195 protein-coding genes and 1 other RNA gene (2 of these 196 cut by a window edge) are annotated in these 229,553 nt (G+C 70.9%); 126 read left to right on the plus strand and 70 right to left on the minus strand.

The window, feature by feature from the left end; all coding sequences use genetic code 11:
• The 3 genes from OV207_RS29440 to OV207_RS29450 all read right to left on the minus strand — a co-directional run.
• Window positions 1-250, minus strand: partial view of a poly-gamma-glutamate biosynthesis protein PgsC/CapC gene (locus OV207_RS29440; RefSeq protein ID WP_267558399.1) — the 5' end (the start) only. It extends 2,936 nt beyond the left edge of the window; the window shows 250 of its 3,186 coding nt (coding positions 1-250); its start codon is at window positions 248-250; its stop codon lies beyond the left edge, outside the window.
• Between the two features lie 241 nt (window positions 251-491).
• Window positions 492-1,784 carry a hypothetical protein gene (locus tag OV207_RS29445; protein ID WP_267558400.1) on the minus strand — a complete coding sequence of 431 codons (1,293 nt, stop codon included), beginning with the start codon at window positions 1,782-1,784 and terminating at the stop codon, window positions 492-494.
• A 105-nt stretch (window positions 1,785-1,889) separates the two neighbouring features.
• The gene (locus OV207_RS29450; protein ID WP_267558401.1) at window positions 1,890-3,647 is read right to left on the minus strand and encodes a S53 family peptidase; all 1,758 of its coding nucleotides are present in this window, start codon (window positions 3,645-3,647) and stop codon (window positions 1,890-1,892) included.
• A 168-nt stretch (window positions 3,648-3,815) separates the two neighbouring features.
• On the opposite strand from OV207_RS29450, the gene OV207_RS29455 reads away from it, so the two are divergent.
• The 3 genes from OV207_RS29455 (at window position 3,816) to OV207_RS29465 (ending at window position 6,542) form a co-directional block, all read left to right on the plus strand.
• Window positions 3,816-4,565, plus strand: coding sequence for a HEAT repeat domain-containing protein (locus tag OV207_RS29455; RefSeq protein ID WP_193349290.1), 750 nt, complete (start codon window positions 3,816-3,818; stop codon window positions 4,563-4,565).
• Entirely contained in the window at window positions 4,562-5,314 is a 753-nt protein-coding gene (locus OV207_RS29460) for a signal protein (protein ID WP_193349291.1), read from the plus strand. The genes OV207_RS29455 and OV207_RS29460 overlap by 4 nt, the downstream gene beginning before the upstream one ends.
• Window positions 5,315-5,390: 76 nt before the next feature.
• Window positions 5,391-6,542 (plus strand): cysteine desulfurase family protein, encoded by a 1,152-nt coding sequence (locus OV207_RS29465; protein WP_267558402.1) that lies wholly within the window; start codon window positions 5,391-5,393, stop codon window positions 6,540-6,542.
• Window positions 6,543-6,567: 25 nt separating this feature from the next.
• Here OV207_RS29465 and OV207_RS29470 read toward each other — a convergent pair whose 3' ends face one another.
• The 6 genes from OV207_RS29470 to trmB all read right to left on the minus strand — a co-directional run bounded on the left by OV207_RS29470 (window position 6,568) and on the right by trmB (window position 13,719).
• Window positions 6,568-9,507: a helicase C-terminal domain-containing protein gene (locus tag OV207_RS29470; protein ID WP_267558403.1), complete on the minus strand. Its 2,940-nt coding sequence runs from the start codon at window positions 9,505-9,507 to the stop codon at window positions 6,568-6,570.
• Between the two features lie 66 nt (window positions 9,508-9,573).
• Window positions 9,574-9,996, minus strand: a complete 423-nt coding sequence (locus OV207_RS29475; protein ID WP_267558404.1) for a cupredoxin domain-containing protein — start codon at window positions 9,994-9,996, stop codon at window positions 9,574-9,576.
• Window positions 9,997-10,068: 72 nt separating this feature from the next.
• Window positions 10,069-11,379: a hypothetical protein gene (locus OV207_RS29480; protein ID WP_267558406.1), complete on the minus strand. Its 1,311-nt coding sequence runs from the start codon at window positions 11,377-11,379 to the stop codon at window positions 10,069-10,071.
• Window positions 11,380-11,446: 67 nt separating this feature from the next.
• A complete protein-coding gene (locus OV207_RS29485) occupies window positions 11,447-11,860 on the minus strand; it encodes a hypothetical protein (RefSeq protein WP_193349297.1) in 414 nt (137 codons plus the stop codon).
• A gap of 50 nt (window positions 11,861-11,910) precedes the next feature.
• Complete coding sequence (locus OV207_RS29490) at window positions 11,911-12,954, minus strand: diguanylate cyclase (protein WP_324291579.1); 1,044 nt, start codon at window positions 12,952-12,954, stop codon at window positions 11,911-11,913.
• Between the two features lie 144 nt (window positions 12,955-13,098).
• Window positions 13,099-13,719: a tRNA (guanine(46)-N(7))-methyltransferase TrmB gene (gene trmB / locus OV207_RS29495; RefSeq protein ID WP_193349299.1), complete on the minus strand. Its 621-nt coding sequence runs from the start codon at window positions 13,717-13,719 to the stop codon at window positions 13,099-13,101.
• Window positions 13,720-13,799: 80 nt separating this feature from the next.
• Between trmB and OV207_RS29500 the strand changes: the two genes are divergently transcribed.
• The 6 genes from OV207_RS29500 (at window position 13,800) to OV207_RS29525 (ending at window position 22,200) form a co-directional block, all read left to right on the plus strand.
• Window positions 13,800-14,726 carry a bifunctional riboflavin kinase/FAD synthetase gene (locus OV207_RS29500; RefSeq protein WP_267558409.1) on the plus strand — a complete coding sequence of 309 codons (927 nt, stop codon included), beginning with the start codon at window positions 13,800-13,802 and terminating at the stop codon, window positions 14,724-14,726.
• Between the two features lie 282 nt (window positions 14,727-15,008).
• Window positions 15,009-16,709 carry a type IV-A pilus assembly ATPase PilB gene (pilB, locus tag OV207_RS29505; protein ID WP_120610751.1) on the plus strand — a complete coding sequence of 567 codons (1,701 nt, stop codon included), beginning with the start codon at window positions 15,009-15,011 and terminating at the stop codon, window positions 16,707-16,709.
• Window positions 16,710-16,749: 40 nt separating this feature from the next.
• Window positions 16,750-17,862 carry a type IV pilus twitching motility protein PilT gene (locus OV207_RS29510; RefSeq protein WP_120539785.1) on the plus strand — a complete coding sequence of 371 codons (1,113 nt, stop codon included), beginning with the start codon at window positions 16,750-16,752 and terminating at the stop codon, window positions 17,860-17,862.
• Between the two features lie 54 nt (window positions 17,863-17,916).
• Window positions 17,917-19,173: a type II secretion system F family protein gene (locus OV207_RS29515; protein ID WP_267558410.1), complete on the plus strand. Its 1,257-nt coding sequence runs from the start codon at window positions 17,917-17,919 to the stop codon at window positions 19,171-19,173.
• Between the two features lie 28 nt (window positions 19,174-19,201).
• Window positions 19,202-20,770 carry a two-component system sensor histidine kinase NtrB gene (locus OV207_RS29520; RefSeq protein ID WP_267558411.1) on the plus strand — a complete coding sequence of 523 codons (1,569 nt, stop codon included), beginning with the start codon at window positions 19,202-19,204 and terminating at the stop codon, window positions 20,768-20,770.
• The gene (locus OV207_RS29525; RefSeq protein WP_193349302.1) at window positions 20,767-22,200 is read left to right on the plus strand and encodes a sigma-54-dependent transcriptional regulator; all 1,434 of its coding nucleotides are present in this window, start codon (window positions 20,767-20,769) and stop codon (window positions 22,198-22,200) included. Before OV207_RS29520 ends, OV207_RS29525 begins: the two co-directional genes overlap by 4 nt.
• Before the next feature lie 24 nt (window positions 22,201-22,224).
• On the opposite strand, the gene OV207_RS29530 is transcribed toward OV207_RS29525, so the two are convergent.
• The 4 genes from OV207_RS29530 to OV207_RS29545 all read right to left on the minus strand — a co-directional run bounded on the left by OV207_RS29530 (window position 22,225) and on the right by OV207_RS29545 (window position 25,620).
• Complete coding sequence (locus tag OV207_RS29530; RefSeq protein WP_267558412.1) at window positions 22,225-22,992, minus strand: ABC transporter permease; 768 nt, start codon at window positions 22,990-22,992, stop codon at window positions 22,225-22,227.
• Window positions 22,989-23,969, minus strand: coding sequence for an ABC transporter ATP-binding protein (locus OV207_RS29535; RefSeq protein ID WP_267558413.1), 981 nt, complete (start codon window positions 23,967-23,969; stop codon window positions 22,989-22,991). Before OV207_RS29535 ends, OV207_RS29530 begins: the two co-directional genes overlap by 4 nt.
• Window positions 23,950-24,870, minus strand: a complete 921-nt coding sequence (locus tag OV207_RS29540) for a pilus assembly protein PilG (RefSeq protein WP_267558414.1) — start codon at window positions 24,868-24,870, stop codon at window positions 23,950-23,952. The genes OV207_RS29535 and OV207_RS29540 overlap by 20 nt, the downstream gene beginning before the upstream one ends.
• A gap of 123 nt (window positions 24,871-24,993) precedes the next feature.
• On the minus strand, window positions 24,994-25,620 hold the full coding sequence (locus OV207_RS29545) for a prepilin-type N-terminal cleavage/methylation domain-containing protein (RefSeq protein ID WP_267558730.1): 627 nt from the start codon (window positions 25,618-25,620) through the stop codon (window positions 24,994-24,996).
• A gap of 221 nt (window positions 25,621-25,841) precedes the next feature.
• On the opposite strand from OV207_RS29545, the gene OV207_RS29550 reads away from it, so the two are divergent.
• The 18 genes from OV207_RS29550 (at window position 25,842) to OV207_RS29635 (ending at window position 51,336) form a co-directional block, all read left to right on the plus strand.
• On the plus strand, window positions 25,842-26,882 hold the full coding sequence (locus OV207_RS29550; protein ID WP_267558415.1) for a prepilin peptidase: 1,041 nt from the start codon (window positions 25,842-25,844) through the stop codon (window positions 26,880-26,882).
• A gap of 22 nt (window positions 26,883-26,904) precedes the next feature.
• Window positions 26,905-28,023: a sensor histidine kinase gene (locus OV207_RS29555; RefSeq protein WP_193349308.1), complete on the plus strand. Its 1,119-nt coding sequence runs from the start codon at window positions 26,905-26,907 to the stop codon at window positions 28,021-28,023.
• 18 nt (window positions 28,024-28,041) lie between these two features.
• On the plus strand, window positions 28,042-29,454 hold the full coding sequence (locus OV207_RS29560) for a sigma-54-dependent transcriptional regulator (RefSeq protein WP_267558416.1): 1,413 nt from the start codon (window positions 28,042-28,044) through the stop codon (window positions 29,452-29,454).
• A gap of 246 nt (window positions 29,455-29,700) precedes the next feature.
• A complete protein-coding gene (gene pilM, locus OV207_RS29565; RefSeq protein WP_120533496.1) occupies window positions 29,701-30,783 on the plus strand; it encodes a type IV pilus assembly protein PilM in 1,083 nt (360 codons plus the stop codon).
• 29 nt (window positions 30,784-30,812) lie between these two features.
• On the plus strand, window positions 30,813-31,496 hold the full coding sequence (locus tag OV207_RS29570; protein ID WP_193349310.1) for a PilN domain-containing protein: 684 nt from the start codon (window positions 30,813-30,815) through the stop codon (window positions 31,494-31,496).
• 24 nt (window positions 31,497-31,520) lie between these two features.
• Window positions 31,521-32,141 (plus strand): type 4a pilus biogenesis protein PilO, encoded by a 621-nt coding sequence (locus OV207_RS29575; protein WP_193349311.1) that lies wholly within the window; start codon window positions 31,521-31,523, stop codon window positions 32,139-32,141.
• Between the two features lie 44 nt (window positions 32,142-32,185).
• The gene (locus OV207_RS29580) at window positions 32,186-32,749 is read left to right on the plus strand and encodes a pilus assembly protein PilP (RefSeq protein WP_267558418.1); all 564 of its coding nucleotides are present in this window, start codon (window positions 32,186-32,188) and stop codon (window positions 32,747-32,749) included.
• 58 nt (window positions 32,750-32,807) lie between these two features.
• On the plus strand, window positions 32,808-35,597 hold the full coding sequence (pilQ, locus tag OV207_RS29585) for a type IV pilus secretin PilQ (protein WP_267558419.1): 2,790 nt from the start codon (window positions 32,808-32,810) through the stop codon (window positions 35,595-35,597).
• A 32-nt stretch (window positions 35,598-35,629) separates the two neighbouring features.
• Window positions 35,630-36,289: a hypothetical protein gene (locus OV207_RS29590; RefSeq protein WP_267558420.1), complete on the plus strand. Its 660-nt coding sequence runs from the start codon at window positions 35,630-35,632 to the stop codon at window positions 36,287-36,289.
• Between the two features lie 33 nt (window positions 36,290-36,322).
• Entirely contained in the window at window positions 36,323-36,685 is a 363-nt protein-coding gene (locus OV207_RS29595; RefSeq protein WP_193349315.1) for a roadblock/LC7 domain-containing protein, read from the plus strand.
• Between the two features lie 141 nt (window positions 36,686-36,826).
• Window positions 36,827-37,408 (plus strand): elongation factor P, encoded by a 582-nt coding sequence (efp, locus tag OV207_RS29600; RefSeq protein WP_193349316.1) that lies wholly within the window; start codon window positions 36,827-36,829, stop codon window positions 37,406-37,408.
• A gap of 42 nt (window positions 37,409-37,450) precedes the next feature.
• Entirely contained in the window at window positions 37,451-38,035 is a 585-nt protein-coding gene (accB, locus tag OV207_RS29605) for an acetyl-CoA carboxylase biotin carboxyl carrier protein (RefSeq protein ID WP_267558421.1), read from the plus strand.
• Window positions 38,036-38,107: 72 nt separating this feature from the next.
• Window positions 38,108-39,493 carry an acetyl-CoA carboxylase biotin carboxylase subunit gene (gene accC, locus OV207_RS29610; protein WP_120533504.1) on the plus strand — a complete coding sequence of 462 codons (1,386 nt, stop codon included), beginning with the start codon at window positions 38,108-38,110 and terminating at the stop codon, window positions 39,491-39,493.
• Window positions 39,494-39,685: 192 nt separating this feature from the next.
• Window positions 39,686-42,814, plus strand: coding sequence for a tetratricopeptide repeat protein (locus OV207_RS29615; RefSeq protein ID WP_267558422.1), 3,129 nt, complete (start codon window positions 39,686-39,688; stop codon window positions 42,812-42,814).
• A 27-nt stretch (window positions 42,815-42,841) separates the two neighbouring features.
• Entirely contained in the window at window positions 42,842-43,783 is a 942-nt protein-coding gene (locus tag OV207_RS29620) for an ExeA family protein (protein WP_193349320.1), read from the plus strand.
• Window positions 43,784-43,832: 49 nt separating this feature from the next.
• Complete coding sequence (locus OV207_RS29625) at window positions 43,833-47,708, plus strand: translocation/assembly module TamB domain-containing protein (protein WP_267558731.1); 3,876 nt, start codon at window positions 43,833-43,835, stop codon at window positions 47,706-47,708.
• 14 nt (window positions 47,709-47,722) lie between these two features.
• Window positions 47,723-50,785 (plus strand): POTRA domain-containing protein, encoded by a 3,063-nt coding sequence (locus OV207_RS29630; protein ID WP_267558423.1) that lies wholly within the window; start codon window positions 47,723-47,725, stop codon window positions 50,783-50,785.
• 41 nt (window positions 50,786-50,826) lie between these two features.
• A complete protein-coding gene (locus OV207_RS29635; RefSeq protein WP_267558424.1) occupies window positions 50,827-51,336 on the plus strand; it encodes a hypothetical protein in 510 nt (169 codons plus the stop codon).
• A gap of 12 nt (window positions 51,337-51,348) precedes the next feature.
• Here the strand turns inward: OV207_RS29635 and OV207_RS29640 are convergent, their stop codons facing one another.
• The 3 genes from OV207_RS29640 to OV207_RS29650 all read right to left on the minus strand — a co-directional run bounded on the left by OV207_RS29640 (window position 51,349) and on the right by OV207_RS29650 (window position 54,696).
• A complete protein-coding gene (locus tag OV207_RS29640; RefSeq protein WP_267558425.1) occupies window positions 51,349-52,488 on the minus strand; it encodes a putative Ig domain-containing protein in 1,140 nt (379 codons plus the stop codon).
• 163 nt (window positions 52,489-52,651) lie between these two features.
• Window positions 52,652-53,401: a hypothetical protein gene (locus tag OV207_RS29645; protein WP_267558426.1), complete on the minus strand. Its 750-nt coding sequence runs from the start codon at window positions 53,399-53,401 to the stop codon at window positions 52,652-52,654.
• On the minus strand, window positions 53,398-54,696 hold the full coding sequence (locus OV207_RS29650; protein WP_267558427.1) for a hypothetical protein: 1,299 nt from the start codon (window positions 54,694-54,696) through the stop codon (window positions 53,398-53,400). The genes OV207_RS29645 and OV207_RS29650 overlap by 4 nt, the downstream gene beginning before the upstream one ends.
• A gap of 85 nt (window positions 54,697-54,781) precedes the next feature.
• On the opposite strand from OV207_RS29650, the gene OV207_RS29655 reads away from it, so the two are divergent.
• The 4 genes from OV207_RS29655 (at window position 54,782) to OV207_RS29670 (ending at window position 59,091) form a co-directional block, all read left to right on the plus strand.
• Window positions 54,782-55,411, plus strand: coding sequence for an RNA polymerase sigma factor (locus OV207_RS29655; RefSeq protein WP_193349325.1), 630 nt, complete (start codon window positions 54,782-54,784; stop codon window positions 55,409-55,411).
• Window positions 55,408-56,193 carry a hypothetical protein gene (locus OV207_RS29660; protein WP_193349326.1) on the plus strand — a complete coding sequence of 262 codons (786 nt, stop codon included), beginning with the start codon at window positions 55,408-55,410 and terminating at the stop codon, window positions 56,191-56,193. Before OV207_RS29655 ends, OV207_RS29660 begins: the two co-directional genes overlap by 4 nt.
• A gap of 359 nt (window positions 56,194-56,552) precedes the next feature.
• The gene (locus OV207_RS29665; RefSeq protein WP_193349327.1) at window positions 56,553-57,890 is read left to right on the plus strand and encodes a lysophospholipid acyltransferase family protein; all 1,338 of its coding nucleotides are present in this window, start codon (window positions 56,553-56,555) and stop codon (window positions 57,888-57,890) included.
• A 250-nt stretch (window positions 57,891-58,140) separates the two neighbouring features.
• Entirely contained in the window at window positions 58,141-59,091 is a 951-nt protein-coding gene (locus OV207_RS29670; RefSeq protein WP_267558428.1) for an NAD(P)/FAD-dependent oxidoreductase, read from the plus strand.
• A gap of 15 nt (window positions 59,092-59,106) precedes the next feature.
• On the opposite strand, the gene OV207_RS29675 is transcribed toward OV207_RS29670, so the two are convergent.
• From OV207_RS29675 to OV207_RS29710, 8 genes are all read right to left on the minus strand, one after another.
• Entirely contained in the window at window positions 59,107-60,027 is a 921-nt protein-coding gene (locus OV207_RS29675) for an AraC family transcriptional regulator (protein WP_267558429.1), read from the minus strand.
• Between the two features lie 94 nt (window positions 60,028-60,121).
• The gene (locus OV207_RS29680) at window positions 60,122-61,399 is read right to left on the minus strand and encodes a spinster family MFS transporter (RefSeq protein WP_267558430.1); all 1,278 of its coding nucleotides are present in this window, start codon (window positions 61,397-61,399) and stop codon (window positions 60,122-60,124) included.
• Complete coding sequence (locus OV207_RS29685) at window positions 61,396-62,331, minus strand: Ppx/GppA phosphatase family protein (protein WP_193349331.1); 936 nt, start codon at window positions 62,329-62,331, stop codon at window positions 61,396-61,398. Before OV207_RS29685 ends, OV207_RS29680 begins: the two co-directional genes overlap by 4 nt.
• A gap of 14 nt (window positions 62,332-62,345) precedes the next feature.
• Entirely contained in the window at window positions 62,346-63,533 is a 1,188-nt protein-coding gene (locus tag OV207_RS29690; protein ID WP_267558432.1) for an aminotransferase class V-fold PLP-dependent enzyme, read from the minus strand.
• Window positions 63,534-63,582: 49 nt separating this feature from the next.
• Entirely contained in the window at window positions 63,583-64,872 is a 1,290-nt protein-coding gene (locus OV207_RS29695) for a DPP IV N-terminal domain-containing protein (RefSeq protein ID WP_267558433.1), read from the minus strand.
• The gene (locus OV207_RS29700) at window positions 64,869-65,645 is read right to left on the minus strand and encodes a TonB family protein (protein ID WP_267558434.1); all 777 of its coding nucleotides are present in this window, start codon (window positions 65,643-65,645) and stop codon (window positions 64,869-64,871) included. The genes OV207_RS29695 and OV207_RS29700 overlap by 4 nt, the downstream gene beginning before the upstream one ends.
• A gap of 3 nt (window positions 65,646-65,648) precedes the next feature.
• Window positions 65,649-66,143 carry a protein TolR gene (gene tolR / locus OV207_RS29705; RefSeq protein WP_193349335.1) on the minus strand — a complete coding sequence of 165 codons (495 nt, stop codon included), beginning with the start codon at window positions 66,141-66,143 and terminating at the stop codon, window positions 65,649-65,651.
• Window positions 66,144-66,161: 18 nt separating this feature from the next.
• Window positions 66,162-66,875 carry a MotA/TolQ/ExbB proton channel family protein gene (locus OV207_RS29710; RefSeq protein WP_193349336.1) on the minus strand — a complete coding sequence of 238 codons (714 nt, stop codon included), beginning with the start codon at window positions 66,873-66,875 and terminating at the stop codon, window positions 66,162-66,164.
• A gap of 153 nt (window positions 66,876-67,028) precedes the next feature.
• Between OV207_RS29710 and OV207_RS29715 the strand changes: the two genes are divergently transcribed.
• Both OV207_RS29715 and murI read left to right on the plus strand, forming a co-directional pair.
• Window positions 67,029-68,045 carry a hypothetical protein gene (locus OV207_RS29715; protein WP_267558435.1) on the plus strand — a complete coding sequence of 339 codons (1,017 nt, stop codon included), beginning with the start codon at window positions 67,029-67,031 and terminating at the stop codon, window positions 68,043-68,045.
• A 126-nt stretch (window positions 68,046-68,171) separates the two neighbouring features.
• Complete coding sequence (gene murI, locus OV207_RS29720) at window positions 68,172-68,987, plus strand: glutamate racemase (protein WP_193349338.1); 816 nt, start codon at window positions 68,172-68,174, stop codon at window positions 68,985-68,987.
• A gap of 43 nt (window positions 68,988-69,030) precedes the next feature.
• Here murI and carF read toward each other — a convergent pair whose 3' ends face one another.
• Complete coding sequence (gene carF, locus OV207_RS29725) at window positions 69,031-69,888, minus strand: plasmanylethanolamine desaturase (protein ID WP_193349339.1); 858 nt, start codon at window positions 69,886-69,888, stop codon at window positions 69,031-69,033.
• 274 nt (window positions 69,889-70,162) lie between these two features.
• Here carF and OV207_RS29730 point away from each other — a divergent pair, with 274 nt between their 5' ends.
• The 10 genes from OV207_RS29730 to OV207_RS29775 all read left to right on the plus strand — a co-directional run bounded on the left by OV207_RS29730 (window position 70,163) and on the right by OV207_RS29775 (window position 81,253).
• The gene (locus OV207_RS29730; protein ID WP_193349340.1) at window positions 70,163-70,729 is read left to right on the plus strand and encodes a hypothetical protein; all 567 of its coding nucleotides are present in this window, start codon (window positions 70,163-70,165) and stop codon (window positions 70,727-70,729) included.
• Window positions 70,730-70,808: 79 nt separating this feature from the next.
• Window positions 70,809-71,501: a cell division ATP-binding protein FtsE gene (gene ftsE, locus OV207_RS29735; protein WP_193349341.1), complete on the plus strand. Its 693-nt coding sequence runs from the start codon at window positions 70,809-70,811 to the stop codon at window positions 71,499-71,501.
• Window positions 71,498-72,400: a cell division protein FtsX gene (locus OV207_RS29740; RefSeq protein WP_193349342.1), complete on the plus strand. Its 903-nt coding sequence runs from the start codon at window positions 71,498-71,500 to the stop codon at window positions 72,398-72,400. The genes ftsE and OV207_RS29740 overlap by 4 nt, the downstream gene beginning before the upstream one ends.
• Window positions 72,397-73,536, plus strand: a complete 1,140-nt coding sequence (locus tag OV207_RS29745) for a murein hydrolase activator EnvC family protein (protein ID WP_267558436.1) — start codon at window positions 72,397-72,399, stop codon at window positions 73,534-73,536. Before OV207_RS29740 ends, OV207_RS29745 begins: the two co-directional genes overlap by 4 nt.
• A gap of 86 nt (window positions 73,537-73,622) precedes the next feature.
• A complete protein-coding gene (locus OV207_RS29750; protein ID WP_267558437.1) occupies window positions 73,623-74,513 on the plus strand; it encodes an alpha/beta fold hydrolase in 891 nt (296 codons plus the stop codon).
• A 53-nt stretch (window positions 74,514-74,566) separates the two neighbouring features.
• Entirely contained in the window at window positions 74,567-75,913 is a 1,347-nt protein-coding gene (locus tag OV207_RS29755; protein WP_193349345.1) for a S41 family peptidase, read from the plus strand.
• Window positions 75,914-75,980: 67 nt separating this feature from the next.
• On the plus strand, window positions 75,981-77,873 hold the full coding sequence (locus OV207_RS29760) for a PEGA domain-containing protein (protein ID WP_267558438.1): 1,893 nt from the start codon (window positions 75,981-75,983) through the stop codon (window positions 77,871-77,873).
• A gap of 2 nt (window positions 77,874-77,875) precedes the next feature.
• Window positions 77,876-78,184: a hypothetical protein gene (locus OV207_RS29765; RefSeq protein ID WP_267558439.1), complete on the plus strand. Its 309-nt coding sequence runs from the start codon at window positions 77,876-77,878 to the stop codon at window positions 78,182-78,184.
• Window positions 78,185-78,404: 220 nt separating this feature from the next.
• Window positions 78,405-79,382, plus strand: coding sequence for a D-alanine--D-alanine ligase family protein (locus OV207_RS29770; protein ID WP_267558732.1), 978 nt, complete (start codon window positions 78,405-78,407; stop codon window positions 79,380-79,382).
• Window positions 79,383-79,726: 344 nt separating this feature from the next.
• Entirely contained in the window at window positions 79,727-81,253 is a 1,527-nt protein-coding gene (locus OV207_RS29775) for a cellulose synthase family protein (protein WP_193349348.1), read from the plus strand.
• A gap of 134 nt (window positions 81,254-81,387) precedes the next feature.
• Here the strand turns inward: OV207_RS29775 and OV207_RS29780 are convergent, their stop codons facing one another.
• Complete coding sequence (locus OV207_RS29780) at window positions 81,388-81,912, minus strand: hypothetical protein (protein WP_267558440.1); 525 nt, start codon at window positions 81,910-81,912, stop codon at window positions 81,388-81,390.
• An 83-nt stretch (window positions 81,913-81,995) separates the two neighbouring features.
• Between OV207_RS29780 and OV207_RS29785 the strand changes: the two genes are divergently transcribed.
• Entirely contained in the window at window positions 81,996-82,979 is a 984-nt protein-coding gene (locus OV207_RS29785; protein ID WP_267558441.1) for a PEGA domain-containing protein, read from the plus strand.
• Window positions 82,980-83,025: 46 nt separating this feature from the next.
• Here the strand turns inward: OV207_RS29785 and OV207_RS29790 are convergent, their stop codons facing one another.
• Window positions 83,026-83,553: a hypothetical protein gene (locus tag OV207_RS29790; protein ID WP_324291576.1), complete on the minus strand. Its 528-nt coding sequence runs from the start codon at window positions 83,551-83,553 to the stop codon at window positions 83,026-83,028.
• Between the two features lie 122 nt (window positions 83,554-83,675).
• On the opposite strand from OV207_RS29790, the gene OV207_RS29795 reads away from it, so the two are divergent.
• A complete protein-coding gene (locus OV207_RS29795; protein ID WP_420715275.1) occupies window positions 83,676-85,526 on the plus strand; it encodes a M1 family aminopeptidase in 1,851 nt (616 codons plus the stop codon).
• A gap of 22 nt (window positions 85,527-85,548) precedes the next feature.
• Here OV207_RS29795 and ftsY read toward each other — a convergent pair whose 3' ends face one another.
• Window positions 85,549-87,111 carry a signal recognition particle-docking protein FtsY gene (ftsY, locus tag OV207_RS29800; protein ID WP_267558443.1) on the minus strand — a complete coding sequence of 521 codons (1,563 nt, stop codon included), beginning with the start codon at window positions 87,109-87,111 and terminating at the stop codon, window positions 85,549-85,551.
• Between the two features lie 68 nt (window positions 87,112-87,179).
• On the opposite strand from ftsY, the gene OV207_RS29805 reads away from it, so the two are divergent.
• The gene (locus OV207_RS29805; RefSeq protein ID WP_193349353.1) at window positions 87,180-87,743 is read left to right on the plus strand and encodes a hypothetical protein; all 564 of its coding nucleotides are present in this window, start codon (window positions 87,180-87,182) and stop codon (window positions 87,741-87,743) included.
• Window positions 87,744-87,753: 10 nt separating this feature from the next.
• On the opposite strand, the gene rnpB is transcribed toward OV207_RS29805, so the two are convergent.
• Window positions 87,754-88,146, minus strand: an RNA gene (rnpB, locus tag OV207_RS29810) — RNase P RNA component class A.
• Between the two features lie 710 nt (window positions 88,147-88,856).
• Here rnpB and OV207_RS29815 point away from each other — a divergent pair.
• Genes OV207_RS29815 through OV207_RS29825 form a run of 3 tightly spaced genes read left to right on the plus strand, consistent with a single transcriptional unit; the run spans window position 88,857 to window position 95,273 of the window.
• Entirely contained in the window at window positions 88,857-90,743 is a 1,887-nt protein-coding gene (locus OV207_RS29815) for a type I restriction-modification system subunit M (protein ID WP_267558444.1), read from the plus strand.
• A complete protein-coding gene (locus tag OV207_RS29820; RefSeq protein WP_267558445.1) occupies window positions 90,736-92,040 on the plus strand; it encodes a restriction endonuclease subunit S in 1,305 nt (434 codons plus the stop codon). Before OV207_RS29815 ends, OV207_RS29820 begins: the two co-directional genes overlap by 8 nt.
• A gap of 2 nt (window positions 92,041-92,042) precedes the next feature.
• The gene (locus tag OV207_RS29825; protein ID WP_267558446.1) at window positions 92,043-95,273 is read left to right on the plus strand and encodes a type I restriction endonuclease subunit R; all 3,231 of its coding nucleotides are present in this window, start codon (window positions 92,043-92,045) and stop codon (window positions 95,271-95,273) included.
• A 78-nt stretch (window positions 95,274-95,351) separates the two neighbouring features.
• On the opposite strand, the gene OV207_RS29830 is transcribed toward OV207_RS29825, so the two are convergent.
• Complete coding sequence (locus OV207_RS29830) at window positions 95,352-95,990, minus strand: ribonuclease HI family protein (RefSeq protein WP_267558447.1); 639 nt, start codon at window positions 95,988-95,990, stop codon at window positions 95,352-95,354.
• A 30-nt stretch (window positions 95,991-96,020) separates the two neighbouring features.
• Window positions 96,021-96,758: a zinc ribbon domain-containing protein gene (locus OV207_RS29835; protein WP_193349357.1), complete on the minus strand. Its 738-nt coding sequence runs from the start codon at window positions 96,756-96,758 to the stop codon at window positions 96,021-96,023.
• 171 nt (window positions 96,759-96,929) lie between these two features.
• Between OV207_RS29835 and OV207_RS29840 the strand changes: the two genes are divergently transcribed.
• The gene (locus OV207_RS29840) at window positions 96,930-97,736 is read left to right on the plus strand and encodes a carboxypeptidase regulatory-like domain-containing protein (RefSeq protein ID WP_267558448.1); all 807 of its coding nucleotides are present in this window, start codon (window positions 96,930-96,932) and stop codon (window positions 97,734-97,736) included.
• A gap of 175 nt (window positions 97,737-97,911) precedes the next feature.
• Entirely contained in the window at window positions 97,912-98,061 is a 150-nt protein-coding gene (locus OV207_RS29845; RefSeq protein ID WP_267558449.1) for a hypothetical protein, read from the plus strand.
• Window positions 98,062-98,203: 142 nt separating this feature from the next.
• Here the strand turns inward: OV207_RS29845 and OV207_RS29850 are convergent, their stop codons facing one another.
• Entirely contained in the window at window positions 98,204-98,491 is a 288-nt protein-coding gene (locus tag OV207_RS29850) for a TIGR02300 family protein (RefSeq protein ID WP_193349360.1), read from the minus strand.
• Window positions 98,492-98,632: 141 nt separating this feature from the next.
• Here OV207_RS29850 and OV207_RS29855 point away from each other — a divergent pair, with 141 nt between their 5' ends.
• The gene (locus tag OV207_RS29855) at window positions 98,633-99,925 is read left to right on the plus strand and encodes a GYF domain-containing protein (RefSeq protein WP_267558450.1); all 1,293 of its coding nucleotides are present in this window, start codon (window positions 98,633-98,635) and stop codon (window positions 99,923-99,925) included.
• Window positions 99,926-100,047: 122 nt separating this feature from the next.
• Here OV207_RS29855 and OV207_RS29860 read toward each other — a convergent pair whose 3' ends face one another.
• From OV207_RS29860 to OV207_RS29870, 3 genes are read right to left on the minus strand one after another with little or no spacing between them, the layout of a single operon-like run.
• Window positions 100,048-100,290, minus strand: a complete 243-nt coding sequence (locus OV207_RS29860; RefSeq protein ID WP_267558451.1) for a DUF3006 domain-containing protein — start codon at window positions 100,288-100,290, stop codon at window positions 100,048-100,050.
• 17 nt (window positions 100,291-100,307) lie between these two features.
• Window positions 100,308-101,693 (minus strand): ComEC/Rec2 family competence protein, encoded by a 1,386-nt coding sequence (locus OV207_RS29865; protein WP_267558452.1) that lies wholly within the window; start codon window positions 101,691-101,693, stop codon window positions 100,308-100,310.
• Window positions 101,690-102,931, minus strand: coding sequence for a ComEC/Rec2 family competence protein (locus tag OV207_RS29870; protein WP_267558453.1), 1,242 nt, complete (start codon window positions 102,929-102,931; stop codon window positions 101,690-101,692). Before OV207_RS29870 ends, OV207_RS29865 begins: the two co-directional genes overlap by 4 nt.
• 113 nt (window positions 102,932-103,044) lie before the next feature.
• Here OV207_RS29870 and deoC point away from each other — a divergent pair, with 113 nt between their 5' ends.
• The 4 genes from deoC (at window position 103,045) to OV207_RS29890 (ending at window position 106,833) form a co-directional block, all read left to right on the plus strand.
• Window positions 103,045-103,884: a deoxyribose-phosphate aldolase gene (gene deoC / locus OV207_RS29875; protein ID WP_267558454.1), complete on the plus strand. Its 840-nt coding sequence runs from the start codon at window positions 103,045-103,047 to the stop codon at window positions 103,882-103,884.
• Between the two features lie 26 nt (window positions 103,885-103,910).
• Window positions 103,911-104,306, plus strand: coding sequence for a TraR/DksA family transcriptional regulator (locus OV207_RS29880; protein WP_193349367.1), 396 nt, complete (start codon window positions 103,911-103,913; stop codon window positions 104,304-104,306).
• Window positions 104,307-104,378: 72 nt separating this feature from the next.
• Entirely contained in the window at window positions 104,379-106,106 is a 1,728-nt protein-coding gene (locus tag OV207_RS29885) for a phospho-sugar mutase (protein WP_267558455.1), read from the plus strand.
• Between the two features lie 85 nt (window positions 106,107-106,191).
• Entirely contained in the window at window positions 106,192-106,833 is a 642-nt protein-coding gene (locus OV207_RS29890) for a hypothetical protein (protein ID WP_193349371.1), read from the plus strand.
• Window positions 106,834-106,887: 54 nt separating this feature from the next.
• Here the strand turns inward: OV207_RS29890 and OV207_RS29895 are convergent, their stop codons facing one another.
• The 5 genes from OV207_RS29895 to OV207_RS29915 all read right to left on the minus strand — a co-directional run bounded on the left by OV207_RS29895 (window position 106,888) and on the right by OV207_RS29915 (window position 113,247).
• Window positions 106,888-108,063, minus strand: a complete 1,176-nt coding sequence (locus OV207_RS29895) for a sensor histidine kinase (protein ID WP_193349372.1) — start codon at window positions 108,061-108,063, stop codon at window positions 106,888-106,890.
• Between the two features lie 347 nt (window positions 108,064-108,410).
• Complete coding sequence (locus OV207_RS29900) at window positions 108,411-109,340, minus strand: ABC transporter permease (RefSeq protein WP_267558456.1); 930 nt, start codon at window positions 109,338-109,340, stop codon at window positions 108,411-108,413.
• The gene (locus OV207_RS29905; protein WP_193349374.1) at window positions 109,333-110,448 is read right to left on the minus strand and encodes an ABC transporter permease; all 1,116 of its coding nucleotides are present in this window, start codon (window positions 110,446-110,448) and stop codon (window positions 109,333-109,335) included. Before OV207_RS29905 ends, OV207_RS29900 begins: the two co-directional genes overlap by 8 nt.
• Complete coding sequence (locus OV207_RS29910; RefSeq protein WP_267558457.1) at window positions 110,441-112,012, minus strand: ABC transporter ATP-binding protein; 1,572 nt, start codon at window positions 112,010-112,012, stop codon at window positions 110,441-110,443. The genes OV207_RS29905 and OV207_RS29910 overlap by 8 nt, the downstream gene beginning before the upstream one ends.
• A 38-nt stretch (window positions 112,013-112,050) precedes the next feature.
• Entirely contained in the window at window positions 112,051-113,247 is a 1,197-nt protein-coding gene (locus tag OV207_RS29915; RefSeq protein ID WP_267558458.1) for a BMP family lipoprotein, read from the minus strand.
• A gap of 86 nt (window positions 113,248-113,333) precedes the next feature.
• On the opposite strand from OV207_RS29915, the gene OV207_RS29920 reads away from it, so the two are divergent.
• The 5 genes from OV207_RS29920 to OV207_RS29940 all read left to right on the plus strand — a co-directional run bounded on the left by OV207_RS29920 (window position 113,334) and on the right by OV207_RS29940 (window position 118,163).
• Window positions 113,334-114,638 carry a thymidine phosphorylase gene (locus OV207_RS29920; RefSeq protein ID WP_267558459.1) on the plus strand — a complete coding sequence of 435 codons (1,305 nt, stop codon included), beginning with the start codon at window positions 113,334-113,336 and terminating at the stop codon, window positions 114,636-114,638.
• A gap of 29 nt (window positions 114,639-114,667) precedes the next feature.
• Window positions 114,668-115,828 (plus strand): molybdopterin-synthase adenylyltransferase MoeB, encoded by a 1,161-nt coding sequence (gene moeB, locus OV207_RS29925; RefSeq protein ID WP_267558460.1) that lies wholly within the window; start codon window positions 114,668-114,670, stop codon window positions 115,826-115,828.
• Between the two features lie 171 nt (window positions 115,829-115,999).
• Complete coding sequence (locus OV207_RS29930) at window positions 116,000-116,362, plus strand: PilZ domain-containing protein (RefSeq protein ID WP_267558461.1); 363 nt, start codon at window positions 116,000-116,002, stop codon at window positions 116,360-116,362.
• A 52-nt stretch (window positions 116,363-116,414) separates the two neighbouring features.
• Window positions 116,415-116,819, plus strand: coding sequence for a cytidine deaminase (locus OV207_RS29935; protein WP_193349380.1), 405 nt, complete (start codon window positions 116,415-116,417; stop codon window positions 116,817-116,819).
• A 12-nt stretch (window positions 116,820-116,831) separates the two neighbouring features.
• Window positions 116,832-118,163, plus strand: a complete 1,332-nt coding sequence (locus OV207_RS29940; protein ID WP_193349381.1) for a 5'-deoxyadenosine deaminase — start codon at window positions 116,832-116,834, stop codon at window positions 118,161-118,163.
• A 1-nt stretch (window position 118,164) separates the two neighbouring features.
• On the opposite strand, the gene OV207_RS29945 is transcribed toward OV207_RS29940, so the two are convergent.
• Window positions 118,165-119,526 carry a sensor histidine kinase gene (locus OV207_RS29945; protein ID WP_267558462.1) on the minus strand — a complete coding sequence of 454 codons (1,362 nt, stop codon included), beginning with the start codon at window positions 119,524-119,526 and terminating at the stop codon, window positions 118,165-118,167.
• Between the two features lie 279 nt (window positions 119,527-119,805).
• Between OV207_RS29945 and OV207_RS29950 the strand changes: the two genes are divergently transcribed.
• The 9 genes from OV207_RS29950 (at window position 119,806) to OV207_RS29990 (ending at window position 131,623) form a co-directional block, all read left to right on the plus strand.
• Window positions 119,806-120,543 carry a PspA/IM30 family protein gene (locus tag OV207_RS29950; RefSeq protein ID WP_120545316.1) on the plus strand — a complete coding sequence of 246 codons (738 nt, stop codon included), beginning with the start codon at window positions 119,806-119,808 and terminating at the stop codon, window positions 120,541-120,543.
• A 33-nt stretch (window positions 120,544-120,576) separates the two neighbouring features.
• Window positions 120,577-121,764: an ABC transporter substrate-binding protein gene (locus OV207_RS29955; protein WP_267558463.1), complete on the plus strand. Its 1,188-nt coding sequence runs from the start codon at window positions 120,577-120,579 to the stop codon at window positions 121,762-121,764.
• A gap of 19 nt (window positions 121,765-121,783) precedes the next feature.
• The gene (locus tag OV207_RS29960) at window positions 121,784-122,590 is read left to right on the plus strand and encodes a hypothetical protein (RefSeq protein ID WP_193349384.1); all 807 of its coding nucleotides are present in this window, start codon (window positions 121,784-121,786) and stop codon (window positions 122,588-122,590) included.
• Window positions 122,591-122,770: 180 nt separating this feature from the next.
• Entirely contained in the window at window positions 122,771-124,420 is a 1,650-nt protein-coding gene (locus OV207_RS29965; protein WP_267558465.1) for a hypothetical protein, read from the plus strand.
• The gene (locus tag OV207_RS29970; protein WP_267558466.1) at window positions 124,417-125,121 is read left to right on the plus strand and encodes an ABC transporter ATP-binding protein; all 705 of its coding nucleotides are present in this window, start codon (window positions 124,417-124,419) and stop codon (window positions 125,119-125,121) included. The genes OV207_RS29965 and OV207_RS29970 overlap by 4 nt, the downstream gene beginning before the upstream one ends.
• Entirely contained in the window at window positions 125,118-126,404 is a 1,287-nt protein-coding gene (locus OV207_RS29975) for an ABC transporter permease (protein ID WP_193349387.1), read from the plus strand. The genes OV207_RS29970 and OV207_RS29975 overlap by 4 nt, the downstream gene beginning before the upstream one ends.
• Window positions 126,401-127,165 (plus strand): hypothetical protein, encoded by a 765-nt coding sequence (locus OV207_RS29980; RefSeq protein ID WP_267558467.1) that lies wholly within the window; start codon window positions 126,401-126,403, stop codon window positions 127,163-127,165. The genes OV207_RS29975 and OV207_RS29980 overlap by 4 nt, the downstream gene beginning before the upstream one ends.
• Window positions 127,166-127,273: 108 nt before the next feature.
• Window positions 127,274-129,787 carry a serine/threonine-protein kinase gene (locus OV207_RS29985; protein WP_267558468.1) on the plus strand — a complete coding sequence of 838 codons (2,514 nt, stop codon included), beginning with the start codon at window positions 127,274-127,276 and terminating at the stop codon, window positions 129,785-129,787.
• 78 nt (window positions 129,788-129,865) lie between these two features.
• Window positions 129,866-131,623: an ATP-binding protein gene (locus OV207_RS29990; RefSeq protein ID WP_193349390.1), complete on the plus strand. Its 1,758-nt coding sequence runs from the start codon at window positions 129,866-129,868 to the stop codon at window positions 131,621-131,623.
• A gap of 24 nt (window positions 131,624-131,647) precedes the next feature.
• On the opposite strand, the gene OV207_RS29995 is transcribed toward OV207_RS29990, so the two are convergent.
• From OV207_RS29995 to OV207_RS30010, 4 genes are all read right to left on the minus strand, one after another.
• Entirely contained in the window at window positions 131,648-132,823 is a 1,176-nt protein-coding gene (locus OV207_RS29995; RefSeq protein ID WP_267558470.1) for a L,D-transpeptidase family protein, read from the minus strand.
• 83 nt (window positions 132,824-132,906) lie between these two features.
• A complete protein-coding gene (locus OV207_RS30000) occupies window positions 132,907-134,853 on the minus strand; it encodes a LysM peptidoglycan-binding domain-containing protein (RefSeq protein ID WP_267558471.1) in 1,947 nt (648 codons plus the stop codon).
• A gap of 125 nt (window positions 134,854-134,978) precedes the next feature.
• Window positions 134,979-136,532: a cytochrome c family protein gene (locus tag OV207_RS30005; RefSeq protein ID WP_267558472.1), complete on the minus strand. Its 1,554-nt coding sequence runs from the start codon at window positions 136,530-136,532 to the stop codon at window positions 134,979-134,981.
• Window positions 136,533-136,542: 10 nt separating this feature from the next.
• Complete coding sequence (locus tag OV207_RS30010) at window positions 136,543-136,929, minus strand: response regulator (protein WP_120533289.1); 387 nt, start codon at window positions 136,927-136,929, stop codon at window positions 136,543-136,545.
• Window positions 136,930-137,110: 181 nt separating this feature from the next.
• Here OV207_RS30010 and OV207_RS30015 point away from each other — a divergent pair, with 181 nt between their 5' ends.
• The 9 genes from OV207_RS30015 (at window position 137,111) to OV207_RS30055 (ending at window position 146,605) form a co-directional block, all read left to right on the plus strand.
• Complete coding sequence (locus OV207_RS30015) at window positions 137,111-138,745, plus strand: mechanosensitive ion channel family protein (RefSeq protein ID WP_267558473.1); 1,635 nt, start codon at window positions 137,111-137,113, stop codon at window positions 138,743-138,745.
• 125 nt (window positions 138,746-138,870) lie between these two features.
• A complete protein-coding gene (locus OV207_RS30020; RefSeq protein WP_193349394.1) occupies window positions 138,871-139,437 on the plus strand; it encodes a hypothetical protein in 567 nt (188 codons plus the stop codon).
• A 5-nt stretch (window positions 139,438-139,442) separates the two neighbouring features.
• The gene (locus OV207_RS30025; protein ID WP_267558474.1) at window positions 139,443-140,258 is read left to right on the plus strand and encodes a hypothetical protein; all 816 of its coding nucleotides are present in this window, start codon (window positions 139,443-139,445) and stop codon (window positions 140,256-140,258) included.
• Window positions 140,259-140,272: 14 nt separating this feature from the next.
• The gene (gene lpoB, locus OV207_RS30030; RefSeq protein WP_193349396.1) at window positions 140,273-140,884 is read left to right on the plus strand and encodes a penicillin-binding protein activator LpoB; all 612 of its coding nucleotides are present in this window, start codon (window positions 140,273-140,275) and stop codon (window positions 140,882-140,884) included.
• An 8-nt stretch (window positions 140,885-140,892) separates the two neighbouring features.
• Entirely contained in the window at window positions 140,893-142,173 is a 1,281-nt protein-coding gene (locus OV207_RS30035; protein WP_267558475.1) for a COG3014 family protein, read from the plus strand.
• A 32-nt stretch (window positions 142,174-142,205) separates the two neighbouring features.
• Window positions 142,206-142,964, plus strand: a complete 759-nt coding sequence (locus OV207_RS30040) for a ZIP family metal transporter (protein ID WP_193349397.1) — start codon at window positions 142,206-142,208, stop codon at window positions 142,962-142,964.
• A 6-nt stretch (window positions 142,965-142,970) separates the two neighbouring features.
• Window positions 142,971-143,765 carry a class I SAM-dependent methyltransferase gene (locus OV207_RS30045; RefSeq protein WP_267558476.1) on the plus strand — a complete coding sequence of 265 codons (795 nt, stop codon included), beginning with the start codon at window positions 142,971-142,973 and terminating at the stop codon, window positions 143,763-143,765.
• 101 nt (window positions 143,766-143,866) lie between these two features.
• Entirely contained in the window at window positions 143,867-144,538 is a 672-nt protein-coding gene (locus OV207_RS30050; protein ID WP_267558477.1) for a trimeric intracellular cation channel family protein, read from the plus strand.
• A 345-nt stretch (window positions 144,539-144,883) separates the two neighbouring features.
• Window positions 144,884-146,605: a sigma-54-dependent transcriptional regulator gene (locus OV207_RS30055; protein WP_193349400.1), complete on the plus strand. Its 1,722-nt coding sequence runs from the start codon at window positions 144,884-144,886 to the stop codon at window positions 146,603-146,605.
• Between the two features lie 46 nt (window positions 146,606-146,651).
• Here OV207_RS30055 and OV207_RS30060 read toward each other — a convergent pair whose 3' ends face one another.
• From OV207_RS30060 to OV207_RS30080, 5 genes are all read right to left on the minus strand, one after another.
• Window positions 146,652-147,149, minus strand: a complete 498-nt coding sequence (locus tag OV207_RS30060; protein ID WP_267558478.1) for a GDYXXLXY domain-containing protein — start codon at window positions 147,147-147,149, stop codon at window positions 146,652-146,654.
• A complete protein-coding gene (locus tag OV207_RS30065; RefSeq protein ID WP_267558479.1) occupies window positions 147,146-148,249 on the minus strand; it encodes a DUF4401 domain-containing protein in 1,104 nt (367 codons plus the stop codon). The genes OV207_RS30060 and OV207_RS30065 overlap by 4 nt, the downstream gene beginning before the upstream one ends.
• A gap of 1 nt (window position 148,250) precedes the next feature.
• Entirely contained in the window at window positions 148,251-149,261 is a 1,011-nt protein-coding gene (locus OV207_RS30070; RefSeq protein WP_267558480.1) for a DUF2157 domain-containing protein, read from the minus strand.
• Window positions 149,262-149,333: 72 nt separating this feature from the next.
• Window positions 149,334-150,473, minus strand: coding sequence for a hypothetical protein (locus OV207_RS30075; protein WP_267558482.1), 1,140 nt, complete (start codon window positions 150,471-150,473; stop codon window positions 149,334-149,336).
• Between the two features lie 109 nt (window positions 150,474-150,582).
• Complete coding sequence (locus OV207_RS30080; protein ID WP_267558483.1) at window positions 150,583-151,563, minus strand: alpha/beta fold hydrolase; 981 nt, start codon at window positions 151,561-151,563, stop codon at window positions 150,583-150,585.
• 116 nt (window positions 151,564-151,679) lie between these two features.
• Between OV207_RS30080 and OV207_RS30085 the strand changes: the two genes are divergently transcribed.
• The 9 genes from OV207_RS30085 to OV207_RS30125 all read left to right on the plus strand — a co-directional run bounded on the left by OV207_RS30085 (window position 151,680) and on the right by OV207_RS30125 (window position 160,726).
• A complete protein-coding gene (locus OV207_RS30085; RefSeq protein ID WP_193349406.1) occupies window positions 151,680-152,669 on the plus strand; it encodes an AAA family ATPase in 990 nt (329 codons plus the stop codon).
• 28 nt (window positions 152,670-152,697) lie between these two features.
• Window positions 152,698-153,579 (plus strand): DUF58 domain-containing protein, encoded by an 882-nt coding sequence (locus tag OV207_RS30090; RefSeq protein WP_193349408.1) that lies wholly within the window; start codon window positions 152,698-152,700, stop codon window positions 153,577-153,579.
• On the plus strand, window positions 153,576-154,577 hold the full coding sequence (locus OV207_RS30095; RefSeq protein WP_267558484.1) for a hypothetical protein: 1,002 nt from the start codon (window positions 153,576-153,578) through the stop codon (window positions 154,575-154,577). Before OV207_RS30090 ends, OV207_RS30095 begins: the two co-directional genes overlap by 4 nt.
• Window positions 154,552-155,562: a vWA domain-containing protein gene (locus OV207_RS30100; RefSeq protein WP_193349412.1), complete on the plus strand. Its 1,011-nt coding sequence runs from the start codon at window positions 154,552-154,554 to the stop codon at window positions 155,560-155,562. Before OV207_RS30095 ends, OV207_RS30100 begins: the two co-directional genes overlap by 26 nt.
• Window positions 155,559-156,617: a VWA domain-containing protein gene (locus tag OV207_RS30105; RefSeq protein ID WP_267558486.1), complete on the plus strand. Its 1,059-nt coding sequence runs from the start codon at window positions 155,559-155,561 to the stop codon at window positions 156,615-156,617. The genes OV207_RS30100 and OV207_RS30105 overlap by 4 nt, the downstream gene beginning before the upstream one ends.
• A complete protein-coding gene (locus OV207_RS30110; protein ID WP_227027340.1) occupies window positions 156,614-157,606 on the plus strand; it encodes a tetratricopeptide repeat protein in 993 nt (330 codons plus the stop codon). Before OV207_RS30105 ends, OV207_RS30110 begins: the two co-directional genes overlap by 4 nt.
• Window positions 157,590-159,467, plus strand: coding sequence for a BatD family protein (locus OV207_RS30115; RefSeq protein WP_267558487.1), 1,878 nt, complete (start codon window positions 157,590-157,592; stop codon window positions 159,465-159,467). Before OV207_RS30110 ends, OV207_RS30115 begins: the two co-directional genes overlap by 17 nt.
• Window positions 159,464-160,189: a tetratricopeptide repeat protein gene (locus OV207_RS30120; protein ID WP_267558488.1), complete on the plus strand. Its 726-nt coding sequence runs from the start codon at window positions 159,464-159,466 to the stop codon at window positions 160,187-160,189. The genes OV207_RS30115 and OV207_RS30120 overlap by 4 nt, the downstream gene beginning before the upstream one ends.
• Before the next feature lie 138 nt (window positions 160,190-160,327).
• On the plus strand, window positions 160,328-160,726 hold the full coding sequence (locus tag OV207_RS30125) for a response regulator (protein WP_193349419.1): 399 nt from the start codon (window positions 160,328-160,330) through the stop codon (window positions 160,724-160,726).
• Here the strand turns inward: OV207_RS30125 and OV207_RS30130 are convergent.
• The gene (locus OV207_RS30130) at window positions 160,723-161,049 is read right to left on the minus strand and encodes a PilZ domain-containing protein (protein WP_193349420.1); all 327 of its coding nucleotides are present in this window, start codon (window positions 161,047-161,049) and stop codon (window positions 160,723-160,725) included. The genes OV207_RS30125 and OV207_RS30130 overlap by 4 nt on opposite strands.
• Window positions 161,050-161,276: 227 nt before the next feature.
• Here OV207_RS30130 and OV207_RS30135 point away from each other — a divergent pair, with 227 nt between their 5' ends.
• From OV207_RS30135 to OV207_RS30195, 13 genes are all read left to right on the plus strand, one after another.
• On the plus strand, window positions 161,277-161,780 hold the full coding sequence (locus OV207_RS30135; RefSeq protein ID WP_267558489.1) for a hypothetical protein: 504 nt from the start codon (window positions 161,277-161,279) through the stop codon (window positions 161,778-161,780).
• A 12-nt stretch (window positions 161,781-161,792) separates the two neighbouring features.
• A complete protein-coding gene (locus tag OV207_RS30140; protein ID WP_267558490.1) occupies window positions 161,793-162,281 on the plus strand; it encodes an ATP-dependent helicase HrpB in 489 nt (162 codons plus the stop codon).
• Window positions 162,282-162,296: 15 nt separating this feature from the next.
• Window positions 162,297-163,112, plus strand: coding sequence for a flagellar M-ring protein FliF (locus OV207_RS30145; RefSeq protein WP_267558491.1), 816 nt, complete (start codon window positions 162,297-162,299; stop codon window positions 163,110-163,112).
• A gap of 16 nt (window positions 163,113-163,128) precedes the next feature.
• A complete protein-coding gene (locus tag OV207_RS30150; protein WP_267558492.1) occupies window positions 163,129-163,608 on the plus strand; it encodes a hypothetical protein in 480 nt (159 codons plus the stop codon).
• A 157-nt stretch (window positions 163,609-163,765) separates the two neighbouring features.
• Window positions 163,766-164,917 carry a FliM/FliN family flagellar motor switch protein gene (locus tag OV207_RS30155; RefSeq protein ID WP_267558493.1) on the plus strand — a complete coding sequence of 384 codons (1,152 nt, stop codon included), beginning with the start codon at window positions 163,766-163,768 and terminating at the stop codon, window positions 164,915-164,917.
• Window positions 164,918-164,937: 20 nt separating this feature from the next.
• Window positions 164,938-165,405: a hypothetical protein gene (locus OV207_RS30160; RefSeq protein ID WP_267558494.1), complete on the plus strand. Its 468-nt coding sequence runs from the start codon at window positions 164,938-164,940 to the stop codon at window positions 165,403-165,405.
• The gene (gene sctR / locus OV207_RS30165; protein WP_267558495.1) at window positions 165,402-166,127 is read left to right on the plus strand and encodes a type III secretion system export apparatus subunit SctR; all 726 of its coding nucleotides are present in this window, start codon (window positions 165,402-165,404) and stop codon (window positions 166,125-166,127) included. Before OV207_RS30160 ends, sctR begins: the two co-directional genes overlap by 4 nt.
• 4 nt (window positions 166,128-166,131) lie before the next feature.
• The gene (locus OV207_RS30170; protein ID WP_193349428.1) at window positions 166,132-166,401 is read left to right on the plus strand and encodes a flagellar biosynthetic protein FliQ; all 270 of its coding nucleotides are present in this window, start codon (window positions 166,132-166,134) and stop codon (window positions 166,399-166,401) included.
• Window positions 166,398-167,192 carry an EscT/YscT/HrcT family type III secretion system export apparatus protein gene (locus OV207_RS30175; protein WP_193349429.1) on the plus strand — a complete coding sequence of 265 codons (795 nt, stop codon included), beginning with the start codon at window positions 166,398-166,400 and terminating at the stop codon, window positions 167,190-167,192. Before OV207_RS30170 ends, OV207_RS30175 begins: the two co-directional genes overlap by 4 nt.
• Window positions 167,189-168,235 (plus strand): EscU/YscU/HrcU family type III secretion system export apparatus switch protein, encoded by a 1,047-nt coding sequence (locus OV207_RS30180; protein ID WP_267558496.1) that lies wholly within the window; start codon window positions 167,189-167,191, stop codon window positions 168,233-168,235. Before OV207_RS30175 ends, OV207_RS30180 begins: the two co-directional genes overlap by 4 nt.
• Window positions 168,235-170,313, plus strand: coding sequence for a flagellar biosynthesis protein FlhA (locus OV207_RS30185; protein ID WP_267558734.1), 2,079 nt, complete (start codon window positions 168,235-168,237; stop codon window positions 170,311-170,313). The genes OV207_RS30180 and OV207_RS30185 overlap by 1 nt, the downstream gene beginning before the upstream one ends.
• Before the next feature lie 71 nt (window positions 170,314-170,384).
• Window positions 170,385-170,936: a winged helix-turn-helix domain-containing protein gene (locus tag OV207_RS30190; RefSeq protein WP_267553615.1), complete on the plus strand. Its 552-nt coding sequence runs from the start codon at window positions 170,385-170,387 to the stop codon at window positions 170,934-170,936.
• Window positions 170,834-171,430 carry a transposase gene (locus OV207_RS30195; RefSeq protein ID WP_267553613.1) on the plus strand — a complete coding sequence of 199 codons (597 nt, stop codon included), beginning with the start codon at window positions 170,834-170,836 and terminating at the stop codon, window positions 171,428-171,430. Before OV207_RS30190 ends, OV207_RS30195 begins: the two co-directional genes overlap by 103 nt.
• A 6-nt stretch (window positions 171,431-171,436) precedes the next feature.
• On the opposite strand, the gene OV207_RS30200 is transcribed toward OV207_RS30195, so the two are convergent.
• From OV207_RS30200 to ligA, 6 genes are all read right to left on the minus strand, one after another.
• The gene (locus tag OV207_RS30200; protein WP_120542838.1) at window positions 171,437-171,784 is read right to left on the minus strand and encodes an HU family DNA-binding protein; all 348 of its coding nucleotides are present in this window, start codon (window positions 171,782-171,784) and stop codon (window positions 171,437-171,439) included.
• Window positions 171,785-171,909: 125 nt separating this feature from the next.
• On the minus strand, window positions 171,910-173,274 hold the full coding sequence (locus tag OV207_RS30205) for a YhjD/YihY/BrkB family envelope integrity protein (protein WP_193349533.1): 1,365 nt from the start codon (window positions 173,272-173,274) through the stop codon (window positions 171,910-171,912).
• Window positions 173,275-173,715: 441 nt separating this feature from the next.
• Window positions 173,716-176,439 carry an Rne/Rng family ribonuclease gene (locus OV207_RS30210; protein ID WP_267558497.1) on the minus strand — a complete coding sequence of 908 codons (2,724 nt, stop codon included), beginning with the start codon at window positions 176,437-176,439 and terminating at the stop codon, window positions 173,716-173,718.
• Between the two features lie 594 nt (window positions 176,440-177,033).
• Window positions 177,034-177,477, minus strand: coding sequence for a DUF3052 family protein (locus OV207_RS30215; RefSeq protein ID WP_193349432.1), 444 nt, complete (start codon window positions 177,475-177,477; stop codon window positions 177,034-177,036).
• On the minus strand, window positions 177,474-177,761 hold the full coding sequence (locus OV207_RS30220; RefSeq protein ID WP_267558498.1) for an acylphosphatase: 288 nt from the start codon (window positions 177,759-177,761) through the stop codon (window positions 177,474-177,476). The genes OV207_RS30215 and OV207_RS30220 overlap by 4 nt, the downstream gene beginning before the upstream one ends.
• A 10-nt stretch (window positions 177,762-177,771) precedes the next feature.
• A complete protein-coding gene (gene ligA, locus OV207_RS30225) occupies window positions 177,772-179,796 on the minus strand; it encodes an NAD-dependent DNA ligase LigA (RefSeq protein WP_267558500.1) in 2,025 nt (674 codons plus the stop codon).
• A gap of 588 nt (window positions 179,797-180,384) precedes the next feature.
• On the opposite strand from ligA, the gene rho reads away from it, so the two are divergent.
• Window positions 180,385-181,992: a transcription termination factor Rho gene (gene rho, locus OV207_RS30230; protein ID WP_193349435.1), complete on the plus strand. Its 1,608-nt coding sequence runs from the start codon at window positions 180,385-180,387 to the stop codon at window positions 181,990-181,992.
• Between the two features lie 20 nt (window positions 181,993-182,012).
• Window positions 182,013-182,333, plus strand: coding sequence for a hypothetical protein (locus OV207_RS30235; protein WP_267558501.1), 321 nt, complete (start codon window positions 182,013-182,015; stop codon window positions 182,331-182,333).
• Window positions 182,334-182,363: 30 nt separating this feature from the next.
• On the opposite strand, the gene OV207_RS30240 is transcribed toward OV207_RS30235, so the two are convergent.
• The 5 genes from OV207_RS30240 to OV207_RS30260 form a co-directional block, all read right to left on the minus strand.
• Window positions 182,364-184,931 carry an ATP-binding protein gene (locus OV207_RS30240; RefSeq protein ID WP_267558502.1) on the minus strand — a complete coding sequence of 856 codons (2,568 nt, stop codon included), beginning with the start codon at window positions 184,929-184,931 and terminating at the stop codon, window positions 182,364-182,366.
• A 135-nt stretch (window positions 184,932-185,066) separates the two neighbouring features.
• Window positions 185,067-186,284, minus strand: coding sequence for an AI-2E family transporter (locus OV207_RS30245; protein ID WP_193349534.1), 1,218 nt, complete (start codon window positions 186,282-186,284; stop codon window positions 185,067-185,069).
• 116 nt (window positions 186,285-186,400) lie between these two features.
• Complete coding sequence (locus OV207_RS30250; protein WP_267558503.1) at window positions 186,401-186,862, minus strand: hypothetical protein; 462 nt, start codon at window positions 186,860-186,862, stop codon at window positions 186,401-186,403.
• Window positions 186,863-186,865: 3 nt separating this feature from the next.
• Window positions 186,866-187,693 carry an esterase/lipase family protein gene (locus OV207_RS30255; protein ID WP_193349439.1) on the minus strand — a complete coding sequence of 276 codons (828 nt, stop codon included), beginning with the start codon at window positions 187,691-187,693 and terminating at the stop codon, window positions 186,866-186,868.
• Between the two features lie 110 nt (window positions 187,694-187,803).
• Window positions 187,804-188,565 carry a glutamine amidotransferase gene (locus OV207_RS30260; RefSeq protein WP_267558504.1) on the minus strand — a complete coding sequence of 254 codons (762 nt, stop codon included), beginning with the start codon at window positions 188,563-188,565 and terminating at the stop codon, window positions 187,804-187,806.
• Between the two features lie 88 nt (window positions 188,566-188,653).
• Here OV207_RS30260 and OV207_RS30265 point away from each other — a divergent pair, with 88 nt between their 5' ends.
• The 4 genes from OV207_RS30265 (at window position 188,654) to OV207_RS30280 (ending at window position 193,459) form a co-directional block, all read left to right on the plus strand.
• The gene (locus tag OV207_RS30265) at window positions 188,654-190,141 is read left to right on the plus strand and encodes an aldehyde dehydrogenase family protein (protein WP_267558505.1); all 1,488 of its coding nucleotides are present in this window, start codon (window positions 188,654-188,656) and stop codon (window positions 190,139-190,141) included.
• Between the two features lie 59 nt (window positions 190,142-190,200).
• Entirely contained in the window at window positions 190,201-191,664 is a 1,464-nt protein-coding gene (locus OV207_RS30270) for a glutamine synthetase family protein (RefSeq protein ID WP_267558506.1), read from the plus strand.
• Between the two features lie 14 nt (window positions 191,665-191,678).
• Complete coding sequence (locus OV207_RS30275; RefSeq protein ID WP_193349442.1) at window positions 191,679-192,863, plus strand: iron-containing alcohol dehydrogenase; 1,185 nt, start codon at window positions 191,679-191,681, stop codon at window positions 192,861-192,863.
• A 155-nt stretch (window positions 192,864-193,018) separates the two neighbouring features.
• Window positions 193,019-193,459, plus strand: a complete 441-nt coding sequence (locus tag OV207_RS30280) for an ATP-dependent DNA helicase (protein ID WP_267558507.1) — start codon at window positions 193,019-193,021, stop codon at window positions 193,457-193,459.
• A gap of 87 nt (window positions 193,460-193,546) precedes the next feature.
• Here OV207_RS30280 and OV207_RS30285 read toward each other — a convergent pair whose 3' ends face one another.
• The 7 genes from OV207_RS30285 to OV207_RS30315 all read right to left on the minus strand — a co-directional run bounded on the left by OV207_RS30285 (window position 193,547) and on the right by OV207_RS30315 (window position 201,226).
• Window positions 193,547-194,119 carry a hypothetical protein gene (locus OV207_RS30285; RefSeq protein ID WP_267558509.1) on the minus strand — a complete coding sequence of 191 codons (573 nt, stop codon included), beginning with the start codon at window positions 194,117-194,119 and terminating at the stop codon, window positions 193,547-193,549.
• 152 nt (window positions 194,120-194,271) lie between these two features.
• A complete protein-coding gene (locus tag OV207_RS30290; RefSeq protein ID WP_267558510.1) occupies window positions 194,272-196,107 on the minus strand; it encodes an ArnT family glycosyltransferase in 1,836 nt (611 codons plus the stop codon).
• Window positions 196,104-197,054, minus strand: coding sequence for a hypothetical protein (locus OV207_RS30295; RefSeq protein WP_267558512.1), 951 nt, complete (start codon window positions 197,052-197,054; stop codon window positions 196,104-196,106). Before OV207_RS30295 ends, OV207_RS30290 begins: the two co-directional genes overlap by 4 nt.
• A complete protein-coding gene (locus OV207_RS30300; RefSeq protein ID WP_193349447.1) occupies window positions 197,041-197,553 on the minus strand; it encodes a hypothetical protein in 513 nt (170 codons plus the stop codon). Before OV207_RS30300 ends, OV207_RS30295 begins: the two co-directional genes overlap by 14 nt.
• Before the next feature lie 90 nt (window positions 197,554-197,643).
• Window positions 197,644-198,612 (minus strand): CarD family transcriptional regulator, encoded by a 969-nt coding sequence (locus tag OV207_RS30305; RefSeq protein WP_193349448.1) that lies wholly within the window; start codon window positions 198,610-198,612, stop codon window positions 197,644-197,646.
• A gap of 78 nt (window positions 198,613-198,690) precedes the next feature.
• Complete coding sequence (locus OV207_RS30310) at window positions 198,691-198,906, minus strand: hypothetical protein (protein WP_193349449.1); 216 nt, start codon at window positions 198,904-198,906, stop codon at window positions 198,691-198,693.
• Window positions 198,907-199,012: 106 nt separating this feature from the next.
• Entirely contained in the window at window positions 199,013-201,226 is a 2,214-nt protein-coding gene (locus tag OV207_RS30315) for a serine/threonine-protein kinase (protein WP_193349450.1), read from the minus strand.
• A gap of 249 nt (window positions 201,227-201,475) precedes the next feature.
• Between OV207_RS30315 and OV207_RS30320 the strand changes: the two genes are divergently transcribed.
• Both OV207_RS30320 and OV207_RS30325 read left to right on the plus strand, forming a co-directional pair.
• Entirely contained in the window at window positions 201,476-202,189 is a 714-nt protein-coding gene (locus OV207_RS30320) for a hypothetical protein (RefSeq protein ID WP_267558514.1), read from the plus strand.
• 190 nt (window positions 202,190-202,379) lie between these two features.
• Entirely contained in the window at window positions 202,380-204,188 is a 1,809-nt protein-coding gene (locus OV207_RS30325; RefSeq protein ID WP_193349451.1) for an acyl-CoA dehydrogenase family protein, read from the plus strand.
• A gap of 46 nt (window positions 204,189-204,234) precedes the next feature.
• On the opposite strand, the gene OV207_RS30330 is transcribed toward OV207_RS30325, so the two are convergent.
• A complete protein-coding gene (locus OV207_RS30330) occupies window positions 204,235-204,945 on the minus strand; it encodes a PilZ domain-containing protein (RefSeq protein WP_267558516.1) in 711 nt (236 codons plus the stop codon).
• 236 nt (window positions 204,946-205,181) lie between these two features.
• Here OV207_RS30330 and mraZ point away from each other — a divergent pair, with 236 nt between their 5' ends.
• From mraZ to agmC, 17 genes are all read left to right on the plus strand, one after another.
• A complete protein-coding gene (mraZ, locus tag OV207_RS30335) occupies window positions 205,182-205,634 on the plus strand; it encodes a division/cell wall cluster transcriptional repressor MraZ (protein WP_120532026.1) in 453 nt (150 codons plus the stop codon).
• Between the two features lie 63 nt (window positions 205,635-205,697).
• Window positions 205,698-206,081, plus strand: coding sequence for an STAS domain-containing protein (locus OV207_RS30340; RefSeq protein WP_193349453.1), 384 nt, complete (start codon window positions 205,698-205,700; stop codon window positions 206,079-206,081).
• Between the two features lie 16 nt (window positions 206,082-206,097).
• Window positions 206,098-207,003 carry a 16S rRNA (cytosine(1402)-N(4))-methyltransferase RsmH gene (gene rsmH, locus OV207_RS30345; protein WP_420715276.1) on the plus strand — a complete coding sequence of 302 codons (906 nt, stop codon included), beginning with the start codon at window positions 206,098-206,100 and terminating at the stop codon, window positions 207,001-207,003.
• Window positions 207,000-207,392: a cell division protein FtsL gene (locus OV207_RS30350; protein WP_267558518.1), complete on the plus strand. Its 393-nt coding sequence runs from the start codon at window positions 207,000-207,002 to the stop codon at window positions 207,390-207,392. Before rsmH ends, OV207_RS30350 begins: the two co-directional genes overlap by 4 nt.
• A complete protein-coding gene (locus OV207_RS30355) occupies window positions 207,389-209,410 on the plus strand; it encodes a penicillin-binding protein (protein WP_193349455.1) in 2,022 nt (673 codons plus the stop codon). The genes OV207_RS30350 and OV207_RS30355 overlap by 4 nt, the downstream gene beginning before the upstream one ends.
• A 51-nt stretch (window positions 209,411-209,461) precedes the next feature.
• Complete coding sequence (locus OV207_RS30360; protein WP_267558522.1) at window positions 209,462-211,000, plus strand: UDP-N-acetylmuramoyl-L-alanyl-D-glutamate--2,6-diaminopimelate ligase; 1,539 nt, start codon at window positions 209,462-209,464, stop codon at window positions 210,998-211,000.
• 27 nt (window positions 211,001-211,027) lie between these two features.
• On the plus strand, window positions 211,028-212,428 hold the full coding sequence (locus OV207_RS30365; RefSeq protein WP_267558523.1) for a UDP-N-acetylmuramoyl-tripeptide--D-alanyl-D-alanine ligase: 1,401 nt from the start codon (window positions 211,028-211,030) through the stop codon (window positions 212,426-212,428).
• Window positions 212,429-213,607, plus strand: coding sequence for a phospho-N-acetylmuramoyl-pentapeptide-transferase (mraY, locus tag OV207_RS30370; protein WP_267558524.1), 1,179 nt, complete (start codon window positions 212,429-212,431; stop codon window positions 213,605-213,607).
• 24 nt (window positions 213,608-213,631) lie between these two features.
• Window positions 213,632-215,017, plus strand: a complete 1,386-nt coding sequence (murD, locus tag OV207_RS30375; RefSeq protein ID WP_267558526.1) for a UDP-N-acetylmuramoyl-L-alanine--D-glutamate ligase — start codon at window positions 213,632-213,634, stop codon at window positions 215,015-215,017.
• Between the two features lie 5 nt (window positions 215,018-215,022).
• Complete coding sequence (gene ftsW / locus OV207_RS30380) at window positions 215,023-216,186, plus strand: putative lipid II flippase FtsW (RefSeq protein ID WP_193349460.1); 1,164 nt, start codon at window positions 215,023-215,025, stop codon at window positions 216,184-216,186.
• Window positions 216,183-217,364, plus strand: a complete 1,182-nt coding sequence (gene murG / locus OV207_RS30385) for an undecaprenyldiphospho-muramoylpentapeptide beta-N-acetylglucosaminyltransferase (RefSeq protein WP_267558527.1) — start codon at window positions 216,183-216,185, stop codon at window positions 217,362-217,364. Before ftsW ends, murG begins: the two co-directional genes overlap by 4 nt.
• A complete protein-coding gene (gene murC, locus OV207_RS30390) occupies window positions 217,361-218,782 on the plus strand; it encodes a UDP-N-acetylmuramate--L-alanine ligase (protein ID WP_193349462.1) in 1,422 nt (473 codons plus the stop codon). The genes murG and murC overlap by 4 nt, the downstream gene beginning before the upstream one ends.
• 3 nt (window positions 218,783-218,785) lie before the next feature.
• Window positions 218,786-219,718, plus strand: coding sequence for a UDP-N-acetylmuramate dehydrogenase (murB, locus tag OV207_RS30395; RefSeq protein WP_193349463.1), 933 nt, complete (start codon window positions 218,786-218,788; stop codon window positions 219,716-219,718).
• On the plus strand, window positions 219,715-220,671 hold the full coding sequence (locus OV207_RS30400) for a D-alanine--D-alanine ligase (protein WP_193349464.1): 957 nt from the start codon (window positions 219,715-219,717) through the stop codon (window positions 220,669-220,671). The genes murB and OV207_RS30400 overlap by 4 nt, the downstream gene beginning before the upstream one ends.
• 134 nt (window positions 220,672-220,805) lie before the next feature.
• Window positions 220,806-221,663, plus strand: a complete 858-nt coding sequence (locus OV207_RS30405; protein WP_193349465.1) for a cell division protein FtsQ/DivIB — start codon at window positions 220,806-220,808, stop codon at window positions 221,661-221,663.
• 41 nt (window positions 221,664-221,704) lie between these two features.
• Entirely contained in the window at window positions 221,705-222,940 is a 1,236-nt protein-coding gene (ftsA, locus tag OV207_RS30410) for a cell division protein FtsA (protein WP_120610305.1), read from the plus strand.
• A 335-nt stretch (window positions 222,941-223,275) separates the two neighbouring features.
• A protein-coding gene (agmC, locus tag OV207_RS30415) for an adventurous gliding motility protein AgmC (protein ID WP_324291577.1) crosses the window boundary here: on the plus strand, window positions 223,276-229,553 show its 5' portion. Its footprint extends 568 nt past the window's final position; the window shows 6,278 of its 6,846 coding nt (coding positions 1-6,278); the start codon lies at window positions 223,276-223,278; the stop codon falls past the right edge of the window.

The following is a 229,553-nucleotide window of genomic DNA, read 5'->3' on the forward strand; positions in this document are numbered from 1 at the left end:
GGCTCAGGCCGCTGGAGAGCGCCAGCGCCAGCCCGTACGTGAGCAGCGACTCGGCGACCACCGTCGCCCCCGCCTCCGGGTGGATGACGAACACCGAGGCCAGGTAGCCAGGAACCACGAGGCCCACGAAGACCCACCCCAGCGTCTCCGTGAGGAGCGCCAGGATGAGCACGCCGACGAGCACCGCCACGAGGATGGAGGTGTCGAGCGAGTAGGCCGGAAACAATGTCAGGGTCGAAAAGAGCGCCATGGTGGCTGCGCTCGAATCTAGGGAGGCTCATCGCCTCGACCAGGGTTGCCCTTCTCAGGGTCTGAGAAGCGTCCGCTGCTCAACCCCGGAGCCAACCCCGGAGTCCCGCCGACTGCCCACGGACGGACACTGCGGCGGGTGCATTGTCCCCGGGTTCAGGGAAGCGTCCCCCGAAGTCCCCCTGCTCTTCACGCGGAGCCCCACCACTGGCACGCGGGGTGCGTGCACGGCGGGAGTCCACTCAAGGACAGGGGGCGGCGGCGGCCACGGCCTGGCAGCCCAGGCCGGAGCCGGTGAGGCTGCACGGCACCGTGTCCGCCAGCGCCTGGATCACCGCCCGGGACGACGCGCCGGTGCCGCGCAGGGTGACGGACTGCTCCAGGTGGAGGAAGCGGTCCGTGGGGGCGGTGGCTTCGGCGAAGCACGCGTCGGCGGCGCCGTTGTCGATGCGGCCCTGCACGTTGCTGGTGCCGCACAGCGTGCGGTGCTTGCCGGCGTCGTCGGGCGCGTTGCAGGAGAAGGCGCGCTTGGTGCCCACCAGGTGCGTGTTGAGCGCGTCGCGCAGGCGCACGGAGAGCGACTCGGGGCGCTGCACGCGGGTGCCGTCGCTCACCACGGCGGCCTCGGGGCCGTTGCTGGAATCCATGCCGTGCACGCTGACCGCGATGGCGTCCGGGTAGGTGTCGCGCAGCGCGCGGTGGGCGGCGGTGAAGAAGTTGTTGCCGTAGTGGGCGACGTCGGAGGTGCGCAGGCCCTGGGTGCCGCACACGCTGGTGGTGCCGCTGCACGGGCTGGCGGTGTCGACGGCGCAGCGGTTGCTGCCGGTGAGCAGCAGCGCGCGCGCGCCCAGCGTCACCAGCTGCGTGGCCGTCTGGCGCAGGGTGCCCTCATCGGAGTCCGCGTGCGGCGCCTCCAGCCACAGGTTGCGCGCGGGCGACAGGTTGACGATGAAGGTGCCGGCGCCCCGGGTCAGCAGCCCCTGCTCGCGCACCACCAACCACGCGGCGCCATCCTCGTTGCGGAAGGAGGACACGCCGAAGCCCAGCGTCCCCAGGTCCTGCACCACCTGCGGCGTGGGGCCGTCGGTGAGCAGCGCGCGGAAGGTGCCCTCGAACGCGGTGAACTCCGTGCCGCCCGGCTCCTTGAACCCGCCGCTGTTGGCCGGGGCGATGGATGCACCCTGGAGCCACGTCGTCAGGTTCCCCTGCAGGGCCTCCAGCCCGCCGAGCGGCGCGCACACGCTCGCGGAGGGAGCAGGCGCGAGGGGCTCCGGCGCCACCGTTGCCTCCGTGGGCACCTGCGCGACAGGGCCTGTCACGCCGGTCGGAAGCTCCACCGGCGCCTGGCTCACGTCCTCGACCGGGGCCGGGGCCTCGGGGGCGGGAGCGGCGGGCGTCTGCGTGACGCTGCCGGGGGACTGGGAGGAAGGGGCCTCGGACACGGCGCCGGTTGTCGGACCGGCGACGGCGCTGCTACAGGCGGCCGCGAACAGCAGGAGGCAGGGAAGGGACGTGCGCAGGAGGGAACGGGACATGACCCGTCCCGAACAGCTCCGCCTGCGCACGCATTCGCGTGCCGTCAATCCCGGATGACAGCCGGGGAAGGCCCTGCATGCCTGTCCGCCCGCGACGCCTGCCTGCTAGGGCAGGGTGCGCAGCAGCCCGTCCGCGTCGGGGGCGCCCCAGCCGGTGGGGATGTCCCAGCCCGGCCCGGCTTCGTACTGCCGGTCGGTGACGCCCACGGTGATGTCGCGGAAGGTGCCCTGCACCTCGGGCAGCGTGTAGAGCTGCGAGTTGAGCCAGCCCACCTGGGGCCTGGCTGTCTCCGCGCGCGCGCCGTTCACCACCGCGATGATGCCCGCGAAGATGGGCGACGAGAACGACGTGCCGGTGTTGGGCACGGTGGCTCCCAGCCACGTGTACCAGAAGCCCGTCTCCGCGTTGAGCGCGACGTCCACCACCGCGCGCTTCGCGGGCAGGGGCACGATGCCCTTCTGCCATTCGGGCGTGGTGAAGGTGCGGCTGATGCCGGAGCCGGAGTAGTACCAGGCCGTCTCGCCCATCAGCGTCATGCCGTTCATCCGCAGCTGCGTGCCGCCCACCGCCGTGACGTAGGGGCTGGAGCCCGGCGTGTCCACGCCCGCGGAGTCGCCGCTCGCCGCCGCGACGGTGATGCCCAGCGCGGCGGCCATCATCCCGGAGGCGCCGTACTGCTCGTGCACGGCGCGGGGTTCGGCGTCCTCGCGGTGCGCGAAGGACGTGGTGATGACGGACACCTCGCCCCGCGCGATGGCTTCATTGAAGGTGAAGAGCATGGACGTGTTGCGGGCGTCCGGGCCCATGTAGACGATGACCTCCGACTTGGGCGCCATCGCCGCGGCCCACTCCACGTCGAGCGTCCCCTCGCGGTAGCGCGTGACGGGCGGCTCCATGGTCTGGATGACCTTCGGGTCCTCGCGCTCGATGTCGAACATCTTCCAGAAGGCGCGCAGGTCCTTCCACCGGAAGCTCGCGCCAATCACCACGCCCAGCTTCGCGCCCTGGCCCTGGTGGCCCTGGTTGTAGAGCGTGTCCAGGCCGTACGCGCGCGCCACCTGCTGCGGGGTGAGGCCCCGGTTGAGGGGGTCGGGCTTCTCCGTGGAGGGCTGGCCGAACTCGCCGGGCAGCGTCCCCACGGCGGCCGGCAGGTCCAGCGCGACGATGGCGGACACGCGCTGCTGCACGAACGCGGGCGCCTTGATGCCTTCGGTGAGGCCGTAGACGTCGTGCGGATCATTCCCGGCCTGCGGCGACTTGCGCTCCAGGATGCGGATCTTCACGCCGAACGCCTTGTTGAACTGGCCCACGGTCCCCACGAACTGCACCAGCAGCCGGTTGGACGCGACGCGCGGCACCTGGAGCCCCTCGGACTTCATCCAGTCCGTGACGAGGGTGATGTCCTTCTCCAGCGGCGCGTGCTTCGCGTTCCACTCCGCTGGCGTCATGTACTTGCGGAAGCCCGCGCCGCCCGGCTTGTAGATGTCCTGGATGCGCTGCTCCAGCGCGTCCCTGTCGCGGATGGGGAAGGCCACCAGCCCCCGGATGAGGTCCGTCTCCGGCGCCTCGCCCTTGTCGGTGTAGACGCCCGGCAGCGGCCCCGGCACGCCGTCCGTCGTCGGGACGGGGGTCGGGTCCAACACCTCGGCCGCCGGGTCCGGGTCCACCACCTCCGGCGCCGGAGGCGGCGTGGCCGGCGGTGGCTGCGAGGCCTCCGAGTCGGGAAGGGTGGGCGCGCCCTCCACCGGCGCGGCGCCTGGCGGTCGGGGCCTTCCCACCGACGTGAGCCGGTCCGAGTCCCGACACCCCCCCATCCAGCCCGCCAGCAGAAGAACACCCGCCAGGACGTGTCCGCGCTTCATTGTTCCCCCTGCCAGCGGTGACCCTCGGGTCCGCCGCACCCCAGCCGCCCTCCTCCCTGGAGGACGTCGCCCATTGTGCGCATTGAAGGTGGGAGTGATTGCCCCACGAGGCAACTGTCGTGGATTGGTAAAACGCGGCTACACTGTTGGCACTTCTTTGCCCAACCCATGCGGCTGCCGACAGCACTCCTGCTCTTCTTCTTCCTGCTGCCGTGCGCTGCGCTGGCGCAGGGGGACACGCGCATCACCTTCCTGGGACGTCAGCTGGAAAAGGGGAAGGATCCGCGTGCTCGCTCACAAGCCGCGCTCGTGTTGGGCGCCACCGAGGACCCCGCGGCGGTGACGCCGTTGTGCGGTGCCCTGAAGGACCCCAGCGAGCTGGTGCGCGCGGCGGTGGCCAAGGGACTCGGGTCGCTCCTGGAGCCGGGAGGGCTCGACTGCCTCCAGGCGTTCCAGGGGGAGACGGACGCCTCCGTGCAGGCGGCCGTGGCGGAGTCCATCAAGGTCATCAAGGCCTACCAGGCCCGCCGACCGCGCTTCTACCTGGCGCTGGACACGCTGAAGGACAAGACGGGCGGCATCCCTCCGGAGCTGGTGAAGGTGACGGAGGCCCGGCTGCGCTCGAAGCTGGTGCGGCGGGGCGCGCTGATGGCGCCGGTGAAGGAGACGAAGGCGGCGGCGAAGGGCGCGCTCAAGAAGATGGGCGTGCATGGCTACCGCATCACGGCGGAGATCCAGGCCACGGACAGCGGAGGGCTTCGCCTGGCGATTCTTTGCATGAGCTACCCGGAGCAGTCATTGATGGGGCAGGTGGAAGTGAACGCCGCGGGGGCGCCGCCCGCGGACTTGTTGAAGGCCCTGATCCCCCGTGCGATCGAGGAAGCCGCCGCGACCTTCGAGTGGAGCAGCGAGACATGACGACGACGACCGCCCCGGCCCCGACCCCCGCTCCGGCCCCGACGAAGCGCCGGTGGCGCAACTTCCTGCTGGACGCCCCGTTCCAGCTCAAGCTCACGGGCTACATCGTCGGTGTGTCGCTGGTGCTCGCGGCCATCCTGGGCATCTTCCTGGTGCGCGCGGCGAACTCGCTGATGGCGGAGACGGCGACGGCGGTGGATGCCCGCTCGCGCGCGGCGGAGGTGAGCCGCGAGCTGTCCGGGGCCACGCTCTCCAACGAGCTGCTGGCCCACATGGACGACCCGTCCTTCGAGGCGAAGTTCCGCGAGCAGGCGCAGGCCATCGACGCGGGCTACGAGGCGGAGCGCACGGCCATCGTCGCGCAGCGCGCGGAGCTGGAGCGCCACCAGCGGCTGACGTGGTGGGTGCTGGGCCTGTGCATGCTCACCTTCATCGTGGTGGTGGCGCTGTCCACCATCGTGGTGACGCACCGGATGGCGGGGCCGCTGTTCCGCATCAAGCGCATGGTGCGCGAGGTGGCGGAGGGCCGCCTGCGTCCGCCCCAGCACGGCCTGCGCGAAGGTGACGAGCTGCAGGACGTCTTCGAGGCCGCGCGCGACATGACGCAGCGGCTGCGCAACCAGCAGGAAGAGGACGCCCGCGTGCTGGCGGAGGCGCTGGACGTCGCGAGGCAAAAGGGCGTCACCGGCCCCTGGCTGGACGAGCTGAGCGCCCTGGAAGCGCGCTACCGCGAGCGGCTGGCGCGATAGGGCGGGGGGCGGGGCTCGGGGTGACGCCGCGCGTGCGCGATACGCCGGGTCACTCCAGATGCGATAACGGCTCCCCATGACTCACGACGCGCCCATCTACCTGGACCACAACGCGACGACGCCGCTGCTTCCGGAGTGCCTGGACGCGATGCTGCCCTACCTGCGGGAGCATTTCGGCAACCCGTCCAGCGGGCACGGCTTCGGCACCCGGGCCCGTGTCGCGGTGGTCCAGGCGCGCGAACAGGTGGCCGCGCTCCTCGGGTGTGACGCGGACGAGGTGTTCTTCACGTCGGGCGGCACCGAGGCGAACAACCTGGCGATCCGCGGCGTCAGCGAGGCCTCCGAGTCACGGCGTCAGGTCGTGACGACGGTCATCGAGCATCCCGCGACGGCGCGTCCCTGTGGCTGGCTGGAGCAGCAGGGCTGGCGCGTCACCCGGCTCGGCGTCGACACGGAGGGCCGCGCGCGGCTCGACGAGGCCCGGGACGCGGTCAACGCGGACACGGCGCTCGTCACGGTGATGCACTCCAACAACGAGACCGGCGTCTTCCAGCCCGTCACGGAGCTGGCCCGGTTCGCGCACGCCGCGGGCGCGCTCATCCACACGGACGCGGCGCAGTCGCTGGGCAAGGCGCAGGTGGACGTGCGTGAGCTCGGCGTGGACCTGCTGTCCGTCGCGGGCCACAAGCTCTACGCGCCCAAGGGCGTGGGCGCGCTCTACGTGAGGCGCGGCACCCCGCTGGTGCCCTTCACGCTGGGCGCGTCGCATGAGCGCGGACTGCGTCCCGGCACGGAGAACGTGGCGTCCATCGTCGGGCTCGGGGTCGCGTGCGAGGTGGCGGGCCGTGACCTGGAGGCGGTCGCGTCGCGCATGCGGGAGCGCCGGGAGCTGCTCTGGGAGCGGCTCGCTTCGGCCATCCCGGGGATGGCGCTCAATGGCCGTCTGGATTTGTGTCTGCCGAACACGCTCAACGTCCGCTTCCCGAACGTCTCCGGCGAAGCGGTGCTCGCGGGGGCCCCGGAGGTCGCGGCTTCGACGGGGGCGGCCTGCCACGAGGGCCACGAAAGCGCGTCCGCCGTCATCCTCGCGATGGGCATCAAGCTCGACGCCGCGCTCGGCACGGTGCGCTTCAGCGTCGGCCGTGGCACGTCCGTCGAAGACGTCGAACGTGCCTCGGTGGCGCTGGTGCGCTCGTGGAAGCACCTCATGGGCAAGCGCGCGAGCTGAGCCATCCCACCTGCCCGGCGCGGAATCACACGCGCGCGGTGTCCGCGGCCAGGCCCATCTGCATCAGCTCCGAGTGAAGCAGCAGCCGCGCCTGCGCCCACGGCATCGCCACGACGCGGTAGCCGTCCAGCGCCTGGAGCAGCAGGGGCCGGTAGCTGGCGTGCCCGGGGTCCGCGACCACGACGATGCCCCGGTCCGTGGTGGAGCGGATGAGCCGTCCCACGCCCTGACGCAGCATCAGCAGCGCGCGCGGCAGCCGGTACTGGAGGAAGCCCAGGTACTCGTTGCCACCCCGGGCCAGCGGCTCCTCGCGCGCCGCCACCAGCGGACGCGACGCCGGCTCCAGCGGCAGCTTGTCGATGAAGACACACCCCACGCCGCGCCCGGGGATGTCCACGCCCTGCCAGAAGCTCTTGGTGCCCAGCAGCACCGTGCCCGTGTCGCGCTCCTGCCGCGCCGCCAGCGAGCGTCCGTGCCCGCGCGACTGGCGCAGCACTTCAATCCCATGCGGCTCCAGCCGGGCCTGGACCTCGCGCGCCACGCGCTCCAGCCGCCGCGTGGAGGCGAACAGCCCCAGCACCCGTCCACCCATCACCTGCGCGAGCCCGGCGATGCGCCCCGAGGCCCAGTCGATGAAGGGCTCCTCGTGCGCGCGGGGCGCGTCGGTGACGAGCACCACCAGCGCCTGCCGTCCCAGGTGGAACGGGGAAGGTGCGCGCAGGATGGGCGGCCGGAGCCCCAGCCGCTTCAGCACGAAGGGCACATGGTCGCCCGTGCCCAGCGTGGCGGACGTCATCACCAGCGCGCGCTTGCTGGCGGCGAAGTCCTTCGCCACCGCTTCGGACACGTCCACCGGCTGCGCGCCCACGCTCCAGCGCCCCTTGCGAGGCTCCGCGCGCGCCGCGTAGCACCGCTTCACGTCCGGCTCGCCGGCCAGCTCCCCCGCGAGCACGCCCAGCTCTCCCAGCTCCGTGGTGGCCCCGGCCAGCTCGCGCTCCAGCGAGGGCTGCTTCACCGCCAGCTCCGGCAGCGCCGCCAGCGCCCGCACCGCGAGCAGCGTGTGCACGCGTTGCAGCGCGCCGCGCACGGCGTCCAGCCCCTCGCGCACGGGCTCCCAGGCGGGCAGGGCGCGCACGGCGTCCGTCACCCGCAGCTCCGGTGAATAGGCCGCTTCGTCCGCGTCCTCCCCGGGCATCGCGGACGCCGGCTCGCACAGCGCCGTCACCTGCTCGCCCAGGGCGCGCGCCTCCTGGAGCAGCGTGCGCAGGGCCTCGTCCACCTCGCCCATCAGCGACCGGGACTCCTCCCTCCGCGTCGCCGCCAGCGCGCGGCGCAGCTCCGCGAAGAGGCCCCGGCGTCCGTCGCGCCCGTGCAGCCGCTCCGTGAGGCGCATGAAGGCCAGGTCCGACAGCTCCACCGTGAGCGCGGTGGTGGCCACGTCCTCCAGCTCGTGCGCCTCGTCGAGCACCAGGTGGTCCAGGCGCGGGTAGCGCGCGGGCCACGCGAACGCGAGCGACTGGTTGATGACCAGCACGTCCGCCTCGCGCGCGTGCGCCACCGCCGAGTGGTAGAAGCACTTGTGGTGGTGCGGGCACCGCTCGCCCAGCGTCGTCGCCGCCTCTGAACGCACCGCCGGCACCAGCCCGTGCATCCCCGGGAAGCGCTCGCGGAACCAGTGGCTCAGCCGGTCCAGGTCCCCATCCGTGCTGCGCCGCATGTAGGCGCGCACGTAGGCCCGGGGCGCCCGCGCCGCGTGGTTCATCCCCGGCTCCACGCGCGTGGCCTCCAGCGCGCGGCGGCGGCACAGGTAGTTCGTCTGGCCCTTCAGGAGCGCATAGCCGAACGCGCCCCCGGTGGCCTGGTGCAGCCGGGGCAGGTCCTTCTCCAGGAGCTGGTCCTGGAGCGTCTTCGTGTGCGGCGCCACGCCCACCTTCAAGCCGTTGCGCGCGGCGAACAGCGCGGCGGGCGCCAGGTACGCCAGCGACTTGCCCGTGCCGGTGCCGGCCTCCACTGCCACCTGCCCGCCGTCCGACAGCGTGCGCGCCACCGCGTGCGCCATCTCCAGCTGCGCGGGCCGGGACAGGAACCCACCGCCGCGCTCCAGCGCGCCGTCGGGGCCCAGCACCTGGGACACCTCCTCCGGCCGCACCGGCAGCGGCGTCGCGTCCGCCTCGGGTTCCGGGGGAGGCCGCGCGCCATTCGCCCGCCGCCGCTCCGGCCTCGCGCGCAGGAAGCCACCCGTCGTCTCCAGCCCCAGCGCCACGGGCGTCGCCCGGCACGCCCCCCACAGCCGGGAGAGCAGCTCCACCAGCGGGCGCGCCTCCGCGTCCGTCGCCAGGTCGCGCTCGTCCTCGGGCGAGGCACCGTCCAGCAGCGGCGTGGGCCCCAGCAGGGACGTGCGGGCCCGGGGGTCCATGGTGGAGAGCAGGTCCGCCACGTCCTCCGCGCGCCCGTCCCGCACGCAGCCATCCAGCGCGTGCACCAGCACCGCGTGCACCGCCGCGCAGTCGTGGAGCGCGCGGTGCGGCTGCTGCTGGCCCAGCTTCGCCCACCGCATCAGCGACTCCAGCGAGTGGCTGGGCAGCTCCGGGTGCAGGTAGTGCATCAGCTCGCACGAATCCAGCACCGGGGCGCGGATGGGGCCCAGCACGTCCGGCAGGAAGCCCTTCTCGAAGGGGGCGTTGTGCGCCACCACCGTCCACCCGCGCAGCCGCTCGCGCAATTCACCGCGCTGGGTGTCGAAGCGGGGCTGGCCGGCGAGCTGCGCGTCGCCCAGCCCGGTGAGGCGCTTGATGGTGAGGTTCAGCGGACGCGACGCCGAGTACAGGCTGCTGAAGCGGTCCACCTCGCGGCCGTTCTCGAAGAACAGACAGCCGACCTCGATGACCTCGTCCACGCGCGGGTCCAGCCCCGTCGTTTCGAGGTCCAGGAAGACATGCCGGGTGAAGAGCTCCGAGCTGCCCATGCAGGGCGTCGAGCCTACCCGGCCGGGGGGACATCGCCAGTTAACGCGCGGGCGCTGGGCCCGGGGCTACTCCACGACGAAGGTGCCGGCGATCATCTTCCCCATCGCGCACCCGTACCGCAGCGTGCCGGACTGACTGGGGGTGAAGGAAATCTCCACCGGCGTGTCCAGCGGCAGCTTCGTGTCGATCTTGTACTCGTCCATCACCAGCTCGGTGGCGCACGTCATGTCCGTCTTGCGCGTCACCACCAGCTTCACCGGCTCGCCCTTCTTGAGCTGCACCGGGGACGGCTCGTAGCCCTTCTCCGTGACGGACAGCTCCACCACGTGCACGCCGTTCTCCCGCCGCCCCACCTCCACCGCCGCGGGCGCGTCCGGCGCCTTCGCGGTGGCGTCCTTGGTGCAGGCCTGCTGCGAGGCCCCCGCGACGATCGCCGCCGCGGTGAGCGCCAGCCAGGGCTTGATGATGCGGGAGAAGAACGGACGCATGGGCGGGACTCCGAAAGAAGGACGGGCGGCCCGGCATGCAAGCCTGGGCCGCCCGGAAGGGAACAGCGGACCTCAGCCTTGGAGTTCCGAGTCCGGGACCGACAGGTCGTCAACGTCGCCCTCGTCCTCGGGCGGGGCCGGGGGCGCCTCGAAGCGCAGGAGGGCGTGGAGCGGGATGAACAGCTCGTGGCCCGGCTCGCCCAGCAGCACGTCGAAGCGGCCCACGCGCAAGAGCGGCGCCTCCACCGTGATGCCGTTGCGCAGCACCAGCTTCACCGTCTGCCCGATGTGCGGCAGGAACGGCCGCGGGTCGGAGTAGGGCCGCTTGTCAGGCTGACGCGCCACCTGCGCCGGCTTCTGGGTGAGCTTCGCGTCGCGGTCCAGGGTCGGCATCAGCCGCTCCCAGTCACCCCGCCGCGCGATGAGCACCACCTGGAGCTTCTCCAGCCGGCCCGTGCGCTCGAAGGTGAAGGCGATGGCCTCCTCCGACAGGAGCGTGTCCAGCAGCGACCGCTCCGCGAGCACCACCGACAGCTCGGTCTTCTGCTCGATGAACGCGCCCAGGAAGTCCGCGACGAGCGCGTTGTCCACCTGGCCGCGCGCCTGCTTGATGGCCGCCTTGCGCTGGCTGCGCTCCTTGCGCGCCATGAACTCCGCCACCGTCAGGCCGCTCTGGAGGATGCCGAACGCGTCCCCCAGCGACAGGCCCGCCGTCTGGCCCATCAGCTCGTAGACTTGGTCGAAGCGCTTCGCCTCCTCGGCGTGCAGCTTGCGCCAGATGCGCGCCTTCATCTTGCCTTCCAGCTCGCCCTTGGCGATGCGCGCCGGGACGTGCTCGCGCGTGGCCAGCGCCAGGATCTGCTCCGGCGTGGGCGGCGGACGCGGCGTGGAGGGCCGGGGACCGAAGCGGCCCGGAGGCCCCCCCGAGCGGGGAGGCCCACCCATGCCCGGCGCCCGGGGCGCGGACGGACGGGCTCCGGCGCCCGGCGTGAAGCCGCCAGGGGTTGGGCCGGTGGACGGGGCCACCGGTCGTGGGGCGGCCGGAGGGCCTGCCGTCGCGGCGCCCGGCGCCGTCGTGGGACGGGGCGTGGGGGCGGGCGCGCCCGTGGCCGCCACCGGGCTGGCCGGTCGGGGAGCCGTGGGCGTCAGGCCGGTGGGCCTGGGCGTCGGGGGCACGCCCGGAGCGGTCCGGGGCACGGGGGGCACCGGCGTCTCGCGCGCCGCCGACTCCGCGTCGGGGGACGCGGGCGCGGGGGTGGGCGCCACCGGGGTGGGCCGGGGCGTGGGCCTCGGCGTGGGGGAGGGGGTGGCCGAGGACGGAGCCACCGGGGCACTGCCGGGCGTGGAGCCCGGGCGCCGGATGACTTCGACTGCGGGGACCACCCGCCGTGTCTTCCTGTCGTTCACGGTTGTACGTTACCTGATGCGCGGGGTCCGGGCATGCCCGGGCTCACGGCTGGGGGGATGCTGAGAGGTCCACCTTCCACCCGGACGGCTCCCTCACCATCCGGACCTCGCCCGACCTTCCCGCCGAGCGCACGACCACGGTCGCCACGTCGCCCTCCTGGCGGAGCAGCGAAACCTCCTGAACATCGGGGGGCACGGGGACATTCGCGAAGAACAACGCGAGCGGCTCGGGCTTCACCATGCCCCCGGAGGCCTCGCTGACCTTCTGGGCCTGGGCCTTCAGGTTGGACTGGGTGGGTTGGGAAAGCCCCGCGTAGGCCTTGGGCAGTTCGCCCCGCTGCACGTGCCGGTGGAAGGTCTGGTAGGCCCCCACGGGGGAGTCCGGCTGGAGCCGGTTGCAGCCGCCCAGGGCCAGCAGGGCGAGCAGCAGCCAGGTCGTCGTCGCGAGCGGGCGCATGGAGTCCCTGGTTTAGGTCAAAGCGCCCCCGTGGGGAAGCGCGAGGTGCGTCAAGCCGCGTGCTGATGAACGCGATTGCGGCCGGTGCCCTTGGCGGAATACAGGCTCACGTCCGCCGCGCGCAGCAGCGCCTCCGTGCCTGGCAGGTCGTCCGACGGCACGGTGGCGACCCCCAGGGAGGCCGTCAGCTTCACCACCTGCGTCACCCCGGCGGGCCCCTGCCAGGGCAGCTCCAGCTTCTCGATGGCCTCCCGCACCCGCTCGCACGCCCGGAGCGCGTCCTGGGGCGCGGCCTCCGGCAGGAGCGCGATGAACTCCTCGCCGCCATAGCGCGCCAGCAGGTCCACCTCGCGCAGCGTCGCGCGGGCCGTCTGGGCCACCGCCCGCAGCACCTCGTCCCCGAACGGGTGGCCGAACGAATCGTTGATGTTCTTGAAGTGGTCGATGTCCAGCATCACCAGCGACAGGGGCGAGCGGTAGCGGCGCGAGCGGATGAACTCCTCGCTCAAGCGCTCCTCGAAGTAGCGCCGGTTGAACAGGCCCGTGAGCGCGTCCGTGCGGCTCAGGGCCAGCAGCTCCTGCCGGCGCCGGTCCAGCTCCCGGTTGGCCCACTCCAGCTCCCGGTTCTTCTCCACCAGCGCGTCCTGCAGCGCCTTGAGCCGCAGCATGGACTTCACGCGCGCGCCCAGCTCCAGCATGTCGAAGGGCTTCACCAGGTAGTCGTCCGCCCCCAGCTCCAGCCCCTCCACCTTGCCCGCCGCCTGCCGGGCCGTCATCAGGATGACCGGGATGAAGCCGAAGCCGCCCTCGCCCGCGTTCGCCTTGACGATGCGGCACACCTCCACGCCGCCCAGCCCCGGCATCTCCACGTCCATCACGATGAGGTCCGGCCGGCCCGCGCGGATGGCCGACAGCGCCTGCGCCCCGTCCAGCGCTTCCTTGAAGACGTAGCCGTGCGGGGCCAGGCCCTCGCGCACGTGCTTCACCTGCGCCGGATCATCGTCCACGATGAGCACGGTGCGGCCGGAGAAGTCATTCGCGGGCCCGCTCCTCCGGGCGACCTCCAGCATCCGCTTCCTCTCGGCATCCGGCATGAGGTGCCCGCCCCCCTGGAGTGCGGTCGTCGCCAACGTCACGCGTGTCCCCGGCTCCAGGGACCTCACGGGGCGGATTGTGACCCGGCCCGCCGGGCGCTGCCAAGGGCCGCGCGGTGGGGACACGCCAGGACGTTGGCCGGTCTACGGAGCGGACTTCACCAGCCGTGCGCGGTAGACGGGCTCACCGGACGCCAGGTAGCGCCGCTCGCGGGTGGAGGGCACCTCCTCCGGGTCGTAGGGATGGAAGACACCCAGGCCCAACGGGTTGTGGAAGCCCGCCTCCTCCAGGATGCGCAGCATGGCCACGCCCCGGTCCTGCACGTCGGTGCGCATGTCGAAGCGGCCGCCGGGCTTGAGCAGGCCCAGCATCAGCTTCGCGAAGTCCGGCTGCACCACCGCGCGCTTCGCGTGCGAGCGCTTCCACCAGGGGTCCGGGAACTGGAGGTGGATGACGTCCAACGAGCCCGGGGCGATGATGCGCGGCACCACGAAGCGCGCGTCGGATTCGATGACGCGCAGGTTCTTCAGGCCCAGCTTCTCCCCGCGCATCTGCGTGTCGCGCGCGTACTTCTTGCGCCACTCGAAGGCGATGAAGCGCACGGAGGGGTTCCTGCGGCAGTACTCCAGCGCGTGCCCGCCCGCGCCCGAGCCGATCTCCAGCTCCAGGGGCCCGGTGAAACCGAACTCCGCGTCCCAGTCCGGGGGCGTTTCCAGGGGGACGAACTTGAGGCCGACCGGTTCGGGGAGCAGGGCAGGGCGCATGGCGGGAGCGGGCGCCTCTAACCATGGAGCCGCGTGGGTTGGCCAGGGCAAAAGCGCGCGGGGTGGTATAGGGAAGCCCCATGAAGGTCTTCCAGTCGGTGTCCGAGGCAGGCCGCCACCTCCAGGGGCAGGCCGTCGCGCTGGGCAACTTCGACGGCGTCCACGTGGGCCACCAGGCCCTCTTCGCCGAAGCCCAGCGCCACGCCCCCGCGTCCGCGCTCACCTTCCAGCCCCACCCGGGCAAGGTGCTCCAGCCGGACCTGGCGCCCAAGCTCATCACCCTGCTGCCGCGCAAGCTGGAGCTGCTCGCCACCCGCGGCCTGTCCGCCGTGGTGGTGCAGCCCTTCACCCGCGACTACGCGCGCACCACCCCCTCGGACTTCGAGTCCGCGCTGCTCGACACCCTGGGCGTGGGCCACGTCGTGGTGGGCAGCGACTTCACCTACGGCGCCCACCGCGCCGGCACCGTCACCACCCTGCGCGAGGCCGCGGCCAGGCGGGGCGCCCACGTCCACGTCGTGCAGCCGGTGCACGTGGACGGCGTCGTCGCTTCGTCCTCGCGGATCCGCGAGTACATCCTGGAGGGCCGCGTGAGCGCGGCCAGGCGCCTGCTCGGCCGCCCCTTCGACCTGGACGGCACGGTGGTGGCCGGCGCGGGGCGGGGGCGCACCATCGGCTTTCCCACCGCCAACGTGGACACGCAGAACGAGCTGCGGCCCGCGCCCGGGGTGTATGCCATCCGCGCGCGCCTGCACTCGGAGGCGGACGGCCCGTGGCGGCCGGGCGCGGCGAACATCGGGGTGAAGCCCACCTTCGGCGGCACGGAGGTCACCATCGAAGCGCACCTGCTGGACTTCACCGGCGACCTGTATGGCAAGGAGCTGCGGGTGCAGTTCCTGGAGCGCCTGCGGCCCGAGCAGCGCTTCGGCTCCGCCGCGGAGCTGGTGGGTCAAATCAAGCGCGACGTGGAGGCCGCCCGCACCGTGGTGGCCCGCGACGACGGCTGACGGCGCCCGGCCCGTGACGGCCGGGTGGGCACACCCCCTTCCCTTTTTCCGCCACGCCGGACGCCTTCCTGGGTGGAGGACGGCGCGGGCGGGGCAGGCGGCAGCGGACAGCAAGGAGGCACGCGGGGGCGCCTTGACAGGCCGCGCATCGGTTTCCTCTAATCCGTGAGGATCCGTGCCAGGGCGTCAGGCCCCTGTCGCACGCCCTCATCCCCCTCAAGGTCCCCGCGTTGGCCGGGGGTCTGGCCGTCCCCTCCTCACGCTCAAAGAGGCATCCCAGAAATGTCCGGTCGACTCGGTGAATTGCTGGTGCGCGAGAACCTCATCTCCGTCCAGCAACTCCGCAAGGCGCAGGAGGAGCAGCAGAAGAGCGGCGCGCGCATTGGCACCGCCCTCATCAAGACGGGCGCCATCGAGGAGTCGAAGCTCACCGACTTCCTGTCGAAGCAGTACGGCGTGCCCGCCATCAATCTGAAGGACTTCGACATTGATCCGGACATCATCAAGCTCGTGCCCAAGGAAGTGGCCGAGAAGCACCTGGTGATCCCGGTCAACCGCGCGGGCCCGTCGCTCATCGTCGCCATGTGCGACCCGTCCAACATCTTCGCGGTGGACGACCTGAAGTTCCTCACCGGCTACAACATCGAAGCCGTCGTCGCGTCCGAAATCTCCATCCGGGAGGCCATCGAGCGGTACTACGCCGAGAAGGGCCCCTCCATGGAGGACATCGTCGGCGACGTGGGCGACGACATCGAGGTCGCCAAGGAGGAGCAGGAGAACCTGGACGAGATGGCCAAGGCCGCGGACGACGCGCCCGTGGTCAAGCTGGTGAACCTCATCCTCATGGACGCCATCAAGAAGCGCGCGTCCGACATCCACATCGAACCGTACGAGAAGGACTTCCGGGTCCGCTTCCGGATCGACGGCGTGATGTACGAGGTGATGCGCCCGCCCATGAAGCTGCGCAACGCCATCACCAGCCGTCTGAAGATCATGGCGTCGCTGGACATCTCCGAGCGCCGCCTGCCGCAGGACGGCCGCATCAAGATCAAGATCGGCGGCGGCAAGGAGATGGACTTCCGCGTGAGCGTGTGTCCCACGCTCTTCGGCGAGAAGGTCGTGATGCGCTTGCTCGACAAGAGCAACCTGCAGCTCGACATGACCAAGCTGGGCTTCGACGCCACGCCCCTGGCCTGGTTCAAGGAGGCCATCGACCGGCCCTACGGCATGGTGCTGGTGACGGGCCCCACGGGCTCCGGCAAGACGACGACGCTGTACTCCGCGCTCGCCAGCCTCAACGACGTGGGCACCAACATCTGCACCGCGGAGGACCCGGTCGAATTCAACTTCGCCGGCATCAACCAGGTGCAGATGCATGAGGACATCGGCCTGAACTTCGCCGCCGGCCTGCGCTCGTTCCTGCGCCAGGACCCGGACATCATCATGATCGGTGAGATCCGCGACTTCGAAACGGCGGAGATCGGCGTGAAGGCCGCGCTCACCGGCCACCTGGTGCTCTCCACGCTGCACACCAACGACGCCCCCGGCACCGTCAGCCGTCTGCTCAACATGGGCATCGAGCCGTTCCTCGTGACGGCGTCGCTCAACCTCATCCTCGCCCAGCGTCTGGCCCGCCGCCTGTGCCCCGCCTGCAAGCGCCCCGCGGAGAAGGTGGACGAGCAGGCCCTCATCGACGCCGGCATCCCGCCGGACAAGATGGGCACCTTCACGATGTACGAGAAGGTCGGCTGCCGCGATTGCAACGACCGTGGCTACCGGGGCCGCGTGGCCATCTACGAGGTCATGCCCTTCTGGGACGGCCTCAAGGAGCTGGTCATCAACGGCGGCTCCGCCGCGGAGCTCAAGCAGGAGGCCATCCGGCTGGGCATGAGCAGCCTCCGCATGAGCGCGCTGCGCAAGCTCATGGACGGCATGACGACGCTCGAAGAGGTCGTGGGCAACACCGCGCCGGACCGCTTCTAAGGCACTTCCTCACTTCTTCACCCCGACAGGACACGCATCCGTGGCCAACCTGCACCAGCTCCTCAAGGCGATGGTCGAGAAGGGCTCTTCCGACCTCCACATCACCACCGGCTCGCCGCCGCAGCTGCGCGTGGACGGTGAACTCGTCCCGCTCAAGACGGCGCCGCTCACCCCCGTGGAGACGAAGCAGCTCTGCTACTCCATCCTCACGGACGCGCAGAAGCACAAGTTCGAGGAGGAGAACGAGCTGGACCTGTCGTTCGGCGTGAAGGGCCTGTCACGCTTCCGCGCGAACATCTTCATGCAGCGTGGCGCCGTCGCCGGCGCCTTCCGCACGATTCCCTTCAAGATCCTGACGTTCCAGGAGCTGGGCCTGCCGCCGGTGGTGGCGGAGCTGGTGAAGAAGCCGCGCGGCCTCATCCTGGTGACGGGCCCCACGGGCTCCGGCAAGTCCACCACGCTGGCCTCGATGATCGACAAGATCAACACCGAGCGTCATGAGCACATCATGACCATCGAGGACCCCATCGAGTACCTGCACCCGCACAAGAACTGCCTGGTCAACCAGCGCGAAGTGGGCGCGGACACGAAGAACTTCAAGACGGCCCTCAAGTACATCCTCCGCCAGGACCCGGACGTGGTGCTGGTCGGTGAGCTCCGAGACCTGGAGACCATCGAAGCGGCGCTCACCATCGCGGAGACGGGCCACATCTGCTACGCGACGCTGCACACCAACAGCGCCGTGCAGACCATCAACCGCGTGCTGGACGTGTTCCCCCCGTACCAGCAGCCGCAGGTGCGCGCGCAGCTCTCCTTCGTGCTGGAGGGCGTGATGAGCCAGGCGCTGGTGTCCAAGGTCGGTGGCCCGGGCCGCGTGCTGGCCCTGGAGGTCATGATCCCCAACCCCGCCATCCGGAACCTCATCCGCGAGGACAAGGTCCACCAGATCTACTCGTCCATGCAGGTAGGTCAGGCGAAGTACGGGATGCAGACGTTCAACCAGGCGCTGGCCGCGCTCCTGGCGCGTCGGCTCATCTCCCAGGACGAGGCCTTCGGCCGTTCCTCCGACCCGGAAGAGCTGCGCAACATCCTCGCGACGGGAGCCGGGCAGGGTGGCGCCCAGCGGCCGGCCGGGGGAGCGGGTGCCCGTTAGTTTTCCGTCGTGAATTTCGCGGGTTAGACTCGCGCCCTCCCCGGAGGTCCAGGTATGGCAGCACCAGCGGTCCAGCAGAAGGCGTCAGCGTCCAAGAAGAACACGGCCCAGTTCCTCTGGGAGGCGAAGACCAAGAGCGGGGAGAACAAGAAGGGCGAGATGGAGGCCATGGACGTGGAGGCGGTCAACGCCCGCCTCAAGTCCCTGGGCCTCAACCCGACGAAGGTCCGCAAGAAGAGCGGCTTCGACGTGGAGATCTCCATCCCCGGGATGGGGGGTGTCGCGGGCAAGGACATCCTCATCTTCACCCGTCAGTTCGCGACGATGATCGACGCAGGTCTGCCGCTGGTGCAGTGTCTGGACATCCTCGCCAGCCAGATGGACAACCCCGCCTTCAAGAAGGTGGTGTTCGCCATCAAGAACAAGGTGGAGCAGGGCAGCACCTTCGCGGACGCGCTCAAGGAACACCCCAAGGTCTTCGACGAGCTCTACGTGCAGCTGTGCGCGGCAGGCGAGGTCGGCGGTATCCTCGACACCATCCTCAACCGGCTCGCCGCCTACCGGGAGAAGGCCGAGAAGCTCAAGGCCAAGGTCAAGAGCGCCATGACCTACCCGACGGTGGTCATCATGGTGGCCATCGGCGTGACGGCGCTGCTGCTGCTCAAGGTGACGCCCGTCTTCGAGAAGATGTTCGCGGACTTCGGCTCGCAGCTGCCGGGCCCCACGCAGGTCGTCGTGGACATGTCGAAGTTCGCCCAGGCGTACTTCTTCCACACGGTCTTCGGCATTGGCGCCTTCGTCTTCGCCTTCACCTGGAGCTACCGCCAGCCCCGGGGGCGCAAGTTCTGGGACAAGACGTTCCTCAAGCTGCCCCTGTTCGGCGACGTGCTCCGCAAGGTGGCGGTGGCGCGCTTCACGCGCACGCTGGGCACGATGATCTCCTCCGGCGTGCCCATCCTGGACGCCCTGGACGTGACGGCGAAGACGGCCGGCAACCGCACGGTGGAAGAGGCCATCTACTACGTGCGCGGGAAGATTTCGGAAGGCAAGAACATCGCCGGTCCCCTGCTGGAGACCAAGGTGTTCCCCTCCATGGTGGTGCAGATGATTGGCGTCGGTGAGGCGACGGGCGCCATGGACACCATGCTCAACAAGATCGCCGACTTCTACGACGACGAAGTGGACACGGCCGTCAGCAACCTGACGTCGTTGATTGAACCCATCCTGATGGTGTTCCTCGGCGGCGTGGTCGGCGGCTTCCTCATCGCCATGTACCTGCCCATCTTCTCGCTTGCCGGCGCGATCAAGTAACGCGGTCGTGGGAAGTACGGCGCGAAGCGTGGCCCCGGGGCTGCGCTCGCGCCTGGTGTGGCTGGTGTTGTTCCGCACCGTGGCGGCGAGCCTGTCGCTCGTCGTGACGGTGGTGCGGCTGATGACCCAGCCCGTGCAGGAGCCCAGCCGCGCGGACTCGCTGTCGTTCGCGGTCATCGCGGGCGCCTACCTCCTCACCGTGGTGACGGGCCTGCGGCTGCGCCGGGGCACGGCCGGGCGCCTGGATGCCACGGTGCAGGTGGTGGGCGACGTGCTCATCGCCACCGGGCTCGTGTACCTGAGCGGCGGCGCGGACTCCCCGCTCACGTTCCTCTACAGCCTGGCCGTCATCGGCGCGGCGGTGGTGCTGGACTGGCGCGGCGCGCTGGTGGCCGCGGCCGTGTCCACGTTCGCCTTCACCGCGCTCCTGCTGGTGATGCGGCTCACCACGCCCCTGGGCAGCGTCATGGTGTCGCCCTCGCGGGTGCTCTTCGTCCTGGGCAGCAACGCGCTGGCGCTGGTGCTCATCGCCGTCCTGTCCGGCTACCTGTCGCGCCAGCTGTCCGCCGCCGGCGGCGCGCTGTCCCAGAGCGAGGCGGACCTGCGCCGGCTGGGGCGGCTTCAGCAGCTCATCCTGTCCTCCATGCCGTCGGGGCTCGTCACCTGCGACGTCCACCGCAACGTCACCTTCCTCAACACCGCGGGCAGCGGCATCCTCCAGGAGGACGCCCTCGCGTGCGTGGGGCAGCCCCTGGAGAAGCTGCTGCCGGGCGTGTCCGCGCTGGCGCCGCGCTCCATCCGGGGCGAATTGCCGGTGCAGACGCCGGGCGGCAAGCGGGTGCTGGGCCTGTCGGTGTCACCCCTGGAGGGTGAGGCGGGCGCGCTGCTCATCGTCTTCCAGGACCTCACCGACCTGCGGCGCATGGAGGAGGACCTGAAGCGCACGGACCGGCTCGCCAGCCTGGGCACGCTCTCCGCGCAGCTCGCGCACGAGCTGCGCAACCCGCTGGCCTCCATGCGCGGCTCCGCGCAGCTCTTGGCCCAGGAGCAGTCGGGGGACGCGGTGGTGCAGCGGCTCACCGGCATCCTCACGCGTGAATCGGACCGGCTGGCGCGGCTGGTGGAGGACTTCCTGCGCTTTGCCCGCCCGCCCCAGCCGCAGCGCCGCCCGGTGGCCCTGGACACGCTGGTGTCGGAGACGGTGGACATGCTGCGCGCGGACCCCCTCACGCGCGAGGTGGCCCTGGAGGTGCGGGTGCCCCAGCCGCTGACGGCGCCGGTGGATCCGGATCAGCTGCGCCAGGTGCTCATCAACCTGGTGCGCAACGGCTGTCAGGCGGCGGGGGCGCGGGGCACGGTGCGCGTGACCCTGGCGCACGCGGACCAGGAAGCGCAGATTCGGGTGTGGGACTCGGCCGGCAGCATCACGGAGGAGATGATGGGACACCTGTTCGAGCCGTTCTTCACCACCCGCAGCGGTGGCACCGGGCTGGGCCTGTCCACCGCGCACTCCCTCATCCGCGCGCACGGCGGCACCATCCGCGTGACGTCGCACCCGACCGAAGGCACGGAGTTCCTGGTGGGGCTGCCGCTGTGAGCGCGCTCCACGAAGGCGGCCCGCGCGGCCACGTGCTGGTGGTGGACGACGAGCTGTCCATGCGCGAGTACCTGGAGATCCTGCTCGTGCGGGACGGCTACGCGGTGACGAGCGTGCCCGCGGTGGCGGCCGCCTGCGAGGTGCTGGCCCGGGACTCCGTGGACCTGGTCATCTCCGACATGAAGCTGGGCCCTGGTGGCAGCGGGCTGGACGTGCTGCGGGCGGCGCGCGCGCGCAAGGAGCCGCCGGAGGTGGTGCTCATCACCGCCTTCGGCACGCCGTCCTCCGCGGTGGAGGCCATGCGCGAGGGCGCCTACGACTACATCTGCAAGCCCTTCGACAACGAGGAGCTGCGGCAGCTGGTGCACAAGGCGCTGGAGAAGCGCGCGCTGCGCCAGGAGAACAGCACGCTGAAGGAGCGGCTGCTGCCGGGCCTGGGCGGGCTGATGGTGGGCTCCAGCCCCCGCATGCGCGCGCTGTGGCACCTGGTGGAGAAGGTGGCCCCGGGGCGCAGCACGGTGCTGGTGACGGGGGAGAGCGGCACCGGCAAGGAGCTGGTGGCCCGGGCCATCCACCTGCGCGGCCAGCGGGCCGCCCAGCCCTTCCTGCCCTTCAACTGCGGCGCCCTCAACGAAGGCGTGCTGGAGAGCGAGCTGTTCGGCCACATGAAGGGCTCCTTCACCGGCGCCACGCACGAGCGTCCGGGCCTGCTGGTGTCCGCGGGCGAGGGCACGGTGATGCTGGACGAAGTGGGGGAGATGCCCCTGTCCACGCAGGTGAAGCTCCTGCGCGTGTTGCAGGAGCGCAAGGTGAAGCCCGTGGGCAGCGCGGCGGAGATCCCCTTCCACGCGCGCGTCATCGCCGCCACCAACCGCCGGCTGGAGGCGGAGGTGAAGGCGGGGCGTTTCCGGGAGGACCTCTTCTACCGGCTCAACGTCATCACCCTGGAGCTGCCCGCCCTGCGCGAGCGCCCGGACGACATCCCGCCGCTGGCCATCCACTTCCTGGCGCGGCTCTCCGAGGAACTGGGCCGGCCGGCGCTGCGCTTCGCCCCGGAGACGCTGGCGCTGATGGAGCGCTACGCCTTCCCGGGCAACGTGCGCCAGTTGCAGAACATGGTGGAGCGCGCGGCCACGCTGTCGGACTCGGACCTGCTGGGGCCCACGACGTTGCCGCCCACGGTGCGCGGCGAGGCGGAGCCCCAGGCCCGCACCGGCGAGGGCGGTGAGCCCGCGATGGGGCCGGGCTTCAACCTGGAGCGCCACCTGGACGACAGCGAGCGGCGTCACCTGCTGGCCGCGCTCAAGCAGGCGCAAGGGGTGAAGACGCGCGCCGCGGAGCTCTTGGGGCTGTCCTTCCGCTCCTTCCGCTACCGGCTGGCCAAGCACGGCCTCACCGACGAACTGGACGAGCCGACGCCCCGGGCCTGAAGCCACCGGCCCGGGCGGGCTTGCTCAGCGGAAGTCGCGCCGCTCGAAGATGACGGTGGCCAGGGCGATGAGCACGCCCGCCCACGCGACGCTGTAGGCCGCGCCGGACAGGAAGGTGCTGGCGTCCACCGGCAGCGCGTACGTGGCCTGCGGCCGGAAGTTCACCCGCTCCAGGTTGGGCAGCACGTAATAGAGCGTCTTGCCCACGATCTGGACGAACGCGCTCTCCGAACGGCTGGCGATGGCGTACAGGTCATTCGTCAGGTGCCCGGTGAAGTACATGCCGGTGGTGGCGATGGCCGACACCGCGGGGCCCGCGAAGCTGGAGAAGAGGATGCCCACGCTGCTGATGACGAGCAGCTCGAACCACAGGCCCGCGCTCGCCAGCAGCTGCGTGGAGGTGATGTTCGCGCCGAACATCACCAGCTGAAGCAGGAAGACGAGCGTCATCGCCACCAGCAGCACGCCCAGCGTCAGCATGGTGCCCGCCAGCCGCGCCAGCAGGAACTGGGTGCGCGACACCGGCTTGCTCACCACCAGGAAGATGGTGCGCCGCTCGATTTCACGGCTGAGCAGGCTGCTCGACAGGAACACCGCCAGGAAGACGAGGATGATGCTCATCATCCCCAGGCCGAAGTCCGTCAGCACGCGGTCGAACGTGGTGACGGTGACTTCCGTCACCAGCGTGGAGGAGAAGAGCACCACCGCGGCGAACACGCCCACCACCACCGTCACCCGGTTGCGGCGCGCCTCGCGAAAGCCATTCCACATCATCGCGCTGAAGGCGCTCATGTATTGATCTCCCCGCCCACGGTGGACGCGCGCCCGGACTCCTTGAGCGCGTTCATGAACAGCTGCTCCAGCGAGAACCGCGCCGGCTGCACCTGGTTCACCCGGCCCCCGGCGCCCAGCACGCCGCTCAAGAGCCGCTGGGTGTCCACGTCCGACACCTGCAACAGCACGCGGCCGTCGAGCGCCTGGAGCGACTCCAGGGGCACGCCCAACCCCTTCACCGCGTCCGGCGCCAGCCCCTCCACCACGACCTCCACGGTGGGCACCTGCGCGGACACCAGCTCCCGCACGCTGCCTTCGCGCACCAGTCGCCCGCCCACCAGCACCGCCAGCCGGTCGCACAGGGACTCGACGTCCGGGATGATGTGGCTGCAGAAGAGGACCGTGGTGCCCTTCTCCCGCTCCGCCAGGATGAGGTCGCGCATCTGCCGGCGGCCCAGCGGATCCAGGCCGCTCGTCGGCTCGTCCAGGATGAGCAGCTTCGGCCGGCTCACCAGCGCCTGGGCCAGCGCCACGCGCTGCACCATGCCCTTGGAGTAGCGGCGGATCTGCAGCTTCTCCGCGCCCGCCATCTCCACCGAGCCCAGGACCTCCTTGACGCGCACGTCCAGCTCCTGGCCGCTCAGGCCCGCCAACTGCCCGGCCAGCGTCACGAACTCCCGGCCCGTGAGGTACTCGTACGGGGCGGGGTTCTCCGGCAGGAAGCCCACCAGCCGCCGCGTGGAGGCCTCATCCACCGGCTGGCCGAAGATGCGCGCCACCCCGCTGCTGGGGCGCACCAGGTTCATCAGGATCTTGATGGTGGTGGACTTGCCCGCGCCGTTGGGACCGAGCAGGCCGTAGATCTGCCTGGCGCCCACCTGGAGGTCGAGCGACTGCAGGGCGCGCACGGTGCGGTTGAACCAGAAGCCGACCTTGTACGTCTTGGCGAGCCCCTGGGCCAGGATGGGAGGAGCGTCAGGGTTGGGAGTCGTCATGGCTCGTGGTGGCTCGGGGCTTGGGGACGATGCGCTCTCCGGCTTCGGTCTTCTGATCCTCGATGAGCTCCAGCCGGAACCGGGAGGCGTTGGAATAGGCCCGGCCGTCCTGACCCAGGAAGAGCTCTCCGCCCAGGGGGTCGGCTGGCAGCTGGCGCAGGTCGCCCGCGGTCACCAGCGCGCCCAGCGTGTCGGGCAGGCGGCCCTCGCGGGCCTGGTAGCGCGCGATGGCCGCGTCGATTCCCTTCAGCACGCGCTCCTGCTGGATCTCCCGGATGCGCTGCTCGTAGAAGGCGCGCGACTCCTCGTCCTCCGCGCTGTCACGCAGGGCGACGGTCAGCGACATGCTCGCGTCGAAGTCACCCGACTGAGCGTACAGCCGCGTCGCGAGCGGGCCGTAGTAGGCCGGGGCGCCCTCCCACCGGGACATCTCCCGGATGAGGTCCGCCGCCTCCTTGTACTTCCGCTCGAAGAACATCAGGTTGTACGCAAGCTGGAAGGTGAGGGGCTGGTCGTGGGAGATGTTCGCCACGCCCTTGCGCAACAGGGCCGTGGACTCCTCGGTGTTGAGGTACCGGCCCCCACCCACGTAGACCGGAATCGTGAGGCCCCCGTACAGGTACGCCTGCCGGAACTTCGGATCCAGGGTCGTGACCAGCTCCGCGTAGTCGGAGATGTGGCGGTACTCCTCCGGCCGGACCGCGCTCCCGATGCGGTTGAGCATGAGGATCCAGAAGTAGTCCGTCACCAGGCCCTTCTGCGCGGTGAAGAGCGCATTGAGCAGATCAGGACGGGGAAGCAGGGGCCCGCCGCCTTGCCTTCGCGGCGGCACGGGCGGCGCTGACAGCAGGGCTACCAGCAGCAGGCCCGGAACGAATCGCAACAGGGGCAGCTTTCGCATGGCCTCTCGAAACGACAACGGGACGCCCGAAATGCCCGGGCGCCCCGTTGATTGTGCCATGCCGCGCCCGCTTCGGTGAATCAAATGAAGCGGACCCGGCAGGCTCGCACGGCGTGCAGCGAATTAACCGCCGCAGCTCACGTCGTTGAACGCGTTGGTGGGCTCGCCGGCGACCAGGTTCAGGCCGTTCGGCGTGTCCTCGTCGATGCCGCAGGCGTTCTGGACGGTGGCCTGACCGGCGACGGTGCCGGACGTGATGCCCCAGGTGTCACCTTCGGGATCGTTGTCGACGTTGCCGATCGCCGAGGCGTTGAAGTAGCAGTTCGGGCAGTCCTCGAGGGTGGGGTTCACGCCCACCTGGCTGACGGCGTCCGCGGCGTCCGGGGGCGCCGGGAACTTCAGCGCGTCCTGGCCAATGCAGCCGGCGATGGCGCCAGCGCGACGGGTCGCGGGGGTCGCGTTCACGGCGGCGGCGCAGCCCGGGGCCAGGCCGTAGCTGTAGCGGTTGCCGGCCTCGGGATCGAACCCGATGACCGTGAAGTTCACCTGGTACTTGTCCTTCTCTCCGAAGTACGCCTTCTGGGCCGTGAAGATGGCCTTCAGGTTCGTCTTCGCCTCCGACTGCTTGGACTTCGCCTGGAAGCGGATGAAGTTCGGGATGGCGATGGCGGCCAGGATGCCGATGATGGCGACCACGATCATCAGCTCGATGAGGGTGAAGCCACCCTTCTTCCGGAAGAGACGGTTCATCATTTTTTGGAACTCCGCGGCAGGCAGAGGGGGGTTGGGACGACGGGGGAACTCTTAGCACGAAGAGTGCCACCGCGAACAATCCGCCAACCCCCGGGATTCCCTCAGGGGGCGGGCCACCACAGGGGCGGCACGCCTGCCGGCCTGCCAATTTTTGTCACTGACGCTGACGGTTTTCGTCGTCCGACACGAAGTCGCCAGCACTGGAAGTGACAGGTAGGATGCCCGGTTCCGTGACGTTCACCTACGCGCCGGGCTGGGCCGAGCCCCTCTTCATCCTCTTCCTGTTCTTCCTGGGCCTGTGCTTCGGCTCCTTCCTCAACGTCGTCATCGCGCGCGTGCCGGAAGGGCTGAGCATCGTGCGGCCGGGGTCGCGCTGCCCGAAGTGCGGGCACGTCCTGTCCTGGTACGAGAACATCCCGGTGCTGTCGTGGCTGGGCCTGCGCGGAAAGTGCCGGGGCTGCGGCATGCCCATCTCCCCGCGCTACGTCCTGGTGGAGCTGCTCACGGGCCTGCTGTTCCTCGCGTGCCTCAAGCGCTTCGACTGGACGTATTCGCTGGTGCCCGCGCTGGTGCTCGTGTGCCTGTTGGTGCCCCTCACCTTCATTGATCTGGAGCATTGGATCCTCCCGTTCTCCCTCACCGTGCCGGGCATCGTGGCGGGGGTGGTGCTGGCCATCCCCCTGGGCACGGACGCGGTGGTGGACGCGGCGGTGGGCATGGCGGTGGGCTTCCTCACCTTCCGGATGATGGAGTACGTGGGGTGGAAGGCCTTCAAGAAGGAGGCGCTGGGCGGCGGGGACAAGTTCCTCGTCGCGCTGCTGGGCGCGTTCCTGGGCTGGCAGTCGCTGCTGGGCATCCTCTTCTTCTCGTCGTTCCAGGGCGCCGTCGTGGGCGTGGTGCTGCTGGCGCTCACGGGCCGCGCGGGCCCCGCCAGCGCGGAGCAGGAGAAGGCGGATCCGTCCAAGGCCGCGCCGGAGGAGGCGGAGGAGCCCCCGTCCACCATGACGTGGGAGTTCACGAAGCCGGGGCTCCCCTGGTGGAAGCGGCTGGCGCTGGTGATCCCCTGCCTGCTCTTCCAGCCCATCCCGGACGCACCGCTGGATGAAACGGGGGAGGAGGAGGAGTGGGTGCCCGGCCCCACCAACATCCCCTTCGGCCCGTGGCTGGCGCTCGCGGGGCTGGAGGTGATGCTGCTGGGGCCGTGGCTGTCCCGCGTGCTGCCCCTGGAGGTAGCGATGATGCTCGGGGGGACGCAGTGAGGCGCGCGTCGCCGGTGCGCGGATGAAGTGGCGCATCGCGAGCGTGGCCTTCCTGTTGGGCTCGCTGTCCACGGGCCTGTCGTGGCTCACGCTGCAGCCGGTGTTGATCCGCCTGCTGGACGTGGCGCGGCGGCTGGCGGAGCCCGGGACGCCGGAGGCGGAAGGGCTGTCGCGCATCCGCGCCTTCCTGCCCCTGGCGCTGGGCCTGGACCTGGTGGTGCTGACGGTGCTGGCCTACGGGGTGTTGGACCTCACGGTGGGCCGCCCGCTGCGAGCCACCGAGGCCGCCGTGGAGCAGCTGGGCCGGTTGCAACTGGACGTGCCGCTGGCGGGGCAGGGCGGACCGCTCCTGTCGCGCATCCAGCGCGCGTTGCAGCGCATGGCGGAGGCGCTGCGCCAGGAGCAGGCCCTCACGCGCTCGCAGCTGGAGGCGCTGCGCCAGGCCAACTCCCGGCTCGCGCGGGCCCAGACGGAGCTGGTCGCCTCGGAGCGGCTGGCCACGGTGGGCAAGCTGGCCGCGGGCGTGGCGCATGAGGTGGGCAATCCGCTGGCGGGCATCCTGGGCTACCTGTCGCTCGCGCGCATGAAGGCGGAGGGGCCGGAGGTGAAGGACTTCCTGGAGCGCATCGATCATGAAGTCCTCCGCATCGACCGCATCGTGCGGGGCCTGCTGGACCTGGGGCGCCCCGGCAGCGCGCAGCCGGTGCCGGTGGACGTGGGGCAGGTGGTGGAGACGTGCGTGCGCCTGGTGCGCGCTGGCCCGGAGCTGGAGCGCGTGGAGGTGACGCTGGACGTGACGCCCGGCCTGCTGGCGCGCGCGGAGCCAGGGCCGCTGTCGCAGATCCTCATCAACCTGATGCTCAACGCCGCGCAGGCCATGGAGGGGCAGGGCCGGGTGCGCATCTCCACCCGGCGCGAGGACGCGCTCCTGTACCTGGAGGTGGAGGACAGCGGCCCGGGCCTGTCTCCGGAGGTGCGCGCGCACCTCTTCGAGCCGTTCTTCACCACCAAGGGGCGGCAGGGCACGGGCCTGGGGCTCGCGGTGTCGCTGAACCTGGCGCAGGGCATGGGCGGACGGCTGGAGGCTCGCGATGGCGCGGGGGGCGGCGCCTGCTTCCGGCTGTCGCTTCCCGCCGTCTGATACGCTGCGCCCAAGCCCATGTCCCTCTTCCGCACCGTTCTCGTCGCCGACGACGAGCCGTCCATCCGCCACATCCTCACCCTGGTGCTCACCGACAAGGGCTACGAGGTGCGCGCCGTCGCCGACGGTGAAGAGGCCCTGCGCGAGCTGTCCGCGCGCCCCTACGACGTCCTCCTGTGCGACGTGCGCATGCCGAAGCGCGACGGGCTGTCGGTGCTGCGGGCGGCGCTCGCCGACCAGCCGGGCCTCACCGTGGTGGTGATGAGCGCCTACGGTTCGCAGGAGCAGGCGCTGGAGGCGGTGCAGGCGGGGGCGTACGACTACGTCCAGAAGCCCTTCAAGCCGGAGGAGATCGTCTTCGTCCTGCGCAAGGCGGAGGAGCGCGAGCGGCTCCTGCGGGAGAACCGGCGCCTGCACGAGGCGCACCTTCCCGGCGCGTCCCTGGGCCACATCCTGGGGGAGAGCGCCGCGCTCCAGGCGGTGCTCAAGCAGGTGGCGCGCGTGGCCCCGGTGGACACCACCGTGCTCATCTCCGGGGAGAGCGGCACCGGCAAGGAGCTCATCGCCCGCGAGCTGCACGGCAAGAGCCGCCGCTCCGCCATGGCCTTCGTGGCCGTCAACTGCGGCGCCATCCCCCACGGCCTGCTGGAGAGCGAGCTGTTCGGCCACGCCAAGGGCGCCTTCACCGACGCGCGCACCGCCCGCCGGGGCCTGTTCGCGGAGGCCGACGGCGGCACGCTCTTCCTCGACGAGGTGGGGGAGCTGCCCCTGGGCGCGCAGGTGAAGCTCTTGCGCGTGCTCCAGGAGGGGGAGATCCGCCCGGTGGGCGAGAGCCGCGTGGAGCGCGTGGACGTGCGCGTGGTGGCCGCCACGCTGCGCGACCTGGGCCGGCTGGTGGAGAAGGGCGAGTTCCGCGAGGACCTCTACTACCGCCTCAACGTCGTGAACCTCGCCCTGCCGCCCCTGCGCGAGCGCCGCGAGGACATCCCGCTGCTGGCCAGGTCCTTCCTGGGGCGCTTCAACCGCGAGCTCAACCGCGACCCCCCGGTGCAGGGCTTCACCCCGGAGGCGGAGGCCCTGCTGACGGCCTACGCCTGGCCGGGCAACGTGCGCGAGCTGGAGAATGCCATGGAGCGCGCGGTGCTCCTGGAAGAGGGAACGCTGATCGCGCCTGGCAGCCTGCCCGAAAAGCTGTGGGCGGCTTCCGCACCCGCGGCCGCCGGGCCGGCGTCCGCGCTACAGGCCACCGGCGACCTGTCGCTCAAGCGCGCCATCCGGGAGATGGAGGAGTCCTACATCCGGGCGGCGCTCCGCCGCACGAAGGGCAACCGCACCCGGGCGGCCGAGGTCCTGGACATCAGCCACCGCGCCTTGCTGTACAAGATCAAGGAGTACGGCATTGATCCCGACGCGGAGGCGCTCCGGGGCTGAAGGTGTCTTGAGGGGAGGGGAGGAGGTCGCCTGGCGACCCTACCGCCCAGGAATCCTCCGCCGCCATTTGACGGAACGCGGCCGGGGCCGGAAAATCGGGCCTCCGCGGCGGTACGTCAGGGGGCGAGCGGCTGTCGTCGGGTCTTCACGGCGCTCCCCCGTCCGATGGGCGGCCGGGCGCCAAGCACTTTTTAGGAGGGGTATCAAGCCGGTGCTACGCTGGCCACCTCTCCGATGGAGTTACGCATGGCGAAGGGCAAACTGGCACTTGGGCTGGATATCGGGTCGACGTCGATCAAGATGATCATGCTCAAGGAGCAGCGCAAGCGCGGTGAAGTGGGCTACGCCCTGCAGAGCTTCGGAATGAAACCGCTGCCTCCCGAAGCCATCGTCGACGGTGCCCTGATGAACTCCACGGCCATCGTGCAGGCCGTCCAGGAGCTGATGGCGGAGCTGAAGGTGAAGGGCAAGGACGTCGCCATCGGCGTGTCCGGCCACTCGGTCATCATCAAGAAGATCCAGATGCCCCGCATGAGCCAGGAAGAGCTCGAGGAGAGCATCCAGTGGGAGGCGGAGCAGTACATCCCCTTCGACGTGAAGGACGTGAACATCGACACGCAGATCCTCGACGGCGGCGGCAACGACGCCACCGGTCAGATGGACGTGCTGCTGGTGGCCGCCAAGAAGGACATGATCAACGACTACACCACCGTGGTCTCCGAAGCGGGGCTGGCGCCGGTGGTGGTGGACGTGGACGCGTTCGCCGTCCAGAACATGTTCTCCACGAACTACGAGCTGCCGGAGAAGGAGACTGTCGTCCTCATCAACGCCGGCGCCTCCGTGGTGAACATCAACATCATCGCCAACGGCGTGACGGTGTTCACCCGCGACGTGACCATCGGTGGCAACCAGTTCACCGAGGAGATCCAGAAGCAGCTCAACGTCTCCTACGAGGAGGCGGAGGCGCTGAAGATCGGCGGCAACCGCGCGGACGCGGACGCCGTGGTGCCCCAGGACGTGGAGCGGGTGCTCTCCAGCGTGGCGGAGCAGGTCGCTGGTGAAATCCAGCGCTCGCTGGACTTCTACGCGGGCACCGCCGCGGACTCGAACTTCACCAAGGTCTACCTGTCCGGCGGCACCGCGAAGATCCCCGCCCTGTTCAAGACCATCGAGGCGCGGACCGGCGTGCCGGTGGAGATCCTCAACCCGTTCCGGAAGATTGAAGTGGACAACCGCAAGTTCGACCCCGCGTTCATCATGGACGTGGCACCCATGGCCGCGGTGGCAGTGGGACTGGCGCTCCGGCGCCCGGGCGACAAGCTGGGCTGAGCCGCTCTGGCCGCGAGGAGATGACGCACATGATGATTCGAATCAATCTGCTGCCCGTCCGGGCGGTGAAGAAGCGTGAGATGGGCCAGCAGGTGCTGGTCATCTACGCCGCGGTCCTGATCGCCGCGGTGGTGGGCAACTACTTCTGGTACGCGGATCGCGACGGCGACCTCACGCGCGCCAAGCAGGGCATCGCCCAGACGAAGGCGAAGATCGCGGAGCTGGAGAAGGTCATCGGCGAGGTGACCAACATCAACACCCGCAAGGCCGAGGTGGAGAAGAAGCTCGCCATCCTGGACACGCTGCGCAAGAGCCGCAACGGGCCGGTGCGCATGATGGACGCGCTGGCGTCCGCCCTCCCCAAGAAGGTCTGGCTCAAGACCTTCGTGGAGGCGTCCAACAACGTCACCATCAACGGGTCGGCCATCAGCCACGACGAGGTCGCTGAACTGATGCGCGGCCTGGGCGGCATGGTGTGGACGCCCAAGGGCATGGGGCGCCTGGTGGAGCAGCGCCGTGACGCCCAGACGTCCCGCGTGGAGCTCTTCAACACGGAGACGGCCTCCGTGGAGGAGTTCCCGGTGTCGGACATCCGGCCGTTCTTCAAGTCCATCGAACTGACCAACGCGGTGCAGGCCAAGCTGAACAGCACGCCCGGCGCGCCCACGTTCGTCGATTTCAAGCTCACCCTCACCGCCAACTACGCCATCTAGCAGGCGGCGAAGGACTCTCCTGTCATGGACAAATACCTGGATCAGCTCGCCAAGGCCCCGCCGGCGGTGAAGTTCGGTGGGCTCGCGGCACTCGTCGTCATCATCACCGTCGCCAACTTCTTCCTCGCCATCCAGCCGACGGAAGAGGCCATCACCGCGCGGGCCTCGGAGCGCCGCAAGCTCGACCTGGAGCTCGCGGAGAAGAGCGAGATCGCCCAGAACCTCAACGAGCGCCGCCGTGAGATGGACGTGCTCGAGCAGAAGCTGGCGGAGGCCCAGACGGAGCTGCCGGAGCGGCGCGACATGGAAGAGCTGCTCGCGCAGATCAACGACATCGGCAAGAAGTCCGGCCTGGAGATCTCCCGCGTGGAGCCCGACAAGGAGTACGTCGGCAGCGGCGAGTTCTTCGCGCGCATCCCCATCAAGATGACGGTGAGCGGCAACTACCATGAGATCGCCATGTTCCTGCAGGAGATGGCGAACATGCGGCGCATCGTGAACATCAACAACATCAAGTTGGATGGCGCGACGCTCAAGAACGAGAAGGTGGTCCTCCAGAGCAACTTCCTGGCCACCACGTTCCGCTTCGTCGAAACGAAGCCCGCCGCCGATCCCAAGAAGCCCGCCGAGAAGAAGAAAAACTAGAAACTTGATCCGCCCTGCAACTGGGGCGACAAGGGATGACGCGGATGAAGACGTTCAAGTCCACGATGACTGCTGCGGTGCTGGTGCTGACCCTGTCTGCCTGTGGGGAGACGCCCAAGGCCAGCAATGCCCCCGCCAAACCCAAGACCGCGGCCCCCGCCGTGGCACCGGTGACGGCGAAGGCCGGGGTGACGACGGTGCCAGGCTTCGTCTACACCTACAGTCCCGTGGGCAAGCGGGATCCGTTCCGGAGTCCGCTGGAAGAGCTGGGACCGATTACGGGCGATGGCGCGGAGCGCGCCTGCAATGAGCCCCTGTGCGTGTTCGACCTGGACCAGCTCAAACTGGTCGCGGTCGTGACGGGGGACTCCAGTCCGCTGGCGATGGTGGAGGATCCGCTGGGCCGGGGCCATATCGTCCGGCGTAACACCCGGATGGGGCGCCAGGGCGGTAAGGTGACCCAGATCCTCCGGGATTCGGTGACCGTCACCGAGGTCTTCACGGGTGCCAAGGGCGAGCTCATCAGCAATCCGGTGAGCCTGCAGCTCAAGGCAGATGGCGTAAAGGACCCCGCCTACAACCTGATGACGGGCAAGAACTGGGAGTAGCGCCCCACGGCGCGCCCGCGGGCAGTCAGTCGCCCGCACCAACTTGTTGAGGGGACGCATGCTCGAGCAGAGCGCTGTGACGAGGGGCAAGTGGTTCATGGCGACCGCATGGGCGGTCGTCCTGGCAAGCGCCAATGTGTATGGCGCGGATCTCAATACGCTGCGCGACCTGCAGGTGTCGCGGACGGGAGCGGGTGCCCAGGTCGTGGTGACCGGGACCCGGCCGCCTACCTTCACCGTCTTCCGGCTCAGTGGGCCGGAGCGGCTGGTGGTGGACCTGTCGTCCGCGGATGCCACGGGCATCAAGGGACACCATGACGGCACCGGTCCGGTGTCCGGCGTGGTGGCCGCCCAGTTCTCCGACGCACGCGCCAGCGTGGGTCGCGTGCTGGTGGCGCTCGACCAGGCGTCCCAGTACGACGTGCGCGCCGAGGGCAACCGCGTCGTGATCTCCGTGGACGGCTCGTCGGTGGCCCCCGCCGCCACGACCGCCCAGGCGCCCGCGGCACCGAAGCCGGCCGCGCCGGTGGCCGTCGCCGCCGCGTCGAAGCCCGCGCCGGTGGCCATCGCCGCCGCGCCGAAGCCCGCGCCGGTGAAGGCCGAGCCCGCCCCCGTCGTGGAGGCGATGGTGGCCGTGGTCCCCGAGGAGGGCAGCGCCGCCAAGGCCGCTCCGTCCCAGGCCCCGGGCCGCGAGAACGTGGTCGCCACGGAGGCGGATGAGCGCGAGGTGGCCCACCCGGCCCAGCGCATCACCCGGCTGTCCCTGGACGGCGACGCGCTGCGCGTCGGCGCCGACGGCGACATCGCCCGCTACGAGGTCCTGGAGCTGGTGGATCCCCCCCGGCTCGCCGTGGACGTCTACGGCGTGGGCCTGAGCGCGAAGGCGCCCAAGGTGAAGGGCAACCTGCTCAAGGACGTGCGCGTGGGCGCCCATGAGGACAAGGTCCGCCTGGTCCTGGTCGCCAAGGGCGACATGCCCGCCTACCGCGTGGACCGCGCCGAGCGAGGCCTGGACGTGGTGCTGGGCGCCGCGGTGGCGCGCAAGCCGAAGCCCGCCGTGTCCCGCGACGCGGTGGCGGAGACCGAACCCCTGCGCCCGCAGCCCCTGCCCGTGGAGCCGCCGAAGCCCGCGCCGGCCGCCGTGGCCCAGGCCGTGGAGGTCAAGGACCTGTCCTTCGACGAGAGCGCCTCCGGTGGCCGCGTGCAGCTGAAGCTGTCCGGCGCGACCTCGTGGAAGGTGGACCGGCCGGATCCGCGCAGCGCCGTGCTGACGCTGGACAACGCGCGGCTGCCCAAGAAGCTGGAGCGCAGCCTGGACACCAGCGCGCTGGACACGCCGGTGAAGATGATCAGCGCCTTCAGCGTCCCCGGTGAGGGCCGCAAGGTGCGCGTGGTGGTCGCCGCGGACGGCGCCATCGAGGAGAACGTCACCCAGGGCACCAACACCCTGAGCTGGCGGCTGGACGTGCAGGGCGTGAAGACGGAGGAGGTGGCCGTCACCCAGCGCACCGCCGGCTTCACCGCCGAGGCGCCGGCGTACGCGGCGGAGGGCGCGCCCCAGCAGGCGCGCTACCGTGGCAAGCGCGTGTCCTTCGAGTTCAAGGACATCGAGATCCAGAACCTGCTGCGCGTCATCGCGGAGATCTCCAAGCGCAACATCGTGGTGGCCGACGACGTGTCGGGCCGCGTGACCATCCGCCTGCGCAACGTTCCCTGGGACCAGGCGCTGGAGCTCATCCTGCGCACCAAGCAACTGGGCCAGGAGCAGGTGGGCAACATCATCCGCATCGCTCCCCTGAAGACCCTGGAAGAGGAGGCGCGGCTGCGCGGTGAGCGCAAGCGGTCCCTGCAGGCGCAGGAGGAGCTGCTCATCAGCCTGGTGCCGGTGAACTACGCGGTGGCCAGCGACATGGCCGCGCGGGTGAAGGACGTGCTCAGCAGCCGCGGCTCGGTGACGGTGGACACGCGCACCAACGTGCTCATCATCAAGGACATCCGCACCAACACGGAGAAGGCGCGCGCCCTGGTGCGCAGCCTGGACACGCAGACGCCGCAGGTGCTCATCGAGAGCCGCATCGTGGAGGCGAGCACCACCTTCAGCCGCAACCTGGGCGTGCAGTGGGGCGGTCAGGCGCGCCTGTCGCCGGCGACCGGCAACCCCACCGGCCTCATCTTCCCGAGCACGGTGGGCGTCACGGGCGGCGCCCCGGGCACGGCCCCGGGCGTTCCGGCGGCGCCGAACTTCGCGGTGAACCTGCCGGCGGCCGTGGGTCCGGGCCTCGGCGGCGCCCTGGGCTTCGCCTTCGGGTCCGCGGGCGGCGCGCTCCAGCTCAACCTGCGCCTGTCGGCGGCGGAGTCCGAGGGCGCGGTGAAGACCATCTCGTCGCCCAAGGTCACGACGCTGGACAACAACACGGCCCGCATCAGCCAGGGTCTGTCCATCCCGTTCAGCCAGACGTCGGCGACCGGCGTGAACACCATCTTCATCGAAGCGCGTCTGTCGCTGGAAGTGACGCCGCACATCACCCAGGACGGCAGCATCCTCATGTCCATCCAGGCGCAGAACAACCAGCCGGACCCGTCCAACACGGGCGCCAACGGACAGCCGTCCATCCAGCGCAAGGAGGCCAACACGCAGGTCCTTGTGAAGGACGGGGATACCACCGTCATCGGTGGCATCTACGTGCGCCGGGGCAGCACCGCCCGCGAATCGGTGCCCTTCCTGTCGAAGATCCCCGTGCTGGGCTTCTTCTTCAGGAACTCCCTGGAGACCGACGAGCGCCAGGAACTGCTCATCTTCATCACGCCCCGCATCCTCAACCGGCAGACCATCGCGCAGAGCCTCTAGAGGCCTGCCGCCTGATTGGGAGATCCATTCCAATGAAGCCCTTGTTCGTCGCTGCGTCCCTGGCGCTGGGCCTGTGCGGGTGCGCCGAAAGCCCGCCGGTCGTTCAAATCCTCTCCGGCAAGGTCCCGACCGATACGTGTGAACTCGAGGATGACGCGCCCTCGCGGGCGTCCGGGTCGCTCAACCTGGCCTACAGTCAGAACTACGTGCTGGGGCTGTACGTCAACTCCAGCTACAGCAACACCCCGCTGGACGTGAACGGCGTCCCGCTGGACCCCTCCCCCACCACGGGCGGGCAGGGCACCGCCATCGTGGAGGCCGTGGAGCTGTCGTACGACACGACGCCGAACGCGCGGATCCCGGACCAGACCATCGCCTACACGGCGTCCCTCAACCCTGGCTCCGAACAGAACGAGCTGGTGCTCAGCCTGTTGAGCCAGGAGGCCGCGGAGGCCCTGCTGGATGCGGTCGCCCCCGGGGGCGAGACGGTGGAGGTGGCCGTCACCATCAAGCTGACGGGCCGGTTCGTGGCGGGCAGCGGCAAGTTCGAGTCGAACGAGTACGTCTACACCTTCCGGGCCTTCAACCAGGACCTCGGCATCCCGGTCTGCGCTCCGGGGACGTCTTCGGATCGCGTGGCCCCGTGTGGTTCTTCCGGTGGGCAGGACGGCGCCTACCCCACCTGCATCTGACCCGCGGGCGCCCGCCGCCCGCCTGGATGACCCATGTCCTTTCGCACGCACCTTGAGTCGGTGGTGAACCAGGTGGACGGAGCCCTCGCGTGCAGCGTGATGGGCTTCGACGGCATCTCCGTGGACACGTTCCAGAAGGACGAGGCCGCGGAGCTGGACGTCACGGGCACCTGGGTGGAGTACGCCAACCTGCTGACGCAGCTGAGGAACGCCGCCGAGTCCCTCAAGACGGGCACGGTGACGGAGGTCAGCGTCAACAGCGAGAAGGTGCTGACCGTGATGCGCCTGCTGACCCCGGACTACTTCCTGGTCCTGGCGCTTCGCGCGGACGGCAACTTCGGCAAGGGGCGCTATGTGCTGCGCGTGACGGCCCCCAACGTGAAGGCGGAGCTGTAGTCGCACGGTCGTCCGGGCAGGGCCTGTCCTGCCTGCCTGGCGACGCCCCCGGGCGCTGCTTTCCTCTTTGCAGGACTCAGGGCATGGGCTAGACACCCCGGACTTTTCATCGTTTTTGTCTGTCCGAAGGAGTCGGTCCCCATGGCCGGTTTTGTCGATACGTCCGAGTTCCGCAATGGTTTGAAGATCGAGATCGACGGCGAGCCGTTCGTGATCGAGTACTTCCAGCACGTCAAGCCGGGCAAGGGCTCCGCGTTCGTGCGCACCAAGATCCGCAGCCTGCTCTCCGGCCGCATGCTGGAGCCGACGCTGAAGTCCGGCGACAAGGTGGGCCTGCCCGACATCGAGCAGAAGGACATGGAGTTCCTCTACGCCTCCGGCGACGAGTACCACTTCATGGAGAAGAAGTCGTACGAGCAGACGTTCATCACCGCGGACGCGCTCGGCGAATCGAAGAACTTCCTGAAGGAGAACACCCAGGTCGAGGTGCTCTACTGGAACGGCAAGGCCATCTCCGTCACGCTGCCGAACTCGGTGGACCTGAAGGTCATCAAGTGCGACCCGGGCGTGCGCGGCGACACGGTGTCCGGCGCGATGAAGCCCGCGACGCTGGAGACCGGCTTCACCGTCAACGTGCCCCTGTTCATCAACGAGGGTGACGTGCTGAAGATCGATACGCGCGAAGGTGGCAAGTACCTCACCCGCGTGTCCACGGCGGGCTAGGCACCACCGTTCTTCACCTGGCGACTCCGGGAGGGGTCTGGAATGGCAACGAAGCGCAAGGCAACCCGGCCGGCCGCGCCCGCGAGCACGGCCTCCGGGCGTGACTCGGGAACCACGTCCCTGGACGTGGAGGCCCTCCGGCAGATCGTGGAGATCCTGGAGGCCTCGGACGTCACCCGGCTGGTGTGGACGCGGGGGACGGAGAAGCTGTCCATCCGCCGTGGCCACGCGCCGGAGACGACCATCGTGCACCACACCGGCGGCTCGGGCCCCGGCGTGACGGTGTCGCCGACGGTGGACTACGCCGCGCCCGCGCCCCGTGCGGCCGCCCCTGTCGCGTCCGCGCCGCCCCCCGCGGCGGCCCCGGAGAAGCCGGCGGAGAAGCCGGGTCACCAGGTGACCAGCCCCTTCGTGGGGACGTTCTACCGGACCCCCGCGCCGGACCAGCCCGCGTTCGTGGACGTGGGGTCGGTCGTGCGCAAGGGCCAGGTGCTCTGCATTGTCGAAGCGATGAAGCTGATGAACGAAATCGAATCCGAGGTCTCCGGCAAGATCGCCGAGGTCCTCGTGGAGAACGGTCGCCCGGTGGAGTTCGGCCAGGCGCTGTTCCGCATCGAGCCGGCCTGAGCCCGCTGTCCAAGGCACGTCCGGCCCGCCGCAGGGCCGGATGCGCCCCAGGCCCTCTCAAGGAGCACGGACGTGTTCAAGAAGGTACTGGTCGCCAACCGCGGGGAAATCGCCCTGCGGGTCATCCGCGCATGCCGTGAACTGGGCATCGCCACCGTGGCGGTGCACTCCACCGCCGACGCCAACGCATTGCACGTGCGCTTCGCGGACGAGGCCGTCTGCATCGGGCCGCCTCCGTCCAAGGAGAGCTACCTCAACGTGCCGCAGCTGCTCTCCGCGGCGGAGATCACCCGCGCGGACGCCATCCACCCGGGCTACGGCTTCCTGTCGGAGAACGCCGAGTTCGCGGAGGTCTGCGAGAACTGCAAGATCCGCTTCATCGGGCCGCGTCCGGAGATGCTCCGGCTGATGGGCAACAAGGTGAGTGCGCGCCGTGCGGCCCGGGAGGCCGGCATGCCGCTGCTGCCTGGCAGTCCTGGCGTGGTGAAGGACCCTCGCGAGGCGGAGGCGTTCGCCAAGGAGATCGGCTTCCCGGTCATCCTGAAGGCGGCGGCGGGCGGCGGCGGCAAGGGCATGAAGATCGTCCGTGAGCCGGGTGTGCTCGCGCAGGCGTTCTCCACCGCGCAGGCGGAGGCCCTGGCCAGCTTCTCCAACGGCGACCTCTACATCGAGCGGTACGTGGAGAAGCCGCGCCACATCGAAATCCAGATCGTCGCGGACGAGCACGGCAACATCATCCACCTCAATGAGCGCGAGTGTTCGGTGCAGCGCCGGCACCAGAAGCTCATCGAGGAGTGCCCGTCCCCCGCGCTGACGCCGGAGCTCCGCCAGAAGATGGGCGAGGTGTCCGTCAACGCGATGAAGAAGCTGCGCTACAACAACGTGGGCACCATCGAGTACCTGCTCGACGAGCACGGGCAGTTCTACTTCATGGAGATGAACACCCGCATCCAGGTGGAGCACCCCGTGACGGAGCTGGTCATGGGCGTGGACCTGGTGCGCGAGCAAATCCGCATGGCCTACGGCGAGCCCCTGCGCTTCAAGCAGGAGGACATCCAGATTCGCGGGCACGCCATCGAGTGCCGGGTGAACGCGGAGGACCCCGTCACCTTCGCGCCCTGGCCGGGGAAGATCACCGGCTACAGCGTGCCGGGCGGCTACGGGGTGCGCGTGGACTCGGCGGCCTACGAGAACTACACGGTGCTGCCGCACTACGACAGCCTGCTGTCGAAGCTCATCGTGCACGCGGAGGACCGGGAGACGGCCATCCGCCGCATGCAGCGGGCGCTCTCCGAGTACGTGGTGGAGGGCATCCGCACGAACATCCCGTTCCACCGGGCCGCGCTGGCGGAGGAGGCCTTCCAGGAGGGCAACTACGACACGCGCTTCGTGGAGCGCCTGCTGGCGAGCGAGACGGGTTCGCGCCGGCTGCGCAAGGCCGTGGAAGAGACGCCGTAGCGCGGGCCATGTCCGCACCGGGCAGCCCGCCGGGCGGACGGCCGTCCGGGCGGGTGATCCGGCCCGGGGGGATGGCAGGCTGTTTCTTGACCCGCGTTGGAGGATTCCGTTAGCCTCCAACGCTCCCCCCCAGAGAAGGACTGAAACCCGCGAAGTTCCTCGGGGTTTCTGCCTGTCGGAAGCGCACGCTCGATGGACAAGAACAAGATCATCGAAGCCGCCGCGAAGCTGGTCGCGAAGGGCGCTTACGACAAGGCCATCAAGGAGTACCAGAAGGTCCTGGAGGTCGACCCGAAGGACATCCGGGTCCTCCAGAAGATGGGGGAGCTGTACCAGAAGAAGAACGACAACGCGCAGGCGGCGCACTTCTTCACCAAGGTCGCGGAGAGCTACTCCTCGGACGGCTTCTTCCTCAAGGCCGTCGCCCTCTACAAGCAGGTCCTCAAGCTCAACCCGAACCTGCTGGAGGTGAACCTCAAGCTGGCGGAGCTGCACCAGCAGCTGGGCCTGATGTCGGAGGCGATGGCGTACTTCCAGATCGTCGCCAACCACTACGACAAGGCGGGCGACACCAAGTCGAGCCTCGACACCCTCAAGAAGATGGTGGATCTCGACCCGGAGAACGTGGCGTCGAAGATCAAGCTCGCGGAGCTGTACGCGCGCGAGAGCATGACGAAGGAAGCGGCGCAGGAGTTCAAGCGCGCCGCGGAGTACCTCAAGCGCAACAGCCGCGCGGATGACTGGCTTCGCGTCGCGGAGCGCCTCTCCGCGCTGGAGCCGGACAACCTGCCGCTGGCGAAGGAGCTGGCCGCGTCGTACCTGCAGCGCGGCGACCAGAAGCGCGCGCTCGCCAAGCTCCAGGTGTGCTTCAAGGCGGACGGCCGCGACGTGGAGACGCTGACGCTCCTGGCGCAGGCGTTCCAGGGGCTGGGCCAGGTCTCCAAGACGGTGTCCGTCTACAAGGAGCTGGCGAAGATCCACCAGGAGCGCGGCCGCACCGCCGAGTCCGACGGGGTGTGGACGCAGATCGAGCTGTTGGATCCGCAGGACCCGGATCTGCTCGCGCGCCGGGGGCCGGTGGACGAGCCGGAGCCCGAGCCCGTCGCCGTGCACGAGGACGCCGCGCCCCAGTGGAGCGCGCCCGCCGCGCCGCCGCCGTCGCGTCCCGCGCCCGCCGCGCCGCCCGTGGCCGTCGTGCCGCCGCCGCCCGCGGGGATGAGCCGCGAGCAGCTGGCGAAGCTGCTGACGGAGACCGACGTCTACGTGAAGTACGGGCTCCACGACAAAGCGCTCGAGCACCTTCGCAAGGTGTTCGCGGTGGATCCGGAGAACCTGGACGCCCACGAAAAGGCGTACCACATCTACGTGGCGGCCAATAACGGCGCGCAGGCGTCGGAGCAGCTGCTCAACGTGCTGCGCCTGTGCACGCGCCGCGCGGACGTGCAGCGCGCGCAGCCGTACCTGGCGACCATCCTCCAGGAGAACCCGGCGCATCCCGAGGTGCCGGCCTTCCTGTCCGTGCTGCGCTCGGAGGGCGGGGTGGTGGCGCCGGTGGCCACCCCCGGCGTGGAGTCGCTGGAGGAGGACGCCATCCTGGTGGACTCCAACGACGATGAGATCCTCGTCGCGGAGCCGCCGGACGACGCGCTCGCGCAGCCGGAGGGCGACGAGCTGGCGCTGGCGGCGCTGAGCCACGGCACGGACTCGGATGAGATCGTCGACGACGAGGTCGCGGAGACGACGCTGAGCGGCGAGGAGGCGGTGATGGGGGAGCCCATCAGCTCCTCCGAGAACGCCATCTACGACCTGCCTCCGCAGGACGACCTGGTCGTCGGCTCGGACGACGACGCGCTGGTGCTGGCGGACGAGCCGGGCCTGGGGGACTCCCCGGGCGGCTTCGAGGACGAGCCGCTGGTGGGCGCGGACGACGCGCTGTCGTACGCGGCGGACACCTTCGAGGACACGTCCGGCGACGAGCCCATGGTGCTCGCGGACGACATGGGCGGCATGTCGCTGGGCGACGAGGAGGAGCCGCCGCCCACGCGCGTGCTGTCCCCGTCGCGCGCGCTGCTCGACGAGGCCGCGCCGGACACGCAGCAGGTCCAGACCCTGGACGACGAGGACGCCGCGTTCTCCGACCCGGGCATGTCGCTGGGCGAGGACGACGACGCGCCCACCCGCGTGGGCCTGGCGCCGCTGGACGCCTCCGCGCTGGACGACGAGGGCCTGGAGCTGTCCGCCCCCGAGCCCGACTACGACATGGGCGCGCAGCTGGGCGACGACGACGACGAGCCCACCGCCGCGCACCTCGTGCTCGCGCCGGTGGAGGCGCCGTCCTACGACGAGCCGGAGCCCGAACCGGAGCCGGAGCCCGAGGCGCTGGCGGATGCGCCCGAGCCGGAAGCGGAGCCCGAGGAAGAGCCGGCCTCCGAGGAGTGCGACGAGGCGTCGTTCTTCCTGGACCAGGGCCTGCTGGAAGAGGCACGGGAGATCCTGGAGACCATCGCGATCGCCTTCCCGGGCCATGTGCGCGCCGGGGGGCTGATGGCGCGGCTGGAGGAGGCGGAGGCCGGCGGTGGCGCGGCCCCCGAGGACGCCGCGCCGATGGAGCCCGTGTCGGTGCCGTCCGTGCAGCCGGTGACGGAGGCGTCCTACGACGCGGAGTCCGACGGCGGCGGTGACGCGTTCGACCTGGCGGCGCAACTGGCCGGGGAGCTGGACGACCTGGGCGGCGAGTCGCTGGCGGCGGTGCCCCCGGCGGACGAGGACTTCCAGTACTCGGTGGACGAGGTCTTCGCCGAGTTCAAGAAGGGCCTGGCCAAGGTGGTGAAGCCCGAGGACGTGGACACGCACTACGACCTGGGCATCGCCTACAAGGAGATGGGCCTGCTGGACGACGCCGTCCACGAGTTCGAGGTGGCGCGCCAGGGCAGCATGGGCACGAAGCGCGAGCTGGACTGCCTGACGATGATTGGCATGCTCCACACGCTGCGCGGCCGTCCGGACGAGTCCGTCCAGGTGTTCAAGGAAGGCCTGGGCAACGCGCTCGCGGTGGGAGAGGTCGCCAAGGCGCTGGGCTTCGAGCTGGCGAGCGCCTACGACGCGCTCAACGAGCCAGGCAAGGCGCTCTTCCACTTCCAGCGGGTGGCCGCCATGGACGCGAAGTACCGCGACGTGGGGTCACAGGTGACGCGCCTGTCGGCGGTCACCGCACCCGAGGACGACCCGCTGCCCCGTGCCGGAAGCAAGGCCCCCGCTGGCCCTCCGACGCCGGTGCCTGCCGCGGGCGCGCCGAAGGCCCGTAAAGTAGGGTACGTGTAGCGCGTCCCCGCGAGGCCCGGCGAGCCCATGACGACCTACCTCGATTTCTTCGAACTCACCCAGGAGCCGTTCTCCAACGCTCCGGTGAGCCGCTTCTATTACAACTCCGCGCAGCACTCGCAGGCCCTCACCCGGCTGATGCATGCCGTGGGCTACATGAAGGGCCTGTCCATCCTCGTGGGCGACATCGGCGCGGGCAAGACGACGCTCGCCCGGCGCATGCTCGACTCGCTGCCCGAGTCCGAATACGAGGCCGCGCTGCTGGTCATCATCCACTCGGGCATCACCGCCCAGTGGCTGCTGCGCCGCATCGCGCTCCAACTGGGCGTGGAGAATCCGGCGCAGGAGAAGCTGGCGCTCCTGTCGCAGCTCTACCAGCGCCTGCTGCAAATCTACGAGTCCGGCAAGAAGGCCGTCGTCCTCATCGACGAGGCGCAGATGCTGGAGACGCGGGAGATCATGGAGGAGTTCCGGGGGCTGCTGAACCTGGAGGTCCCCGAGCGCAAGCTCATCTCCTTCGTCTTCTTCGGCCTGCCGGAGATTGAGAAGAACCTGAAGCTGGACCCGCCGCTCGCCCAGCGCGTGGCGCTCCGCTACAAGCTGGAGCCCTTCACGGCGGAGTCCACGGAGGCGTACGTGAAGCACCGGCTGCGGCTCGCCGGGTGCCCGCGGATGCCCTTCACCCCGGAGGCGCTGCTGGCCGTGCACCAGCACTCCGGCGGCACGCCGCGCGTCATCAACACCCTGTGCGACAACGCCCTCTTCGAGGCGTTCCTCGCGCGGCAGGAGTCCATCGACGCGGAGCTGGTGCACCGCATCGGGACGAACCTGGGCCTCCAGGGTGGCTCGGCTGCTTCCCAGGCGGGCGAGCAGGCGAGCGCGCCTGCTTCGTCGCTGCCTCGGACGGCGAACACGAAAATCGATCTGGCGGAGATCGACCGCTACCTCGAGGGACTCGGTAAGCTCTAGGGGCTTGTCTCCCCCCAGCCGCAACGGTGCGCGCAAGGCGCTGCTGTTGATGCTCCTCGTCGTGTCGGGGAGCATCCTGCTGTTGCGCCAGCCGTTCACCTGGGACGCCGCCTGCACGGTGGCGCGCCGGAACCTGCCGGCCCTGCTGGGCCTGGACGTGGGCATCGGCCGGTGCGAGCTGGATCCGCTGGGCTCGCGCGTGGTGCTGCGCGGCGTGTCGGTGTTCGCGCCCGGTTCGGACACGCCGCTGTTCGCCGCGGACGAGGCGGAGGTGGGGCTGGGCTTCCTGTCGCCCCTGTCGCGCCGCTTCGTGCTGGGCCACGTGAGCGTGCGCCATCCGCGCGTGACGTTGGACCTGTCCCAGCCTTCGCCCGCCCCACCCACCGAGGACGGGACGTGCCCGCTCACGCCGCTGGAGCGCGTGGGCGTGGGGCGCATGAGCATCAGCGGCGCGGAGGTGCGGCTCAAGCTGCCCGGGGGCCGGAGCGTGGAGGTGGAGAACCTGGACGTGGGGTGGGTGGAGCGCTGGGGCGTGATGGAGCTGGAGGTGGGCGCGCGGCAGGGCGTGGTGCGCCTGGGCGCGGGCGCCGAGGAGCTGACGCTGGGCCAGCTGGCCTTCGTGGGCGCGTTGGATCCGGACGAGGGGCTGCTGGACGTGGAGCGCGCGGAGGTGACGCTCGACGACATCACCGCCACGGTGTCCGGCCGGGTGGAGACGCTGTGCCACCCCACGCTCGCGCTGGACGCGCAGGTGTTCCTGCCGATGCGCACGCTGTCGCAGGCGAAGCTGCTGCCTCGGCCCGCCACCGGCCACCTGTGGACGCGCCTGTCGCTGTCCGGGAAGCCCGCCGCGCTGGTGGTGGGCGCGGACGTGTCCGCGAGCAACCTGGCATATGAGGAATACGGGCCGCTGAGCCTCACCGCGCGCCTGTCGTACGCGGGAGACCGCGTGCGCGTGGAGTCGCTGGAGGCCCCGTTGGGTGGGGGCCGCGTGAAGCTGTCCGGCGCGCTCAGGTTGACGCCGGAGCTGCCGGTGGAGCTGACGCTCCAGACGGAGGACGCGTCGTTCGGCCGCATCCTGGAGCGCGCGGGCGTGGCCGGCTCCTGGGTGGACTTCCCCGCGACGGCGAACGCGCACCTCACCGGAACGCTCCTGCCCCGGCCTTCGCTGTCCGGGCCGTTGGACCTGCGCACCGGCCCCTTCACGCTGGCCACGCGCGCGTTCGACGCCCCGGCGCGCGCCGGCAAGACGCTGCTCACCTTCGCCAGGGGCCACGCGCAGACGAGCGTGAAGCTGCAGGGCGACCGCGTGTCCTTCTCCCGCCTCACGGTGGAGTCCGGCAGGTCGCGCGTGCACGGCGAGGTGACGCTCTACTTCGACACCGCGCGCGGCCTGGACATCCAGGGCACCGGGGACGTGGAGCTGTCGGACTTCGGCCACATCGCGGAGCTGCCGTGGGCCGGGCGCGGGTCGGTGAACTACTCCGTCGTCGGGCCGTACTCGGACGTGAAGGTGGACGCGTCGCTGTCGCTGCGCGACTTCGTCTTCTGGGGCTTCAACCTGGGCGTGACGCAGGGGAAGCTGTCGTACTCCAACGGCGTCCTGGCGTTCCCCTCGCTCACCGGCCAGAAGGGGCGCACGCAGTACTTCGGCAAGGGCGCGCTCACGTTCGCGCGGCTGCTGCACCTGCGCCTGGACCTGAACGTGCCGCAGGGGCGCACCGAGGACCTGGTGGACCTGGTGGCGGGCCTGAGCCCGTCCATCGCGGTGATCCAGGGGCAGTTCGGGGGCGCGGCGTCCGGGCGCGTGGAGATAGACAGTCCGCTGGAGAAGCTGGAGGGGCTGGTGGCCTTCGACCTGAAGGACACCACGTACCTGGGGCGGCGGCTGGGCGCGGGCGCCGCGCGGCTGCGCTTCGTGGACGGCCGGGAGATGGTGCTGGAGCGCACCGTGCTGGACGGCCGGCTGGGGCGCACCTGGGTGGAGGGCTCCTTCGCCTTCGCGGGCGACCTGGACTACCGCTTCGGTGGGGAGAACCTGTCGCTCGCGGAGGCCGTGGGCCCGGAGACCGCGGAGGCCATGGGCATCCAGGGCACGCTGGCGCTCGCGGGCACCGTGGCGGGCACGGCGGACAGGCCGGACATCCGCGCCACGCTGAAGGGCCCGCGCATCACCTTCGCGTCGCGCGACCTGGGCGCCATGGACCTGGCGCTGCACCAGGACGGCAAGGCGCTGCGCATCACCGGCCACCCCTTCCGGGACGCGCAGGGCTCCCTGTCCATGACGGTGAAGGAGCCCTACCTCTTCGAGTCCACGCTGGACCTGCTGCTGCCCGAAATCCGTCCGCTGCTGCCCCAGGTGCCGGCGCTGGCGGGCGTCACCGGGATGCTCGCGGGGCGGGTGACGTTGCAGGGCCCGCTGCTGCAGCCGGACGCGTACCAGGTGGCGGCCACGGTGCGGGACTTGACGCTGGCCCGGGGCGACCTGCGCGGGCGCAACCAGGCGCCCATCGTGCTGGCCTACGCCGGGGGCCGGCTGGACGTGCAGCCCTTCCGCTTCAGTGGCGCGTCGGTGGACGTGACGCTGGGCGGGTGGATGAGCAGGAGCCGGATGAACATGAGCCTGCGCGAGGGCCGCATGGACGTGCGGCTGCTGGAGCCGCTGCTGCCGGGCATGGAGCGCGTGGGCGGCCAGCTGCGCGTGGACGCGGAGGCCACCGGCTCGCTGGACGCGCCGTCGGTGGTGGGCACCGCGGAGCTGTCCGACGTGCGGCTGTCCATGCGCGACCTGCCGCTCACCGTGCGCGCCATGTCCGGCCGGCTGGAGATGACGGGCCAGCGCGTGCTGCTGGAGCACCTGCAGGCCCAGGTCAACGAGGGGCAGGTGTCCGCGCGCGGCGACATCCGGCTGGAGCGCTTCGTGCCCAAGCGGCTGGCGCTGACGCTGCAACTGGACGCGGTGCCGTACCGGATGACGGAGGACCTGCCGCTCACCGTGTCCGGCCTGTTGCAGGTGGTGGGGCCGCCCACCGGGCCCACCGTCACGGGCGGGCTGGACATCGTGAAGCTGCGCTACCAGAAGCCGCTGGACATCGAATCGCTGCTCAAGACGATGCAGAAGAAGCCGTCGCTCGCGGTGGGCGGCGGCGGTGAGCGCGCGCGGGACGCCTTCTTCACCTGGGACGTCAACGTGCACTTCGGCGACGTGCGCGTGGACAACAACCTGGCGAAGGCGCGGCTGTTGGGCGACGTGCGGCTCACCGGCACGGACGTGAAGCCGGGCCTGCTGGGCCGGGTGGAGGCGGCGGAGGGCAGCCAGGCGTTCTTCCGCAACAACCTCTTCACCATCGACCAGGGGCAGCTGGAGTTCCGGGACGCGTCCGGCATCGACCCCGTGTTCGAGGTGCAGGCCCAGACGCAGGTGCGCGAGTTCGTGGTGAAGCTGCACGCGTTCGGCCGGCCGGCCAACCCCCTCATCGTGCTGTCGTCGGAGCCGGTGCTGACCGAAGGCGACATCCTGTCGCTCTTGACGCTGGGGGTGACGAGCGCGGACAAGGACACGGCGGCGTCGGCGAGCTACGGTCTGGCGGCGGAGGCCCTCTTCAACGTTTCCGGCCTGGACCGGCAGGTGCGCCGCTTCCTGCCCAGCAACCCCGTCCTCAGGGATTTGTCCCTGCAGATCGCCACCACCTACAACGACGCCACCCGGCAAGCGGAGCCCACCGCACAACTGGAGTCGAAGTTCCTCTCCGAGCAGCTTAAAATCGGGATGACCCAACCGGTGAGTGGGCGTGGTACCCGGGCACGCGCTGAGTATCGCTTCGACGACCGTCTTTCCGCACAGGCCCAGTGGGACAACGAGAACAGCCAAGCGTCGTTCGGAAACCTCGGGCTCGAGCTGAAGCTGGGCTGGGAGGTCGAGTAGCCGCGCTGACCGCGGTGCTGCTCCTCGTGTGCGCGCTGCCCGCCGTCGCCGCGGACGCTGACGACGCCCCTCCCAGCGTGATGGCGGTGGAGCTGCACCTGCCGGAGGGCGTGGCCTCCGACGGCCTGTCGGCGCTCGTCACCCTGCGCAAGGGCCAGGCGCTGACGCCGGGCGCGGTGCGCCGGTCGGTGGAGCAGCTGTTCGCCACGGGGCGCTTCGCGGACGTGGTGGCCACCACGCAGGACGTGCCCGGGGGCGTGCGGCTCGTCTTCCAGCTCACGCCGCTGCCCCAACTGGCCCAGGTGACGGTGCGGGGCAACCGCGTGCTCACGACGGGCGAATTGCTGGAGGCGAGCGGCCTGCTGGAGGGCGGGCCGTTGGACCCGGAGGAACTGGACACGGCGGCGGCCTCCGTGCGCGAGGCCTACCAGCGCAAGGGCTATGACGCCGTCTCCGTCCAGGTGGAGGAGCAGCCGGTGCCCGCGGGCGGCGTGGCGGTGACGCTGGTGGTGGAGGAGGGCAAGCCCACCCGCGTGCGGCAGGTGACGTTCTCCGGCAGCCCCGCGCTGCCCCTGCCTCGGCTCGTGGAGGCGCTGGGGATGAAGCCCGGGGAGGTGTTCGACCGGGCGCGGCTGGACCTGGGCCTGGAGCGGCTGCGGGTGCTCCTGCGCGAGGGCCGGCACTGGCGCGCGTGGGTGGGGCCTCCCACCGTCGTCGTCGAGGACAGCGAGGCGTCCGTGGCGGTGCCGCTGGCGGCGGGGCCGGCCTTCCAGCTGCGCTTCACGGGCACCCGCCACTTCCCGGACTCGCTGCTCACGCGCGTGGTGGGCTACGACGGCGAGGAGGCGCTGGACGAGTCCGTGGCGGCGCGGCTCGGCCGGCGGCTGGAGGCGTTCTACCGGCGGCGGGGCTTCCACGACGTGCGCGTGCGGGCGCTGGAGATGATCCGCCCGGACGGCGACCTGGCGGTGCTGGGCTTCCAGGTGGAGGAGGGCGCCCCGCTGCGGGTGACGGAGGTGCGCTTCCACGGCAACGCGGCGGTGTCGTCGGAGGCGCTGCGCGCGCAGCTCACCAATCAGGTGGCGGTGGGGGAGACGTGGCCGGAGCTGGACCTGCCCATGCGCGAGGATCCGCTGGAGACCGAGGGGCGCGGGCGCCGCCAAGGCACCAGCGTGGTGTCCCCGCCGGACCCGTCCACGGTGTACGTGGAGGACCTGTGGCTGGAGGCCGTGGACGCGATGACGACGGCCTACCGCGAGCAGGGCTTCGCCTCCGCGCTGGTGACCTTCCGCGGCCTCAAGGTGGACATGGTGCACCACACGGCGGAGGCGGACTTCGACGTGGAGGAGGGCCCCCGGGCCCTGCTGCGCGACACCGCCTTCGAAGGCCTGCCGCCGGAGGTGGACCCGTCGTGGGTGACGGTGATGCTCCCCCGGGACACGCCGCTGAGCTTCGAGCGGGTGGAGCAGGCCCAGGCCGCGCTGGAGCGGGGGCTGGGCCGCGAGGGCTACCTCTTCGCGCGCGTGAGCAACGAGGTGTCGGTGGACGGGGTGGGCACCTCCGCGCGGGTGGCGTTCCGCGTGGATGCCGGGCCCCGCGTGCACGTGGGGCAGGTGCTGCTCCAGGGCCTGAAGCGCTCGGATCCGGACGTGGTGCTGGCGCAGTTGGACTTGAAGCCCGGGGCGCCCCTGTCGGTGGAGGCGCTGGCGGACGCGCAGCGGCGCCTGTCGCGGCTGGGGCTGTTCCGTCAGGCGGAGATCTCCCTGGCGGACCCCAACCGGCGCGAGGCCTCCAAGGACGTGCTGGTGACGGTGCAGGAGCGCCCGCGCATCGACGGCGAGGTGTCCGGCGGCTACTTCCTGGTGGACGGTCCGCGCATCACGCTGGACACGGCCTGGCGCAACCTGGATGGGCGGGGCCTGAACCTGCTGGCGCGCGGCAAGGTGAACTACGCGGGCGCGAGCGCGGAGGCGCTGTCGTCCTCGCGGCTGCCGGCCGGGTGTGACACGGGGGAGCTGTCGGGCGAGGCGTGCGAAACCGACCTGGACGGCCTCAGCGGCCTGGGCGGACGCGGCAACCTGGCGCTGTCGCAGCCCCGGCTGTCCTTCCTGGCGCCGCAGGAGATTGGCGCCCGCCTGGACCTGATTGGCGAGCGCGTGCACCGGCCGTCGTACCTGTCCACGCGGTTCGCGGCGGTGGTGGGCGCGGACTGGGCGCTGGCGTCGTGGGTGAACGTGTCGCTCCAGTACGAGCTGGAGAACAACCGGCTGCGCTCGCGCGCGGGCGTGCTGGAGCTGGTGAACCGCGCGGACCAGGAGCGGCTGCGCTACCCGTATGGGGACTTCGCGCTGCACTCGCTCCGGCCGTCCGCGACGCTGGACTTCCGGGACGACCCGGCCAACCCCCGTCGGGGCATGGTGCTCACCACCAGCGCGGAGTTCATGCGCGGCATCAGCGTGCACCCCACGGACGTCGCGGGCAACCGCGTGCCGGAGTTCCCCATCGACGGGGTGAAGCTGTCGGGCAGCGTCAGCGCGTACGCGCCGCTGGGCCGCCGCGCGAGCGTGGCGGTGAGCGCCCGGGCGGGCACCATCGTGCCGCTGACGCAGGGCTCGCAGAACATCGGCTCCAAGCTGTTCTACCTGGGCGGTTCGTCCAGCCTGCGCGGCTTCCGGGAAGACGGCGTGCTGCCGCAGGACGTGCGCGAGGTGCTCCACCAGCGGCTGGCCGCGTGCCGCGCGGTGATCACGCCCGCGGGCTGTCCGGACGACCTGAAGGCGGTGATCTCCGGCCAGGTGCCCGCCAGCCAGGGCGGCGAGCTGTACACGCTGGGCAAGGCGGAGCTGCGCGTGCCGGCGGTGGCGGCGGTGGACCTGGGCCTGTTCTTCGAGGTGGGCAACCTGTGGCAGGACCGCACCCTCTTCGACCTCAAGGTGCTGCGCTACGCGGCGGGCGTGGGCCTGCGCTACGTGACGCCCGTGGGCCCGCTGGCCTTCGACGTGGGCTTCAACCTGGACCGCGACGAAGCGCTCAACGAAGCCCCCACGCAGTTCCACTTCAGCATCGGTACGTTCTGACCGGAGGCCTTCGCGTGCGACCCGAACATCCGCGCCGTGGGATGGCTGGAGGGTGGGCCCTGGCCCTGCTGGGGCTGCTCGCGCTCGCGTGTCAGCACGGGCCGGACGCCTCCGCGAAGCCGCCGCGCCCCAAGTGGATGCCGCCGGAGGGCGCCTGTCCCCGGGGGGCGCAGCTCCAGATGGAGCGGCTGGGGCTGAAGACGGGGGACCGCATCCCCGTCATCGTGGACAGCATCCAGGACCACCCGGGCCCGGCCCGGTACAACTACAGCTTCGTCATCGCGCTGCCGCAGGGGGCAGGGGAGGCGAAGCTCCCGGGCGCGCGCATCGGTGGACGCCTCTTCGTGACGAAGCACCGCGTGTTCGGCCGGTATGACCGCATCTTCACGCCGGAGAGCGGGGCCACGTCGGTGCCCTTCTGCGGCGTGCTGCTGGACTCGCGCTGGGACCGGGATGGCGAGGGGCTCATCGCGTACCCCAGCCCCATGAAGGGCTTCTCCGTGGTGCAGGACAACACCGGCATCATCCTGGTGGTGGACCGCTACCCGTGAGGCGCGCGGGCCTCAGTCCACATGGAGCGTGTAGCTCTGCTGGGTGCTGCCCAGCAGGTCCTGCACGCCGAGCATGAAGGTGAAGTCGCCCGCGACCGTGGGCTTGCCGGAGAGCACGCCCTTCTGCCTGTCCAGGAGGATGCCCGGAGGCAGCGCCCCGTCCTTGATGCTCCAGGTGAACGAGTTGGTGCCGCTGATGGTCTGGAAGACGTAGGCGTAGTCGGAGCCGACGCGACCGTCGGGCACGCCGCGCGAGAGCAGCTTGACGAACGCCGTGACGTCCGCGATGGCGATGGAGAGCGTGCGGGTGGCGCTCTGGGGCGGCGTGTCGCTGTCCGTCACGACCAGCGTGAAGGCCTGCATCCCGTCTTGCTCCGTGGTGCCCTCGAAGCCGCCGTTCGCCGTCATCGTCAGCCCCGTCGGCAGCGACTGCTCCGGCGCGAGGGCGAAGCGGTACGGTGCCTTGCCTCCGGTGGCGGAGGCGGTCTCGGTGTAGGGATTCCTCCGGGGCGCGTCCGCGAGCGGCGCGGGCCCCGCGAGGCGCAGCACGGACCGGACGCCCAGCCGCAGGCTGCCGCTGGCGCGCTTCACCGGAGTGCTTGAGTCGATGACTTCCACCGGGAAGAAGATGTCTCCCGCGCGCGAAGGGATGCCGCTGAGCTGGCCTCCGGTGCCGAGCGAGAAGCCCGCCGGGAACTGCGCCGTGGCGTTGAACGTGTAGGGCGGCGTTCCGCCCCGGGCCTGGAGCTGCGCGGAGTAGAAGACGGTCTCGGTGCCCCCCAGCAGGAGGGTGGACTCCAGGGCGAGCGCGGGGGGGCCCGCGTCGGGCGTCGTGCCCGCGTCCGCCGTGCCCGCATCCACGGTGCCCGCGTCCTCCGTGCCTGTGCCCGCGTCCTCCGTGCCCGTGCCCGCGTCCTCCGTCGTGCCGCCATCCTGCTCCGTGCCTGCGTCCTCCTCATTGACGGACGGGTCGCACTGGCGCCCTTCGCCACACGCCGGCAGGCAGCGGTTCTCCGAGGCGAGGCACGAGGTCCCGGAGGGACAGCCGCCCGGCGCGTCACATGCGGCGAAGCGCGACAGGTCCGGCGCGAACGAGCAGGCCTGCACGGCAAGGAGCAGGGCGCCGAACAACGTGGCCCGGAGCGTCCTCATGGCCGGCACGACGCCGGGGCCCGACGACACGGCGTACGAACGCGCTGTGCGCTGTTGCGTCCTCATGGCCACTCCCCGCTGGATGAAACGCGCTCCCTCACGAAAGGCGGCCTGCCCCTTCCTGGTGACACGGCGGACGGATGGACCGTGCCCCACCGCATCCTCATGGCAGCTCCCAGACCAGGGACAGCGCGCCGCTGACGCCGAGCAGCGCGCTCACGCCCAGCAGCACGTTGGACGTACGCGCCTGCCTCCGGCCGTCCTGGAGCCGGGAGGCGAAGCAGTCCGTGAAGCCCTCACCGGACTCGGCGCACTCACCACCGTTCTTCGACACGCGCGACTCCGTGCCCCGGGCCGCGAGTCCGAAGCCCACGCCCACCGCGAGCGCCACGCCGCCCGCGCCCAGCAACACCTTGGGCAGCAGGCGCGAGCCGCGCGGCGCCGCCTTCGCGGTCCCCAGCGGAGCCCAGACCTGCTGGAGCGCCTGCGTCGCCCGGGCCTCCGCCTCGCCCGGGGTCGTGGCCGGCGCCTCGAAGTGCGCTCGCGTCTCCGGGCCGCGCGCATCCGTCACGGTGAGCGACACGCTGCGCCGCCCCCCCACGCCCAGCGCGACGCCGCGCACGAGCCTGCGCGCGCCCAGCGACGCGGCCTGCGCGTTCCGGCACTCCGTGTTGCCACACGCGGACAGCGACGTGCCCGACCCGCGCAGCCGCTCCGCCGTGTCCTCGCGCGACTCCAGGCACGCGTCGGGCAGGGCGGACACCGCTCTTCGCGTGGCGTCCTCCAGCGCTCGGGCGTCCGCGGAGCTCAGCGCCACGCGCTCGAAGGGCATGAGCACCACGCGCGTGTCCGCGTCGCAGGGCAGCGCCCCCCGCGCGAGCAGCAACAACAGTGACGCGGCGGACACGCTCATGGCGCCAGGGCCGCGTCGGCTTCTTCCGACGGCGGCGTGAGCCCGAAGCTGGCCATGTAGCCCCGGTAGAAGCGCTGGCCGAAGGGCACCGAGAAGAGCTTGTCCCGGAACGCGTCCTCCACGGCACCCCGGGCCGCCACGGTGGACTCGCGCCAGGGCAGGCCGCCCGCGTCCACCACCTGCGCGGCGTGGGTGAGGGTGAAGGCCGCCTCCTTCCCCGGGCCCCGCAGGTGGTAGCCCCGGCCCACCGGCAGCGACAGCACCAGCGGCCGCTCGCGCTCCTTGTGCAACTCCACCTGGCGGATGCCGCGCGAGTCCTCCACCCACAGCCGGCCCTCCAGGCCCGTGGGCACGAGCAGGTAGCCCAGCGCCGCGGCCTTCCCCTGGTCCGTCAGCGCGAAGGCGCGGTCCAGCGCGGGCGGCTGGATGTACACGCGCGGCTGCCCGCGAACGTCGTCCAGGCCCTGGCTGGCGGCCGCCACGAAGGCGCGCAGCTCCGGGTAGTCCACCCGGCCATCCCCGTTGACGTCCCCCGCGCCCGACAGCGCCGAGCGCACCATGTGGCTGAAGATGCCGGAGCGGATGGCGCTCCACTCGTGGCTCTCCTGCTCCGACGACGTGGACAGCACCACGCCCACCTGCGGGAAGCGCTCCAGCTCGCGTCCGCCCAGCAGGCCCTTCACCGCCTCCGCATAGGCGGGGCCCACCGGCAGCGCGCCGCGCGAGTGCACGAAGAAGTAGGAGTCGCACGCGTCGACGATGAGCTGGATGAAGGACGCCTTGCTGGGGGTGAGCACCCGCGAGAACAGCGCCGTGCGCGTCAGGGGCCCGTCCAGCAGGCTCACCGCGCCCTCGCCCGCGGCGCCGCGCTTGCCGTGGCCCACGAAGACGAAGGACAGCACCGGCACCTGTCCCCGGGCCCGGTCCTGGGCCATGCGGCCGTTCAGCCGGGCGAGCGCGTCGTCCAGCGCGGCGTGCGTGGGGGGCCGCGTCTTCGCGGCGAGCCCCGGGTGCAGGGCCTGGGTGTCGGCGTCCAGCACGCTCAGCAGGACCACCTCGCGCGAGCGGGGCGCGAACAGCTCGTAGTACCGGGCGCCGTCGTCGTCCGCATAGCGCAGCGGGGCCTGGCCCTTCTCCGTGCCCGTGTTGCTGGCGACGATGAGGGCGTAGTGGACCTGCTCGGGGGCGGCGCTCGCGGCGGTTCCCACCAGGAGGAGCACACCCAGGGCCAGCGTCCTGTGGGGGGGCGTTCGCATGGAGGGGATGGCGCGGTGCGCCGCAGGAAAGGATGCCATGGAGAACGTCCGACAATCCACTCGGGTCCGCTCGCGACAACATGCGGATGACGGGACCGCGACGGTCGCGGTAAGCCCCTGAGGGATGGAGTGGGATGACGACACGCTGCGCCGTTTTCGCGAAGGCACCCCGGACGTGCTGGCGGACGTGTATCGCGCGCACGCCGAACCGCTCGCCCGCCTGCTCAAGGCCGCCGCATGGCGGGGGGCCTTCACCCGCTTGAAGAACGCGATGGAGCTGGAGAACACCTTGCTGGAGACCTTCGCCCGCGCCTTCGAGCCCCGGACGCGCGCGGCCTACAACGGCACGCGCCCCTATGCCCACTTCCTGATGGGCATCGCGCGCAATGTCCTCCTGGAACAGTCGCGCGAGCGCGAGTGGGTGGGCCGGGACGCGCCCTTCGAGGGGCTCACCGAGGCGTCGGAGGAGGACGGCGGGCTGGCGGAGGTGCTGGAGGACCGCGAGGTGGAGACGCTGCTCGCGGTGTTCAAGGATGGACTGTCGCGTGAGGAACACCGGCTGTTCGAGCTGCGCTTTGGCGAAGGCGTGGCCCAGGAAGACGCCGCCACGGCGCTGGGGCTCACGCGCATCCAGGTGCGGCGGCGGGAGTTCGGGTTGAAGTCCAGGCTGCTCGGGTTCCTCCAGTCGAAGGGGTACCTGGAGGACCTGGAGACGCAGGGCTGGAGCTTCTTCAGGCGGCGGGGTGCACGATGAGCGACTGTGACGACCGTCGGGCGAAGCAGGCGATGAGCGCCCTCTTCCAGGAGGGCTCCCAGGGGCTGGACGCCGCCGGCTTCGAACGGCTGCGCGAGCACCTGGCGACGTGCCCTTCATGCCAGGACACCTACGACCGGCTGTCGCGCGTGGAGTCCGCGCTGGAGCAGCGCGCCCTGCCCCAGGCGAGGAGCGCGCTGCTGGAGCAGGCGCTGTGGACGCGGATGGCGAAGGCCGCCAGCCCCGCGCCCCGGCCGGCGGTGGTGGAGTCCCCGCGCCGGTGGTTCACGGCCCCCTGGTTCGTGCCCCTGTCGCTGGGCGTCGTGGCGGCCTCCGTGGCCCTGGTCGTCGTGGTGCCTTCGCTCCAGCGGGCGGAGCCCACCGCGCCGGAGTGGCAGGCGCGCTCGGCTGAGCCCGGGGTGGGGGCCTGGGGCGTGCGGGCCTTCTGCATCGCGCCCGCGGGCACGGTGCTGGCGGAGGCCCGGCCGGGCGGGACGCTGGCGTGCGCGGAGGGCCACGCGGTGCAGTTCAGCTACACCGCGCCGGAGCGCGTGCGCCTGTCGCTGGACGGGACGTCCGTGACGGGGGAGGCGCTGCACTTCTTCCCCCGCGAAGGCGCCGCCTCCGAAGTCGCCGCAGGCGTGGACGTCCCGCTGCCGTTCAGCACGCCGGTGCAGGGCGGGTGGCTGACGGGCCCCGTGCTGGTGCGCGCGAACTTCACCGATGCGCAGGGCCGCACGGTCGCGGACACGCTGGTGACGCTCACGCCCGTGGCCCCCTGAAACGAACAACCCCTCCCCCGTGCGAACACAGGGGAGGGGCGGGAACTGCCGCGCCTTTGTGGGGTCCGAAACGACGGACGCAGCGCGGCGGTCCACTTCCTTCAGTGCCGGTGGCTCGCCTGGCGCGTCGAGGACGTCCTCGGGCCGTTCACGCCAGGCTCCGGCGATGGGGTTCGTGATGACGGGCGCGGCATCCGGGACGCGTCCTGGAATGAGGTGTCGCGAGGCGCCTGGCGTGGATCGCCGCCCCGCCGGATTCTTCGGGAGGGCAGGAATCCGGGGCCTGGCGACCTCCCGGCGATGACAGTGTCTGGAGCCGGGGCGGCCGCGGGGTGGGGTGCCGGTATACAGTCCGCGCCGTGTTCTACGCGTGTGTACGGGTGGTGGTGGCGCTGGCCCTGCGGCTCTTCTACCGGGTGAAGGTGAATGCCCCGGCGGAGGCGCCCTCCGGGCCGGTGCTCTTCGTGGGCAACCATCCGAACGGGCTCATCGACCCGGCGCTGGTGTTCATCCTCACGCCGCGCAAGGTGACGTTCCTGGCCAAGGCGCCGCTGTTCAAGCTGCCCGTCATCGGCTGGCTGCTCAAGGGCCTGGACGCGCTGCCGGTGTACCGCAAGCAGGACGACCCGGCGCAGATGGGGCGCAACGAGGGCACCCTGGACGCGGCGAAGGGGGCGCTCGTGAAGGGGCGCGCCATCACGCTCTTCCCGGAGGGCAAGAGCCACTCGGAGCCGGAGCTCGCGGAGCTGAAGACGGGCGCGGCGCGCATCGCGCTCAACGCCGCGCGCGAGGGCGCCGCGGTGCGCATCGTCCCGGTGGGGCTCACCTACGCGGAGAAGAACGTCTTTCGCAGCGAGGTGCTCATCGACCAGGGGGCGCCCATCGACGTGACGGCCTTCCTGCCGGCGGACGCGCAGGTGGCGACGGAGCAGGAGTCGGTGCGCGCGCTGACGGAGCGGGTGGCGGAGGGGCTGCGCGCGGTGACGCTGAACCTGGAGCAGTGGGAGGACCTGCCGGTGGTGCGGGTGGCGGAGCAGCTCTACGCCTTCCGCCAGGGGGGCGCGCTGGACGCGGAGCGGCTGCGCCTGTGGGCGCGTGGGGTGAGGCTGTTCCGCACGCAGGAGCCGGAGCGCTATGAGCGCCTGCGGCTGCACCTGTCCTCGTTCCGCCACCGGATGGCGCTGGTGCAGGTGACGCGGCCGGAGGAGCTGTCGGTGCGGTACCGGGCCGGCAACGTGGCGCCCTTCGTGGTGAAGACGCTGCTGACGCTGGTGTTCGGGCTGCCGCTGTTCGCGGCGGGGCTCCTGCTGTTCGGACTGCCGTACCCGGTGCCCCGCATGGCGGCGAAGAGCGCGGAGCTGGATGTGCAGGCCACGGTGAAGTTCCTCACCGCGCTGGTGCTGTCGGCGGTGTGGTGGGCGCTGCTCACCGGCGCCGCGGCGCTGTGGGGCGGGTGGACGTGGGGGCTGACGACGTTCGTGCTGGTGCCGCCGCTGGCGCTCTTCACGCTGTACTTCGCGGAGCGCTGGGACGGCATCCGCCACGACCTGGGGATGTTCTTCACGCTGGGCAACCGGCAGCGGCTGCGGGCCCGGCTGCTGGCGGAGGGCGAGCGGCTGGCGGGCGAGGTGGAGCGGCTGGCGGAGGCGTACCGGCCGCAGCTCCAGTCGCCCGCTCCCTCCTCCGTGACGAAGTAGGCACCTGCGCGGCGGGCCGGAAGATCCGCCGATGCCGTCGAAAGCCCCGCCCTCCTGGTGGGGCGGGCCGGTCGTTAGGTTCCTTCCTGGAATCAACGACGGATGACTGCTCCGGACGACGACCTGCCTTCTGCTCACGCGCCGCCGCCTGCTTCAGGGCGCGGCGCTCCTGGGCGCGCAGGCGCGGGTCGGTGGGTGCGCGGGCACGCGGCTCCCGGAGGGGTCATCCCCAACGCAGCGGAGGACGGCCATGGCTTACGACGTCGTGATTGTGGGTGGGGGCCCCGCGGGGCTCAACGCCGCGCTGTACCTGGGACGCGCGCGCCGCGCGGTGCTGCTCTGTGACGCGGGCACGCCGCGCAACGCGGCCGCGACGCACATGCACGGCTACGGTTCACGCGACGGCATCCCGCCCCCGGAGTTCCGCCGCATCAGCCGCGAGCAGCTCCAGCACTACAAGAACGTGGAGGTGCGGGACACGCGGGTGGGGTCGGTGGAGCCGCACGGCGGAGGCTTCCGCGTGGCGCTGGGGGACGGCACCACGGTGGAGGCCCGGCGCATCCTGGTGGCGGTGGGCATGGTGGACGTCATGTTGGACATCCCCGGCTACAAGGAGCTGTGGGGGCCCAGCATCTTCCAGTGCCCGTTCTGCCACGGCTGGGAGGTCCAGGACGAAGCCTTCGGGGTGCTGGCCACGGAGCCCGCGTACCTGGACTACGCCATCGTCGTGCAGGGCTGGTCCCGCGACGTGACCGTCTTCACCCACGGCTCCTTCACGGTGCCGCCCGAGCAGCGCGAGCGACTGCTGCACCTGGGCATGCGCCTGGAGGAGCGGAAGATCCGCGCGCTCCACGGCAAGGACGGCCGGCTCGCGGAAGTGGAGCTGGAGGATGGGACGCGCGTGCCCCGACGGATTTTGTTCTCCGCCCCGCCGCAGCGCCAACCGGAGCTCGTCACGCGGCTGGGGCTCGCGCTGGATGAGCAGGGCTACGTGAAGGTGAACGGGGTGGGAGAGACGTCCATGCCGGGCATCTTCGCGGCGGGGGACACCACGACGCGCCTGCAGGCGGCCGTCATGGCGGCCAGCGCGGGCGCCGTCGCCGGGGCCATGCTGAACCACGGCCTCGCCATGGAGGACGCGGACCGCAGCTACACGGCCGCGACGGGGAGGCCGCCTCCGGCGAGGCAGAAGCCGCATTGAACAGCGGCCCCACCGTCAGAGCAGGATGAGGGAGGCCCGGGTGTCCGGTGCGGAGGCGCAGCGCGCGTCATGCCGCCGTGGCGCAAGGACGGAGACCTTGTCGTCCGTCACTCCGGTGGAGTGGTGCTGCTTTCGCCACGCTGCGGGCGTGAGGCCCTCCGCGCGCCGGAACAGGCGGATGAAGTGCGTGGGGTCCGCGTAGCCCACGCGCTCCGCGATGATGTCGATGCGCTCGTCGGAGGACAGCAGCCTGCGCCGTGCCTCCGCGAGTCGGCCGGAGATGATCCACTCCACCGCGCTGTGCCCCGTGGCCTGCTTGAGCGCGGTCGTCACGTGCGCGGGCGAACGGCCCACGGCGGCGGCCACCTCGCGCAGCGAGATGGGCTCCAGGCAGTGCCGTTCAATGAACGTCAGCGCTTCGCCCACCCACGACGTGCGCGACTCCGCGGGCGTCCACGCGCCGGAGCGGGCCACCTCCACGAGCACGAGCGAGAACAGGCTCCGCACCACCTGCTCCCTCAGGGGACTGGCGGGTGCGCGCGTCTCCTCGCCAATCTCCGACATCAGCCGGAGCAGGTGCTCCTGCCTGCCGGAGGGAATGGGCACGACGGCGGAGGCGCCCTGGCGCACGCGCTCGAAGGGCTCCAGCAGCGGCCCCACCTCCGTCAGCGCGAAGGCGGCCGGGTGGAACCCCAGGCCCAGGAGCTCCGCCCCCGAGGACTCCACCATCCGGTGCTTCTCCCCGGCGGGGATGAGCAGCACGTCCCCCGGCGTCAGCGTCAGGTGGGTGCGCTGCTCGATGGTGGCCTGCCCCTCCGTGTAGAAGGCGAGGGTGGCGTGCGCATGGCTGGCCGGACGCGAACGGGAGCCCTGGACGCGCCCATTGCCCACGAACAGGGGCCCCGGGCCCTCATGCGGCAGATGTTCGGCAGCCACGAAACGCCTCCGCTTCCTTCCCTGGCGAGCAGCGAAGCTCCCCGCACAACCGGCCCGGGCTCGGATGCATTCCGGGCCCGGGGGTTTCTCCGCGTCAGGCGCGGGCCTGCGGCACGGCCTCCCGGAACAGCTTCGCGCCCAGCAGGAGCGCCAGTCCGCCCAGCAGCACCGGCACCGAGTTGATGGCGATGGCCGTGTGGAGGCTGGCCATGTCGGCGATCTGCCCGATGAGCGTGGGGGAGATGGCGTCGCCCAGCATGTGGATGCACAGCACGTTCAGGCCCATGGCGAAGGCGCGGAACGCGGGCGGCACGCAGTTGACGATGGCCGCGTTGATGGGGCCGCTGTTGAGGAAGATGAGGAACTGCGCCACGCCAATGGCCGCGAACGTGAGCGTCGTGTCCTGCAGGTTCACCGCCAGGTACATGCACGGCGCCGCGAGCAGCAACCCGATGCCGGACAGCCACAGGCCACCGCCCGCGCGCTTGCGGTCCATCTTGTCGCCCAGCCAGCCGCCCGCCACGGTGCCGGCGAGGCCCGCCACCGCGGTGATGGCGCCGAAGACGAGGCCCACGCGGCCGGGGTGCTCCAGCCACAGTTGCCGCTCGCGCACCAGGTACGTGGGCATCCAGAACGCGAGCCCGCCAATGGAGAACGTCATCAGCGTGTAGCCCGCCGTCGTCGCCCAGAAGGCGGCGTTGCGGCCCAGGCCCCTGAGGCCCTCCATGAAGGGCAGCTTCACCGCCGCGTCCGGCCCGTCCATGGCGCCGCGCTGGGGCTCCGGCATGAAGAAGGCCATGGCGCCCAGCACCAGCCCCGGCACGCCGCCCGCGAAGAAGGCCACGTGCCACGAATACGACTGCGTCAGCCACCCGCCCAGGCCGTAGCCCATGGCGGAGCCCACCGGGATGGCGATGTAGAAGTACGACAGCATCCGCGTGCGCTGCTCGCGCGGGTACAGGTCGGAGATGATGGACGGCGCCACGGCCCCGTAGCCCGCCTCGCCAATGCCAATCACCGCGCGCGCCAGCAGCAGCGCCGTGAACGTGGACGCAAGGCCGCTGGCCCCGGTGGCCAGGCTCCACAGGAGCACGCCGCCCGCCACCAGCAACCGGCGCGGCACCCGGTCTCCCAGGAAGCCGCCCAGCGGAGACGCCAGCATGAACACGACGATGAAGACGGTGCCCAGCAGGCCCGACTGCGCGTCGTTGATGCCGAAGTCCCGCTGAATCTCCGGCAGCGCGACGGCGATGATGTACCGGTCGAGGTAGTTGACCAGGTTGATGAGGGTCAGGATGAACAGCGCATAGCCCGCGCGCACGGACTGCGTGGCGGGCGCGCTGGACGGAGCGGCGGGGGAAGAGGCGTTCATGAGGAGGAGGGCGCGGAGCCGAAGCGGTGGACCAGCAGGCCCCAGCGCAGGCCGCGGTCACTCACGCGGCACGCGTCCAGGCCCAGGGCCTTCACCGCTTCGCGCAGGATGAGCGCGCCCGCGGGGATGACGTCCGCGCGCTTGGGCTGGATGCCGGGCAGCGCGCGCCGGGCCTCCAGGGGCAGGGCGCACAGCCGGTCGGTGAGCGCGTCCAGCTGGCCCCGCGACAGCGTGCCGCCGTGGACCCGCTCCGCGTCGTAGGTCGCCATCGCGTGCTCCACGGCGTACAGCGTCGTCACCGTGCCGGCCACGCCCACCAGCATCGCGGCCGGGGGCGGCGGGGGCAGGGCGGAGAAGGTGTCGCGCAGGTGCGCTTCGATGGCGCCGCGCTCGTCGGAGGACAGCGGATCCGTGCGCACGAAGCGCTCGGTGAGGCGCACGGCGCCCACGTCGAAGCTGTGGCGGAAGGCCACGGTGCCGGCGTCGTTGCCGTAGATGAACTCCGTGGAGCCGCCGCCGATGTCGACGACGACCAGCGGTCCCGCGGCGTCGCCCGCGAAGTCCGCGGCCACCGCGGCGAAGGACAGCTGGGCCTCCATCTCACCGGGGATGATCTCCACCGTCACGCCCGCGCGGGCCTTCGCGGCGGCGATGAAGTCCGCGCCGTTCTTCGCATCGCGCGCGGCGCTGGTGGCGGACACCGCGATGCCCTCGGCGCCCAGGGCGCGGGCCTCGTCCGCGAAGGCGACCAGCGTGGCCAGCGTGGCCTCCATGCCGTCCGGGGACAGCACGCGGTGGGTGTCCACGCCCCGGCCCAGCCGGGTGATTTCAGCGCGCTCCACCACGGCCTGGAAGCGCCCGTCCGGCTGGCGATCCGCGACCAGCAGCAGCACGGAGTTGGTCCCGATATCGATGGATGCGAAGCGCGGCATGCGGCGCACACTACTCAACGCAGCAGCGCTTCCAAAGCATCCCCCAGGGCCTCGTAGTCCGCCGGCGTGTTGTAGAGCTGCGCGGACAGCCGCAGGTGACGCCGGGGCGCCTTCGGCCAGGGGGTGACGGGGACCTCCACGCGGTGCTCCTCGAACAGGCGCACGTGGAGGGGGTCCAGGTAGAGCGGGGGCTCGGGCCGCTCCGGGGCGCCGTCCGGCAGGGCCACGCACACCATGCTGCCCACCATCGCGTCCGGGCACAGCAGCGTGTCCTGCTTCAGCCGGGCATTCAGCCGTCGCCGGGCGGCCAGCGCCTTCTCCCGGTTGGAGGCCATCACCTCCGGCCACCCGCCCGGCACCAGCCCGCCCACGACGCGCAGTGCGGTGGGGATGCACAGGAAGGGCGTGGGGTCGTGCGTGCCCGTCCAGTCGAACTCCAGCCGGAAGCGCGAGCGGTCCGTGCGCGGCGAGTTGTGCCCGTGGCTCACCACCAGCGGCTTCATGCCCGGCTGCAAGTCCCTGCGGACGTAGAGGAACGCGGCGCCCTTGGGCGCGCACAGCCACTTGTGGCAATTGCCGGTGTAGTACGCCGCGCCCAGCTCCTGGAGCGCCAGCGGCACCATGCCCGGCCCGTGGGCCCCGTCCACCAGCGTCTCCACCCCGCGCTCGCGCAAGGCGCGCACCAGCTCCGCGAGCGGCATCACCAGGGCCGTCTGGCTGGTGATGTGGTCGACGAGCAGCAGCCGCGTGCGCGGCGTCACCTGGGCCATCACCGCGTCCACGACGGCGTCGGCGGAGGGCACCGGCCAGGGCAGCTTCGCCACCACCACCTTCGCGCCCATCGCGGCGCAGGCCGCGTCGAGCGCGTTCTTCGACGCGTTGTATTCGTTGTCGGTGGTGAGCAGCTCGTCGCCGGGCTGGAAGCGCAGGTTGCGCAGCACGGTGTTCACGCCCGTGGTGGCGTTGGGCATGAACGCCAAATCGTCCGCGTCCGCGCCCACGAAGGCCGCGAGCGCGGCGCGGGCCTCATCCAGGAGCGGCTCCACCTCACGCCCCAGGAAGCGCACGGGCTCCGCCTCCAGGCGGGCCCGCAGCTCCGACTGGTGCTGGAGCACCGCCGTGGGGCAGGCCCCGAACGAGCCGTGGTTGAGGAAGACGACCTGGGGGTCCAGGCCCCAGTGGGAGCTGAGGGGAGCGCTCATGAGGCGCAATGCACCCCGGCGCGTCCCCCCTGTCAACGGGCCGTGAGGCCTACTTCGCGGCCGGGGCGTTGCCCCAGTCGGGCGTCAGCCAGTGGCCCTTCTCCATGGGGAGCGGCAGCTGGTTGTTGCCCTCGGCGGTCATCACCCACAGGTGCGCGCCGCCGTTGCGGTTGGTGCTGAACATGATGAGCCGGCCGTTGGGGGAGAAGGTCGGCTCCTCGTTGCTGCCCTGGTCCTGCGTCAGGCGCGTCACCTTGCCCGTCTCCACGTGGACGGTGAACAGGTCGAACGCGTTGCGCTCGTCGCGCGCGGTGAAGGCGATGAGGTCCCCGCGCGGCGACCAGTCCGGCGTCTGGTTGTAGTTGCCCTGGAAGGTGAGCCGCTTCACGCCGGAGCCGTCCGCGCCCATCACGTAGACTTGGGGGCTGCCACCCCGGTTGGACACGAACGCGATGCGCTTGCCGTCCGGCGACCACGTGGGGCTGGTGTTGAGGCCGTAGGGCGTGTCGGTGATGGCCTTCGCGCCGGAGCCGTCCGCGGCGGCGACGTGGATCTGCGCGCTCTCACCCTCGGCCAGCGCGTACGCGATGCGCCTGCCGTCCGGCGAGAAGGCGACGCCCGTGGCCATCTGCCCGTCCGTCACCACCGCCTTCGCCTCACCGCCGGGGGACTGCACGTAGATGTCCGGCCGGTTCTTCCGGTAGGACGTGTAGGCCACCTGGCCTGCCGGGCTGAGCGTGGGGAGGATGTGCGTGCCGCCCCTGGTGAGCGCCTGCGCGCCCATGCCGTCCCAGTCCGCCACGTACACGTCGCGGTTGGCGCCCGCCTTGCGCACGTAGGTGATGCGCGACAGGAAGGGGCTCGCCTCGCGGGTGAAGTGCCGGTAGAGCGCGTCCGCCAGCGCGTGCGCCAGCTTCCGGGGCTCGTTGGCCGGCGCGTCCTTCGCGACCTTCAGGTCCTCGTGGCCGGTGGCCACGTTGAACAGGCGCATCTCCCCGCGCAAGCTGCCGCCATCCTGCGCGAGCGACACCTTCACCAGCGACTCCGCGCCCACGTCCGCCCAGCGGCTGAAGTTGATGCTGGCCGCCGTCATGCCTTCCTTCGCGTCGGCGGTGAAGCCGGCGCGGTCCAACACCTGGAAGATGCCGGAGGCGGTGAGGTCGTACGTGAAGGCGGTGTCGAACGCGCCCGCCGTCTTCTTGTCGCCGCCGTCCTGCACCGAGGGCGCGGGCGACGCGAGCGGCAGCGGACGGAAGTTCGCGCCGGAGATTTCAATGACGGGCGCCTGCGCCAGCACCAGCGCGGGCACGAGGAGGAGCGACAGCAGGAGGGCTTTCATGGGCTGAACACCAGGACGACGCCGTTCTTCTGGAGCGCGTCGCGAAGGGCATCGGGGGGAGGGGAGAAGGGAGACGCCTTGCGCACGGCGGCCACGACCGCCGAGTCGAACAGTTCGTTGCCACTGGCCTTGGCCAGGCTCACGTCCAGCACCTCGCCGGCGCGGCCCAGCCGCATGGCCACCTGCGCCTTCAGGTACAGGCGCTCCGCGTCGGGGATGGTGTCCGCGACGTTGTAGTGCCGGCGCACCTGGGACTTGAGGAGGCCGTAGTACCGCTCGCCCTCCTGCACCGCGGAGTCGCCGTCCGGGTCGCCGTCCTCCGCGCCCTCCAGCTCCTCCGGCTCGCTGGGCTTCGCCGACTTGTCGAACGCGCCGAAGAGCTTCTTGCGCCGGTCCTCCGCGTTCACCTCGCCCTTCTGGGGCGTGGGGGCGGGGGCGGGCTTCGCGCCGGGCACCGCCACCGCGTTGGGGGAGGGCGCGGGCACCGGCTCCTGCGAGGGCGGCGTGGGCACGGGCTTCGCGGCGACCTCCTTGGGCGGAGGCTGGGCCTGCTCCTTGCGGGGCAGCAGCTTCGGGTCGCGGGGCTTGCCCAGGCGCACGAGCGACGCGTTGATGGGCTTCTGGTCCAGGTCCATCTTCGGCGTGGACGTGAAGCGCGCGTAGAGCATGCCCGCCACCAGCACCGCGAGGTGGCCGCCCACGGAGAAGACGACGAAGCGCGACAGCTTCGAGGGCCGTGCCACCAGCAGGCTGTGGGTCACCGCGGAGTCCATGCGCTAGCGCTTCGCTTCCTTTGACTTGCCCTTGGCGCCGCCGGCCGTGGGCGTCTTGTTCCCGGGGTTGGACGCCTTGCCGCCGGTGGAAGGGTCCGTGATCATCCCCACGTTCTTGATGCCCGCGCGCTGGGCGGCGGCCATCACCTCCACCACCACGCCGTAGGGCACGTCCCGGTCCGCGTGCAGGTAGACCTCCTTGTCCGCCTGCGCCTTGGCGTTGGCGGCCAGCTTCGTCTCCAGCTCCTCCAGGGGGACCTCCGCGTCACCGATGTAGACCTTCTTGCCCGCGTCGATGGAGAGGACGACCTTCTTCTCCGTCGCCTCCACCGGGGTGGCCTTGGTCTCCGGGAGGTTCACCTTCACGCCCTGCTGGATGAGGGGCGCGGTGACCATGAAGATGATGAGCAGCACCAGCATCACGTCCACCATGGGCGTGACGTTGATCTCGCTCATGGTGGTGCGGCCACCGCCGCCTTTTCCGCCGCCCATGCCCATGGGTGTGTCCCCTTGTGCCTAGCGGAAGAAGTGCCGCTTGATGATGTTGAGGAAGTCCGCGGAGAAGTTGGACATCTCCGTGTCGAACACCTTGATGCGGCTGACGAACGAGTTGTAGGCGACCACCGCCGGGATGGCCGCGAACAGGCCCGCCGCCGTGGCGAACAGCGCGTTGCCCACCGGCGCCGCCACCGTGGCCAGCGTCGCGTTGCCCTGTTCGGCGATCTGGTTGAACGCGCTCAGGATGCCAATCACCGTGCCGAACAGGCCCACGAACGGCGACGCGGCGCCCACCGTGCCCAGGAAGGACACGCGGTTCTCCAGCTCCGTGATCTGCGCCGTGGCCGCGCGGTTGAGCGCGCGCTCCACGTTCTCGATGCCGCCCAGCTTCGCGCTCATCGCGTCCTCCGCGGAGCCCTCCTTGCCCGTCTGCGCCAGCTTGCTCAGCTCCTCGTAGCCCGCGCAGAACACCTTCGACAGCGGCGAGCCGTCCAGCTTCTGGGCGGACTGGTAGATGGCCTCCAGCCGGGACGCCTTCCAGAACGTGTCGAGAAAGGTGAGCGACTGGGAGCGGGCGCGGGACAGCTGGGTGAACTTCATGGCGATGAGGGCCCAGGAGGCCACGGACACCGACATGAGGAGCAGGAGCACCGCGAGCTCGATGAACGACGCGTCGCGGATGATCTCCACGTAGTTCATGGCGCCAAAGGCCAGGGGCAGGTGGGGTATCATTGGGGTTCAGCGCGTAACATCCACTCGCGGGTGGGTCAAACCCGCCGTCGGAGCCCGGTTGCTTTGGCCGGGACTGAATAATTCCCCGGGTCGGTCGTCTGGAGGGTTGTTACGGGCCGACGACCTCAACTTCCCGAAACACGGATGCCCACCATGAACGCGAGACTGCTCGCCACATTCCTCTGCCTCGGCGCTGGTTCCACCGGCTGCGTCATCGAAGACAACAGCCCCCGCTACCCCGGCGACGTCCGGCTGATGTGGACCTTCGCGGGGGCCCGCTGCGACGAGGCGCGCGACATCCGGGGCGTCGACATCACCATCGACGGGGAGCTGCTGGAGAACGGTGGCCAGTATCCCTGCCAGGCCAACGGCTTCGACGGCATCATCCTCCACGACTTCGCGCCGGGCGTGTATTCCTTCAGCGCGGTGGGCGTGGACTACAACAACGTGGCGCGCTTCACGTACAGCGGCACCTTCCGGGTGGACGGCGACGTGTCGGTGAACATCGACCTCGCGCCGAACGGCGGGCAGGGTTCTTCCTACGCCTACGTCAACTGGCTGTTCCCGACGGAGGTGGGCAGCCAGTATCCCACCTGCCGCCAGGCGGGGGTCGTCTCCGTGGACGCCCGGGTGGATGACGGCGCGTGGGCGAACTTCCCCTGCATTGATGGCAGCGAGGGCAACTCGGTGAGCACGCCGCCGCTGGCGCCCGGGCAGCACTATCTGGAGGTGGTGGCCCTGGATGTGGACGGACTGCCCGTCTACTACTACGGCGGGGCCTTCACGTCGCAGAGCGGCGCGCCGGTGTCCGTCACGGCGGAGACGTACGCCATCGGCGGGGCCGCGGTGGGCTGGAAGTTCTACGAGGCCGGCAACCCGCACTCGCTGAGCTGTGGCCAGGCGGGTGTCACCGAGGTGGGCATCAACTTCCAGGACATCTACACGGGCCTGTGGGTCTACGGCGTGGAAGGGCAGTGGTTCTCCTGCAACGAGTCTCCGGCCGTCTTCGAGTTCCTCCGTCCGGGCCGCTACTTCGTGTCCTTCAAGGCGTCGGGGACGGGGGGCCGCTTCTACGAGTCCCGCTCGGACCTGCCGCCCTACGATGTCTTCGCCCACGACTTCCCGCAGGCGAATGAAGCCCTGGACGCCTCCCTCTTCCGCGTGAGGTAGGCACCCCCCTCCAGGCAGGGGCACGAGCAAGGGTCGGAGGCCTTCGGGCTTCCGGCCCTTCGTGCGTTCCGGGGGCCCGGGCTCCAGGCCGGGCCGTTGGCATCAAACGTGATAGGGACAGGCTCCATGCGGCAAGACAGCCACGGTCCCATCGGCGTGTTCGACTCCGGCATCGGAGGGCTCACGGTCCTCAAGGCGCTCATGGCGCGGCTCCCCCACGAGCGGACGGTCTACCTGGGGGACACGGCGCGCGTGCCCTACGGCACCAAGTCCGGCGAGGTGGTGACGCGCTACTCGCTGAAGAACGCGGAGTTCCTGATGGAGCGCGGCATCAAGCTCCTGGTGGTGGCGTGCAACACCGCCTCCGCCGCGGCGCTGCCCGCGCTGTCCGCCGCGCTGCCGGTGCCGGTGCTGGGCGTCATCGAGCCGGGCGCCCGCGCGGCGCTGCGCCAGACGCGGGGCGGCGGCGTGGGCGTCATCGGGACGCCGGGCACCATCCGCTCGGGTGCCTACCAGCGGGCGCTGGAGGCCGGGAGCCCCCAGGTGGCGGTGAAGGCGCGGGCGTGCCCGCTCTTTGTCCCATTGGCGGAGGAAGGGTGGACCACGGGCGACGTGCCGCTGCTGGTGGCGCGCGAGTACCTGGCCGGCTTCGCGCGGGATGGCGTGGACACGCTGGTGCTGGGCTGCACCCACTACCCGCTGCTCAAGGGCGTCATCGCGGAGGTCGTGGGGCCGGACGTGTCGCTGGTGGACTCGGCGGAGGCCACCGCGGAGGCCGTGGCGGAGCTGCTGGGCGCCCGGGGCCTGCTCGCGCCGGAGGCGCCCACGGCGCCGGAGCACGCGTACTTCGTCACCGACGTGCCGGAGCGCTTCGTGGAGGTGGGGGCCCGCTTCCTGGGGCGCGCCATCCCTTCCGCGGAGCAGGTGGACCTGCGCTTCTAGCCCCGCGGCCTGCTGGAGGGCCCCGGGCGTCGGGGCCCGGGCCTCACGGGGTGGGGCGGGAGGAGATGGGCTGCACGGGCTCCTCGGCGGAGGCCTTGAGCAGCTCCTTGGCTGCCTGGAGGACGGGCACCTGCGTGGCGTCGTCCACGGCGACCAGCGCCTGCGCGGCCTCCGTGCCGATGTCGTCCTGGCGCGGCAGCTGGCCGGTGACCCAGGTGATGAGCCGCTCCATCAGCGGGAAGAAGTGGATCATCCTGAGCGGCCGGTTCATCCAGCCCACGGTGATGCAGTAGTACTGGTTGAAGGGCGCGGTGTGGTGGATGCGGTGGTGGTCCGGCGGCAGGATGAGGTGCACGCGCTGCAGGAAGTGGATGAGCGCGGGCGGCGTGTCCAGGTGCGACCACTTGTGGAACTGGTTGGTCGCCATCACCCAGAAGATCATCGCGCCCAGGAACGCGGCCAGGAACACCCAGCCCGGCCCGTTGAGCGGCACGGCCACCGCGAGCGCCGCCACCGGCAGCGACACCAGGCAGTTGTTGCCGTTGGTCTCCACGAAGTCGTGGCGGGTGATGGCCTTCTCGTCGACGTGGTGCTCGCGGAAGGGGCGGATGAACGCCTTGCCCAGGACGGGCATCTGCGTGGAGCCCCAGGTGTCACCCATCCAGTGGACGAACCCGGACACGAAGTCCGCGGCCAGGTAGCCCAGCACCACCGCCAGCGTCAGCATCCACGGGCCGGTGTGGGGGGTGCTCCAGAGCTTGTAGGCGAGCACGCCTTCCAGCGCGACGAACGACACGATGGAGGCGATCTCCATCGCGCGGATGGCGGGGGAGTACCCCTGCGCCAGCGCCTGGGCATCCTGGAGGCGGACCTTGTCCGTGATCTTGTCCGGCTTCGTCATCGGTGGGTTCCCGCCCTTCAAAGGAGGCTTGATGAAGGCTTCAAGGCCTGGAGGATAGCGCGCACGTCGGAGTGGTTACGTACCCCAGGCCGTTTCGGCTTTTCAACAAAGGGGCCCCCTGTCCGCCGGCCTGCCGGGCACAGCGTGGATCCGCACACTCAAGGTGCGAGACGCACACCGGCGAGCAGGCTGGCACCGGCCGTCACAATGCGCGGGAGCGTGACGCTTGCCTTGTGAAGCCTGGAACCCGCTGGTACGGTGCCCGACCTCGGCAATGGCGAAAACCTTCGAAAAAGCCGTCACTGGCTTCAACCACAACATCAAGCACAAGGGGAAGGTCTACCACGTCCAGACCGAGGACTCTGGTGTCAACAATCCTCACATCATCACCCACCTGTTCGTGGGCGGGAACATCCTCGCGTCGAAGAAGACGTCCTACGCGGACATCCTCAACGCGGAGAACCTGGCGGAAGTCGTCCGCGAGCTGATGGAGGAGCAGCATAAGGAAATGCTGCGGAACCTCATCAACGGGGTCTACGACAACTACGAGTCCACGGTCCGCTCGTACCAGCCGGGCCAGCTCGCCACGGACGCCGAAGCCGCCGCCGCGCCGAAGTTGCAGCCCATCGCCGCGCCGCGCCCGGTTCCGCCGCCTCCGCCCCCCGCCGTCGCCGCCCCCATCCTGCTGCCTCCTGAAGTGGCCGCCGCGCGCGCCCTCAAGGAGAAGCCCCGCATCAACGAGGTGGGCGTGGAGACGCTGTTCGGCGAGGACCTCATCTCCGAGAAGAGCCTGGACGAGGTCATCCTGAGCTACCTCGCCAGCGAGGGCGACCCCTCGTAGCGCCGTGTCCCCGTGAGCGGCCCGTTCCTGGGGCGTGCTCCGGGGCCGTGGTAGGCTGGGCGGGCTCGCGCGCCCGGTCATGATCCAGTTCTTCCACGTCTACAAGGCGTATCCCGGCGATCCGCCGGTGCTGCAGGACATCAACCTGAACGTGGAGAAGGGCGAGTTCGTCTTCCTCACCGGGCCCTCGGGCGCGGGCAAGACGACGCTGCTCAAGCTCATCTTCTGCGGGGAGAAGGCCACCAAGGGGCAGATCCTGGTGGGTGGCAAGAACATCGCGCGCATCCGCGAGTCGGCGGTGCCGTACCTGCGCCGCAACATCGGCGTCGTGTTCCAGGACTTCAAGCTGCTGCCCCACCGCAGCGTCGCGGACAACGTGGGCTTCACGCTGGACGTGCTGGGCGTGCCCCGCGCGGAGTCGCGCGAGAAGGTGCACCGGATGCTCAAGCGGGTGGGGCTGGAGCACAAGGCGAACTCGCTGCCCCTGCGGCTGTCGGGTGGAGAGCAGCAGCGCGTGGTGATTGCCCGCGCGCTGGTGAACGACCCCACCATCCTCCTGGCGGACGAGCCCACCGGCAACCTGGACCCGGCGCTCACGGTGGAGATCATGGACCTGCTCACGGACATCAACATCCGGGGCACCACGGTGATGGTGGCCACGCACGACGCCACGCTCCTGTCGCGCTACCAGAAGCGCACGGTGCGGCTGGAGCGCGGGCTCATCGTCTCCGACGAGGACGGCGTCAAGGCGGCGCGGCGGATGGTGGTATGAGCGTGCTGTCGAAGGCGGCCTACTTCTGGCGCTCGGCGGCGGGCGGGCTGAAGCACGCCCCCTTCGTCCACTTCATCGCCGTCTCCACCATCGCCATCGCGCTGTTCGCCGCGGGGCTGGCGCGCGGCGCGGCGCACGTGGTGGACAACCTGCTCGCGTCGCTGGGCGGGGAGGTGGAGGTGACGCTCTACCTGGCCCCGCAGCTGGGGCAGGACGAGGTGCACGGCGTGCACTCGCGCGTGGTGGAGCTGAGCCAGGGCGAGGTGACGGTGGTGCCGCCGGACGCGGCGCTGCAGCGGCTCAAGCGCGAGCTGGGGGACCTGGGCGAGGCCCTGTCGGAGCTGCCGGAGAACCCGCTGCCCGCGACGCTGGAGCTGCGCGTGCCGGAGGCCCGGCGCTCCCCCGCCGCGCTCCAGGCGCTGGCGAAGGAGCTGCGCGCGCTGCCCGGCGTCACCGGCGTGGACTACGGCGAGGCCGCGGTGGAGCGGCTGTCCGCCATCGCGCGGGCGCTGCGCTTCGGGGCGCTGGTGTCGCTGGTGGTGGTGCTGGGGACGACCATCGTCATCGTCGCGGCCACGCTCCAGCTCGCCATCTATTCGCGGCGCGAGGAGATTGAAATCCAGAAGCTGGTGGGCGCCACCGACCGCTTCGTGAAGGCCCCCTTCCTGCTGGAGGGCCTGTTGCAGGGATTGCTGGGCGCGCTGGTGGCGCTGGGTGGGCTGTGGCTCTTCGGCCGGCTCCTGGGGCCCACGCTGGGCTCGCTGTTCGCCTTCCTGCTGGGGCCGGGGGTGAGCGCGCCGTGGGTGGAGACGCGCACCGTGGTGGAGCTGCTCGCGGCCGGCTGCGCCCTGGGCCTGGGCGGCAGCTTCGTCGCGGTGGGGCGCTTCCTCCGGGTATGAGGCGGCTCGCGTGGCTGGTGCTGGTGCTGGTGCTGGTGCTGGGGGCGACGACCTCCGCGCGGGCCCAGCAGGACGAGGAGGCGGAGCGCGCCGCCATCCGGGAGAAGCTGTCCGCGCAGCGCGCGACGCTGGCGCTGGTGGAGGCGAAGAAGCTCTCCGTGCTGGAGGGCATGGAGCTGATGGAGGACATGGCCTCCTTCTCCCGCCGCCGCGTGCGCGCGCTGGAGGGGGACCTGGGCCTGTTCCGCCGCCGCGTCACGCTGGCCGAGCGCGAGGAGGCCGTCCTGCGCGAGGCCCTGCGCGCCCAACTGCGCCGCCTGTCCCCGCGCCTGCGCACCCTGTACCGGCTCCAGCGCCGCCGGCCGCTGGAGATGCTCCTGTCCGCGGAGGACTTCTCCGCGCTCGTGTGGCGGGCCCGCGCGGTGGAGGCCAGCATGGCGGGGGACCTGGAGCTGCTGCGCACCGTGCAGCACGTGGCGGGGCTCCAGCGCCAGGCGACGCTGGAGCTGAAGCGGCTGCACGCCTCGCTGTCCCAGCGCGTGGCCTTCCTCCAGCAACAGTCGAAGCAGGCCCGCGCGCAGCAGGAGGCGCTGGAGGAGGTGGTGGGGAAGCTGGCCGGTGAGGCGGAGCTGGCCAAGCGCGCCGTGCGCGAGCTGGAGGGCGCGGACGCGGAGCTCACCCGCATGCTGGTGGACCTGCACGAGGCCCCCGCGACCACCGGCTTCGGCGCGCTGAAGGGGAAGCTGCCCCGGCCGGTGGCGGGCATCATCGAGGTGGGCTTCGGCCGCGTGGTGAATCCGCGCTTCAACACCGTCACCGTGCAGAAGGGCGTGGACATCCGCGTGCCGGCGGGCACCCCGGTGCACGCGGTGGCCGAAGGCACGGTCGTCTACGCGGGCTGGCTGCGCGGCTACGGCAACCTGCTCATCGTCGACCACGGCGACGACTTCCACACGCTGATGGCCCACCTCTCCACCATCGGCACGGAGGTGGGCGCGCGCGTGGCCCCGGGCGACGTGGTGGCCGAGGTGGGTGACACCGGCTCCCTCAAGGGCGCCTACCTGTACTTCGAGGTGCGCCGCGCCGGGCAGGCCGTGGACCCCGCCCCGTGGCTGGCCCCCGCCGCCGCGCCCTGACTCTGTCAGCTCTGACGCGCTGCGCCGGAGAAGGGGACGCGTTAGAAGGGGGCGGTACGGCTGTCGCGGCAGGAGGAGGCTCGCACGTGGACCTGATGGTGGGGATGCAGAAGGCGATGCGCCGGGTGCTGGTGGCGCGTGGCGTCCAGTCGGAGACGGTGAACGTCGCGGGCCAGGCGGTGCACCACTACGCGCTCCAGGGGCAGGGCAAGGGCCCGCCGGTGCTGCTGGTGCACGGGCTGGGCGGGTCCGCCAACGGCTTCGCGCGGACGTTCTTCGGGCTGGCGCGCCGCTTCTCGCGCGTGCTGGCGCCGGACCTGCCGGGCCACGGCTTCTCCGGGGCGTACTGCGGCGGGCCCACCTGCGTGAAGGGCCAGTTCGACGTGCTCAGCGCCTACTGCGAGCAGGTGGTGGGGGAGCCCGCCCTCGTGGTGGGCAACTCGCTGGGCGGGGCCATGGCCGTCAACCTGGCGGCCGAGCATCCGGCCCTGGTGAAGGCGCTGGCGCTGGTGGCCCCCGCGGGCGCGGAGCTGACGCCGCAGGCCCTGACGACGCTCCTGAGCGTGTTCGAGGTCAAGTCGAACGAGGACGCGCGCGAGCTCACGCGGCGGCTCTTCCACCGTCCGCCCTGGGCCGCGATGGTGCTCGCGTCGGAGATGCGCAAGTTCTATTCGAACCCCACGGTGCAGGCGCTGGCGGCGGACGCCATCGCCACGCAGGCCAGCATCGCGCCGCAGGTGGTGCGGGACCTGAAGATGCCGGTGCTCTTCCTGTGGGGTGGCAGCGAGCGCCTCCTGCCCCCGGAGATCCTCACCTGGTACCGGCAGCACCTGCCGCCCCAGGCGGAGGTCCACGTGGTGGAGGGCTTCGGCCACGTGCCGCAGATGGAGCGGCCGGACGCGTTCGTGTCCCACCTGGTGGGCTTCGCGGACCGGGCCGGCCTGACGGGCGAGAATCGTCCGGTGGACCGGGTGTAGACTCCGGGGCTCTCGCAGGGCCCCCTCCTCCCAGCCACAAAGGACGCGCTCCCGTGACAGGTCTCCTCCCGCCGTGGCGCCTGGGCCTGGCCGCGCTCCTCCTGTGGGGCGCCCCCGTGTTCGCGAAGGCCCCGGCGGACGCGGCCGGCAGGGACGAGACGGCGTACCGGCAGCTGGAGCTGTTCGCGCGCGTGCTCTCCTACGTGGAGAACAACTACGTGGAGCCGGTGGACCGCAAGACGCTCATCCACGGCGCCATCCAGGGGATGCTGGACACGTTGGATCCGCACACCGTCTTCATGCCCCCGGAGGTGTTCCGGGAGATGAAGATCGACACGTCGGGCGAGTTCGGTGGGCTGGGCATCGAAATCGCGCGCAAGGGCGACCGGCTGGTGGTGGTGGCCCCCATCGACGACACGCCCGCGGCCCGCGCCGGCATCAAGGCCGGGGACGAGCTGCTCGCCATCGACGGGGAGAGCACGCAGGGCATGGACCTGGGCCGCGCGCTCCAGAAGATGCGGGGGCCCGCCGGGGGCCGCGTGCTGCTCACGCTCATGCGCGCGGGCTTCAACGCGCCCCAGGAGCTGGCCATCCTGCGCGACCACATCCGCATCGTGTCGGTGGAGGGCGCGCTCTACGAAGGCATCGGGCACGTGAAGGTGAAGAACTTCCAGGACCGCACGGACCAGTCCCTGCGCAAGGAGCTGGACCGGCTGCGCGCGCTCAACGGCGGCCGGGAGCTGGACGGCCTGGTGCTGGACCTGCGCAACAACCCCGGCGGCCTGCTGGACCAGGCGGTGGCCATGAGCGACCGCTTCCTGCCGGGCAACCTGCCCATCGTGTCCACGCGCGGGCGCGAGGGCCGCAACGCCTCCGAGGAGCGCAGCCGCGACCGCGACACGGAGAAGGACTATCCGCTGGTGGTGCTGGTCAACGCGGGCAGCGCGTCCGCGTCGGAGATCGTGGCCGGGGCGCTCCAGGACCACGGCCGCGGGGTCATCATGGGCACGCAGACCTTCGGCAAGGGCAGCGTGCAGACCATCATCGAACTGGAGGATGGCTCCGGGCTGAAGCTCACCATCGCCCGCTACTACACGCCCAAGGGCCGCAGCATCCAGGAGAAGGGCATCACCCCGGACTTCCTCGTGCCGGAGGAGGGCCCGGGCGGGGCGGCCACCAACGCGCCCCGGGAGAAGGATTTGCAGCGCCACTTCCGGGCGGAGCCGTCCCAGGCGACGTCGGAGGTCGCGGCCGCGCCGCGCGGACTGCCCGCGAACCTGAAGGACTGGGCGGTGACGGCGAAGCTCACGGATTCGCAGCTGCGGGTGGCCCTGAACTACCTCCACGGGTTGGCGCCGGGAGCGGCGTCCCGGGGGCCCGGGAGCACGGCGGGTCGCTGAAACCCCTTTCGAGGCTGGCATTCCGCTGCGCAGTGCGTGTAATGCGCACAGCAACGAGGGAGACCGGATGCAACGTCCTTTCAAGCGCGCGCTGCACGCGACGCTCAGTGGCTGGCTGGTGGGAATGCTGGCCCTGGGCCCCGCGGCGGCGGCGCAGCAACACGTACCGCTGCGGCTCATCCCGCGCACGCTGCCGGCGGCGGCGGGCCCGCGCGTGGCGGTGGTGGCCATTCCGTTGGACCCCTCGCTGGAGGGCGAGGCGCTGAAGCTGGCGCACTGGGCCGAGCAGGCCGTGGCGCGCTCCGGGAGGCTGGAGCTGGTGCGGCTCGCGGACGCGCTGGACGCCCAGGGCGCGAGCGCCCGGGAGGCGAAGGCGGTGGAGGGCAACGCCGCGTACAAGGAGGGCGCCAAGGCCTACGACGAACTGGACACCGTGAAGGCGCTCCAGAGCTTCGACAAGGCGGTGCGCGCCTACGAGCAGTCGGACCTGTCGCGCGCGTTCGCGCTCCTGAGCCGCGCGCGGGTGATGAAGGCCGCGTCGCAGTTGGCCAACGGGGAGAACAAGGCCGCGGAGCTGGAGATGCGCTCGGTGCTGGCGGTGGACCCCCGCGCCCAGTTCAACCCGAACTTCTTCCCACCCGAAGCGGTCGCGTTCGTGGAGAAGGAGCGCAAGGCGCAGCTGGACGGCGCGGAGGCCTCGCTGTCGGTGCGCACCCAGCCGGTGCCCGCGCAGGTATTCGTGGACGGGGCGTTCCGGGGCGTGTCCCCGCTGACGCTCACCGGCCTGACGCGCGCGGACCACTACGTGACGCTGGTGGCGCCGGGCTACGCCATCCAGGAGGGGCGGGCGCGCGAAGGGGATGCGGCCTTCACGCTCACGCCCCTGCCCGTGCAGCAGCGGATGAACGCGCTGGTGGCGCGCATCGCGAAGGAGCCGGACGGCGAGGAGCGTGACAAGGCGCTGCGCGAACTGGGCGCGCTCGCGGGCGTGCCGCAGGTGCTGGCGCTGCTGGTGCGCGGCGGGCCGGGCAACGCGCCCCTGAACGTCACGGGCGTGCGGCTGGACGTGACGGACGGCCACAACCTGGCGTACGGCATGGGGCCCCAGGTGCCGCGCGGCGACGCGATGGCCACCGGCTCCGAGTCCTTCCTCACGGGGCTGGTCGCCCAGGACGCGGCGCGCGTCGGTGGCAAGCCGACGACGCACTTCACCGGGGGCGGCAGCGTGAGCCGCCGCACGGTGGGCTACGTGCTGCTGGCCACCGGCGTGGCCCTGCTGGCGGGCGGCATCTACTTCGGGCTGGAGGCCTCCTCGAAGTCGGATGCGTTCAAGACGGCCCCCCAGGGCAGCACCCGCGCGGAGGACCTGAAGAGCACCGGCAAGACGTACGCGCTGGTGGCGGACGTGGGCGTGCTGGCGGGCCTCGTGTCCGCGGGCGCCGGCGGCTACCTCGCGTTCTACAACAAGGGCGGGAGCGGTTCGGCGTCCCCGGCCACCCCCAGCCGGACGCCCGCGCGCGACGTGCAGGCCCGCGACGCGAAGCCCATCGACCAGGCGCTGCCCATGCCTCCGCCGCCCGCTCGCACCGAGCCGGCCCCGAAGGCGAACGCCACGTCGACGCCGCCCGCCGCGACGCCGGCCACGCCCCCTCCGGCCGCGGCGCCGCCCGCAGAGCCGGTGCCCGCGTTCGAGCCCCCCTCCACGCCGCCCCCCGCGCCGCCCGCGAGGAAGCTGACGCGCAAGGAGCGCGAGGCGGAGGCCCGGCGCCAGCGTGAGGAGGAGGCCCGCCTCAAGAAGGAGCAGCGCGAGCAGGAGGAGCAGCGCAAGCGCGACGAGGAAGCCAGGCGCAAGCGGGACGAAGAGGAGAAGCGCAAGCGCGAGGAAGAGGAGAAGCGCAAGCGCGACGAAGAGAAGAAGCAGCGTCCCAAGCTCGACGAAGACGATCTCCGGAACTACTAGCCATGCGCCTTCGCCTCCCATCGCTCATCGTTCCCTCGGCCCTGTTGCTGGGGCTGGGGTTGTCCGCCTGCAGCCTGCTCGTCGACTTCGACCCGGAAGGGCAGCCCTGCGACCGGGGCCAGTGCCTGGAGGGCTACGTCTGCAAGGACGAGGTCTGCGTCTCCGGGGACAGCACCCCCACCGACGGCGGCCCGACGGACGCCGGTGTCCTCACGGATGCCGGCACCTCCGACGCGGGCTCGGACTCCGACGCGGGCGTTGATCCCGACGCGGGCCTCGACCCCGACGGCGGCCTCACCGACGGCGGCTGACGTCCCGGGCCGGGCGGTGGACCGGCCCGCGCCACGTGCCCCCACGCGCGTGGCCACCGGGCCACGCCGTGTCCGCCCGGACACGGCTGCTTCCGGGCAGGCAGCACCCCTGAAACCCCCGTCATTCCAGTCGCTTGCACGGGGTGTCCCCGCGCGGGAGCCCACGCCGGTGCGTGGCATCATCCATGCTCTGGAGCCTTCCCACGGAGGCATCAACGACATGGGCAAGCGCGTGGGAGTGCTGATGGGCGGGTGGGGTGAGGAGCGGGAGATCTCGCTCAAGACGGGGGAGGCCGTGGTGGCGGCCCTGGAGACGCTGGGGCACACCGTCACCCGCGTCTTCGCGGGCCCCGGGCTGGACCGGGCGCTGCGCGCCGCGGAGCTCGACGTGGCCTTCCTCGCGCTGCACGGCCGCATGGGCGAGGACGGCCGCGTGCAGGGCCTGCTGGAGCTGCTGGAGCTGCCCTACACGGGCTCCGGCGTGCTGGCCTCCGCGCTGGCCATGGACAAGCCCATGGCGAAGAAGCTCTTCCAGCTCCACAACCTGGCCACGCCCCGGGGCTACAAGGTGGGCCGCGCGGACGCGGCGCGCGCGCTGGAGCTGCACGGCGACAGCGGCTTTCCCTGCGTGGTGAAGCCCGCGAAGGGCGGCTCCTCCGTGGGCCTGTCGGTGGTGCACGACGCCGGGGCGCTGGTGCCCGCGGTGGCCCAGGCGTGCCGCTTCGGCGGCGAGGCCCTGGTGGAGCGCTTCGTCCCGGGGCAGGAGGTGACGGTGGGCATCCTCGGCGACAGCGTGCTGGGCAGCTGCGAGGTGGCCTTCCCGCGCGAGGGCTTCGACTACGACGCCAAGTACAAGGGCGGCGCGCGGTACTTCCTGCCGCCCCGGCTGTCCGACACCCGCCGCGTCAACGTGGAGACGCTCGCGCTCGCCGCGTACCGCGCCCTGGGCTGCCGGGGCTACGGCCGCGTGGACCTGCTGTGCTCGGACACGGAGAACGACGTGGTGCTGGAGGTGAACACCCTGCCGGGCTTCACCCCCACCAGCCTGCTGCCCAAGATCGCCGCCCGCGCGGGCCTGGACTTCCCGGAGCTGGTGCAGGGCGTCCTCGACCGGGCCACCCGCGACGAGTCCCACGTCCGCGAAGAGGTCCCCCTCGTCTCCGACGCGCCCCCCACGCCCCTGCGCGCCGCCCGCTAGGTCCTCCGCCGCCGGGCGCACCCTGGGGGTCCTCCACCCGAAGGGGCCGGGGCCTGCCCCCCAGCGCGCCTGACACGGGGAAGACCGGGATGACGTTTCGCGTCAAACCAGCCCTTCCAGATGTCTCGAAACCGGGGAATAGTTTGACACGACCCGGGTGCCTCCCTATTGTCCGGCCGCGATCAGGAGTCGGAACGTTAAAGCCTAGTCTTTTCGGGCACATACGGGGCGGGGCTCAGCGGACCCAGCAGGCGGCGGTCAGCGTGAGCGGGTCGGTCGGGCATGCCGCCACGTCTGGTAGGACCGCTGGCGACAGGGCCAGCGGGAGGGGCTGAGCGTCACCGATGACCACCGTTGAGATCATCTTCCTGGCTGTCTACTTCAGCCTGCTGAGCGTGCTGGGGGTCTATGGATCCCACCGGTATCGCATGGCGTTCCTGTACTACCGCCACAAGTTCAAGCTGCCCACTCCGAATGGAACGCTCGCCGCGTTGCCTCGGGTGACCATCCAGCTGCCCATCTTCAATGAGATGTACGTGGTGGAGCGCCTGGTGGAGTCGGTGTGCCGCATCGACTACCCGCGCGAGCTGCTGGAAATCCAGGTGTTGGACGACTCGACGGACGAGACGTGCGGCATCGCGCGTGCGTGCGTGGAGCGCCACCGCCAGAAGGGCCACGACATCGTCTACATCCACCGCGTCAACCGCCAGGGCTACAAGGCGGGCGCGCTGGAGAACGGCCTGAAGCTGGCCACGGGCGAGTACGTGGCGGTGTTCGACGCGGACTTCGTCCCGAGCCCCGACTTCCTGATGCGCACGGTGCCCTTCTTCGCGGACGCGAAGGTGGGCATGGTGCAGGTGCGCTGGGGCCACCTGAACCGTGAGTACTCCATCCTCACGCAGGCCCAGAGCATCTTCCTGGACGGGCACTTCATCATCGAGCACACCGCGCGCAACCGCGCCGGCTGCTTCTTCAACTTCAACGGCACGGCGGGCATCTGGCGCCGCGGCACCATCTCCGACGCGGGCGGCTGGCAGCACGACACGCTGACGGAGGACCTGGACCTGAGCTACCGCGCGCAGCTCAAGGGCTGGCAGTTCGTGTTCCTGCCGGAGGTCATCTCCCCGGCCGAAGTGCCGGTGGACATGAACGCCTTCAAGAGCCAGCAGCACCGCTGGGCCAAGGGCTCCATCCAGACGGCGAAGAAGCTGTTGCCCACCATCCTCAAGAGCGACCTGCCGCTGCTGGTGAAGCGCGAGGCGTTCTTCCACCTCACCAACAACATGGCGTACCTGTTGATGGTGCTGCTGTCGGTGCTGATGCCCATCAGCATGGTGGTGCGCTTCCAGCACGGCCTGTACGGCACGCTGTTCCTGGACCTGCCCTTCTTCATCACCGCGACGGCCAGCGTCTGCGTCTTCTACGTGGCCGCCCAGCGCGAGCGCGGCGCCACCGGCTGGGAGCGCTTCAAGTACCTGCCGTTCCTGATGAGCCTGGGCATCGGCCTGGCCATCAACAACGCGAAGGCCGTGGGCGAGGCGCTGCTCAACCAGCAGTCGGGCTTCGCGCGCACGCCGAAGACGGGCGCCGAGGGCAAGAGCGTCAAGGCGCCGGTGAAGAAGAGCTACCGCGGCAGCAAGACGCTGATGCCGGTGGTGGAGCTGCTCTTCGCCGCGTACTTCACCGGGGCGCTGTGGTTCGCCATCGACTCGCGCATCTACACGTCGGTGCCCTTCATCGTCCTGTTCCAGGCGGGCTTCCTGTACGTGGGCGTGTCCAGCCTGCTGCAGGGCTTCGTGGGCCGGGTGAAGGTGGCCGAGTCCGCCCCCGCCGTGACCTCCCCGGAGGAGCAGCCGCGTCAGGCGGCCTGAAGTCCCTCCGGGCCGTCATCTCCCAAGCAGCTCGCGCCGCCGCTTCCTCTTCCAGTTCCCGGAAGCAGGGACGGCGGCGCGGTGCTTTTCCGGCACGGCGCCATGGGTCCGGAGGCCCGGAGGCCCGGGCGGACCTACAGGCCGGCGTCCGGCGTCCCGCGCAGCAGCACCTGCTCCTGGCGCACGGGGGCCGGGCCGGAGGTGGCGGGGCGGCAGCCCTCGTCGATGGCGGTGCTGGACGCGGCCCGCAGGGTGAGGCCGGTGTCGGCGCAGGCCACCGCCTCGGTGGGGAAGGCGACGGGGCAGGGTGTCCCCGCGCCGGTGAAGCCGGTGGCGCGCGTCTCGCCCACGAAGCCGTCCGGGGTGCGGTGCAGGACGATGCCCACCGAGCCCGCGTCCGGAGACTCCACGCCGCCGTCCGCCCACGCGCGCACCACCGCGAGCGTCAGGGTGCCGCCGTCGTCCTGGCCCAGGTAGCGGAAGGCCGGGTTCTGCGCGTGGAAGTAGTCGCCGGACTGGTTCTTCTCGCAGCCCGGCGGGACGCGGACGGCGGGCGGCGAGGCAGGGGCTGTCTGCACCCGGGGCGGGGCCTTGGCCGGACAGGCCGTGAGGGAGAGGACACAGAGGCCAAGCGGGAGGGTGACGAGGGCGCGGTGCATGGGGCGCGGATATTCTCCCAACCCGGGGTCCCGTGGGACGGTGTTTGCTTCCCCTGGGATGACTCTCTAACCTTCGGATCGACATGAGCCTTCGCCGCTTCGCCGTCCTGTCGCTCGTCGCCACCCTGACGCTTCCGTCCGCGGTCTTCGCCCAGGAGACCGACGACCTCATGGCTCCCGAGGAGGAGGCGCCGACGACACCCAAGGCCCGGCCCAAGACGCCGAAGCCGAAGGCGGTGAAGCGCAAGCCCGCTCCGAAGAAGGAGCGCGTGGGCAAGAAGGTGAAGCCGGGCAAGACGCCCGCGGTGTCGCCCACCGCCGCGCCCGAGGCCGCGAAGTCCCTGCTGGCGTTCAAGCTGGGCAGCAACGCGCGCAGCGCGAAGGTCACCGTGGATGACGTGGAGGTGAACCCCCAGTCGCCCGTGGAGCTGCCGCCGGGAGAGCACCGCGTCGTGGCGCGCCGTCCGGGCTACTCGGACTTCGTCCAGCGCGTCGTGTTGGTGCCGGGCCAGACGACGGACGTGACGGTGGCCCTGGAGGTCGCGACGGGCGTCGCCACCCTGCGCGCGGACGTGCCGCGCGCCACGGTGCTGGTGGATGGCGTGAAGGTCGGCGTCACGCCGATGGAGAACTACACCCTCAGCCCGGGCCAGCACGAGGTGGAGTTCCGCGCCCCGGGCCTCAAGGACGTGAAGAACATCGTCGTGCGCGCCGGCCAGCTCTACGTGGTCGAAGGCCGCCTGCGCCCGGTGGCGGACTCGGACGTGCCGCGCAACGCGGTGCTGGAGCCGGCGGCGACCCCGGGCGGACCGGTGGAGCAGCCGGGGCTGGCGCTGGGCACGGAGCAGCCTCCGGAGCTGAAGGAGGAGGGCGGCACGGCGTGGTACCAGCGCTGGTACGTCTGGGTGGGCGTGGGTGTGGTGGCCGCTGGCGCGGGTGCCGCCTACGCGGTAACCCGGGGCCCCGCGGCGCTCGACCCGAACGTCGACGTCTGCGGTGGGCAGTGCGACGGCACCATCGGCGCGGGCCTGCGCTCGGGGATGCCCGCGAGCGCGCTGCGCTTCTGACGTCGCGCGGCGGGCCCTGACGTCGGGCCCGCGAGGGGCCTGCTGCCTACTGGCCCCGCAGGTCGTCCTCGCCTCGGCCCGCGCCCGGCTCCAGCCGCAGGTAGAGGGCCGTCACCCGGCCCACGCCCCAGAAGTCCAGCGCGGTGGCGCGCAGACGGAAGGGCTCCGACTCTGGCAGCAGCTCGGTGATGTCCACTTCGTTGGGCTCGAAGGTGAAGGCGTGCCGGCCCAGGTTGTCCACCTGCTCGTTGCCGATGAAGACGCTGTCGGTGAAGCCCACCGCGGCCCGGCGCGACACCTTGCCCTTCGCGTCCAGCACCTCCAGCAGCAGGAAGTTGTCCACGGCGAAGCCCTGGGTGCAGGCCTCGTCCCCGCAGAGGCGGGCCCTCGCGCCGTCCAGTCGTAGCGGCTGCGTCTCCCCGGTGGCGACGACGCGGGGCGTGCGCTCGCCCTCGCGCGTGTCCACCTCCACGTCCTCGCGCCGCTTCTCCAGGCTCGCGGTCTCGCGCTCGGGCGTGTTGGTGAGCAGGCGGACCGAGCGCGGCTGGGCCGACACGGCGGCGGCGGCGGGCACGGGAACCTGTTTGGCACAGGCGGCCAGGAGGCCAACGGCGGCGGCGGCGGTCAACGTTCGCGGGTGGAGCACAGGCAGGCTTGTAGCGAGCGCCCCTGGAGCGGGTCAATTAGCATGCCCCCATGAGGACCTTCCCCGGGTGGTGGTTGCTGTGCGTGCTCGTCGCAGGACCGGCCGCGGCGGCACCTCCCCGCGCGACGCCAGTGACAACGCCGGCCCCGGCTCCAGCCTCCGTGATGGGCGCGGGAAGCGTGGCGCCGGAGGTCCAGCTCTGCCTGCAGCACCTCAAGCCCTCGGAGCGTGACCGGGCCGCGCGGGCGCTGGGGCCGCTGGAGTCCGTGCCGCGCTACCGCGTGCAACTGGAGGTGGAGCCGAAGGAGCGGCGCGTCTGGGGCAAGGTGCAGGTGGAGCTGGTGGCGAAGGGCCCCGCCCCCCTCACCGAGCTGTACCTGCGGCTGACGCCCAACGCCCGCTCGCGCCAGGTGACGCTCTCCGGCGCGAAGCTCAACGGCCGGGCCGTGACGCTGGAGCCGGGGCCGGAGCCCACGCTGCTGCGCGTGGCGGTGGCGCCGCCGGTGGCCCCGGGGGGCGCGGTGTCGCTGGAGGTCGCGGTGAAGGGCACGGTGCCCCGGGCGGCGCCGGGCGCGGAGTCGCTGGCTGGCCTGGGCGGGCTCATGGGCGGCGGCGGCAAGCAGGGCGGCGCGGAGGACCACGGGGCCTTCTCCGCCACGGCGGACGTGGTGAGCCTGGTGGGCGTGGTGCCGCAGGTGCCCCCGGTGGATGGCCAGGGGCGGCCGTGGGCGGGGCCACAGGGGCAGGGGGACCTGGCGCTGTACGAACCCGCGCACGTGCTGGCCACGCTCACCGTGCCCGCGGGCTGGGCGGCGCACGCCACCGGGACGCCGCTGGGGGAGGTGCCCGAGCGCGATGGCCGCGTGCGCTACAGCTTCGCGGCCGCGGCGGTGCGCGACTTCCCGGTGCTGGTGACGCGCGGCTACCAGTCCGCCACCGCCACGGTGAACGCCGTCACGGTGGAGAGCCACTTCGCGCCCCAGGACGCGGCGGTGGGCAAGCGCGTGCTCAAGTACGCGTCGCAGGCGCTGGCGGAGTTCGAGAAGCGCCTGGGCCCGCTGCCCTACACCCATTTCCGCGTGGTGCAGGCGCCCCTGAGCGGGGGCGCGGGCGGCATGGAGTTCCCGGGGCTCGTCACGGTGGCGACGTCGCTCTACCGCGCGAAGGGGGACTCCTCGCAGCTGCTCGCGGGCATGCCCGGCATGGACGAAGCGATGCAGGCCTTCCTGGGCGCGCAGGGGGCGGGGCTGATGGCCCAACTGGGGGACTCGCTGGAGCGCACGCTGGAGTTCACCGTGGCGCACGAGGTGGCGCACCAGTACTTCGCGGGGCTCGTGGGCTCCGACCCCATCCGCGACCCGGTGGTGGACGAGTCGCTGGCGCAGTACGCCGCGCTCCTCTACATCGAATGGGCCCACGGCCCGCAGGCCGCCGAGTCCCTGAAGCAGGAGGCCCTGGTGATGCCCTACCAGCTCTTCCGCATGTCGGGCGGGAAGGACGGCCGCGCGGACCGGCCCGCGGGCGACTTCCAGGGCGGTGAGATGGAGTACGGCGCGCTCGTGTACGGCAAGGCGCCGCTCCTGCACCACGCGTCGCGCAAGCTCGTGGGGGACGAAGCCTTCTTCAAGGCCCTGCGCGCCTACGTGGACACGTACCGCTTCAAGTGGGCGTGCAGGACGTGCTTCACGCAGGAGCTGGCGAAGGCGAGCCCCGTGAACGCGAAGGCGCTGGGCGCCCTGCGCACGCGCTGGTGGGAGGAGGCCCACGGCGACGAGGACCTGGGCGGCGGGGACCTGAAGGGCCTGATGGACGCCATGGGCGGCGGCCTGGGCGACGTGAAGCTGGACGCCCAGACGCAGCAGCTGCTGGAGGAGCTCATCCCCCAGCTCATGGGGCAGTGACTCCCGCGCGAGGCGCGGCCCGTCAGTCGAACAGGGCCTGCACGAACTCGCGCGGTTCGAAGCGGCGCAGGTCGGCGATCTTCTCGCCCACGCCCACCCAGACCACCGGCAGCTTCAACTCGTCGCAGATGCCGATGATGACGCCGCCCTTGGCGGTGCCGTCCAGCTTGGTGAGCGCGATGGAGGTGACGCCCACGGCCTCGTGGAACTGCTTGGCCTGCATGATGGCGTTCTGCCCGTTGGTGGAGTCCAGCACGAGCAGCACCTCATGGGGCGCGCCGGGCAGCGCCTTGTCCATCACGCGCTTGACCTTCTTGAGCTCCTCCATGAGCGGGGCCTTGGTGTGCAGCCGGCCCGCGGTGTCCGCGATGATGACGCTGGCGCCCTCCGCCTGGGCCTTCTTCACCGCCTCGAAGACGACGGCGCCGGGGTCCCCGCCGTCGGTGCCCTTCACCAGCTGGGCGCCGGCGCGCTCGGCCCACACGTCCAGTTGTTCGGTGGCGGCGGCGCGGAAGGTGTCGCCCGCGGCGAGCACCACCTTCTTGCCCTGGCCGGTGAGCTGCGCGGCCAGCTTCCCGATGGTCGTCGTCTTGCCGGCGCCGTTGACGCCCACCACCATCACGACGTGAGGCGGGCCGCCGCCCTCCAGCGAGCGCGGCACGGGCAGGTCCACCATCCGCGCCACCTCCTCGCGGATGACGCCCTTGATGCGCTCCGGGTCGCTCAGCTCCTTGCGCTTGAGCTTCTCGCGCGCCACCTCGACCAGGTGGTTGGCGGTCCGGACGCCGATGTCGGCGGTGAAGAGGATCTCCTCCAGCTCCGCCAGCACGGACTCGTCCACTTCGCGCTGCTGACCGAACAGCCCGTTGAGCCGGGCCATGAAGCCCTGGCTCTTCGTGCGGTCCAGGCCCTGCGCCAGGGTGCGGCCCCCTTCGGCCTCCACCTTGGCGCGCTGGGCGGCGGCCTCGGCCTGACGGGCGGCCTCCGCCTGGGCGGCCTCCTGGGCCAGCGCCTCTTCGCGCAGGCGCACCGCTTCGGCCTGCTCCCGCTTGCGGCGCTCGCGCGTCTCGTCGTCGACGGCCTTCTTGGCGCGGTACTCGACGCGCTTGGCCTCCTCCTCGCGCTCCTTGAGGGTGCGGACCTCCGCCTCCAGGCGGGTGCGCTCGGCGCTGTCCTTCGTCCCCCGGATGGCGAGCGACGCGGACTCGCGCTGACGGCGCAGGTCCTCCGTGCGGGCGTGGGCGTCCTCCGCGTCGCGGCGCAGGGCCAGCTCCGTGTCGGAGGGCGGCAGCTCCACGCGCAGCTCGGGGCGCTCGGCGGGCAGCTGGGGGGCCTGCTCCGGGGCCTTGCGGGGGGCTTCGGGCGGGCGCTTGCGGCCGAATAGCTTGCGGGCCGCGAGGACCATCAGGAGGACGAAGAGGGCCGCGCCGCCAATGCCCACCACGTCGCCGCCGGTGAGGCCGGTGTCCGCGGGCGGGGTGCCCGTGCCCGGCTGCGTCGTGCCGCCACCGGGGGTGGTGGGGACGGGGGCGGGGGCGGGGGGCGCCTGCGCGAGCAGGGCGTCGAGGGCGTTCGGGGTCTTCATCGCCGCTCCGCATACACCAACGCGCAGTTGGATGCAGCGCCCGTGGCCGGGTAGAACCGCGCTCCGCCATGCGCCTTCCGCCCCTGAACGTCCTGCTGTCCGCCTTCGTACTGCTGGGCACCGCCAGCGCCTGCATCGTGGAGGCGCCCGGAGGGGCCAGCCCCGAGGAGCGCCGCGCGGCCACCGTCACGCAGGTGCCCCCGCTGGCCATCCGCAGCGGCGCCAACCTGGGGGGCAAGGTGGAGGTGGTGGGAGCATCGGTGCAGCCGGGCCGCATCCCCACCGGGGATCAGGCGCGCGTCACCGTGTTCCTGAAGGTGCTCCAGCCGCTGGAGGAGGACTACCTCGTCTTCGTCCATGTGGAGGACGCGGACGGGCGGATGGAGCGCCTCAACGTGGACCACAAGCCCGCGGGCGGCCTGTACCCCACGACGCAGTGGAAGGTGGGGGAGACGGTGAAGGACGAGTTCGTCATCGCGCTGCCGCAGGGCGCGACGCCGCGCGCGGTGAACGTGTGGATGGGCTTGTGGGAGCCGCGCAACGACTCGCGGCTTCCCATCACCAACCCGCAGGCGGTGCGCAACGACGGCAAGGGGCGCCTGCTGCTGGCGCAGGTCCCCGTGGGCGGATGACAGGGTAAAAAACCGGAGCGGCCCTGTAAGCCGGGTTCTGTCCCCACCCCTTTCGGGATGGGCGATGAACATTCGTCTAGGGCCCTGGTTGCCCAGGGACCTCATCAGCGAGCAACCCGAACGCGTAGGACGGGCCATCCCTGTCCTCTTTCGAGGACGCGTTCCTATTGGCTCTTGCTCCAGGTGGGGTTTACCGAGCCGTCCGAGTCACCCCGGACGCGGTGCGCTCTTACCGCACCGTTTCACCCTTACCCGCCCCCTTCGAGGACAGGCGGTCTGTTTTCTGTGGCACTTTCCTGCGAGTCGCCTCGACTGGCCGTTAGCCAGCACCCTGCCCTGTGGAGCCCGGACTTTCCTCCCGCCATCCATGCCTGCGATGGCCGGCGTTCACCCGGACCGCTCCGGCACCCACGGGGATACAACAGGCGACACCCGGGGGTCCACTGCCGGGGGAGGGAAGACGTCCGGTAGTGCCTCCCGGCGAAGCTCCGGCGGGCGAACGTCCGGTCCAGTGGGAGGCTGCAGGGGGGCTCCGCGCGTAGGTCCACACCTGGTAGCGGCCACGCAACTCGTGCAGAAACCAGTTCTCCGCTTCGTTGCGGAGCTGCGCCGAGCCCAGGATGAACATGCGCCGCAGCAGCGCAGGCGCGCTATCCGCGAGGGCTCCCTGCTCGAAGCCGTCCCGGTAGAACTTGGGTACGCCCTCGAAGAGGTTCCACATAAGCGGGAGCCGTGCGGGATCCGGATCCGCGTGCGCCTTCCTTGAGGCTCTCCATGACGGAGGCGATGTCGAGGTGCCCCTCTCATGGATTAATTTAGCGGATAATAAGTAGCGAGAGGATGTTGTTCAACTCCCTGAAATAACTTGGGTATTTGAGCAACAGATGGGGGCCGACGGGCTGCTTTGGGTCGCTTGTGCCTGGCGGCCCTGTGCCCGTGAGTCCAGCCGCTCCTGGGTCCGGCGTGCAGGTTGATACCGGTCCGAAGTTGCACGGGAATCCGCTGCGAAATCCCACAGAGTCGGGTGGGTGTGAATGCGGAAGAGCGGCAATCCGAGCGAGGGACCGATCCAATCCTGCGGTACTCTTCGGGCAGATGGCTCCCCCAATCCGAATGACTCCGCAGCAACGCCGCTCCGCGCTTGAAACGCTTCCCCGCGACCGGCTGATCGCCCTCACCGCGCATTTCAGTCTCGATGTTGGGGACAAGCGGGTGGTCGAGAACCACGTCAACGCCCTGGTTCGGTCTCGCAGCCTGGAGTTCACCGACGTGCTCGGCCTGCTCAAGCGCGAGGAACTCCAGAAGATCTGTGACGCACTGGATCTCGACCGTGGAGGACGCGAGAAGGATGTGCTGATCGCGAGGATCCTCGGGATGGGGGACTCGGAACAGGTGCCTCTGCCGCTCGCGGAGGAGGCACCTGCCGTGGCGGCGGTGGTGGAGCCCAAGGTGCGGCGTCAGGCCACGGACAAGACCGGCGGCGACCTTGGCTTCGAGGCGAAGCTCTGGCTGGCGGCGGACAAGCTCCGCAACAACCTTGATGCCGCCGAGTACAAGCATGTGGTTCTGGGCCTCATCTTCTTGAAGTACGTCAGCGATGCCTTCGAGGAGCGCCGGGCTCAGCTTCTGGCCGAGGTCGATCAGGGGGCCGATCCCGAGGATCCGGACGAGTACCGGGGCGAGAACGTGTTCTGGGTGCCCAAGGAGTCTCGCTGGTTCCATCTCCAGGACCGAGCGAAGCAGCCGACCATCGGCAAGCTGGTGGATGACGCGATGGTTGCCATTGAGAGAGACAACCCCAGCCTCAAGGGCGTGCTGCCGAAGGAATACGCCCGGCCGGGCCTCGACAAGCAGCGCCTTGGTGAATTGATTGACCTCATCGGCAGCATCGGTCTCGGAGATCGGGAGAACCGTAGCAAGGACATCCTTGGCCGGGTTTACGAGTACTTCCTCTCGGAGTTCGCCAGCGCCGAAGGCAAGAAGGGCGGCCAGTTCTATACGCCGCGCTCGGTGGTGAAGTTGCTCGTCGAGATGCTCGCGCCGTACAAAGGCCGGGTCTACGACCCTGCTTGTGGCAGCGGAGGCATGTTCATCCAGAGTGAGAAGTTCGTGGAAGCCCACGGCGGAAAACTCGGGGACATCAGTGTCTTCGGCCAGGAGTCAAACCCGACCACCTGGAAGCTCGCCAAGATGAATCTCGCGATTCGGGGACTCGACGCGAACCTTGGGGCGGAAAACGCGGACACGTTCCATCGCGACCAGCACAAGGATTTGAAGGCTGACTACGTGCTGGCCAACCCGCCATTCAACGACAGCGACTGGGGTGGGGACCGTCTGCGCGAGGATGTCCGTTGGAAGTTCGGGGTGCCACCGGCCGGCAACGCGAACTTTGCTTGGGTCCAGCACTTCATCCACCATCTGGCGCCGAGCGGCATCGCTGGCTTCGTGCTTGCGAATGGCAGCATGTCCTCGAACCAGAGCGGGGAGGGGGAGATTCGCCGGGCCATGATTGAGGCAGACCTTGTGGACTGCATGGTGGCCCTGCCGGGACAGCTCTTCTACTCGACCCAGATTCCCGTCTGTCTCTGGTTCCTGAGTCGGGACAAGAAGAGCAACCGCTTCCGAGACCGACGCGGCGAGACCCTCTTCATCGACGCCCGGAAGCTTGGACGGATGACCGACCGGACCCATCGAGAGCTGTCCGAAGAAGACATCGCCCGCGTCGCAGGCACGTACCACGCATGGCGCGGAGACAAAGGATCCGCCACATACGAAGACCTGCCCGGCTTCTGTAAGACAGCACGATTAGAAGAAATTACCGGCCACGGGTTCGTTCTGACGCCGGGCCGCTACGTCGGCGCCGAGGATGTGCAGGACGACGCTGAACCGTTCGCTGCCAGGATTGATGCCCTCTCGGCCCGTCTTGAGTCTCACTTCGTTGAATCGCACACCCTTGAGCTTCGCATCAGGGCCTCTCTGGGGAAACTATTTAATGGATAAGTCTCTGGTCCATGGTTGGCGTGAGATCCCGCTTGAAAACTGTATGAACGCGATTATCGACTACCGAGGAAAAAGTCCTAGTAAGACTGACTTCGGCGTTCCCCTTATCACAGCCAAAGTGGTGAAAGGTGGCCGTCTTCTTGAGCAGGAGCAAGAGTTCATCGCAGAGGAAGAATACGACGCCTGGATGCGCAGAGGCTTGCCTGAAGTCGGTGACGTGCTCATCACTACCGAAGCTCCGCTCGGCGAAGTTGCTCAGGTGAATGCCGTCAGAATTGCGCTTGCTCAGCGCATAATTCTTTTGCGTGGCAATCCGGCGTTGCTCGACAATACGTTCCTTAAATTTGCACTGCAGTCAGTCCCAGTTCAGCGCGAAATTCATGCCCGAGCTACGGGGACTACTGTCCTTGGAATCCGGCAGAGCGAACTCCGACGCGTTCTTCTTCCCGTTCCTCCTCTCGATGAGCAAAGAAACATCGCAGAGTTGCTTGGTTCGCTTGACGATAAGATCGAACTCAACCTCCGCATGAACCGGACCCTGGAGGCCATGGCCCAGGCGCTGTTTCAGTCCTGGTTTGTGGACTTCGAACCGGTCAGAGCCAAGGCAGAGGGTCTCCAGCCCGAGGTCATGGATGCGGCTACGGCGGCGCTGTTCCCCAATCGGTTTGTGAATTCTGAACTGGGGGATATTCCATACGGCTGGCGTGTGTCGAGTCTCGGTGATTTTGTTCTCAATCGGCGTCAGCAAGTCGACCCTTCCCGGTTACCGGCAGAAACACCATATATCGGATTGGAGCACATGCCTCGTGGCTCGATCTGTCTCGATACTTGGGAGTCGATATCGAAGGTTACGAGCGCAAAACTCGCCTTCAAAAAAGGGCAAATTCTTTTTGGTAGGCTCAGGCCGTACTTCAAGAAAGTGGGTGTGACGCTTGTTGAGGGCGTCTGTTCATCAGACATTCTGGTGATTGAGGCTGCCCAACGAACGCACTTTGGATGGGCTCTCGGGCACTTGACCCGGAACGAATTCATCGACTACACCTCGAACGTCTCTTCGGGAACGAGGATGCCTCGCGTTGCCTGGGAAGACATAGCCCGCTTCAAAGTTGCAGCGCCCCCCACGTCAGAAATTCCTGAAGCGTTTGATCGGCTGTTTCAAACCTTTGTTGCGAGGATGGCATCTGCGGCGCGGGAGTCAGCAGCACTTTCGAGCCTCCGCGAATCATTGCTCCCGAAACTACTCTCTGGCGAGATTCGCATCCGCGACGCCGAATCCCAACTCACGGCCAGCGCTTGAGCATGAGCCCAAACCTCACAGAGTCCGTGGCCGAGGAGGAGGCGCTTCGCTACTTCGAGGAGCTTCAGTACTCGATCGTCATCGGTCAGAAGAACGAGCCCGGTCCTGACCGTCACGGACTCGGCGAGGTCCTCCTTGGGAATCGGCTCCGCGCTGCAGTCGAAAGGATCAACCTCGACATACCAGAGGCGGCGCTGGACGAGGCCCTCCGGAAGGTACTGGCCCAAGAACATCCCACGTTGGTTCAAGAGAACCGAAGGAACCACCGACTCCTCGTTGAGGGAGTCGAGGTCGAGTACCTTCGAGACGGTCGAGTCGTCGGTGACCGGGTGCGGCTCATCGACTTCGAGGACCCGGAGAACAACGACTGGCTGGTGATGAGCCAGTTCACCGTGATCGAAGCTGGCCACAACCGTCGGCCGGACCTGACGGTGTTCCTGAACGGGCTGCCGGTCGCGGTGCTCGAACTGAAGAACGCCGCTGCCGAGGACGCCACCATCTGGACGGCCTTTCATCAGCTCCAGACCTACAAGAAGGACATTCCATCGCTGTTCCGGTTCAACGAACTCCTTGTCGTGAGCGACGGACTGGAAGCACGCCTGGGCTCCCTCACTGCAAACCGGGAACGGTTCGCTCCGTGGCGCACCATCGAAGGGGAGGCGTTGGCGCCCACCACCCTCCTGGGCCTGGAGGTTCTCGTCCGAGGCGTCTTCGAGAAGCGGCGGCTCCTGGACTTCATCCGGCACTTCGTCGTGTTCGAGGAGGACGGCGCGGAGGTCGTGAAGAAGCTCGCCGGCTACCACCAGTTCCACGCCGTCCAGCGTGCTGTCGATGCGACCGTGCAAGCGGCCCGTCCAGAGGGGGATCGCCGGGTCGGTGTGGTCTGGCACACGCAGGGCAGTGGCAAGAGCCTCACCATGGCTTTCTACTCGGGGAAGGTCATCCTGCATCCGAGGATGGAAAACCCCACCCTGGTGGTGCTCACGGACCGCAATGACCTGGATGACCAGCTCTTCGCGACGTTCAGTCGTTGCCACGAGTTGCTCCGCCAGAAGCCCGTGCAGGCCGTGGACCGGGCCGACCTCCGGGAGAAGCTCCGGGTCAACAGTGGTGGCGTGGTCTTCACGACCGTCCAGAAGTTCGCCCCCGAGGAGAAGGGCGACCGTTTCCCGCTCCTCTCGGATCGCCGGAACATCATCGTGATCGCCGACGAGGCCCACCGGAGTCAGTACGACTTCATCGACGGGTTCGCTCGTCATCTCAGAGACGCGCTTCCTGGTGCCAGCTTCATCGGATTCACCGGGACGCCCATCGAGACGACGGACAAGAACACCCGGGCCGTCTTCGGCGATTACATCAGCGTCTACGACATCCAGCGGGCGGTCGAGGATGGCGCCACGGTCCCCATCTACTACGAGGGGCGCCTCGCCAAGCTGGAGCTGAAGGAATCGGAGCGACCGCACATCGACCAGGAGTTCGATGAGGTTACCGAAGGCGAGGAGGAAGTCCGCCGCGAGCGGCTCAAGAGCAGATGGGCCCAGCTCGAAGCCATCGTCGGCACGGAGAAGCGGCTCTCCGTCATCGCCCGCGATCTGGTGCAGCACCTGGAGAGGCGCCAGGAAGCCATGGATGGCAAGGCCATGGTCGTCTGCATGAGCCGGCGCATCTGTGTCGACCTGTACCGTGAGCTGACGAAGCTTCGGCCCGAGTGGCACGACGATGACGACGAGAAGGGAACCATCAAGGTCGTGATGACCGGCTCGGCATCAGATCCGCTGGACTGGCAGCCGCACATCCGAAGCAAGGGCAAGCGCGAAGCGCTCGCGACCCGATTCAAGGACCCCAAGGATGAGCTGAAGCTGGTCCTGGTCCGGGACATGTGGCTCACGGGCTTTGACGCGCCCTGTGTCCACACCATGTACGTGGACAAGCCCATGCGCGGCCACGGACTCATGCAGGCCATTGCCAGGGTCAACCGGGTCTTCAAGAACAAGCCCGGCGGCCTGATCGTGGACTACCTGGGGCTCGCGGATCAGCTCAAGTCCGCGCTGGCGACGTACACCCAGGCTGGCGGCAAGGGCAGTACGGCCATCGACCAGAGCGAGGCCGTGGCGGCGATGCTGGCGCGGTTCGAGGTCTGTCAGGACATGTTCCACGGACTCGACTACCGGCCGGCGGTGGGCGCTCCGAAGGTGCTCCTGAACTTCCTCCCAACGGCTCAAGAGCACATCCTCAAGCAGGAGGATGGGAAGGACAGGTTCGTCCAGACCGTCACGGAGCTGAGCCGGGCCTTTGCGCTGGCGGTGCCTCATGAGGAGGCCCTGCGGGTCCGAGATGAGGTCGCGTTCTTCCAATATGTGAAGGCCGCCCTGGTGAAGCGAGCGGAGGTGGACGCCAAACCCGAGGAGGATCTCAATCACGCCATCCGGCAGATCGTCAGTCGCGCCGTGGCGGCTTCGGACGAGGTGGTGGACATCTTCAGTGCCGCCGGCCTCAAGAAGCCCGACATCAGCATCTTGTCGGACGAGTTCCTCGCGGAAGTCCGGGAGCTGCCCCAACGGAACGTGGCCTTGGAGTTGCTCCGGAAGCTCCTGAACGACGAGCTGAAGCGCCGTTCCAGGACCAACCTCGTCCAATCACGGGCCTTCTCGGAAATGTTGGATCGCGCGCTCCGGACGTACCGGAACCGGGCCATCGAGACGGCGCAGGTCATCGACGAGCTGATCAAGCTCGCCCAGGACATGCGCGACGCGCAGGCCCGAGGCGAGAACCTGGGGCTCTCGGACGAAGAGCTGGCCTTCTACGATGCGCTGAGCCTGAACGACGCGGTCCTCCAGTTCATGGGCGAACCGGTGCTGAAGGCCATGGCCCGTGAGCTGACCGACAGCCTCCGCAAAAGCGTGACCATCGACTGGACGCAGCGGGAGTCCGCCCGAGCCAAGCTCCGGACTCTCGTGAAGCGGTTGCTCCGCAAGTACAAGTACCCGCCGGAGCGCCAGGAGGGAGCCACCCAGACGGTGATGGAGCAGGCTGAACGGCTCTGCGAGACGTGGGCGGAGGATGGTTTGCTGGTGCAGCAAGTCGCTGCGGACTCCGTTCATGCTGGCGCCGTGGTTCACCTGCCCGTGCCTCGATACGAGCAGGGGGCGGCGACGCTCCCGATGGCTGCCGAACCGGAAACGAAGATGACGAAATCCCCGGAGCAACCGAGGCCCCGTCGGCCTCGGAAGTGAACGCGGCCAGTCGCTGACGCGGTAACCCATCCGCGCGGAAGAGATCCCGCGAGCTTGAACCCCGGCGCCGTCGGCGGACTACATCCGCTCGTCGATGGCGCGGTTGCTCATCTCATCCGCCTCGGCGTTCTGCGCGCGGGGCACGTGGGCGAGCTTCACCTTGCTGAACGTCTTGAGCAGCGCCCGCGCCTCCTGGAAGAGGGGCTTCAGCGTGGGGCTCTTCACCTGGTAGCGCCCATCCAGTTGCCGGATGAGCAGCTCGCTGTCGGCGTACACCTCCACCTCGCGCGCGCCCAGCGCCCTCGCGTGCTGGAGCCCCAGCAGCAGCCCCGCGTACTCGGCGTAGTTGTTCGTCTGGTGCCCCAGGAACTTGCCCAGGCGCGCAATCACCGCGCCCTGCGCGTCCATCAGCACCGCGCCCGCGCCCGCCGGGCCCGGGTTGCCGCGCGCCGCACCGTCCGAATAGACGCGCACGCGCGTCACCACGCTACCTGGGGTGACGGGCTCGGGAGCAGGGGAGGGGGCCGCTGGCGCGGCAGCCTCCAGCGGCTCGGAGGCGGCCGGACCGGGCGTGCTTCCGCCCAGCGCGTCGGCGGCCTCGTCCAGGAGCTGCCCCAGGTGCTCGCGGGTGAGCCCGCGAAAGGCGCGCACCGTCGCCGTCAGCGGCTCCTCACGCGCGATGTGACGGAGGAGGTCGACGAGCGAAGGGGTCGGCATGGGATGAAACGACCCTCGGGAACCGCGCCGCTACTTCTCGGCGGAGTCCGGGGCCTTTTCCTGCAGCGCTTCGATGGCGAAGATGATGCGGTTGCACGAGGGGCACACGTCGGTGCCCAGCGAGGTGCGCAGCGCGTTGTACATCTGCGGGGGCAGGTTCATGTTGCAGCCCTGGCAGGTGCCGGCCACCACGCCCACCATGGCGGGCAGCTTCTTCTTGCGGATGACCTCGTAGCGGCGCAGCAGCGTGCCGTCCACGTTCGCGGCCACGTCCGCGCGGCGACCCTCCAGCTCCTTCACCTGGGAATCGGACTCGCCCAGCTTCCCGCGCAGCTCCGTCATGCGTCCCGACAGGCCCTGCAGCTTGGTGGCGTACTCCGCCTCCTTGCCCTTGATGGCCTCGCGGGCGCCGCCCAGCTCCTTCACCTTCTCCGTGAGCGCCTCGGACTGGGTGAGGATGCCCTTCTTCGCGATATCGATTTCGCGAGCGAGCGCCGAGTACTCACGGGTGGAGCGCTGATCGGACAGGCGCGCTTCCCACTTCTTCACCTTGTCCTTCTCGTCCGTGATGTTCTGCTCGAGCAGGGCCTTCTGCTTCTCCAGGTCGGCCACGCGTGTGCGCTCGGCTTCAATGCCATTGCGCGCGACGCCCAGCTCCCGCTCCAGATCGGAAATCTGGCGGGGATGCACGTCCGCCGCCTTCCGGAGCGAGGCGACCTCCAGGTCCACCTTCTGCAGCTCCGCCAGGGCCTTCAGTTTCTCCCGCAAGTTTGCTGCCTCCCAACACGGCCGCACCGACGCGCGGCGCGACTCTTGTACCAACAAGGGTGCTGGGGTTCCAACGCCCAAATGGGCGACCTTCCATCCCTGCGCTTTCTGTCCGCCCCTCCAGCGTTTGAATCCGCTTCACGCACCCGTTAGACGGGGCGGGTGTTCCCCATGCCCATCCGAAGCCTCCTGGCCCCTGTCCTCCTGCTCGCCGCCACCGCCTGCCGCGAGCCCCCACCGCCCGCCGCCCCCCCGGCCCCGCCTCCCGCCGCCACCGCGGCCCCGCGCCCCACGGGACCTGTCAGGTGGGGGGACATCGAAGGCCGGGTGCGCCTGACGGGGACGCCGCCCCCGGCCCCGGTGCTGGCCACCTCCGCCACCGTGGCCCACGTCTGCGGCGACCAGGCACAGGACCGCTCGCTCGTCGTGGGGGCGGAGGGCGCCCTGGCCCACGCCGTCGTCTCCCTCCAGGACGGCGCCGGGCTGCCCGCCCCCGAGTCGCCGGCCCCCGCCCCGGTGCTGGACCAGAAGCAGTGCTCCTATGAGCCTCCGTCGCTCGCCGCGCGGGCGGGCACGGAGCTGGTGCTGCGCAACTCCGACCCGCTGGTGCACAACGTGCGCGCCCAGTTCGGGACCAACCGCTCCGTCTTCAACGTGGGCATGCCGCTGGAGGGGATGACGCTGCGCCGCCCGCTGCCCGCCACACCCGGCACCGTCCACATCCGCTGCGATGTGCACCCCTGGATGCGCGCGGTGGTCCGCACCTTCGACCACCCGTACTTCACCACCACCGCCCCGGACGGGCGCTTCCGGCTCCGGGTCCCGGAGGGCTCCCACACCCTCGTCTTCTGGCATGATCGGCTCCCCGCCCGCTCCCAGACGGTCACCGTCCGAGCCGGCGAAACGGTGAAAATCGACGAAGCTTGGGACGCGGCCGCGTTCCATCAGGGAACCCCGGGCAGGGAAGGCCCTCCCTGACACCGCTGTCGCGGCCTGAAGCACCCCGGCGCAATCACCGCGCCGACGCGCCGTACAAGTGCCTGGAAGAACAGCCCCTGGTCAGTTTTCTGTCTTGGTGGCAAAATTGCTTTCTCGGAAGCTGGAAACTTCCGAACGAGGGGGACGAGTCATGCATCAGCCCAGGAAACGACCGATGGCGCCGAGCGAAGTCCCGCAGGTGCCTCCCGGGGCCCGCCGCAAGGGAACGCGGCCCGCGGGAATGCAGGAGATGGGGCAGGGCCTGTACGAGCAGATCCGCCGCGTGTTGACCGAGCTGTCGGTGGCCTCGGTCCCGCGCGCCTGAGCCACACCTGACGCAGGGGGGCGGGTGGGCACGAAGCCAGCCCCCGCCCCGCCGAGCGCTTCCGGGCAGGCCCCGGAAAAAGCAGAAGGGCCCGCCCGAGCAAGCTCGAGGGGCCCTGGAAACCTGGAATCGCGCGAACCGCCTAGATCTCTTCGTCCTCGTCGGCGGGCGCTTCCGCGTCCTCGTCTTCTCCGAAGGTCTCGATCTCCGCCTCTTCGTCCTCGGCGGCGGGGGTCTCCTCCGGCTCCGTCGGTTCGATGACCTTGGGGGTGGCCGCCAGGCGACCGCGCTTGCTCTCAGCCTTGGGGGCCGGGGCGTCCCGCTGGTTCGACCCGCACTTGGGGCAGATCGCGTCCGGCTTCTTCAAGTCGTAGAACTTCGATGCGCACTTGAAGCAGACGTGCTTGTTCCCGAGATCCTTCGCCGGCATGCACCCACCCTGATCGACGCTAGAGATAAATGGGAGGGCGGCTGAATAGTTGGGCCCACGGTCAGAGTCAACCGTGTGTTTGCACGGGGGATTTCTGGCGGTAGCATCCGTGCCGGTTTCCCCCGAGAGCCGGACACCCCTTTGAACTTCACCTGCGACAATTGCCAGAAGCGGTACTCCATTGCGGACGAGAAGGTCCGCGGCAAGACGGTCAAGGTCCGTTGCAAGAACTGCCAGAACGTCATCTCCGTTGAAGGTCCCGCCGAGGAGGAGAGCACCCGCGTGGTGTCGCTCGCCGACGTGGAGCGCATCCGTGCCCAGGAACGTTCCCTCGCGGGGGGCGGCGCTGCTGCCGCCGCCCCAGCCCCGGCGCCCGTCGCGGCACCGGCGGCCACCGCTCCCGCACCCCTGGCCCGTCCTCCCGCCGCCGCCGCCCAGACTCCCTGGGACGACGAGCCCACGCGCACCGCGCCTCCCCGCCAGACCGCCGGGGCGCCCTGGTTCGTGATGGTGCGCAACAAGCAGGAGGGCCCCCTGGACGAGGCGGCCGTGGCCGACTGGATGGCCGCGGGCACCATCAGCGCGCGCAGCTTCTTCTGGCGCCAGGGCATGCCGGACTGGAAGCGGGGCTCGGACATCCCGGAGCTGGCGGCGCTGTTCGCCCCCGCCGCGCCGGCCGAGCCGCCTCCAGAGCCGCCGCCCGTGGCCGCCGTCGCGGCGCCGCGTGCACCGCCTCCCGCCCGCCGCGAGCCGGAGCCGCCCCCGCAGGCCTTCTACGCCGAGCCGGAGCCCGGGCCGTCCGCGGCCGACTCCGAGCCCGAGGAGCGCGACGGCGACGAGGACGAGGTCGACAGCACCCTCTATGGGGACCCCCGTCATTCGCCCGTCCCCGCTTCCACTCCGGCCCCGCGCCGGGGACACGTGGAGGCGGCGCCCGCCGCGACGGGCGCGCCCCTCAACGAGCTGTTCTCCGACCTGGACCTGCCCGGCAACCGGGGCGAGGCCGGCGACGACGAGGACGCGCGGCTGGACGAGACGCGCGACGACGACCGCGACCAGCAAGAGCAGGAGGACGAGGCGGTGGAGGACGCGAAGGCCGCCCGCAAGCGGCCCGTCGTGGCCCCTCGGCGCAGCCCGCTGAAGGTGGTGGCGCTGGTGCTGCTGCTGCTCATCGTCCTGCCGGTGGTGGCGCTGGGCGTGCTCGGGGCGATGAACATGCTGCCGCCCCCGCTGGCGGAGCTCGTCGACAAGGCCATGGGCAAGGCCCCGCCCCGCGTGGCCCCCGTCGCGGCGCCTCCCGCGGGCGGAAGCGTCCCGCCCTCGGCGCCTCCCACGGGCACCGAGGCCGCGGCTCCGGCGGAAGGCGCCCCGCCTCCCGCGGGCAAGGCGACCGGTGGCGAGCCCGCGGCCCCGGCGGAAGGCAACACGCCGTAGCCGACCTGGGAGGTGGGCCTGCTCCGCGCCGCGCGGGGAGCAGGCCCGTCCTGGCGCGTCCTGCTCCGGTCGGATGACCCGGCACGTCGAGCAGGCGCCGTTGGCGCGATGCCCGGTGCTCCCTACAGGTCGAAGTCCCCGCCCGGCGGAGGCTTCTTGCCGCGCTTCGCCCGCTCCCTCGCGGCGCGGACGTCGGCGCGCAGGGCCTCGGTGGCCTCGGCGTCCACCGTCCCCGTCTCCAGGTCCACGACGTCCCCTTCGCGCACGCCCGCCGGCAGCGTGGCCAGAGCGCGGGTCAGCGAGCGGCCGTCCACGACCAGCACGACGACGTCCTCTTCGATGCGGTCCACCGTGGCCTTGGGCATGGTGCGGGCTCCGTCACTCAGGGGTTGCAGTCCCTCGCGGGCATGCGCGACTTCGCCGCCTCCTCGCGCGTCTTGAAGCGGACGAGGTTCTTCGCGAGGATCTTCTTCGCGTTCGAGCAGCCGGGCACGTGGAACTTGTCGCTCCTGCTGCTCCCCACGTAGCCCCCCATCGGGGCGCTGCTGGAGGTCCGCGTCTTCTGCGTCGGCGCTTCCGTCCGGCCGGGGATGCGCGCGTTCGCGGTGGGGAGGTCGTCCACGTCAATCTCACCGCCGCCCCGGCCCGGGGAGGACGCGCGGGGTGTCCCGGTGGCGCGCGCCGGCTCCGCCTTCTCCACGGAAGGCGGCTCGGGCGGAGGCGGCTTCACCGCCGGAGGCGGCGGAGGCTTCGCCGTCCGCACGAGCGCCGGACGCGGATCCACGCCCGGGAAGACGCTGCGCTGCGCGGAGAAGGGCTCGCCCGGCGTGGGGCGCTGGAGGACGAACTCGAACTGCTTGCCGTCGCTCACCGCGTGCATCTCGCCATTCACGTCCGTGCGGAACGCCTTCGCCCCCACGCCCTTCAGCCGCGCGAGCACGTCCCGCACCTTCGCGTCCTTGCCCAGGCCGTCGTCCATGCTGAACACGGCGGCCTGCGGACGCACCTCCTCCAGGAACCCCTGCGAGTTGGCCCCGGCCACGCCTGGCGAGGCGACCTTCAGCAGCGTGGCGGACCCCAGCAGCCCGCGTGACAGCAGGGCCTCCTCCGTCTCCGCGCGCGCCGAGCCCGCGAAGAGGACCGACGTGTCCCGGTACGTGAGGCGCAACACGATGGAGTTCGCCGCGCTCCGGCCCTCCGCGTCCGGCGCGCCCTTCAGCAGCGGCGTCGCGGGGGCGCGGGGCCAGAGCACCGTGAGGTTCACGTCGTCCTCCAGCGTCAGGCGGACCGACTCCTGGGGCGTGGTCGCGGAGGACGCCGGGGAGAAGACCTGCACCCCGCGAGAGCCCACCGCGCCCAGGAGCGCGTCGTAGGCGGAGGACGTGTCGGGCAGCTGCGGCTCCATCAGCCGGCGCGCGCCCACGCGCTTGAGCACCGCGTCCAGCGCGCCGTGGTGCTTCGGATCCGGACGCGTGAGGACGACGAGGTCCAGCTCCCGGCGCAGCAGCTCCGGCAGCCGGTTCACCAGGTGCGACTCGGCGGAGGCGGGGCCGGAGTCCACCAGCACCGTGTTGCCGCTGGGCGACACGATGAGCGCGGCGTCTCCCGCGCCCACGTCGAAGAAGTAGACGTGCAGCTTTCCGTCCGGCGCGCCACCGAAGTAGCGCGACTTCTCCGGGCCCGGCGCCTTCTTCGGGGCCTCCGGCTGCGGCTTGCACGCCAGCGCGGCGAGCAGCAGGCCCACTCCGAGCGCGATGCGGGGACTCATGGGTGACAATCCTCGGCGGGGCGGCGCTCGCGCAGGGCGTCAGCGCGGCGGGAATAGACGGTGCGCTCGTTCTTCGAGCGCTTCAAGGTCGAGCAGGCCTCGCGGTGGAACACCTTGCTGCCCTTGAGGGACACGAAGTTCTGGCCCGTGTCCTCGGGCGTGCTCGCGGGCGCGGGGGCTGACGGCGGGGCCTTGGGCTTCTTCCGGGGGCCTTCCGGCTCCGGCTCCGGCTTCACCGCGCGGCCGGGGCGGCGCTCCGGCGTGGGCTGGATGGGCCCGAGCGCCACGGGTCTTCCCGCCTGCTGCGCGCCGGACAGGGTCGTGGTGGGGGCGCCGCCCCTGCTGGAGCGCAGGGTGACGGTGGCGCCGTCGCTCACCGCCATCACCTCGCCGTCCTGGTCGGTGCGGAACGTGCGGGCGTGCACGTCCTCCAGGCGGCCCAGCACCTCCGGGCTCGGGTGGCCGTAGTCGTTGCCCGCGCCGCACGAGATGACCGCCGCCTGGGGCACCACGCGCGTCAGGAAGGCCGCGGTGGAGGAGTGCTTGCCGCCGTGGTGCGCCACCTTCAGCACGGTGGCGGTGAGGTCCAGGGGCTTCTGGATGAGCAGATCTTCCGTGGGGGGCTCCGCGTCGCCGGTGAAGAGGAATGCCGTCTTCGCGTAGGTGAGCTTGGCGACGATGGAGTTCGCGTTCGCGTCCGAGCGCGTGCTCGTGAGGAAGGGCTCCTGGGGCATGCGCGGCCAGAGCACCGTGAGCGCCACGCCCTCGCCCAGGCCCACCGTGAGCAGCGTCTGGGGCGAGGACGGGTTGGGCTCCGGCGTCATCACCTGGCCCACCTCGCGGCCCACGAAGTCCAGCAGGTCGCGGTACGCCTCGCTCGGGTGGTCGAAGCCGGGGTCCATGAAGCGCTTCGCGCCCACCGCCTTCAGCGCCGCGGGCAGGCCGCCCAGGTGGTCCAGGTGCGGGTGGGTGAGGATGACCAGGTCCAGGGGCTGCTTCACCAGCTCCCGCAGCCGCGCCGCCAGCCGCGTCCCGGCCTCCGGGGGCCCTCCGTCGATGAGCACCGTCTTGCCCGTGGGCGACACGATGAGCGCCGCGTCCCCCTGGCCCACGTCGAGGAAGTAGACCGTGAGCCTCCCTGGCGCGGGGGCGGGGAGGGGGGGCGGAGGGGCCGCGAGGCCGGGCACCGCCGTCAGCAGGAGGAACAGGACACCGAGCAGCCGCGCGAAGACCTTCACGGCGGGAACTCTACCGCCCCGCTCCCATTCGCGGCACTCCATGCGTCCGGTGGCGGTCCTCTTCCCCCCGCGAGCGCTTCCCCGGCGCCCTGGAACTGGGTTAAGGGGCCCGCATGTCGTCCGACGCCGAAGCCTTCTTCACCGTCCTGGAAGAGCTGGTCGACCAGGCCCGGCACCGCCTGCACGCCTGGAAGGGCCAGACGCAAGCCGCCCCGAGCCCGGAGTCCCCGCGCCCGCCCCTGGTAAAGACGGCCACCGCGCGCGTCGACCCCGCCTCCCTCCTGAAGGCCCAGGACCTGGCGCCCTATATCGACCACACGCTCCTCAAGCCGGAGGCGCGCGCCGAGGACGTCGTGCGCGTGGCCGAGGAGGCCCGTCAGTACGGCTTCGCCACGGTGTGCGTGAACAGCTGCCACGTGGCCACGGCCGCGCGGGTGCTGGCCGGTGCGTCCGCCGTGCCCATCGCCGTGGTGGGCTTCCCGCTGGGCGCCATGCTGCCCCAGGCCAAGGCCTTCGAGGCGCGCGAGGCCATCCGCGCCGGCGCGCGCGAAATCGACATGGTGCTCAACCTGGGCGCGCTCAAGGCCCACGACTACCAGCGCGTGCACCAGGACATCGCCGCGGTCGTGGAGGCCAGCCACCCGGTGCCGGTGAAGGTCATCCTGGAGACGGGCCACCTCACCGACGAGGAGAAGGTCGTCGCCTGCGCCCTGTCCAAGGCGGCGGGCGCCGCGTTCGTGAAGACGTCCACCGGCTTCGGGCCCGGCGGCGCCACGGTGAAGGACATCGAGCTGATGCGCGCGGTGGTGGGCGACGAGGTGGGGGTGAAGGCCTCCGGCGGCGTGCGGTCCGCGGAGGACGCGGTGAAGCTGCTGCGCGCGGGCGCCAACCGGCTGGGTGCGTCCGCGTCCGTGGCCATCGTCACCGGGCAGATTTCCACCGCGCAGTACTGACCTTCCAGCGCACACGAGAGCCCACCGTGACCCCGAAGCAGCGAGAGGACTTCCTCCAGCAATTGCTCGCGCTCCACGCGGAGCTGACCGGGAAGACGCCCCTGCGCATCGAGCCCAACCGCACCGACGAGGCGCGGGTGGGCGGCGACGAGGACGAGCAGCCCCTCAATGAGATGATGCAGACCATCGCCTCCAGCCGGAACCGCAACACCGACGGCACCCTGGCGCGCGTGGTGAAGGCCCTGGGCAAGCTGCGCGAGGAGCCGGACGCCTTCGGCGAGTGCGAGGAGTGCGGCGACGACATCCCCCTGGGCCGCCTCAAGGCCATGCCGTACGCGGAGTTCTGCGTCACGTGCCAGGGCAACAAGGACGGGCCCAAGGGGCCCGTGCGCCGCAAGCACCTCACCGACTACGACGGCTGAGCCGACACCCCCGCGCACGGTCGTCCCGGCGGTGCGCGCCCCCTTCCTCCTAACGACACGAGGCGACGCGCGATGGACACCACCGGACTCAGGGAGCGGGCGGAGGCGTGGCGCAAGGCGGATCCGGATCCGGAGACCCAGGCGGAGCTGGCCCAGGTGCTCGCGAAGTCGGACTGGGCGGACCTGTCGGACCGCTTCGCGCAGGACCTGGAGTTCGGCACCGCGGGCCTGCGCGGCGTGCTGGGCGCCGGCCCCAACCGGATGAACCGCGCCGTCGTGCGGCGCACCACGGCGGGGCTCGCGCGCTACCTCAAGGCCACCGTGCCGGACGTCACGTCGCGAGGCGTGGTGGTGGGCCGGGACGCGCGGCGCTTGAGCCGCGAGCTGGCGGAGGACACCGCCGCGGTGCTCGTCGCGGAGGGCATCCCCGCGCACGTCTTCCCGGAGCCGGTGCCCACGCCCGTCACCGCGTTCGCCGTGCTGCACCTGAACGCCGCCGCCGCGGTGATGGTGACCGCCAGCCACAACCCGCCCGAGTACAACGGCTACAAGGTCTACTGGGGCAACGGCGCCCAAATCGTCCCCCCGCAGGACGTGGGCATCGCGGACGCCATCGCGAAGGTGGAGCCCGCCAACCAGGTGCCGCTCCTCACCCCCGCCCAGGGCCGCGCCAAGGGGCTGTGGCGCGACCTGCCGGAGGACGTGGGCAACGTGTACCTGCGCGCCATCCTGGACCTGCGCCTGTACAAGAAGGGCAGCGACACGCTGTCCATCGTCTACACCGCCATGCACGGCGTGGGCGGCGCGTGGGCGGTGCTCGCGCTGAAGGAGGCGGGCTTCCCGCGCGTGACGCCGGTGGCGGAGCAGCAGCAGCCGGACGGCCGCTTCCCCACCGTGCGCTTCCCCAACCCGGAGGAGCCGGGCGCCATGGACCTGTCGCTCGCCACCGCCGAGCGCGTGAAGGCGGACGTGGTGCTCGCCAACGACCCTGATGCGGACCGGCTGGCGGTGATGGCGCGCGACGCGTCCGGCGGCCTGCGCCTGCTCACCGGCAACGAGGTGGGCGTGCTGCTGGGCCACTACGTGCTCACGCAGGGGGCGAAGGACGGCCGTGCGCACGTCGTCACCACCATCGTGTCGTCCACGCAGCTGGGGGAGATCGCGCGCGGGCTGGGCGCCGCCTACGACGAGGTGCTCACCGGCTTCAAGTGGATCGCCAACCGCGCGCTGGAGCGCTCGCGGACGGAGGGCACGCAGTTCGTCTTCGGCTACGAGGAGGCGCTCGGCTACACCGTGGGCACCGCGACGCGCGACAAGGACGGCGTGGGCGCGGCGCTGGTGTTCGCGGACCTGGCCGCGTGGTGCGAGTCGCGCGGCACCACCGTGCTGGGCTACCTGGAGGAGATCCAGCGCGCCTTCGGACTGCACGTGGGCGCCCAGCGCAACGTCACGCTGCCCGGGGCGGCCGGGGCCCAGACCATCCGCGCCATCATGCAGGCCTTCCGCGCCTCACCACCGGAGCGCATTGGCGGCACCCGCGTGAGCGCCGTGCGCGACTACCAGCAGGGCGAGGGCGGCCTGCCCCCGTCCAACGTCGTCGCCTTCGCGCTGGAGGGCGGCGGCCGCGTCACCCTGCGCCCGTCCGGCACCGAGCCCAAAATCAAGTACTACTTCGAGCACAAGGAGACGCCCGCCCCCGGCGAGCCGCTCCCCCAGGCCCGTCAGCGCGCGGAAGCGAAGCTGGCCGCCCTCATCGACGCCTTCCTCGTCCTCGCCCGCGAGCGCGGTCAGCCCGCCTGAGTTTCTTCGACCCCCTGAGTCCTGAATCACCCTTCAACTCCGGGCCGCGCGTGCTGCGTGGCGGCCCTTCACAGAAAGGAACCGCGTGAAGCGCTTCATTCCTGGTTTCCTCCTCGCCGTGCTCCTGGCCATCCCCGCTCCCGCGCTGGCGCAGCGCGGGCAGGGCTGGTCCGTGCTGGCGGCGGACACGGTGGGCGCGGGCCGCAACGTGTTCACCGGGCAGATTGGCTACCCCGGCCTGACGCTGGGCCTGCTGCATGGCGGCTCGGACCGGGTCGACATTGGCGGCAAGTTCTCCTTCAACTGGGGCCGCGAGGGCCTGGTGGACGCGACGGACGAGGGCCTCAAGCTGCAGCTGTGGCTGCGCATCATGCTGGCCAAGACGTCCAACGTGTCCTTCGCGCTCACCTTCCAGCCGGGCACGTTCGTCTACTTCCCGCGCAACAACACGGCCTTCGGCATGGTGTTCCCCGTGGGGTTCGTGGTCGGGATTCCCGTCGGCAGCGCGCTGACGCTCAACGCCGGCATCGACATCCCGTTCAACGTCTACATCGGCGAAGGCATCGGGCCGGTCATCCCCATCCTCTTCGGAGGCGGCCTGGAGTACTTCGTCAGCAACCAGTTCAACGTGAACTTCAACCTGCGGATGGGGCCGTCCATCTTCCCCCGCTTCGACGACAGCGCCTTCACCATGGAAGCGCTGGCGGGCGTGGCCTACCGCTTCTAATCCCAGCGGGCCTGGGCGGGGAGCAGCTGCTTCCCCGCCCGGGTGCGCGGGCCACTACCAGGACGACGTCTGCTCGGGCAGCTCCACCGTGAAGGTGCTGCCCAGGTTGACGCGGCTCTTCACGGTGAGCTTGCCGCCCATGCACTCCACCAGGGTGCGCGCCACCGTGAGGCCCAGGCCCACGCTCTTCTCCGGGGCCTTGGTCGTGTAGTACGGCGAGAAGATGGCCTGCAGCTCGTCCTCGAAGATGCCGATGCCGGTGTCCTTGACGAACACCTGGGGCCCGAAGTCGCCGAACATGTCCGGCATCTCCACGCCCACGTGCACCAGGCGCGGACGGTCCTTCACGTCCTCCACCGCGTCCACCGCGTTGCACACCAGCTCCGTCACCACCTGCTCCAGCTGACGGCGGTTGAAGACCACCGCGATGGGGTCCTCCGGGAGGATGACGCGCACGTCCGCGCGGCCCAGCCGGCCGTCCGCGCGCAGGTGGGACACCACCTCCGGCACCAGCTCGCGCAGGTCGAAGCGCTGGGTGTCCTTGGGGTTGGAGGGCCCCAGCGACAGCAGGTGCTGGCCGTGCAGGCGCATCTGCTCGCCAGCGACGCCCAGCTTGAGCAGCTCCTCCGGGTCCGGCGGCAGCCCCTCCGCCGCGCGGGCGCGCACGTGCGCCAGCGCCCGGTGCAGACCCACGCCCAGCTGGCCCATCTGCGTCGCCACGTCCGCGGCGAGCGTGCCCACGCGGGCCAGCTTCTCCATCCGCACCCAGCGCGTGCGCGGGTCCTGGAGCATCTCCTGGATGCCGCCCTGCTCGCGGTGCGCCTTGAGCTCCAGCAGGGTGTGGACGCGGACCTTCAGCTCCATCGGGTCCAGCGGCTCCGTCGTCAACAAGTCGTCCACACCTGCCTCCATCACCTCACGTCGCGTCTGGCGGTCCGCGGAAGGGGTGAGCATGAGAATGGGGAGCTGCGGGTGGCTCATCTCCTGGCGGAAGCGCCGGAACGCGGCCAGGCCCACCGTGCGGGCCTGCTCCACGTCCAGCAGGACCAGGTCCGCGGCCTGGCGGGACACCGCCTCCAGCGCGGCCGTCGCCCCGCGCGCGGGCAGCACGTCGTAGCCCGCCGGCGTCAGGATGGAGCGCACCCGCTCCGCGTCGCCCGCGTCCATGTCCACCGCGAGCACCCGCGGCCGGTGATGATGTGACGTCGAGCCCACAGCCGTCGTCTCCATTCACGCCACCCCGACCTGGAAGCCAGCCCCGAACACCATCCCGGGACCGGAGGAATGCTTCATGACCCCGGACAGGGCCACCCGCTGCGCCTGCTCGATGATCCATCCGCAATCCGACATGAACGTACTCTCATGCCAGCGCCGTGCCGGACGTCCAACAGGCGGCAGATCAGCTCACCCTGTAATTCTCCAAAAACGCGGTCCAATAAGGACGGGCGGTTGGCGGATCCCCCGAGGACTACCTGACGCAACAGGGCAGGTTGACGCTTCAGATTTGCTGAGTCGCGCTTGACCAAAAGTGGGTTTCGACCCGGGTGTGAGTATACCCGGGCCCCTCTCAAAATGGCCTACCGCGACTCCTGCTCGTAGGGGGTCCCCAGGGCGGCGGGGGCGTGCCCGCGCTGTCCCTGGAGGGCGAGGACGAGGAGTGTCAGCAGGTAGGGCAGGGCGAGGAGGAAGCCCTGCGGCACCACCTCGAGGAGCCAGGGAGCGCTCGACGCGAGGCCAATGCGCAGCGCGTTGCCGAAGGCGAAGAAGAGGGCGGCGGCGAAGGCGCCCAGGGGAGTCCACCGGCCGAACACCATGGCGGCCAGGGCCATGAAGCCCAGGCCCGCGGGGGTGTGCTGTTCGAAGCGGTCCAGGACGGCGGTGGACAGCACCGCGCCCCCCAGGCCCGCCATCAGCCCTCCGCCCAGCACGGCGGCCCAGCGCAGGCCGGACACGGACAGCCCCAGCGTGGCCACGGCGTGCGGCTTGTCGCCCACGGCGCGCAGCCGCAGGCCCAGGGGCGTGCGCGACAGCAGCAGGTGGAAGAGGAAGGGCAGGGTGAGCGCCAGGTACGTGGGCGCCGCGTGGCCGGACAGCGCGCCCAGCAGCGGCACGCCGGCGAAGCCCGGGAGGTCCCAGCGGGACAACTGGGTGATGGCGGGCGTGCCGTTGGGCCCGAAGAGGGACTCCAGCAGGAAGGTGCCGCCCGCCATGGCCACCAGGTTGAGGGCCATGCCGGAGACGACCTGATCCGAGCGCCAGCGGATGCTCAGGAAGCCGTGCACCGCCGCGAGGCCAGCGCCCGCGGCCATGCCCACCAGCACCGCGAGCGGGGTGGGGATGGCGAGCGCCGCCACGGCCGCGCAGAACGCGCCCATGCGCATCATGCCCTCCACGCCCACGCTCACCACGCCGGCGCGCTCGGACAGCATGGCGCCCAGCGCGGCGAACACCAGCGCGGGGGCCGCGTCCAGGGTGGAGAAGAGCAGCGAGTGGAGCACCTCAAGCACGGGGCACCTCCACCGCGGCCTGCCGCGCGCGACGCCGGTTCAAGAGCGCCAGCCACACCATCCGGCCGGCGACGAAGAGCAGCGCGAAGCCCTGGATGAGCTCCGGGAAGCTCTTGTGCACGCCCAGCAACTGCATGCGCGTGCCGCCCGCGCGCAGGATGCCGAAGACGGCCGCGGACACCGCCGCGCCCAGGGGGTGGTTGTTGCCGATGAGCGCGATGGCGATGCCGTCGAAGCCGTATGGCGCGCCCAGCGAGCCCGGGTAGCGGCCCTCCGTGCCCAGCACCAGCACCGCGCCCGCGAGCCCCGCGAGCGCCCCCGCGAGCGCCATGGCCCCGCCGGCCCTCCACAGGGTGGGGATGCCTGCCGCGCGCGCGGCCTCCGGCGTGAGGCCCACGGCGCGCGTCTCGTAGCCGGAGCGCGTGCGCGACAGCCACACCCAGACGGCCAGCGCGGCCACCAGCGCCAGCGGGAAGCCCAGGTTGAGGCGCGAGCTGTCGCCCAGCAGCCGGGGCAGCTGCGCGGTGGAGAGGATCTCCGGGGTGCCGGTGATGGAGGACTGGTGCCCCTGGGCCACGGCGCGCAGCGGGCCGATGACCAGCCAGTTGTCCACCAGGCTCACCGCCACCCAGTTGAGCATGATGGTGGAGATGACCTCGTGCACGCCGCGCTTGAGCTTCAGGATGCCGGCGATGCTGGACCACACCGCGCCGGCCATGGCCGCCGCGAGCAGGGCCAGGGGCACATGCAGGACAGCGGGCAGGGACACGTGCGCGCCGACGAGCGCCGCGGCCAGGGCGCCCCAGATCATCTGACCCTGCGCGCCGATGTTGAACAGGCCCACCTTGAAGGCCACCGCCACGGACAGGCCGGTGAGGGTGAGCAGCGCGGCCTTCATCGCGGCCTCGCCCAGGGGGCGCAGCACCGAATTGGCGTTGCCGCCCTCCAGGTACGCGGGCCAGTTGCCCACGCCGCCCCAGAGCATCTGGAGGTAGGCCTTCGTGGCGGTGTCCGCGTCGCGCGTGAGGGCGATGGTGAGCCAGCACACCGCGAGCGCCAGCAGCACGGAGAGCACCGACGGCAGCACCTGCCGCGTCCGCTCACCCATGGTCGGACTCCGCGCCCAGCATGCGGCGGCCCAGCTCGCGCTCGTCCAGGTCCTTGCGCGGGAAGTGCCCCGTCACGCGCCCCTCGTAGAGGACGTAGACGCGGTCGGACAGCGCCAGCACCTCCTCCAGGTCCAGCGACACCATCACCACCCCCGCGCCCCGGGCCCTGGCCTCACGCAGCCGCGCGTGCACCTGGGCCACCGCGCCGATGTCCAGCCCGCGCGTGGGCTGCACCACGACGAGCAGCTTCGGATCCGCGTCCAGCTCGCGCGCCACCACGACCTTCTGCTGGTTGCCGCCGGACATCGCCTGGAGCGCCATCGTCGGGTCGGGCGGGCGCACGTCGTAGGTGGTGAGCAGCTGGTTCGTGCGCTCGCGGCGTCCCTTGAAGTCCACCCAGGGCCCGCGCGCGAAGGGCGGCTGGCGGTGCCGGCCCAGCGCCACGTTCTCCTCCACGCTCATCGCCTTCACCACCGCGCGCGCCAGCCGGTCCTCGGGCACGTGCCCCACGCCGCGAGCCTTCGCCCGCGCCGGGGTGAGGCCCGCGAGGGGGCCTCCCAGCAGCGTGCCCTCGCCGCCGTCCAGGACGCGCAGGCCGGTGAGCACCTCGGCCAGCTCGCGCTGCCCGTTGCCGTCCACCCCGGCGATGCCGACGATTTCACCCGCGCGCACGGTGAGGCTCACGCCCTGGAGCGCCGGCCGGCCGTTGTCGCCCCGGGCCCGCAGGTCCTGCGCGTCGAGCACGACCGGGCCCGCGGTGCTGGCGCCGGGCCCGCCGGCCGCGGAGGATGGGACGCCCGCCTCCGTGCTTCTCGCGTCGTGCGCGCCGGCCCCCGCTTCCACGGGGCCCGGGGCGGACGTCGCGGGCACGCCGGTCAGCGCCGCGCCGCGCGAGCCCTCGCCCACCATCAGCGACGCCAGCGCGGAGACGGTCGTCTCGGACGCGCGCACCTCGGCCACGGTGCGGCCCCGGCGCATCACCGCCACGCGGTCCGCCACGCCCAGCACCTCCTTCAGCTTGTGGCTGATGAGCACCACCGTGCGCCCCTGCTGGACGAGCCCGCGCATCACCTGCGCCAGCTCGTCCGACTCCTGGGGCGTCAGCACCGCCGTCGGCTCGTCCAGGATGAGCACCTGCGCGCCCCGGTGCAGCGCCTTGACGATCTCCACCTTCTGCTGCGACCCCACCGTGAGCGTGTCCACGCGCGCTCGCGGATCCAACTGGAACCCGAAGCGCTTCGCCGTGGCCGCCACCTCGTCACAGGCCCGGTCCAGGTCCAGCAGCCCGCGCCGGGTGGGCTCGCGGCCCAGCACCACGTTCTCCGCCACCGTCAGCGTGGGTACGAGCATGAAGTGCTGGTGCACCATGCCAATGCCCCGCGCGATGGCGTCGCGCGGGCTCTTGAGCCGCACGGGCTTGCCGTCCATCAGGAACGTGCCCGCGTCCGGGTGGTACAGCCCGTACAGCACGTTCATCAGGCTGGACTTGCCCGCGCCGTTCTCGCCCACCACGGCGAGCAGCTCCCCCGGGACGATGTCCAGCGACGCGTCCTCCAGGGACACGCACGACCCGAAGCGCTTGGCGATGTGCTGGAGGGAGATCAGGGCGCGGCGACCTGGAAGGAGGACAGCTCCGCGGTGGTTCCCGGCACCGTGAGCTTCCCGGCGAGGATCTGCTGGCGCAGCGCCTCCACCTTCTGGAGCGCCTCCGCCTTGCCCGGGAAGTCCACGCGCACGTCGGCCATGCCCACGCCGTTCTCCTTCAGGCCCAGCACCTGCTCGCCCGCCGTCAGCTTGCCGTCCACCAGGTCCTTCGCCGCCTGGTACACGGCCAGGTCGCTGTGCTTCACCATGGAGGTGAGGATGGCGTCCGGCGCCAGGTGCGACTGGTCGGAGTCCACGCCAATGGCGAACACCGTCTTGCCCGCCGCGCGCGCCTCCTTCACCGCCTGGATGACGCCCAGCCCGTCCGTGCCCGCCGCGTGGAAGATGACGTCCGCGCCCTTGGCGATGAGGTCCTGCGCCACCTCCTTGCCCGACGACACGCTGTTGAAGCTGCCCGTGTACACGCCCATCAGCGCGTCCGCCGCCTTCGGGTTCGTGGTGCGCACGCCCGCGCGGTAGCCCACGTCGAAGCGCTTGATGAGCGGCACCTCGATGCCCCCCACGAAGCCCACCTTGTTCGTCTTCGTGACGAGCCCCGCCAGCGCGCCCACCAGGAAGCTGCCCTCCTGCTCCTTGAACAGCACCGTGCGCACGTTGGGCAGCGACTTCGCCTTGCCCTGCGCGTCCAGCAGCTGGCTGTCGATGAGCAGGAACTTCGCGTCCGGGTTCTCCGTGGCCACGTCACGCACCGCGTTGGCCAGCAGGTACCCGTTGCCGATGGTCAGCTTCGCGCCCTGCTCCACCAGCAGCTGGAGGTTGGGGGCGTAGTCCTCCTGCGCCTTGCTCTGGAGCACCAGCGGCTGGATGGGCAGCGGCTTCACCTCCGGTGCGAGCGAGGCCAGGTCGGAGGAGATGGACTGACGCACCTCGCCAGCGGGGGCGTCCACGTACCGGCCGCCCTCGTACTTCTTGCCGGCCGCCCACAGCTCCAGGCCGCGCAGGGACGCGTCGTTGAACGAGTGGTCCCCGCGCCCGCCCACGTCGATGACGAGCCCCACGACCAGGGGCTTCGCCTCGGACGGCTTCGTGGCGGTGGCGGACGGGGAGGGGGGCTTGGGGGCCTCTTCCGTCTTCTTGGAGCAGGCGCACAGGAGCGCGGCCAGGGCGAGCACGTGGAATGGGCGGAGCATCATGGGCTGGCTATCTACCAGATGAAGCCCGCCCTTTCCCTTTCCGTGGGAGTGCATGGGGAGGGGACTTCCTGCTATGGCCCTGCCCCGTGCAACCCTACGAGCTCATCAAGGCCAAGCGCGACGGCGGCAGGCTGGACCCGTCGGACATCCAGGCGTTCATCCAGGCGTACACCGCGGGCACCGTGGCCGACTACCAGATGGCCGCCATGTGCATGGCCATCTTCTTCAAGGGCCTGGACGCGCGCGAGCTGGGGGCCTGGGCCCGCGCCATGCTCAACTCCGGCGAGGTCCTGGACCTGTCCGACACGCCCGCCATCAAGGTGGACAAGCACTCCACGGGCGGCGTGGGCGACAAGGTGTCCCTGAGCCTCGCGCCCCTGGCGGCCGCCTGCGGCGTGCCCGTGCCCATGATCTCCGGACGCGGCCTGGGCCACACCGGCGGCACCCTGGACAAGCTGGAGTCCATCCCCGGCTTCCGCGTGGACCTGTCCACCGCGGACTATCGCCGGCTGGTGCGTGAGGTGGGGTGCTGTCTCATCGGCCAGACGGCCCAGGTGGCGCCCGCGGACAAGAAGCTCTACGCCCTGCGCGACGTGACGGCGACGGTGGACTGCATCCCGCTCATCGCGTCCTCCATCATGAGCAAGAAGCTGGCGGAGGGCATCGACGCGCTGGTGCTCGACGTGAAGGTGGGCAGCGGCGCCTTCATGAAGACGGCGGACGACGCGCGCGTGCTGGCCAGGACCATGATTGGCCTGGGCGCGGAGATGAACCGCAAGGTCGTGGCCCTGCTCACGGACATGGACCAGCCCCTGGGCCGCCAGGTGGGCAACGCCCTGGAGGTTCGCGAGGCGGTGGACATGCTCCGCGGCGAGGCGCCCGACGACTACACCGAAATCACCTACGCCCTCACGGCGGAGATGCTGGTGCTGGGCAAGAAGGCCGCCACCGTGGAGGAGGCGCGCGAGCAGCTGCGCCGCTCCGTGGAGGACGGCAGCGCGCTCAGGAAGCTCAAGGAGATCGTCCAGTCGCAGGGCGGCGACCCGCGCTCCATCGACGACTACTCGCTCTTGCCCACGGCGAAGGCCACGACGGACGTGGTCGCGCCCCGGGACGGCTTCGTCACCGGCATCCACACCGAAGGCGTGGGCCTGGCGGCGGTGGCGCTGGGCGCGGGGCGGCAGCGCGTGGACAGCCGGATTGATCCCGCGGTGGGCTTCACGCTGCTCAAGAAGGTCGGCGAGCCGGTGAAGCAGGGCGAGCCCGTGGTGCAGGTGCACTACAACGACGCGAGCCCCGTGGCGGACGTGAAGGCGCGGCTGCTCGCGGCCTACCAGTTTGGCGACCGGGCGCCCGCGGCCCGCCCGCTGGTGCTGGATCGGCTGGAGTAGGCGCGCCCCGCCCGGCAAGGCTCCCCACCATGGCCCCTTCGTTCCGAGACCTGCTGTCGGAGGTAAAGAAGGAGATCCGCGAGGTCTCCCATGAGCACGTCCGCCACCTGCTCGATGCGGGCACTGCGGTGAAGCTCATCGACGTGCGCGAGGGCGACGAATACGCGGGCGGCCGGCTCCCCGGGGCGCTGCACATCCCCCGGGGCTACCTGGAGCTGCGCATCGAGGAGCAGGCCGGGCGCGACGAGGAGGTCATCCTCTACTGCGCGGGCGGCACCCGCTCCGCGCTGGCGGCCCGGACCCTGCGGGAGCTGGGCTACACGCGCGTGGCGTCCCTGGCGGGCGGCTACAACCGCTGGAGCGACGCGGCCTTCCCGGTGGAGAAGCCGGTGGTCCTCTCCCCGGACCAGAAGGAGCGCTACCGCCGCCACCTCATCCTCCCGGAGGTGGGGGAGGCGGGGCAGGCGAAGCTCCTGAAGTCCAGGGTGCTGCTGCTGGGCGCGGGCGGGCTGGGCTCACCCGCGGCGCTGTACCTGGCCGCCGCGGGCGTGGGCACGCTGGGCATCGTGGACGCGGACGTGGTGGACCTGAGCAACCTCCAGCGCCAGGTGCTGCACACCCTGGAGCGCCGGGGCCAGCCCAAGGTCCAGAGCGCGAAGGCCGCCATCGAGGCGCTCAACCCGGACGTGAAGGTGGTGCCCTTCCAGGAGCGGCTCACCACCGCCAACGTGGAGCGCATCCTCGCGGACTTCGACCTGGTGCTGGACGGCGGGGACAACTTCCCCACCCGCTACCTGCTCAACGACGCGTGCGTGCTCGCGGGCAAGCCCAACATCCACGGCTCCGTGTTCCGCTTCGAAGGCCAGGTCACCACGTTCATCCCCGGCGAGGGGCCCTGCTACCGCTGCCTGTACCCCGTGCCGCCCCCGCCGGAGCTGGCGCCGTCGTGCGCGGAGGCGGGCGTCCTGGGCGTGCTGCCGGGGCTCATCGGGATGCTCCAGGCGACGGAGGCCCTCAAGCTGCTGCTGGGGGTGGGCGAGTCCCTGTCGGGGCGCCTGCTCACCTTCGACTCGCTGGGCACGCGTTTTTTAGAACTCAAGCTGCGCCGGGATCCGGAGTGCCCCGTGTGCGCGCCGGGTGCGGAGGTGACGCTCATCGACTACGAGCACTTCTGCGCGACGGGGGGCTGACGGGCCGCCCCGGCGGGTCACGAGGCGTCCTCCTCCCTGGCGGGACGGGGATGCATTTTCAGGAACAACGGTCCGGACGAGGCCGCGTATGATGCCGCCGGCCTGGAGATGGGGTCGCGGTGGAACGTGACCCGGTCGGGCCCGCGGTGCAGCGGTAGGGAGATGACGGCGATGTCTGAGCAGAACGAGAACCAGGTCAACAGGGCGGATGACCGGCGAGACTCGCCCCGCGTCCCCATGCGGCTGAAGGTCCGTTGGGAGGGCGGCACGGAGAGCTTCCTGGACCGTGCGGGCGACCTGTCCCTGGGCGGTGCGGGGTGGGTGGGTGAGGCGCTGGAGCCCGGAAAGCCCGTGGAGGTGCGCTTCGCGCTGCCTCCGTCCCTGGAGGAGGTCCAGGTGGGTGGCGTGGTGCTGCCGCCCAAGGCGGGGGCGGAGGGCCCGGTGGTGCGCGTGCGCTTCCTGGAGCTGCCGGTGGAGGTGGAGCTCGCCATCGCGAAGCACCTGGACGAGCAGCTGTCGGGTGGCGGTCGCTAGACGCAGCCAGGATGGACGGGCACCCGTGACGGGGCCCGCGAAGGAGGGCGGCATGGCGGACGAGATTCCCTGGGAGCGACTCTTTGAAGAGGCCCTGCGGGTGCGTCAGCGCGCGCACGTGCCGTACTCCCGCTTCCCGGTGGGGGCCGCGGTGCTGTACGCGGACGGCTCGGTGGTGACCGGCTGCAACGTGGAGAACGCCACCTATGGCCTCACCGTCTGCGCCGAACGCAACGCGTTCGCCGCGGGCGTGGCCCAGGGCCAGCAGAAGCCCGTGGCGGTGGCCGTCGTCGTGGACACCCTGGAGCCCTGTCCCCCGTGCGGCATGTGCCGTCAGGTGATGACCGAGTTCGCCGGGTTGGACCTTCCGGTGCGCAGCCGCACCCTCAACGGGAGCGAGGCGCGCTATTCGCTCGGCGAACTGCTGCCGCACGCCTTCACCCGCGCTTTCCTCTAAGGGCTCCTCCGCGTGGACCTGCTGCTGACCAATGCCACCGTCGTGACCATGAACCGCGAGCGGGAGGTGCTGCCGCGCGCGGACGTGCTCGTCCAGGATGGTCGCATCGCGAAGGTGGGCCGGGGCCTGAAGGTGAAGGGCCCCCGCCGCCTGCTGGACCTCACCGGCCAGGTGGTGATGCCCGGCCTCATCCACGGCCACCTGCACGCCTGCCAGACGCTGCTGCGCGGCCACGCGGACAAGCGGGAGCTGCTGGACTGGCTGCGCGAGCGCATCTGGCCCATGGAGGCGGCGCACGACGCGGCGTCCCTGCGCGCCAGCGCGGACCTCACCTTCGCGGAGCTCATCCGCTCCGGCTCCACGGCCGCGCTCGACATGGGCACCGTGCACCACTACGACGCCGTCTTCGAATCCGCGCGCGACAGCGGCTTCCGGCTCGTCGGTGGCAAGGCGATGATGGACTCCGGCGCGGAGGTGCCCCGGGGCCTGCGCGAGACGACCGCGGACTCCCTGTCGGAGAGCCTGGCGCTCCTGGAGCGCTGGCACGGCACGCACGACAACCGCCTGCGCTACGCGTTCGCCCCGCGCTTCGCCCTGTCCTGCACTCCGGAGCTCCTGCGCGAGGTGGGGCGGCTGTCGCGCGAGAAGGGCGTGCGGATCCACTCGCACGCCAGCGAGAACTTCAAGGAGACGGACGTGGTCCGCCAGGTCACCGGCCAGGACAACATCGCCTTCTTCCACGGGCTGGGGCTCACCGGGAGCAACGTCACCCTAGCCCACTGCGTCTGGGTGGAGGGCAAGGAGCAGGCGCTGCTGCGCGAGTCGGGCACGGTGGTGTGTCACTGCCCGGGCTCCAACCTGAAGCTCGCGTCGGGCTACGCGCGGGTGCCGGAGCTGCTGGCGGACGGCATCCCCGTGGCGCTGGGGGCGGACGGCGCGCCCTGCAACAACACGTTGGACCTGTTCCACGAGATGCGGCTGGCCTCCGTGCTGCACAACCCGCGCGTGGGCCCGGTGGCGATGACGCCCATGCACGTCCTGGAGATGGCCACGCTGCACGGCGCGAAGGCCCTGGGGCTGGAGGACGAGGTGGGTTCGGTGGAGGTGGGCAAGCGCGCCGACCTCACGGTGGTGGACACGCGCGGCTTCCACTTCTGCCCGCTGCCGGAGGACGTCACCGGGCCGCTGGTGTACTCGGCGCGCTCCACGGACGTGTCGCACGTGCTCATCGACGGCAAGCTGGTGCTGCGCGAGGGCGAGCTGACGACGATGGACGCCTCCGCGGTGCTCGCCAACGCCCGCACGCAGGCGACGAAGCTGTTCGCCCGCGCGAAGCTGCGCTGATTCAGCGGGGCAGGCGCAGGACGAAGGACGTGGACCAGCCCTCCGAGTCCTCCACGGCCAGCCGCCCGCCGTGGGCCTCCGCCGCCAGTCGGGAGAAGTACAGCCCCAGGCCGTAGCCCCGGCGGCCCTCCTTCTCGCGGCTGCCCTGGGTGTACTTGTCGAAGAGGGACTCCCTGGCCTCCGGCGGGATGGCGATGCCGTCGTTGCGCACCGCCAGCCACTGGAGTCCTTCGGTTTCGCCCGCCTCCAGGCGCACCCGCCCGCCCGACGGCGCGTAGCGGAGCGCGTTGGTGGCCAGGTTCTCCACCACGCGGATGAGCAGGCCCGCGTCGCCCACGATGTGGAGGTTCGGGGTGGACGCCAGCTCCAGCCGAATCTTGCGCAGGCGGGCCGCGCCATCCAGGGAGCGGCGCACCTCGTCCAGCAGCGGCGCCACCGGGAAGGGCTGCTTGCGCGGGGACAGCCGGCCCTGCTCCAGCCGGGGCACGTCCAGCAGGTCGGAGATCATCCGGTCCAGCCGCGCGGTGACGGCGAGCCCCGTGCGCACCGACTCCACCAGCGGCGTCCCGACGGGCAGCTCCTGCTCCATCCACGACAGCGACAGCGTCACGGCGGACAGGGGCGAGCGCAGGTCGTGCACCAGGAACTGCATCAGCTGCTCCTGGTGGGCCTGGAGCGTCTCCAGCTGGGTGTTGCGCGCGTGGGCCTCCGCCAGCATCCGCTCGATGGTGCGGTGGGCGTCCTCCACCTCGGAGGTGCGGCGGGCCTCCAGCTGCCGGGCCACCTCCGCGCGCGACAGGTCCATGGCCAGCTGCCGCAGCCGCCCGGTGCCGTAGTGGCTCACCGCCGCGACGAGGAACAGCGTCACCGCCGCCACGGCCACCGCGCCAGGGCCCACGCCCGCGTCGCGCATCAGCACCGCCTGGCCCAGCGTCGCCAGGCCCGCGGTGCCGTAGACGAGCCAGGGCATCAGCTCCAGGCCGCTCAGCGCCACCACCAGCGCGAAGAGGCCCAGGCTGAAGCCCGCCACGCCGGCGGGGAAGGGGGACACGGGCAGCGCCAGCATCTGGAGCCCGAACACCAGCGCCACGTCCACCACGGGCTGCGCGACGCTCAACTGCCGCGTCACGGGCCGGGAGCGCAGCGCGAACAGCAGGGCCACCACCAGGCCGTAGCCCGCGAGGATGAGGGGGTAGTGGGCCCAGTCCCGGGCGCCGGACAGGTACAGCCCCGTGCTCACGGCCAGGAACACGACCGTGCCCACGAGCCGCACCACCGCCCCCGCGCCCAGCACGCGCTGGCGCTGGGTGTTCACCACCCGCGCGAGCTCGTTCTCAAAGGCTGCGGGGAGGGCGGTGTCCATGCGACACGTCCGTTTTCACCGCTTCTTCCCCTCGCGGCAAGTTCACGGCCGCGCGTCTTTCGCGACCCCCGGCCGCCGCTTAGGGGAAGGGGACGGTGGGAGGGGGCCGGCTGGTGGCCCTGGTCCCGGCCGGGCCAGCGGGCGGCGGCGGGTTGGGGGCAATCATCCGGGCGGGGTGGGCGTAGTCAGGGTGACAAGAGCCTTCCAGCCGGGTGCTTGTGGGCGGCGGAGTTCGTGTAAGGTGCCTGGGATTACGCACAGGTGGAGGTGAGTGCCGACATGTGGCAACGATTCAAAAGAGCGATGCGGAGCTTCGCGGGCTTCTTCGTCTCCTCCATCGAGGATCCGGAGCTGATTCTCGAGCAGAACATCCGTGACCTGAACGACCAGGTCCCCAAGATGAATGAGTCCATCGCCATGGTCCGGGCGAATGTGACGCTGCTCGAGAAGGAGAACCTGAAGTACCAGCAGGACGTGCGGGAGCTGACCGCCAAGGTCAAGGCCGCCATCCAGGCGGGCCGTGACGACCTGGCCGGCACCTACGCGACCAAGCTGCAGGGCGAGAAGGAGGCCCTGGCGCGCAACCAGGCGCAGCTGGACATCGCCAAGCAGGCCTATGAGAAGGCGCTGAACGTCAAGAAGGCGTTCATGCGCGAGAAGGACAAGAAGACCCAGGAGGCGATGAACGCCGTCCGGGACGCCCGGCGCGCCAAGTGGCAGGCGAAGGTCGCCGACACGATGGAGTCCTTCACCGTCGCCGGCGTGGACTCCACGCACGACGAGATGCTCCGCAAGGTGCAGGAGAAGACGGCCATCAACGAGGCGCGCATGCAGATGGCGCTGGAGTCGGTGGACCACCAGGCCGCGGCCATCGAAGAAGAGGCCGAGAAGATCCAGGGCGACGAGCTGGTCAAGCAGTTCAAGATGGAGATGGGCCTCCTGGACAGCCCCGCGCCCGTGTCGGACGTGGGTGCTGGCACCGAGAAGACCATCGGCAAGAAGGTGGAGATCAAGTAGGTCTCCGCCCATGAAAGAGGCCGGCGCACACGGATGAAGCTGCACCGCGGACCCGGCCTCTTTCTCTTCCTCGCGCTCTGTGTCCTGGGCGCGGGGTACGTCTTCGCCTCGCGGGCGGGGTACCTCGACCGCCTGCAGGCGCGCTTCTTCCCGTCCACCCGCGAAGCCGTGCGGCTGTCCCCCGGTGACTTTCCCGCCGGCGTGGCGGCCCCGGTGGCGGACGTGGCGTCCGTGCCCCTGCGCCCCGTGCTCATCGGCTTCACCGCCCGGGGCTCCGCCGCCGCGCTGCTGGTGGCCACCGGGGGCGCCACCACGCTGGACAACCCGGTCGTCCCTCCGGGCGCGGCCCAGGGGCTGCTCAAGACGGCGTACGCGCTGGATGCCCGCGCGGTGCTCTTCGCGCGCGAGGAGGAGCTGAAGCAGGCCCTGTCCGTGGGCGCGGAGAACGGCGGCGTGGACATGGCGGCGCTGTCCGTGGACCGGCTCGCCTCCTGGGTGCCCACGCTCCGGGACGCGGCGCCGCGCACGGTGCTTCTGGTGGGGCGCAGCCGCGGCCAGGAGGCGATGGCGGCGGTGGGCGTGCCGGACCTGGCCAGCCTGCGCGGCAAGCGGATGGGCGTGTACCCGTTCGGCTCCTCGCACTACTTCGCCCTGTGGGTGCTGGCGCGCGCGGGGCTGCGGACCTCGGATGTCCGCTGGGTGGACCTGCCCTCCACGCTGGACGCGGGCCGGGCCTTGAGGGAGGGCCGGGCGGACGCGGTGGTGGGGCTGTGGGGCGACGTGGAGCTGGCCGCGCGCGACCGGGGCGGGGCCGTGCTGGCCACGACGGCGGACGCGCCGCACCTGCTGGCCACGGTGCTGGTGGCGCGTGGGGACTTCGCGGCGCGCTATCCGGACGGGGTGCGCCGGGTGCTGCGGGGTCTGCTGGACGCGGGGCAGGGTGTGCTCAAGGACCCGACGGCCGGGGCGCGGCTCTTGGGGGAGGTGGCGCCGTACCTGGGCGACCCTTCGGAGGCCATCCGCAGCGCGCCGCCCGCGACACTGGCGGACAATCGGGCGTTCTTCGGCCTTTCCGGCGAGGCGCCAGTTACCTATGACGAGTTGTTCCAGAGCGCCGCGGCGCTCTTCCAGAAGCTCAAGCGCGGTACGGCGCCGCCCCCCGCGGAGGACACGCGGGACCTGGGCGCGCTGAAATACGTCTCCGAGGCGCGTGGGCCCTGAGCGGGAAGGGGAGTCGGACGTGGCGAAGACACCGAACTACATCAAGGCCGCGTTCCTCCTGCCGGCCAACCTGGTGGGCCTGACGACGGCGGCCATGTCCAGCGCGGTGACGCAGGAGCCGCTGCCCATGCTGGTGGCGCTGGGCGTGGAGGGCCTGTACCTGGGCGTCCTCTCGTCCATGAAGCGCTTCCAGCGCGCAGTCCGGGCGAAGACGCCGGACAACCCGGAGGCCGCCCAGGCGGCGGTGGACGCGCTGCTCACGGACCTGGCGCCGTCCCAGCGCGACCACTACCAGCAGCTCGTGGGGCTCAAGGAGAAGATCCTCGCCAACTACCGCAAGCTGCCCGGGGGCCGCGTGCTGGTGGCGGACAGCGAGCCCAAGCTGGACGCGCTGCTCACGTCCTTCCTGCGCCTCATCTCCGCGCTCAACCAGTACCGCACGTACCTGAGCGGCGCGGACCGCGACCACCTGCAGGGTGAGGTGGCGGCGCTGGAGGCGGAGGTCGAGGGGGAACCCAACCCGCGCCTCAAGGACGTGAAGGGCAAGCGCCTGGAAATTCAACGCAAGCGCATGGCGCGCTTCGACCAGGCGGGCGAGAGCCGCGAGGTGGTGAGCCACCAGCTGGCCGGCATCGAGGACCTGATGCGGCTGACGCACGAGCAATCCATCACCATCCGCGATCCGGAGAGCGTCAACCGGCAGCTGGACGTGCTCTCCGCGGAGACGGAGTCCACCGACGAAACGGTGCGCCAGATGGAGCGCTTCCTGGAGTTCACCGAGGAGACGCGCGGGCCGCTGCCGCATGGTGGCGGTCGCGTGCGGTAGACCGGGCACGGGGCCGCCTGCCGGGACGCCCCGTCAAAACTTGTCCGACAGCCGGACAGGTTGGGCCTGGGGGCGCCCGCGAGGCACCTGTTCACCGTGGCACCTTGGGGGCGTGGCGGGGGGCCGCGAGGGCGCACGAATAGATTGACTCTCCGGCGCAGGCATCCTGTCCTGCCGCCCATGCTCCGCCGCGTTGGTTTTCTTCCGCTGCTCCTGTTGTTGGTCGTGTTCGCCGGCTGCTCGCGCTGCGGGAAGGACGCGGCCGGTCCCGCGTCCTCGCCGGCCGGGGTGTCGCGCTACCTGCCGCGCACGGCGCAGGCGGCCGTCGTCATCGAGGACCTGGGGACGCTGGGGGAGAAGCTCGCGCGCTTCCAGAACCTCAAGGTGGCCTCGTTCGTCGCGCAGCTGCAGAACTTCCCCAGCGCGGAGCGCTACGTGTCCGCGGTGATGCGGCAGGTGGGGGTGGACCTGCGCAGCCGCAAGGCCCTGGAGGACGCCGGCATCGACCCGAAGCGCGGCGCGGGCGCGGCCTTCCTGGGGGGCACGCAGGCGGTGTCCGTCCTGGGCGTGAAGGACGCGGACAAGCTGAAGACGACCTTCGCCACCTTCGCCCGCACGCGGCTGGGCGCGTCGGAGGAGAAGGAGACGAAGTCGGACGCGGGGCGGCTCGTCACCTTCAGCCGGCCGGGGGCCACGGAGCCCGCGCTGGGCCTGCTCTTCCTCAAGCACGACCTGGTGCTCCTGTCCGCGGGCGCGTCCGTGAAGCGGCTGCCGGAGCTGGCGGCGCTGCCGGAGGAGAACTCCCTCGCGAAGGAGCCGGTGCTGGAGGCGTCGCTCAAGCGGCTGACGGGCGAGCGGGACTTCCACGTCTGGCTGCCGGGCGGGTCGGGCCTGCTGCCCGCGGGCACCGTCCAGGGCGTCACCTTCGCGGGCCACATCGAGGAGCGCGCGGTGACGCTGCGCGCGGACGCGCCGTGGCCGGACACGCAGGCGTCGCTCGCCGCGCTGGAGCCCAAGGGCGGGGAGGCGCTGGCGGGCTGGCTTCCCCAGGACAGCTTCTTCGTGGCGCGCTTCCGCGGGGACCCGGCGCAGCTGGACGGCGTGTGGCCGTACCTCGCCGGCACGCAGGTGACGCGCGCGGTGCAGCAGGCGGGCTTCAACGTGAAGACGGAGGTGTTGGACAACCTCAAGCCGGGCATGGTGCTGGCCCTGTCGCTGTCGCCCAGCGTCAACCTGGGCTCGGGCCTGCCGGACCTGGACCTGCGGCGCACGAACCCCTTCCGCTTCGTCAACCTGGTGGCCATCGCGGAGACGAAGGACGTGGCGAAGGGGCAGGCCACGCTGGAGAAGGTGCCCGGCTTCGCGGGCGGCTTCGGCGCGAAGGTGGAGCCCGTGGAGCTGAGCGGCCAGAAGGCCTACCTCACGTCGTACCGCGCGGGCGAGGGCGCGCACTTCGCGCTCACGAAGGACGGCAAGCTGCTGCTCGCGGCGCCCCGCGCGCGGCTGGAGTCGTCCCTGGCCGCGCTCGCGCAGCCGGCGGGCACGGGCCCGGTGTCGGAGGACCTGAAGTCGGTGGGCAGGGACGCGGCGTTGGTGATGCTCCTGGACCTGCGCCGGCTGTCGGACGCGGTGAAGGCGCTGCCGTCCTCCGCGTGGGGCATTGGCGGCTTCGCCATCAAGGCCACCACGGTGCGCTGGCTGGACGCCACCGACGACCTGCGCGCCGTGACGCTGTCGCTGTCGCGCAAGGACAAGGCGCTGCAGGCCGAAATCTCCCTGCGGCTGACGCCCGCGCCGGCCACCACCACCACGACTCCGGCCACCCCTTGATTCGCGCGCGTGACGTCGTGAAGGAGTACGAGGACGGCGAGGGCGCGCGGGTGCGGGTGCTCGACGGCGTGTCCTTCGACGTGGCGTCCGGGGACTTCGTCGCGGTGGTGGGCGCGTCCGGCAGCGGCAAGTCCACGCTGCTGCACCTGCTGGGCGGCCTGGACGTGCACTACGAGGGGACCCTGGAGGTGGGCGGGGTGAAGCTCTCCGGCCTGCGCGACCTGGAGCTGGCGCGCTTCCGCAACACGCACGTGGGCTTCGTCTTCCAGTCCTTCCACCTCATCCCCAACCTGTCGGCGCTGGAGAACGTGCTGCTGCCCTCGCACTTCGGCGCGGTCATCCCGGACGCCCGCAAGCGCGCAAGCCAGCTCCTGGAGCGCGTGGGCCTGGGCGCGAAGCAGGACCGGGAGCCGGTGCGCCTGTCCGGCGGCGAGCGCCAGCGCGTGGCCATCGCGCGGGCCCTCTTCGGAAACCCGAAGCTGCTGCTGTGCGACGAGCCCACGGGCAACCTGGACGCGGCCACGGGCGCGGGCGTCATCGAGCTGTTCCAGGAGCTGCACCGGGACGGGCTCACCGTGCTCGCCGTCACCCACGAGGAGCGCATGAGCGCGGTGGCGCGCCGGGTGCTGCGGCTCAAGGACGCGCGGCTCGTGGAGGAGCCCCCTCCGGTGGCGGCCCTGGCGTCGCGAGGTGCCCCGTGAGGTTGGATGCACTGTCACGACTGGTGAGGTTGTCGCTCGCGCGCGAGCGGCGGGGCGCGTTCTTCTCCGCCTTCGGCGTGGCCATGGGCGTGGGCGCGCTCGTGTTCTTCGTGGGGCTGGGGCTGGGGGTGGGGCAGGTCATCCGCGAGCGCATCTTCCCCACGGACTCGCGGCTGGTGGACGTGGTGCCCCCGTCGGTGTCGCTGGGTCTGCTGGGCGGCGGCAAGCTGGACACGGGCGCGGTGGAGCGCCTGCGCGCGCTGCCCGGCGTGGAGACGGCGTACCGGAAGATGAACGTGCGCGTGCCGGCGGTGACGCGCTACGACGGCACCTTCTTCGGCTCGCGCCTGCGCATGGGTCTGGAGGTGCTGGCGGTGGGCGTGGACCCCGGCCTCGTGCAGAAGGACGTGGGGCTCCCGGAGGCGAAGGACTTCAAGGACCCCGGCGAGGGCAAGGCCATCCCGGCGCTCATCTCCACGCGCCTGCTGGAGCTGTACAACAAGACGTTCGCGCCCGCGCGCAAGCTGCCGCAGCTGTCCGCGGAGATGCTCATCGGCTTCGGCTTCCCGGTGGAGTTCAACCGCTCCTACGTGGCGGCCACGTCGGGCGGTCCCAGCTCCACGCAGCAGGCGCAGGTGGTGGGCGCGTCCGACCGGGCCATGCTCGCGGGCATCACCATCCCCCTGGACACGGCGGTGCGCATCAACCGCGCGGCGGGCGCGGACGCGGACAGCTACACCGGCGTCACCCTGGTGGCGGCCGACCCCTCGCACGTCCCGGCGCTGGTGGCGGCGGTGCGGGGCATGGGCTTCGAAATCGATGATCAGGAGCGAAGGCTCGCGGAGAACGCGGGCGCGGCGGTGGCGCTCACCACGTCCGCGCTGGCGCTGTTGTCCATCCTCATCTGCGTGCTGGCCGCGGTGAACATCACCCACGCCATGTCCGCGTCGGTGCGCGCCCGGGCGAAGGAGATTGGCGTGATGCAGGCGGTGGGCGCGTCGCGCGCGGACGTGCGCTCCATCGTCCTGGCGGAGGCCAGCGTGGTGGGCCTGCTGGGGGGCGCGGCGGGGACGGCGGCGGCGCTGGTGCTGGCCTTCGCGGTGGACCGCTTCGCCGCGGGCTACCTGCCCGACTTCCCCTTCAAGCCCGACAGCTTCTTCTCCTTCCCCGCCACGGTGCTGCTGGGCGGCGTGCTCCTGGGGCTCGTGGCCGCGCTCGCGGGGGCCTGGTTTCCCAGCAGCCGCGCCGCCGCCACGGATCCAGCCAGGACGCTCGCGGGATGACGGGCCCGCGCCGCCGGACGTGGGTGTCCAACGCCCTGTGCCTGGGGGCGCTGGGCTGGCTCTACGGTGGCGAGCTGGTGGACGCGCTGCGCGTCCGGACCGAGGAGGTCTCCGCGCTGACGTCGTCCCCCTCCGTCGTGCGCGCGGGCGTCGTACTGGGCCTTTCGGCGGTGGGGCTGGGCGTGGGGCTCTGGGGGCTGCTGCGCCAGCGGCCGGAGGGCTTCAAGGGCTACCGGCTGCTGCCCATCCTGCTCGTGGGCGCGCTCTTCCTGGACCTGGTGCTGTCGGAGGGACGCTCCCCGCTGGATGCGCCCGCGCAGGCCGTGGTGGCGCTGCGCGAATTCCAGGAGGCGGCGCGCAAGCACGTCACCCCGGAGGCGGTGCCCCTGGACGCGCGCGTCCTCCAGCCCCTCGTCGCCGCGCTGGGCACGCCCCCCTACCGGGAGCGCGGCGTCCAGGTGACGGCCTACGCACTCCAGGTGCGCCGCGACTGCGAGGGCCCCGCCCGTGACGCTTCCGGAGCGCGGCCCGGGACGCTGCTGTACTGTGTCTCCCAGGATGGCAAGCAGGCGTGGGTGACGCTGGTCGGGCTGCCCGCCGAGGTGCGCTGGGGGACGCCGGCCGTCTTCACCATCGGGGGCGAGCCGCGTTTCAGCCTCGTGCGCGCCGGCTCCCCAGAGGAGAATGGGGCCGAGCCCGCCATCGAGCTGGAACTCCCCGAAGCGGATTCGGGCGGCGAAGCCACGTCCCCTTCGCCGTGAATCCGGGCTGCTTGCAGGGCAAGCGGGCGGAAATAGGTCCGCGTGCGCGGTTGACCCTGCGGAGCCGCGATCGATAGGCTCCTCGCAAGGACTCGACCCCCACCCAAAGTGACGACCTCTCAACCGAAGCGGCAACCCATCCCGTTCGGGAAGTATCTCCTCCTGGACCGCGTCAACATCGGCGGCATGGCGGAGGTCTGGCGCGGCAAGCAGTTCGGCGCCAGTGGCTTCGAGCGGCTCGTCGCCATCAAACGAATCCTGCCGAACATCGCGGAGGATGAAGAATTCATCTCGATGTTCATCGATGAGGCGAAGATCAGCGTCCAGCTGACCCACGCCAACATCGCGCAGATCTACGAACTGGGGCAGATCGCCAGCAGCTACTTCATTTCGATGGAGTACATCCCCGGCAAGGACATGCGGGCCATCTTCGACCGCTGTCGCAAGAAGGGCGAACCGGCGCCGGTGCCGCTGGTCGCCTTCTGCGTGGCGAAGATGTGCGAGGGCCTGGACTACGCCCACCGCAAGAAGGACGGGATGGGGCGCGACCTCAACATCGTCCACCGGGACATCTCGCCGCAGAACGTGCTCGTGTCCTTCGAGGGCGAGGTCAAGGTCATCGACTTCGGCATCGCGAAGGCGGCGGGCAAGGCGACGAAGACGCAGGCCGGCATCCTCAAGGGCAAGTTCGGCTACATGAGCCCGGAGCAGATCCGCGGCCTGCCGTTGGACCGGCGCTCGGACGTGTTCGCCATTGGCGTGTGTCTCTACGAGATGCTCACCGGCGAGCGCCTCTTCGTGGGCGACAGCGACTTCAGCGTGCTGGAGAAGGTGCGCAAAGCGGAGGTGCCGTCGCCGTCCACGTACAACCGGCGCATCCCGGAGGCGCTGGAGCGCATCGTGCTCAAGGCGCTCGCGAAGGACGTGGACGAGCGCTACCAGTACGCGAGCGAGCTCGGTGACGACCTGCAGCGCTTCCTGCTCACGAGCGACTCCATCTTCAGCCGCAAGGACCTCATGCAGTACATGAAGTCCACGTTCGCTGAAGAGGTGGAGCGCGAGAAGCAGCGCCTGGCCGAGTACGCGGACATCCGCGCGCCGGACGGCATGCTGGCGGCCATCGAGGCGGGCTACAGCGGCCCGTCGCCGGTGCCCACGCAGAGCATGACCAACCTGCCGGCGGTGCAGCCGTCGTCCGCGCCGGCCGTGGAGCCGGTGTACACGCCGCCGCAGCCGCGGGCCTCCAGCCCCAACGCGGCGCCGCAGGGCGCCCGTCGCTCGCCCACGCTGGCCGCGCTGCCCAAGCTGACCGCCGCGCCCGCCGCACCCTCGCCCAAGGAGGACGAGGAGCTGGCGACGCAGATGGTGGACCGCGACGCCGTCTTCAACGACGCCCCGGAGCCCACCACCCAGCCCGGCGCCGCCATTGGCCGCGCCGTCACGCCGCTGGAGTCCCGCGCCGCCGTGCACGAGGAGGAAGAGGAGGAGCCCAGCACGCTCCCGCCGTCGTCCTCCGCGTACACCGTGGGGCCGCCGCGCCTGTCGCAGAACAACATGCCGGTGCTCAACGCCGCGCCCCCGCGCCCGTCGTTGACCAACGTGCCCACGCTGATGTCGCACGACGCTCCCGCGCCCCGGCCGACGCCGAACCGGGCCGGCGAGGGTCAGCTGCCGCGCATCGTCCGGCCGGACTCCCCGCCCGAGCCGATGCCGCCCCCGCAGCGTCCGTCCACGCCGCCCGTGCTGGGCAACCCCTCGCGGCCGCCGCCGTCGAAGGAGCCGCGCGCGAAGGAGGCCCCCGAAGTGGCCGCGGGCCCGGGCATGGGCCTGCGCGGTCTGGACAAGCGCCTGCTCTACAGCGTCATCGGCCTGGCGTCGCTGCTGATGCTGGTGGGGCTGGCGGTGGTGTTCAAGCCGAGCAGCCCCGCGCTGGGCTACGTCATGGTGGAGCTCAAGACGCCGGAGGCGAAGTCGACCGCCCGGGTGTCCATCAACGCGGGACCTGGCGAGGCGTTCCCCGACACGGGCTTCATCCTGAAGCAGGTGCCCGTCGGCAACACGCTGGTGGTGGTGACCGCGCCCGGCTTCGAGGCCTTCAACCAGTCCGTGATGGTGTCCGAGGGCACCAGCGCCGCCCCGGTGCGGGCGGTGTTGGTGCGGCAGGCTCGCCCGGTGGTGCTGGTGCTCAAGACGCGCCCCGATGACGCCGAGGTGAAGATTGAAGGGAAGGTGGCGCGCGCGCAGGGCAAGAGTGAGTCGGTCATCCGGGACTTCTCCGTCACGACCGACGCCCCGCTCGTGGAGGTGACCGCTCCGGGACACCAGCCCTTCATCCGGAACGTGGCCGTGAAGGACGGGGCCCTGGACTTTTCGGCCGTGCTGGAGCGCTCCGACCTGGAGGTGGTCATCACCTCCAACCCGCCGGGCGCCGCCATCTACCTGGGCAACAAGGACCTGGGCGTCGTCACCCCGAACCCGGTGCGGGTGCCGCCGGGGACGCGGGAGCTCACGCTGAAGGCGAAGTGCCACGTCGACGAGGACGTGGACGTGGTGGCGCCCACGCCGGGCGCCGTCATCAAGGTCGACGCCACGTTGAAGAAGCAGGCGCGTTGTCGCGATTGAGCGGTCGCGCTTAAGCTCGCCCCCTGAGAGTCCTCCCCCCGGATGTGGATGGGGGGAGTGACGCCGGAGGGGTTTCCCGTGACGAAGGTGCGCAAGGTGAACAAGGCGGATCCGCTGGCGGATCTGCCCCGGTGGGCGCAGCAGCTGGCCCGCAAGTACTACACGAAGACCGTCAGCACCTTCCTGCTGTACGGGGCCGTGCGCGATCTCCAGCCGCTGCAACTGGAGGACGGCGGGCGCGGCTTCGGCACGCTCAAGACCTTCTTGTCGGAGGAGCTGTTCGGCGGACGGGACCACGTCCTGTTCTACGACCGCTCGTCGGGCATCCGCTCCGCCTCGCCGGAGACGCAGAAGGACCTGGCGCGGGCCATGGCGGGCTACGACGCGATGTACGGCACCGACTACGCGAAGGTGATGCCGCGCGACCCGGGCCGTGCGCTCCAGATCCTGGAGAACTTCCTGCGCATGCGCCTGAGCGAGGGCCGCTCGCTGGCGCTCATCATCGACTTCGCGGAGACGCTGGTGCCCGGCGGGGAGATGAGCCACCTGTCCGCGGAGGACCGCTTCGTCGTGGCCACGCTGGACAAGTGGGCGCACGACCCGCAGTTCCTGGCGGGCGACGTGTCGGTGGTGCTGCTGGCGGAGAACCTGGCGGACATGTCGCCGCGCATCAGCCGCAACCCGTACGTGGCGCCCATCGAGCTGCCCCTGCCCACCGAGGAGGAGCGCCTGGACTACGTGCGCTCCAAGCTGGACGGCAAGCGGCTCCAGTCGCTGTCGGAGGTGCCGCTGGCGGGCCTGGCGAAGATGACGGCGGGCCTGTCGCGCATCAACCTGGACCGCGTGCTCACGGAGGCGCTGGAGCGCGAGATCCGCATCACGCCGGACATGCTCAAGGAGAAGAAGAAGGAGCTCATCCAGGCGGAGTGCCACGGCCTCCTGGAGTTCATCGAGCCGGCGCACAACCTGGACGCGGTGGCGGGGCACGCGCACGCCAAGCAGATGCTGCGGCAGGCGGCGTCCGCGCTGAAGAAGGGCCGCATCGAGGTCATGCCCATGGGCTACCTGCTGAGCGGGCCGGTGGGCACGGGCAAGACGTTCATGGTGAGCTGCTTCGCCGGGGAGATTGGCATCCCGGTGGTGAAGTTCCTGAACTTCCGCAGCCAGTGGCAGGGCGTCACCGAAGCCAACCTGGAGAAGATCTTCAACCTGCTGAAGGCCCTGTGGCCTGTGGCGGTGATGGTGGACGAGGCGGACACCTTCCTCGGCAACCGCGACTCCGGCGGGGACTCGGGCACGAGCAGCCGCATCTTCGGCTCCATCGCGGCCTTCATGGGCAACACGCAGTACCGCGGCAAGATCGTCTGGTTCCTGCTGACGGCGCGGCCGGACCTGCTGCCCATCGACCTCAAGCGCCAGGGGCGCGCCGAGGAGCACATCGCGCTCTTCTATCCGCAGACGGACGAGGAGCGGAACGAGCTGTTCCAGGTGATGAGCCGCAAGACGGGCGTGTCGGTGGAGGGCGTGGAGTCCTTCGCCACGCTGATTCCGGAGGGTGTGCGCGCCTTCAGCGGCGCGGACATCGAGGCGGTGATGGTGCGCTCGAAGTTCCGCGCCCTGGCGGACAACCGGGACCAGGTGACGAAGGAGGACCTGGCGGCGGTGCTGGCGGACTTCGTGCCGCCCAGCTACCCCCTGGAGATCGAGATGCAGAACCTGGTGGCGGTGCAGGAGTGCACCAGCCGGGCGCTGCTGCCGGAGAACTTCCGCGCGCTGGACCGGGACTACATCAGCCGGCGCGTGCGGGAGCTGAAGATGCTGCTCGAGGAGCAGTGAGTCCGTGCGCCGTCGGCGGAGGGTTCAGCCGACGGTGACGGGGACGCCCAGGTGCGGGTCCTGGAGCGTCTCCACCACGGCGATGCGGTCTCCCACGGCGAGCGCGTCATGCAGCACGAGGATGTCCTCGTTCGCGTGGCGGATGCAGCCGTGGGACACGTCGCCGCCCAGGAGCGCGGGCGCGCTGGTGCCGTGCAGCTCCTCGCCGCTGCGGTGGCCATCCACCCAGGAGAGGTCCAACAGCCGCGCGCCGAACACGTGCCGGTCATTCCACAGCCGCGCGCCCGCGTTCTCCGTGGCCACCTGATCCAGCTTCGCGCGCACCACCTTGAGGCCGGGGTGCGTGGGCGTGGCGGCGGTGCCCACCGCGTTGGGGAAGATGTCCACGAGTCGGCCCTCCGGGTCGAAGAGGAAGGTGCGGTGTTCGCGCAGGGCGATGACGACGCGCACCGGCTGCCCCGCGTAGAAGGGGGAAGGCAGGGCGCGTGCCTGCCCGCGCGAACCGGGTGCGGGGGCCAGGGCCTCCAGGGCGCGCAGGGTGGCCGCGTCGAGCACCCCGCTCGCACGCACGCCAGGGAAGGCCACGCTGGTCGCGTGCACCTGGAAGTTGCGGAGCGCGCGGGCCGTGTCCGGGCCGTAGCGTCCATCCGCGCCGCCGTACAGCGCGAAGCCCATGTCCAGGAGCGCGCCCTGCACCGCGCGCAGTCCGTCTCCGCGAGAGCCCGGCCCGAGCACGGCGCCCGCCGCCACGTCCGCGAGCTGGGGTGAGCCGGTGAAGCGTGCGTGCTCCAGGGGCACGACGGAGGTGAGCGTGGTCAGCGTGGGCGCGGGCTCCTGCGCCGCCAGCAGGGGAGCCGTCACCGTGCGCGCCGGCTCCTGTGCCCCCAGCAGGGGACTCGTCATTGTGCGCACGGGCTCCGGCGCCGCGCGAAGCGGGACGACCGGCGCCCCGAAGCGCATCAGCGTGTTCCCACCCGGGTAGGCCGCGAGCACGAGCGTGCTGGCGAAGCCCGTCCCGGGCGTGAGCGCCGTGCTCCCGAAGACCGTCCTGTCGTCGGGACGTTCGGCTCCACGGGATGGGACGTACCGGAGCAGGGGGGCGCCGGGAGCACGGCCCGGTTCGACAGGGGAGGGCTCCCGCGTGTCGAACGGCTCGGCGGGAAGCGAGGAGGGCTCTCGAAGCAGCGTCGAAGCAATCATGGCCCGGGCAACTGCAAGGCCCCGGCCGTCACCTCACGCTGCTCACCCCCGGGACGAGGCGCCCGGGAGCACCCACGCAGCGGCTACGGCGCGCTCAGCGACAGCAGCTTGCCGGTGGGGACCGTGCGGTGGTCCTTGATGCGGTTCCACTTCATGATGTCCTCGACGGACACGTTGTAGCGCTGCGCCACCGACCAGAGCGTCTCGCCCTCGGCCAGGGTGTGCACCTTGCCCTTGGGGCCGGCGGGCGCCTGCCCGGCGACGGCGCTGGCCACGACGATGGTGCCGCCGCGCTCCTCCACCTTCGCGGGCCCCGTGCCGGCGGGCTCCGACGGCCACACCATCAGCAGCGTGCCCACCGACAGCGTGCGGTTGCGGCGGGGCAGGTTGTTCCACTTCTTCATGTCGTCCACCGACACCTGGAAGCGGTTGGCGATGAGCCACAGGCTGTCGCCCTCCTGCACCCCGTACGTCACGCGCGTGCGGCCGTTCACCTTCTCCGTCTTCACCGGCCCTGCGGCCACGGGCCCCTTGGGCGTTCCCGCGGGCACTTCGTCCTCGGGCCGCGCCGCCACCACGCCGCTGCGCCGCGCCTGCGCCACCTTCGTCGCGAGGGCGCCGCTCACGGCCCCGTTGCCGCCCCGGCCCGTCGGCACCGGAATCACCAGCTCCGCGCGCACCTTCAGCGTCCGCGCGCTCTTGAGCCGGTTCATCTGCAGGATGGCCTCCGGCGCGGTGCCGTACTGCTGGGCAATCTGCGACAGCGTGTCGCCGCGCTTCACCGTGTGCACGCGGAACGTCAGCCGGTCCGCCGGCGACAGCTTCTGGAAGTTCTCCGCGAAGCGCGTCGCGGTGCCCGAGGGCAGCCGCAGCACGTAGGGCTTCGCCGCCGTCGCCGGAGGCGTGCACCAGCGCTTCAGCTCCGGGTTCAGCTCCTGCACGTCCGCCACGCCCACCCCGGCCGAGCGCGCCAGCACGTCCAGGTCCGTGGCGTCCGTGAGCTTCACCTCGTCGTACTCCAGCGCGGACTCGTACTGGAACTCCTCCTCGGAGAAGCCGAACGCGGCGGGGTTCTTCGCCACCAGCGCCGCGGCGATGAGCTTGGGCACGTAGTGCTTCGTCTCCTTCGCGAGCCCCTTCTCCTCCGCCAGGAGCCACCAGTCCCTCGTCCCGTAGCGCTCCACCATCTTGCGCACCCGGTACGAACCCGTGTTGTAGCCCGCCCACGCCAGGTACCAGTGGCCCAGCTCGCCGTAGAGGTCCTTCAGGTACGCCGCCGCCGCGTGCGTGGCCTTGATGGGGTCGCGCCGCTCGTCCACCCAGAAGTCCTGCTTGAGGCCGTACTGCTTGCCGGTGCTGGAGATGAACTGCCACGGCCCGGCCGCGTGCGCCCACGAATAGGCGTGCGCGGAGAAGCCGCTCTCGATCATCGCCAGGTACACCGTGTCCCGGGGCAGGCCCCTGGACTCCAGGATGGGCTGCATCACCGGCAGGTAGCGCGTGGAGCGCGCCATCCACTTGCGGAACCACTTGCGGCCAGGGCCCTGGAAGAACTGGATGTACTCGGCCACCCGGGGCTGCATGTCCACCGGGATGTCGAAGCGGTCCTTCACCAGCGAAACATCGAAGGTGGACAGGTCCGTGATGCGCGCGAGCGCCGGGGGCGTGTCGTCCTCGCGGAAGGTGGGCTCCTCCAGCGCGTCCAGCATCCGCAGCCGCAGCGGGTTCGTCAGCCCCAGCCGCCGCAGCGACTGCATCATCTCCGCGTTCGGCTTGGACTCTGGATCCAACGCGGCGCCTTCCAGGGCGCGCAGCTCCTCCAGCTCCGCGGATTCCGCCTCCACTTCCTCCGTCTCCTCGGCTTCCTCCAGGGGAACCGGGGGGGCCGCGAGGCTCCCGTCCGCCGTCAGCGAAGGCGCCTCGGCGGAGGGCAGCGCCCGCACGCCAGGCGGCGGCACGGGCTTCGGCGCCACCCCCTGCGCGGAGGGGACCGAGGCCAGGGCAAGCAGGAGCAGTGAGAGAGGCGGCATGGGAACGCCAGGCGAGGTCGCCCAGAAGCAGGCGAAGGCCGCAGTATTCGCCAGCTTTCTTGACAGTCAAACAACAAGTCGCCCGGTATGCCCTCCGGACGGACCCCGCGTGGGGGCAGGCGACCCTATTTCGCCGGGGGCTCCGCTGCCTGCCCGCTGCTTACCGGTCTTCCATGACCTGGGGCGAGGATGCGGGGCAGGTAGGTGGCGAAGTCGAAGTGCGGCGAGTTCTCCGGGTTGTGGCAGGTGACGCACACCGCCTGCCCGGGCTTGCCGACGATGGTGTCCGCGCCCGGCGCGTCCACGTGCCTGGAGCCGGGGCCGTGGCAGCTCTCGCAGCCCACGTCCTCGCGCCCGGCCACCTTGTCCAGCCGGCACACGCCGCCGGGCTGCTGCCAGCCGGTGACGTGACAGCCGATGCAGTTGAGGTGGTGCTGCTTGCCCACCGCCTCCAGCGTCTCCCACGCGTGGTGGTGCTTGCTGCCCTGCCACACGGTGGTGGCCTCCGGGTGGCAGTCCGCGCACGCCGCGCTGCCGACGAAGCCCGCCTGGTCCTTCGCGGGCAGCGGGCAGTCCTGGCCGTGCGCCTTCGCCCATTCAAGGTTCAACTTCCCCACGTCCGCGTCGTACGCCGTCACCAGCGCCTGCGCGTCCTTCGCGGAGGCCAGGTTCGACTCCAGCGGCAGGAAGCGCAGCGCGAAGCCGTTGACGTCCGTGGCGGGTGCGGGCGGCGCGGTGAGCAGGCCCTGCTTGCGCGCGGAGAGCTCGTCGCGCTTGCCCTGCTTCAGCGCCTTCAACTTCGGGTCGATGCCCGGCAGGTTGATCTCCTTGTCCAGGAGCGCGAGGCGCTGCTCCAGCGCCGTCACCTCCCGGTCCGTGTCCCCCTGCGAGCGCTGGAGCGTGAACGGCCCCTTCGCGGCCGCGTACGTCAGGTCCACGCGCAGCAGCGACCGCCCCTTGCTCTGCACCGCCACCACCGGCACGTCGGAGCGCACCAGCCGGTTCTCCTCCGCGGAGAACTCCCCGGCGCTGTGCGTGGCGACCACCAGGTTCGCGGCCAGCCCCGGCAGCGCGGCGGCCGCCTGGGCTGCCTCCAGCGGCTGGTCAAGCAGGCCCACCACGAAGTCCGCGCCCTGGGCCCGCGCCTGCTGGCTCGCCTGGACCAGCGCCTCACCGGAGGCCGCGGCCACCACGGCCACCTTGCGTGCGCCCGCGTCCAGCAGCTTCACCCCGCCCGGCGCCACCTCCGGCAGGCCCAGACCCCGGCGGAAGTCCGCGCCGCGCGTGTCGTCCAGCGCGCCCGTGGCCCGCACCGCGAGCCCCATGGTCCGGAACGCGTCCGCGAGCGCCTTCGCCTTGCGCTCCTCCTGCGGCACCTGGTCCGGCTTGAGCGTCAGCTCCCCGAAGAGGCTGTTGCCGCCGTCCACGTACAGCACCGGCTGGCCCCCCAGGCGCGCCTGCTGCACCTGGAACGCCGCCCGGCCGATGCCACCGCGCATGTTCTCGCTGCACCCGCAGGGGCCCAGGTAGCCGCGCGTGTCGGCGGAGATGAAGAGGACGGCCCCCGGTGGGGAGACCACCGGGGCGGGGGAGGAGGCGCCCTCCTGGGGGCGCGACTCCTGGCGCCTGCAACCGGAGACGAGCGCGCCCACGAGCACCGCGAGGACGACCGCGCGCATCACCATCACCTCACCAGAGGATGCTCTGCACCAGCTCGTCGATCTTCTCGCCCATCGCCTCCAGGCCGTTCACCTTGGAGAGCGAACCATCCGCGCCCACCTGCTCCGCCAGCTTCGACAGCTCGTCGTCCGGCAGGCTGGAGAACAGCACGATGGGGATGTCCTGCGTGCCGTACTCGTTCTTCAACGTGCGGCAGATGTCCGTGCCCTTCGCTTCGGGCATGTGGATGTCGGTGAGGATGAGGTCCGGCCGCCAGATCTGGAGCGTTTTCTCAAACTCCATGAGCGTGGAGGTGGCCACGACCTCATAGCCCCGTGCCTCCAGGACGGCCTTCTCCATGGCGAGGGTGATCTCGCTGTCGTCAATCAGGAGGATTCTTCGCTTCTGCTCGGACACGGCGACCTTCCTTGGGGGTCGGTTCTAGCCCACCACCTCGCAGTGCACCAATGCTTTCCCGTCAGGGGCCTGGAGCCCGCTTTCTGGCTCTCCGGCGGGGGCGTCCCCGCCCGCCCGCCTGGCCCGGGGGCAGGTCCGTCTTTCACGGGCAGGGGGCCGGAAAAGCGGTATGGAGGCGCCCATGAAGCTCCGCGCCCCCCGGGCCCTGGCGGCCCTCCTCCTCTGGACCGTCCTCTGCGGCCTCCCCGCCGCCGCCCTCAACCCCGGCCTGGGGCAGGTCCCGCAGGACCTGGACCGGCAGTCGCCCCGCGCCACCGCGAAGGGGTTCCTGGACGCGGTGCATCGTGGCGACTACCCCCGGGCTGCCCACTACCTGTACCTGGACTTCCTTCCGGCCGCCGAGCAGGCCACGCGTGGGCCCCAGCTGGCGCGCCGGCTGAAGTTCGTCCTGGACCGGGAGCTGTCCATCGACGTGTCCGCGCTGGCGAAGACGCCGGAGGTGGACGCCACGAACCCGCGCTTCGACTCGCTGGGCGCCATCCAGCTCAAGGGCGCGGGCGTGCCCATCCGCCTGCAGCGGGTGACGGTGGACGGCACGCCCACCTGGGTGTTCGCGGAGGCCACCGTGAAGATGGTGGATCCGCTCTTCGACGAATACGGCCCGCTGCTCACGGAGACGCTGCCGTCCTTCTTCTTCGACCGCTCCGTGCTGGGCCTGGAGCCGTGGCAGTGGCTGGGCCTGGTGGTGACGCTGCTGGGCGCGTGGATCCTCTCCTACCTCCTGGAGAAGCTGCTGCTGGCCGCGGCCCTGCGCGTGGCGCGCTGGACGAACATCAGCTGGGATGACCAGGTCGTCAACGCGGGCCGGGGGCCCCTGCGCCTGCCGTTCTTCGCGGGCCTGCTGGCGCTGGGCACGTCGTTCCTGCTGCTGCCCCCGCCGCTGCGGCTGTTGAGCGGCCGGGTGAGCTACTCGCTGGTCATCGTCGCGGTGGCCTGGTTCATCCTGCGCTTCCTGCGCGTGTCGGAGGCGTTCGTCCAGAGCCGCGTCACCACCGAGGCGGGCAACAAGCCCCGCGCGCGCTCGCTGCGCACCCAGCTGGCCGTGCTGCGCGCGGTGTTCGAGGTGGCCACCTACGTCATCGCCGCCGCGCTGCTGCTGATGCAGTTCGAGGTGGTGCGCAACGTCGGCGTGTCGCTGCTCGCCTCCGCCGGCATCGCCGGCCTCGTCATCGGTCTGGCCGCGCAGAAGTCCATCTCCACGCTGCTCGCCGGCATCCAGCTGTCCATCACCCAGCCGGTGAGCATTGGCGACCAGGTGCTGGTGGAGAACGAGTTCGGCACCGTGGAGGAGATCACCCTCACGTACGTCGTTTTGCGCATCTGGGACCAGCGCCGGATGGTCATCCCCATCACCCAGTTCCTGGACAAGCCGTTCCAGAACTGGAGCAAGGGCTCCCCGGAGATGATGGGCACCGTCATCCTCCAGGTGGACTACATGGCGGACATCGACGCGCTGCGCGCCGAGCTGGACCGCGTCCTGGCGAACGAGGGCAAGCACCTGTGGGATGGCCGGGTGAAGACGCTGGTCGTCTTCGACGTGATGGACAAGACCCTCACCGTGCGCGCGCTGGTGAGCGCGGCGAACTCCAGCCAGCTGGGCGACCTGCGCTTCCTCGTGCGTGAGCGCCTGGTGCTCTTCCTGCGCGCGCGGCCCCAGTGGCTGCCCACGGTGCGCAGTGAGTCCCGGCCCGCCCAGGCCCAGCCCACCCGGGACGAGGACGCCGCCTCGGCGGGCGCCCCGGAGCCCCGGGCCTGAGCCCGGGGGGCGCCGGGAAGAGCGGACGCTTGCACGGATGTTCGCCGCGCGATGAATATGTCGCCCCGCGCGCCGTATCACGCGCAAGACAAGAGCAGTCGCACCCACGCTTGGGAGTCCAACAGATGAAGCGTCCTGTCACGTTGTGCGGAGCCCTGGCGCTCCTGGCCGTCGCCGCGCCGCTGACCGCGAGCGCCCAGGAGCGTGACGGTCGCACCGACGGACCCGAGGAGTCGGAGTACGGCAAGGGCGGCTACGGCGACAACCGCCGGGGCGTCTCGCTCCAGTTCGACTGGGGCGCGGCCATCAACTCCCGGGAGAACCCCGCGGGCGCGCCGGAAGGCCCGCCCCTGTTCGTGGGCGCCACCGTCTCCCTCTGGGGGGATGACTGGTACCGCCTGGACGCCAGCGGCGCCTACGTCTTCGACGGCGGCCGGTTCATCGGCAACGTGGGTCCCACCTTCCGCACCTGGGGCTGGCCGGTGTCCTTCACCGCCGGCATCAAGGCGGGCGCCATCGTCATCCCGGAAGGGGAGGGCCTGCGCTTCGCCCTGTCGCCGCAGATTGGCGCGGAGCTGTTCCTGGGCCGCCGCGACCGCGTGCTCATGGGCCTGCACTACTCGCCGGACATCCCCATCGGGGGAGGAGGAGTGACGAACCGGTTGTTCATGAACATCGGATACCGGTTCTGACCGCCATGATCGCCCAACTGCTCGCCGCCACCGTCGCGCTGACCGCTGCCCAGGCGCCCCGCGCCGCCGCCCCCCCCGTCTCCCTGCCGTTCCCCACCGGGAACACGCAGACCTACAACATCATCCAGTGGGACCCGAACCAGCTTCCGCGCATCTATGAGCGCTCGGACCAGCTGCCCCTCACGGACGAGGAGCTGACCAAGCTGTCCCAGGCCGGCTTCGAACCCGCGCAGCTCGTGAAGATGATTGAAGAGCGCCGCTGCGCGTGTGACGCGAGCGCGGACGGCCTCATCCGCCTGAAGAAGGCGGGCGTGGACAAGACGGTCATCGCCGCGGTGTCGCGCCAGGGGCTCGCGCCCAACCGGGAGCTGAACCTGCTGGTGACGCTGGACTTCACCGGCGAGGGCCGCACCGCGCGCGAGGCGTTCCTCTACTTCTTCGTGGACGACGGGGACATCACCCGCGTGTTCTCCGCGAACCTCCCGGAGCTGCTCCAGCGCCGCAACACCCATGAGACGATGGTGGACCGCAGCGACATCGTGATCGCGCGCACGGTGCGCCGCATCCAGCTTGCCGGCCGCGTGCCGCTCAGGACCTACGGCGCGCACCGCGTGCTGGTGGCCGCCAGCGCCAGCCCCACGCTCACGCACCCCTCGCAGCTCACCGCCCAGGAGCGCGCGAAGGCGCAGACGTACACCTTCGACTATCCGCGCAGCTCGTTGCAGAGCCTCTGCCGTCTGACGGCCGGCTACCGCCGCGACGCGGTGCTTGCGTACAAGTGGAACTTCGAAGGCAGCCGCTTCGAATGCGAATGGAACTAGGAGTCAACCCGACCATGAACACCCGCCGCCTGTTGCTGTCCGCCCTCGTCGCCGTGTCGCTCGTCGGCTGTGGGGGGCCGCGCGCCTTCACGCGTGGCACCTACGAGGACCCCAACACCATCGAGATGCTGGGGGACCGTTTCAACGAGAACGACCTGCAGCTCATCGCGAAGAAGATGGCCGAGTCGCTCGCCAGCTCCCCGCGCTTCGCCCAGCCCCCGCCCCAGGGCTCGCCCCTGCCCATCGTCCTCGTGGGCAAGCTGCGCAACAGCACCAGTGAGCACATCGACATGCGCTCGCTGGGCGACAAGATCCAAACGGCGCTCGCGCAGACGGGCCGCTTCGCGCTGGTGGACCAGCAGGCGCGCCAGGACATCGCGGAGGAGTACGAGTACCAGCAGTCCGGCTACGTCAGCCCGGACGCCGCCAAGGCCCCCGGCCAGCAGGCGTCGGTGGACTTCCTGATGACGGGCGACCTCGCCTCCATCATCCAGGAGGTCGGCCGCGACAAGCTCGTCTATTACAAGATGACCGCGAAGCTGAACGACGTGCGCTCGGGCACCATCGCCTGGACGGACGAGAAGCAGATCCGCAAGAAGTTCGAGAAGCAGGGCGTGAGCTGGTAGTCGCCTCCGTGTCCAACGTGTCCGACATCGCCTCGCGGGCCCCACGCGCCACCGTCCGACAGGGCGTGGCGCGCTGGGGCCTGCTGTTCGTCACCGCCCTGGGCCTGCTGAGCGGCTGCGCCAGTGACTACGTGGCGCGCACCGCGGCGGCGCGCCTGGCGTACCAGGCCTCCGACTATCCGCGCGCCCTGCGGGAACTGGAGGACGAGGAGAAGGGCGCCCCGCAGCGCGACCAGCTCCTGTTGATGCTCGACAGGGGCATGGTGCTGCACGCGGCGGGGCAGTGGGAGGCGAGCACGAAGGTCCTGGCGGAGGCGGACCGGCTCGTGGGGGAGCTGGACATCACCTCCGTGAGCGAGGAGGCCGGCGTGCTCCTCAGCAACGAGCGCCGGCGTGCCTACCGGGGAGAGGACTTCGAGAAGCTGATGATCTCCGTCCTCCAGGCGCTCAACTACGCGCAGCTGGGTCGGGACGAGGACGCGCTCGTGGAGGTCCGCCGCGTCAACGAGCGCATCGAGAAGATGATCACCGACGAGAAGAAGCCGTACGAGCAGCTCGCCATCGCCCGCTACATGGGCGGCGTGTTGTACGAGGACCAGCGGGAGTGGGACTCGGCCTTCATTGACTACATGAAGGCGTACGAGTTGGAGCCCCGCCTGGGCGGACTGGTGGAGCCCCTGCTGCGGCTGGCGAAGAAGACCGGCCGCGACGACGCCTACGCCATGCTGTCCCAGAAGTTCCCGGACGTGGAGCACTCGCCGCCCGGGCCGGAGGACGGGCAGCTCGTCGTGGTGGTGGAGGCGGGCCTGTCGCCGGAGAAGACGTCCGCGTCGCGCGACTACAACGACTCCGGGGAGCTCATCTCCGTGCCGGTGTACCGCGACCGCGGAGGCACACCGGCGGTGCGCGTGGCGGTGGGGGACCGCTCGGAGCGGGCGGTGACGGTGACGTCGCTGTCGCGGGTGGCCCAGGTGCACCTGAACGACCGCATCGGCCGGATGCTGGCCAAGCAGCTCGCGGGCGCCGTGGCCAAGGCGGGCGTGGCCGCGGGCGTGGGCGCGCTGACCAAGAGCAAGGAGCTGGGCGTGCTGACCTTCCTGCTGCTCAACGCCGGCAACCAGCCCGACCTGCGCTCCTGGCTGTCGCTGCCCGCGGAGTTCCAGGTGGCGCGCTTCCGGCTTGCTCCGGGAAAACACACCGTCCAGGTGGACGCGCCGGGCCGGCCGACGACGCACGCGGTGGAGGTGAAGCCGGGCCGGGTGGCGGTGCTGGTGGTGCGAAGCTATTGAACGCCGCGTTTTGCGGTTAGGGTGCGCGCCCCATGTCGCCGGTCGTGGCTGAAGTCTTCCTTTATTCCTGCATCGTCGTGATGAGCGCGCTGGCCGGCGCGGCGGTGGTCGTCCTCAATGAGAAGTCCACGCGGCTGGTGACGTTCCTGGCCTTCGCGGCGGGCGTCATGTTCGGCGCGGCCTTCTTCCACATGCTCCCGGAGGCGTACGAGGGCGGCGGCTGGTGGGCCTTCGCGCTCGTGCCGCTGGGCTTCCTCTTCGTGCTGGTGCTGGAGCGCTACCTCGTCGCGCACGCCTGCGAGGAGCCGCCGGACTGCGCGGAGCACGTCCACGGCCGCGCGCTGGGCCTGAGCGCGTTCCTGGGCCTGTCCACGCACACGCTCTTCGACGGCATCGCGCTGGGCTCCTCCGTGAAGGAGGGCGTGGGCGCCATGGCGCTGCTGGCCATCACCGCGCACAAGATTCCCTCGTCGCTGTCGCTCGCGTCCATCCTCCAGGCGGAGGGCAAGAAGCGCGGCACCATCCTGGCGTACACGGCGCTGTACGGCCTGATGGTGCCGGTGGGCGCGCTCCTCTACTTCGGCTTCGACGCGGTGCTGCGCTTCGAATCGCTGGCGCCCAAGGCGCTGGCCTTCTCCGCGGGCACCTTCCTCTACATCGCCGTGTCGGACCTGCTGCCGCACGTGAACAAGCACGGGCGGGACAAGCCCGGACGCAACCTGGTGGCACTGGCAGCCGGGTTGCTGGTGATGTTCGTGCTGGCGCGCGTCCTCGGGCACACGGAGCACTGACGCACCATGGAACGACGCACGGACTGGTACGAGCACCCGGAGTACTACGAGGCCATCTTCGGCACGGACACCGTGCGCGAGGCGGACTTCCTCCAGGCGCTGAGCCAGCGCTACGGCACCGGCGGCAACCAGTGGCTGGAGCCCGCGTGCGGCGCGGGCCGCTTGGTTGAGGAGGCCGCGCGCCGGGGCCTGCGCGTCGCGGGCTACGACTTGTCGGACGCCATGCTCGCGCACGCGCGCAAGCGCCTCACCCCCGCCGAGCGCCGCCGCGTGAAGCTGTCACGGGCGCGCATGGAGGACTTCTTCGACCCCGGGCTGGAGGGCCGCGTGGACCTGGCCCACACCCTGGTCTCCACCTTCCGCTACCTGGACAGCGAGAAGGCCACGGTGGAGCATCTCACCGGCACGCGGCGGCTGCTCAAGCCGGACGGCCTCTACGTGCTGGGCTTCCACCTCACCGACTACGCGCGCCCGGGGCCGGAGCACGAGCGCTGGGTGGGCCAGGTGGGCCCGGACAAGGTCGTCTGCAACACCCACGAGGGCCTGCCGGAGAGGCGCCTGCGCCGCTCGCCCATGCGCAACCGGCTGCGCGTCACCGGTCCCGGCAAGGACTGGCTCATCGAGACGACGTGGTATTTCCGCACCTACGACGAGCCCCAGGCGAAGCGCCTGTTCCGCAAGGCGGGCCTGCGCGTCGTGGCCACGTTCACCTTCGACTACGACCTGGAAGCGCCGGTGGGGCGCGGCAGCAACCGGTTGGATCGCGTCTTCGTGCTCCAGCCGGACACCGCCACGCCCTGACAGCGGCCCTGCCCTGGAGGGTGGGGTGGGGTGTCCTCGGGTGGATGGAGGCCCGGGCTCCTGGCGCGGGCCGCTGGAGTCCCGGTGCTAGCGTCCCCGGCATGGAAGCCTCGCCGGCACCGGGGACGCAGGCGCGCGGGGATGGCCGCGAGGCGCGGCTGCTCCTGGGCTTCGACTTCGCCGGCACCTTCGTCTTCGCGGTGGAGGGCGCCATCGCCGCCATCGCGGGCGGGTTGGATCCGCTGGGCATCCTGGTGCTGTCGTTCACCACGGCGCTGGGCGGCGGCATCCTCCGCGACCTGCTCATCGGCGCCATTCCGCCCAACGCCATCCGCGACCCGCGCTATGCCCTGGTCGCCTTCGCGGGCGGCGCGACGGTGCTGCTCCTCCACCGCTTCGTGAGCTTCGTGCCGCCCGCGCTCCTCGTCACGCTGGACGCGGCCGGGCTGTCCCTGTTCGCCATCGCCGGGGCGCGCAAGGCGCTGGACTTCGGCCTGCGCCCGCTCATGGCCATCCTCATGGCCGCCATCACCGGCGCGGGCGGCGGCACCGTGCGCGACCTCTTCCTGGCCCACGTCCCCACCGTGCTGCGCGCGGACATCTACGCGGTGGCGGCGCTGTCCGGGGCGCTCGTCATGGTGGTGGGCCAGCGGCTGGGGCTGCCCTCCCGGACCATGGCCTTCGTGGGGGGCGCGGCCTGCTTCGCCCTGCGCGTCATCAGCGTCTGGCGCGGCTGGAACCTGCCCCACCTCTCCGGCATGGGGAGGGGATGACCCGGCCCCTTCGTTGGGGGCCCAGGCATGTGACGCGTCAGGCCCGGAATGGACGCGTCCGCGTTCCGGATGGACGCGTCCGCGTTCTGTCAGGACGCATTGGGTGGCAGGCGTTCAGCGGAACTGCCTGGAATCACATGGTTTCAGCTTCTGGCACGGCATCCGCAAGAGCCTGGCGGCACATGCTGGCAACGGCGTGTACCGCATCCGGCTGCACCCGGAGCGCGGAAGGAGGGGCCGCTCCTTCCGCGCTCTCCATCCTTCATCTCCGATAGAGTCCGCGTCTGATTTCAGGACGGCTTCGCCGGTCTGCGGTGGCGCGGCATCCGCACGGAGGCGAAGGGGATGCGAGACGAGTTGGCGCAGCTCATGGCTGCGCTCAGGGATTCCAGGGACTTCGAGTCGGCCGCGGCGGCGACGCTGCGCCGGATGCTGGCCGCGGCGGAGGCCGCGGTGGCGTCCAGCCGCTACGCGGGGCGCGCCCGGGTCCTTCGCGGCATCGTCCACCTGCGCCCCGGAGAAGCGTACCGCCGCCTGGCGGCGCTGGACGTGGGCGCCCGGGAGACGACGGACGCGGGTGTCGGCACGCCCTTCTTCACCTCCGCCACGGCGTGGCGCGCGGTGGTGGAGCACCGCTGCGCGGTGTCCATCGACGTGAACATCGGCACGGTGCAGCCGCACGCGCCGGACGCGCCCGTGACGGGAGACCCGGGCCTCGCGGGCTTCCACAGCAACGAAAGCAAGCAGCGCTTCCTGGGCCGTCACGCCACGCACGTCTGCGTGCTGCCCCTGCGCACGCCCGCGGGCATGGAGGGCATGATTTCGCTGGAGGCCGAGTGCCTGGCCGCGATGGGCCAGGAGTTCGTCTGGCGCGACGCCGGGGACCTGCTCCAGCTCTTCACGGACATCGCCGCGCCGTACCTCACCGCGCTGCCGCAGCGGCCGGTGGCCACGCCGGAGGTGGACGAGTTCCTGCCGGTGGTGGGCCGCTCCATGGCGGAGCTGCTGCCCATCCTCCGGGTGTTCGCGCTCCAGGACGAGACCATCCTCGTCAGCGGCGCCACGGGCGCGGGCAAGTCGCGGCTGGCGCGCTGGTGCCATGAGCGCTCCAACCGCCGGGGCAAGCCGTTCGAGACGCTGGACCTGGTGACGGTGCCGGAGGACCTCCAGATGGCGGAGCTCTTCGGCTGGAAGAAGGGCGCCTTCACCGGCGCCACGCGCGACGCGCCGGGCGTGGTGGCCCGCTCGGATGGCGGCACGCTGTTCATCGACGAAATCGACAAGCTGTCGCTGAAGGCGCAGGCGGGCCTGCTGCACCTCTTGGAGTCGCGCAGCTACCGGCCGCTGGGCGAGGGCACCGGCGAGAAGCTCGCGGACGTGCGCTTCATCATCGGCACCAACGCGGACCTGCACGCGCAGGTGCGGGCCGGCCGCTTCCGCGAGGACCTGTACTACCGCGTGAACGTGCTGCCGGTGCGCATGCCGCCCCTGCAGGATCGCAACGACGAGATTCCCCTCTGGGCGCGGTACATGGTGAACCGCCGCCACCGCGAGCGGCAGCCGGAGGGCTCCGCGCGCCTGGCGCCGGAGGCGGAGCACCTGCTCGTCACCAGCTCCTGGCCGGGCAACCTGCGCCAGCTCGACAACATCGTGCGGCGCGCCTACACGCTGGCGATGGTGGAGCACGCCGGGGCCGGGGGCGACCTCGTGCTGCTGGAGAAGCACGTCGCGCGGGCGCTGGACTACGAGCAGGCGCCGGGCGGACGTCCGCTGCCGGAGGCCCTGCGCGCCGCCGCGCAGGCGTTCGTGGGCGAGGCGCGTCGCCGGGGCGCGCCGTTGGATCTGGACCTCGCGGACGGCTTCCGGGGGCTGGTGCTGGGGCTGGCCATCCGGCAGGTGGGCCGCGACGAGGCCTTCCGCCTGCTGGGCCGCGAGAGCCTGGTGAAGAACCGCAACCACCACAAGGCGCTCAAGCGCGAGCTGGAGAAGGTGGACGGGCTCTACAAGGCCCTGGGCGAGGACGGCTCCCCGTTCTCCGACCTGCTCGAAGGCGAAGAGGCCACGTGACGTCCGCCGCCGCGCCCCGGACGTGCCGGGGCGCCGCGGACCTGGCTCACTGCACGGCCTTGCCCAGCGGCTGGTAGCTGTCGTCGCGCAGGCCCACGAGCACGCTGGCGCCGCTGTCCGTCACGCGCAGCTCGCCGTAGCGCGCGTTTTCGTAGCGCTCCGCGTGGCCCTCCTGGAAGAAGAAGGCCTCCGCGCCCAGGCGCATGCGCGAGTTGCGGATGCGGAAGCGCAGGCGGATCTCGTCCGGCGCCAGCGCGGTGCCCGGCGTCTCGTAGCGCACGAACTGGCCCACGCCGTGCTCATCCAGGCGCAGCACCACGTTGCCGTCCGCCTGGGGCGCCTCGCGGCCCTCGCGCCAGGTCTGGCTGATGGCGTAGTCGAGCACCATGTAATCGCCCTGGATGAGCGAGCGGGGATCCACCGGCGCCAGCCGCAGCAACACCGGGCGGCCCCGGGCCAGCACGGTCTCCTTCTGCGCGACGAGGGCAGCCGTGGCGACGAGCACCAGCGCGAGCCCCCCGAAGATGACGGCGCCGCGTTTCATCGGGCCTCCGAGAGCACGGCGGAGGCCCGCCGCTGGAAGAACTGCCGCACGCCCAGCAGGACGAGCCCGCTGCCCACGAGCGCGAGCGCCTTGGCGAGCAGGGTGAGCCGCAGGTCGTAGTAGTAGAACGAGCCGAACGTCAGCAGGAACGCCACCGCCAGCCCCAGCATCACGCGGCTGCGGCGGTGGAAGCCGAGCGTCAGCATCAGGCCCGCCACGAGCAGGCCCGGCGTGCTCAGCGTCATCCCGGTGAGCAGCACCAGCGCGAAGGCGGCGGGAAGCCAGACGCCCCGGTCCTTGTCCAGCCCCTGCTCGCGCAGCACCTGCCACCCCGTCCACAGGGCGATGAGGCAGAGCGGCACGGTCAGCGCCCCGCCCGGCATGAAGTCGCCGCTGAACATGTAGTGGAAGCCATCCTGCGTCCCGACGACGTTGCGGAACAGCAGCCACCCGGGCACGGCGCAGGCGAGCGCGAAGGCGATGGGGCCCACGCGGTGGCCCAGCCGGCCCTTGCGCAGTCGGGGCTCGAAGACGAGCAGGCCGCAGAGCGCCGCCGTGCCCAGCACCGCGCACACGTCCACGCCCAGGCCGCTCAGGGCCTCCTGCGCCAGGTAGCCCAGGGACACGCAGATGCCCAGGGTGGCCAGGAAGTAGAGGATGACGTCGGGGAAGTACGCGAGCAGCACGACGCACAGCCCCCCCGCCACGAGCGCGACGGTGATGTCGTCGTGCGTCCAATCCGCCATGGCGGCCAGGATGGAGCCCACGCCCGCCAGGCACGTGGACAGGCTGAGCTGCTCCATGAAGGGGCCCTCCGTCTTCCGCCGCAGGAAGATGGCCCCTGTGTACAGCGCCACGCCCACCACGATGAGGACCCCTGCCTCGTCCCACAGCCCGGCGCAGGCGAAGAAGCTCATCAGGAAGCCGGCGGACATCCACGCGCCCAGGCCGGACAGGGCCTTCACGAACCAGGGCGAAGCGCTCAGGGTCCGCTGCCGGACCTCCAGGGCCGTGCGGGCGCGCGCCTCCACCTCCGCGTCCACCTGGCCTTCGGTCACCAGTCCGCGCAGGACGTCCCGCATCGACGGTCGCAGGGCCATGTCAGGTCTCCTCCGTGACGCCGGTGGCGTGGGACTCGTGGCGCAGCCAGGTGACGGCCAGCGCCATCTCACCGATGACCAGCGGGGTCATCACCAGGAGGACGATTTCCTCGGGCATCGAGCCCTCGATGAGGAAGTAGCCCACCGCCGTGGTGACGAGCGTCATCGCGCACAGGGCGGACACCGTGAGCAGGAACAGCTCGCCGCGCAGGTGGCGGTGCAGGGCGTAGGTGGCGCCCATCGCCGCCAGCAGCAGCAGCAGGGACAGGCCGGATTCGACCGAGCGGTCGCTGCTGCTGACGATGAACAGGATCGCCATGCCGAGCAGGGGCGTCACCGTCATGAGGGACAGGACGCGCGGCAGCCACCGCCCCTGGAGCCAGGGCACCTTGAGGTGGGCGAAGTGTTCGTACGTGGCCCAGGCGAAGCCGTTGAGCGCGCCGAGCAGCAGCGCCAGCAGCCCCTCCCGGGACCCCAGCCCGTCCATGCGCTGGCCCCAGAAGAGGATGACGCCCGTGTTGATGAGCACGTGCTGGAGCAGCCACAGCGGCGTGAAGCGCGCCAGCGCCACCCACGGCAGGATGAGCGCACCCCACCCGATGAACAGCTCATACGGGTCCGCGCCCGTCTGGTACGTCTGCCCGTACACGGCGAGCAGCGGGCCCACGAGCACCGCGGACGCGAGCAGCGCGAACTGGCCCGCGGGCCTCTCTCCCAGCCGCCACGCCCCCACCGCCGTCGCGGTGATGCCCAGCGCGATGAGGCCCAGCTTCGCGAAGCGCCCCAGCTCCGCCCAGTTGTAGGCGAAGAAGTACACCACGCCCGCGAGCACCAGCAGCGAGCCCAGGGCCATCAGCGTCATGGACACGAACGCGTGCCACGCGGAGCGCGACGGCGAGGCGACGGCCAGGTGCAGCGCGCGGCCGTACGCGTCCGGGCTCAGGATTCGGGCGTCCGCCAGCGCATGCAAGCGCTCCGGCGTCGCCTCCAGGTCGAGGAAGTCTTTCGTCACGGCGGACGACTGTAGCCTGTTTGACGGAGGGGCCGGGACAATGGCCCCCGGCCCCTCCAGACACAGTCGGTGCTACGGCGTGACGTCGGTGATTTCGTAGCCGAAGGCCTCCGGAATCAGCCACTTCCAGATGCCGAAGCCACGGGCGCGCTTGAGCGCGAGGAAGTACCTGCCGGTCGTGGGCGGCACGAACGAGACCCCCGTCCTGTCGCTCGCCAGCTCCGCCCCCAGCAACTGACCCTGGGCATCCGTCACCGTGGTGCTGGCATGGAAGGGGCTGCTGTTGTTGGAGTCATCCCTCAGCAGGTACTCGTGGCCCGCCACGAGGTCCACGGCCAGCACGTCGACTTCATTCTGGGCCCCCAGGTCGACCCTCACCCGCGCGGGCACCGTGACGGCGGTGGCCTCGGCCGCGACGTCCCCATGGTCATCCGGGCCCGCGTCGCGGACCTTGCAACCATACCGGGTGGAGTTGGCGGAGTAGGGGCCGCTGGCACGGACGCGCAGCAGGAGGTCCCCTCCGCCAGCGTTCTTGATGGCCATGTCGGCGATGCCGCCGTTGAACTGGACGGCGTTGTACGTGCCCAGCAAGGTGCCGTCCGGGCGGATCAACTCCATGTCCGGATCCCTGTTCGCGCCATCAAAACCACTGCAGACCGCACGCAGGATGTGGTTTGCGGGAACAGTGAGCCGCCACGCGTCCACGTCATCGGGGCGCTCCAGGAATCCGATGAAGGCATGCTCCGTTTCGCTGAACGGCTGGGGCACCGCCCCGTCCGCGGAGTCGCCCGCGTCATCCGCGGCCTCCGTGAACTCGTACTGGAACGCTCCGGCCTCTCCCTCCAGGGCGGACTGGACGTCCAGCACCGCGAGGCCGGTCGTCGCCGCCGTCCAGAAGAAGTTGAGCTGCTTTGTCGCCAGCGACAGCCGGGCCTCTCCCACGGGCTCCAGGGTCGTCGCGTCGCGCAATTGGACCTTGCACCCCGTCATCGTCGTGGCGGTGCAGACGAACCGGTACAGCTGGCCTGCCTTGACGGAGAGCTCCAGGCGGGTGGGCTCGGTCGCCGTGACCGCCGCTTCCCCCTGCGCCCCCGGCTTCATGCCCTTGTCCTCGGGCTCGTCCTTGCCGCAGGCCCCCAGGGTCAGCGCCACGCCCAACAAGAGCCCCAGCGCCCATCCCCCTCGGGACTTCAATTCCAATTCAGTATGCATTCCCGTGATTCCCCCATCACGGCTCACCCGGCCCTGAGCTGCTGGGGCTGGAACATGCCATGTCTGGTTTGGGAAATGACATGCTTTTTTGCCAACTCACAGGCGATTGTCATTCATTGGCCAGGAACGCCTTCAGCTCCGGGAGCACCCGCTCGGGCCGCTCCAGGTGCGGGCTGTGTCCGCAGTCCACGCGCAGGACGCGGGCCTGGGGCAGCCGCCGCGCGGCCTCGTCCGCCAGGGTGATGGGCAGGGTCTCCTCGCGCTCACCCCAGACGAGCAGCACCGGCTGCTTCACCTCGCCCAGCCGCTCCATGCGGTGGAACACCGGGCCCGTCAGCGGCACCAACGCGTTGAAGGCCTGCGCCGCCTCCGGACGGCCTCCCCGCACCTCCAGCAGCTCGTAGCCCAGCGCGCCCAGCCGTGCGCCCAGCGGCGTCGGCGGGGGCGGCAGCATCCGCGCCATCGCCCACGGGCCCAGGTTCCGGGCCAGGCGCTCCGGCCCCGCGCGGAAGAAGAGGCGCGAGGCGCGCGTCATCTCCGGCCCCAGCCCCATCGCGTCCACCAGCGCCAGCCGCTCCACCTTCACCGCGCCGCGCAGCGCCAGCTCCAGCGCCACCAGCCCGCCCAGCGAGTGGCCGACCACCGCCACCGGCCCCGGCTCCAGCATCCCCAGGGCCTCCTCCACCGGGTCGGTGAAGAACCGCACCGCGTCCTCCGCCGAGCGCACGCGCCGCTCCGGCGGGGTGGACTGGCCGAAGCCGGGCAGGTCCAGGGCCAGGACCCGGTGGTGCCGGGCCAGGGCCGTCAGGTAGGGGAACCAGTGCGTCGCGGACTGGCCCCGCCCGTGCAACCACACCACCGTCGGACGGGGCGGCTCCGGGGCGTCCGCCGGGGGCCCCCCCTCCAGGATCCGCACCGCGCCGCCCCCGGGCAGCCAGTGGACCTGGGGCACCACGGCGGGGGCCAGCTGGGCCAGGAGGGCCGTCTCCACCGGGCCCACGGGGGGCGTGGCCCCCAGGGCGCCGGGGCGGCTGGCGGCGTCCCAACGGGGGGGGAGGGCAGAACGACGGGGCGGAGGCGGCCGGGACATGGGAGGATGACCCTTTACGGGATGGGGCGGCTTGTCGGAATGTCCGGAGCTCAGCGGTGTTGAGCCGGACGCCCGGGAACCCTAGGCTGCCCGCCGCCCAGGCCGACAGAGGGGACATGAACACCGACATCCGCGCGCTCACCGAACGCGTGCAGCAGGAAAGCAGCTTCGTCGAAGTCCTCAACCAGGAGACCGGCAAGGTCATCGTCGGGCAGCGGTACATGCTCGAACGCATCCTCATCGGCCTGTTGTGCAACGGCCACGTCCTGTTGGAGGGCGTGCCCGGCCTCGCCAAGACGCTGACGGTGCGCACCGTGGCGGACTCGCTCAGCGCCACCTTCATGCGCGTCCAGTTCACCCCGGACCTGCTGCCGGCGGACCTGGTGGGCACGATGATCTACAACCAGCAGACGGCCGCGTTCACCGTCCGCAAGGGGCCCATCTTCGCGAACATCGTCCTGGCGGACGAAATCAACCGCGCCCCCGCCAAGGTCCAGTCCGCCCTGCTGGAGGCCATGGCCGAGCGCCAGGTCACCATCGGCGACCAGACCTTCGGGCTGCCCTCGCCCTTCCTGGTGCTGGCCACCCAGAACCCCATCGAGCAGGAGGGCACCTACCCCCTGCCCGAGGCCCAGGTGGACCGCTTCATGCTCAAGGTGAAGGTGGGCTACCCGACCCGTGATGAGGAGAAGGTCATCATGGACCGCATGTCCGGTGGCTCCTCTCCGAAGGCCCAGAAGGTCATCGCGCTGGAGCACCTGGTGCGCGCGCGCGAGCTCGTCCAGTCCATCTACATGGACGAGAAGGTGAAGGAGTACATCCTCAACGTGGTGTTCGCCACGCGCGAGCCCGCGCGCTACGGGCTCAAGGACCTGGCGGACTACATCCAGTTCGGCGCCTCGCCGCGCGCGACCATCTCCCTGGCCCAGGCGGCGCGCGCGCACGCGTTCCTGCGCCACCGCGGCTTCGTGACGCCGGAGGACGTGAAGGCCATCGCCTTCGACGTGCTCCGTCACCGCATCGCGATGACGTACGAGGCGGAGGCCGAGGAGCTCACCCAGGAGAAGATCATCCAGCGCGTCTTCGACCGCGTGGAAGTCCCCTGACGGCCCGCGCGCCTCCCGAGAACGCCCCGTGCTGCCCAAGGACCTCATCCGCCGCATCCGCAAGTTGGAGATCCGCACCCGCAAGGTGGTCTCCGACATGCTCGCCGGCCAGTACCACTCGGTGTTCAAGGGCCGCGGCATGGCCTTCTCCGAGGTGCGGCAGTACCAGCCCGGTGACGAGATCCGGTTCATCGACTGGAACGTCACCGCGCGCATGAACGAGGCGTTCATCAAGGTCTTCACCGAAGAGCGCGAGCTCACGGTGATGCTCCTGGTGGACGTGTCCGCCTCCAACGAGTTCGGCTCGAAGGAGCGCACCAAGGCGGAGGTCGCCGCGGAGGTGGCCGCGCAGATCGCCTTCAGCGCCATCGCGAACAACGACCGGGTGGGGCTCATCCTCTTCTCGGACCGGGTGGAGAAGGTCGTCCCGCCGCGCAAGGGCCGCACGCACGTGCTGCGGCTCGTGAGCGACATCCTCACCTTCAAGCCGGAGGGCCGGGGCACGGACCTGGCGGCGGGGCTCGGCTACCTGCGCCGGGTGGCGAAGCGCAAGGCGGTGACGTTCCTGGTGTCGGACTTCCTCGCCACCGGCTACGAGAAGCCGCTGCGCCTCGTGGGCCGCAAGCACGACCTGGTGCCCGTGGTCATCGAGGATCCGCTGGAGCAGGCGTTCCCGCGCCATGGGCTCGTGGAGATGGAGGACCCGGAGACGGGGGAGCGCTTCGTCGTGGACACCAGCTCCCCCAGCGTGCGCGGCCGGTACGCGCGCGCGATGCAGGCCCAGCGCGACGAGCGCCGCAAGCTGTTCCGCAAGCTGGAGCTGGACCACGTGGAGCTGCGCGCCGGGGATGACCACGGCAAGGCGCTGGCGCAGTTCTTCAGGGCGCGCGCCCGGAGGATGGCGGCATGAGGCAGGCCCTCGTCCTCGCGGCGGTGTTGTTGCTCGGCGTCCCCGTGGCGCGGGCGCAGGCCCCCGCCCCGGCGCCCGCGGCCGCCCCGGTGGTGCTGGAGTCGGTGACCCCCACGGCGGCGTCCGCGCGGGTGGAGCCGGAGTCGGTGCACATCGGTGAGCCGTTCCTGTACCAGGTGACGCTCACGCACCCGAAGGACCAGCGCTACGAGCTGGTGGCGCCCAGGGGCGACGACAGCCCGGTGGAGCTGCTCCAGCAGACGCGCCAGCGGCAGGACGGGGCGAACGACGCGACGACGACGTTCGGCCTGCGCTTCTCCGCGTTCGAGCTGGGCGACGTGGCGCTCCCCGACCTGACCTTCGACGTGGCGACGCCGGACGGCCCCCGTCGCTTCGTGCTCAAGGGCAAGTCCGTGGAGGTGGGCACCACGCTGCCCGCGGACGCGAACGGGCAGGGCGCGGAGCTGTTCGACTACCAGCCGCCCCAGGAAGTGCCCATCCGTTCGTGGACGCTGCTCTACGCGCTGGCGGTGGCGCTCGCGGTGGGGCTGCTCGCCTGGGCGCTGGTGCGCTGGTGGCAGCGGCGGCCGAAGCGCGAGAAGGTCATCCCGGTGCTGCCGCTGGACGTGCGCGTGCGCCAGTCGCTGGACGCGCTCAAGCGCGAGGACCTGCCCGGCCGGGGGCTCGTGAAGGACTACTACGTCCGGCTCTCCGAAATCGTGCGTGGCTACCTGGGCGAGCGCTACGGCTTCGAGGCCCTGGAGTGCACCTCCTTCGAGCTGATGACGCACCTGCGCAAGCTGCCCACGCCGGGCCTCCCCGAGGACGCGCTGATGCGCTTCATCTCCGAATCGGACCTGGTGAAGTACGCCCGGGCCGACGCCTCCCCCGAAACCTGCGCGCAGTCGCTCGCCTTCGGCTACGACCTGCTGGCCAAGACGTACGTCGTCCCCTCTCCGCCCCCCACGCCCGATGCCTCCGGACCTCGCGTTCAATAACCCGGAGGCGCTCTGGGCCCTGCTGCTGGCGCCGCTGCTGCTCGTGCTTGCCTTCTGGGAGCGCCGCCGCCGCGCCACGCTGCGCTTCTCCGCCGCGCACGTCTTCGCCAGGGGCGGGCGCGGCCTGCGCACGTACCTGCTGCCGCTCTTGCCCTTCCTGCGCGCGGCGGCGGTGGTGGCGGCGGTGCTCGCCATCGCCCGGCCCCAGTCGCGGGACTCGCGCGTGCGGGACCTGTCGGTGGAGGGCATCGACATCGTGGTGGCGTTGGACCTGTCCACGTCCATGGAGGCCGGTGACTTCCGTCCGCAGAACCGCCTGAACGTGGCGAAGGAGGTGCTCGCGGACTTCATCACCGGTCGCGTGAACGACCGCCTGGGCCTGGTGGTGTTCTCCGGCGCCGCGTACACGCAGTCGCCGCTGACGCTGGACTACGGCGTGCTCAAGGAGGTGCTCAAGCAGCTGCGCACCCGCGTGCTGGAGGACGGCACCGCGATTGGGGACGCCATCGCGACCTCGCTCAACCGCCTGCGGGACTCCGAGGCGAAGAGCCGGGTGGTGGTGCTGATCACGGACGGCGACAACAACGCCGGTAAAATCTCTCCGCTGGACGCGGCGAACATGGCCGCGTCGCTCCACATCCCCATCTACACCATCCTCGTGGGCAAGGGCGGCAAGGTGCCCTTCCCGCAGGGCACGGACCTGTTCGGCAACACGGTCTGGCGCGAGACGGAGATCCCCATCAACCCGGAGCTGATGCAGGACATCGCGGACCGCACCGGCGGCGAGTACTACCGCGCCACGGACCCGGAGGGCCTCAAGCAGGGCCTGCAGAAGGTGCTGGACGCGCTGGAGCGCTCGAAGCTGATGGAGGGCGGCGCCAGCGCCACGTACCGGGAGGGCTTCCATCCCTTCCTGCTCGCGGCCTTCGGGCTCGCGGCGCTGGAGCTGCTGCTGCGCGCCACCTTCCTGCGGGTGTTCCCATGACGCCGGGCATGGAGGCATGGCGCTTCACGCTGCTGGGCTACCAGGTGGGCCTGGCGCAGCCGCTGTTCCTGCTGCTGTTCGTGATGGGCCTGCTGCTGGGGGCGCTCGTGCTGGTCAAGGCGCTGGGCCGCAGGACGCGGCTGTCGGCGCTCCTGGCGGAGCGGCACGTGGCCACGCTCGCGCCCGGCGTGTCCGTGTGGCGCCCGGCCATGCAGGGAGGGCTCTACGGCCTGGGGCTGATGCTGTTCGGACTGGCGCTCGCGCAGCCCCAGTGCGGCACCAAGAGCGAGCTGACGAAGCGCCGGGGCATCGACGTGGTGGTGGCGCTGGATGCCTCCAAGTCGATGCTCGCGCGCGACGTGCAACCCAGCCGCCTGGACCGGGCGCGCCTGGAGCTGAACACGCTCCTGGACGAGCTGAAGGGCGACCGCGCGGGCCTCGTGGTGTTCGCCGGGGACGCGTTCGTGCAGTCGCCGCTCACGTCGGACTACTCGGCGGTGAAGCTGTTCCTGCGCGCGGTGGACCCGGACGTGATGCCCCAGGGCGGCACCAACGTGGGCGCGGCGCTGAGGCTGGCCATGCAGGTGCTGGACAACGCGGACCGCGGCTCCAAGGAGCGCGTGGTGGTGCTCCTGTCGGACGGCGAGGACCTCACCGGCGAGGTGCGCGAGGCCACGGACGCGCTCAAGGACGCGCGCGTGCAGGTGCTGGCGGTGGGCGTGGGCTCCGACTCCGGCGAGCCCATCCCCGTCTATGACCGGCGCGGCGAGTTCGTGGACTACAAGAAGGACGGCAACGGTGACACGGTCATCACCCGCCTGGACCGCGCGGGCCTCACGGCCATCGCGGACGCGACGGGCGGCGCCTTCTTCTACCAACCCAACGGCGTGGCGATGAGCCAGGTGGTGGAGCGCATCGACCAGATGCAGAAGAGCGAACTGGAGAGCCGCGTGACGGTCCGCTACGACGAGCGCTTCCAGTTCTTCGCCATCCCCGGGCTGGTGTTCCTGGTGCTGGGCATGATGCTGCTGCCGTCGCGGCGGAGGCCGGCATGAAGGCGCGTTCAATGCGGCGGCGCGCGACGCGCCTGGTGGCCTCCGGGCTCGTGGGCCTGCTCGCCCTGCCGGGGCCCGCCTGGGCGGTGGGGCCGCTGGAGAAGGACCACCCGCTGGTGCAGCGCGGGCGCGAGGCCTACGCGGCGGGACGCTACGAGGACGCGCTGCGCGACTTCGAGGCCGCGAAGAAGGAGCGGCCGAGCGATCCGATCGTCGAGTTCAACCGCGCGGACGCGCTGGCGAAGCTGGGCCGCGCGGCGGAGGCGCGCGAGGCGTTCAAGCAGGTGACGGAGTCCTCGCGGCAGCCCGACCTGACGCAGAAGAGCTGGTACAACCTGGGCAACCTCGCGGCCACGGCGGGGGACCGCAAGGAAGCGCTGAAGTCCTACCGGCGCGCGCTCACGCTGGACCCCACGGATCCGCTGGCCCGTCACAACTACGAGGTGGTGCTGCGCGACCTGCCGCCGCCCCAGAATCAGCCGGATGGTGGCGCGGACGGAGGCCAGGACGGCGGTGACGACGGCGGGCGTCCGGACGCGGGCGAGGACGGCGGCCGCAAGGAGGACGGAGGCGCGCCGGTGGATGGCGGTGCCGACGCGGGGCCGGATGGCGGCGAGGACGGCGGCGCGGATGGAGGCTCGCCGGACGGCGGCGGCGACGGGGGCTCGGATGGCGGCGGAGGCGATGCCGGCCCCGGGGACGGCGGCGGAGCGGACGGCGGCCCGGCGGATGGCGGCGCGGATGCTGGCGCTGACGGTGGCGACGGCGAGGGCGAAGGGGACCCGAAGGACGGCGGTTCGGACGGTGGCAGCGAGAGCGAAGAGGACTCGCAGAGGGATCCGCGCGACGGTGGCTCGCCCGCGAGCGACGTCGACCGGCAGGAGGCCGAGCGCCTGCTGGATGCGATGAAGCAGAACGAGAAGAATCTCCAGCTCTGGCGTTTCCAGCAGAAGAAGAAGCCGAGGAAGCCCAATGAGAAGGACTGGTAGCGGCCGCGCGGCGCTGCTCGCCGTGCTCGCCCTCCTGGCCACTGCGCCGGCGTGGGCGGCGGACATCGAGTTCTACCAGACGGTGGACCGCGCCGAGGTGGGCACCGCCGACACCTTCAAGCTCACCGTGGTGGTGGTGGACGCGCCGTCCAACGCCCGGGTGCGCCTGCCCGAATCCGAGGACTTCGAGGTCCTGTCCTCGTCGCGCGGCAGCCAGCGCTCCATCTCCCTGTCGGGAGGCGGCCCCGCCGTCATCCAGGACATCACGCGGCACGAATTGCTGATGCGCGCCACGCGCCCGGGGAGGCTGACGATTCCGCCCTCGACGCTCACCGTGGGTGGCCGCACGCTGCGCACGGAGGCCGTGCGGATGACGGTGAGCGAGGGCCGTACGGGCAATGCGCCCCAGGCCCAGCAGGGCGGCAGGCCCGGGCTGCCGGATCCGTTCCGCAACTTTCGCAACATGCCGGATCCGTTCGCCAACGAGCCGCAAGAGGACGACACGCCGGTGATTCCGCGCGGCGACTCGGACCTGTTCCTGCGCGCCAGCCTGGACCGGACCGACCTCTACGTGGGCGAGCAGGCGACGCTGTCGCTCTACATCTATTCGCGCGTGGACCTGTCCAGCGTGGACGCCGTCACCATGCCCAAGCTGGAGGGCTTCTGGACGGAGGAGGTGGAGAGCCCCACGCAGTTGACGGGCGAGCAGAAGGTGGTGGACGGCATCCCGTACCGCGCCTACCTCCTGCGCCGCCGCGCGCTGTTCCCGGTGAAGTCCGGCACGCTGTCCATCAGCGCGGCGGAGGCGGACATCACCACGGGCTTCCTCTTCGCGGGCCACCGGGTGCACCGCATCTCCAACGCGCTGAAGGTGAAGGTGCGGCCACTGCCGACGTCCGGCGCGCCGCCGGACATGTCCAACGCGAACGTGGGCTCGTGGCGGATGTCGCTGGACGTGTCGCAGACGCGCGTGGAGCTGGGACAGCCCATCACGGTGAAGGTCATCCTGGAGGGCGTGGGCAACGTGAAGAACGTCACCCCGCCGAAGCTCACCGGGCCGGCCGCGCTGAAAATCTACGAGCCCTCCACGACGGACCGGCTCACCCCCAACCGCAACCGAATCCAGGGCCGCCGCGTGGTGGAGTACCTGGTGATGCCGCAGCGCACGGGCACCTTCACGCTGCCCGCGCTGCAGTTCCCCTTCTTCGACCCGGCGCGCCGCCAGTACGAGGTGGCGCGCACCGACCCGGTGACGGTCACCGTGGAGGCGGGCGCGGGCGGGGTGTCCTCGCTGCCGTCCACCATGACGCCCTCGCAGGTGGCGGACGCGGCCAACGAGCAGAAGAACGTGCTCACCGCGGGCGGCCTGCGCCCGGTGCGCTACCAGGCGCGCTTCGTGGGCCCGTCGCGGCCCGTGTGGCTGCGGCCCTACTTCGTGGTGGGCGTGCTCGCGCCGCTGGGCCTGCTGGCGGGCGTGGCGTTCATCGGCGCCCTGCGCGGCCAGCTGGCCTCCCGCTCCCAGGCGGGGCAGGGCCGTCAGCAGGCGAAGGCCGCCCGCAAGCGGCTGGCGGAAGCGGAGAAGCTCAAGTCGGGCGCGGACGCGGGGGCCTTCTACGTGGAGGTGGAGAAGGCGATGGTGGGCTTCCTGGAGGCGCAGCTCGGCTCGCCGGTGGGCGGGCTGACGCGCGAGGCGCTCGGCGCGAAGCTGGCGGCGGCGGGAGTCCCCGAGGAGGCGCGCACCCGGGTGCTCTTCGTGCTGGAGGCGTGTGACCTGGGCCGCTACGGCGGCGGGGTGGACCCGGGGGAGCGACGCAAGGTGCTGGCGACCGCGGCGGCGGTGATGGAAGGCTGGGCGGGATGAGCGACGCGGCGACCCAGGGCTACTACACCGCCGAGGAAGCGGAGGCCGTCTTCCAGCAGGCCAACGACGCCTACGTGCGCGAGGACTATCCGTCCGCGCAGGCCAGCTACGAGAAGCTCCTCTCCCACGGCTTCGGTGGGCCGGACGTGCTCTACAACCTGGGCACCACGCACCTGGCCCGGGGCGACCTGGGCCGCGCGGTGCTGGCGCTGGAGCAGGCCCGCAAGCAGGGCGGTCGCTCGGAGGACCTGGAGGCGAACCTGGCCCTGGCGCGCGCGCGGCAGGTGGACAAGGTGGTGGGCGCCACCGCGGACGAGGCCTTCCTGCCCCGGCTGGCGGCGGCGACGGACGGCGCGGCGGCGGCCTGGGTGTTCCTGGCGGCGTGGCTCGTGGGCTTCGCGCTGCTGCTCCTGCGGCGCGTGTTCCCCTCGGCGCGGCGCACGGCGGTGGCGGTGGTGGCGGCGCTGTGCCTCACCGCGGCGGTGCCGGCCGGGTTCCTGCTGGCGGCCCACATCTGGGTGCACCAGAACGTCCACGAGGCGGTGGTGCTGGCCTCCACGCTGGTGGCGCGCGAGCTGCCCCGGGCCGAAGCGCGCTCGCTCTTCGAGGTGCACGCCGGCCTGAAGGTCCAGCTCCTGGAGGAGACGGGGAAGTACGTCCGCATCCGCCTGCCCAACGGCCTGGAGGGCTGGGCCGAGCGCGACGGCGTCGCCGAAATCTAGCCGGGGCCGGCCAGACCCTGGCCTCTATTGCCGGGGGCGCGGACCGGCCGTGGACCGCTTTCGTACACACGGCGAACGCCGGACATGGCTCTGCTGGACGTCGCCGGGGCAATGGCCTACGAGGGGCCCCGAGGAACCATGGCTGGCCACGCCCAGGCACCCTTCCACATCCTGCTCGTCGAGGACGAGCCCGTCATCCGCGAGCTGGTGCGCTCCATGCTGAGCGACGGCGCGGTGGACGTGGTGTGCGCGGCGCATGGGCTGGAGGGCCTGAAGCTGGCCCGCACGCAGCCCTTCCACCTCATCCTGATGGACGTGGTGCTGCCGCAACTGGACGGCATCTCCGTCTGCCGCATCCTGAAGAGCGACCCGGCCACGGCGAAGGTGCCGCTCTACATGCTCACCGCGAAGGCGAAGAAGGCGGACGTGGAGAGCGCGACGCAGGCGGGCGCGGACGGCTACATCCACAAGCCGTTCCGGGGCGCGGAGCTGATGGACCTGGTGGAGCGGCTGCGCGCGGCGCGGACGGACGCCTAGGGCAGGTGCGGGTGGAGGAAGCGGGCCAGGGCGATGAGGTCGTCCCAGTCCAGCTCGCCGAACTCCAGCGCCACGCCGTCCACTTCGCGGCGGCGGATGGTGCACATGGTGACGAGCTCCCGGTCGCCCGGCAGGGGCAGGGCGATGGTGAGCGCGCGCTGCGAGTCGGCCGGGTGGGCCTGAAGGAACAGGCCGTTCATGGAGATGTCGCGCGCCTGCGCCTGCACGGTGCGGCCCGACAGGAGCACCTTGACCTGGAGCCGGGCTTCGACGCGCGGGTGGAAGCGCTCGGTCGTTCGGGGTCCACCAGTGGGGGTCATCATCGGAGTGCTCGCCTTCGTGTGCGACAGGACGCGACAACTGTGATGCAGGTTGGAGCGGAGGCAAGTTTTCGGGCGGCCCTCCGCCGTCCCACGCCGCGGACCCGGAGCCTCCACGCTGGAGCCGCCCGCGGACGGGGAGGGGGCGAAGGCCCCTGTCGTTCCAGGCGTTTGGGCACTGGCATGGCGGGTGGAAGGCAGCCCCGGCGAAGCACTGCCGGAGGCACCTCGTGGAACCACCCGACCGCCGCATCTCCTCGTTGAGCATCGCCCAGACCGTCCCGCGCCAGACGCCCCAGACGGACTTCGGCCCCACGTTCGCGCGAGCGGCGCGCGAGGTGGTGCGCACGGGCGCAGGACTCGTGGGTGGCATGCTGCCCGCGGGCGTCATCTCCAGCGCGGCGGTGTCGTCCACGCTGCGCGGCGCGGTGTCCGCGGCGGTGCCGTCACCGCTGGCGCTGACCGCGTCCGCGGCGGGGGGGGGCATGTCCGCGACGTCGGCGCGCGCGACCAGCGCGGCGGGGACGACGGCCGGGACGGCGACGGGTCAGGGCGATGCCTGGGACATGCTGGAGGCGCAGAAGCTGATGAGCGCGGAGGGCCAGAAGTTCAACATGGCCTACCTCTCGCTCCAGAACGAGATGCAGAAGGAGAGCCGCGAGCACAACGCCATCTCCAACATCATGAAGGTCCGCCACGACTCGGCGAAGGCCGCCATCAACAACATCCGCTGAGGCGCGTCCGCGATGGCCATCGACAAGCTGGGAGCCGTGGGAGGCGCGGGCGCTACACCCGCGCTGGAGTCAGGCCGGGAGACGTTCGGCAAGGTGTTGGAAGGGGTGGGCACGCCCGCGTCGCGCGGGGTGCCGGTGACGACGGAGGGCCCGCCACGTCCGGTGAAGACGCCCACCGAGTCGACCGCCGGGCTGGCGCGCGCGGAGGGCGTGGACCGGGCGAAGGCGGGCTGCGCGCAGGTGACGCCGGGAGCGCGGCTGGACTCGGTGCAGGCGGCGCGCGGTCAGCAGGCGGTGGAGGTGTTGGACAGGGTGGGGCAGGCGCAGCAGCGGCTGGACCACATCCTGAAGCTCGCCGAGTCCGGCCGCACGTTCAGCCCCACGGAGTTGCTCGCGCTCCAGGCGCACGTCTACCGCGCCAGCCAGGAGCTCGACCTCGCCGGCAAGGTCGTCGAGAAGGCCACCGGCGGCGTCAAGCAGGTCCTCCAGACCCAGGTTTGAGGAGTTCCCCTTCCCATGCGTTCCGCTCCCTCCCGCTGTCTCCTCTTCCTCCTGCTCCTGGGCGCTTCGGCGTGCCGGGAGCGCATCCAGCACGGCCTCGACGAACGTCAGGCCAACGAGCTGCAGACGGTGCTCGTCGAGCGGGGGCTCGACGCGCGCAAGGTGCCCGAGCCGGGCAAGAAGCCCACCTGGGCCATCGAGGTGACGGACGCGCAGTCCTCGGACGCGGTGCGCATCCTGGCGGAGCTGGGACTGCCCCGGCTCGCGGTGGAGTCCGGGTGTGACGTGTTTGGGGGCAGTGGCCTCGTGCGCTCACCGCTGGAGGAGCAGGTCTGCCGCGTCCGGGCGATGGAGCGGGAGCTGGAGAAGACGCTCCAGACGGTGGATGGGGTGCTGATGGCGAGGGTGCACCTGGTGGTTCCTCCTCCGCCGAGGCCAGGGCAGGCGCCCACGCCATCCAAGGCGTCGGCCATGCTGCGCTCGGCGCCGGGGAGCGCCTCGCGCGTGCGCAAGTCGGCGGACACGCTGCGGGAGCTCATCGCGGGAGGCGTGGAGGGGTTGTCGCCGGAGTCGGTGTCGCTGCTGGTGGATGAGGTGACGACGCGCGTGGAGGCACCATCCCCTCGGGGAGGCCCGGTGCCGCTGCGGCTGCGGGTGCTGCTCGCGCTCCTGGGCGTCCTGGTCACGGGGCTGTCGGGCGCGCTCGTCTGGACGACGCTGCGGTGGAGGCACTTCCGCACCCTGGCGGAGAGGCCCCCCGCGGCCCCTCCGGCTCCACCGACGCCCGCGCGACCGGTGGTGACCCCCGCCTCCGCCCGCAAGCTGGCTTGAGCGGAACATGGGCGCCATGGAAGCGACACGCGTGGGACGGGCGCTCCTCAGGGCCCGGAAGTTCCTCCACGCTCGCGAGGAGAAGCCGCCAGCGACGAGGATGGACCTCACCCTGCCGGCGTTGTCCCTGCCCCTGGAGCGCATCGCGCTGGTCGTCTGCGTCCTGGCGCGCGAGCGCGCTCCGGTGCTGCTGGAGGGGCTGGTGGACGCGGAAGCGGGGAGGGCGCTGCGGCACCTGGAGCGATTGGCCGCCATGCCCTCGGCGCAGCGACAGGCGAAGGTGGCGGTGGAGTTCGGTGAGCGCGCGGACGCCGCGAACCGGCTGACCGCCTTGGTGGAAGCGGCGCCGGAGGCCCTGCGCCGGGAGGTGCTCCGCAGGCTTCCGCCGTATCACCGCAGCCGCTTTCCCCAGCTCGGGGAGGAAGCCCTCGCCGTCGAGCCGGCTCGGGTCCTGGTCGCGCTGGCGGAGCGGCGCATCCGCGAGGCCACCCGCTGAGCGCGGACTGGTTCGGGGAGGCCCATCCCGGACCGGGTACGCCGCATCCCGATATAGGACGTCCGCGCCTCGCCAACACCCTGATTCCACGGGCCCCGACTCCTGGCCGGGCCCGTGCACAGGGGACGTGTGTCCTTTCACCGCTTTGGAGTTCCGGATGCAAACGAGCCCAGGCAGAGCCCCCAGCCCCGCGAAGAAGTCCGTCCGCCCGTTCCGCCTGGGCGCTCGCCGGCTGACGCGCGCGCACCTGCTGCTGGGCCAGAGGCCCCAGGTGGCGCGCTGGGGCGCCGAACTCCTTCGGGACGTGGGGGCGGCGCTCTCCCGAGACGTGGGGGCGGAGGTCGCGGTGGAGGGACACCTGGTGGACGCGGCGGTCCAACCCGAGCGGGAGCTGGCGCTGGGGGTGGTGTTCGCGCTGGTGGAGCTGTCGGCGGTGGGAGGGACGGCCATCGTGGAACTGGAGGTGCCGCTGGTCTTCGCGGCGCTGGCGCGGCTGGCGGGGACGGGGCTGCGACCGGGACCCGTGACGGAGCTGACCCGGCTGGAGGAGTCCACGCTGGTGTACCTGCTGCTGTCCGCCCTGGCCGCGATGCGCGGGCACGAGGCGTGGATGCGCAGGTTGGGCCCCCGGTTGTCCGCGGTGTCGATGCGGCGGGGGGACGTGCTGACGCGGGTGGACGCGCGTCAACCCTACGTGGCGGTGTCGCTGTCCCTCGCGATGGAGGGCCTGCGGGCGGGAGGCCGGGTGCTCCTGCCCGCGCGCGCCGTGCAGACCGCGTTCCAGGAGTTGCCGGTGGAGCCCGGAGCGGACGTCGCGCCGCAGGTGCTCGCGGCGTCGGTGCCCGCGCGCTGTCTCGTGGGGCGCAGTCCGTTGCAGCCGGCGGCGGTGGACGCGCTGTCCAGGGGGGACGTCGTGCTCTTCGAGGGCGTGCGCCTCCAGGACGGCCGTCTCCAGGGCCAGGGCCGGTTGATTGCCCGGGGCTTCGTGCTCGGTGGGGAGTTTCACGCGAACGGTTTTTCGACGGGAAGCGTGCGCTCGCACGCGGCCCGACAGGAGTCGGACATGGTGGCGACGAACAAGCGGAGCGAGGCGATGCCGCCGCTTCCGGTGGATGTGGAGATCGAGCTGACGCGGTTGCTGTTGCCGTTGTCGGAGCTGGCGGCCCTGAAGCCGGGCACGTTGCTGCCGCTGCACGTCAACGCGAGCAGCCCCGTGCTGTTGCGCGTGGGTGACCGCGTGGTCGCGCGTGCGGAGTTGGTGGAGATCGAGGGCGAAGTGGGCGCCCGCATCCTGGCGTTGTTGCCGTGAGCGCGCGGATGAATGCCCTGGTGAGCTCCTTTTCACCGCGCGGTCGGTTGCTCTTCGCCGCGGCGCTGCTGGTGGGGCTGGCGACGCTCGCGCCCCTGGGTGGCTTTTCGCTGGTGGGCACGTCGCGCCTGTTGGTGGGGGCGCTGGCCGTGGCGGGGCTGGGGTGGGTGCTGGTCCGCAAGGGAGGCGAGACGGTGGACGGGGATGCACCTGCTCCAGCGCCGCTGAGCATCGTCACGCGAACCGGGCTCTCGCAGCGCTGCGGTCTTGCGCTCGTGGAGGCGGAGGGGCGTCGCTACCTCGTGGCCTACGGGGACACCTTCGCGGAGATCCACGAGACCCGGAGCGTGGCGGTTGCTCCCACGCTGACGCCCAGGCCGGCGGCAAGTCCCCGGTTGGACCTGGGCCTGGAGACGACGGTGCTCTTCACCCGCGCGCGACGGGCGCGCCCGGCGTGCGGTGCTTCGCGCAAGCGGGGTGGGGGATGAGGGCCCTGGGAATGGGGTGCGGGCTGTTGCTGCCCGCGCTGGCCTCCGCGACGGAGACATCCCTGGCGCAGGCGTCGTACGCGGGCAGTCCCCTGGCGATGATGGGGATGCTCGCGCTCCTGTCGCTGCTGCCGTTCGCGGTGCTGATGCTGACGAGCTTCTCGAAGATCGCCGTGGTGCTCTCCCTGGCCCGCTCGGCGATGGGCACCCAGCAGGCTCCGCCGACGGTGGTGTTGACGGGACTCGCGGTGGTGCTGACGGGGCACATCATGGCGCCGGTGATGGAGCGCATGTACGACGCGGGACAGGCGGCGTACGAGGAGGTGCATTCCGGTGCGCAGCTGGTTTCCGCCGCGAAGCAGGTGACGGAGCCCCTGCGGGGCTTCCTGATGAAGCACGGCGGTGCGGAGGAGCGTGCGCGCTTCGTGGACCTGGCCCGGGAGCTGCGTCCCCCGGAGGAGTCCGAGGAGGTGCAGGAGACGGACCTGTTCGTCGTCATCCCGGCGTTCGTCATCACGGAGCTGAAGGAAGCCTTCCAGATTGGCTTCATCATCTTCCTGCCCTTCCTGGTGCTGGACATGGTCATCGCCAACGTGTTGCTCGCGCTGGGAATGCAGACGCTGTCACCGAGCCAGGTGAGCCTGCCCTTCAAGATCCTCCTCTTCGTCGCCGTGGATGGTTGGGCCCTGCTCGCGCGCGGTCTCATCCTCGGCTACCGGTGAAGCCATGACCCAGGACGTCCTGCTCGCCTTGGGGCGCGAGGCCCTGCTGTTGATGGTGCTCGCCTCGCTGCCGCCCATCGGCGCGAGCATGCTGGTGGGCTTCCTGATGAGCCTCTTCCAGGCCACCACGCAATTGCAGGAGAGCACCCTGTCGGTGGTCCCCAAGCTGTGCGCGGCCGTGCTGTCGCTGGTGCTGGCAGGCCCGTGGATCGCGGGGCAGCTCACGCTCTTCACCCGGCAACTGCTCACGCTCATCGCGGAGGTCGCCCTGTGAACCCGGAGGCGCTGGGTGAACAGCTCCTCGCGCTTGGGCCCCATGTCCTCGCGGTGGCGCTGTGCGCGGCGCGCCTCGTGCCCATCGCATTCCTCTGTCCGTTGTTGGGGGGACAGGCCGCGCCGACGACGGTTCGCCTGGGGCTGGTGCTCGCGCTGTCGCTCTTCCTGCATGTCGAAGCGGGCGTGGACCTCATGGGGCCGGTGGAGACGCCTGTCGTGATGGCGGCGCTCGTGGTGCGCGAGTTGGCCTACGGCGTCTCGGTGGGCCTCGTGTCCGCGCTGCCCTTCGACGCGGCGAGGATGGGCGGCCGCTTCATCGACCTGTTCCGGGGGACCTCCGCGGAGGCGAGCCTGCCCCTGGCGGGAAGCCGCGAGTCGGCCACGGGCGATGGGCTGTACCACCTGCTGGTGGCCCGGGTGGTCTCGGGGGCCCTGTTCCCACTGGTCATTTCGGCGCTGCTGCGCGGCTTTGGCGTGGTGCGACTGGGTGCCTTCGTGCCCACCGAAGCCGCGACCCTGCAAGTGGTGGTGATGGTGGGCAGCGCCATGGCCACGGGGCTGGCGGTGGGCGCGCCGGTGGCCGCGGCGGCGCTCGCGGTGGACTGCTTCCTGGGCATGGCGTCCCGTGCCGCGGCGCAGGTGAACCTCCAGGAGTTGGGCGCGCCGCTGCGCATCCTCGGGGGTGGCGCCGTGCTGTGGCTGGGCGTCGGGCTGCTGTGTGAGCGGCTGCTCGCGGGCGTGGCATCGACCGAGGGCGCACTGGCGCTCCTGGGAGAGGTCGCGCGATGAGCGGGGAGAAGACGGAGCAGCCCACCGCCCGACGCCTGCGGGACGCGAGGCGCAAGGGCCAGTTTCCCCGCAGCCGCATGCTGTCCTCCAGCGCGGCGACCCTGGGGGGACTGCTGGGCTTCCTCGCGTTCGCGCCAGACGGCTTCGCGCGACTGAGGGACTGGGCCGCGCGGTTGCTATTGGAGCAGCGCCTCCCGGGAGCCTGGGAGGAGGGGGCATGGGTCGCTGCGCGGCTGTGCGGACCCGCGCTCGGCGGAGCGCTCGTAGCGTCCCTGGCGGTGTCGGTGGCCACCGTGGGCTTCGAGATGGACGCGCGGCACGCCGCCCCGAAGTTCGAGCGCATCAACCCGGCCGAGGGACTCAAGCGCCTCTTCAGCGTCCGTCCCCTGCTGGAGATGGGCAAGGCCCTGCTCGTGGCGACACTGCTGGCGCTGCTTGTCTGGAGCGAGGTGGAGACGGTGGGGCCTGACGCCCTGCGGGCCGCATGGCTCGATGGGGCTCGGGGCCTGGAGTTCCTGGTCGGCCGACTGGCGGCGTTGGGCGTCCAGTTGGCGTGGGTGGTGCTGGGCTGCGGCGCCGTGGACTACGCGCTCGCAAGGCATCGGCACCGGCGCGAGCTGATGATGACCCGCGAAGAGGTCCGGCGGGAGCACAAGGAAAGTGAAGGCGACCCGCGCCACAAGGGACAGAGGAAGGCCCTGCACCGGCAGCTCGCGCAGGGAGGTCCGGCACGTGGAGTGCAAAAGGCCACCGCCGTGATCGTCAACCCCACGCACATCGCCGTCGCGCTCCGCTACGAGGCGGGCGAATGCGACGCGCCCTACCTCGTGGCCAAGGGGCGCGAACAGGACGCGCTCGCGCTCAAGGAAGAGGCGCGCCGACAGGGCATCCCGGTGGTCCGGGACGTGCCCCTGGCGCGCAGCCTCATCCACTTCGACGTCGGGGAGTCCATCCCCGAGGAGCTGTATCAGGCGGCGGCCGTCGTGCTGCGGACCGCGATGGAGACGCGCGAGACGGACGACCGTCCACGGAGACAGACGTGATGAATCCGCTCATGAAGGTGTTGCTGAAGGCCCGCCAGTCCTCGGACGTGGTGCTCGCGGTGGCGATGGCCGCCGTGCTGGGCGCGCTCATCATCCCGCTGCCTGCCTGGCTCCTCGACGCGGGGCTCGCGGTGAACCTCGCCGCCGCCGTGGCGCTGCTGGTCGCGGCGCTCCACGCGAAGGACGCGCTGCGGGTGACGTCGTTCCCCACGTTGCTCCTCTTCACCACGCTCTTCCGGTTGTCGCTCAACGTGTCGTCCACGAGGCTGGCGCTGTCCGAAGGCCACGCGGGCGAGGTCATCCAGGCCTTTGGCGAGTTCGTGGTGCGCGGCGATTACGTGGTGGGCGCGGTGGTGTTCGCCATCCTCACGCTGGTCCAGTTGCTGGTGGTGACCAAGGGCGCTGAACGGGTGGCGGAGGTGTCCGCCCGCTTCACGCTGGACGCGATGCCCGGCAAGCAGATGTCCATCGACGCGGACCTGCGCGCGGGGGCCATCGACCAGACCGCGGCCCGCCGCCGTCGGCGCGACCTGGAGCGCGAGTCCCAGATGTTCGGCGCCATGGACGGCGCGATGAAGTTCGTGAAGGGGGACGTCGTCGCGGGCCTGGTCATCGTCGCGGTGAACCTGCTGGGCGGGACCCTGATCGGGGTGCTGCAGAACGGCCAGTCCTTCTCCGAAGCCGCCGCCACCTTCGCCCTCATCGCCATCGGTGATGGGCTCGTGTCCCAGGTGCCCTCGCTGTGCATCGCGGTGGCCGCGGGCCTCGTCGTCACGCGGGTGGCCTCGGAGAAGGAAGAGGACTCGCTGGGCACGGAGATTGGCACCCAGTTCTTCGGAGATCCCCGGACGCTGGGCATCGTCGCGGGACTGTGCGTCGCGCTGGCCCTCATGCCGGGCATGCCGCACCTGACCTTCCTCGCCCTCGCGGGCGGCCTGGGGGGCCTGGGGTATGCGCTGCGGCGCAAGGCACCGGACGTGGCGGAGACGGCCCTGACGAAGGAAGGGGCACCTGCGGGCGCCACCGCTCCCCTCGGTGCGGCGGGCAAGCCTCCCGAGAGCGCCGCGGCGCCCGTGGGCGTGGCCCCGCTCACCCTGGACCTGTCCTCGCTGCTGACGCCCCTGGCGGAGGCCGACGGCGGCGCCTTCGTGCACACCGTGCTGAACGGGGTGCGAGACGAACTCTTCTTCGAACTGGGCGTGCGCATCCCTGGCATCCGAGTGCGGACCCAGGCGGCGTACCTGGGGCCGGGCGAGTACCGCATCCTGCTGGACGAGGTCCCCGCTGGTGGTGGGGTGGTGCAGCCCGGTGCCCTCTATGCGCTCGTGCCGCCCGGGGAACTGGCCTTCCTGGAGGTCCAGGCGGAGGCCTCCGTGGAGCCGGCCACCGGCCGCTCCATCAGCCGCGTCGGAGAAGGGACCCGCTCCCGGCTGGACATGGCCCAGGTGCCCGTGCGCAGGCCCTCGGAGCTCATCGCGGACCACCTGCGTGCCGTGCTCCGCCTGCGCGCCGCCGCGCTGCTGGGGCTCCAGGAGGTGCAGGGCCTCCTGGAGGGACTGGAGGCCCAGGCGCCCGTGCTGGTGAAGGAGGCGCTGCAGAAGGTGCCGCTGCCGCTGCTGGTGGACGTGCTGCGGCGGCTCGTGCAGGAGCAGGTGAGCATCCGGGACCTGCGCGCCATCCTGGAGGCCCTGGTGGCCCCCACCACCGAAGGGGACGCGACCGCCCTGGCCGAGCGCTGCCGTCAGGCCCTGCACCGCTACCTGAGCCACCAGTTCGCGCCCACGGGCCCGCTGTACGCGTACCTCGTGGATCCGGAGGTGGAGGAGGTGCTGCGCGCCAGCGGGCCCCGGGGGCCGTCACCGGAGCCGGAGCGTGTCGTCGAAATCCTGGAGGGGGTCCGGCAGATCGCCACCGGCGGCCGGGCGGTGCTGCTCACGGCCCCGGACGTCCGCAGGCCGCTGCGCAAGCTGTGCGAGGGCCCGTTCCCGGACGTGGCGGTGCTCACCTACGGCGAACTGGACGGAGACCTGCAGATTCGCCCCATCGGCCGGCTGACGCCGGTCGCCGTGGGGCGGTGAGGCCCGGCCCTAACCCCCTTCAGGGAAGTCGGGTAAGGGGCTACCGGTTACGTCATGGAGAGGTGGCGTCCATGGCGTGGCAGCCAAAGCACTGGACGGCGCAGCAGCTTGAGGAGCGGCGGCTTGCAGCCGGACAACTCCTGCGACGGGGGCACCTGTCGCAGGCGGAGGTGGCGCGCCGTGTGGGTGTCAGCGAGGCCTCCGTCAGTCGTTGGGCGCGGCGACTGCACGAGGCAGGCGGCAGTCCACGCGGGTTGAAGGCGAGGCCGCGCACGGGCCGGCCGTCGAAGTTGAGTTCGGGGGAATGGCGGCAGGTGGCGGAGCTGGTAGGGGCAGGGGCGCGCACCTGCGGTTTCCCTACCGAGCGCTGGACGCTGACGCGAGTGGCGCACCTCATCCACCGCACGTTCGCAGTGCGCTACCACCCCAACTACCTGGCCGAGCGCCTTCACCGGCTGGGTTTGAGTCCGCAGCAGCCCCGCACGCGAGCCAAGGAGCGTAACGATGCGTTGGTGGAGGCATGGCTGAAGCGCGACTGGCCCCGCATCAAAAGGGGGCTCGAAGAAGCGGGCGGGCCATTGCCTTCGTGGACGAGACAGGTAGTTCGTTTCGGGCCCGCGTAGCGTCTACCTGGGCGCCCGTCGGGCATCCGCCCACCTTGCGCCGTCGTGACAAGCGGCGCGAAGTCTCCAGCATCGTCGCCCTCGTTGCTCCGTACGGCCGCAGGCCGGCGCGCCTGTATTCGCGCCACCGAGAGGGCAGCTTCACCAGCCAGGACATCATCGCGGCCCTGCGCTACTTCCGCGGGAAGGTGGGCCGTCCTCTCACCATCGTGTGGGACGGCCTCAACCAGCACCACAGTGCCGAGACGCTCGACTTCGTCGCCCGCCACCCCGAGGACTTCCGCCTTGAGCGGCTGCCAGGCTACGCGCCAGACCTCAATCCCGAGGAGGGCTGCAACGGCGTGGTGAAGGCCGAGCTGCGCAATGCCACGCCCGACTCTGTCGTCGAGCTGCGCGCCCAGGCACGCGCTTCATTCGTGCGCCTGGGCCACCGCCACGACGTTCTCGCCGCCTTCTTCCTTCACGCTGGCTTGCGCCTTACCGGACTTCCCTGAAGGGGGTTAGAGGGTCCCGGTGCCGCTGCTGCCCTTGAACTCGGAGGACGGCAGGTCCGACTGGGCCTGGAGGGGAGCGGGACGGTTGACGCGGTCGCGCAGCTCCTTGCCCGTGCGAAAGAGCAGGCCGCGCTTGGGCTTCACCGGGATGACCTGGCCCGTCTTCGGGTTGCGGCCCTGGTAGCCCTGGTAGTTCTTCACGTGGAAGGCGCCGAGCCCGCGAATCTCGATGTTCTCGCCGCGGCAGAGCGCGTCCTTCATCGACTCGAAGATCGTCTCGATGGTTGCTTCAGCCTGCTTCTGGGTCACGCCTCGTTTGGCGACGAGGATGTTGATCAGATCGGACTTGAGCATCGGACGCTCCCGCAAACCCCGTGACCCCTTGGTGACAGGGCTCTGTGGCCCGTGGTCGAGTCCCGAATACATAACAGAACACCTCCTCCTTGCAAGCCGGGTAGGCTCCCAACCCTCTAAAAACGTTACGGATTTCCGCTGCCAGCCGCTGCCTTGGGTGCCTCCGGGGCGGGCGGGTCGAGCAGCCCCGGACGCAGGGGCGTCACGAGGTCCATCCACCGCGTGCGGCGCAGCAGGTCCACCCCGGCACAGTCGGCCGCCTGGAACAGGGGCTCGAACTGCTCGAAGCCCGGAGCCCGGGGGCCCGTCCAGGTTTCGGGGCCTCCGGAGATCATCACGCCGTGCACCGCGAGCGTCGTGTCCGCGAGCGTCAGCTCGGCCGGGTCCCTCGCCGGTCGCAGCCCTCCCCGGCGCCCCCGCTCCAACAGGCGGGCTTCCACCAGCCGGTCGACGACCTCGTGCACCAGCGACTCGGGCACGCGCAGGTGCGTGGCCAGCTCCCGCGGCAGGGGCGGCGTGCGCCCATCCACCCAGCACAGGGTGACGTCCTGGGCGACACGGGCGGCCACCAGCTCGTACGCGCGGGGATGGGTGCCGAAGGCGAAGAGCGAGTCGCGGAAGGAGACGTGCTCCACCGCGTAGGACAGCCGGGCGCCGAACAGCATCACCAGCCAGCTCACGTACACCCAGGCGAGGAACAGGGGCAGGGCGCCCAGGGACGCGTAGAGCGGATTGTAGAGGAAGCTGCGCGCGGCGAACTCGGCGTACACCTGCTTCGCCAGCATCCACCCCACGCCGGCCACCAGCCCGCCCGCCAGCGCCGAGCGCACGCGCACATGGGCGAAGGGCGTCCAGAGGTACAGCAGCGTCAGGCTGCCGATGGCGATGAGCATGGTGCCCAGCGCGATGAACAGCGGCGCGGTCGGCGCGTACATCTGCAGCAGCACGCGCACCCGGCCCGTGCCTGAGAAGGAGATGGCCAGGAAGATGGGGCCCAGCAGCAGCAGGCCCGCGTAGATGGACAGGCGCGTCAGCCAGGGGCGCTGGCGCCGGATGCCCCACAGCTCGTTCACCGCGCCGTCGATGTGGCGCAAGAGCGAGCCCGCCGACAACAGCACCGCGAGGAAGCCCACGCTGCCCACGGCGATGGAGCTGCCCGGGTGCAGGAACCGGTCGAGCAGGGCGGCAGACTCCTCGCTGACCCCCGGCGCCAGGACCTCGGAGATGACGAAGCGCAGCTTCCGCTGGAACTGCTCCTGGTGGAGCGTGCGCAGCAGCACGAGCCCCACCGTCAGCAGGGGCACCAGCGAGAACATGCTGATGTACGTGAGCGCCGCGGCGCGAAGGCGCAGGTTCTCGCCCATGAAGCCGCGCGCCACCGTGCGCGCCGCGAGGAGGATGTCCGCCGCGAACCGGCCGCCGGACGTACCCGCCACCGGAGCCCACACGCGGGACACCGTCGCGCGCGCCCAGGCCCGCAGCCGGACCAGCCCCTGCCGATAGCGCCACCCCAGGCCCCGCGTCACGCGCACGGCGCCCTCCAGGCGCGTTCCCGCCCGGACGGGGGCAGGCCACCGGGGTCCAGCGGCGTACGGAGGCGCGGAAGGGGGCGGGTCATCCCGGGCAATTCAGAGGGACCGACGGGCGACGACTCCCCCCGGTGTGGAAGTGCCACCGTAACCAAACTCGGGCCCGGGGGACCAGCCCACCCGCCACCGGATGTGGACCCCACCACGCTGGCCGCGAGCTCCCTGTGCCTGGTCGGCCGCTGGACAGGTGGCCGGACGAACCCACAGAGAAGCGTGGTGTCCCACGTCCGCGGGTCCTCCCTGGTGCCCCCGGGCAAAAGAGAAAGCCCGGCGGGGATGCACCCCACCGGGCCTTCGCTGTCACTCGCGGACCGCGCTCAAGGCGCGGTGCCGCTCACCGGCTCAGCCCTCGCTGCCCCCGCCGGACGACTCCGAGGAGCCTCCGCCGGATGCTGCGGGAGGCGTGCCACCGGAGCCCCCGCCGTTGTTGCCGGAGCCTCCCTGCGAACCCCCGCGCTCGGACCGTTCACCGCCCCGGCCTTCACCGCCGCGACGCTGCTCGCGCTCGCCACCACCCCGGTTGCGGTCGCCACCACCACCACCACCACCGCCGCCGCGCTCGGGACGCCGGCCTTCGCGACGGTCGCCCCCGCCGCGCTCGCCACCACCACCACCACCACCGCCACCGCCACGGGCCTCCGCGCCGCGCTCGCCACCACCACCGCCGCCACCGCCACGATCCCGGTCGCGTCCACGCCGGCCCTGGTCCTGGCGTCCGCCACCACCACCGCCGCCGCCACCACCGCCGTAGGCGTTCTCCGGGCGGCGCTGCTGCATCGCCAGCTCGCCATCCCCGGAGCCCGGCGACGAGGCCACCTTGTGCTCGGGGCCCGTGGCCGACCGGCCGTAGATGTCGTACTGCTCGCGGTGGTAGTTCTGCTGCGCCTTCACCTGGATGGACTTGTTGTAGCGGTCCATCAGGTGCCGCAGTTCGTTGCGCTCCTCGCCCTGGAGCAGCCGCGCGACCTCCGCGTTGCAGTTGATGACGAGCGTGGAGTCCTTGTAGCCCGGCGCCTCGCGGCGGATCTCCCGGAAGATTTCGTACGCCACCGTGGTGGCCGTCTTCACGAAGCCCTTGCCGTCGCAGTAGGGGCAGTCCTCGTGCAGCACGCGGCCAATGGACTCGCGCACGCGCTTGCGCGTCATCTCCACCAGGCCCAGCTCGGAGATGCGCAGCACGTTCGTCTTGGCCTTGTCACGGCCCAGCGCTTCCTGCAGCGACTTGAAGACCTTGTCGCGGTTCTGCGCCTTCTCCATGTCGATGAAGTCGCAGATGATGATGCCGCCGATGTTGCGCAGCCGCAGCTGGTAGACGATCTCCTTGGCGGCCTCGACGTTGATCTTGGTGATGGTCTCCTCGAGGCTCTTCTTGCCGACGTAGCGGCCCGAGTTGACGTCGATGGCGGTGAGCGCCTCCGCCTGATCGATGATGAGGTAGCCGCCGCTCTTCAGCCACACCTTGCGCTGGGTGGCGCGCTGCAGCTCCTGCTCGATGCCGTAGGCGTCGAAGACGGGCTCGTCCGTCTCGTGCAGCACCACGCGGTCGCGCAGCGCCGGGTCCTGCGCGGTGACGAAGCCCTGGATGCGCTCGTACTCCTCCGCGTCGTCCACGACGAGCTTCTCCACGTCGTGGGCGAACAGGTCGCGCGTGGCGCGCAGGATGAGGTCCAGGTCGGGGTGCAGCAGGCCCGGTCCGCCGCGCTTCTCATTGCGGCGCACCACCTGGTTCCACACCTCGATGAGGAACCGGATGTCGCTCTCCAGCTTCTCCTGGGGAACGTTCTCCGCCACCGTGCGCACGATGAAGCCCGTGCCGGGCGGCCGCAGCCGGTCCACGATGTCGCGCAGCCGCCGGCGCTCCTTCTCGTTGGAGATGCGGCGGCTGATGCCCACGTGATCCACCGTGGGCATGAACACCAGGTGACGGCCCGGGATGGAGATGTGCGAGGTGAGCCGCGCACCCTTGGTGCCGATGGGGTCCTTGGAGATCTGGACCACCACCTCCTGGCCGACCTTCAGCAGGTCTTCAATCTTGTCCGTCTTGCGCTGCTTGGGCTTCTCCTTGTCGTCGTCGCGCTTCTCGCGACGGGGAGGGCCCTCCTGGCGGCGCTTGTCCTTGTCCTTGTCCTTCTCGCGGCCTTCCCGGGCGCGCGGCTCGCGGGCCTCCCGGGCCTCGCGCGGCGTGCGGCGCTCGCCGGAGACCTCACCCGGACGCGCGGCTTCGGTGGCGGCGGGGGAGGGGATGAGGTCGCCCAGGACGGCGGCGTGCGGAGGCGGCTCGGCGGCTTCGGGAGCGCCTTCGCCAGCCTGCGCGCCGTGGCCCTCGGCGAGGGTGGCGACCGTGACGGTCTCCGAGGGCGTCTCCTGCACCAGCACGGGGGCCGCGTCCGCCGGGACGCCGGCGTCCGACAGCGGCGCCGCCACGGAGGCGGTGGACACCGTGACCTGCGTCTCCTCGATGACGAAGGCCTGGGGCAGCTCGGCCTCCGGCACCGGAGCCTCGACCTGCGCGGCCTGGGCCTGGGGCTCGGCGGCGGGCGCGTCCCCGGCGGGGGCGGCCTGCGTGTCCGTGGTCGCTTCGGTGGAGCCCTCCGGAGCGGCTTGCGGCGCCGCGTGGGACTGGACGTCCAGCGCCAGCGCGGTGTCGTGCGGAAGCGACGGCTCCTTCGCCACGGGGGCCCCAGCGGCCTCCGTGCTGGCGGGCAGCGTGTGGGCGCCCTTGTCCGGCACCGTGACCGCGGCGGCCTCCAGGGTGTCGGCCTCGGATTCGGTGGGGACCTCCGGCGCGTCCTCGTGCTCGCCCTCGGTCAATTCGAACTGGGCGCGGGCGAAGTCCGGGTCGTAGACGACGTCGCTGACGTACAGGAAGGCGGCCTTCTCCAACCCGATGTCGACAAAAGCCGCCTGCATGCCCGGGAGCACCCGGACGACACGGCCCTTGTAGATGTTTCCGACGACGCCCTTGTCCTTCTTACGCTCGAGGTAGAACTCCGCGATATGGCCGCCCTCTACGAGCGCCACCCGGGTCTCCCGACCCGCGGCATTGATGACGAGCACACTGCTCATGGATGAATCCTGGAAGCGCGCGCGGTAGGGGGGACCTCACCGGACGGGGGGCGGCAAGGAGCCACACCTCCGAGCACGCTGCGAGGGGAGCGGCGGTCGGTGACCCTCCGACGTGTGGACGCCCACCGGACTCACCGGAGGGAGAACGCATCGCCTGGGTGAGGGCCGAGGACATCACCGCCTGCTCCTCCGAGTTCATGTCGCCCCGCATTGCGACCGGCACCGTGCCGGGCGGGGCTGCTTCTCTTCAAGCGCTCGAGGCCTCCACCACGCCCGTGCCGTCCGCCCCCTCTTCCACACCCGGTCGGTGCCCATCGTGGGCCACCTTGGGGGGGCGTCTGGGGGCCCCGGAGCAGCAGGGACGTCCGGAAGAGACCGGAAGCGCAACCCGTCGAAATTCCTGCCTGGGCCTGATGTCCCGCCAACGCGGGGCGTCACACAACCACCCAGAAACACGGAGAGTTTTCCACGCCCCTCCAGGTGTGTAAAGGCAAGAAGCGCCCGTTCATCCACTGTCGGGCAGAAGGCCTCCGGGCCCGGCCCCAGGGCATCCAGGCCGGAACGGAGCCAACCCGGGGGCTTGGATGGGGCCGCTCAGGCCTGGGCGGGGGCCTGCTTGCGGCCCTCGGGCTTGTCCAGCTTGCCGCGCGGCCGGCGCACCAGCCTCAGGGCGGTCCACGTCTCGTCGATGACGCAGATCTTGTTGTCCACCAGCCCGATGTCGAGCGCCGCGTGCCGCACGAAGTCCTCGGACAGGCGCGTCCGGGCGCCCTCGGCGGTGGCCCAGCACACCCAGATGCCACCGGTGAGGGTGGTGGCGCGCGACAGCGCGGGCAGCCGCTGCACCAGGTCCGTGGCGTCCGTGGTGAAGAAGAGGATGACGTCCAGGCCCGTCTGGGCGGTGACCAGGAACTCCACCCCGTCCGGCAGCGGGTTGAGCTTCTGCACGAAGCCCCGGGGGGGGTTGATGATGGAAACCTTGGAGCCGGACCGGATGCCCAGCATGGCCGGCAGGGACGCGAAGGCGTAGGGCGTCATGAGGTGCGCTCCACCGTGAAGGTGCGGAACTCGCCAGTGGCGTCGCCGTCGGTGCGCGCCACGTGTGTGACGCGCGCCAGGCGGGGGCCCTGGTGGCACCAGCTTACGAAGACTTCCAGCGCGGCGGGCTCGCCTTCCACCGTGGCCTCCACGGAGCCGTCGCTCCGGTTGCGCACCCAGCCGCTCAGGCCCAGCCGCAGCGCTTCGGCGCGGGAGCTCTCCCGGAAGGAGACCCCCTGGACCGTGCCCTGGATGCGCAGGGTCGCCCGGCGCTGCGTGCTCATGCCTTGGGCCTCATGCTCGTGCGTTGCCTTCTAGCATCTGGAGGAACGCCTGCTCATCCAGGATTCTTACCCCGAGTTCCTCCGCCTTCTTCAGCTTGGAGCCCGCGTCCTCGCCCGCCACGACGAAATCGGTCTTGCGCGAGACACTTCCGGACACCTTGCCGCCCCGCCGCTCGACTTCCTCCTTGGCCTGCTCGCGCGCCATCCCGGCCATGGTCCCGGTGAGCACCACCGTCTTGCCCACGAAGGGCCCGCCGGTGGAGACCGCCGGCGGCGCCGGCTCCACGCCCGCGTCCAGCAGGGACTGGATGGTGGCCTGATTCTGCGGCTCCTGGAAGAAGGTATGGATGACCTGGGCCATCACCGGGCCCACGTCCTTCACCCGGCTGATGTCCTCCAGGCTCGCGGTGAAGAGCGCCTTCACCTGGGGGAACGCCTCCGCCAGCGCCCGGGCCGTGGAGTCGCCCACGTGGCGGATGCCCAGCGAGAACAGGAAGCGGCGCTGCGTGGTCTGCTTGGAGGCCGCGATGGAGGCCAGCAGGTTCTCCGCGCTCTTCTCCCCCATGCGCTCCAGCTTCAGGAGCGACTCCTTCGTCAGCGCGAAGAGGTCCGCGAACGTCTTCACCTGGCCGGACGTCACCAACTGCGTGGCCAGCTTGTCCCCCAGGCCCTCGATGTCCATCGCCGTGCGGCTGGCGAAGTGGCGCACCTTCTCCACCAACTGCGCGGGGCAGGACGCGCCCGTGCAGCGGATGATGGCGCCGTCCTCGTCCTTCGCCGCCACCGCGCCGCACACCGGGCAGTGGGTGGGGAAGCTGAAGGGCTGGGAGTCCTCCGGGCGCTTGGACAGCACCACGGTGACGATCTCCGGAATCACGTCCCCGGCGCGGCGCACGAAGACGGTGTCGCCCCGGCGCACGTCCTTGCGGCGCAGCTCGTCCTCGTTGTGCAGCGTGGCGCGCGACACCATCACGCCGCCCACCTTCACCGGCTTCAGGTGCGCCACCGGCGTCAGCGCGCCCGTGCGGCCCACCTGGATGCCAATGTCCTGCACCAGCGTGGACTCCTCCTCCGGCGGGAACTTGTAGGCCACCGCCCAGCGCGGGCTCTTGGACACCTGGCCCAGGCGGCGGCGCAGGTCCTCGTCGTCCACCTTCACCACCATGCCGTCCACCTCGAAGGGCAGGGCGTGGCGGCCCTTGAGGGACTCGTCGTAGCGCTGGCGGATGCCGTCGGCGCCCAGGGCCGGCTGGGAGTGGTTGACCGGCAGGCCGAGCGTCTTCAGGTACTCCAGCTTCTCCGTGTGCGTCTTGAACGCGGGCAGGCCGTCGCTGGGGCCGCACTCGTACAGGTACACGGAGAGGGGCCGGGCCGCGGTCTCCTTGGGATCCAACTGGCGCAGGCTGCCCGCGGCGGCGTTGCGCGGGTTGGCGAAGAGCGACTCGCCCTGCTCCTCGCGCTTCTCGTTGAGCTTGCGGAAGTCCTCCTTGCGGATGAAGACCTCGCCGCGCACCTCCAGCCGCTTCGGCACCTTCACGCCGTCCTGGGGGAACAGCTCCAGGGGCAGGCTCTTGATGGTGCGCAGGTTGGACGTAACGTCCTCGCCCGTGGTGCCGTCGCCCCGGGTGGCGCCCTGCACGAAGCGGCCGTCCTCGAAGCGCAGCGAGATGGCCAGCCCGTCCAGCTTGGGCTCGCACACGTAGCCCACCTGCGTGAGGCCCGTCAGCTTGCGCACGCGGTCGTCGAACTCCGTGAGCCCCTCGTCGTCGAAGATGTTCGCCAGCGACAGCATCTGCGCGCTGTGCACCACCTGCCCGAAGTCCTCCACCGCCGCGCCGCCCACGCGCTGGGTGGGCGAGTCCGGCGTGGCGAGCTGGGGGTACTTCTCCTCCAGCGCCTGCAGCTCCCGCATCAGGGTGTCGTACTGCGCGTCGCTGATCTCCGGCGCGTCGAGCACGTAGTAGCGGTGGTTGTGGTGGGCCAGCTCCTGACGGAGCGCTCGGGCGCGGGCTTCGGCTTTCGGGAAGGTGTCCACGGGGTGGTTTCCTACTCCAATTCAGCGGCGCGGCCAGGATGCGCGCGCCCGTCCTGGGAGGAGGACCACTCTAGCGAGCCCACCTGACAGGACCGCTCCACGAGGGGCCAGCAGGGCCCCGTCCCCCTCCGCGCGTTGCCAACCTCCTGCGTTGGACCCGCGAACCCCTCCCACCGTGGCGCGACCGCGTCCAGGGATGGGAAGGGCTCCCCGGGGACGCGTGTTTCATCCCACGAGGGGGCCTCGCGCACCCCAGTAGCCCCGAATTTCAGCTACATAGCGGATTACTTGTTCGCAATACCCCCTCCCTCCGGTGCAACCCCCTGAAAAACGGGGTGGTGCAAGGCACGGATGCCTTGACAGCTCTGGAGGGGGTCAATAGTTTCCTGAGCGGTTCCTGGCGCAGGGGTCCCCCCGCGCCGTCTCTTCCCAACCACAGGCCCACGCGCCCTCCGGTCCCGTCCAGGGACCCGGGTGGTGCTGCCCTCCTGGAAGGTGCTTCCGAGCGCCGCGCGGACGGACAACGTCCCGCGTACAGCCTGCCCGAGCCTTCGGGCGATTCCCCCCACTTTCCGTCTGCTGACCGTCATGGCCAAAGCCCGTTCCCCCCGAGAGAAGGTAGTCGAGCCCCCGTTTGTCGCCGCGGAGGAGAAGCCCCGCCGCAAGCGCGCGGCGGCGAAGGAGGCGGAGAAGCCCGCGCCGCGCTCTCGCCGCGCCCCGGCCCGCCGTGAAGAGGCGCCCGTGGAGGAGGCTCCGGAGGTGGTCGCGGAGGCCCCGCGCCCGGTCCTCACGCCCATCTCCCGCCCCGTGCGCGACGACGAGCTCCAGGAGATCCGCGCGGAGGAGCCCGAGGACACCGCGTCCGCGACGCCCGCCCCGCAGGAGTCCGCCGAGTCCCCCGCCATCACGGAGGTCGACCGTGACGGCGCCCCGATGCAGGTCATCAAGCTCAATGACCTGAAGCGGATGAAGATCGTCGAACTGTCGAAGATGGCCCAGGACGTGGGCATCGACGGCTACCAGGGGCTGAAGAAGCAGGACCTCATCTTCGCGCTGCTGGGTGGCATCGCGGACAAGCGCTTTGAAGTCCACGCGGAGGGCGTGCTGGAGCTGCTCAGCGACGGCTTCGGGTTCCTGCGCAGCGCGGACAGCGACTACCAGCCGTCCCCGGACGACATCTACGTGTCGCCGTCCCAGGTGCGCCGCTTCACGCTGCGCCCCGGCGACACGGTGACAGGCCCCATCCGCCAGCCCCGTGAGGGCGAGCGCTTCTTCGCGCTCCAGAAGGTGGACACGGTCAACTTCGCGGACCCCACGTCCGAAGCCGCGCGTGAGCGCATCCTGTTCGACAACCTCACGCCGCTGTACCCGACGCGCAAGCTCAAGCTGGAGCACGAGTCGTCGGAGATGACCACGCGCATCATCGACATGTTCTGCCCCATCGGCCTGGGCCAGCGCTGCCTCATCGTCGCGCCCCCGAAGGCGGGCAAGACGGTGCTGCTGCAGAACATCGCGCACGCCATCAGCCGCAACCACCCGGACGTCTACCTCATCGTGCTGCTGGTGGATGAGCGCCCGGAAGAAGTCACCGACATGGAGCGCAGCGTGCGCGGCGAGGTGGTCTCCTCCACCTTCGACGAGCCCGCCACGCGCCACGTGCAGGTGGCGGAGATGGTCATCGACAAGGCCAAGCGCCTGGTCGAACAGAAGTACGACGTGTGCATCCTGCTGGACTCCATCACCCGTCTGGCTCGCGCCTACAACACGGTGGTGCCGGCGTCCGGCAAGATCCTGTCCGGCGGCGTGGACGCCAACGCGCTCCACAAGCCCAAGCGCTTCTTCGGCGCCGCGCGCAACATCGAGGAGGGCGGCAGCCTCACCATCATCGGCACGGCCCTCATCGACACGGGCAGCCGCATGGATGAGGTGATTTTCGAGGAGTTCAAGGGCACGGGTAACTCCGAAATCGTCCTGGATCGGAAGTTGATGGAGAAGCGCATCTTCCCAACGCTCGACATCAACAAATCCGGCACGCGCAAGGAGGAACTCCTCTTGTCGCAATCGGACCTGGTGCGCATTACGGCGTTGCGCCAGGTGCTCCACCCGTTCACCCCCATCGACGCGATGGAGTTCGTGCTCAAGCACATGCGTCCGACGGCGGCGAACGCGGAGTTCCTGGGCTCGATGAACCGTTGACCCTGGCCCGGGAGCCCCACATGTGTCGTCCCCACGTCCTGCGTTTCCTCGCCCGCGCCGTCGCGGGCGTCACCCTGGGCCTGATGGCGGGGTGCGACCTGGGCGTGGAGGACCTGCCGCTGGAGGATGCGCCGCCGGTGCTCTCCAGCAAGGTCTGCTACGACGACTCGGACTGCGTGGCGAGCGCGTGCTGTGGCGAAGGCAACGCCGTCACCCACGTCACGGAGGGCCCCAACTGCGCGGGCGTCCGGTGTGACGGGACGTGCCCCCCGGGCAGCATCGACTGCGGTCGCTGCATCCCGACGTGCCGCAACGCCCGCTGCGCCGGCGCCTGCCAGTAGCCCGGCGGCATCCGCGGCGCGTGGGGGCCTTCAGCCCGTCTGTTCGGTGATGGCCCCCGTGGGGGGGACGGCCGCGTCCTTGAGCGGCAGCGTCACGCGGAACGTGGTGCCTCCGCCCGGCGTGTCCTCCACGTCGATGTGGCCCTGGTGGGCCTCCACCACCTGGCGTGACACCCACAGGCCCAGGCCCAGGCCGCCGTAGTGGTGCGTGGACACCGCGCGCTCGAAGCGCTCGAAGATGCGGTCGCGGTCCTCCGGCTTGATGCCGATGCCGTGGTCCACGACGCACAGGCGCACCACCGCGCCATCCGGTCGCAGCGTCACGTCCACCGGCTTGCCCCGGCCGAACTTCAGCGCGTTGGCCACCAGGTTGTGCACCACCTGGCAGATGCGGGGCGCGTCGAAGGCGCCCATCACCGGCCCGTCCACGGTGACGGTGAGCTGCGTGCCCTCGCGCCGGGCCTCCTCCTCCGCGAAGCGCGTCACCTCCACCAGCAGCTCCGCGAGGTCCACGTCCGTGCGGGTGAGCTTCAGCCGGCCGCTGGTGATCTGCGACACGTCCATCAGCACGTCCACCAGCAGCGCGAGCCTCCGGATGAAGGAGCGCGCATGCTTCATCCGCTCCAGGGCCCTGGCCGGCGCGTCCCGGCCCAGGCTGCGCTCCGCCAGCTCCAGGTGCAGCTGGAAGGCGGCCAGCGGCGTGCGCAGCTCGTGCGCCGCCACGGAGAGGAAGTCATCCCGGGCGCGCAGCGCTTCGGCCAGCCCTTCGGCGCGCGCGCGCTCGTCGGCCATCTCCCGGCGCATCCTCGCGAGCCTCAGGTTGGAGGCGATGCGCGCCAGCAGCTCCCCGGCGGAGAAGGGCTTCACCAGGTAGTCGTCCGCCCCGGAGGACAGGCCCTGCACCGTGGCCTGCTCGCCGGCCTTCGCGGACAGCAGCAGGATGGGCAGCTCGCGCGTGTGCGGCGCCGCGCGCAGGGCCTGCAGCAGGCCCACGCCGTCCAGGCGCGGCATCATCACGTCCGACAGCACCAGGTCCGGCGGCCGGGCCAGCGCGAACTCCAGCGCCTTCTGGCCGTCCGTCACCGTCTCCACGTCGTAGTCGGTGGAGAGCACGCGCTGGATGTAGTCCCGCATGTCGCGGTTGTCGTCCACCAGCAGGATGCGCGCGCGGGGCCGCGGGTCCTGGGACGCCTGTCCCGGAGTCGGGGCGTGGTTGGACTGCGTGTGCTCCTTCGGCTTGGAGACGTTCCACAGGAGCGCCTCCTGCACGTAGGCGGACGTGGCCTCGCGCGCCGCGGAGCGGGGCCGGGCCGTGGTGCGGATCCGCTCCGGGGGCAGGTGCGCGTGGCCCAGGGGCAGCTCCACCCGGAAGGTGGTGCCCTCGCCCTCGGTGCTGCGCACCGACACCGCGCCGCCGTGCAGCCGCGCGAACTCCTGCACCAGCGCGAGCCCGATGCCGGTGCCTTCGTGCGTGCGCGACGCGGTGCCCGGCACGCGGTGGAAGCGCTCGAAGAGGCGCGGCAGCTCCTGCGCGGGGATGCCCGCGCCGGTGTCCTCCACCTCCAGCGCCACGCGCCGGCCCTCCTCGCGCAGGCGCAGCGTGACGCCGCCCTGGAGCGTGAACTTGAACGCGTTGGAGACCAGGTTGAGGACGATCTGCTCCCACAGGTCCGGCGCCACGTAGACGGGTTCGGAAAGGGGCGGACAGTCCACGGTGAACTGGAGCCCCGTGCGCTCCATGGCGGAGCGGAAGCTGCTCGCCGCGTCCGCCGTCAGCGCCGCCAGGTCCGCGGGCACGAAGCGCTCCTCCTTGGGGCCGGCCTCCAGGCGCGACAGGTCCAACAGCGCGTTGACCAGCTTGAGCAGGCGCCCCGCGTTGCGGTGCACGCGCTCCAGCTCCTTGCGCGCCTCGTCTGGCAGCGTGCCCGAGCGTCCGGCGAGCAGGTCCTCGGTGGGCCCCAGCATCAGCGTCAGCGGCGTGCGGAACTCGTGGCTGACGTTGGCGAAGAACTCCGACTTGAGCCGGTCCAGCTCCCCCAGCTGCTCGTTCGCGGTGCGCAGCTGCTGGTTGGTCTCCTGGATCTGCTGCGCGCGGCGGAAGATCTCCTCCTCCATCTGCCCCGCGCGGGCCTGGAGCGCTTCGTGCTGCCGGTTGTGCTCCGCGTCCCGACTCTTGAGATGGACGAAGTCCGTCACGTCCTCCACGCGGTGGATGATGTAGCGCAGCCTGCCGTCCGCGCCCAACACCGGGGAGTTCAGCGGGCTCCAGTAGCGCACCTCGAACCCGTCCCCCACGGAGCCCGCGCGGGGGATGTCGTACTTCTGGACCGCCATCGCGTCCGGGGCGCCCATCTTCACCACGCGCTCCAGGGACGCGCGCAGGTTGCTCACGCCGCTGGCTGACGGGTCCTCCGGGTTGTCCGGGAAGACGTCGAAGATGTGGCGGCCGAGGATGGCCTCGCGCCGCGTCTGGGTGGTGCGCAGGTAGGCGTCCGTCACCGCGACGATGATGAGCCCGGGCGTCAGCACCAGGTACGGATTGGGCGAGGCTTCGAAGAGGCTCCGGAAGTCAGGGGCCTCGGGAGGGCTGGGGGGCATCACGCGTCCTCGAAGGCGGAGGAGTGCGTGGAAGTAGTCACTCGGCTTCCGGATGGCCAGGGGCATGTGCCCCGCTTCCCCCGGGTTTTCACCGGTGGACGCTTGGGACCCCGGCGGCCTCCGCCAGCGGGCGGCTCAGGCTGCGGGAGCGGCGTCCGAGGCGGCGATGGGCTGCTGCACGGCGGCCGTCACCCGGGGGGGCGGCTGGGCCTTGAGGCGGGCGTAGTCGAAGCAGGCCACGAGGATGGAGGCCACCGGCACGGCGAAGAGCGCGCCCCACAGGCCGAACAGCTTCTCCCCCGCGATGAGGGAGAAGGCCACCACCACGGGGTGGATGCGCGCGGCCTCGCCCATGATCTTCGGGTTGAGGAAGTACGCCTCCAGCGCGTGGATGCCGATGATCCACAGCAGGAGCGCGAAGGCCTTCTGCACGCCGTCCGCCAGCGCGATGAGCACGATGGGCACGGAGCTGATGATGGTGCCGAAGATGGGGATGAGGCTGAAGAGCGTGGCGATGGTGGCCAGCAGGAAGGCGAACTTCACGCCGAACAGCAGCAGGCCCACCAGCGTGAGGGCCCCGTTGACCAGGCAGATGGTGACCTGGCCGCGCACCACGCCCGACAGCGAGCGGTCGATGTTCGCCACCAGCGTCTTCGCGTCTGGGAGGAACTCCGCGGGCACCAGCGTGCCGAAGTAGCGGCGGATGGACTGCGCGTCGATGGAGAAGAACGCGGCGACCATCAGGATGAAGAACAGCATGAAGACGCCGGCCAGCACCTCCGTGACGATGCGGCGCGACACGTTGACGATGTCCGACATGTTCTCGCGCACGAGCGTCGTGCCCCGGGACACCGCGTCCGTGAGCATCTGCTCCAGGTCCAGCGCGAGGCTGAAGCCACCGGACGTGCCCGCCGCCGCGCCCTCCATGGCCCGGTCCGACAGGGCCACGGGGATGCCGTACACGTTGAGCCACGTCTCCGCGCGCTGCGCGAGCGTCTGCAGGTGCTCCGGCGTGAGCGCGCTGGCGAAGGCCGCCATCTCCCGGCTGATGCGCACCACCTCGCGGTACAGCTGCGGCACCAGCGCGATGAAGAAGAGGTACACCGCCAGGAAGAAGCCCGAATAGATGAGCAGGATGGCCACCCACCGGGGCACGGAGCGGCCGCCCAGGTTCCACCGCGTGATGCGCCCCACCAGCGGCTGCACCAGGTACGCGATGAGCGCCGCGCCCGCGAAGGGCATCACCACCGAGCGCAGGGTGAAGAGCATCAACGCGATGGCCAGCCACAGCCCCGCGAGGAGCATCAGGCGCTTGCGGCGTTCATCGGGGGCGGTGTCCACGGGCTGCGACATGGACATGGGCTTAGGGCAGTCGCCTCCCTCCTGACAAGCTTCTGGAGGAAACACTCCTCGGCCCCCCGCTTCTACGCCGCCGGAAGGTCGCCGAGCCGCCGAGCCCCTGGCAGGCCTCAGGCCCGGGGCAGCGGGGATGACGCGCCCAGACGGGCTTCCAGCCGGTCCAGGCAGGCCTGCATCAGGGGGCGCTTGATGCGTCCCTGGGTGGCCTCGCCCAGGCCCAGCATCTGCTCCGTCAGCCAGCGGGTGAGGAAGAGCAGGGGGACGCGGTCGCCGGGGACGAGCCCCTGTTCCAGGTAGCGCTTGTTGCGCATGTACTCGTCGAACGCGTCGAACTCACGCCCCAGGTCCCAGCGGGCCAGCTTCAGCGCCTCCGTGTAGACGGCCGGGTCGGGGCGGCGGGTGGCCTCCGCGAACAGCGGTGCGAACTCCCCCAGGGTGGCGGCGTCCAGGTCCTGCACGGGCGGAGGCCAGTCGCCCAAATCCTTGGCGAGCAGCCGCGCCACCTCGTCCAGCAGGTGGTCCACGAGGGGGATGGGCTTGAGGTCGAAGAGGTGGTCCCAGCGCGAGGGCATGTGTCAGGGGCTGGCGGCGGCGGACAGGGCCACCGGAAGGGGAGGGGGCGGGGCCAGGGGAAGCACGGGCACCGCGTCGTCCGCAGCATAGCCCAGGGCCAGCTCGCGCTGGATGACCTCCCACACGGCGCGGCGGGTGAGCAATTCGCCGTGGGCCACGCCGGACAGCTCCACGTTGAAGACGTTGGGCTGGCCGTCCACGTCCAGCACGGAGGAGGGGAAGCGGGCCACGGCGTCGTCGCGCGAATAGATGGACGTCAGCCGGACATGGCGTGGAAAGGCCCCCTCACCCAGGTGCTTGATGAAGGGCGACACGGGCGTGAGCTGCCACATGCTGCGGCTGAACCAGCCGAGCGTCGCGCACCCCAGGTACGCCATGCGCGTGCCCCGGTGCGGCGTGCCCAGGGTGATGAGGCTCTTCACCCGGGCGTCCCCGCCCAGCCGCTTCACGTAGTACGTGCCGATGAGGCCGCCCTTCGAGTGCCCGATGATGGTGAGCGGCCCCATCTCCGGGTGGCGCTCGTAGAGCCGGTCCACCTTGCCCCGCACCTTGCGCGCCAGCTCGTCGATGCGGTGCGTGTTGAAGCGGTCCATGGTGCCACCCAGGTGGATGGACCAGACGCAGTAGCCCTCGCGGCGCAGGCGGTGCTCCAGCACCTCCAGGACGCGGCGGGTGCTGAAGAAGCCGTGCAGCAGGAGCACCGGCCGTGGGCAGCGCTTGAAGTCCGTGCGCCGCACCACCTGGTTGCCTCGCGGATCCAGGTCCAGGTAGCTGGTCAGGTACTTCAACTGGCACTTCAGCTTCCGGTACTGCATCACGAACGGATTCATGGCCGCCCCGTCCCGCCCTGGCGGTGCGTGGATCGCCGCCCTTCGTCACGAGGCAGAAGGTAGGGAGCGCCCCGGGCCCCGGCCCAGGAGCGCGGCGCGTCTGTCCGCTTTCAGTCGGTGAAGTGCTCCAGGAAGTTCAGCAGCACCCGGTGCGCCAGCGGCGTGGGCGCGATGCCGGACAGCAGCCGGGGGACGAACTCGCCCGGGGCCGCGCCGCGCTCCTGGGCCAGCGCGTCCAGCTTCACGTCGCGGGCGAGGATGACCGCGCGCATGGCGTCCGTGGGCATCTCCGGGTGGAACTGCACGCCGCGCACGTTGGGGCGGAAGGCGATGGCCTGGGCCGCCGTGTTGGCGTTGCCCGCGAGCACCGTGGCGCCCTCGGGAAGACGGGTGACGATGTCCTCGTGCGTGGCCTGGACGGCGAAGCGCTCCGGCAGCCCGGCGAAGAGCGGATCCCCACGGCCCGCCTCCGACAGCGTCACCTCCACGGTGCCCGTCTCGCGGCCCTCGGGGTTGCGCGCCACCTTGCCGCCGTACTGCTCAGCGAGCAGCTGTTGGCCAAAGCACACGCCGAGCACGGGGATGCCCTGCTCGCCCGCCTCCACCATGAAGGCCCCGGCGCGCTCCATCCACGGCTCGCGCTGCGTCACGGAGAGGGGAGAGCCCGTCATCATCACCGCGTCATAGCCGCGCGCGTCCTTCGGCAGGGGGGCGCCCTGGTGCACGGGGAGGACGTCGAAGCGCTGGCCGGACAGTCCAATGGTTTGCAGAAACCAACGGTCGTAGTCGCCCACGGACAGCCGCACGGACTCCGCCGCGTCGCCGGCTTTCAGGAGCAGGACGTTCTTCATGGAGGCAGCTTGCCGCGTCATGGGGCCATTCCTACCGTGTCGTGCCGTCCGTGTCCGGTGCCCGCCATTTCAAATCGCCCGCGCGCCGTGCTCACCCAAAGGCTTCGCCATGACCGACGCTCGTTCGCTCACTCCCAAGCTCCCTGTGCTCAAGCTGCTCATCGACGGGCAGCATGTGGACCCCGTTGAAGGCGGCACCTTCGCGGTGACGAACCCCGCCACCGGCCAGAAGCTGTGTGACGTGCCCGCCGGCACCGCCGCGGACGTGGACCGCGCCGTGAAGGCCGCGCGCCGCGCCTTCGAATCCGGGCCCTGGGGGAAGATGACGGGCCGCGAGCGCGGCAAGCTCATCCGCAAGCTGGCGGACCTGCTCTACGAGCGCCGCGAGGAGTTCGCGCTCGTCGAGTCGCTGAACAACGGCAAGACCTTCAAGGACGCCATCCGGGGCGACGTGGCGCCGGGCGCCGCCACGCTCGCGAACTTCGCGGACATGGCCAGCACCATCATGGGCGAGGTGCTGCCCGTGGACGGCCCCTTCCACACCTACGCGCTCAAGGAGCCGGTGGGCGTGGTGGGCGCCATCATCCCGTGGAACTACCCCACCTGCATGCTCGGCTGGAAGCTGGGGCCCGCGCTGGCCTCCGGCTGCACGGTGGTGGTGAAGCCCTCTGAATACACGCCGCTCACCGCGCTGAAGCTGGGCGCGCTGGCGCTGGAGGCGGGCTTCCCGCCGGGCGTCATCAACATCGTGACGGGCCTGGGCGACCCCGCGGGTGAAGCCATCGCGCGGCACCCGGACGTGGACAAGATCTCCTTCACGGGCTCCGGCCGCACCGCGCGCCGGCTGCTCCAGGCGTCCGCCGCCAGCAACCTGAAGAAGCTGACGCTGGAGCTGGGCGGCAAGAGCCCGCAGATCATCTTCGCGGACGCGGACTTCGACCGCGCGGTGGAGGCGTGCTTCTGGGGCATCTTCGGCAACAAGGGGGAGACGTGCAACGCGGGCAGCCGCGTGCTGGTGCATGAGAACGCCTACGAGGCCTTCGTCGCGAGGCTGGCGGAGAAGGCGCGCGCGCTGAGGGTGGGCGACCCGCTGGATGCGTCCACGGAGATGGGCGCGCTGGTGAGCCAGAAGCAGCTGGAGATGGTGCTGGGCTACATCGACAGCGGCAAGCAGCAGGGCGCGAAGCTGCTCGCCGGCGGCTCCCGCGACACGGAGGGCTTCAAGGCGAAGGGCTGCTTCCTGAAGCCCACCATCTTCGGCGACGTGAAGCCGGACATGAAGATCGCCCAGGAGGAGATCTTCGGGCCGGTGCTCAGCTGCCTGCGCTTCCGCGACGACGCGGAGGCCATGGCCCTGGCGAACGGCACGCCCTACGGCCTGGCCGCGTCCATCTGGACGGGGGACGTGGCGAAGGCGCACGCGCTGGCGAAGCAGGTGAAGAGCGGCGTGGTGTGGATCAACTGCTTCAACGAGTTCGACGACGCGGCGCCCTTCGGTGGCTACAAGGAATCCGGCTGGGGCCGGGACCTGTCCCACTTCGCGCTGGATGGCTACCTCCAGACGAAGGCCGTGTGGACGAAGCTGCCGTCGCCCTGAAGCCCGCGCTGTCCTCCTCCTCCTCCGAAGCACTCCGTATGACGAAAAGGAAGGTCCCGATGGCGTCGCGTCCCAAGGCCAAGGTGCTCACCCATCCCGCGATGGCCCGCCGTGTCCGTGCGAAGGAGAAGGGCGTGGGCGCGGAGCGGGCGCCCGCGGGGCAGCCGCACGACCTGGAGTCCACGCGCCGGTGGATGGAGGAGCGCAACGTCCGCAAGGTGAAGGTGGGCGCGGTGGACGTGGATGGCGTCTGGCGCGGCAAGTACATCTCCCTGGAGAAGTTCTTCAGCGCCGCGAAGAGCAACATGGGCTTCTGCGACGTCGTCTTCGGCTGGGACCTGGGCGACGAGCTGCTCGACAACACGAAGGTGACGGGCTGGCACACGGGCTATCCGGACACGCCCGCGAAGGTGGACCTGTCCACCGCGCGCATCATCCCGTGGGAGCCGGACACCGCGGCCTTCCTCCTGGACTTCGTGAACGCGGACGGCACGCCCTACGAGGCCAGCCCCCGCCAGCTGCTCCAGAAGATGGGGCAGCGCGCGCGCAAGCTGGGCTTCCTGCCGAAGTTCGGCGCCGAGTACGAGTTCTTCCTCTTCAAGGAGAGCCCGCAGAGCCTGCATGAGAAGGGCTTCCAGGGGCTCACGCCGCTGACGCCGGGCATGTTCGGCTACTCGTGGCTGCGCACGTCCATGAACGCGCCGCTGGTGCACGCCATCATCGACGGCTGCAACGCGTACGGGCTGAACATCGAAGGCTTCCACACGGAGACGGGCCCCGGCGTCTTCGAGGCCGCCATCCGCTACGACACGCTGGAGCTGGCCGCGGACCGCGCCGCGCTGTTCAAGACGGTGGTGAAGGAGATCTGCGCGCGCCACGGCGTGGCCGCGTGCTTCATGGCCAAGGTGGACGCGAAGCTGCCCGGCTGCTCCGGGCACGTCCACCAGTCGCTGTGGAACCTGAAGGGCGAGGACAACCTCTTCCACGACCCGTCCCAGAAGCACGGGATGAGCAAGCTGATGCGGCACTACATTGGCGGGCAGGTGGCGCTGATGCCGGAGCTCACCGCGCTCTACTGGCCCACCATCAACAGCTACAAGCGCAGCGTGGAGAACACCTGGGCGCCCACCACCGCGACGTGGGGCCTGGAGAACCGCACCTGCGCCATCCGCGTCATCGGCGACAGCGGCAAGTCCATGCGCATCGAATACCGCCAGCTGGGCGCGGACATGAACGCGTACATCGGCATGGCGGTGAGCCTGGCCGCGGGCCTGTGGGGCATCGAGAACGAAATCGAGCCGACCGCGCCGGTGCTGTCCAACGCCTATGAGGCGAAGAACACGAAGCCGCTGCCCCGCACGCTCAAGGACGCGGTGGCGCTGCTGAAGAACAGCGAGCGCGCCCGGGAGCTGCTGGGCGAAGGCTTCGTGGACCATTTCGTGCGCACCCGCGAGTGGGAGGTGCGCCAGTACGAACGGGCGGTCACCTCCTGGGAGCTGGAGCGCTACCTGGAACTCATCTGAAGGAGGACCTCCCCATGAAGCCTTTCGACATTCCCACGGAGCCCCGGGTCACGGAGATGTCCTGGCCCACCCGCATCGTGTTCGGCGCGGGCGCGCTCCAGCGGCTGCCCGCGCACGCGGCGCGGTTGAACATGAAGCGCCCCCTGCTGGTGACGGACGGGGGCGTGGTGAAGGCGGGCCTCGCCGCGCGCGTGACGGAGGTGCTCAAGGCCGCGGGCCTGGAGTGCGCCGTCTTCGACCGCGTGGAGCCCAACCCCACCGAGCGCGACGTGTTCGCGGGCCTGGAGGCGTACCGCGCGCACAAGGGCGACGGCATCATCGCCCTGGGCGGCGGCAGCGCGCTGGACGCGGGCAAGCTGGTGCAGCTGCTCACCACGCACGAGCCGCCGCTCAGCCGCTACGACGACGCGAAGGGCGGCGACCAGTACGTGCGCGACGACCTGCCACCGCTCATCGCCATCCCGACCACCGCGGGCACGGGTTCGGAGGTGGGGCGCTCCGGCGTGGTGACGCTGGCGGACACGGGCCGCAAGACGGTCATCTTCAGCCCGTACCTGCTGCCGAAGGCGGCCATCATCGACCCGGAGCTGACGCTGGGCCTGCCTCCGGCCGTGACGGCGGCCACCGGCATGGACGCGCTCACCCACTGCATCGAGGCGTACCTGGCCAACGGCTTCCATCCGCTCGCGGACGCGGTGGCCATCGACGGGGTGATGCGCGTGGGCCGCTCGCTGGAGACGGCGGTGAAGGAGGGCCGCGACCTGGCGGCGCGCACGGACATGATGGCGGCGGCGATGGAGGGCGCCATGGCCTTCCAGAAGGGCCTGGGCGCCAGCCACGCGCTGGCGCACGCGCTCACACCCATCTCTGGCGTGCCGCATGGCCTGGCGAACGCCATCGTCCTGCCGGTGGTGATGGAGTTCAACCGCGCGGCGTGCACGGCGCGGCTGGCGCGCATCTCCACCGCGCTGGGCGACACGTCCAACGCGCGCGAGGAGGTGCTCGCGGGCAACGCCATCGACCGCGTGCGCAAGCTGGCGGCGGCCATCGGGATCCCCACGCGGCTGCGCGAGGTGGGCGTGCAGGAGAAGGACCTGGAGCACATCGCGCAGAAGGCGTTCCTGGACGCCTCGCACCAGGGCAACCCGCGCGCCTGCACGGAGGCGGATCTGCTCGTCATGGCCCGCGAGGCCTGGTGAGCTGACTTCACGCCGCGCCGATTTCGGATTGTTTCTGGTGGGGCCGCTCCGAGGGGAATCGGGGCGGCCTCGCGTGCTTGGGGCCGTTGAATCAACCGGGGCCGCCCGCGTCAGAAGGTTCAGGACGCAGCACAACGCGGTTCACGGAGGCGGTCATGAAGGCGATGCTCAAGAAGGTGATGGTGGTGGTGGCCCTCGTCGCTAGCACCCCGGTGATGGCCCAGAACGTCCACGGCGCCTCCCCCCTCGTGAGCCGCCAGGACCAGGCCCGCTTCGAGCGCGAGCGTCAGGAGCGCGAGCGGGTGGCCCGGCTGGAGCGCGAGCGTCAGGAGCGTCAGCGCCAGGAGCGCGAGCGCCAGGTCCGCATGGAGCGCGAGCGGCAGGAGCGTCAGCGCCAGGCGCGGCTGGAGCGCGAGCGGCAGGAGCGGGAGCGTCAGGCGCGGCTGGAGCGCGAGCGTCAGGAGCGCGAGCGGGTGGCCCGGCTGGAGCGTCAGCGGCAGGAGCGCGAACGGCAGGCGCGGGAGCGGCAGCAGCGGGAGCGCCTGGCCCGGCGTGACCGGGGAGGCTCGAACTACAACGCCGGCTGGCTGAACTGAACGGGCCCTCCGCCGGATGCCACGAACTGAAGCGGTGCCGAAGCCCGGGGGTGGGTCATCCACCCTCGGGCTTCTTCGCGTCCGGGGTCAGTCTTCTTCCGGCTCCACGGGCACCATGCTGCCGCCGCCGCCCACGGCGCCGGTGCCGGTGCCGGTGCCGCCGTCGGACGTCACCACGCCGCCCGCGCCCACCACGCCGCCCGTCACCTCCTGCTCGCCCGCTTCCGGGGCGAACTCCAGCGTCTCCACGACGACGCGTCCCGGCAGGCGCATGTCCATGGCGGTGACGCGCTCCTTGTCGCGCAAGTCGTAGAGCTGCTGCGCCACCGGGCCCGCCTGCACGCGCTCGTCGGAGAAGAAGACGTAGACGCGCACCTTCCCCTCCTGCACGGGGATGCGGAAGCTGGTGTTCGCGACGGGCCTGTTCGCGTCGCAGCGGATGGAGCGGTTCTCTCGCGTGAGCGTGAGCTGCCGGATGACGCCCTTCTCGGACATCGTGTACAGCAGGCAGTAGGGCAGCTGCCCCTCCGCGGGGATGACCTCCATCGTCGCCGCGCCCGTCTTCTTCAACTGGACCCGCGCGGATTTGTCGGGCGTCCTGGCGTCGTTGCAGGCCGCGCCCAAGGCCATCACCGCGAGCAAAGCTGTCCAGCGCGTCATGTGTCCCTCCTCGGGGAGTCTGGATTGGCGCAACGCGTGCCAGCCTACCCCGGCCCCTCGCCCTGGAGGCCGGGACGGTGTCCGCGAACGCACGCGCGGCCGCCGAGTGCACGGTCGTGCACATGGCCTCCTGCGTCATCCTGGCGGAGGGACTATTCCGGGCGCTGGTAGACGATGACCTGCGGCGTTTCGTCCAGGTACAGCCCGGTGACGGGCGTGCGCGTGCCGAAGGCCTGCCACGTGAGGAACTCGTGCTCGCGGAACTCCTGGTGGTACTGGTACGCGACGATGTCCGCGTCGAACGGGCTGCTCACCGCCCGCACGTCGGGGCGCAGCATCCCGTCGCGCTGGTAGTCGCGGAACGAGAAGCCGTTGACCTCGTGCAGGTAGATGCGCGCGCCCGGCTTCGCGTGCTCGTTGATCCACGGCAGCACGCCGGTGACGTGGCTGGACCAGAACTGCCGCTGCATGCCCAGCGTCGCCGCGCCCGGCAGTCCGCCCGCAAGCTCCGAGTACGCCGCCGTCCCGTACGGGAACACGCGCACCAGCCCCAGCAGGGCGGGCACGAGCAGCAGCGCGAACACCGGCACCGTCACGGCCAGGGACGGCAGGGTGGGGCGCCGCGTCTTCAGCACCTCCCAGAGCGCGAAGCAGCCGCGCGCCACCGCCGCGCCCGCGAGGATGCCCAGGAAGGGCATGGACGGGAACCAGTGCTTCACGCCGCCGAAGTGGGGCACCTGCGGGTGGCTGATGACGAGGATGGACGTCACCGCGTTGACGCCCACCAGGGCCTCCGTGGCGGTGGGCATCCGCACCCAGTCCCGCGAGCGCGCGCTCAGGCTCAGCAGCGCGCGGCCCGCGAGCGCGAGCAACCCCGTCACCATGGGCGCGAAGAGGCTGGTGGGCACCGTCAGCGCCGTCTTCACGAGGACGTAGGTGAGCGGGAAGGGCGGCCCGCGCATCAGCGTGCCCAGGTAGAACCAGGCGTAGTGGTTGTGCGTCGCGTGGAAGGCCAGGTACCACGCGGTGCGGTCCACCGGCGCGTGCCACAGGTAGGGCCAGTGCAGGTAGAAGAGCACCGGGCCCAGCACCGCCATCGCCGCCACCGGCACCAGCGCGCGCGTCACCGGCGGGCTCACCGGGGCCAGGTCGCGCAAGAGCCACACGCTGCCCACCGCGAGCCCCACGAAGAACAGCGTGTGCGGGCTCAGGAGCAGGAACTTCTTCTGGAACGCGGCGCCGCCGCCCAGCGCGACCACGAGCAGCCCGTAGAGCACCGCCACCGCCGCGAACAGGCCCACGAAGCGCCCCAGCCGCACGCGGGCCTCCGGTGAGCCCTCGCTCGCGGTCCACGCGCGCCACAGCGCGAACGGCGTCAGCACGAAGGGCAGGAACAGGGCGTTGTGCTTCGTGGCGAGCGCCAGGCCGAAGGCCACGCCGCACGCGATGCCCCAGCGGGTGTCCTCCAGCGCGCGCCAGAAGCAGTACACGACGAGCAGCCACATCGCGGCCACCGGCATGTCGAAGCAGGCCAGCTCCGCGTTGAAGTACTGCCGGGGCACCAGCAGGAAGGAGAGGGCGGCGAACATGCCCGCGGTGCGGCCGTACAGCGCGCTGCCGAAGAGGAAGCACAGCGCGGGCACCAGCGCCGCCATCGCGAAGGCGGGGATGCGGAAGGCCACCGCGTCGCGCAGGCCCAGGCCGTCGTGGAAGAGCATGTGGCTCAGCCCGAACAGCGTCTTCATCAGCACCGGGTGCTCGTGGTTGTAGTCCCACGCGCGCACGATGGCGCTGTCGGTGAACGCCTGCGCGGGCGCGCGCACGAGCAGCCGGAACCAGCTCGCGTAGCCCTCCGCCGCGGCGAAGTAGACGCTCTCATCGCGCGTGAAGCCCACCGCCGCCTCGGTGCTCCACAGCGCCGCGAAGGCCAGCGCCCACAGCACCCAGGCCACGAGCTTCTCATCGCGCGTCGCTGCCCGGCCCGTCATGGACGCACCCCCACCGCCGGCTCCAGCGCCATCACGTCCAGGCACACCTGCCGCGACTCCGCGTTGTCCGCCTGCACCCAGACCTTCACCGTGCGCGCGGGGCCGGGCGGCAACACCACCTCCGCCTTCTGCACGCCCTCGCGGCCCGGGGGAATGGGAACGTCCAGCAGCCGCTGGCCGCTGGCCGCGTCGTCCACGCCCAGGTGCGCGGTGCTCAGGCGCGGGTCCTTCGGGTGCGCGAATTCGAAGATGACGCCGCCCTCCAGGCGCAGGCCCATGCCGGACGGGACGCCGTCGAACTCCGCCACCAGCCGCCGCGCCCCACCGGGCGCGTGCATCCAGAGGCAGTGCCGGGGCTCGTAGAGGATCTCGTGCCACTCCCGCGCGACGTACAGGTGCGGCGGGCCCGGGCAGCGGTGCACGCGGCCGTCGAAGGGGCAGTCCGTGCGCGAACCGCCGGGCTCCTCCAGGTACACGCGGGCGCGGCCCACGGACTCGGAGGCCACCCAGTGCCGGGGGCGGTGACGGCCGTTCTCATAGAGGCGCAGGGACAGCGTGCCCATGCGCGCCTCGGGCCCCAGCGCCTTGCGTCCGGGGAGGAAGGCCGCTTCGAACGCGCCGACATCCGAGCGGGGCAGCTCCGGCTGGCCCAGCACCCAGACGCGCGGGTGTTCGCCCAGGTCGGCCTTGTCGGAGCCGAGCCAGCCGTGCACGGGCAGCGCGGGCGGCACGTAGAGCCGGGCGCGCTCGGTCCACCAGGGGAACAGCAGCACGCCGTCCCCGGGGCGGGCGTCGCGGGCCAGCACCTCCGCCACGGCGCGCTCATCCGCGTCCGTGGGGAGCCGGCCCGGCAGCCGCAACTGGAAGACGAGGCACAGGAGCGCGACGACGAGCAGGCCCCCCAGCTCCACGAGGGGCAGGGCGCGCAGGGCCTTAGGACTTGGCAAGACGGATCTTCTGCTCGCTCTTTTCGCGGCAGAAGGTGCAGAAGATGTGGTCGCCCTGGTTGAAGGACGGCGTCCAGGGTGGATACATCGAGCAGCGCGGATCCAGGCAGTGGTGCAGCTCCCAGAGCGTGCCCAGCTGGTGCAGCGCGTGGCGCGCGATGGGCTTGAAGTCCTTCTCCAGGTCCTTGAAGGGCGCGATGGTGAGCACCGCCCGGTCCTTGCCGTAGCGCGCGAAGCCCGTCGTCGGGGCCTTGCCGCTGGGCAGCTCGCGGTCCTTCAGCTTGCGCGAGGTGAGCAGCAGCACCTTGTCGTCCTTGTAGGCCCGGATGCCCGTCACCTCGTCCAGCAGCTTCTCCGCGTCCAGGGGCTCGGACATGCCCGCGGGGGCCTCCGCGGAGCCGCTGTGCTCGCTGCCCACGCCGAAGGCCGTGTAGAGCGTGCGGTTGAACTTGGCGATCTGCTTGTCGTCGAAAGGGTCCAGCGTCACGACGCGAATCACGGGGCGTCACCTCGGCGGGAAGGCCCTCGCGGTGCCGGGCGCGCAACGGACGCGACGCGGGCGGCCGGGAGGGCCGGGGAGTTCAGCGGTTCACTCGCCTTCGGGCGGCTTGGCCTTGGGCGGGCGGCCGCGCTTCTTGGGCGCGGCGGGCTCGGCGGGTTCGGCGCCCTCGGGCGGCTTGGCCTTGGGCGGGCGTCCCCGCTTCTTCGGGGCGGCGGGTTCGGCGCTCTCCGCCGTCACCTCCGGCTTCGGCTTGGGCGGACGGCCGCGCTTCTTGGGCGCGGCGGGCTCGCCCCCTTCGTCGGCGGGCTTGGCCTTGGGCGGACGGCCGCGCTTCTTGGGCGCGTCCTCGCCGCCCTCCTCGCTGGCCTCGCCCTCCTCGTCGGAGCCCTCCTCGGAGGACTCCTCGTCGGGTTCGGCCGGCGGCTCCTCGTCCGAGGGCAGGTCCAGCTCTCCGCCCTCCAGGCCCATGAGGTCGCCGTCGAGGTCCATGTCGTCCTCGTCGCCTCCGGGCCGGGCGAACTCGGCCGCGGTGCGCTTGGGGCGCTCACGGCCGGGCGGGAAGAGGACGATGTCGATGGAGTCCTCGGCGTTGGCCTCGGCGGTGCCCAGCGCGGCGGCGACCTCCGACACCAGCAGGTGCCGCGCGTTGTCGTAGAGCTCGCGCTCCTTCGTGGGCAGCGGACGCAGCTCGCTCAGGACCTGGAGGCCCTTGACGACCTCCGCCAGGCCCAGGATGCCGCCCTGGGTCATGCGGTCCAGGTTGGTGCGCGCGCGTTGCTTCCAATCCAGGTCGGCCTTGTCGCTGTCCGAGCGCAGGAACGCGTAGATCTCCTCCACGTCGGCGACGCTCGCGACCTTGCGCACGCCAATGGAGACGATCTTGCCTTCCGGCACCATGACGACGGCGCCGTCTTCCTCCCGGCGCATGGTGACGAACGTGAGCTTCTGCCCCGCCACCTCCTTCACGTCGATGGCGGCAACGCGACAGACCCCCTGGTTGGGGTAGACGACCCGGTCTCCAACCTGGAGCTGGAGTGCAGCGGACCCTTCTGGCATGGCCCCCTCGTGGGCGGGTGTGATGAGCACCGAAGCGAGCGCCGGTCGTAGCACCGTGCCCCGCCGGATGCCACGAGATTACCGGGGAAGCTTTGTCATCCGGGCGCCATTGCGCTGGGCTTCCAACAACCTGACCATGACCTCGTGTGCCTGGGCGTCCAGGACAGCGTCGATCTGGGCATCGGTCGGTCCCTCGTCCGCCATGCCTCCGGGCTGGGCGTCCACGCGGGTGGAAAGCCCCACCGTGGCCACCACCGCGATCCCCAGTGCCAGTACCGCCGTCAGCTTCTTCATGAGCGTCCTCCGTTGCGGCGCAAGGGTAGGGGCGACGCCCGGATGATCAATTTTTCGGCAACAGGTCGCCTGCGCCCTGTAGCGGCCCGTGGCGGCCGGGGGCCCGCTACTGGTGCAGCGGCGCCACCGGCGTCACTTCCAGGGTGAGGCCGCCGGTGTTGTCGCCCGGGTCGTCGTCCGGGAAGGCGAGCCGCAGCCAGCGCGCCCCCCGCATCACCGTGGGCTGGTTGACCTCCAGCAGCTCCAGCGTGCCGTGCGCGGTGGCCGGGGAGTCCCCCGTGCCGTGGAGCGCGAGCACCTGATCCACCGCGCCACCGCCGAAGCCCCGCGTGCGCGCCGGCTCCGGGGGCGCGCGCACGACGACGCGGTAGGTGGTGGAGGGGTCCAGCTCGCGCAGCGTGAAGCCCTCATGGGGCGTGAGCGGCACCGCGTGGCGGCGCGCATCCAGGAGCAGCGTGGTGATGGCGCCGCTGGCCTGCTCGCGCACGTGCACCTGGAGGGCGCCCCGGTTGTCGCCGGGGCTGCCGTCCCAGAGGAACACGTAGAGGACGGAGGCGTTCTGCACCATCACCTCGTCCGCGCCCACCACGCCGAAGCTGTCGCGCGCGGACAGCGCCGCGCCGCCCTCCAGGAAGTAGGCCGCCTGGGCCACCGGCATGGGGCCTCCCAGCGACACGCGCCCCTCCGCGCGCAGGCCATACGCTCGCGACGGATCCAACCGCATGCGCGCCGCGGCGGACGCGGGCACGCGGAAGGCATGCAGGTCGGCGCTGACGGTGAACGGACCTCCGGCGGGATAGCGGGCGGAGGTGGACGGTGCGTTGGCGGACTCGGGGCGGGTGAGGGCGCGCGCCGCGGCCGGGCGCTTCGACGCGAGGCGGGCGTGGACCGCGAGCGTGGTGCCGCGCTCGGCCTTCACGCGCTGGCTCCAGGGCACCATGCCCGGCAGCGACACCTCCAGGTGGTGCTCCACGTCCGCCTGGAGCTGGGTGACGAGCGTGGGCGTCGTCTCCGTCAGCGCCCGGCCGTCCACGCGGATGGAGGCGCCCGCGGGGGAGGAGCTGAGCTCCACCGCGAACGTGTTGGTGCCTCCCACGAGCAGGCCCATCCACATGATGAGCAGCGCGCCCACCACGGGCGCGCCGCGCACCACCCACCCGTGCAGCGTCCGGTGCCAGGCGTACGGCGGCGGGGATGACGGGGCCTGCGCGGGCAGGGGCTCCTCGGGCAGGGGCTGCGTGGTCAGGTCGCCCCGGGGCTCGGGAGGGAAGCGGGGCGACTCCGGCGGCGTCGGCACGGGGGGCGGCTCGGCCACGCCGCTCCAGCGGCCCACCTTGGCGATGAACTCCCGGGGCAACTGCACGGGCCGGCCGGCGTCCACCAGCTCCGGCTCGAAGAGGTAGCCCATGAAGTGGCCCAGCTCGCTCTGGGACACGTCCGGCGCGGTGACGTGGAGCTGCCGCGCCAGCGCCTCCGCGAAGGCCTGCGCGGTGGGGTAGCGCTGGCCCGGGCTGGTGGCCATCGCGGTGAGCAGGATGCGCTCCAGCGCGGCGGGGATGCCCGGCGTCCACTCGCGCGGCCGGGGGAAGTCACCCTGGGAGATCTTCCGGAGCACCTCCGGCATCGGGCCCTCGAAGGGCCGGCGCCCGCAGAGCATCTCGTAGAGGACCGTGCCGGCGGCGAACACGTCCGTGCGCGCATCCAGCGCCTGGCCCCGGGCCTGCTCCGGCGCGAAATAGACGTACTTGCCCTTCGCCGCGTCGTTCTTCGTCTCGCTGCGTCCGGCGAGCCGGGCCCTCGCGATGCCGAAGTCCACCAGCTTCACCTGCCCCTCGTAGGACAGGAGCACGTTCTGCGGGCTGACGTCGCGGTGGACGATGTGCAGCGGCCGGCCGTTGTCGTCCAGCCGGGTGTGCGCGTACGCCAGGCCGCGCAGCATGTCGATGGCCACCAGCACCGCCAGCGGCGGCGGCAGCGCGGGCAGCCCCTTGTCCCGGGCCCGGCGCAGCACGTTCGAGAGCGGATGGCCGTCCACCCACTCCATGGCGAGGAAGTACTCGCCCTCCACCTCGCCGAAGTCGAAGATCTGCGCGATGTTGCCGTGCGACAGCCCCAGCGCGATGCGCGCCTCGTTGATGAACATGGACACGAACGCGCTGTCGTCCGCGTAGCCGGGGAGGATCTTCTTGATGACCACCGGCTTCGTGATGCCCGCCACCGCCGTCATCCGGGCGCGGTAGATCTCCGCCATGCCGCCCGTCGCGATGCGCTCGAGCAGCTTGTACTTTCCGAACTGGAGGCCCGCGGAAGGCTGCGGCACGTTCGAATCGGCTCCTGCTGGGAGTCCTTCGGGAAATCGGGAGAAGCTATCATGAGGCCATTCAGCCGCCCGGAGTGGAAGTTTCCGCTGAACTCGTCAGCTCTTCTCCCAGTGCGTGCCCGGGGCCTGGTCCTGCTGTGCTGCCTGCTGGGCGCCTGCCGCGATGCGCCGCCTGCTCCCCCCGCCGCTCCGGCCCCTCCACTGCCGTCCTCCGCGACCCCCCTGCCTCCCGAGGCGCCCGCCCGCCCCGTGGCCCCCCGGGACGAGGGGACCCGGGCGGACGCGGTCACCGAGCCCGTGTCCGCCCCCACCTATGGAGAACCGCTTCCGGAGGACGTCCTGCGGTTGGAGCTGTCGGGCGACGCGGTGCGCCTTGGCTCGGAATCCTTCGCTCCGGCGCATGCGCAGGACGCCGCGCGGCTCGCGGAGCGGGTGCGGGGGCGGGACGTGCTCATCGGGGTGGGGGACGCCGACACGTTCCTCGCGCAGGTGTCGGAGGGGCTCGCGGTGCTCCGGGCCCAGGCCACCTCCGTGTGGCTCCAGCATCCGGACGCGCCGGTGGCCTACCGGGTGGTGCTGCGCGACGAGGAGGGGTTCCGGGCGTGGCTGGAGGAGGTGGCGCCCGGCAAGCTGCGCATCATCCAGCGCGCGGACGGCTTCGAATTGACGACGAGCGTGGGCAAGCTGCCCGGGCCGGACCGCAACGGCCCGACGGTGCCGGTGCGCGGCGGGCGCCAGGACATCGCCACGCTCCGACGGGAGCTCTCCCGGCTCAAGGGGCGCTTCACCACGTCCGAGGACATCTGCCTCGTGCCCTCCTTTGGCACGGAGCTGGTGCATGTCGCGCGGGCGCTCGGCGGCACGTACGTCGCGCCCCGCGAGCCCCTCTTCGACACGCTCTGCCTCGTCTACCCGTCGCCCCGGCCGGCTGCTTCGGGGACGCAGGACGCGGGTTCCCCGTAATCGCGGACAGCGCAGCCTCCCGCCCACCGGCCGGGCACGCGAGGTGGGGGCGCGGCGCGAAGGGGGCGCATCCGCTTGAGGTGGCGTCCCCGTGTCGCTACTACCCCCGGCGGGTCGCGCGCTCTACAGTGCCGCGCCTTGGATTTTTTGGCTGTATCTGGAGGGCGCTGTCCCTCCCCGGAGGTTGTAGATGGTCGCTGTCACCGAGCCCGCTGCCCGTCCCCAGGATGTCCTCGCTGGTGGGGCGTTCCTCTTCCAGGAGGTGGGCGCCACCCGCATCCTCACGCCGGAGGGCTTCTCCGAGGAGCAGCGGCTCTTCTTCAAGACGGCGCTCCAGTTCTGCCGTGAGCAGGTGCTGCCGCAGGCCGCGCGCATCGAGGGCAAGGACAACGCGCTGCTGCGCGACCTCTTGCGCCGCGCGGGCGAGCTGGGCCTGCTGAGCGTGGACATCGCGGAGACCTACGGCGGCACGGGCCTGGACAAGACGACGTCGCTGCTGCTCGCGGAGGCGATGAGCCTCCAGGGTTCCTGGTCGGTGACGTCCAGCGCGCACACGGGCATCGGCACGCTGCCCATCGTCTGGTTCGGCAACGCGGCGCAGAAGGAGAAGTACCTGCCGAAGCTGGCCACCGGTGAGTGGGTGGCGGCGTACGCGCTCACGGAGCAGGGCAGCGGCAGCGACGCGCGCGGGGCGAAGACGAAGGCGGTGCGCACGGCGGACGGCCAGCACTACCTGCTCAACGGCTCCAAGCTCTACATCACCAACGCGGCCTTCGCGGACGTGTTCGTCGTCTTCGCGCAGGTGGACGGCGACAAGTTCACCGGCTTCATCGTGGAGAAGGACACCCCCGGCCTCACCGTGGGCCCCGAAGAGCACAAGATGGGCATCCGCGGCTCGTCCACCTGTCCGCTCTACTTCGAGGACGCGAAGGTGCCGGCGGAGAACCTGTTGGGCGAACTGGGCAAGGGCCACCGCATCGCCTTCAACATCCTCAACTACGGCCGCCTCAAGCTGGGCGCGGGCGTCATCGGCGGCATGAAGCTCCAGTTGCAGAGCGCGCTCAAGTTCGCGCAGGAGCGCAAGCAGTTCAAGGCGCCCATCGCCACGTTCCCGCTCATCCGCGAGAAGCTCGCGCGCATGGCGACGCTCGTCTACGCGGTGGAGAGCATGACGTACCGCACCGCGGGGCTCGTGGACGGGCGGCTCGCGGCGAAGGAGCGCTCGGACGCGGACTACGACGCGCACGTCATCGCCGCGATGGAGGAGTTCGCCACCGAGGCCTCCATCATGAAGGTCTTCGGTTCGGAGGCCCTGGGCTTCCTGGTGGATGACGCGGTGCAGGTGCACGGCGGCGCCGGCTACATCGAGGAGTATCCGGTGGAGCGCGCCTACCGCGACGCGCGCATCAACCGCATCTTCGAGGGCACCAACGAAATCAACCGCATGCTCATCACCGGCATCCTGCTCAAGCGCGCGGTGAAGGGCGACCTGCCGCTGTTCGCGCAGGCCCGCTCCGTGTCGGAGGAGCTGAACCGGGGCGAGCGTCCCCGCGCGGGCCGTGAGGACGCGCTGGCCCACGAGGAGATCGCCGCCGAGTGCGCCAAGCACCTGGCCATCCACGGCATGCGCCTGGCCGCGGAGGCGTTCGGCACGGAGCTGGACAAGCACCAGGAGGTCATGGCCGCGCTGGCGGACGTGGTGATGGACGCGTACGCGCTGGACTCCATGGTGACGCGCACCCGTCAGGCCGCCGCCAGCGGCGTGCTGGATCCGATGCGCGTGGCGCTGGTGCGGCTGTACGCGATGGAGTCCACCACGCGCGCCTTCGAGCGCACCCGCCGCGCGCTGTGCGCCACGCTCAAGGGCGACGTGCTCGCGCTGGAGCTCAAGCGGCTGGCCGCGCTGGACGCCTTCACGGCGTACGACCCGGCGGAGCTGCGGGAGACCATCGTCGCGGGCCTGGAAGACGCGGGCGGCTACCCGTACAACCCGCTGTAGTCCCCAAGGCGTGAGGACGTGAGGACGTGGAGCGGGTGCCCGGGGCTCAGGGCATCCGCGACACGGCGTCCAGCCCGAAGCTGACCCGCGCCCGCCAGGGCCCGGGCGGCAGGTGCTCCAGCGCCATCAGCGCTTCCAGCCGCTGGAGCATGTCCGGCCGCAGCCGACCGAACGTCGCGCCGAAGCCCGGCGTGACGGCCTCCGTGGAGCCCTTGCGCGGCAGGGTGGAGGTCCACGCCACCTCGCCGTGCAGCAGCAGCGGGCCCTCCTTCATGTCCATCTCCAGGAGGAAGGGCGCGCCCACCTGCACCTCGCGGGGCAGGGCAGGGGCCTCCACCTCCAGGCCCACGCCCCCGCGCGAGATGTCCCGCACGAAGTACGAGGGGGCCCGGGGGTCGCCTTCCTTCGCGCGCACGTGCAGGGGCATGCGCGGGAAGCGGCGCAGGCCGTTCTGCTCCTCCTGGGCGAAGATGTGCTGGAGCACCGCGTCCAGGGCGGTGCGATCCTCCGCGCCGTCGTAGCGGATGGTGAGCTGGAAGCGCTCGCCCGGGCGGGGCTCCACCTTGACGACCTCCCCCAGCACCTCCACCGGGCGGGGCATGCCGCCCGCGTGCAGCTCGAAGGTGAAGCGGGTGCCCAGCGGCAGCGCCTTGCGCGTCTCCAGGGTGACGCCTCCCTGGCCCACGCTGCGGGTGTACTCGCCGACCAGCGACTGCGGCGTCTTGTAGGCCACCTTCAGTCGAACGTTCGTGATCACGCGCCCACCACTCTCAGCCTGGGAGCGGAAAAACTCAAGTTTACCCCACCTCCAGGGGTAGGCCGCCCCGCGGGTGCCCTCCGGGATGTCCGGCGCCGGGCGCGCGGTGTTCCAACCTGTTGCGGTTTCTTGACCCCCCTGGGGGGGGCGCGTATGTATGCCGGCCGCAGAGGGGTAAGAAGTGGGAAGGAGTGGTGGTCCGACCCGTGCTGGGCTGAAAAGGTGGATCGTCCCGCGTGTTCCGAGGCGTCTATGAGCACCAGATCGACGCGAAGGGGCGCACCAGCCTCCCGGCGAAGCTCCGGGAGACGTTGGTGGGCGCCTACGACGAGCGGCTCATCGTCACCACGGCCCTGGACCCCTGCCTCCACGCCTACCCGGTGCGGGAGTGGGAGGCGCTGGAGACCGCGCTCGCCCGGCGCAACCCCATGGAACCGGGGGTCAAGACGTTGATGCGGCTGTACGTGGCCAGCGCGCAGGAGTGCCCGTTGGACAAGCTGGGCCGGCTGCTCATCCCGCCGTCGCTCAGGACGTACGCGAAGCTGGAGAAGGACGTGGTGTGGGCGGGGATGGTGAAGGTGATTGAGCTTTGGAGCCTGGACGGTTGGGCGAAGGCGCAGGCGGATGCGCGCCAGGAAGCCACCTCCCAGGACGTGTTGCGGGTGCTGGGCGAGCTGCGCCAGCCGTAGCCAGGAAGTCGACAGCAGCCGGAAGTTCTCGCCAAGTAGTGCTCCGACGAAGGGTGGCAGCGCATGGACCAGATGCAGGAGGTTCGACGGAACAGGGCGGCCCTGGCGGCTTCCGAGCGCGTGGAGACCCTCATGCTGGAGGGCGAGCTGGGCGAGGAGGAGCTCACCCAGCTGTGCGAGGACCTGATGCACCGGCTGCACCGGGGCATCCGCCAGGTGGTGGTGGACTTCGCGGACGTGTCGCACCTGAACTACCGGGGCGTGCGCCCGCTGATGGCCCGCACGGAGGCGTTCCGCCGCGCCGGTGGCGACGTGAAGCTGTCCGGGCTGTCGCCGTACCTGGCCGCCATCTTCCGCGCGGCCGGCGCCCACGACACCTTCGAACTGTATCCGCACATGAACGATGCCCGGGCCGCCTTCTCGCTCGCGCGCGCTCCCTTCGTCTGAGCACCCCCTGAGCCCCGTGGACTTCCACCACCAGACCGTCCTGCTCCACGAGACGGTGGACGTCCTGCTCCCGAAAGAGGGCAAGGTCATCCTCGACGGCACGCTCGGAGGCGGAGGCCACACCGAAGCGCTCCTCGCCCGGGGCGCCACGGTGGTGGGCGTGGACCGGGACCCGGTGGCGCTCGCGGCGGCCACCGCCCGCATGGGCGCCCACGCGCGCTTCCAGGCCCGGCAGGGCAACTTCGCGGAGCTGTCCCGCGTGGCCGAGGACCTGCTCCCCGTGGACGGCGTGCTGGTGGACCTGGGCGTGTCCTCGCCCCAGCTGGACGTGGCCGAGCGCGGCTTCTCCTTCATGAAGGACGGCCCGCTGGACATGCGCATGGGCGACACCGGCCCCACCGCCGCGGAGCTCATCGCCATCACCGACGAGCGCGACCTGGCGCAGATCCTCCGCGACTATGGGGAAGAGCCCTTCGCGCGGCCCATCGCCCGGGAGCTCAAGCGCGCGCTGCCCCAGCGCACGCTGGAGGCCGCGGAGGTGGTGAAGCGCGCGGTGCCCCGCAAGGCGTGGCCCGACCGCATCCACGTGGCCACCCGCACGTTCCAGGCGCTGCGCATGGCGGTGAACGGGGAGCTGGAGGCGCTGGACGCGCTGCTGGCCTCCCTGCCGTCGCTGCTCAAGGTGGGCGGCCGCGCCGCGGTCATCTCCTTCCACTCCCTGGAGGACCGCAAGGTGAAGGAAGCCTTCAAGGCCCTGGTGGGAGGGTGCACCTGTCCGCCGGGCTTCCCGGTGTGCGTCTGCAACAGCCAGGGCGACTTCGCCCTCGTGTCCAAGAAGGCCGTCGCGGCTTCCGACGCGGAAGTCGAGGCCAACCCCCGCTCTCGTAGCGCGCACCTGCGCGCGGTGGAGAAAGTCCGATGAGCAAGGTCCTGCCCCGCAACACCGTGTCCGTGGCGGGCGTGCTGATGCACCTCTTGCCCGCCGTGTTCCTCTTCGCGCTGTTCGCCGCCGTGGGCATCCTCCACGTCACCAGCCGCGTGCTGGTGGTGGACATGGGCTACCGCCTGTCCAACGCGGAGGGCGAGAGCCGCTCGCTGACCCGGGAGCACGACCGGCTCAAGCTGGAGCTGGCCACGCTCAAGGCGCCGGGCCGCCTGGAGCGCGTGGCGCGCGAGCAGCTGGGCATGGCCATGCCCCGGGGCGGCGCGGTGGTGTCCGTGGGGGATGAGCGCGTGAAGGATGCGCGCACCGCGCAGGCCCGTTCGTCGGCGCCGGGCGTGCGCATGGCGGAGCGGGGTGCCCAGCGGTGAGGGACTTCAAGAGCGCGCGGGCGCCCGAATCCAACGCCAAGTGGCTCAAGCTGCGGGTCCAGCTGCTGTTCGGGCTGTTCCTCGCGCTCTTGGGCACGGCGTTCGCCCGCGCGGTCTACCTCCAGGTCTTCCAGCAGGAGAAGCTGCGCGGCCTGGCGCAGGACCAGTACGTCCGGCAGATCGACATCCCGGCCCGCCGGGGCGACATCTTCGACCGGCGCGGCACGCCGCTCGCGCAGAGCGTGGAGGTGGACTCCATCTGGGTGGACCCGTCCATGCTCCCCGACGTGCGGCAGGCGGCGCGGCTGCTCGCCAAGGCCGTGCACCTGGACCCCAACGACGTCGCCTCGCGCATCGGCCGCGCCAAGCGCTTCGCGTGGGTGAAGCGTCAGGCGAAGCCGCAGGAGGTGGAGGCGGTGAAGGCGCTGGGGCTCCCGGGCCTGGGCTTCACCAAGGAGCCCAAGCGCTTCTACCCCCAGCGCGAGCTGGGCGCGCACATCGTCGGCATGGTGGGCACCGACGGCCACGGCCTGGAGGGGCTGGAGCTGGCGTTCCAGGACGAGCTGTCCGGACAGAACTCGCGCACCTCCGGCTTCCGCGACGCCAAGGGCCGCAAGCTGATGGTGCAGGGCGCGTTGGATCCGCTGGAGCGCCAGGGCGCCACGGTGACGCTCACGCTGGACCGCCACCTCCAGTACGTCGCGGAGAAGGCGCTGGCGAAGGCGGTGGACGACGCGAAGGCCATCGCCGGCATGGCGGTGGTGCTGGACCCGCGCACCGGGGAGCTGCTGGCGCTGGCCAACAACCCGCGCTTCAACCCCAACACGCCAGAGACCGGCGTGAAGAACGCCATCCGCAACCGCGCCGCGCTGGACGCCTTCGAGCCCGGCTCCACGATGAAGGCCTTCGTGGTGGCCGCCGCGCTGGAAGAGAAGGTCATCACCCCGGAGACGCTGACCTTCTGTGAGAACGGCGCCTTCCGCATTGGCCGCCACACCGTCAACGACACCCACCCGCACGGGTGGCTGACGCCGCAGGGCGTCCTCCAGGTGTCCTCCAACATCGGCGTCGCGAAGATCGCGGACGCCCTGGGCCGCGAGAAGATGGTCGCCGCCTACCACGCCTTCGGCTTCGCGGAGCGCACGGGCCTGGCGCTGACCGGTGAGAGCCGGGGCGTCATCCCGTTTCCGAAATCGGACATCTCCCTGGCCACCCAGTCCTTCGGCCAGGGGATGACCTCCACCGCCGTCCAGCTGACGGCGGCCTATGGTGCGCTGGCCAACGACGGCGTGCTGATGCGCCCGTACCTGGTCTCCAAGGTGGTGGACCCGGACGGCGTGGTGCTGCTGGAGAACCAGCCCACGGAGCTGCGCCGGGTCGTTTCCCCGAGGGTGGCGCGCCAGGTCGTGGGCATGCTCGAAAGCGTGATGGTCAAGGGAGGGACCGCTCCCAAGGGGGCCATGGAGGACTACCGCGTGGCCGGAAAGACGGGCACCGCCCAGAAGGCGGACCCCGTCGCGCGTGGGTATTCCGACAAACGCATCGCCTCTTTTGTGGGCATGGTGCCGGCCGAGGCCCCGCGCGCGGTGATTCTCGTGGTAGTGGACGAACCGAAGACGGACGTATACGGGGGGAACGTGGCTGCCCCTGCCTTCAAGGAAATCGCTACCGCCGCCATGGCCCACCTGGCCGTGCCCCCGTCTCGTACGGTGGCACCCGCCGAGGTGGCCGCGGCCGCTGCGCCTCCGGTGCCCCCTCCGGCATCGAAGGCGTCGGCGAAGGCCGTCCCGGTACGGGCCGTCCTGGCGGAAGCGGTGACCGAGACTCCGGAACCCGGCACGGTGCGTGTGCCGGACGTCCAGGGTCAGGCGGGACGCGAAGCCGTGGTGAAGTTGCTTGCCGCGGCGTTGGAGCCACAGCTGCAAGGCAGTGGACGAGTGGTGTCTCAGACCCCCCCCGCCGGTGCGCTGGTGGAGAAGGGGGCCCGGGTGACGCTGGAACTGGCGACGCGGCAATGAGGCCGTGTCCTTTCCAGGCCCCGCATCAGCAATGCGTGTGAAGGGGAAGAGATGAAGCTGACGGATGTCCTCGCAGGGTGTGGAGCCGAGCAGACCTCGGGCGGCCGTTCCGCGGTCGACGTCACGGGAGTGACGCAGGATTCGCGGCGCGTGAAGCCGGGGGACCTCTTCATCGCCGTGCCCGGCCTGAAGGAAGACGGGGCCCAGTTCATTGGTGAGGCCGTGTCACGCGGCGCAGTGGCGGTGGTGTCCGAGAAGCAGGGGCAGTCCTCGCAGGTGCCGTTCTTCAAGGTGAGCAGCGCGCGCAAGGCGCTGGCCCTCATCGCGGCGAACTTCTACGGCCGCCCCGCCGACAAGCTGACGCTCCTGGGCGTCACCGGAACGAACGGGAAGACGACGACGACGTACCTCCTGGAGGCCATCCTCGCGACGGCCGCCATGTACTCCGGCTCCCCCGCCCCTGGCGTCATCGGGACGCTGGGCTACAAGTTCGGCGGCAAGACGACGGAGCTGGCCAACACCACGCCGGACCCGCTGGAGTTGCACCGCATCTTCCGCGAGATGGTGGATGCCGGCGTGGAGACGGTGGTCATGGAGGTGTCCAGCCACGCGCTCGCGCAGGAGCGCGTGCACGGGCTCACCTTCAAGGCCGTGGGCTTCAGCAACCTGTCCCGCGACCACCTGGACTACCACAAGGACCTGGAGGAGTACTTCCAGGTGAAGCGCAAGCTCTTCGCGGAGAACCTGGCCGCCACGGGCACCGCGGTGGTCAACGGCGACGACGCCTTCGCCAGCCGCATCTACAACGAGCTGCGCGGCCAGAAGCGCATGGCGTGGAAGTTCAGCCGCCTGGGGCCCGGTGAGATTTCGGCCGCGGACGCGACCTTCTCCCTCAAGGGCATCGAGGCCACCGTGAAGTCGCCCGCGGGCGACATCAAGGTGAAGAGCAAGCTGCTGGGGCCCCACAACCTGGAGAACATCCTCCTGGCGGCGGGCATCGCGTTGGGCGCGGGCATCTCCCGCGCGGACGTGAAGAGCGGCATCGAGCTGGTCTCCAAGGTGTCCGGCCGCATGGACCGCGCGGAGAACCACCGGGGCGGCCCCGCGCCGGCGGTGCTGGTGGACTACGCGCACACGGACGACGCGCTCAAGCGCTCCATCGAAGCGGCGCGCACGCTGGCCAAGGGCCGCGTCATCGTCGTCTTCGGCTGCGGCGGCGACCGCGACAAGGGCAAGCGCCCGCTGATGGGCACGGTGGCCGCGGAGGGCGCCGACCTGGTGATGGTGACCAGCGACAACCCCCGCACGGAGGACCCGGAGGCCATCATCGCGGAGGTGACGCCGGGCCTGGAGAAGGGCGGCCTGCGCCGCATCTCCGCGGGCAAGGCGAAGGTCGGGGAGAAGGGCTACCTCGTGGACGCGGATCGCCGCGCCGCCATCGAGCAGGCCGTCAACCTGGCCAAGGACGACGACGTCGTCCTCATCGCCGGCAAGGGCCACGAGACCTACCAGACGGTGGGCACCGAGAAGCACGCCTTCGACGACCGCGAGGTCGCCGCGAAGGCGCTGGCCAACCGCATCCCGGGCTGACCCCCAGCCCCACCGCCACCTCCCTTCATGGCCGCTCGATTCTCCGACGACGAGGTGGTGCAGGCGACCGGGGCGACCCGCCGCGGGGATGCAGTCCCCGCGGGGTTTCCCGACGTCCGCACCGACACGCGGTCGCTCACCCCGGGGTGCCTGTTCGTGGCGCTCCAGGGCGAGCGCTTCGACGCCCACGACTTCGTGGACGGCGCCATGCGCGGAGGGGCCGCGGGGGCGGTGGTGAAGCGGGGCAGGGCGCTGCCGGCCCTGCCCGCCCGCTTCCCGCTCTTCGAGGTGGAGGACACCCTGGCCGCGCTCGGCGGCCTGGGCGCGCTGCACCGCCGCCGCTTCCGCATCCCGGTGGCGGCGGTGGGGGGCTCCAACGGGAAGACGACCACCAAGGAGATGGTGGGCGCCATCCTGGCCACGCGGGGCCCCGCGCTGAAGACGGAAGGCAACTTCAACAACGAGATTGGCGTCCCCCTGACGCTCTTCCGGCTGGAGCCGTCCCACGTGGCGGCGGTCATCGAAGTGGGGATGAACCAGCCGGGCGAAATCGAACGGCTCACGCGCCGCGTGCAGCCCGACGCGGGCGTCATCACCGTCGTCCAGCCGGAGCACCTGGAGGGGCTGGGCAGCCTCCAGGGCGTAGCCGAGGCGGAGGGCGAGCTCTTCCGGGAGCTGCTGCCCCAGGCCACGGCGGTGGTGAACCTGGATGACGAACTCATCGTGCACCAGGCCGCGCGCAGTGGCGCCAGGCACCTGACGTTCGGCCGCGCGGAGGCCGCCGACGTGCGCCTCCGTGGCGTCCAGACGCTGGGCCGCGACGGCATGGTGGCCACGGTGCGCTACGCCCAGCGGGACTGGCCGGTGCGCCTGCACTTCGTGGGGCCGCACAACGCGCAGAACGCGACGGCGGCATTCGCGACGGCGCTGGCGCTGGGCTACTCCCCGGAGGAGTGCGTGCGGGGCCTGGAGTCGGCGCGGCCGTACGCGCGGCGCCTCAACATCCTGGACGGCCTGAACGGCGTGACGGTGGTGGACGACTGCTACAACGCCAACCCCGCCTCCATGGAAGCGGCGCTCGTCACCCTGGGCACGCTGGTGCCCGAGGGCGGACGCGCGGTGGCGGTGCTGGGCGACATGCTGGAGCTGGGCGCGGGCGAGGCGCAGGAGCATGCCCGGCTGGGCGAACTCGTCGCGAAGCACGCGGCGAAGGTGGCGTTCTTCGGTCCCCGGTCCGCTGGCGGCCACGCGCGCGCGAAGCTGGGCGAAGCCGCCGCGCACTTCACCGAGGTGGAGCCATTGGTGGCCTGGTTGACGCCCCGGCTCGCCCCCGGTGACGTGGTGCTGGTGAAGGCCAGTCGCGGCATGCGACTGGAGCGCGTGGTGGCCGCCCTCACGGGCACGGCCGCCCCCCAAGGGAGTCACTAAGTGCTGTACCTCCTGTACGAGCTCATCCAGAACTCCGAGGCCGGGCGCGTCCTCAACTTCCTGCGCTACCCGACCTTCCGCATCATCGCCGCGGGCGTCTTCGCCCTGCTGCTGGGGATGCTCATCGGCCCGCGCCTCATCGCGCGGCTGCGGCTGAAGCAGCACGGGCAGAGCAACGTGCGCGAGGACACGCCGGACTCGCACCAGAAGAAGAAGGGCACGCCCACCATGGGCGGCGCGCTCATCCTGCTGTGCATCGCGGCGGGCACGCTGCTGTTCGCGGACCTGAAGAGCCGGGGCGTCTGGGTGATGATCCTCCTCACCTTCGGCTACGGCTTCATCGGCTTCCTGGACGACTGGCTCAAGCTGTCCAAGCGCAACTCCAAGGGGCTCGCGGGGCGCAAGAAGATGGTGCTGCAGACCATCTTCTTCCTCATCGCCATCTTCGGCCTGATGTGCACCTGGACGAAGGCGGACGGCTCCTTCGGGCCGACGCTGCTCATCGACACGCGGCTGACGCTGCCGTTCGTGCCGTCGCACTGGTTCAACCCGGACCTGGGCTGGTTCTACGTCGTGTTCGCGTGGATCGTCATCGTGGGCACGTCCAACGCGGTGAACCTCACGGACGGCCTGGACGGGCTGGCCATCGTGCCCACCATCGTGTCGGCGGTGACGTTCTGCGTGCTCTGCTACGTGGCGGGCACCACGCTGCACATCGCGGACACGGAGACGGTGAACGGCGTCGCGCGCCTCACCGCCACGCCGCTGTACCGCTACCTGGGCATCCTCCAGGTGCCGGGCGGCGCGGAGCTGGCCGTCTTCTGCGCCAGCATCGTGGGCGCGGGCATCTCCTTCCTCTGGTTCAACACCTACCCGGCGTCCGTGTTCATGGGCGACATCGGCTCGCTCGCGCTGGGCGGCGCGCTGGGGGCGCTGGCGGTGTTCTCGAAGAACGAGGTGGTCTCCGCCATCGTCCACGGCATCTTCTTCGCGGAGGCGCTGAGCGTGATGATCCAGGTGGCGTCGTTCAAGATGACGGGCCGGCGCGTCTTCAAGATGGCCCCCGTGCACCACCACTTCGAGCTGAAGGGCATGGCCGAGCCGAAGATCATCGTGCGTTTCTGGATTGTCGCCATCCTCTGTGGTGGCGTGGCCCTGCTGTCCCTGAAACTGCGCTAGTCCCCAAAGGGGTCGGTCCCGCCCATGAACGCTTCGCTGTCCGGTCGGAAGGTCGCGGTGTTCGGGCTGGCCAAGAGCGGCGTCGCGGCGCTGCGCCTGCTGCTCCAGCACGGGGCGAAGGTGACGGCGCTGGACGCGCGCTCCGAGGACGCGCTCGGCGACGTGGCGAAGGAGCTGCACGCGAACGGGGTGACGCTCGTCACCGGCGCCACGCCCGCGGGGCTGCTCACCCGCCAGGACCTGGTGGTGGTGAGCCCGGGCGTGCCGCTGTCGCTGCCGGAGCTGGAGGTCGCGCGCACGGCGGGTGTCCCCGTGTGGGGGGAGGTCGAGCTCGCGTGGCGGGTGATGGAGCTGGCGCCGGGAGGGGCCCCGCGGTTTTTGGGCATCACCGGCACCAACGGCAAGAGCACCACCACGGCGCTCACCGGGGAGCTGTACGCCCGGGGCGGCCAGCGCACCTTCGTGGGGGGCAACCTGGGCCGTCCGCTGGCGGAAGCCGCCATGGCGCCCGGGGACTGGGACGCGCTGGTGGTGGAGCTGTCCAGCTTCCAACTGGAGGGCATCCACGAGCTGCGCCCGTACGGCGCGGCCCTCCTCAACCTCACGCCGGACCACCTGGACCGCTACGCGAACCAGGGAGAGTACGGGTCGGCGAAGGCGCGCATCTTCATGAACCAGCACGCCAGCGGCGACTTCGCCGTGGTGAACGCGGACGACGCGGCGGTGATGACGCTGGCCGCCTCCGCGCGCGTGCCGGTGTACGGCTTCAGCGTCACGGGCCGCCCGGTGGTGGACGCGCCCGCGCTCGCGGGGCTCGCGGTGATGCAGGACGGCGGCTTCCGGCTGGAGTTCTCCGGCGAGGACTTCACGCTCCAGAACCGCGCGCTCCGGGGCGCGCACAACGTCCAGAACGCCATGGCGGCCACGCTGCTGGCGCGGCTGGGCGGCGTGTCCCGGGACGCGGTGCAGGCGGGGCTGGACGGCTACCCGGGCCTGCCGCACCGGCTGGAGAGCGTGCGCGTGCTGGACGGCGTGGAGTGGGTGAACGACTCCAAGGCCACCAACGTGGACTCCGTGCTGGTGGCGCTCAAGGCGTTCACGGGCGACGTGTGGCTCATCGCGGGCGGCAAGGGCAAGGGCGCGCCGTACGCGCCCATGGTGGAGGCGGGGCACGGGAAGGTGAAGGGCGTGCTCACCCTGGGCCAGGACGCGGATGCGCTGGCGCGGGCGTACGCCAACGAGGCCCCGGTGCACGCCTGCGGCACGCTGGACGCGGCGGTGGCGAAGGCGCGCTCGCTCGCGGCGGCGGGGGACACGGTGCTCTTGTCCCCGGCGTGCGCGTCGTATGACCAGTTCAAGAACTTCGAGGACCGGGGCGACACGTTCAAGCGCCTCGTCGGGGCGCTCTGACCTCCATGAAGACCTCTGCTCCGTCCGTTCCCGTGCGGTTCGACCCCATCCTGCTGTGCGCCGTGCTGGCGCTCGTCTCGCTGGGGCTCGTGATGACGTACTCGGCCAGCGCGGTGCTCGCCCAGGACAAGCTGGGCGACAGCCTGTACTTCCTCAAGCGCCAGCTGGCGGCCGCGGGCCTGGGCATCGTGGCCATGGCGGTGATGATGAAGCTGGGCTGGCGGCGGCTGGCGCGGCTGGCGTACCCGCTGCTGCTGGCGGCCATCGTGCTGATGGTGCTGGTGGCCATCCCGGGCATCGGCACCACGGCGGGCGGCGCGCGCCGGTGGATCCGCCTGCCGGGCTTCAGCCTCCAGCCCGCGGAGGTCGCCAAGTTCGCGTGGCTCGTCTACCTGTCCTATTCGCTCGCGAAGAAGCGGGAGAAGGTGGCCACGTTCTCCATCGGCTTCCTGCCGCACCTGGCGCTGTGCGGCATCCTGGTGTTCCTGTGCATGCTCCAGCCGGACTTCGGCAGCAGCGTGCTGCTGGTGTTCATGCTCTTCGTGCTGCTGTTCGCGGCGGGCACCAAGCTCAGCTACCTGGTGGGGTCGCTGCTGCTCGCGCTGCCGCTGGCCTTCGTGGCCATCGCGACGAGCCCCTACCGCATGAAGCGCATCCTCGCGTTCCTGGACCCGTGGGCGCACCGGCATGACGTGGGCTACCAGGTGGCGGAGTCGCTGATGTCCATCGGCTCGGGCGGCATCACCGGCCTGGGCCTGGGCGACGGGCGGCAGAAGCTGTTCTTCCTGCCGGAGGCGCACACGGACTTCATCTTCTCCATCCTGGGGGAGGAACTGGGCCTCATCGGCGTGGGGCTGCTCGTGTCCCTGTACGCCATCGTGCTCTGGCGCGGCATCCGCGCGAGCCTGGCGGCGGGGGAGACCTTCGGCACCTACCTGGGCCTGGGCATCAGCTCCATCATCGCGTTCCAGGCCACGGTGAACATGTGCGTGGCCATGGGCCTGCTGCCCACGAAGGGGCTGACGCTGCCGTTCGTGTCCTACGGCGGCTCGTCGCTGGTGGTGCTGATGGGGGCGGCGGGCGTGCTCCTGTCGTTGAGCGCGAACACGCAAGGGGCTTCAAGGCCGGTGCGGGCTGGCACGACGGACCTGCGGGAGGTGACGGCGTGAAGGTGCTCATCGCGGGCGGCGGCACGGGCGGTCACCTTTTCCCGGGCATCGCGCTGGCGGAGGAAGTCGTCACGCGCCACCCGGACAACGAGGTCGTCTTCGTGGGCACCGAGCGGGGCCTGGAGGCCCGCGTCGTGCCGAAGGAGGGCTACCCGCTGGAGTTCGTGAAGGTGCAGGGCCTCAAGGGCAAGGGCCTCCTCGGCCTGCTCAAGGGCCTCTGGGCGCTGCCCCTGGCGTTCCTCGCGTCGTTCCGCATCCTGTCGCGCCAGAAGCCGGACGTGGTGGTGGGCGTGGGCGGCTACGCGAGCGGCCCGGTGGTGCTGGCCGCGTGGATGATGGGGATCCCCACCGCCATCCAGGAGCAGAACGCGCTGCCCGGCCTCACCAACAAGATATTGGGCCGCATCGTGAAGGTCGTCTTCACCGCCTTCGAGGAAGCGAAAGCGTTCTTCCCGGAGGCCAAGGTGCAGATGATTGGCAACCCCATCCGCAAGAAGCTGATGGACAACTACCTGCGCAGCAGCTCGGCGCACGAGAAGTTCTCCGTCCTCGTCTTCGGCGGCAGCCTGGGCGCGCGCGGCCTCAACAACCGCATGCTGGACGCGCTGGATTCGCTGGGCGACCTGAAGGACCAGGTCTCCATCGTCCACCAGACGGGCAAGAACGACCTGGAGACGGTGAAGAAGGGCTACGCGGACAAGGGCTTCGGCGCGCAGGCCACGGTGGTGGAGTTCATCGACGACATGTCCTCCGCCTACGCCCGGGCGGACCTGGTCATCTGCCGCGCGGGCGCGACGTCGCTGGCGGAGCTGACGGTGTGCAAGAAGGCCAGCATCCTGGTGCCCTTCCCGCACGCGACGGACAACCACCAGGAGGTGAACGCCCGGGCGCTGGTGGACGCGGGCGCGGCGCTGATGTTCCGCGAGTCGGAGCTCACCGGACAGCTGCTGGCGCAGACGCTGCGCGGGCTGATGACGGACCCGGCGAAGCTCAAGCAGATGGCGAAGAAGGCCGGCATCCTGGGCCGGCCCGCCGCCGCGAAGGAGCTGGCGGACGTGTGCGCGGACCTGACGACGCAGGCCTGGGGCTTCCAGGGCCGCGACCGCGGGCCGAAGGAGTCGTCCAAGGCGTTGAAGGACCCGAAGGATTCGAAGAAGGCACCCGGGAGCAAGGCATGAGCAAGTCCGTCACCCACAAGCCCGGCAGCCTCTACAAGACGCGCCACGCGGCGCACGTCCACTTCGTGGGCGTGGGCGGCATCGGCATGAGCGGCATCGCGGAGGTGCTGCTCAACCTGGGCTACCGCGTGTCCGGCTCCGACCTGCGCGAGAGCGACATCACCCGCCGGCTCGCGAAGCTGGGCGCCACGCTCTACGAGGGCCACCGCGCGGCGAACCTGGTGCACGCGGACGTGGTGGTCATCTCCTCCGCGGTGCGCAAGGACAACCCGGAGGTGGTGGCGGCGCGCCAGCGCAAGATCCCCGTCATCCCCCGCGCGGAGATGCTCGCGGAGCTGATGCGCCTGAAGTACGCGGTCGCCGTCGCCGGCAGCCACGGCAAGACGACGACGACGTCCATGGTGGCCACGGTGCTGTCCGCGGCGGGCCTGGACCCCACGGCGGTGGTGGGCGGCAAGGTGAACGTGCTCGACTCCAACGCCAAGCTGGGCAAGAGCGAGCTGATGGTGGTGGAGGCGGACGAGTCCGACGGCAGCTTCCTCAAGCTGCACCCGTCCATCGCGGTCGTCACCAACATCGACCCGGAGCACATGGACCACTACGGCGACCTGGAGACGCTCCAGTCCGCCTTCGTGGAGTTCTGCAACCGCGTGCCCTTCTACGGCCTCAACGTGCTGTGCCTGGACAACCCCAACGTCCAGGCCCTGCTGCCGCGCATCGAGAAGCGCTTCGTCACCTACGGCAGCTCGCACATGGCGGACTACCGGCTGGAGGGCATCACGCTGGACGGCTTCACCACGTCCTTCCGCGCGTTCCGCCGCGAGGAGGACCTGGGAGAGTTCCGCGTGCGCATGGTGGGCGCGCACAACGCCTTCAACGCGCTGGCCGTGGTGGCCATCGCGGAGGAGATGGACATCCCGCTGGAGACGGTGCGCGGCGCGCTGGCCGAGTTCGGCGGGGTGCAGCGCCGCTTCACCGTGCGCGGCGAGGTGGGCGGCATCACCGTGGTGGACGACTACGGGCACCACCCCACGGAGGTGATGGCCACGCTGTCCGGCGCGCGCCGGGCCTTCGGGCGCCGCGTGGTGGCCGCCTTCCAGCCGCACCGCTACACGCGCACGCATGACCTGATGAAGGAGTTCGCCACGTCCTTCAACGACGCGGACGTGCTCTTCGTCACCAGCGTGTACGCGGCGGGCGAGGAGCCCATCGCGGGCGCCACCGGGGACGCGCTGGCGGAGGCCATCCGTGCGCACGGGCACCGCGACGTGACGTTCGTGGAGAAGCGCGCGGACGTGGCGAAGGCGCTCCAGGAGCGCGTGCGCGAAGGCGACCTGGTGCTGACGCTGGGCGCCGGGGACATCACCCAGGTGGGCCCGGACCTGCTGAGCCTGATGGGCGCGGCGAAGGGCGGGTAGGGGATGGAGGCGGGGGTCGTCACACCGCTCGCGGCGCGCGTGGCGCGGCTGCCGGGCCTGGACGTGAAGCCGGGCGAGCCCCTGGCGCCGCTCATCAGCGTGCGCGTGGGCGGCCCGGCCGAGGCCCTGGTGCGCCCCCGCTCGGCGGACGCGCTGGTGGACCTGCTGCGCTTCGCCCGGGACGAGGGCGTCCCCGTCACGGTCCTGGGCGGCGGCGCCAACACCCTGGTGGGCGACGGCGGCGTGCCCGGCATCACCCTCAAGCTGCCCGCGGACGTCTTCCCGGAGGCGCTCGACGTGGGCCCGGCCGAGGGGCGGGTGACGCTGGGGGCGGGCGCGGCCATCGCCCGGCTGGTCAACGTGATGCGGGGGCAGGGGCTGGTGGGCGCGGAGTTCCTCGCGGGCATCCCCGGCACCCTGGGCGGCGCGGTGACGATGAACGCGGGCACCAAGAACGGCGAGTGCTTCCGGGTGGTGGAGGCGATTGAAGTCGCCACGGCGGACGGGGTGGGGTGGTGGACGAAAGCGCAGGTGCCCCACACCTACCGTCACGCCACGCTGCCGCCTGGAGGTATCGTCACGCGCGTGCGCTTCGTGCTTCCCAAGGGTGACGTCGTGGCCAGCAAGGCGGCGATGGACGCGGACCTGGGCTACAGGAAGCGCACGCAGCCCTTGAGTCAGCCCAACTTCGGCAGCGTGTTCACCAACCCGCCGGGCGACCACGCCGGGCGGCTGATTGAACTCGTGGGCCTGAAGGGGCACACCCTGGGACGCGCGCAGGTGTCCACCCTGCACGCCAATTGGATCGTCAACCTGGGCGGCGCGGCCGCTCGCGACGTGCGGGGCCTCATCACCCTGATGCAGCAGCGGGTGCTGGAGGCCTCGGGCGTTTCCATGCAACCCGAAGTCAAGTTCGTCGGAGCGTTCCTTCCATGACCCTCGGTTCCCGTGGCTTCACCCCGGAAGAGTTGAAGGCCAAGCGCGTGGGCGTGCTGTACGGCGGCCTCTCCTCCGAGCGCGAGGTGTCCCTGCGCACCGGCGCCGCCGTGGCCGGCGCCCTCCGGGGCCTGGGCTACGACGTGGTGGACATCGACGTGGGCAAGGACCTGCCCGCGCGCCTCATCGCGGAGAAGGTGGACGTGGCGTGGCTCGCGCTGCACGGCCGCTTCGGCGAGGACGGCTGCATCCAGGGCCTGCTGGAGTCCATGTTCATCCCCTACACCGGCAGCGGCGTGATGGCCTCCGCGGTGGGCATGGACAAGGTGTACGCCAAGGAGATCTTCATCTCGCGCGGCATCCCCACGCCGCCCTACCGCGCCTTCGCTTCTGCGCAGGCCGCGCTGGCGGAGGCGGACCGGCTGCCGTTCCCCTTCCCGGTGGTGGTGAAGCCCAGCCGCGAGGGCAGCAGCGTGGGCGTGCACATCTGCAAGACGCGTGAGGACTACGCGGCCGCCGTCGAGGACGCCGCGAAGCACGCCGGCACCTTGATGGTGGAGCAGTTCATCAAGGGCCGCGAGGTGCAGGGCGGGGTGCTGGACAACGAGGCCCTGGGCGTCATCGAAGTGAAGGCCGCCCGCGAGTTCTACGACTACGAGGCCAAGTACAAGGCCGGCAGCGGCACCCAGTACCTGTTCCCCGCGCCCCTGCCGCCGGACCTCTACGCGCGCGTCAACGAAGTCTCCCTCGCCGCGCACGTGGCGCTGGGGTGCGCGGGCGGCTCCCGCTCGGACGTCATCGTCACGGAAGCCGGCGACGTGTTCCTGCTGGAAATCAACACGCTGCCCGGAATGACGGCCTCCAGCCTGCTGCCGAAGATCGCGGCGGGGCGGGGCATCGACTTCCCGGCGCTGTGCGAGCGGCTGCTCCTGGGCGCTTCGCTCAAGGCTTGAGCCGGACTGCGTTGTCTCCTGGAGTTCCGGCCCCTTGGCGGGCCGGCGTGTCCCTCCGGACCGCTACAGCGACGTGCCTGTAGCCAAAAACTGGCGTCAAGCGGTGTCCGCACGCAGCATGCGCATCCCTCCCCATGGCCTTCGGTAAGAACAAGAAACGCCGGCACCTGGACACCGCATCGCGCAACACCGCGGTGAAGGGCGCCGTGCGCTCGCACGGGCCCCGGGTGGCGAAGGCGCTGGGGCTGACGGTGGCGACGGCCGCGTTGGTGTGGGGCGGCATCGAGCTGCGCGCCTGGGCGCGGGTGTCTCCGCACTTCGCGCTGGAGTCCGTGACGTTCACCGGGCTGGAGCGGGCCTCGCGCCCGGAGCTCTTGAAGCTGTCGGGGCTGGCGGCGGGGCAGAACCTGTGGTCGCTGGAGCCGGCGGCGCTGGCGAAGGCCATGGGGCAGCACCCGTGGGTGCGCACGGTGGAGGTGACGCGGCGGTTTCCGCGCGGGGTGTCGGTGGAGGTGTTGGAGCACGCGCCCGCGGCGCTGGCGGTGCTGGGCGACCTGTACGTGCTGGACGAGGAGGGCGAGCCCTTCAAGCGCGTCACCCCGGGGGACGGGCTGGACCTGCCGCTCGTCACGGGGTTGGAGCGCGATGCCTACGTCGCGGACGCGGACGCGGTGCGTGCGCGCTTCCGGGAAGCTTTGGATGTAACCCGTGCTTATGCGCGGTTGTTGCCGGGGAGATCGGAGCGGTTGTCCGAGGTGCGCCTGGAGAACAGCGGGCTTGCGCTGGTGACGGCGACGGGGCAGGAGGTGCGCCTCGGCGCGGGCGATACGGAAGTCAAGCTCCAGCGGCTGGCGCGCGTTCGTCGCGAGCTCAGCACAAGGGGGCTTGCAGCCGCGATCATTCGCCTGGATAACCGTGCCCGACCGGGTTGGGTGGCGGTGAGGCTTTCGAGCGGGTCCGACTCCGAGAGGAGCGGGGGCTCGACGCAGTGAGGATGCTTCCTTCACGAGAGTGAGGGGGCCTGGGAGGTTTCATGGCGAAGCAGAAGTCGGGGGAGATCATCGTCGGCCTCGACATCGGCACGACGAAGATCTGCGCCATCGTCGGCGAGCTGACCGATAGCGGGATCGACATCATCGGCATCGGCACGCATCCGTCGAAGGGATTGCGCAAGGGCGTCGTGGTGAACATCGAGGCCACGGTGTCGTCCATCCGGCGCGCCGTGGAGGAAGCCGAATTGATGGCCGGGGCGGAGATCTCCCACGTCTACACGGGGATCGCCGGCGGCCACATCAAGGGCTTCAACTCCCAGGGCATCGTCGCGGTGAAGGACAAGGAGGTCCGCGAGGCGGACATCGCGCGCGTCATCGACGCGGCGAAGGCGGTGGCCATCCCCCTGGACCGGGAGGTCATCCACGTCCTGCCCCAGGAGTTCATCATTGACGACCAGGGCGGCATCAAGGAGCCCCTGGGCATGGCCGGCGTGCGCCTGGAGGCCAAGGTGCACATCGTCACGGGCGCCGTCTCCAGCGCGCAGAACATCGTCAAGTGCGCGAACCGCACGGGCCTGAACGTCTCCGACATCGTGCTGCAGCCGCTGGCGTCCGCGGAGGCGGTGCTGAGCGAGGACGAGAAGGAGCTGGGCGTGTGCCTCGTCGACATCGGCGGCGGCACCACGGACATCGCCATCTTCTCCGGCGGCTCCATCGTCCACACGGCCGTCATCGCCCTGGGCGGCAACAACCTGACGAGCGACATCGCCATCGGCCTGCGCACCCCCGCGCACGAGGCCGAGCGCATCAAGCAGAAGTACGGCTGCGCGCTCGCGTCCATGATCAACAAGGACGAGACGATTGAGGTCCCCAGCGTGGGCGGCCGTCAGCCGCGCGTCCTGGGCCGGCAGATCCTCTCGGAGATCCTGGAACCGCGCGTGGAGGAGATCTTCCAGCTCGTGCACCGCGAAATCCAGAAGTGCGGCTACGAGGACCTGCTCGCGTCCGGCATCGTCATCACGGGCGGCTCCACGCTGCTGGCGGGCATGCCGGAGCTGGCCGAAGAGGTGCTGGGCCTGCCGGTGCGCCGGGGCATGCCGCGCGGCATTGGCGGCCTGGTGGACGTCGTGAAGAGCCCCATGTACGCCACGGGCGTGGGCCTGGTGGTCTACGGCGCCAAGCACATGGACCGGCGCATGTTCCGCATCCGCGAGGACGGCAACGTCTACAAGAAGGTGAAGGGCCGGATGCGCGAGTGGCTGGAAGAGATCTTCTAGCAGCACCCGGCGTGATGCCGCGCTGAGTCAGGGCTCCCTTCGGGGGGCCCTTTCGCGTTTCAGGGGGACGTGACGGGTAGGGCGGACGCGTCAACGGCGCACGCTGACGCGTCAGGAAGAGACGCGGTGGGTCTTCCAGAATCTGGAATCTGGATCCACCTTCCGGACCCCGCTCGTAAGGACGCTGGGCAAGCCGCGCAAGTCCCTGGATTTGATGGGAATGAAAATCCGACAGAGGATGGCGCCCGGCTTGCTAGGGGGGCTTCTGGCCCCCCGGAACCATTCCGCTGTTCCTGTGAGCCCCTGACCTTATGACTCCACAAAAGACTTCGCGGTTGCTGACGCCCCTGACGGGAGTTCGCCGATCCGCCGCGGGCCTCCTGGCCCTGCTGTGCGCCGTGTTCATGGCGTCTCCGGCGATGGCCGAACCGGACACCTTTGGCCTGGGCAATGGGACCGATGGTGCGTTGACCGTCAACGCGCTCAACACCGTCGTCAACACGTACACGCGGTTGAACGCCAACGCAGGCGTGGGCACCACCAGCCTGACGGTGACGGACACGGCGGGGTTCGGGGCGGACGACCTGGTGATGGTGTTCCAGTCCACCGGTTACACGGAAGCGGTGACGTCCGGTGCTCCGGGACCGTTCAACTTCGCGTCCAACGCGGTGGGCAACTGGCAGTTCGTGCGCGTGTCGCAGGTGGTTGACGACACGCAGCTGGTGCTGGCCTCCGCGCTCACGGCGTCCTTCACGGGCGGTGACGCGGATCTCGACGCCATCCGCTCCTCGGCGCAGGTCATCCGGGTGCCCGAGTACACGTCGGTGACCATCAACCCGGGGGCCAGCATCGCCGCGAAGGCCTGGTCCAACGACGTTGACCACACGGACAACCTGGGCGGCATCGTGGTGTTCCTCGCCACCGGGACGGTGACGAACAATGGCGCCATCACCGCCAGCGGCGCGGGCTTCCGCGGCGGCGAGTACTTCAACGGCAGTGGTGATGACTGCTCGGGGCTTGACGAGGAGTGGGAGGGCGGCGCGATCAAGGGCGAGGGTGTGGTGCCCGGTCGCTTCAAGGTGCCTGAGTCGTTCCCCGTCGCCGAGGGGACCGCGGGCCGGGGCAACATCCTCCACGCGGGTGGCGGCGGCGTGTGCCACAACTCCGGTGGTGGTGGTGGTGGCAACGGTGGCGCGGGCGGTATCGGCGGCCGGACCTGGACCGGTGATGAGCCTACGCCCTCGCGTCCGGTGGGTGGCCTGGGCGGCGGGCAGATGACGTTCAGCCCCGCGACGCGCCTCCTGTTCGGCGGCGGCGGTGGCTCCGGTCACGGCAACGATGGCGCCGGTGGTGGCGGTGGCAATGCGGGTGGCATCGTCTTCGTGCGCGGTGCGGCGCTGGCGGGCTCGGGCAACATCACGGCGGACGGCCTGAATGGCGTGGCTTCGCAGAACGACGCGGCGGGCGGCGGCGGCGCGGGTGGCACCATTTCGCTGAAGTTCGACGGCGCGCTGTCCTGCAACGGCACGGGCCGTCTCTCCGCGAGCGGTGGCTCTGGCGGCAACAGCGTCTTCGAGACGCCGCATGGAACTGGCGGCGGTGGTGGTGGTGGCAACATCCTTCTTCAGGGCACGACCCTTTCCTGCGACACGTCCGTCGCGCGCGGTGAGGCCGGGACCCAGAGCACTCCGAGCGCCCCTGATGGTGCGACGTACGGCGCGGCCCCCGGCAATCCGGGTGTCATCAACCTGCCGCCCACCGTCACGACGCCGGCCAACGGCTCGTCGACGAGCAACACCACCCCCGCCATCACCGGCACCACGCCGGGCGGCGGCAACCAGGCCGTCAGCATCTACGTGGATGGCGCGCTGGTGGGCACGACGACGTCCGACGCGGCGGGCAACTACACCTTCACGCCGCCGGTCCTGAGCCCCGGTTCCCACACCGTGTACGCGGTCTCGGTGACGGCGGGCATCACGAGCCCCCAGAGCAACACCAACACCTTCACGGTGACGGGTGTCACCACGGTGCCGACGGTGGCCATCACCGCGCCGGCCAACGGCTCCACGACGACGAACCCGAACGTGACGGTGACGGGCACGGCCGCGAACGCGACGAGCGTGACGGTCACCTTCCAGGGCACCAACTACGGTCCCTTCGCCGTGGATGCTTCTGGCAACTGGAGCGGGGCGCTCCCGGGCCCGCTGGCCAACGGCACGTACACCGTGACGGCCACGTCGACGGACGGGACGAACACGAGCACGGCCGCGACCTCCACCTTCACGGTGAACGGGCCTCTGCCGACGGTGGCCATCAGCACGCCGGCCAACGGCTCGACGATCAACACCCCCAACGTGACGGTGACGGGTACGGCCACGAACGCGACGTCTGTGATGCTGACCTTCAACAGCGCCAGCTACGGCCCCGCTGCGGTGGATGCGGCGGGCAACTGGAGCTACGCGCTGCCGGGTCCCCTGGCGGATGGCTCGTACACCGTGACGGCCGTGTCCATGGATGCGGCGGGCAACACCAGCACCCCCGCGACCTCCACCTTCAATCTGGACGCGACGGCGCCGACGGTGGCCATCAGCACGCCGGCCAACGGCTCGACGGTTGGAACCTCCACGGTGACGGTCGTGGGCACGTCCACGGGCGCGACGTCCGTGACGGTGACCTTCGAGGGTACCAACTACGGTCCCTTCCCGGTGGACGCCTCCGGCAACTGGAGCGGGGCGCTGCCAGGCCCCCTGGCGGCCGGCTCGTACACGGTGACCGCGGTGTCCACGGACGCGGCGGGCAACACCAGCACGACCGCGACCTCCACCTTCACGGTGGACCTGACGGCGCCCACGGTGGCCATCACCACGCCGGTCAACAACACCTCCGTGGGGACCAGCACGGTGACGGTCACCGGCACGTCCACGAACGCGACGTCCGTGACGCTGACCTTCGACAACGCCAGCCACGGCCCCGTCACGGTGGATGCGGCGGGCAACTGGAGCTACGCGCTGCCGGGCCCCCTGGCCGAAGGCACGTACACCGTGACGGCCGTGTCCGTGAACGGTGCGGGGACCCCCAGCGCCCCCGCGACCTCCATCTTCACGGTGGACCTGACGGCGCCCACGGTGGCCATCAGCACGCCGGTGGACGGCGCGGTGCTCAACAGCAGCACGGTGACGGTGACGGGCACGTCCACGGGTGCGACGTCCGTGACGCTCACCTACGGCTCCACGACCTACAGCTCCATCCCGGTGGATGCTTCGGGCAACTGGACCTACACGCTGCCCGTGAGCTTCACCGAAGGCTCGTACACGGTGACGGCGGTGTCCACGGACGCGGCGGGCAACACCAGCACGCAGGATGACACCACCTTCACGGTGGACCTGACGCCGCCGACGGTGGCCATCACCGCGCCGGCCACCGGCACGGTCATCAACACCAACACGGTGGCGGTGACGGGCACGTCTGTCGGGGCGGCGTCCGTGACGCTGACCTTCGACGGCGTGGACTATGGCTCCATCCCGGTGGATGCGGCGGGCAACTGGACCTTCACGCCTCCGGTGACCTTGACCGATGGCACCACGTACTCCGCGACCGCGGTGGCCGTGGACGCGGCGGGCAACACCAGCACCCCCGCGACCACCACCTTCACGGTGGACCTGACGCCGCCGACGGTGGCCATCACCACGCCGGTCAATGGCTCCACGATTGGCACCGACACTGTGACGGTGACGGGGACGTCCACGAGCGCGACGTCGGTGACGGTCACCTTCCAGGGCACCAACTACGGTCCCATCGCGGTGGACGCCTCAGGCAACTGGAGCCAGGCGCTGCCTGGCTCCCTGCCTGACGGCACGTACACCGTGACGGCCACGTCCACGGATGGCACGTCCACGAGCACGGTCGCGACCACCACCTTCACGGTGAACACGGCGCTGCCGACGGTGGCCATCACCACGCCGGCCACCGGTTCGACGACGACCAACCCGAACGTGACGGTGACGGGCACGGCCACGAACGCGACGACCGTGACGGTGACCTTCCAGGGCACCAACTACGGCCCCTTCGCCGTGGATGCCTCGGGCAACTGGAGCCAGGCGCTCCCGGGCCCGCTGGCCGATGGCACGTACACGGTGACGGCGGTGTCCACGGACGGTACGGCGACGAGCACGACCGCGACCACCACCTTCACGGTGGACTCGACGGGCATGGTGGACACGGACGGCGACGGACTGCCGGACGCGGAGGAGTCCATCATCGGCACGGATCCGAACAACCCGGACACGGACGGCGACGGCATCCCCGACGGCATCGAGGTCAATGTCGGCAAGACGGATCCGCTGGACGATGACTCGGATGACGACGGCATCACTGACGGCAATGAGGACAAGGACCACGACGGCATCGTCGATGCCGACGAGACCGATCCGAAGAATGCGGACACCGACGGTGACGGCCTGACGGACGGCGTGGAACTGGGCCTCACCACGCCGCAGGGCACGGACACCGATCCGTCGAAGTTCGTGGCGGACAAGGACCCGACGACGAAGACAAACCCGCTGGACGACGACTCGGATGACGACGGCCTCACGGACGGCAACGAGGACGCCAACCACGACGGCCGCGTGGACCCCACGGAGACGGACCCGAACAACATCGACACGGACGGCGACGGCCTGACGGACGGCCTGGAACTGGGCCTCACCACGCCGCAGGGCACGGACACCGACCCGACGAAGTTCGTCGCGGACCAGGACCCGTCGACAACGACGAGCCCGCTCAACAAGGACACCGACGGTGGCAGCGTGTTCGACGGCATGGAGGACGCGAACCACAACGGCCGCGTGGACGTGCGGGAGACGGATCCGAACAACCCCGCGGATGACAACGACGCGGACAACGACGGCATCAGCAACGAGCGGGAGGTTGAAGCCGGCACGGATCCGTTCGACTCCGACTCTGACGACGACGGCGTGCCGGACGGCATCGACGGGCTGACCGACACGGACGGCGACGGCATCATCGACGCGCTGGATCCGGACAGCGACAACGACGGCATCAACGACGGTACAGAGCTGGGCGTCACCACCGAAACCGCGCCGCCGGGCACCGACCAGTCCTCGCCGAACTTCAAGCCGGACGCGGACCCGTCGACGAAGACGGATCCGAAGAACCCGGACTCGGATGGCGATGGCCTGAAGGACGGCGAGGAGGATTCCAACCATGACGGCCGCCGCGACGCCACGGAGACGGATCCGACGATGAAGGACACCGACCAGGGCGGCATCGACGACGGCGTGGAAGTGCAGGGCGGCTCCAACCCGCTCGACGCCAACGACGACTTCCTCGTCGTGGGCCACGGCTGCAGCACGGGTGGGACGGGCTCGCTGGCGCCCTTCGCGCTGATGCTGCTGGCCCTGCCCCTGGTGGGGCGCCGCTTCCGCAAGGCCGGGCAGCTCCTGGCCCGGGCGGGCGGGGCGGTCGCCATGTTCGTGGCCGCGCTGTTCGCGGCCCCGGCAGCCCTGGCTCAGGCCGGGGCGGTGTCGCAGGCCATCGACGTGCAGCAGTACAAGCCGGGTCCGGGCGTGTCGGACGTGCTCGGCATGCACGGCGCGAAGGTGCAGCGGCACCTGGGGTGGAACGTGGGGCTTTCGGTCAACTACGCCGACAAGCCGCTCAACTTCTTCGACCCCCGCAAGGACGAGTACGTCACCTCCCTGGTGAAGAGCCAGGTGGGCGTGGACCTGATGGGCGCGGTGGGCTTCCTCGACCGCTTCGAAATCGGCGTCGTGCTGCCCATCACCATCCAGGGCTCGGAGAACTCGCCGGCCGTGGACCCGTCGTTCGCCAACGGGGTGAGCGGCGGCGGCATCGGCGACCTTCGGTTCATCCCGAAGGCGCGGCTGCTGGAAGGTGAGGACTACGGCCTGTCGCTGGCGGTGCCCGTGTCGCTGCCCACCGGCGGCGCCTCGGACTTCCTCGGCGGGTCGGGCGTCTCCGTGAACCCGCGCCTGGTGGCCGAGTACGGCCGTCGCTTCCGGGTGCTGGCCAACCTGGGCGTGGACCTGCGCAAGTCGCAGCAGCTGCGCAACCTGAACACCGGCAACGCGCTGGCGTACGGGCTGGGCGCGGAGGTTCCGTTCGAACTGGGCAAGGTGCCCCTGGCCGTGGCGGCCACGCTGACGGGCGCCCTGGGCTTCAAGCAGCAGGACGAAGAGGAGATCCCGCTGGAGCTGCTCGCGGCCCTGAAGTACCGCGCGAAGAGCGGGCTCGCCGCCCACGTGGGCGCGGGCCCGGGCCTGACGCACGGCTACGGCACGCCCACCTTCCGCGTGCTCGCGGGCCTGGCCTACAGCACCCCCGAGCGTGCCCCGGCGCCCCGGCCGGTGTGCCCGGAGGGGCCGGAGGACTTCGACGGCTTCCAGGACGCGGATGGCTGCGCGGACCCGGACAACGACAAGGACGGCATCCCGGACACGGCGGACAAGTGCCCGAACGAGCCGGAGACGGTCAACGAATACGAGGACGCCGACGGCTGCCCGGACACGAAGCCCGCGCCGCCTCCGCCCGCCCCGGTGGACACCGACGGCGACGGCCTGATGGACCCGGACGA

The sequence above is a fragment of the Corallococcus sp. BB11-1 genome (genome assembly GCF_026626625.1).
GTDB lineage: Bacteria > Myxococcota > Myxococcia > Myxococcales > Myxococcaceae > Corallococcus > Corallococcus soli.

What these genes read in the sequence shown, in the direction of transcription:
- OV207_RS29445 (WP_267558400.1), bottom strand. Translation starts at nt 1,784, where the DNA reads ATGTCCCGTTCCCTCCTGCGCACGTCCCTTCCCTGCCTCCTGCTGTTC.
- OV207_RS29450 (WP_267558401.1), bottom strand. Translation starts at nt 3,647, where the DNA reads ATGAAGCGCGGACACGTCCTGGCGGGTGTTCTTCTGCTGGCGGGCTGG.
- OV207_RS29455 (WP_193349290.1), top strand. Translation starts at nt 3,816, where the DNA reads ATGCGGCTGCCGACAGCACTCCTGCTCTTCTTCTTCCTGCTGCCGTGC.
- OV207_RS29460 (WP_193349291.1), top strand. Translation starts at nt 4,562, where the DNA reads ATGACGACGACGACCGCCCCGGCCCCGACCCCCGCTCCGGCCCCGACG.
- OV207_RS29465 (WP_267558402.1), top strand. Translation starts at nt 5,391, where the DNA reads ATGACTCACGACGCGCCCATCTACCTGGACCACAACGCGACGACGCCG.
- OV207_RS29470 (WP_267558403.1), bottom strand. Translation starts at nt 9,507, where the DNA reads ATGGGCAGCTCGGAGCTCTTCACCCGGCATGTCTTCCTGGACCTCGAA.
- OV207_RS29475 (WP_267558404.1), bottom strand. Translation starts at nt 9,996, where the DNA reads ATGCGTCCGTTCTTCTCCCGCATCATCAAGCCCTGGCTGGCGCTCACC.
- OV207_RS29485 (WP_193349297.1), bottom strand. Translation starts at nt 11,860, where the DNA reads ATGCGCCCGCTCGCGACGACGACCTGGCTGCTGCTCGCCCTGCTGGCC.
- OV207_RS29490 (WP_324291579.1), bottom strand. Translation starts at nt 12,954, where the DNA reads ATGCCGGATGCCGAGAGGAAGCGGATGCTGGAGGTCGCCCGGAGGAGC.
- trmB (WP_193349299.1), bottom strand. Translation starts at nt 13,719, where the DNA reads ATGCGCCCTGCCCTGCTCCCCGAACCGGTCGGCCTCAAGTTCGTCCCC.
- OV207_RS29500 (WP_267558409.1), top strand. Translation starts at nt 13,800, where the DNA reads ATGAAGGTCTTCCAGTCGGTGTCCGAGGCAGGCCGCCACCTCCAGGGG.
- pilB (WP_120610751.1), top strand. Translation starts at nt 15,009, where the DNA reads ATGTCCGGTCGACTCGGTGAATTGCTGGTGCGCGAGAACCTCATCTCC.
- OV207_RS29515 (WP_267558410.1), top strand. Translation starts at nt 17,917, where the DNA reads ATGGCAGCACCAGCGGTCCAGCAGAAGGCGTCAGCGTCCAAGAAGAAC.
- OV207_RS29530 (WP_267558412.1), bottom strand. Translation starts at nt 22,992, where the DNA reads ATGAGCGCCTTCAGCGCGATGATGTGGAATGGCTTTCGCGAGGCGCGC.
- OV207_RS29535 (WP_267558413.1), bottom strand. Translation starts at nt 23,969, where the DNA reads ATGACGACTCCCAACCCTGACGCTCCTCCCATCCTGGCCCAGGGGCTC.
- OV207_RS29540 (WP_267558414.1), bottom strand. Translation starts at nt 24,870, where the DNA reads ATGCGAAAGCTGCCCCTGTTGCGATTCGTTCCGGGCCTGCTGCTGGTA.
- OV207_RS29545 (WP_267558730.1), bottom strand. Translation starts at nt 25,620, where the DNA reads ATGAACCGTCTCTTCCGGAAGAAGGGTGGCTTCACCCTCATCGAGCTG.
- OV207_RS29550 (WP_267558415.1), top strand. Translation starts at nt 25,842, where the DNA reads ATGCCCGGTTCCGTGACGTTCACCTACGCGCCGGGCTGGGCCGAGCCC.
- OV207_RS29555 (WP_193349308.1), top strand. Translation starts at nt 26,905, where the DNA reads ATGAAGTGGCGCATCGCGAGCGTGGCCTTCCTGTTGGGCTCGCTGTCC.
- OV207_RS29560 (WP_267558416.1), top strand. Translation starts at nt 28,042, where the DNA reads ATGTCCCTCTTCCGCACCGTTCTCGTCGCCGACGACGAGCCGTCCATC.
- pilM (WP_120533496.1), top strand. Translation starts at nt 29,701, where the DNA reads ATGGCGAAGGGCAAACTGGCACTTGGGCTGGATATCGGGTCGACGTCG.
- OV207_RS29570 (WP_193349310.1), top strand. Translation starts at nt 30,813, where the DNA reads ATGATGATTCGAATCAATCTGCTGCCCGTCCGGGCGGTGAAGAAGCGT.
- OV207_RS29575 (WP_193349311.1), top strand. Translation starts at nt 31,521, where the DNA reads ATGGACAAATACCTGGATCAGCTCGCCAAGGCCCCGCCGGCGGTGAAG.
- OV207_RS29580 (WP_267558418.1), top strand. Translation starts at nt 32,186, where the DNA reads ATGAAGACGTTCAAGTCCACGATGACTGCTGCGGTGCTGGTGCTGACC.
- pilQ (WP_267558419.1), top strand. Translation starts at nt 32,808, where the DNA reads ATGCTCGAGCAGAGCGCTGTGACGAGGGGCAAGTGGTTCATGGCGACC.
- OV207_RS29590 (WP_267558420.1), top strand. Translation starts at nt 35,630, where the DNA reads ATGAAGCCCTTGTTCGTCGCTGCGTCCCTGGCGCTGGGCCTGTGCGGG.
- OV207_RS29595 (WP_193349315.1), top strand. Translation starts at nt 36,323, where the DNA reads ATGTCCTTTCGCACGCACCTTGAGTCGGTGGTGAACCAGGTGGACGGA.
- efp (WP_193349316.1), top strand. Translation starts at nt 36,827, where the DNA reads ATGGCCGGTTTTGTCGATACGTCCGAGTTCCGCAATGGTTTGAAGATC.
- accB (WP_267558421.1), top strand. Translation starts at nt 37,451, where the DNA reads ATGGCAACGAAGCGCAAGGCAACCCGGCCGGCCGCGCCCGCGAGCACG.
- OV207_RS29615 (WP_267558422.1), top strand. Translation starts at nt 39,686, where the DNA reads ATGGACAAGAACAAGATCATCGAAGCCGCCGCGAAGCTGGTCGCGAAG.
- OV207_RS29620 (WP_193349320.1), top strand. Translation starts at nt 42,842, where the DNA reads ATGACGACCTACCTCGATTTCTTCGAACTCACCCAGGAGCCGTTCTCC.
- OV207_RS29625 (WP_267558731.1), top strand. Translation starts at nt 43,833, where the DNA reads ATGCTCCTCGTCGTGTCGGGGAGCATCCTGCTGTTGCGCCAGCCGTTC.
- OV207_RS29635 (WP_267558424.1), top strand. Translation starts at nt 50,827, where the DNA reads ATGGCTGGAGGGTGGGCCCTGGCCCTGCTGGGGCTGCTCGCGCTCGCG.
- OV207_RS29640 (WP_267558425.1), bottom strand. Translation starts at nt 52,488, where the DNA reads ATGAGGACGCTCCGGGCCACGTTGTTCGGCGCCCTGCTCCTTGCCGTG.
- OV207_RS29645 (WP_267558426.1), bottom strand. Translation starts at nt 53,401, where the DNA reads ATGAGCGTGTCCGCCGCGTCACTGTTGTTGCTGCTCGCGCGGGGGGCG.
- OV207_RS29650 (WP_267558427.1), bottom strand. Translation starts at nt 54,696, where the DNA reads ATGGCATCCTTTCCTGCGGCGCACCGCGCCATCCCCTCCATGCGAACG.
- OV207_RS29655 (WP_193349325.1), top strand. Translation starts at nt 54,782, where the DNA reads ATGGAGTGGGATGACGACACGCTGCGCCGTTTTCGCGAAGGCACCCCG.
- OV207_RS29660 (WP_193349326.1), top strand. Translation starts at nt 55,408, where the DNA reads ATGAGCGACTGTGACGACCGTCGGGCGAAGCAGGCGATGAGCGCCCTC.
- OV207_RS29670 (WP_267558428.1), top strand. Translation starts at nt 58,141, where the DNA reads ATGGCTTACGACGTCGTGATTGTGGGTGGGGGCCCCGCGGGGCTCAAC.
- OV207_RS29680 (WP_267558430.1), bottom strand. Translation starts at nt 61,399, where the DNA reads ATGAACGCCTCTTCCCCCGCCGCTCCGTCCAGCGCGCCCGCCACGCAG.
- OV207_RS29685 (WP_193349331.1), bottom strand. Translation starts at nt 62,331, where the DNA reads ATGCCGCGCTTCGCATCCATCGATATCGGGACCAACTCCGTGCTGCTG.
- OV207_RS29690 (WP_267558432.1), bottom strand. Translation starts at nt 63,533, where the DNA reads ATGAGCGCTCCCCTCAGCTCCCACTGGGGCCTGGACCCCCAGGTCGTC.
- OV207_RS29695 (WP_267558433.1), bottom strand. Translation starts at nt 64,872, where the DNA reads ATGAAAGCCCTCCTGCTGTCGCTCCTCCTCGTGCCCGCGCTGGTGCTG.
- OV207_RS29700 (WP_267558434.1), bottom strand. Translation starts at nt 65,645, where the DNA reads ATGGACTCCGCGGTGACCCACAGCCTGCTGGTGGCACGGCCCTCGAAG.
- tolR (WP_193349335.1), bottom strand. Translation starts at nt 66,143, where the DNA reads ATGGGCATGGGCGGCGGAAAAGGCGGCGGTGGCCGCACCACCATGAGC.
- OV207_RS29710 (WP_193349336.1), bottom strand. Translation starts at nt 66,875, where the DNA reads ATGATACCCCACCTGCCCCTGGCCTTTGGCGCCATGAACTACGTGGAG.
- OV207_RS29715 (WP_267558435.1), top strand. Translation starts at nt 67,029, where the DNA reads ATGAACGCGAGACTGCTCGCCACATTCCTCTGCCTCGGCGCTGGTTCC.
- murI (WP_193349338.1), top strand. Translation starts at nt 68,172, where the DNA reads ATGCGGCAAGACAGCCACGGTCCCATCGGCGTGTTCGACTCCGGCATC.
- carF (WP_193349339.1), bottom strand. Translation starts at nt 69,888, where the DNA reads ATGACGAAGCCGGACAAGATCACGGACAAGGTCCGCCTCCAGGATGCC.
- OV207_RS29730 (WP_193349340.1), top strand. Translation starts at nt 70,163, where the DNA reads ATGGCGAAAACCTTCGAAAAAGCCGTCACTGGCTTCAACCACAACATC.
- ftsE (WP_193349341.1), top strand. Translation starts at nt 70,809, where the DNA reads ATGATCCAGTTCTTCCACGTCTACAAGGCGTATCCCGGCGATCCGCCG.
- OV207_RS29740 (WP_193349342.1), top strand. Translation starts at nt 71,498, where the DNA reads ATGAGCGTGCTGTCGAAGGCGGCCTACTTCTGGCGCTCGGCGGCGGGC.
- OV207_RS29745 (WP_267558436.1), top strand. Translation starts at nt 72,397, where the DNA reads ATGAGGCGGCTCGCGTGGCTGGTGCTGGTGCTGGTGCTGGTGCTGGGG.
- OV207_RS29760 (WP_267558438.1), top strand. Translation starts at nt 75,981, where the DNA reads ATGCAACGTCCTTTCAAGCGCGCGCTGCACGCGACGCTCAGTGGCTGG.
- OV207_RS29765 (WP_267558439.1), top strand. Translation starts at nt 77,876, where the DNA reads ATGCGCCTTCGCCTCCCATCGCTCATCGTTCCCTCGGCCCTGTTGCTG.
- OV207_RS29770 (WP_267558732.1), top strand. Translation starts at nt 78,405, where the DNA reads ATGGGCAAGCGCGTGGGAGTGCTGATGGGCGGGTGGGGTGAGGAGCGG.
- OV207_RS29775 (WP_193349348.1), top strand. Translation starts at nt 79,727, where the DNA reads ATGACCACCGTTGAGATCATCTTCCTGGCTGTCTACTTCAGCCTGCTG.
- OV207_RS29780 (WP_267558440.1), bottom strand. Translation starts at nt 81,912, where the DNA reads ATGCACCGCGCCCTCGTCACCCTCCCGCTTGGCCTCTGTGTCCTCTCC.
- OV207_RS29785 (WP_267558441.1), top strand. Translation starts at nt 81,996, where the DNA reads ATGAGCCTTCGCCGCTTCGCCGTCCTGTCGCTCGTCGCCACCCTGACG.
- OV207_RS29795 (WP_420715275.1), top strand. Translation starts at nt 83,676, where the DNA reads ATGAGGACCTTCCCCGGGTGGTGGTTGCTGTGCGTGCTCGTCGCAGGA.
- ftsY (WP_267558443.1), bottom strand. Translation starts at nt 87,111, where the DNA reads ATGAAGACCCCGAACGCCCTCGACGCCCTGCTCGCGCAGGCGCCCCCC.
- OV207_RS29805 (WP_193349353.1), top strand. Translation starts at nt 87,180, where the DNA reads ATGCGCCTTCCGCCCCTGAACGTCCTGCTGTCCGCCTTCGTACTGCTG.
- OV207_RS29815 (WP_267558444.1), top strand. Translation starts at nt 88,857, where the DNA reads ATGACTCCGCAGCAACGCCGCTCCGCGCTTGAAACGCTTCCCCGCGAC.
- OV207_RS29820 (WP_267558445.1), top strand. Translation starts at nt 90,736, where the DNA reads ATGGATAAGTCTCTGGTCCATGGTTGGCGTGAGATCCCGCTTGAAAAC.
- OV207_RS29825 (WP_267558446.1), top strand. Translation starts at nt 92,043, where the DNA reads ATGAGCCCAAACCTCACAGAGTCCGTGGCCGAGGAGGAGGCGCTTCGC.
- OV207_RS29830 (WP_267558447.1), bottom strand. Translation starts at nt 95,990, where the DNA reads ATGCCGACCCCTTCGCTCGTCGACCTCCTCCGTCACATCGCGCGTGAG.
- OV207_RS29840 (WP_267558448.1), top strand. Translation starts at nt 96,930, where the DNA reads ATGCCCATCCGAAGCCTCCTGGCCCCTGTCCTCCTGCTCGCCGCCACC.
- OV207_RS29845 (WP_267558449.1), top strand. Translation starts at nt 97,912, where the DNA reads ATGGCGCCGAGCGAAGTCCCGCAGGTGCCTCCCGGGGCCCGCCGCAAG.
- OV207_RS29850 (WP_193349360.1), bottom strand. Translation starts at nt 98,491, where the DNA reads ATGCCGGCGAAGGATCTCGGGAACAAGCACGTCTGCTTCAAGTGCGCA.
- OV207_RS29860 (WP_267558451.1), bottom strand. Translation starts at nt 100,290, where the DNA reads ATGCCCAAGGCCACGGTGGACCGCATCGAAGAGGACGTCGTCGTGCTG.
- OV207_RS29865 (WP_267558452.1), bottom strand. Translation starts at nt 101,693, where the DNA reads ATGAGTCCCCGCATCGCGCTCGGAGTGGGCCTGCTGCTCGCCGCGCTG.
- deoC (WP_267558454.1), top strand. Translation starts at nt 103,045, where the DNA reads ATGTCGTCCGACGCCGAAGCCTTCTTCACCGTCCTGGAAGAGCTGGTC.
- OV207_RS29885 (WP_267558455.1), top strand. Translation starts at nt 104,379, where the DNA reads ATGGACACCACCGGACTCAGGGAGCGGGCGGAGGCGTGGCGCAAGGCG.
- OV207_RS29895 (WP_193349372.1), bottom strand. Translation starts at nt 108,063, where the DNA reads ATGGAGACGACGGCTGTGGGCTCGACGTCACATCATCACCGGCCGCGG.
- OV207_RS29905 (WP_193349374.1), bottom strand. Translation starts at nt 110,448, where the DNA reads ATGGGTGAGCGGACGCGGCAGGTGCTGCCGTCGGTGCTCTCCGTGCTG.
- OV207_RS29915 (WP_267558458.1), bottom strand. Translation starts at nt 113,247, where the DNA reads ATGATGCTCCGCCCATTCCACGTGCTCGCCCTGGCCGCGCTCCTGTGC.
- moeB (WP_267558460.1), top strand. Translation starts at nt 114,668, where the DNA reads ATGGCCCCTTCGTTCCGAGACCTGCTGTCGGAGGTAAAGAAGGAGATC.
- OV207_RS29930 (WP_267558461.1), top strand. Translation starts at nt 116,000, where the DNA reads ATGTCTGAGCAGAACGAGAACCAGGTCAACAGGGCGGATGACCGGCGA.
- OV207_RS29935 (WP_193349380.1), top strand. Translation starts at nt 116,415, where the DNA reads ATGGCGGACGAGATTCCCTGGGAGCGACTCTTTGAAGAGGCCCTGCGG.
- OV207_RS29945 (WP_267558462.1), bottom strand. Translation starts at nt 119,526, where the DNA reads ATGGACACCGCCCTCCCCGCAGCCTTTGAGAACGAGCTCGCGCGGGTG.
- OV207_RS29950 (WP_120545316.1), top strand. Translation starts at nt 119,806, where the DNA reads ATGTGGCAACGATTCAAAAGAGCGATGCGGAGCTTCGCGGGCTTCTTC.
- OV207_RS29955 (WP_267558463.1), top strand. Translation starts at nt 120,577, where the DNA reads ATGAAGCTGCACCGCGGACCCGGCCTCTTTCTCTTCCTCGCGCTCTGT.
- OV207_RS29965 (WP_267558465.1), top strand. Translation starts at nt 122,771, where the DNA reads ATGCTCCGCCGCGTTGGTTTTCTTCCGCTGCTCCTGTTGTTGGTCGTG.
- OV207_RS29980 (WP_267558467.1), top strand. Translation starts at nt 126,401, where the DNA reads ATGACGGGCCCGCGCCGCCGGACGTGGGTGTCCAACGCCCTGTGCCTG.
- OV207_RS29995 (WP_267558470.1), bottom strand. Translation starts at nt 132,823, where the DNA reads ATGATTGCTTCGACGCTGCTTCGAGAGCCCTCCTCGCTTCCCGCCGAG.
- OV207_RS30000 (WP_267558471.1), bottom strand. Translation starts at nt 134,853, where the DNA reads ATGCCGCCTCTCTCACTGCTCCTGCTTGCCCTGGCCTCGGTCCCCTCC.
- OV207_RS30005 (WP_267558472.1), bottom strand. Translation starts at nt 136,532, where the DNA reads ATGCGCGCGGTCGTCCTCGCGGTGCTCGTGGGCGCGCTCGTCTCCGGT.
- OV207_RS30015 (WP_267558473.1), top strand. Translation starts at nt 137,111, where the DNA reads ATGAAGCTCCGCGCCCCCCGGGCCCTGGCGGCCCTCCTCCTCTGGACC.
- OV207_RS30020 (WP_193349394.1), top strand. Translation starts at nt 138,871, where the DNA reads ATGAAGCGTCCTGTCACGTTGTGCGGAGCCCTGGCGCTCCTGGCCGTC.
- OV207_RS30025 (WP_267558474.1), top strand. Translation starts at nt 139,443, where the DNA reads ATGATCGCCCAACTGCTCGCCGCCACCGTCGCGCTGACCGCTGCCCAG.
- lpoB (WP_193349396.1), top strand. Translation starts at nt 140,273, where the DNA reads ATGAACACCCGCCGCCTGTTGCTGTCCGCCCTCGTCGCCGTGTCGCTC.
- OV207_RS30040 (WP_193349397.1), top strand. Translation starts at nt 142,206, where the DNA reads ATGTCGCCGGTCGTGGCTGAAGTCTTCCTTTATTCCTGCATCGTCGTG.
- OV207_RS30045 (WP_267558476.1), top strand. Translation starts at nt 142,971, where the DNA reads ATGGAACGACGCACGGACTGGTACGAGCACCCGGAGTACTACGAGGCC.
- OV207_RS30050 (WP_267558477.1), top strand. Translation starts at nt 143,867, where the DNA reads ATGGAAGCCTCGCCGGCACCGGGGACGCAGGCGCGCGGGGATGGCCGC.
- OV207_RS30055 (WP_193349400.1), top strand. Translation starts at nt 144,884, where the DNA reads ATGCGAGACGAGTTGGCGCAGCTCATGGCTGCGCTCAGGGATTCCAGG.
- OV207_RS30060 (WP_267558478.1), bottom strand. Translation starts at nt 147,149, where the DNA reads ATGAAACGCGGCGCCGTCATCTTCGGGGGGCTCGCGCTGGTGCTCGTC.
- OV207_RS30065 (WP_267558479.1), bottom strand. Translation starts at nt 148,249, where the DNA reads ATGGCCCTGCGACCGTCGATGCGGGACGTCCTGCGCGGACTGGTGACC.
- OV207_RS30075 (WP_267558482.1), bottom strand. Translation starts at nt 150,473, where the DNA reads ATGCATACTGAATTGGAATTGAAGTCCCGAGGGGGATGGGCGCTGGGG.
- OV207_RS30080 (WP_267558483.1), bottom strand. Translation starts at nt 151,563, where the DNA reads ATGTCCCGGCCGCCTCCGCCCCGTCGTTCTGCCCTCCCCCCCCGTTGG.
- OV207_RS30085 (WP_193349406.1), top strand. Translation starts at nt 151,680, where the DNA reads ATGAACACCGACATCCGCGCGCTCACCGAACGCGTGCAGCAGGAAAGC.
- OV207_RS30095 (WP_267558484.1), top strand. Translation starts at nt 153,576, where the DNA reads ATGAGGCAGGCCCTCGTCCTCGCGGCGGTGTTGTTGCTCGGCGTCCCC.
- OV207_RS30100 (WP_193349412.1), top strand. Translation starts at nt 154,552, where the DNA reads ATGCCTCCGGACCTCGCGTTCAATAACCCGGAGGCGCTCTGGGCCCTG.
- OV207_RS30105 (WP_267558486.1), top strand. Translation starts at nt 155,559, where the DNA reads ATGACGCCGGGCATGGAGGCATGGCGCTTCACGCTGCTGGGCTACCAG.
- OV207_RS30110 (WP_227027340.1), top strand. Translation starts at nt 156,614, where the DNA reads ATGAAGGCGCGTTCAATGCGGCGGCGCGCGACGCGCCTGGTGGCCTCC.
- OV207_RS30115 (WP_267558487.1), top strand. Translation starts at nt 157,590, where the DNA reads ATGAGAAGGACTGGTAGCGGCCGCGCGGCGCTGCTCGCCGTGCTCGCC.
- OV207_RS30120 (WP_267558488.1), top strand. Translation starts at nt 159,464, where the DNA reads ATGAGCGACGCGGCGACCCAGGGCTACTACACCGCCGAGGAAGCGGAG.
- OV207_RS30125 (WP_193349419.1), top strand. Translation starts at nt 160,328, where the DNA reads ATGGCTGGCCACGCCCAGGCACCCTTCCACATCCTGCTCGTCGAGGAC.
- OV207_RS30130 (WP_193349420.1), bottom strand. Translation starts at nt 161,049, where the DNA reads ATGATGACCCCCACTGGTGGACCCCGAACGACCGAGCGCTTCCACCCG.
- OV207_RS30140 (WP_267558490.1), top strand. Translation starts at nt 161,793, where the DNA reads ATGGCCATCGACAAGCTGGGAGCCGTGGGAGGCGCGGGCGCTACACCC.
- OV207_RS30145 (WP_267558491.1), top strand. Translation starts at nt 162,297, where the DNA reads ATGCGTTCCGCTCCCTCCCGCTGTCTCCTCTTCCTCCTGCTCCTGGGC.
- OV207_RS30150 (WP_267558492.1), top strand. Translation starts at nt 163,129, where the DNA reads ATGGAAGCGACACGCGTGGGACGGGCGCTCCTCAGGGCCCGGAAGTTC.
- OV207_RS30155 (WP_267558493.1), top strand. Translation starts at nt 163,766, where the DNA reads ATGCAAACGAGCCCAGGCAGAGCCCCCAGCCCCGCGAAGAAGTCCGTC.
- sctR (WP_267558495.1), top strand. Translation starts at nt 165,402, where the DNA reads ATGAGGGCCCTGGGAATGGGGTGCGGGCTGTTGCTGCCCGCGCTGGCC.
- OV207_RS30170 (WP_193349428.1), top strand. Translation starts at nt 166,132, where the DNA reads ATGACCCAGGACGTCCTGCTCGCCTTGGGGCGCGAGGCCCTGCTGTTG.
- OV207_RS30180 (WP_267558496.1), top strand. Translation starts at nt 167,189, where the DNA reads ATGAGCGGGGAGAAGACGGAGCAGCCCACCGCCCGACGCCTGCGGGAC.
- OV207_RS30185 (WP_267558734.1), top strand. Translation starts at nt 168,235, where the DNA reads ATGAATCCGCTCATGAAGGTGTTGCTGAAGGCCCGCCAGTCCTCGGAC.
- OV207_RS30190 (WP_267553615.1), top strand. Translation starts at nt 170,385, where the DNA reads ATGGCGTGGCAGCCAAAGCACTGGACGGCGCAGCAGCTTGAGGAGCGG.
- OV207_RS30195 (WP_267553613.1), top strand. Translation starts at nt 170,834, where the DNA reads ATGGCTGAAGCGCGACTGGCCCCGCATCAAAAGGGGGCTCGAAGAAGC.
- OV207_RS30200 (WP_120542838.1), bottom strand. Translation starts at nt 171,784, where the DNA reads ATGCTCAAGTCCGATCTGATCAACATCCTCGTCGCCAAACGAGGCGTG.
- OV207_RS30210 (WP_267558497.1), bottom strand. Translation starts at nt 176,439, where the DNA reads ATGAGCAGTGTGCTCGTCATCAATGCCGCGGGTCGGGAGACCCGGGTG.
- OV207_RS30215 (WP_193349432.1), bottom strand. Translation starts at nt 177,477, where the DNA reads ATGACGCCCTACGCCTTCGCGTCCCTGCCGGCCATGCTGGGCATCCGG.
- OV207_RS30220 (WP_267558498.1), bottom strand. Translation starts at nt 177,761, where the DNA reads ATGAGCACGCAGCGCCGGGCGACCCTGCGCATCCAGGGCACGGTCCAG.
- rho (WP_193349435.1), top strand. Translation starts at nt 180,385, where the DNA reads ATGGCCAAAGCCCGTTCCCCCCGAGAGAAGGTAGTCGAGCCCCCGTTT.
- OV207_RS30235 (WP_267558501.1), top strand. Translation starts at nt 182,013, where the DNA reads ATGTGTCGTCCCCACGTCCTGCGTTTCCTCGCCCGCGCCGTCGCGGGC.
- OV207_RS30240 (WP_267558502.1), bottom strand. Translation starts at nt 184,931, where the DNA reads ATGCCCCCCAGCCCTCCCGAGGCCCCTGACTTCCGGAGCCTCTTCGAA.
- OV207_RS30245 (WP_193349534.1), bottom strand. Translation starts at nt 186,284, where the DNA reads ATGTCGCAGCCCGTGGACACCGCCCCCGATGAACGCCGCAAGCGCCTG.
- OV207_RS30250 (WP_267558503.1), bottom strand. Translation starts at nt 186,862, where the DNA reads ATGCCCTCGCGCTGGGACCACCTCTTCGACCTCAAGCCCATCCCCCTC.
- OV207_RS30255 (WP_193349439.1), bottom strand. Translation starts at nt 187,693, where the DNA reads ATGAATCCGTTCGTGATGCAGTACCGGAAGCTGAAGTGCCAGTTGAAG.
- OV207_RS30260 (WP_267558504.1), bottom strand. Translation starts at nt 188,565, where the DNA reads ATGACGCGGCAAGCTGCCTCCATGAAGAACGTCCTGCTCCTGAAAGCC.
- OV207_RS30265 (WP_267558505.1), top strand. Translation starts at nt 188,654, where the DNA reads ATGACCGACGCTCGTTCGCTCACTCCCAAGCTCCCTGTGCTCAAGCTG.
- OV207_RS30270 (WP_267558506.1), top strand. Translation starts at nt 190,201, where the DNA reads ATGGCGTCGCGTCCCAAGGCCAAGGTGCTCACCCATCCCGCGATGGCC.
- OV207_RS30275 (WP_193349442.1), top strand. Translation starts at nt 191,679, where the DNA reads ATGAAGCCTTTCGACATTCCCACGGAGCCCCGGGTCACGGAGATGTCC.
- OV207_RS30280 (WP_267558507.1), top strand. Translation starts at nt 193,019, where the DNA reads ATGAAGGCGATGCTCAAGAAGGTGATGGTGGTGGTGGCCCTCGTCGCT.
- OV207_RS30285 (WP_267558509.1), bottom strand. Translation starts at nt 194,119, where the DNA reads ATGACGCGCTGGACAGCTTTGCTCGCGGTGATGGCCTTGGGCGCGGCC.
- OV207_RS30290 (WP_267558510.1), bottom strand. Translation starts at nt 196,107, where the DNA reads ATGACGGGCCGGGCAGCGACGCGCGATGAGAAGCTCGTGGCCTGGGTG.
- OV207_RS30305 (WP_193349448.1), bottom strand. Translation starts at nt 198,612, where the DNA reads ATGCCAGAAGGGTCCGCTGCACTCCAGCTCCAGGTTGGAGACCGGGTC.
- OV207_RS30310 (WP_193349449.1), bottom strand. Translation starts at nt 198,906, where the DNA reads ATGAAGAAGCTGACGGCGGTACTGGCACTGGGGATCGCGGTGGTGGCC.
- OV207_RS30325 (WP_193349451.1), top strand. Translation starts at nt 202,380, where the DNA reads ATGGTCGCTGTCACCGAGCCCGCTGCCCGTCCCCAGGATGTCCTCGCT.
- OV207_RS30340 (WP_193349453.1), top strand. Translation starts at nt 205,698, where the DNA reads ATGGACCAGATGCAGGAGGTTCGACGGAACAGGGCGGCCCTGGCGGCT.
- OV207_RS30350 (WP_267558518.1), top strand. Translation starts at nt 207,000, where the DNA reads ATGAGCAAGGTCCTGCCCCGCAACACCGTGTCCGTGGCGGGCGTGCTG.
- OV207_RS30360 (WP_267558522.1), top strand. Translation starts at nt 209,462, where the DNA reads ATGAAGCTGACGGATGTCCTCGCAGGGTGTGGAGCCGAGCAGACCTCG.
- OV207_RS30365 (WP_267558523.1), top strand. Translation starts at nt 211,028, where the DNA reads ATGGCCGCTCGATTCTCCGACGACGAGGTGGTGCAGGCGACCGGGGCG.
- murD (WP_267558526.1), top strand. Translation starts at nt 213,632, where the DNA reads ATGAACGCTTCGCTGTCCGGTCGGAAGGTCGCGGTGTTCGGGCTGGCC.
- ftsW (WP_193349460.1), top strand. Translation starts at nt 215,023, where the DNA reads ATGAAGACCTCTGCTCCGTCCGTTCCCGTGCGGTTCGACCCCATCCTG.
- murC (WP_193349462.1), top strand. Translation starts at nt 217,361, where the DNA reads ATGAGCAAGTCCGTCACCCACAAGCCCGGCAGCCTCTACAAGACGCGC.
- murB (WP_193349463.1), top strand. Translation starts at nt 218,786, where the DNA reads ATGGAGGCGGGGGTCGTCACACCGCTCGCGGCGCGCGTGGCGCGGCTG.
- OV207_RS30400 (WP_193349464.1), top strand. Translation starts at nt 219,715, where the DNA reads ATGACCCTCGGTTCCCGTGGCTTCACCCCGGAAGAGTTGAAGGCCAAG.
- OV207_RS30405 (WP_193349465.1), top strand. Translation starts at nt 220,806, where the DNA reads ATGGCCTTCGGTAAGAACAAGAAACGCCGGCACCTGGACACCGCATCG.
- ftsA (WP_120610305.1), top strand. Translation starts at nt 221,705, where the DNA reads ATGGCGAAGCAGAAGTCGGGGGAGATCATCGTCGGCCTCGACATCGGC.